The organism is Streptomyces sp. TOM-9, from assembly GCF_056858595.1.
This window is the reverse complement of sequence record NZ_JBXEQB010000001.1, coordinates 4,540,749-4,767,268: the sequence shown is the minus strand read 5'-3', so window position 1 is coordinate 4,767,268 and position 226,520 is coordinate 4,540,749. Positions and strand designations below refer to the sequence as shown.

Here is a 226,520-nt window from a genome sequence, read left to right as displayed (position 1 = left end):
GGCGTGGCAGCCGCTCGGGACGCTCACCGTCTGGGAGAGCGTGTCGGTGTGGGTGGAGCCGTAGCCGTCCAGCCAGGCCTTGTACGTGCCGCCGTGGGCGGCCTCACCGCTGTCGCCGGTGATGACGCCACTGGACGCCGTCCACGAGGTGCTGCCGGACTCGAAGCCCGGGTTGCCGAGCAGCTGGGCCGCGGTGCAGGTGCCGCCGCCCGCGGGGGAGACGGTCCAGCCGAAGGAGGCGGAGCCGGAGGCGCCGGTGCCGTCGGTGGCGGTCACCGTGGTCTGGTAGGTGCCCGCGGCCGTGGGGGTGCCGGAGATCAGGCCGGTCGAGGCGTTGATGCCGAGCCCCGTGGGCAGGCCGCTCGCGCTGTAGGTGAGCGGGGCCCCGGCGCTGTCGGTGGCCGAGATCTGCAGGCTCTTCGCGGTGCCGACGGTGGCGGTCTGGCCGCCCGGGCCGGTGACGGTGACCGTGTTGCCGCTGCTGGTGCCGTTCTTGAAGGCGGTCACGCCGTTCGGGGTGCCGAGGCCGGTCGGGCCGTCGTAGCCGGTCTTGCCGGTGCACAGGTACGAGCCGGAGCAGCCGCCGTTGGCGCCGCTGGTCACGTCGTAGAGGTTCGCCGTGTGGGCGTAGGGGTACGACGCCGGGTTGGTGCCGGAGGCCGGGGCGCCGGCCAGGGCGTACACACCCGCGATGAGCGGCGCGGAGGCGCTGGTGCCGCCGTAGACCGCCCAGCCGGAGCCGCCGTAGGTGTCGTAGACCGCGACACCGGTGGCCGGGTCGGCGACGGCGGAGACGTCCGCGACGGTGCGCCTGGCGCAGCCGGTGTCGGTCTGCCAGCTGGGCTTGGCGTCGTACGCGGAGCAGCCCGAGCCGGTGCCGTCGCCGCCCGCGCTGGTGCCCCAGACCTTCTCGGACCAGCCGCGGGTGGTGGACGCGGTGGTCAGGGAGGTGCCGCCGACGGCGGTCACGTAGCGGGAGGCGGCGGGGTACTCGGCGCCGTAGCCGGAGTCGCCCGCGGAGACGGTGATGGCGACGCCGGGGTGGTTGAAGTAGGCGCTGTCGTAGGACGGGTCGGCGGACTCCTCGTCGCCGCCGTAGCTGTTGGAGACGAACTTCGCGCCGAGCGCCACGGCCTCGTTCACGGCCGCGCCGAGGTCCTCCATGCTCGCGGAGTCCGCCTCGACCAGCAGGATGTTGCAGCTCGGGCAGGCGGCGCTGACCATGTCGAGGTCGAGGGCGATCTCCCCGGCCCAGCCGCTGTCCGGCGTGGGGAGGCTGGTGCTGCTGCCGGTCTGGCTCACCTTGCGGAAGCAGCCGCTTGCGACGGTGCAGGCCGAGAGACCGTACTGGGAGCGGTAGGTGGCCAGGTCGGTGGCGGCGTTGGGGTCGTCGTAGGCGTCGACGATGGCCACGGTCAGGCCGGAGCCGCCGGTGGCGGGCAGGTTGTAGGCGCTGTGCAGGTTGGCCGGGCCCAGACCGGACGGGGTGGCCTGCGGCGAGAGCGTGTCGTCGCGCCTCATCGCGATGTCGGTGCGGCGCTGCGCGAGGCAGCCGAAGTCGCCTGCGGCCGGTGCGCCGCACAGGTGCGTGGTCGGTACGGCGGCGCCGGCCGTGCCGGTGGGGTGCACGGTCTGGGCCGCGGGGGACTGCAGGGCCCGGGCGTTCTGCGTGTCCCGGGCGGTGGGGGTGTGGGGGGCGGCGGCCTGGGCGGCCGGTCCCGCGGCGAGCAGGCCGGTGACGGCCAGGGCGAGCGCGGGCAGGGCCGCGGTCAGTGTCCTTCTCAGTCGCCTCAGCGGCTGTGCGGGTCGATGTGCAGAGGGGTGCACGGGGTGCCTCCGTCGAGTGCCGGGAGTGGGGGTGTCGCGGCGTGGTGCGGGTGGCGCGGTGCGTCGGGCGGCGGGCAGGCCGGGACCGGTGCGGGCCGACGGGTCGGTGTGGGCCGTGGGTCGGTCGCAGGTAGGTCATGCGCATGACATGTAGACACGCGTAGACCGCCCCCGGGCTGCGGCTGCGGTCGGTGGTGACGGGCGGACGCGCTGACGTTAGGCGCGTCCGCCGGGCCGCGGACAGCCGCCGGGAAAGATCTTTACCGCCGCTTGAGCCGGGTTTGCCCGCGCCGAGACCGGACCCCTCGGCCGCCGGTCCGGGGGCCGGATTTCCCTAGGGTTTTCCCTGTATGCCCGGCCCGCGCCCTCCGGTCCTTGACCTTGTCGCAGCGTCAAGGTCTCTACTGGGCTCATGCGCATCGGAGAACTCGCCGCCCTCGCCGGGGTCACCACCCGCACCGTGCGGCACTACCACCGCATCGGGCTGCTGCCCGAGCCCGCGCGCCGGGTCAACGGCTACCGCGACTACGGTCTGCGCGACGCCGTCGAGCTCACCCGCGTCCGCCGCCTGACGGAACTCGGCCTGGGCCTCGACGAGGTCAGGGACGTGCTCGCGGACGACGCGGGCAAGGAGCTGCACGAGGTGCTGGCGGAGCTCGACGCGGACCTCGCCCGGCAGGAGGAGGCCATCCGGTCGCGCCGGGTCCGTCTCGCCGAACTCCTCGCGCAGGCCGAGGCCGGCGGCGGACTGCCCGCGCAGGCGCCCGTCTCCCCGGAACTGGCGTCGCTCTTCGCCGAGATGGCCCGGACCTCGGCACAGCTGCCGGGGCCCGAGCCCGCGATGGCCGTGAAGGAGCGCGAGTTGCTCGCGCTGCTGGACACGGCGGCCACCCCCGAGGCCCGGGGCTGGCTCACCGGCCTGTTGCGCTCCATGGGCTCCGATCCGGGCGCGATGCGCCGCGCCTACGAGGTGTACGCGCGGATGGACGAACTGGCCGGGGCGGCCGTGGACGACCCCCGGGTCGCGGAGGTGGCCCGGGCGATCGCCGACTCCGTCCCGGACGAGGTCGCCGCCTCGCTCGCCGCCTCCGGTGAGGACCTCATGACGGCGGGTGGCGCGGAGGGCGGCTTCATGGAGGCCTTCTTCGACGACCACGCGCCCGCCCAGGCCGAGGCCGTACGGCAGGCGATCCGGCTGATGCAGGGTCGTGCCCGGTGAGCCGCCGGGGGGCGTGGGCGCTGGGCACCCTGGTGGTGGCCGAGGCGGTGCTCGCCGCGTGCCTGGTGGCGGGCGTGCCGGTGCCGGAGCCGGTGCTCCGGGGCGCGGAGCTGTGCATGACCGCCGTGCTGCTGTGGCGGCTGCCGGAGGTGGTGCGGGCGCACCGGGACGCCCGGCGCCGGGGCCTGTCGCGCCGCGCCGCCGCGTGGACCGCCGTGCGGGACACCGTCCCGGCGCCCGCGCGGCGCCTGATGCGCCATGAACTCGCCCTGTCCGTGAGCCTGGTGCGCTGGATCGCGCGCCGTCCGCACGGGGTGGGCGAGGGCGCCGTGGCCGTCCCGTACACCGGGGCGCAGACGGCGACGATGTACGGCTTCCTCTTCGTCTCCGTCGTCGAGACGGTGGTGCTCGCGCTGGTCATCCCCTGGCCCGCGGTGCACGCCGTCACCCTCGTCCTCGACGTCTGGGGCTGCTTCTTCGTCCTGGCCCTGCACGCCGCCTGCGTGGTGCGCCCGCACGTCGTGGGGGCGGACGGCTCCCTGCGGCTGCGGTACGGCGCCCTCGTCGACGTCCGCGTGCCCGCCGGGCGGATCGCCGCGGCCCGTGTCGACCGGCGCTTCCCCGACGGACGGCTCGTCACGCTCGCCGGGGACGGCACCGTCGACATGGTCGTCGGCGGCCAGACCACGGTGACCGTCGAACTGACCGAGCCCGTCACGTTCCTGCGCCCCCTCGGGGTGCCCGCGCAGGCCCGCGTCCTGCGCTTCCACGCCGACGACCCGCGCGCCGTCGTGGCGGCCCTGGGGGTGGGCGCGGTGCCGGGGCTCGGGTAACGTTGCCGTCCCCAGCAGCGGACGTACCGAGGAGGTGAGACCCATTACCGCCATGTCAGGTTGGGTGCTCTCCCCCGGCGGCCCCGCGGTCCGGACGACCTAGGCCGTCGAGAGCGCCCCGCGGCGCCCCGAAAGGCCCCCATGTCCTCCGCTTCACCCGCTCCTTCCGGCTCGTCTCCTTCCCACCCTGCTCCCGCCGGCGCCTCCTCTTCCGGCGCCTCCTCTTCCGCCCTTCCGTCCCCCGCGTCCCTCGCGCCGGTCGTGTCCGTGCTCCGGGCGGCCGGCTGCGTGTTCGCCGAGGACGAGGCCCGGCTGCTCGTCTCCGCCGCCCGGACACCCGACGAGCTCGCCGCCCTGCTGGAGCGCCGGGTGGCCGGCCTCCCGCTCGAACACGTGCTGGGCTGGGCCGAGTTCTGCGGCCTGCGGATCGCCGTCGGCCCGGGGGTCTTCGTCCCGCGCCGCCGTACGGAGTTCCTCGCCCGCGAGGCCGTCGCGCTCGGGCGCGCCCTGGGCCGGCCCGGCGCCGTCGTCGTCGACCTGTGCTGCGGCTCCGGCGCGGTGGGCGCCGTCCTGGCCGCCACGCTCGACCGGCCCGTGCTGCACGCGGTCGACATCGACCCGGCGGCGGTCGCCTTCGCCCGCCGCAACCTCGCCGCGGCGGACGGCCGCGTCCACGTCCACGAGGGCGACCTCTACACCCCCCTTCCCGCGGAGCTGCGCGGCCGCGTCGACGTCCTGGTCGCGAACGTGCCCTACGTCCCCAGCGGCGCCGTCGCCCTCCTCCCCCCGGAGGCCCGTGACCACGAGCCCCGTGTCGCCCTCGACGGCGGGGCCGACGGCCTCGACGTCCTCCGCCGGGTCGCCGCCGCGGCGCCCGCGTGGCTCGCGCCGGGCGGCCGGCTCCTCTTCGAGACCGGTGAGGAGCAGGCCCCGGCCGCCGTCGCCGCGGTCGCCCAGGCCGGGCTGGAGGCGCGGGTGGCCGTGTCGGAGGAGCTGTACGCGACGGTCGTGATCGCCTCGGCCCCCGTGGCGTAGCCCGCCGGGATCCGCGCCCGTCGGCCGGACCCCGTGCCCGCCCGGAAATCCTCGCCGTGGGTGAAACCGCGGTTCCTCCGTGTGAATCAACGCCTTATTCGGTGACGCAGGCCACATGGCCTGCGTCACCGAATGGGCGATTTGTCCGGGTCTGCGTGTGACGTGGCCGATATGACGTGCGCCACTTTCGGGGCCCCTTAGTAGAAGCCGCCCCGGAATCCCCTTCCCACGTCTGAGCGGCGGGACTTTCGTCCCTGGTCCCACAACTAATCCCGTTAGTAATAGGGGTGCATTGACCTCGGGATTTAAGTCGGCCAACAATTCATGGCGTACCCCACGGAAGAGGAATTACTCGAATGCAGATCTCCGCTATGTCGAAGCTCAACCGCGTCGCCAAGGCCAAGAAGATCTCCCTCGGCTGCGCCGCTGCCGGCGTCGCCGTCGTCGCCGGTGGCGTGGCCATGGCCCCCACCGCCTCCGCCGCCCCCATGGCGCAGTCGGGCTCCGTCAACACGTGGATCAACGAGTCCCTGAAGGTGATGCGTGCCAACGGCATCCCGGGCACTTACAACGGGATCTACAAGAACCTGATGCGTGAGTCCTCCGGTAACCCGAGCGCCATCAACGGCTGGGACTCGAACGCGGCCAAGGGAATTCCCTCCAAGGGTCTGATGCAGGTGATCGACCCGACCTTCAAGGCCTACCACGTCCCCGGTACCTCGTGGAACATCTACGACCCGGTCGCCAACATCACCGCCGCCTGCAACTACGCGGCCCACGTCTACGGCACGATCGACAACGTCAACTCGGCGTACTGATCGCCCGCGCGCGGCGCTTTCCGCGCGACGCTTTCCCTGGGGACGCCCCCGGGCAGCAACGACTGCCCGGGGGCTTCCCCCTTTTCGCGTTCCCGGATTCCGCGCGCTTTTCCGGGCACGGTTCCGCCCCGGCTTTTCCTCCCCGGGCCTGGACAGACGAACCGTGCTGGTCCACGCTGTCCGACCATGACCGTCGCCCCTGACCGCCCGGCCGAGGCCGAGGCCCTGCACGCCGCCGCCGAGGACATAGCCGCCCTGCTCCGCGGGTGCCCGGACACCTCGGTGCCGATCCCCGGTGCCGAGTGGACGGTCGGGGAGGCCGCGGCGCACCTGGTGCTCGCGGGCGAACTCATGGCCGCCCTGGCCGAGGGCCGCGAGCAGCCGTACGGCGACGGCACCCCCGGCAGCCTCGCCGCCGCGAACGCCGCGTCCCTCGACGCCTTCCCCGAACGCGACGGCGCGATCCTGGCCGACGGGATCGTGCGGCACGCCCGCGCGTTCACCGACGCGGCCGCGACCCGCGCGCCCGGCATGCCGGTGGTCACCCCGCTCGGCCCCATGGACCTGGCCACGCTCGGCTCGTACCTGCTCACCCACATGCTCGGCCACGGCTACGACATCGCGGTCGCCCTACGCCGTCCCCACATGATCGACCGTGAGCGCGTCGCCCGCTGCATGCCCTTCCTCAAGGCGGCCATGCCCCGGGTCGTCGACGCGCGGGCGGCGGCCGGATTCTCCGCCTGCTACGCGCTGCGCGTCCCCGGGATCACACGCTTCGCCGTGACCTTCACCGACGGTGCGGCCGAGCTCGCGGACGAGCCGCCGCGCCGCCCCGACTGCACCATCACCACCGAGCCGGTCACCTTCTTCCTGATCGCGCTCGGCCGCCGGGGCGCCACCGCCGCCATGGCCCGCGGCAAGATCGCCGCCTGGGGCCGCCGCCCCTGGCTCGCCCCCCGCTTCCCCACCCTGTTCACCGCTCCCTAGCTCCGGCCGGGTCCCGGTCCGGGCCCGGCCAGTCGCCGGGGAGGGTGTACGTCCAGCCCGGCTGCCAGACGAAGGGCGCCAGGACGCCCTCCGTCAGGGCGACCCCGCCCAGCAGGCAGGCCAGGGCCCAGCGGTTGGCGGAGTGGGCGATCAGCAGGACGCGCCGGCCGTCCCACCGCCGGGCCAGGTCGTACAGGAGCGCGTCGGTGGCGGCGAGCACCTGCCGGTAGCTCTGGCCGCCGCCGGGGAACGGCTCGTCGACGCGCCGCAGGCGCTGGGCCGCGACGAGATGGGCCGGCCGTCCGTTCAGCGCGCCGTAGTCGCACTCGCGCAGCCGGGGGTCCCGGTGGACCGGCGGCCGCCCGTCGGGGAAGGCGAGGGCCGCGGTCTCCACGGCACGGTGCAGGTCGGAGGTGTACACCGCCGCGATGTCCTGGTTGCGGCGGCGTTCGCCCAGCTCCCTCGCCTGCCGGCGGCCGCGCTCCGACAGCAGGCCGGGCAGCCGGCCGGTGGCGATGCCCGCCTCGTTGTCGGTGGTCGTGGCGTGCGTCTCGTAGATCAGCTCCACAGCCATCGGGGGCCTCCCCAGGGTCGGGTGCGTCAGAGGGTGGCGGTGGCCCGGAAGGTGCGCCGGTAGGCCAGGGGGGAGACGCCGATGGCGGCGTGGAGGTGCTGCCGCAGGGACGTCGCGGTGGCGAAGCCCACCTCGCCGGCGATGCGGTCGACCGGGAGGTCGCTGGACTCCAGCAGGTGACGGGCGCGGGCGACCCGCTGCTGGATGAGCCACTTGCCCGGGCTCGTGCCGACCTCGTCCCGGAAGCGCCGGGCGAAGGTCCGCAGGCTCATCCGCGCGTGGTCGGCGAGGTCGTTCAGGGTGAGCGGCAGGTCGAGGTGCTCCAGCGCCCACTGCCGCGTCGCCGCGGTGCCGGCGTCCGCGGTCTCCGGCACGGGCTGGTCGATGTACTGGGCCTGGCCGCCGTCCCGCCAGGGCGGCACCACGCAGCAGCGGGCCACGAAGTTGGCCACCGCGCTGCCGTGGTCCTCGCGCACCAGGTGCAGGCAGACGTCCACACCGGACGCGGCCCCGGCGGAGGTGAGGACGTCGCCGTCGTCGACGAAGAGCACGTCCGCGTCGAGCGCCACACCGGGGAACATCCGCCGGAAGCGTTCGGCCAGCGCCCAGTGGGTGGTGGCGGGGCGGCCGTCGAGGAGGCCCGCGGCGGCGAGCGCGAAGGCCGCCGTGCAGATGGAGACGATGCGGGTGCCCGGCCGGATCGCGCCGAGCGCGGCCGCGACCGGGGCGGGGAGCTCCGCGGTGATCCGCGACTGGTCGTACGGCGGGATCACGACGGTGTCGGCGGTGGCCAGCACCTCGGGGCCGTTCTCGACGGTGACCGAGAAGTCGGAGTCCGTGCGCACGGGGCGCCCGTCGACGGTGCAGGTCAGCACCTCGTAGCGGTCCCCGGCGGAGCCGAAGACGCGGTTGGGGATGCCCAGCTCGAAGGGGTAGACGCCGTCAAGGGCGAGGACGACCACACGATGCATGGCACGATCTTATCGGAGGATGGCAATCATGCCATTTCCCCGTGCCCGTGCGGTCGGCAGGCTGGGGTCCATGACCGGAACACCCCGCACCATGCGCGCGATCACCCAGGACGTCCTCGGCGGACCCGAGGTACTGCGGGAGGCGGAGCTGGAACGCCCCACCCCCGGCGTCGGGCAGCTGCTCGTCCGCGTCCACGCCGCCGGGCTCAACCCGACCGACACCAAGCACCGGCAGACCGGGCTCTTCCTCGGCGGCCCGCCGCCCGTCCTCGGCTGGGACGTCTCCGGCGTCGTCGAGGAGACCGGGCTGGGAGTGGCCCTCTTCCGGCCCGGCGACGAGGTCTTCGGCATGCTCCCCTACCCGCACGGCGTCGGCTCCCACGCCGAGTACGTCACCGGACCCGCCCGCGCCTTCGCCCGGAAGCCGTCCCGCATGAGCCACGTGGAGGCCGCCGCGGTCCCGCTGGTCGCGCTCACCGCCTGGCAGGCCCTCGTCGACGTCGCCGCGGTCCGCCCAGGGCAGCGCGTGCTCGTCCACGCCGCCGCGGGAGGCGTCGGCCACGTCGCCGTACAGATCGCCAAGTCCCTCGGCGCCCATGTCATCGGCACCGCGAGCGCCGCCAAGCACGACTTCCTGCGCGGCCTCGGCGCCGACGAACTGATCGACTACCGCACGACCGACTACGCCGAGGCCGTCCGCGACGTCGACGTCGTCCTCGACCCCCTCGGCGGTGCCGAGTCCCTCCGCTCCCTGCGCACCCTGCGCGAGGGCGGGTTGCTCGTCACCATCCTCCCGATCGGCCTGCCCGGACTCCTCGCGGAGGCCGACCGCCTGGGCGTGCGCGCCACCGGCATGATCGTCGAGGCCGACCACGCCGGCATGACCGCGGTCGCCCGCCTGGTCGAGGAGGGCGCCCTGCGCGTCACGGTCGCCGGCACCTTCCCCCTGTCCGAGGCCGCGAAGGCCCACGCCGCCCTGGAGACGGGACGTACGACCGGGAAGCTGGTCCTCACGGTGCGCTGACATCCGTGGGCCCGCGAGCCGTACGGGCACCGGGGCAGGGCTCGAACCTGCGTCCACCCGGTCCCGAGCCGGGCGCTCCACCGCTGAGCTTCCCGGTGCCCGTACGGCCCCCGACGAGGGCAGGGCTCGAACCTGCGTCCAACCGGTTAAGAGCCGGCCGCTCCACCGCTGAGCTTCCCCGTCGGTGCCCCGATCCTGGCCGCCACGGCGGCCGGGCGTCAACGCAATTGGGCGTCGAGGTCCGCCGCCGCCGGGCGCAGCGGACGTCCCGAGAAGAAGCCCGCCGACCGCAGCACGCCGGCCAGCACCGGGTCGCCGACCTCCACCCCGTGCACGAGTTCCGGCGTGGGCCGGAAGGGCACCGGGCCGGCCGCCGGCCGCGGTTCCGTCCAGCCGCCCGCGACGGGATCGACGCCGTGCCGCCGGCACACCTCCTCCACCAGCGACCGCGGGCACTCCGCCTCGCCGCGCAGCACCTGCCAGGGCAGCGGCAGTTCGGCCCACACCCCGGTGTCCGGGTGCAGTCCCCCACCGGTCTGCCGGTGCCAGGCGGCCACGTCGGCGGCGACCAGGAACAGGACCTTGCCGGGGCAGAACCGGTCGGCGACCTCCTCGGCGGCCATGGCGCGCAGGAGCGAGAACCAGTGGGCCCGGGCCTTGGTCCAGGCCCGGGCGGTCTGGTTCCAGGTGGTCGAGTCGTCGCCGCGGCGCACGATCATCGTCGTCCGGTCCAGGGGCTGCCGCCGCCATGCGGCCTCGAGCAGTTCGGCCACGTCCAGCAGGAAGCGGTACCAGATCCCCAGCAGCCGTCCCCGCTGCCCGTCGTCGAGGTGACCGAGCACCTCTGCGGTGGGGTGGACGTGCGCGACGGCGTACCAGTTGGTGCGGTGCGGCCTTCGGCGCAGCTCCTCGAACAGGGCGTCCGCCACCTCGTCGTAGGGGGGCTGCTGGCCCGAGACCGTGAACTCGCTGCGCAGGTTGGCGCGGGCGGTGAGGTAGGCCACGAAGGCCGCGGTCGGGGTGTCGGCCGCGAACTCCTCGTAGGCCAGCCGGGAGGCGAGTCCGCTCTTGCCGACCAGCGTCACCTCCCGCTTGCGCTGCTCGACCAGGATGCGCGCCAGCTTGGCCTCCATGCGGCGCAGCAGCCGGAACCGCTTGTTGTACTGCCGCTTCGACATCTCCCCGAGCCCCGCGTCCGCGCGCCCGGCCCGGTCGAGGCGGTCGGTGAGGAAGTCGTTCGCCCCGAACCGCTTGGCGATCCGCCCGCCGGCCGCCCGGATCGCCGCCTCCACCTGCGCCGGATCGTCCCCGGACGCCCCGGCCGGCTCCGGCAGTCCCGGGAACAGCTCCGCGGCGCGGGCCAGCTGGCGCTGGGCCCCGACGGGCCGGGCGAAGTCCTCCAGCATCGAGGTGTAGCCGTGCCACAACGTGTTCAGCGAGCCGCTCGCCGCCTTCTCCAGCGCGCGCCGGGTACGGCGAGCGGGCCGTCGGCCGTCGCCGTCGAGCAGCCGGAGGGCGAGATGGGCGATGTCCTCGGGGCGCTTGCGCCGGTCGAGGGACGCGTACAACTCCCGCAGGACCGAGGTGTTCTGGGACATGTGCCCAGGCTGGCGCACCCGGCGGGGAGGGCACCACCGGTTAATGCCGACGGTCGTCAACTTCCGGTTGACGATGACCCATCGTCAACCTATCGTTGACGCATGACGCAGCAGATCCGGCTCGACGATCTGATCGCAGCCATCAAGAAGACCCACCCCGACGCCCTCGACCAGCTCTCGGACGCCGTCATCGCCGCCGAGCACCTGGGGGAGGTCGCCGACCACCTCATCGGACACTTCGTCGACCAGGCCCGGCGGTCCGGCGCGTCCTGGACCGACATCGGCAAGAGCATGGGCGTGACCAAGCAGGCCGCCCAGAAGCGCTTCGTCCCCAAGGACCTCGGCTTCCCCGACCTGGACCCCTCGCAGGGCTTCTCGCGCTTCACCCCGCGCGCCCGCAAGGTCGTCATGGCCGCCCACGCCGAGGCCAAGACCGCCCACAACCCCGAGGTCCGCCCCGAGCACCTCGCCCTCGGCCTGCTCAGCGAGCCCCAGGCCCTCGCCGCACTCGCCATGGCGGCCCAGGGCGTCACCCCCGACGCCGCCCGCACCACCCTCACCGCGGCCCTCCCCGCGGCCGTGGCCGAGGTCCCCGAGCTCGTCCCGTACGACCTCGCCTCCCGCAAGGTCCTCGAACTCACCTTCCGCGAGGCCCTCCGCCTGGGCCACAACTACATCGGCACCGAGCACCTCCTGCTCGCCCTCCTCGAACTCGAGGCGGGCGACGGCCCGCTGACCTCGCTCGGCCTCGACAAGGCCACCACCGAGCGCCACGTCGCCGCGGCACTGGCCGAGATCGTGGGCGGCACGCAGCAGGAGGAGTGAGCGGTGTCCCGGGTGGGGCGTGGTTCCATGAGGGGCCATCACGGTCCCACCCGGGAGGAACGGAACCCTGAACACCACGATCGCGGAGGCGCTGTCCGTCGCGCTGCTGCTCCTCGTGCTCGCCGGGGCGGTGATCCGGCCGTTCGGTCTTCCGGAGGCGGTGGTCGCCGTCCCGGCCGCGGCGGTGGCCGTGGGGAGCGGGGCGATCCCGCTGGAGCACGCGCGGGAGGAGGCGGCGCGGCTGGGGCCGGTGATCGGGTTCCTGGCGGCGGTGCTGGTGCTGGCGAGGCTCTGCGACGAGGAGGGGCTGTTCCGGGCCGGCGGGGCGTGGATGGCCCGGGTGGCCGCGGGGCGGCCGCGGCGGTTGCTCGGGGCGGTGTTCGCGCTGGCGTCGGCGGTGACGGCGGCGCTGAGCCTGGACGCCACCGTGGTGCTGCTGACCCCGGTGGTGTTCGCGACCGCCGCCCGGCTGGGGGTGCGGCCGAAGCCGCATGTGTACGCGTGCACGCACCTGTCCAACACCGCCTCCCTGCTGCTGCCGGTCTCGAACCTGACGAACCTGCTGGCGTTCGCGGCCAGCGGGCTGAGCTTCACCCGCTTCGCCGGGCTGATGGTGCTGCCGTGGCTGGTGGCGATCGCCGTGGAGTACGTCGTCTTCCGCCGCTGGTTCGGCGCCGACCTGGAGGCCGCCGTTGCGGTCCCGGACGGCGCCGAGGTGCCTCCGCTGCCGGTGTTCGCGCTGGTCACGGTGGTCTGCACGCTGGCGGGGTTCGTGATCACCCCGGCGCTCGGCATCGATCCGGCGTGGGCGGCCGCGGCCGGTGCGCTGGTGCTGGCCGTACGGGCGGTGGCGCGGCGGCGGATGACGGTGCGCGCCGTGGCGGGGGCGGCCGGGGTGCCGTTCCTGGCGTTCGTGCTGGCGCTGGGCGTGGTGGTGCGGGCGGTGGTCGACAACGGGCTCGCCGACGCGCTGGGCCGGATCGTGCCCGGGGGCACCGGGCTGGCCGCCCTGCTCGGCGTCGCGGCGCTGGCCGCCGTGCTGGCCAACGTGATCAACAACCTGCCCGCCGTGCTGGTCCTGCTGCCGCTGACCGCGCCCGCCGGGCCCGGCGCGGTCCTCGCCGTCCTGCTCGGGGTGAACATCGGCCCCAACCTGACCTATGCGGGATCCCTGGCGACCCTGCTGTGGCGGCGTATCGTGCACCAGCACGAACACGACGTGGACCTGAAGGAGTTCACCGTCCTCGGCCTGCTCACCGTGCCTGCGGCGCTGGGCCTGGCGGTGGTGGCACTGTGGGGTTCGCTGCACGTCCTCGGAGGCTGATGTCCGTGATCGTGACCGCCTGGATCGCCGAAGGAACCTGGCCCGCCTGCGTCGACGCCGTCCGCGTCCACGCGCCGGAGGCCGCCGACGTCGTCCTGCTGCACGTCAGCGGCCCCGACGTCCCCGGTCTGGCGCACGCCGCCTACGCCGGGCTGCTGGGCCGTGGGCACCCGGAGAACGATCCGGGCACCCGGCTGGAGGGCCTCGGCGCCGACTCCGCGGGACGGCTGCTGGACGCCGCCGCCCGGCGCCTGGGCCGTCCGTGCCGCAGGGAGGAGCGGTCGGGGCGGGTGGAGCGGGAGGTGGTCGCCGCCGCGGCCGGGACCGATCTGCTGGTGATGGCCCGTGACGGCGACCTCGTACGGCTCGGGCCGCGGAGCCTGGGCCCGGCGGCGCGCTTCGTCGTGGACCACGCGCCCTGCCCGGTCCTGCTGGTGTGGCCCGCGGCCGCGCCGGACGTGGCGACGCTCCCCCCGCCCCCGCCCCACTGACCGGGGCTCTCAGCCCGTGGCGCCGGGCAGCTGCTTGATGCCGTCGACGACGGAGCGGGTCAGCACCGCGGTGGTGAAGACGACCGTGCCGCGCGGCATGACCCCGTCCGGGTCCCGCTCGGCCTGGACGGTGCGCTCGCCGAGGAAGACGTGGGTCTTCGGGTCGAAGATCCACTCGGTGCGCGCTCCGGTTGTCTCCTCCAGCCGGGCCACCGCGACCCCGTGCCGGCCGGCGGCGTCCACGGCGTCGTCCACGGCGACCACGCCGGGGATCTTGGCGGCGGCCTTGTAGAGCGCGGTGGTCAGCCCGGCCGGCGGGTAGCTCTCGCCCAGCAGGTCACCGATGGTGGTGAAGGCCTCCTGGTCGGGGCCGTTGCCCATGCCCTTCGTCTCCTCGTAGATCTTGGCCAGGAGCGCGTCGGGGTCGGTGGGCAGGGTGGTGAGGTAGTCGTAGCTCGGCGCGTTCAGGGTCGGCTCGGGCACCTTGCCCTGCTCGTCGGTGCCCGCCAGGGTGATGCCCTCCGGGCCGGTGGTGCCGGGCTCGATCAGCCAGCCGTCCCTGCCGTCGCGGGACTCCCAGGCCTGGCGCGTGTGCAGCGGGGTGCCGGCCAGGCTGGTCGTGCCGTGCACGTGCCGTACGACGGTGCCGGCCGACTTCGACTCGATGTAGACGTACTGGCCGTCGCCCACCGGCGCGGCGGGCGACTCGGCGGCGGCCAGCGAGACGGTGTCCAGCAGGCGGGCGGCGCCCTTGGGGTCCGCGGCGCCGAGACGGGTGGTCAGGGCAGGGCCTGCGGCGGAGGTGCCGGAGCCGCCGCCCGGGCCGCTGCCCTCCGCACCGCCGAACACGAACAGGCCGGTCGCCAGGGCCCCGGCCAGCACGCCCGCGGTCAGCGGGACGAGGACCATGCGGCGCAGGAAGGGGTTGCGGCGCGCGGCCGGACGGGCGGCGCTGGCGACGGTGGTGGTGGCGGCGTCGGCGGTGTACGGGCCGGTGCTCGTGCCGAGGTCCTCGTGGATCCGGGTCATCAGACGCTCCTTGTGCAGCTGGTGACGGTCCGCCGGCAGATCCCGCTCCACGCGCGGCAGGAGACGGGCGGTCTCCTCCCATTCCGAGGGATGGGCGTTCATCGGATTCCTTCCTGTGCGGGCCGGACCGCGTTCGTGCGGTCCCCTTCTGTCTGTCGGCGGCGGGCGGCGGGTTCCATCTCCGCGTCGGCGAGCTTGCGCAGTCTCGTGCGGGCCCGGGACAGCCGGGACCGCACGGTGCCGACCGGGATGCCGAGGGCCTCGGCGGCCTCGGCGTACTCCAGGCCCTCCCACAGGCACAGCGTCAGCACCTCGCGCTCGGGGCGGCGCAGCCGGGCGAGGGCGGTGAGGACGGCGGAGATGCGGCGCCGGTCGTCGACCCGGCCGGCCACGAGGTCGGCGTGGTCGGGCACTTCGAGCGCGGCGGTCCCGGCCTGGGCACCGGCGGCGACCGCGGCCCGGTAACGGCGGTTGCTGCGGCAGTGGTTGCGCGCGATGTTCGTGGCGACGCCCAGCAGCCACGGCCGCAGCGAGCCCCCTTCGGGGTCGACGCGCTCACGCAGCCGCCAGGCCTCCAGGAAGGTGGCCGACATCACGTCCTCGGCGACCGACCAGTCGGCGGTCAGCCGGAAGGCGTGGTTGTAGACGGTACGGGCGTACGCGTCGAACAGTTCCGCGAAGGCGGCGGGGTCCCCGTCCCGTACCCGGGTCCGTACATGAGTGGTCACTTCTGTCGGCTGTCCGTCGGTCCCCCGCGGGTTCCCGTGACGTGCGTCACGCGGCGACGCCGTCGGGTGCCGCGGGTGCGAAGGGCAGCAGCTCGTCCTGGCCGGGCCGCACCACCCCGAAGGTGCTCTCGGGGACCTCGTGCCACGCGTCCGGCACGTCGCCCAGGGGCTCGGACACCACGAGCCGGGTCTGCGCCGACACGCCCTGCAGGAACCACAGGTCCGGGTGGAGCTCCCGCAGCGTGTCCACCTTGCTGCTGTAGAACAGCGACCGCGACGCGTGCTCGCTGGAGTAGCGGAAGGCCCACAGGCTCTCCCCGTCGCTGACCGCCACCGTCATCTGGACGGGGAACTCGACCCCGTGCTCGTGCCCGGTCCGCTCCACCAGCCCGGCCATCCGCGACACGGCGCCGGGCACGTCCTGGTCGAGACCGAAGGTGAGGGCGAGGAAGAACATCACCTCGGAGTCCGTCGAGCCCTCGATGGAGGAGAACAGCGCCGGGTCGACGGCGAGTGAGAGGTCGCGGCGCAGCCGGTGGAAGTCGGTGATCGCGCCGTTGTGCATCCACAGCCAGCGGCCGTGCCGGAAGGGGTGGCAGTTGGTCTGCTGGATCGCGGTGCCGGTGGAGGCCCGTACGTGGGCGAAGAACAGCGGCGAGGCGACGTGGCGGGAGATCTCCCGCAGGTTGCGGTTGTTCCACGCGGGCCCGATGTCCCGGATGACCGCCGGGGTCTCCAGGTCCGTGGCGTACCAGCCGATGCCGAAGCCGTCCCCGTTGGTCGTCTCGACCCCCATCCGGGAGTGCAGGCTCTGGTCGATCAGCGAGTGCCGCGGTTTGTAGAGGATGTTGTCGAGCAGCATGGGCGTGCCCGAGTAGGCCAGCCACCGGCACATGTCGCACCATTCCCTTCCTCGTCCGCCGTCCCCGGGCGTCCGGCCGTCCTCAGGCGTCGGCCAGGGCGACCTCCGCCCAGATCGTCTTGCCCTCCTGGGTGTGACGCGTCCCCCAGCGTTCGGTGACCTGCGCCACCAGCAGCAGTCCGCGGCCGCCCTCGTCGAAGACCCGGGCCCGGCGCAGGTGCGGCGCGGTGCCGCTGCCGTCGGAGACCTCGACGATGAGCGTGGAGTTGTGGATGACGCGCAGCCCGATGGGCTGGGTTCCGTACCGGATGGCGTTGGTGACGAGTTCGCTGACCACCAGCTCCGCGGTGTACGTGATGTCCTCCATCCCCCACTCGGCCAGCCGGCGGGTGACCTCGGCGCGGACGCCGGCCACCGCCGCGGGCTCGGCGGGCACCTCCCAGCTGACGACCTGGGAGGCGTCCAGCACCTTGGTGCGGGCGACGACCAGGGCGACGTCGTCGTCCGGGGGTTCGGGGACGAGGGCCACCAGGCTCTCGCAGACGGACTCCAGGGAGCGGGCGGGCCGGGTGAGCGCGTGGCGGAGCCCGGCCATGCCCGTGTCGACGTCCCGGTCGGCGGTGGCGATGAGGCCGTTGGTGTAGAGCACGAGGAGGCTGTCAGGGTCGAGTGCGCACTCGACGGTCTCGAAGGGCAGCCCGCCCAGCCCGAGCGGGGGTCCGGGCGGCAGGTCGAGGAAGTGCGCGCCGCCGTCCGGCGCGGTCAGTACCGGCGGGGGGTGGCCCGCGCTGGCGGCGGTGCACATCCGTGAGACCGGGTCGTAGACCAGGTACAGGCAGGTGGCGACGAGGTCGGTGACGAGGTTCTCGCCGTCGCCCTCGGTGACCTCCTCCCCGGCGAGGTGGGCGACCAGGTCGTCGAGGTGCACGAGCAGCTCGTCGGGCGGCAGGTCGACGTCGGCGAGGGTCCGCACGGCCGTCCGCAGCCGTCCCATGGTGGCGGAGGCGCGCAGCCCGTGGCCGACCACGTCGCCCGCGACCAGCGCGACCCGGGCCCCGGACAGCGGGATCACGTCGAACCAGTCGCCGCCCACGCCCGCGCCGCTGCCCGCGGGCAGGTAGCGCGAGGCGACCTCCACCGCCTCCTGCCGGCCGAGCCGCTGCGGCAGCAGGCTGCGCTGGAGGGCCAGGGCGGTGGTGCGTTCGCGGGTGTAGCGGCGGGCGTTGTCGACGGCGACCGCGGCCCGGGCGCCGATCTCCTCGGCGACCTGCAGGTCGTCCTCGTCGAAGGGGTCGGGTCTGCGGTGCCGGGCGAGCACGGCGACACCGAGCGTGACGCCGCGGGCCCGCAGCGGGATGACCATCACCGAGTGGATCCCGTGCCGCCGCAGCATCCGGGCGCGCCCCGGGTCGCCCGCGGCCCAGACGTCGATGGCCCGGTCCACGGTGCCGTGCAGCGAGGCGCGGCCGGTGACGAGGGAGCGGGTGGGCGGGGAGTCCGCCGGGTAGTGGTCCAGTTCCCCGGTCGCGGTCACCGACTCGGGCATGCCGGGCAGGACGGACTGCTGGGCGGCGCGGCGGAGGGCGACGCCGGGGTCGCCGGCCTTCGGCTCCACCCCGCGGAACAGCGGGTCGAGCAGGTCGACGGTCGCGAAGTCGGCGAGGTTGCCCACCACGACGTCGGCCATCTCCTGGGCGGTGCGGCCCACGTCCAGCGTGCTGCCGATCCGGGTGCTGACCTCGTTGAGCAGGGCCAGCCGCTCCCGCGCCAGGTACTGCTCGGTGGTGTCGACGGCGGTGAGCTGGACGCGGGGGGTGCGCCGCAGCGGATCGGCGAGCGGGGAGAGCATGACCGACCAGGTGCGCGGCGCCGGTGCCGTCCGTGAGCGGATGCGCAGGTGCAGGTCGTGGGACTCACCGCTGGCCAGGACGTGCCGCACGCCCTCCTCGACGGCCTCGCCCGCGCTGCCGGGCAGGAACTCCGAGGGCCGTCTGTCCCGCATCTGCTCCTCGGTGCGTCCGGTCTCGCGCTGCATGCCCTTGCTGGTGCGCAGGGTCCGCAGCTCGTTGTCGAAGATCGCCATGGGCAGCGTGGACTGGTCGAAGGCCTCCTCGACCACGCTGTCCACCGCCCCCCAGTGCCGCCGGTCCACCGGGGAGGCCACGACGAGCCGCTGCGGCCGGCCGCGGCCGTCCAGCGACGGGTAGACCCGCACGGAGACGTCCAGGTGGCGCCCGTCCCGGCGGCGCAGCACCGATCTGCCGCCCCAGCCGAAGGGCATCGCGAGGAACCACTCGGTGGACCGGGCGGCGTCCGAGCCGAGCAGACGGGCGGCGGGCTGCCCCACGACCTCGTCGTGCCCGTACCCGAGCAGCCGCTCGGCCTCGCTGCTCCAGCCGGTGACGATGCCGTGGGCGTCCACGACGGCCGTGGCGGGTACGGCCGGTTCGGGCCGGGGAGGGAGGCCGCCGTCGAAGTCGTCGTCGAGGCTGGAATCTCGCATCGCCATCCGTCGCCGTTCTCGCCCGTCCTCTCCCGGCCCCCTCCGGGAGGCGGCTGCCTGGGCCCTCCTCCACTTCTACCGCTCCTGGAGCGTGCCCGCAGGTCGGCGCCGGCCGGTTCAGCGCGAGGCCGCGCCGGGCACGACGCCGCCGCAGCGTACGGGCGGGAGAGCGCCGTCGCCGCCGGCGAGGACGACCTCGGCGGTGCCCTCGTGGCCCTCGGCGTAGGCAGCGGTGCAGACCACCTGGCGCACGGCGTCGTCCTTCAGGCGCCGCACGGGGAACGGCAGCGTGACCCGGACGGTGCCCCGGGACGACGTGACGTCCACCGGCCCGGCGGAGGCGGGCAGCCCGGTGCCGAGTCCCGCCGCGCGCTCCTCGGGGGCGGGGCCGTCCAGCAGCACCGTGAGGACCTTCGCGGCCGCTACCGGCGGGGCCTGCGCGTCGTCCTCGGTCGCGCGCAGGACGGGCGTCAGGTGTCCCTCGGGGGAGAGGAAGAAGAGCGTCAGCCGGTCCGGTGTCCCGGGGAAGGCGTCGACGGTGGCCGGGCCGCCCGCCTCGACGACCCCGGATCCCGGGACCCCGCAGCCGGCCAGCAGGGCCGCCGCGGTGAGGAGCAGGACCGGGACGGGCCGGCGTCTCACGGTGCCGCCTCCGCGGCCGTACGGGGAGTGCCCAGCGGCATCCGCACGGTGAGGACGGCGCCGCCGTGCGGGCCGTTGGCGGCGCGGACCGTGCCGCCGTGCAGGCGGACGTTCTCCAGGGTGATGGCCAGGCCCAGTCCGCTGCCCGAGGAGCGGGTGCGGGCCGCGTCGGCCTTGTAGAAGCGGTCGAAGATGTGCGGCAGGACGTCCGGGGCGATGCCGGGACCGCTGTCGGAGACCTCGACGGCGAACCGCGCCTGCCCGCCGTCGGGTGCCTCGGTGTGCAGCCGCACCCGGACGGGGGCGCCGCCGTGGCGCAGCGCGTTCCCGACGAGGTTGGCGACCACGACGTCGAAGCGCCGCGGGTCGAGCCGGGCCCGGATGCCCGGGGGCAGTTCGGTGGCGACCTGCGCGGGATCCGTCCAGTGCCGGGTCGCCAGGGTCTTGCGGATGGTCTCGGCGACGTCGACCTCGTCGGCGTTGAGCTCGGCGGCCTTCGCGTCGAAGCGGGAGATCTCGATCAGGTCCTCGACCAGGACGGCGAGCTTGCCGGTCTCGGCGCTGACGAGGCGGACGGCGGCGGCGGTGTCCGGCGCGAGCCGGTCGGCGTCCTCGTCGAGCACCTCGGTGACGGCGAGCATCCCGGCCAGCGGGGTGCGCAGTTCGTGCGAGACGTCGGAGGCGAAACGGCGGGCCCGGGCCTCGGCGCGGCGCAACTCGTCCACCGTCCGCTCCAGTTGCAGCGCCGTGTCGTTGAAGGTGTACGCGAGGTCGGCGAGTTCGTCGCTGCCCTTGACGGGGATGCGGGTGTCGAGCTCGCCGCGGCCCATGCGCTGCGCCGCCGTGCGCAGGTCGCGGACCGGGCGGAGCACGCTGCGGGCGGCGAGCAGGGCGGGGACGAGGGCGATGACCAGCGCGGGCAGGGATCCGTCGCGGGCGGCGGTGAGCATCGCCCGGATGTCGTCCTCCTCCGTGGTCAGCGGCATCACGGCGTAGAGCACGAGCCCGCTGGCGCGGGCGGACAGCCCGGTCTTGAAGACGGTCGGCACGGCCATCGTCAGCCAGGGGGTGCCGTCCTTGTCGACCCGCTGGAACACGCCCCGGGGACTGGCCAGCGCGGCGCGGCGCAGCTCGGGCGTGATGACGGTGGAGACGGGGCTGGTGCCGGAGGAGACCCGCATCGAGCCGTACTCGGCGAACACCACCCAGGTGTGCGGCTTGCCCTTGCGGGCGATGTCGCGCAGCACCTCCTGGAGGGCCAGGCGGTCCATCGGGAGGGTGGTGCCGACGGTGCCCGCCTGCTCGCGGAAGGAGGAGACGGCGGTGTCCTGGGCCTGTTCGAGGATGGCGTTGCGCGCCTCGCGGTACGTGAGGGCGGCGGTGGTGCCCGCGCTGACGGCCGCGACGAGCAGGAAGGCCAGCACCAGCCGGGTGCGCAGCCCGATCCGGGCCCTCCAGCGGATCACCGGCGGCTCACAGCGGCCCGAAGCGGTAGCCGAAGCCGCGCAGCGTCTGTATGTAGCGGGGGTCGCCGGGCACGTCCTCGATCTTGTTGCGCAGCCGCCGGACGCAGGCGTCCACCAGCCGGGCGTCCGCGTGGTAGCTGTGCTCCCACACGTGCTCCAGCAACTGCTGCCGGCTGAAGACCTGTTCGGGTGCGGCGGTCAGGAACAGCAGCAGCTTCAGCTCGGAGGGCGCGAGCGCCAGCCGCTGCCCGGACTTGGCGACGCCGAGTCCGGCCCGGTCCACGGCGAGGTCGCCGTGGAACTCGACGGCCGGGCGGCCCCCCGGCTCCTCGATGCGGCGCAGCACGGCGCGGATGCGGGCCTCGATCACCTCGGTGCGGGCGGGTTTGACGATGTAGTCGTCGGCCCCGGCCTCCAGCCCGACGACGACGTCGAAGTCGTCGCCGCGGGCGGTGAGCATGATGATCGGCAACTGGCTCGTCTCGCGCACCTGGCGGCAGACCTGGACGCCGTTCATGCCGGGCAGCATCAGGTCCAGCAGCAGCAGATCGGGCTGGAACTCGCCGACGGCGGCGAGCCCGGCCTCGCCGGTCGCGGCCGTCCGTACCTCGTGACCGCGGCGGCGCAGGCCCAGTTCGACACCTTCGCGCACGGAGGGGTCGTCTTCGATCAGAAGAACGCGTGGCATGACCGGAGTATCGCAACTCATCGTGCACCGCGCCGCAGTTTGCCGAGCAGGGCCCGCCGGGCGGCCTCGACCTCGGTCAGCCGCAGCGGGCGGGCCGCGGCCGCGAAGACCAGCACCACGGCGGCCGCCCCGGCCGCCACGGCGGCGAGCGGCCCCGGTGGCGCGGCGAGGCCGGCCGCGAGCCGGCCCAGGGCGGCGGCGGGCACCGCGACGAGCAGCAGCCGGGCCAGCGAGCCCGCGGTCGGCGAACGCCACGGCCCTGGGCCGCCCTCCGGCGCCGCCAGCCTGCGGTCCAGCACGAACGCGGTGACCGCCCATCCCGCGAAGAGCGCCACCGAGTACGCCGCCGCCATGCCGGTGACCGCCCAGCGCGCGGGCAGCAGCAGGTAGGCGGTGACGGACAGCCCCGCGTTCAGCCCGGAGATCACCAGGTTGAGCAGGAAGGGGGTACGGGTGTCGCCGAGCGCGTAGAAGGTGCGCGACAGCACGTACTGCCCGGAGAAGGCGACGAGGCCGGGGGCGAAGGCCACCAGCGCGTTCGCCATGACCGCGACGTCGGCGGCGTCGGTCCTGCCGTGCTCGAAGACCAGGGCCATCGCCGGCCCCGCGAGCGCCAGCAGCGCGCACGCGGCGGGCACCACCATCGCGGAGCTGCTGCGCAGCGCGTACGCGACGTCGCGGCGCACCCGCGCCGGGTCGCCGTCGGCCGCCGCCGCGCTCATCCGCGGCAGCAGGGCGGTGACCAGCGAGACCGTCACGATGCCGTGCGGCACGGCCCACAGCAGGTAGGCGTTGTTGTACGCGGTGAAGCCGGCGCCGCCGTCGATCCCGAGGACCGCGGCGCGCTGTCCCGCGGACGTGGCGAGCCGGGTCACCACCCAGTAGGCGACCTGGTTGGTGAGCACCAGCAGCACCAGCCACCCGGCGGAACGCAGCGGCCGGGCCAGCCCGCTGTCACGCCAGTCGAACCGCGGCCGCCAGCGGAAACGTGCCGCCCGCAGCGAGGGCACCAGCGCCAGCGCCTGCACCGCGATGCCGGCCGTGGTGCCCCAGCCGAGCAGCGCGGTCTCACCGGCGGTCAGCCCGCCGCCGGTGCCGGCGGTGACCAGGTAGAGACCGAAGACGGCGATGACGACGAGGTTGTTGAGGACGGGCGTCCACATCATCGCGCCGAACCGGCCCCGGGCGTTGAGCACTTGACCGAGCAGCGTGAACAGGCCGAGGAAGAGGATCTGCGGCAGGCAGGAACGCGCGAAGGCCACCGTCGTCGCGGCCTGCGCCCCGGTGTAGCCGGTGTACACGGCCACGATCGCGGGCGCGGCGAGCACGGCCGTCGTCGTGATCAGCAGCAGCGCGACGGTGCACACGGTCAGCAGCCGGTCGGTGTAGGCGGCCCCGCCGTCCTCGTGCTCCTTGGCGGCCCTGACCAGTTCGGGCACGAACACCGCGTTGAGGGCGCCGCCCAGCAGCAGCACGTAGACGATCGTGGGCACCGAGTTGCCGACGGAGTAGCCGTCGGCGGCCAGGCCGACGCCGAGCGCCGCGGCGACGGTCGCGGACCGTACGAAGCCGGTCGCCCGGGAGACCACCGAACCCGCCGCCATGACGGCGCCGCTGCGCAGCACCGAGGCGGCGGCGGGGGCACCGGCCGGGGTGGCCGGCCCGTCGGCCGGGCGGGCCGCCACGGGGGCGCTCACCGGCGCGCCATGTAGGCCTGGAACGCCCGGTAGAGCGTGTGGTTGGCGGTGCCGTCCAAGGCCGTCTCCCATTCCCCCAGGGTCTCGACGACCTGCCCGCCGGTGCCGAGCTTCCATCGGGTCAGGCCGAACGCCCGCTCCTCCGGGTCGAGTGTGGAGGGTACCCCGCGCATGTCGTACTCCAGTGCGCCCTGTTCGTGGGCGTCCCGCAGCATCCGCCACTGCAGGGCGTTGGACGGGCGGACCTCGCGGCGGTGGTCCGCCGAGGCCCCCGTCTGGTACCAGACCCGCCGGCCCACGGTGATCATGGTGTGGGCGGCCAGCACCTCGCCCTGGTGACGGGCGAGGTAGAGCTTCATCCGGCCCGGCTGCTCGGCGTTGAGGGCCGCGTACTGGCGCTGGTAGTACTCCAGCGAGCGGCCCAGCCGGAAGCCGTCGCGCTCCTCGGTGATCCGCAGCAGCCGGAAGAACCCGGGGAGGTCCGCCGCGCCGCCCACGGTCACCTCGACGCCCGACCTCCCCGCCCGCCGTATGTTGCGGCGCCACTCCTGGTTGAGGCCCGACCACAGGTCGTCGGTGCTGCGGCCGGCCAGCGGGACCCGGAAGACGTGGCGGGGCTGGGCGTCCGCGTCCCCGCCGCCGTCCGGGCCGTCGCCGCCGCAGCGCCGCCAGCCGCGGGCCCGCAGCCGCTCGGCCACGACCGTGCCGAGCGGGTCGACCTCGCACGCCAGGACGTCGGACAGGCGCCGGCCGAGGCCGGTCGCGGCCTTCAGCGCGGCGGCGTCCCAGCGGCGGTGGGCGGGCGAGGGGCCGATGCGCACGGCGAAGGCCCCGAGTCCGCGCAGGTGGCGCAGGAGCGGCGTCAGCCAGGCGTCGACGTCCGGGTCGGCCCAGTCGGCGACCGGCCCCTCGGGCAGGTAGGCGAAGGACTTCCGCGTCCCGGGGAACTGCCGCAGCAGCACCAGCGCGCCCCCGCTCAGTTCGCCGCGCCCGGCGCCGTCCCCGGCGCCCCAGCCGAGGAACCGGGGCCGCCATCCCGGCTTCACCAGCGCCCACGACGGGTACTGGAGGAAGCTCGGACCGAGCGCCGACCCGGTACGGGACGCCAGGAACGAGCGGTACGTCTCCGCGCTGACCGGTCCGAGCCAGGCCTGCCGGGGGCCGCAGCCCGCCGTCACGAGCAGTGCCGACACTGCGCCTCCCTGAGGTGTGGTCGGGTGGGAACACAGGAAGGCTCACAGCCGTCCATGACCGTCCCGAGCGGCGAATGTGACCGGACCATGACCGTTTCTCACCAGCTGCCGTCATACGGCTCCCAGGCGCTCCACCAGGGCTTTCCGCGGCCTAGAGTCCCCGGGGTCCGGCCGTTTCCCGGCCGTGCTCTCCCCGTCCTTCCCGGAGGTCTCCGTTGTCCCGGAAACGTGTGGGCCCGATACGCCGGCCCCGCCTGCGCACCGCCGCCGTCGCGGCCGCCGCCCTGTCCGCCGTGCTGACCGCCTGTTCGGGCAGCGCCCCGGCGGTGACGCACGCGGCCGGCGACGCGGCGCCGCCGAAGGAGCGGGCGGCGACCGTCACCGTCACCCCGCACGGGGGGCGGGTCAGGGCCGGCGAGCCCGTCCGGGTCACCGCCGAGGGCGGCACCCTCACGACGGTCACCGTCGCCGGGCCGCACGGCAAGGGCGTGACCGGCACCCTGTCCGCGGACCGCCGCACCTGGACCTCGGACCGCAACGTCGTGCCCGGCGCCTCGTACACCGTCGAGGCCGTGACCCGCGCCCCGGGCGGGACCACCGGCACCAGCGAGTCCAGCTTCACCACGGCCGCCGCGGGAAAGGTCAACAAGGTGGACTGGCGGCCCGGCGACGGCACCACGGTCGGCGTGGCCCAGCCGGTCTCCCTCGTCTTCGACAACCCGGTGACCGACAAGGCCGCCGTGGAGAAGCAGCTCAAGGTGACCACCTCCGACGGCACCGAGGGCTCCTGGGGCTGGCTGAAGGACTACTCCGGCCGGGACCGCGTGGACTGGCGGCCCAGGCAGTACTGGCGGCCGGGCACCGAGGTCACCCTGGACGCCCGCCTGGACGGCACCGACTCCGGACCGGGCGGCGGCTGGTTCGTCCGCGACTACCGGGCCTCCTTCACCGTCGGCGCCCGGCAGGTGGTCAAGGTCGACCTCGACCGCAAGCGGCTCACCCTGCAGCGCGACGGCCGGACGGTCCGCACGGTCCCGGTCTCCGGCGGTACCCCCGGCCCGGACACCGGTTCGTGGCGCGGCACGGCGGTGGTGCTGGCGAAGGAGGGCACGGTCCGGATGAACTCCGAGACCGTCGGCCTCGGCGACGCCTACGACGAGACGGTCGAGGACTCGATCCGGCTGACCTGGTCCGGGATGTACGCGCACGCCGCCCCCTGGAACGCCGCGTTCTTCGGCCGGGCCAACCGCAGCCACGGCTGCGTCGGGATGAGCGACGCCGACGCGGACTGGCTGTACTCCCAGGTCCGGGTCGGCGACCCCTTCGAGATCACGGGGTCGGAGGCCAAGGGCACCGTCGCGCCGAACAACGGCTTCGGCGACTGGAACGTGGACTGGGACCGGTGGCAGGACAAGAGCGCGCTGCACTGACCCGCGTCCGGGGGCGCCGGGGACGGCCCGCGGTGGTTGCCTGGAAGGGGTGGCACCACCGCACCGCCGAGAGGAAGGGCAGCGCCATGACCGGCTCCGGCTTCACCGCACAGTCCACCGCCGCCGAGGTCGCCGGCGGCATCGACCTCACCGGCCGCCGCGCCGTCGTCACCGGCGCGGCCTCCGGCATCGGCCTGGAGACCGCCCGTGCCCTGGCCGGCGCCGGCGCCGAGGTCACCCTCGCGGTACGGGACACCGCCGCCGGCGAACGGGCGGCCGCGCAGGTCGCGGCCGGCGGCGGGCGGGTCCTGGTCGCCCCCCTCGACCTCGCGGACCAGCGCTCGGTGGCGGCCTTCGCCGCCGCCTGGCACGGCCCCCTGGACGTCCTCGTCAACAACGCCGGGGTGATGATGACCCCGCAGACGCGCACGCCCGAGGGCTGGGAGCTGCAGTTCGCGACCAACCACCTCGGGCACTTCGCGCTCACCACCCGCCTGCGTCCGGCCCTGGCCGCCGCGGGCCGCGCCCGCGTGGTCTCCCTCAGTTCGGTCGCCCACCTGCGCAGCCCGGTGCACTTCGACGACCTCCACTTCCGTGTCCGCCCGTACGACGCCGGCCTCGCCTACGCCCAGTCCAAGACGGCCAACGTCCTCTTCGCGGTGGAGGCCAGCCGGCGCTGGGCCGCGGACGGCGTGACCGTCAACGCCGTCCACCCGGGGGCGGTCCTGGGCACCAACCTGTCGCGGCACCTCACCCGCGAGGCCCTGGACGCCGCCGCCGCGTCCGGCGGCCACACCTTCAAGACCCCGCAACAGGGGGCCGCCACCGTCGTGTTCGTCGCCACCGCGCCCCGGCTGGAGTGCGTCGGGGGGCGCTACTTCGAGGACTGCGCCGAGGCCCACCGCCACATCCCCGGGACCTCCGGCGGAGTCGCCGACCACGCGCTGGACCCGGACGCGGCCGCGCTGCTGTGGCAGGTGTCCCTGGAGGCCCTCGCGGCGGACGTGCGCGGCTGACCGCCGCCGGCGGCGCGGGGACGGTCAGTGCGGGAAGGTCCGCGGCGGCCGTTGGCGCGGCAGTTCGTCGCGGAACTCCTCGACGACCGAGCTGATCTGCCGGGTGAGCTGCGTCCCCTCCAGCCGGTCGAGGTAGAGGTTGCGGGCGGCCAGCCCGACCGCGTCCACGCAGAAGTAGACCGCCATCAGCGGGTTGACGAACAGTTCGCTGTGCCGGGTGCGCTCGGTGAACCGTACGTTCCCGAATTCGCCGCGCACAGCGGCCGCGACCGAACCGTGGACGATGCTCGGGTGGTCCGGGGTCGCCTCCTGGGCGTGCGCGACCGCCGCCAGGTAGAGCCGCCCCTCACGGCTGTCGCGGGGCAGTGAGAACGCGCCGAGGTACGCCCCGTCGCGCTCCAGGGCCGCCAGGTTCTCCAGCACCAGGGAGTGGTTCACCCCGTGGTAAGCGTCGACGCCGAAGCCGAGGCAGGCCACCAGCCGCTGCGGGACGCCGGTGAGCCCGCCCACCGCGGCGAGGCTGGCCATGTCCTCCTCCGGCGTGCCGAGTCCGCTCTCGTCGCCGCGCATGAGGATGTCGGTGCCGCCGTCCACCAGCACGATCGCGTCGACCCCGCCGAGGTGGCCGATCAGCGCCCGGTACGCGGCGCGCAGCGGTTCGACGCCCGCGCGGCACAGCGCGTACACGGTCGAGGGCAGGCCCTGCGACTCCAGCCAGCGGGCGAGGGTCCGTTCGGGGAAGTAGTCGCCGCGCGCGGCCGTGGAGGGGCGCACGGCGGCGACGTCGTGGTCCAGCCACACGTCGAGGTCCAGGCCGTACAGGTCCGCGAAGGAGAGGTTGGCCAGGTGGACCTCCTTGCCCGCCGCGCGCAGCGCGAGCGCGATCGGCAGCCCGGCGTAGACGTCGAAGCCGCCGCCGGCCCCGGCGACGAGGATCCGCCGCGCGTCGCGCAGCCGGGTGAACAGGGCGGGTTCGAGGAGGGAGAACACCGGGGGACGGTAGCAGCGGGCCGCGCCCCGGGGCAGTGGGTTTCCGCTCCCGGGGCGGGCGTTGGCCCGCCCGGTCCCGGGGCCGTGTCGGTGCCCGCCCCTAGACTCGGCCGGATGGTGACGGAGACGGATATCGCACTCGCCGACGGGCGGACGCTGCACGTGTACGACACCGGGCCGGGCGGACCGGGCCGTGGGGAGGACGGCGCGGAGCTGGCCGTCCTGTGGCACCACGGCACGCCCAACATCGGCACGCCCCCCGAACCGCTCTTCGCGGCGGCCGCCGGGCACGGCATCCGGTGGGTGGGCTACGACCGCCCGGGATACGGCGGTTCGACGCCCCGCCCGGGCCGGGACGTCGCCTCGGCCGCCGGTGACGCGGCGGCCGTCGCCGACGCCCTGGGCATCGGCCGCTTCGCGGTCATGGGTCACTCCGGCGGCGGCCCGCACGCGCTGGCCTGCGCGGCCCTGCTGCCGGACCGCGTCCTGGCGGTGGTCAGCGGGTCCGGCCTGGCGCCGTTCGGTGCGGAGGGGCTCGACTGGTTCGCCGGGATGGGGCCGTCCGGCGCGGCGGAACTCGGCGCGGCGGTCCGGGGGCGCGCGGCGCTCGAAGAGGCGCTGGCCTCCGGCGACTTCGACCCCGAGCTGTTCACCCCCGGGGACCACGCCGCGCTGGCGGGTGCGTGGGGATGGCTGGGTGACGTCGCGGGCAAGGGGATCGAGAGCGACCGGGGCGGCATGGTCGACGACGACCTCGCCTATGTGGCGCCGTGGGGCTTCGACCCGGCCGACGCAGCCGCGCCCGTCCTGGTCCTGCACGGCGAGGCGGACCGCATGGTGCCCGCCGCGCACGGCGTGTGGCTGTCCCGGCGGTGCCCGGACGCGGAGTTGTGGCTGCGGCCCGGCGAGGGGCACATCTCGGTCCTCGGCTCCGCGGGCGCCGCGCTGGACTGGCTCGCCGAGCGGTCCCGGCGGGGCTGAGCACGCCCCGGCGCCGTCCACAGGCTGTGGACGGCGCCGGGTGCGTACGGGAGGGCGGTCACGGGGAGGGCCGGGACCCGTACGCGGTGAGGAAGCGGTCGCGGAAGGTGTCCATCCGCCAGACCGGGGCGTCGTGCGCGGGCTGCAGCCCGTCGGACCAGCCCCAGCCGTCCGTCCGGTCCAGCACGGCCTTGTCGTGGGCGACGATCGCGACCGGCACGTCGCTGGTCGCGTCGCTGCCGGTGACGACGGGGGACGGCTGGTGGTCGCCGAGGAAGACGAGCACGGTGTCCTTGGTGCCGTACTTCGCCACGTACTGGACCAGGCTGTTCACGGAGTACTGGATGGAGTTGCCGTACTCGGTGCGGATGCCGGAGCGGTCCTTCCACACCTCAGCCGGGTCCTTGCCCTGCTCGCTGATCCCGTCGTAGACCGAGCCGTCGCCCACCCTGTCCCAGTCGATCATCTCGGGGATGGGTGCCCAGGGGCGGTGGCTCGACACCAGGATGATCTCCGTCATCAGCGGCTTGTCGTGCGGCCGGCCGTGCTCCAGCCGCTGGAAGGCCGACAGGCTGTACTGGTCGGGTACCGGCGCCCAGCTGAACTTCGGGCCCTGGTAGCCGAGGTCCCGGGAGTCGTAGACGTGGTCCAGGCCGTAGAACGCCCCCTCCGGCCAGGAGGCCGTGACGCCCGGCATGATGCCGACCGTGCGCCAGGCGCCGGTGCGCTTGAAGGCGTCCGTCAGCGTCAGCCGGTCGCTCGTGACGACCGAGCGGTAGCGCTGCTGGTTGGGCACCCACAGACCGGACAGGAAGGTGGAGTGGGCGAACCAACTCCCGCCGCCGTACGTGGGTGAGGTCAGCCAGCCGCTCCGGGAGGAGAACCCGGCGGCCTGCAGCCTGCGGGTCCCGTCCGCCAGCGCCGCGTCGACCCCGGGCGCGATCCTGGGGTCCTCGACGGCACTGCGGCCGTAGCTCTCGACGAAGGCGAAGATGACGTCCTTGCCGCGGAGCGCGGTCAGCATCCGGTCACCGGGGGTGCCGGCGAAGGCGTCGTGCGCCGCCGCCTCGGCGAACTCCTCGCGGTCCCGCAGCGAGGCCCGGACGTCGTCCGCGCGTTCCCTGACGAAGGCCGAGGACTCCCGCGAGGCGACCGGGGCGTCGCCCGTCTCCAGCCCGAGCGCCGCGCAGAGCACCCAGACGGTGCCGAGCACGAGGGCGGCCCGGGTCGTCCCCCGGCCGTCGCGGTCCACGAGCCGGCTCAGCCGGACCGCCGACAGGACCGTCAGGGCGGGCACGAGGAGGACGAGGAACGCCACCCCGACCGCCGCGGCGACGGCGTACGCCCGGCCGGAGGTGGCCGTCAGGTACCCCTCGCCGTCGGCGAGCAGGCTCCAGTCGAAGACCGGGTCGAACCGCCGGGCGAACACCTCGTAGAAGCCCATGTCGAGGAACTTCAGCAGGAGTAGCAGGCCCAGGCCCAGGCCGATGAGCACGGCCACCGGCCTTCGGGCGCGCCGCGGCAGGGCGATCAGCAGCGCCGCCCCGAGCAGCCCCTCCACGGGCAGCCGGACGAAGTGGCCCGGCCCCATGGAGGAGAGCCGGTCCGGCAGGACGAGCGCGGCCAGGACGACCACCGCGGCCAGCGCCGTCGTCCCCCCGCGCAGCGCCCGGGCCGCCGCGGGACGTCGCTCCCGCCATCCGGTGCGCGCGGGGGTGCCGCCGCCGGGGGCGCCGCCCCCGTCCGCGGGTGATGCGTCGTCCGGCGGGTCCCCCTCCACCGCCGGTCCGTCGTCCGTCGTGCCCGGCCGGTGAGAGCGCGTGAAGAGCGACACCCCGAAGGTCCTTCCCTGTGAAGTGCGGTGACGGCACGGCGGGCCAGGCGCGGGTGTCGGGACCGCCGCCACTGGTACGGCCCGGCGGCGGCACCGGTTCAACCACCACGCAAGTCCCTTGGTCCCCCTGTCGCAGCGGGAGTTGACCGCCCCGGGGGCAACCATGTGCGGCATTCGTATGTCTGAACGGATGCCCCGGGCCGGCTGGGGTGTGGACGGAGGCCCCGTACGACCGTGGACAGGCACGACGGCAGCGACATCGACCCCGCGGACCAGTGGGTCCTCGACCCGGAGACCGGTTCCTACCGGCTGCGGCTGGACTCCGACGCCCCACCGGCGCCCACGGTGCCCCGGCAGGGCGGGCGGCGGGCACGCCGCGAGGAGCAGCGGCCGGTCCCGGCACCGCGCGGCGGCCGCCGCGCGGGGACCGCGACGTCCCGCAAGGCCAAGCGGTCCACGAAGCGCAAGGTGCTGATGTGGACCGCGGGCACGCTCGGTTTCCTGGTGCTCGCGGGCAGCGCGGGGGCCTACCTCCTGTACCGGCATCTCGACGGCAACATCGCCACCGTGGACGTCGGCACGGCGGGCAGCAAGCAAGCGACCAGCAAGGACGCGGTGAACATCCTGGTCATCGGCACCGACAGCCGCGAAGGCCTGGGCGCGAAGTACGGGGACGCCGGCAGCGTCGGCCACGCGGACACCACGATCCTCTTCCACGTGGCGAAGGACCGGTCGAACGCGACCGCGATGAGCATCCCGCGCGACATGGTCACCGGTATCCCGGCTTGCCCGACCAAGCAGAAGGACGGCTCCACCAAGACCATCCCGGCCACCCCCCAGAGAGCCACCACCCCGCGCTTCAACGAGAGCCTGGGTCAGGACGGCCGCGACCCGGGTTGCACCATGCGGACCGTCACGAAGATCACCGGCCTGCCGATCGACCACTTCGTGCTGGTCAACTTCGAGGCCGTGAAGACCCTGTCCACCGCGGTCGGCGGGGTGCCGGTGTGTCTCACCCACCCCATCCACGACACGACCGACAAGGGGGAGGGTTCGCACCTGAACCTGTCCGCGGGACCGCACGAGGTCCAGGGCGAGCAGGCCCTGGCCTTCGTCAGGACCCGGCACTCGCTGAAGAACGGCAGCGACCTGGACCGCATCGACCTGCAGAAGCAGTTCCTGGCGTCGATGATCCGTCAGATGAAGTCCGGTGACACCCTCACCGACCCCGGGAAGCTCTTCCAGCTGGCGAACGCCGCCACCAAGTCGCTCACCGTGGACACCGGCATCGGCGGCGTCGGGAAACTCACCGACCTCGCCAAGGACCTCAACCGGGTCGACCCCGAACACATCACCTTCACGACGCTCCCGGTCGTCGACAACCCGGCCGAGGTGGGGTTCCACGCGACGGTCGTCGTGGACGACACGAAGGCGCCCGCGCTCTTCAAGGCGATCAAGAACGACGTCTCGCTGACCGCCGCGAAGAAGAAGCCCGCGGCCGCCGACTCCAAGCTCCGCGGCGCCAAGGCGGACCCGTCGCAGGTCCGGGTCGTCGTCTACAACGCCGGCGGCCCCCAGGGCGCGGCGCAGGACACCCTGGAGTGGCTGCAGAACACCGAGGGCGTCTCCCACTCCACCAACGGCGGCAACGCGCCCGGGGGGAAGCAGGACCGCACGACCCTGGCCTACGGCCCCGACCAGGCGGACCAGGCCCGGGCCCTGGCCGCGATGATGGGCCTGCCGTCCGGCGCCCTGCACCCCGCGACGGCCGACGCAGGACCCCGCGCGGACATGACCCTCACCCTCGGCGGTGACTACCTGGGCGCCGGGAAGCCGCTCGCCGACCCGGACGCGGTCCCGGACGACATCCCGCAGTCGCACGCCGACAAGAAGGCGTGCGTCGGCTGATCGCCGGCAGGCCGCCCGGGCGGGCCGCGCCTACGGTGGAAGGAAGGGGCGCCCCGGCGCCCGAGATCGCGACCGCAAGGAGCGCGGCATGTCCCGCAGCGACAACCTCTCCGTCCTGGAGGGCTTCGGTACGGCGGTGAACAGCGGCCACCTCGGCGAGATCGGCGAGTACGTCGCGTCCGGCTCGGTGGACCACGACCCCGCTCCGGGGCAGGGCCCCGGGCCGGAGGGGTACGAGGAGATGTTCGGCGCGATGCGGCGGGCCTTCCCCGATCTGCACGTCGAGGTCGAACACGTCATGGCCACCGACAACGAGATCGCCTTCGCGTACACCATCACCGGCACGCACCTCGGCGAGCTGATGGGCCACGCCCCCACGGGGCGGACCGTCAGCTACCGGGGCATGCAGATCAGCCGGTTCGAGGACGGGAAGATGGTCGAGCGCTGGGGGAGCAGCGACGAACTCGGCATGCTGCGCCAGCTCGGCGTCGCCCCCTGACCCCTCGCCCGGCGCGAGCCCCGCCCCTCCCGGAGCCCGTCAGTCCGCGGCCGCCGCCGGCAGGCGGAGTTCGAAGAGGGCACCGCCCGCCGGGGCGGTGCCGACGGTGAGCGAGCCGTCGTGGCGGTGGGCGACGTCGCGGGCGATGGCCAGGCCGAGACCCGCACCGCCCTCGTCGCGGCTGCGGGCGTCGTCGAGCCGGACGAAGCGCTCGAAGATGCGCTCGCGCTCGGCGGGCGGGACGCCGTCGCCGTCGTCGCCGACCGCGAGGACGACCAGGCCGTCCCGCAGGCGTACGGTCACGGTCACCTCGGCGCGCGCGTGGCGCTGGGCGTTGTCCACGAGGTTGCCGACGACCCGGGCCAACTGGCCGCGCGAGCCCGCCACGTCCCGGAGCGGTTCGACGTCGACGGTCACCGGGACCCGGTCGGCGGGCCGCCTGCGGACCTCCTCGCCGACCAGTTCGCCCAGGTCGACCCGCCGCCGCGCGGGCCGTTCGCCCGCGTCGAGGCGGGCGAGCAGGAGCAGGTCCCCCGCCAGTTGCTGCAGCCGCTCGGTGTCCTTGACGGCGCCCGGGACGTCGAGCAGGTGCGGATGGGCCGAGCCGACCTCCAGCTGTGTGCGCAACGAGGCGATCGGGCTGCGCAGTTCGTGCGAGGCGTCGGCGACGAAGCGGCGCTGCCGCTCGACCGCGGCCTCCAGCGCGGTGAGGGTCTCGTTGGTGGTGCGCGCCAGCCGGGCCACCTCGTCGCGGGCGGCCGGCTCCGGCACACGCCGGGAGAGGTCCTCGGAGGCCGTGATCGCGGCCATCTCGCGCCGGATGCCCTCCACCGGAGCGAGTGCGCGGCGGGTGACCCGCCAGGTCGCGCCGCCGATCACCAGCAGCAGCAGGGGCAGTCCCGCCAGCATGGCCGCCGCCGCGGTGTTCACGGCGCTCTCGCGGGCCGCCAGGGAGGTGCCCGCGTGGATGAGGACGGTCTGCCCGGCGAGGTCGGTGGCCTTGATCGTCGCGAACCGGTAGTCGGCGGTCCGTCCGTCCAGCGTGGCCCGTCCCGTGCCGTGCACGACCGTCCGGCCGATCTCGCCGACCACCGGGTCGTCGCCCGCGGCGGGTGAGGGTGTGGCGCCGCCGCCGTGCCGGTCGTCGTCCTCGCCGCCGCGCGTCGCGTCGTCCCGGCCGCCCCGGCCCCGGCCGCGCCCGTGGCCACCGTCGTCCTCGCCGCCGCCGTGGTCGTCGCCGCTCTCCGCGGTGCGGCTCGGCACCGCGGAAGGGGTGGGCGAGGGCGTGGGCGAAGGCGTGGGTGTGGGTGTGGCGGCGGGCTCGCGGACGGCCCTGACGGCGCCGACCCCGGTGCCGCTGATCCGTTCCAGGCCCCTGCTCACCGCCAGCAGCCGCCCGTCCTCGGTGGTCACCTGCACCGGCACGCCCTCGGGGAGCCGGAGCCGGGCGTAGCGGTCCGCGCCCGCCCCGCGGCTGGCGACGTCGAGGGCGATCCTGCGGGCCGAGTCGTCGGCCTGGCTCTGCGCCTGGCCCGTGAGGTTGGCGCGCAGCGAGAGCAGCACGGCCACCCCGGCGGCCACCAGTGCGACCGCGACCACGAGCGTGGCGCCGAGCGACATCTTGGCCTGGACGGTGCCGAGGGGGCGGGGGCGTCTCATGCCGAGGCCAGCCGGTAACCGGCGCCGCGCACCGTCTGGATGAGGTCCGCGCCGAGCTTGCGGCGCAGGGTGCTGATGTACACCTCGACGATGTTGGGGTCGCCGTCGTACGCGAAGTCCCAGACGTGCTCCAGGATGCGGGACTTGCCGACCACCTGCCCGGCCCGCACCGCGAGCTGCTCCAGCACGGCGAACTCCTTCGCGGTCAACGTCACTTCGCTGTCGTTGCGGAAGACCCGGCGGGCGGCGGTGTCCAGCACGAGGGTGCCCAGCCGCAGCACGGGCGAGGCCCCCGCCGAACCCCGGCGCCGCAGCAGCGCCTTGACCCGGGCCACCAGCACGACGTACGAGAACGGCTTGGTCAGGTAGTCGTCGGCGCCGGTGTCGAGGCCCTCCGCCTCGTCGTACTCGCCGTCCTTGGCCGTGAGCATCAGGATGGGGACCTCGTTGCCCGCCTCGCGCAGTGCGGCGCAGACGCGGTAGCCGTTCATGCCGGGCAGCATGATGTCGAGCACGACGAGGTCGTGGACGCCCTCCCCCGCCCGGTGCAGCCCCTCGAGCCCGTCGTGGACGACGTCCACGGCGAAGCCCTCGGCCGTCAGCCCCCTGGCCAGCGAGACCGCGAGCCGTCTCTCGTCCTCCACGATGAGCACACGCATGGGGTCCAGCCTCCCAAATCGAACCTGAAGAGATCTTCAGGTGGTTTCAGGCTGCCTTCAGCCTGTACCGGCGACATTGAGGTCACGGAACAGACCTGACACAGACCGGGTACGGCCCGGTCGGAAGGGCTCCTCATGAAGCGCAACACGACCGTCGCGGCCATCGCGGCCGCGGTCCTCGTCGCCGGGGGCTACACGGCGTTCGCCACCGGCGGCCACGACGGCGGGCGCGACGGCGGGCGCGACGACGCGCGCGGCACGGTGTCCTCGACCGCCACGCCCGGGGCGACCCCGGGACACGACGCGGGCGACGACCACGGCTCCCCGGGCATCACGGCCAGCCGGGCCGCGGCCGCCGCGGTCGCGCACACGCCGGGCACCGTCACGAAGATCGAGCCGGACGACCGTCACCGCGGCTACTGGGAGGTGTACGTGACGGACGCGGCCGGGGTCGTGCACGAGCTGCACGTGGATGCGCGGACGGGCCGGGTCACGGAGGACGACCGGCACCGTGGCCGCACACGCTCCGGTGACGCGTCCCGCACCGCCTCGCCCGCACCGGCGACGACGCGGCCCGGGTACGACGACCACGGCGGCGACCGGGCCGGCAGCGACGACCCCCCGGGAGACGACCACGGCGGCGACCGGGCCGGCAGCGACGACCCCCCGGGAGACGACCACGGCGGCGACCGCGTGCGGGACGACGACCGCTCCGGTGACGACCACGGCGGGGGCCACGGCCGGGGCCGGGGCCGCGGCGGCGACGACCACTGACGTCGTCCCCCGCGTGGCCGGGCCCCCCGCGCTCGGCCACGGGCGCCGCCCCCGCCGGACCCCTCAGAGCCGCCCGACGTCCACCACGGCCTGGGCGAAGGCCGCCGGTGCCTCCTGCGGCACGTTGTGCCCGATGCCCTGCAGCGTGCGGTGCGCGTACTTCCCGGTGAACTTGGCCCGGTAGGAAGAGCCGTTGCCCGGCGGTGTGAACGGATCGACCGCCCCGTCGAGGGTGATCGTGGGCACGGTGACGACGGGCCCGCGGGCGAGCCGTGCCTCGATGTCGTCGTACCGCGGGTCGCCCTCGGTCAGGCCGAGCCGCCAGCGGTAGTTGCCGATGACGATGGGGACGTAGTCCGGGTTGTCGAAGGCCGCCGCGGTGCGGTCGAACGTGGCGTCGTCGAAGCCCCAGGTCGGGGAGTTGAACTTCCAGACGAGCCGGCCCAGGTCGTGCCGGTAGCGCTCCAGCCCCTTACGGCCCCGCTCCGTGGCGAAGTAGTACTGGTACCACCAGGCCCATTCCGACTTCGGCGGCAGCGGCTGCTTGTTCGCCTCGCGGTTGGTGATCAGGTAGCCGGTCACCGAGACCAGCCCCTTGACCCGCTCCGGCCACAGCGCCGCGATGATGTCCGCGGTCCGCGACCCCCAGTCGAAGCCGGCCAGGACCGCCTTCTTGATCCCCAGCGCGTCCATGAGCGCCACGATGTCCAGGGCGAACACCGCCTGCTGGGCGTCGCGCGGGGTCGAGCGGGACAGGAAGCGGGTCGTCCCGTGACCGCGCAGGTAGGGGACGACCACCCGGTAGCCCTTCGCCGCCAGCAGCGGTGCGACGGCGACGTAGCTGTGGATGTCGTACGGCCAGCCGTGGAGCAGGATCACGGCGGGACCGTCGGCCGGTCCCGCCTCGGCGTAGCCGACGTCCAGCACCCCGGCCTCCACCTGCTTCAGCGGGCCGAACGCCGCCGCGTCGCCGGGCCGTTCCTTGCCGGGGGCCCTGGGCGGCGCCGGCTTGTTCTCGTCCGGTCCGGTCGTCGCGCACCCCGAGGCGAGCCCGGCCAGTGTGGCCGCGACCGCCCCCGTGCCGACGATCGTGCCGAAGGTCCGCCTGTCGATCATCCGAGGCCTTCCGTGGGATGCGGGCGCGGGCACTGAGGTAGCCCATGCCCCGTGCGCCGCCGTCCGCGTCGCCGGACCGGCAAATGTCATCCCCATGGCACAGGTCCCGGCGGCCGCGGTGAGGGCCGGACGGGTGAAGTCGGGGGCACGGCGCAACCGGTGGGCGGAGCGGGGCTGTCCTGCACGGCGAGTCCGGTCGACACCGTCCGAGATCCGAGAGGAAACACCATGAACCTTCTCGATACTCCGCAGCAGTCACTGGGTGGCGTCCCGGTGGGGGCCCATCTGGCCGCCGTCGACGCGCGCTGGGTCGAGCTCCACGCCGCGCTCATCGCGGCCGGGGTGCCCCCGCTCCCGGGGGACAGCGACGCGGTGCACACCCTCGCCCGGCAGCTCGACGACGCCACGGTCAGCGCCGTCGTCGCCTGGATCGACAGCGCCGCCTCCCGCTGAGCCCGGCCAGGGAACCGTGCTTTGTGACGGTCGTGTGACGGGAATTGTGGCCTGCGCCATGGCCGGGAGCGGCAGGGTCCTGATGGGGTCGCCGGATGCGCACCCCCGCCCTCCTCCTCCCGGCCGTGCTCGCCGTTCCCCTGCTGCTGGTCACGGCCTGCGACGCCGCGCACCGGGACGACCGTGCCTCCTGCGCCGCCTCGACCGTCCCGGTCGCCCCGGCGCCCGCGGGCGGTGCCGCCGGTGTCGAGGGGGACGGCGACGGCGACGTCGAGATCACCGCCGTGAGCGCACGGCCCGCCCACTGCCCCGGCTCCGCCTCGTTCCACGTCGCGTTCCGCGTCACCAACCACGCCGACGAACCCCTCACCTACACCGTCACCTTCGGACTCACCTCCGGTGCCGGGGAGGCCCTGGCGAACGTGCCGCACACCGTGTCCTCGGTCCCGCCCGGCCGCACCGTGAGGGGCGAGGCCGACCTGGGCGCACCCCTCGCGCCGCGGTACGCCGCGGAACGGGTGCGCATCGTCAAGGTCAGGAGCGTCCCGGCGGAGGAGGTGCCCGCCGCGGGAGGCGCCTGCCCACCCTCCGGCCTCCGCCTCACCGCCGACGACGGCGACGCCGCCATGGGGCTGCGCGTGGTGGGACTCCGCCTGCAGAACTGCTCCTCCCGCGTCCGGCGCGTCGAGGGCTATCCGCTGGTCCAGCTCCTCGACGAGCAGCGCAAGCCCGTCACGGGGGTCGAGGTCTTCCGGGGCAGCGGCGGCGTCGCCCTCGTGCCCGGCTTCGACGACCCGCCCCGTCCGGTCACCCTGGAGCCGGGCGGGAGCGCGACCGCGGGCCTGATGTGGCGCAACACCGTCACCGACGGCACGTCCGTCAACGCGCCCTACGCGAGGGTGCGGGCGACACCCGGCGCTCCTGCGGTGACGGTGACCCCCGAACTCGACCTCGGCACCACGGGGAAGCTCGGCGTCAGCGCCTGGAAGGCCGACCCGGCGACCGCGGCCCGGCCGTGACACCCGGGGCACGCGCCCCGTCGAACCCGGTCCTCGACGTCCTCCCCCCCATCCGCACGAAGGCCCCGGGCTGCCCGCCCGGGGCCTTCGTGCCGTGCGGGCCACCCCATTCCTCCCCCTCACGAATGTCACGGTTGTGTCCCGAGGGGTGCCGGGGAGGCCGCTTCGTTTGACACGGCTCAGCTCCCCCTCTCATCATCATTCCACTAATCGAGTAGCTAAAGGGTGTTGAAGCACGTGGACTTCCGCATCGACCGGCGGAGCGGGATCGCCGCCTACCAGCAGATCGTGCAGCAGACCAAGCAGGCCCTGCGGCTGGGCGTCCTGATGCCGGGGGACCGGCTGCCCACCGCCAAGGAGGTCGCGGAGACCAGCGCCGTCAACCCGAACACCACGCTCAAGGCTTACCGCGAGCTGGAACGCGAGGGGCTGGTCGAGCCGAGGCCCGGCCTCGGCACCTTCATCCGCCGCTCACTGGCCCGTCCCCAGGCGGGTGCCGACTCCCCGTTGCGCGGGGAGCTGGAGGCGTGGATGACCCGGGCCCACGAGGCGGGCCTGGAGCGCGAGGACGTGGCCGCGCTGGTCGCGGCGGTCCTGGAGGAGCGGTTCGCCGGGACCACGGCGGCCGACGGAACACCGGAGGACGGGGAAATGAGGATGACCAGTGCGTGAGGCCATGAATGCCATGGACATGGGTGGCCCGGTGGAGGAGTCGGCGATGGAGGCCCGCGGGGTCGGCCGGAAGTACCGCCGGGGCTGGGCCCTGCGGGACTGCTCGTTCCGCCTGCCGGCCGGCCGTATCTGCGGGCTGGTGGGCCCCAACGGCGCGGGCAAGACGACGCTGATGTCGATCGCCGCCAACCTGCTGGAGCCGTCGGAGGGCACCCTCACGGTGTTCGGCGCGGCGCCCCAGTCCGCGGAGGCCGGACGCCGTACGGCGTTCCTCGCCCAGGAGAAGCCGCTGTTCCGCCGCTTCACCGTGGCCGAGACGCTGCGCATGGGCCGCGAGCTCAACCCCGGCTGGGACCAGCAGGCCGCCGAGCAGATCGTCCGCGCGGGCAACGTGCCCCTGCACGCGAAGGTCGGCACCCTCTCCGGCGGACAGCGCACCCGCGTCGCCTTCGCCCTCGCCTTCGGCAAGCGGCCCGACCTGCTGCTGCTCGACGAGCCGATGTCCGACCTCGACCCGCTGGTGCGCCACGAGCTCATGGGCACCCTGCTGGCCGAGGCCGCCGAGCACGGCACCACGGTGCTGATGTCCTCCCACATGCTCAGCGAGCTGGAGAGCGTCTGCGACTTCCTCCTGGTCATCTCCACGGGCGGTCTGCGCATCGCGGGTGACGTGGACGAGATCCGCAGCGCCCACGTGCTGCTGCAGGGCGTGGCCGGCGACGAGGGCCCGGGCGTCCCCGCGGAACTCGCCCGCCACACCGTCGTCGAGTACCGCACCAGCGGGCGCCAGGCCACCGCCCTCATCCGCCCCGACGGCCCGGTGAGCGGCCAGTGGCAGTCCCACACCCCGCAACTGGAGGAACTCCTGCTCGCCTACCTGCGCTCCCCCGAAGCGCCACCACTGATCAGTCCCGTGGCCCAGGTCCCGGGGCAGCCGTACGGCGTGAACGGCCCGCGGGGGGCGGCGGCATGAGCAACCTGACCGCGAACCCGTCCGCGCCGTCCGCGGCCCCGGTCGCCGACAGCGGCGTCCGCCGCCCCCGGCTCAGCGGCATGACCTGGCTCATCTGGCGCCAGCACCGCGCCGCCTACTGGACGATCCTGGCCGCGACGGCCCTGTCCGTGGGGTGGATGCTCTACCAGCGCGCCGGCCTGCTGGATTACCTCACCGCCCACGGCTGGCCCGAGGCGAGCTCCGACAAGTGGACGCAGGACATCAACCCGCACAGCGCCCCGCTCCTGAAGGCCGCCTTCGGCCTCGGCTTCGTCCCCATCCTCCTCGGTGTCTTCCTCGGCGCCCCGCTGCTCGCCGGCGACCTGGAGAGCGGCACCGCCAAGCTCGTCACCTCCCAGGCCGCCGGCCCCGCCCGCTGGCTCGCCGCCAAGCTCGGCATCAGCGCGCTGGTGGTCGTGGTCTGCACCGTGGCCCTCTCCTTCACCTTCGGCCGGTGGTGGGCACCGGTCAGCAAGGAGAACACGGTCATGGACTGGACCTCCGGCCAGGCCTTCGACAACACCGGGCCCGTGCCCGTCGCGCTCACGCTCTTCACCGTCGTGGGCGGCATCGCGATCGGCATGCTCCTGCGCCGCACCCTGCTCGCGATGGTCGTGACCTTCTTCTTCGCGGCGGCCGTCCAGGTGGTCTGGGCGTACAGCCGGCTCGACCTCGGCAACGTCATCAGGCTCACCACCGACTCGGGGGTCACCCCCGGCAGCAGCCCCCGCCTTCCCACCGCCGCCTACGAGGTCGACCAGTCGTTCATCACCTCGTCCGGGCAGACCCTCGGCTGGAGCACCTGCACGGACGCGGGGTCGCAACAGGCGGTCGACGCCTGCCTGAAGCAGAAGGGCATCGTGGGCTGGGCGCTGGACTACATCCCCATGTCCCAGATGAGCGGCATGCAGTGGCTCGGCGCCTCGATCCTGTTCGCCCTGGCCGCCGCCATCACGGCCTTCGTCTTCCTCTGGGGCCGCAAGCGCGTCGTCTGACATGAGCCGTCGGGCCACGACGACACGACCCCGGGTGGACGCGCCGAGCGTCACCCGGGGTCGCGCCGTCGGCGCCGGCGGTCCCCGCCGGCTGATGGGCCCGCAGGCCCACCGCCGACCTCCCCGAGCACCGGGCCGCGTGGGGCGCGGCGCTGCGGTCCGAACTCGCCGCCGTCGAACCGCCCGCCGAGCGCCGCAGGTTCGCCCTCGGCGGGGTGTGGACGGCGCTGCGCTCCGGACGGCCGCCCGGCGCGGGGGTGCGGGCCGGCGGGGTGGCCCTCGTCGTGGCGGGCGGTTCGTACGCCGCGTCGCGTTGGTCGCTCGCACACGACGGGGCGGGCGTCCTCGACTTCTGGGCGGCCGTCCCGAGCGTCCTGCTGCTCGCCGTCGCGCTCACCACCGCCTGGCGCACCCGCTCGTTCGGCTCAGGGCTGCGCGCCGGAGCCCTGGCCGGGCTCGCCGCCCAGGTGGCGGTGCTCGCCGTCGGCGTTCCCGAAGCGGTGTTCTGGGCGAACCAGCAGGCCGGTTACCTGAGCACCGGCGACGCCGTCCCGCCGAACCGGCGGTCCGCGGTCCGTGACGTGCTCCGCCCGGAGTTCCTCCTCGGCATGCTCGTGATCTGGACGACGGCCACAGCCGGCGGCGCCGCCCTCGGCGCGGTGCTCCGGCCCCCGCGCACCACCACCGCCGACGCGCCGTCGACGCTCATGCCACGGGTGCGGGGCTGTGAGCCCCGGTAGCGCCCCGGGTGAGTGCCTCTTCCGCCTGTGCGAGTCCGCGGACCGCCTGGGTCAGCTGACCCGGAGGAAGCGTGTACGGCAGCCGGATGTTGCGTTCGAACGCGCCTCCGATCCCGAACCGCGGTCCGGCTGCGATGGTCACTCCGTAGTCGGGCGCGATCGCGGCCAGCCGTGAGCTGATGGGCCGGGGGAACGTCGCCCAGAGCGTCATGCCGCCGGCGGGGCGCGGGGCGTGGAGGCCGGGCAGGTGCTCGCCGAGCGCTCGGAGCAGTACGTCGCGTTGCGACCTCAGTTGCCCGAGCGCGCCGGGGCGCCGGGTCCGGTCCTCGTGCAGGAGGACGGCCGTGGCGAGTTGCTCGACGACGGGGGTGCCGAGATCCGTGGCGTGACGGGTCTGCTGGACGCGTTCCAGGAGAGCGGGCGTCGCGCGGATCCAGCCGATGCGCAGGCCGCCCCAGATGCTCTTGGAGACCGAGCCGATGCTGATGGCGGTCGGCATGTGGAGCGCGAAGGGTTCCGGGCTTTCCCTGTCCAGGGCCAGGTCGGTCATGGTTTCGTCGATGACCGTGGGACACGCGAGCCCGAGGCCTTGGCGGACGCTCGTGGGCATGCACAGCCCCGTCGGATTGTGGAAGTCGGGGATAAGGTAGGCCAGGCTCGCGATGCGGCCTGCCGCCTGGAGTTGCGCGGTGTCCCAGCCCGAGGACGCCACGGCGACGGGGAGGAGCCGGGCCCGCACCTCGGTGAACGTGGTGATCGCGTGCGGGTAGGTCGGGTGGTCGATCAGGACCTGGTCGCGTGGCGACAGGAGTGTTCGCGCCAGGAGGGCGAGCGCGTGCTGCGCGCCGTTGGTGATCAGGATGTGATCGGGCGGCGTCGGCAGTCCGCGCCGTTGATACCGGTGGGCCACCGCTTCGCGCAGCTCCGCGGTGCCGTTCCGGTCGTAGCCGTGCCGCTCGTAGTGCCGCGGTAGCTGTTCGAGGGCGGCCGCGAACGCGGCGTGGAGGATTTCGACGGGCGCGGGGGGAGCGGCGAAGGACAGATCGATGGTCGCCGCGTTCGTGCCGGCCCGGCGCTCGGGTGGCGTGTCGTCGGGGAGCCGCACGGTCGCCCTGGCGCGCGCCCGTGTGGCGAGGTATCCGTGCTCGACCAGGGTGCGGTAGGCGGCGCCGACGGTGGTCCTGCTGGTGGAGAGTGCGGTGGCCAGGTCACGCTCGCTCGGCAGGGTGGAGCCGAGCGAGAGACGGCCGTCCAGGACCAGCAGCCGCAGCCTGTCGGAGAGCCGCTGATGCGCCGGCCCGGGCCCCTCCTGCCAGGTCCCCAGCATGCCTGCGACCACGTGCGACGTGACTTTCACCCGGCCAGCCTAACGAATCTGGCTATGGAATCCAGGTCCAGATGCCTCGCAGGCTTGCGTCATGGCACCTCCTGTTACCGCTGCACGCACCTCCGTCCCGCCCGGCCACGACCAGCCCGTCCTGACCCGTATGAGCGCCTTCGCCCAAATCCGGGCGGGCCGAAAGGCGCGCCGCATCCCCCAGCTCCTGCTCGGCCTGGTGGGGTACGGGGCCGCCGTGATGACGCTCGTCCAGTCCGGGCTGGGAGCAGCCAGCTGGAACGTGCTCACCGAGGGCACCGCCAAGGTCCTCGGCATCTCTTTCGGCTGGACGACGAACCTGATCTCGCTGCTGGTGCTCCTCCTGTGGATTCCCCTGCGGGAACTGCCCGGCCTCGGCACACTCCTCAACGTCGCCATCGTCGGCTTCGCCGCGGACGCGACCGCCACCGTCCTCCCCCACCCCCAGGGGACACCCGCCGCGATCGGGTACCTCGTAGTCGGCCTGGTCGCACTTGCCTTCTTCGACGCGCTCTACCTCGGCGCACAGTTCGGATCGGGCCCCCGCGACGGCATCATGACCGGACTCGTCCGGCTCACCCGCCTACCCATCGCCGCGGTGCGCACCGGCATCGAAATCGCCGTCGCCACCGCCGGCTGGCTCCTGGGCGGAACCGTCGGCGTCGGAACCGTGCTCATCGCCCTGTGCATGGGGCCCCTCGTCGGCTACTTCCTGCCACGCGTGGCGGTTCGCCTCCCCGCCCTCGCCGCGGACGAACGGCACGACCGGTGAACACGAATGCCGTGATCGGGCGGGCGACTTCGAAGGCGCGTCATGCGGAGACCGGGAGCCCCGGGCCGCTTGCCCGGGCTTTCCGCCGGCGCTTGTCGGGCAATGGCCGATACCTGTGGATCAAGGATGTCCGTCGAGGCCGAGCTTCCTCTTGCCATAGGGGGAGAAGATCGCCCCCCAGCCGGTCCAGCCGGCGTGAACCTGCGCGATCTGCGAGGGCAGGGGCATGACCGGGAGCAGGTTTCTGCCCTTCGCCCAGTTGGTGAGGAGGCCCTCGGTTGTGTCCAGGGCGGAGACGACCATGGTGACCTTCGCGTTGCCGTCGACCCAGGTCTCCCACAGCGCCCACCCTTCAGGTCGTGCCTCGACCCCCAGTCGGGCACAGGCGCGTGGGTAGGTCTCATTGCTGCCGATGGGCATGGCCTCGGGGCGGATGATGGCAACGGCAGCGAGAGGTACTTGTGGGCGCTCTGCCTCCTCCTCCAGGCACCCGTCCAAGGGGAAGTGGTACTGCAACAGTGCCCGGCCCAGGGCGTTGACAGTACGTTGGAACGGGCCGTCATCTTCGGCGTCGCCAGGATGCGACCGCTCGCCTGCGGCTGCGGAGACGACTGCCTTGGCGAGCCGTTCGATCTCCCGCAGATAGTCGAGTTCGGAGAGCTCCGGGCTGGTCATGGGGGGAGTGTCGCATCGCACCGCCGGACGTATGCACCCGTTTTTCACGTGGTCAGACCCACCCTTGTCGACCGAGATTGACCGCCCCAGGTGGTGCGCAGGTGGTGCGCAGGTGCTGCGGGCTGGTGCAACTCTCCGAACTGACCACCGCCGCTACGAACGGCGAGTTGCCCCCCTTCGAAGTTGCGCCGGCCCGCCCGCGACCGACGGTCCCGGCGGCGGGCCGGTCGACGTGTTGAACGGGTTCGAATTTCTCTTCCGTGGCCTGTGAGCCTGTTGTTAGGATCCGATCATTCGGGTGTGGGGGGCGGGGGACGCCGGGATTGACCGGCTTGCTTGCTGTGAGTGCTGAGGACCGAGCCGATTCCCCGGCCTGTTCCAGGTCCTTTCGCATCAGGGGTGGAATCAGGTGGCCAGACGTGCCCTCCTCCGCAGTGCCGTCACGACGGTCGTGTCGCTGTCGCTGACTGTCGGTCCTGCCTCCTGGGTCGCATCGGCCGATGCAGGAACGTTCAGTGAGGCCACGATTCCGGCGACCATGCGCGTCACACCGGGCTCCGGCTCCGTGGTGAGCGTCGGGCCTTCCGGGTTTCTGCACCGCGCCACCACCACGAGCGGTCCCTCCGGATTGGAGTGGACGGGCGCGGACGGCTCGACCCGAAAGCTTGAAGGCACGCAGTTGTACGACCCCGTGGAGTACTACGGAGCGGCCTCGGACATCGTGGCGCTGCCGCCCAGCGGTGGCACGGGCGACGTACTGCTGCGGAACATGGTCACCGACGAGACCACGACCGTCACTGTCCCCGCAGGTCAGGTGTACAGCAGGGCGATTGGAACCACGGTGGTGACCAAGGGCGGAGCTGGTGCCGACGGGGACTGGACCGAGTTTCATCTGCTGAGCAATGAGAACGGGACGACGGTGGACCGCCGCGTGACAGGCTTCCCGGAGGGGGCCTCCGTCATCGCTGTCGCGCGGGCCGGCGTCCATGGGTTCCTCTCACTTCTGAAGGTCCCCGGAGAGGACGTCGCACAGTACGGCTGGATCGATCTCCGCACCGCGGAGGCCACGTTTCTGCCGTACGGCACGGTGTCCGGGAATTCCGTGGTGACCGCCCTTCATCTGGTCACCCCCCAGGCCGGTGGCGTGCGGATCTATGAGCAGGGCCGGTTCGACACCCCCGTGCGCGAGGTTCAGGTCGGTCTCAAGGACGCGAAGGTTCTCGGCGTCGTCGGCGACTCGCTGATCGTGGCCCGCTATGACGCTTTTCTCGGTCAGAAGGCGTCCGGGGCGTCCATCTGGAAGGTCGTGGCCGTCCCCTTCGACGGTTCCGGCGAGCGCACGCTTCTCGCCCGTGCGGTGGCGGACCGTGTTGCCGTCCGGCCGGACGGCGGCGTTCAACTCGTCGGCGGCCAGTCCGCGGAGGACTACGGCTACCAGGACATCACCGCCGGGGCGGACGGCGTGCCGTACGCGGCTCGTGTGCTCAGCATCCCGCCGGTCCCGATGGCGCTCCAGCGGCTGACGCTGGACCACGGCACCGTCAGGACCCTGGAGTACGGCGACGGGGCCACCTTCGTGTACGACCGCCTGCTCACCGAAACCGCGCCTGGATACGGCGAGCGCGTGCGGATCGGCGGCCTGCCGGTCCCGTACCACAAGTGCAGCGTCAGCTGGGGGCTGTGCCCCGAGCTGTATCCCACCGGGGACGGCCGGACCGTGTACCGCGGGACAGTGAGCGTGGACGGCGGCTGGCAGCCCAAGCTGTTCGTCGTGGGCAAGGGCGGGACGTTTCCCGGAACGCCGATCGAAACGGGCCTCCAGGACTCTTTCGACGATTCCCCGGACCAGATGAGGATCGTGGGGGCATCCGAGAACCTGGTGCTGGTCGATGGGAGACCTGCCGGCGGCAGCCGGGAACTCCGGGTCGTGGACATCGACTCCGGCAAGGTCGTGCACACGGAGCCGTACCAGAGGGGTGCGATCTGGGGGACCACCCTGTGGTCCTCGGCCCCGGGCGGCAAGGTCACGGCCAAGGACGCACGCACCGGGGCCTCGCTGACGTCCTTCACGGTGAACACCGGGTGCCCCTCCATGGTCGATCTGCAGGCCGTCGGCCGGTGGCTGTACTGGACGTGCAACCTCAGCACCGCTCCGTACGCCGCGGGCGGCGTCTACGACCTCCAGTCCAGAAAGAACATTCCGCTTCCCTCCACCGCGCAGGCCTACCTCGGCGACGGTGTCGTCGCCGTCCGGGGCGGGCAGGGGCTGCGTGTCTACGGCCTGCAGACCGGGACGGCCGTCCAGCGGGGGGCAATCGACGCCGCGGGGCTTGTGGCGCTCGACCCTCGCAGCGGTGACCTCGCGTACTCCACGCCGGACCAGGTTGTCCACGTCCTGCACACCGGGCGGCCCGAGGCGGCCCTGGTCTCTCCCTACCGGAATGTCACCGCGCAGGTGGAGACGGACGTGACCCCGGTGTCCTGGCGCGGTCAATGGTGGCTCTCCGAGCCGACGGCTTCCTGGAGGGTGGAGATACGCCACAAGGCCACGGGCCGTGTGGTGGCCACGCGCAGTGGCGGACCGGCCGAGTACTCGATTGCGACGACGTGGGACGGCCGGGACACGACAGGCGGACGGCTTCCCAACGGCCCGTACACCTGGACGCTGACGGCTCAGCCGGCGGACGGGAAGGGAGCGGCGTTGGTCGAGTCCGGCACGGTCCGGTTGACGGGTGGCACAGCGGTATGGCGGGACCACGTCGGCGGTTCGGCGCTGCCCGACGGTGTCGGCGACCTGCTCACGCTCAATTCCTCCGGCGCGCTGACGTTCCAGCAGGGCACGGGCAAGGGCACGTTCTCGGGGAAGGTCAGCGGCAGCGGCTGGGCGACGGGCACCCGTGCCGTGCCCGTCGGGGACCTGAGCGGTGACCGCTGCAACGACGTCCTGGTCCGGCTGAGCAGCGGCACCGGCACCCTCCGGCTGTACAAGCCGGCCTGCGGGACGGCGCTCAAGCCGACCACCCCGTACACCACGCTGGGCACCGGCTGGAACCAGTACGACGTCCTCACCTCCCCCGGTGACGTCACCAAGGACGGTCGCCCCGACCTGATCGCCCGCAACGCCTCCACCGGAGCGGTGTACCTGTACAAGGGTGCGACGGGCGGCAAGCTGGCCGCACGCGTGAAGCTGGCCGACAACTGGAAGACCTACAAGAAGGTCGTCGGGGCCGGCGACCTGAACGGTGACGGCACCGGTGATCTCCTCGCCCAGGACAAGTCGAACAACCTGTACCGGTACTTCGGCAAGGGCAACGGCACCTTCGCCACGCGCGTGAAGATCGCCACCGGCTGGGGGGCCTCGTACAACGCGGTCGTCGGCGTCGGCGACATCACCGGCGACGGAAAGGCCGACCTGATCGCACGCGACACCGCCGGGAACCTCTACCGGCAGAGCGGCTACGGCAACGGGTCCTTCGCCGCGCGCGTGAAGATCGCCACCAGCTGGCAGGGCTACAAGGGCATCTTCTAAACCGCCAACGCGGGGCCAAGGGACCAGGTCGGGGAGTGCATCCCCGACCTGGTCCCTCGTCTTTGGAGCGGGTGACGGGAACCGAACCCGCGCTCTGAGCTTTTGAGGCCAACGTCCGCGCGACCTGGGCAGATGGCCCACTGTTGCCCGTGTAAGAGGGTCATGCGATGCCCGGCGTTGACCGTCGTTCGCCGCTCGATCTGGCACGTATCCCGGGACTGGTCAGGCGCGGCGCGATGCTTCGAAGAACCGTTCACGGCCCTGTGACGTCTCGGACTGCCGGCGGCTGGCCGGCGCAACGCGCCATGCGCGCATCTCTGCGTCTCGTAGCCACAGCTCACCTCCGTATCGGCCGCTGACGCCGAGGGTGCCACCGTCGAGAGCCGCAACGGCCTAGTTCGGCGATCTCGCCCCTCCGCTGGGCCCTGCGGCCGTGCCGTGATAATGGTCGGGTGAAAGAAGAGTCGCCTGTACCGACGCCCGTCATCCTCGGCATAGACGACCTCCGGGCGCTGCCGTGGACCACGCGGATCGCGCGCAGCAGCGGCGAAGGCATCAAGCTCCTGCAAGAGCACCGCGACAGCTTCATTGACGAACTCTGGCTCGACCACGACCTCGGCGACGACGACAGCATCTTGCCCGTGGTGACCCTCATGGAAGAAGCCGCTTTCAACGGGCGGCCCTTCCGAATCGGCACGATCTTCGTGCACAGCGCCAACCCCATTGGCGCCGAGACCGTCGTCCGGTCGCTCACACGCTGGGACTACCAGGTCCGGCGGGCGACGGTTTAGGAATCTGATTTTGAGGTCTGGCCTCATCCTTATCAGGGTCGGGCCTGGGCAGCCGCCGCGGTTCTGACCTCATGCCCTCGGCCTACCTATGTGGGCGCGCGGCGGCGGCCGGCCGTGCCGAGCGGGACGGAGGTCAGGAGTCTTCCCGGGTGATGGCTGACCCTGCCACGAGATCCGCCGGCCGATGCGAGGTCGACAGCAGGACCGGATTTCCGTCCAGCACGAAGCGGCGGCTGCTGACGCACACCGCTGAATCTGTGGGTACGTCGAGTACGCCGACGATGTGTTCCAAGGCGACGTCCTCGGTCACGGGGCGGCCCGATCCCCGCTGCTCCCGAGCGTCGCGTGCCCGATGAGCCGTCGTCGTGCCCGTCGATTGATTTGCGGTCAGCCCGCACACGAGTATCCAGCGCGGCGGCGATCTCCTTCTGCCGCTCCAGTGTCGAGTGCTGGTAGATCAGCGCTCCGCTCTGTTGACTGGCTGTCCCGCACCATCGTGTCCTTGAGCGTCGCGCCGGAGCGGGTCGTCAGGGGGATGAAGAGGTCCGGACAACAAAGAAGCCCCGGGCGGCTCGCCTGGGGCTTTCTGCTGGAGCGGGTGACGGGAATCGAACCCGCGCTCTGAGCTTGGGAATCCTGAAACCGATCCGACCCGACCGGACTTGACCTGCCGAAATCACCGAGTCAGGGCCTCCGCCCCGGAGGCAGGTTGCCCCGTGTTGACCGCGGTTCGCCGTCCTGCGTGGTGCAAGGTGGTGCGGGGTGGTGCGTCGCAGGATGAGCAGAGTCTGTCAGGAGCACGGGGACGAGCAGCAGATGGGCGGTCATCCCTGGAAGACCGGCCAGGCTGCCAATAGGCCATTGCTCATGCGCGTCTGCACGCGTTGATGTCAGTGGTTAGTGTCATCCTGAGCCTGCTACTGGCCAGTAGCAGGCTCAGTGCCTACGAGAAGAGAGGTTAGTCGCCGGGGCGATAGTGCTCGGCTGTTAGGCACTGACACCTCCGAGGGCCCCAGATGAGGGGCGACGTGGTCACAGGCTCAGACGTGGAGGGAGTCGTAGATGTCAAGATCACGTACGCTTCACAGCCGTTCGACCCGTTGCGCTCCCCAACCCCATGGGATCAACATGGTGCTGCAGGGGGCGAGACTGCGGTCGGCGGGGTGGGGGGCTTGGGTGGGGCTGAACAGTGAGGTCTGGCAAGGCCACTTTGCCGAGGGCCTGGTTTGGGCGCTCTCTTGCGCTGCCGGCCTGAACCCGGGTAGGCGAGCCTTGGATGTTGACGGGGTCGACATCCAAATCGGATTCCCGGGCAGGGCTCACACGATGAGATATCCGCAAATTGAGGCCCAAGTAAAATCTTGCTGCAATCCGTCCTACGTTGGCGATTGCTTCTCTTATTCGATCCCCGTCAAGAACTACAACGATCTAATCGGTCAAGTCGGGATTGATTTGCCCACTCGCCGATATTTGTTCCTTGTTCACACCCCGGCTTCGAAGGCCGAGTACGTCGCCTCTACCGCCTTATCGACGAACTTTCATTACGCTACTTATTGGGTCGATTTGATGGACCGAGATCCGATAGACCCGAACGAGCAGGCGACGAAGACGGTTCATGTCCCGACAGGGAACCTGCTAACCGTCGACAGTCTGACGCAACTCGTTAAAGGCGACGTCATCGAAGGGGGTCGTCTTAATTGATTACGAATGTAGGGGATTTCTACTCCGCCCTGTCTGGCGATCCGCAGCGCATCTCGCTGTATCTCACGTCGCGTGGTTGGCAGCCACAGGAGGAGTCGGGTGGGACGCTGTGGCTGGCGCACGACGAAGCGTATGAGGTGTTCGTGCCCCGCTATCGAACCATGCGCGGGTATGCCTCCTACGTGCGGAACATGCTCAAGACTCTTTCAACTGTTGAGTCTCGCAGCGAGTCTCAGATCGCACACGAGATTTCGGTATCGGATGCTGACGTCCAATACGTACACACGGACCCGGATACGGACCCAGGCACTACACCCATCGATGAAGGCGTCAAAGCCTTCGAAAGCTTGCGGCTATGGGTGCTCTCCGGGGCGGTCTCGGCAACTGGAGACAAGCCGCGACTGGTTCAACCGGCGCGCAAGCCAGCCCAAGCCCTTGAATTCATGCGCGGGGTACGGCTTGGCCCTACCTTCGAGGGTAGCTATGTGCTAACCGTCTACATCCCCGTGCCGCCTCATATCGGACAGACTGCGATTGAAGTCGATCACCCACAAATCAAACTCCTGAGTCAGCCTTTCCAGAGGCGCGTTTCACTCAGGTTGCGCGAAGCAACGATTGAGGCACTCAATGCCGCGGATGAAGTTATCCGGCGCCGCGAAGGAATCGAGGCATTTACTCGTCGCGCGGAGAAAGGTGTCAATGCGAACCTTTGTGAGGCGCTTACGGGATTTACCTCCCGAGAAGGCGGGGACGCTCGGATTGACTTCTCTTGGGCGTTGTCTCGTCCTGTCGAGCCTGGGGCCCCCATCGCGCTTGGAAGGGATCATGTAACTGTCCTCCGTGAGGCTGCTCAAGAAATGCGCGCCGCAGCCCCTGAGGATGACGTCACGGTAATTGGGGCTGTCGTCAGACTGCACAGGGAAGGCAAGCTCGGTCCTGGTGAGGTCAGCATCGCAGGGATCGTAGAAGGCGGATTTAACGATCGCCTTCGTCGTATCTGGCTCGATCTTCCAGAAGAAGACTATTCCTTGGCTACGCGGGCTCACGATAGCGGCGCTTCAGTATCGGTTACTGGAAGTCTCGTGAAGCGCGGCAACAGGTACGTCATGAAAAACCCATCGGGCTTCACAGTGCGCAACGAAAATACGTAGCCGTCTGACTCCTGGAATTGCTGAGATTTGACGCCTCTATTCTGCCGATGTACGGGGGCCTACTGCTCGTTGGAAGAGGGCGCCTGACCTGCGATGGGGCAGGTCCACGATGCGTACAAGGGTGAAGCCTGCGGCCCTGTAGTAGCCGTGCAACCCCTCGTTGTCCTTCCACGCGTCCAGGCGAAGCCACCGCTTGGCTTTCGCTGCGGCATGATTCGCGGCCCAGTCCAGCAAGTTCATACCGAGACCGTCGCCGGCCGCGCTCCTGCTCACCGCCATTCGGTGCACGTAGAGCGCGGATTGTGGGTCATCGTCCGGTGTCCAGAATTCCGGGTCGGCGACATCGTCTACTTGCAGGGTTGCGATCGGTTCGTCGCTCGCGTACGCGATAAAGCACACGCCTTGTTCCAGGGCTGTCATAATGCGGTCGCGGTGTGGCGGATACTGCCATTGATCGATGCCACGGGATGCAAGCCAAGCGGATGCCTCGCCCAGAAGCGATTCCACAATGCCGAGATCCTCGGGACCGCCGGGGCGGATGTGCAGATTGTTCATGCTTCCTCGTTTGGCACTTCACGCTGTCGCTCATACGAGATGACATGCCGGTCGCCGGGGAGCACTGTCACCGCAACGCGCACTGGCTGTCCTTCGCTTGTGAACCCAGTAGTGACGTGGACACCGACCGGTGTCCCGGGTCCGAGGTCCAAGCGGTGCACCTGTTCGGGTGTGGGCATCCGTACGTACAACTCATCTAGCGCTCGAACCTGTCGGTAGCCGAGTTCGGCCAGCACCTCGTTAGCCCCGCGAGTGATGTCTTCCGGGCGCATAATCTCCGAGTCCCGCACGATGGCGAGCGGGAAATAGCTGTCGTTGATGTTGAACGGCTCACCGTCGAGGTAGCGCACCCGCTTGCGGACTGCGACAAGTTCACCCGGCTCCAGTCGTAGCCGCTTGGCCACGTCCTCTGGGGGCTCCACGATGGCCACTTCGATTTCCTGGCGCGGCTCGCGGCCCTCTGCCGAGTACTCGGTCACGAAGGCGTCCATTTCTGGCGAGTACGGCCGCTTGCGGAACTCTGCCTGGGGACGGAACACCATCGGACGACGGCGCCGGACGAAGTGACCCTGCGGGCGGGCTGAGATCACAAGCCCCTCGTTCACGAGCTGGGCAAGCGCCTTGCGCACGGTCTCGCGCGACACGGAGTACTGATCACGTAGCTCCGCTTCCGTTGGAAGCTTCGCGTCCGGTTCGAGCTTCCCGGATGTGATCTGCTCCCGCAGCGCGTCCGCGATCTGTTGGTACATGGGGTTTCGCCCGAGTCGCGTCACTGTCATGCCTCCCATGGAAGCCGCTGGCTGACTGCATTGTCCAGTCAATGCGGCCAATGCTCTTGCGGTCCGCCAGTCGGTCTGCCAACATCCTGACTGTAGCCATTGTACGGACAATGGCTACAACGCCCCTCGGGCATTCCTGTGCTTCTCGGCAGGCGTGCCTCGCTCGCCCGGAGGTCCTGGCGACAGGTCTGAAGGAAGCGGTCGTTCATTGACAACTGAATGGGGATCATGCCGCCTCTCCTCGGCCAAGTAGGCGGCCACGCGCTTCTGCGTGCTGAACAGCGCAACCCGACTTGTCCACAGCCTATGTATCTGTGGCCGGTTGCCTCCGCTGCTCGTCTCGTACGAGCAGCGCTGAGGGGAGCCGGGTCTTCCTGCTCTAACGGCGCGCACCCCCGGAGTTGCCGCTCCGGGGGTGCTGTTCGGGCCGTTCCTCCGTGAAAGGAACTGTGACCCATGGCGTACATCGCTGCACGTCATCCGGTTGTTACCGGCGCCCTGTCCGATGGTGAACCGTCGGACGCTGAGCTGTCCGCGATCGAGCGGGAGCTCCCGCTCATCTCCGCTGAGGTGGAGTTGCTGGACGCCCAGATCATGACGCTCGACCGCACCCCCACTGAGGTGGACGCCCGGCGCCTGCGTCGGGCCCGCCGGCGCGTGCTCGCCGCCCGCCGGGTCCTGGCCAACGGCCCCGTCGGGCAGTCGGGCGGTGCCGCGTGAACCTCAAGCGCAAGGGACGGGCCGCCCTGGTGCTGGCCCTGGTCGGCGTTGTCGGCATGGCCTTCCGGGTCTCCTGGAACGCGCTGCGCGACGTTGCCGAGACGATCGGCGCGGACGCGACCGCGGCGACGCTGTATCCGTTCGTGGTCGACGGCCTGATGGCCTTAGCCCTGATCGCCACCTTGGTCCTGACCGATCGGGACCGCCGCTTCGCACTGCGAGTTCTGGCCACGTACACGGTCGCTTCCCTGCTGCTGAACTACGTGCACGGACTCGTGCCCGAGTTGCATGGCGGGTCGGTCGACTGGGGTCGACTGGCCGACTGGGACCCGGCGAACTGGGCCCTGGTGCTGCTCGCAACGTCGCTGCCGGTCGGGTCGATCTACTTCGGCTCCGACCTGGTGGCCAAGGTGCTGCACCACCAGTCGGCTCTGCACGCGAATGCGGGGGAATCGACCGAGACCAAGAGGAATCGGTCTAGGGCTGACCTGGAAGAGTCGACCCCCGCGACACTCGTCACGGTGCCGGCTCCGGTCGAGCTTCCCGCCCCGACCGCGCCCGCCGTGGTGGAGCCGGTCCGGTCGATCGAGTCGGCACCGGTCGCGGTGGCCGCGGCTGAGTCGACCCGGCCCCGTGGGGCGACCGGTCGGGTCCCCGAGGTGGCCCGATCGCCCCGACCGGTGCGGACGGCCGATGAGCTGTTGATCGAGGCCCGCGAGGCGACTGCTGGTTGGGCGATCGAGGACCTGACGGCGGAGGGCATCCGCCGCGCGGTGCGTACCTCGCCGGCGAAGGCGCGCGTGCTGCGCGAGACCCTGCGCGCTGAGCGGGCCGGCGGCGGCGACGTTGAGGTCGTTGCCTGATGTCGCCGGCGTTCGGGAAGTGCTACGACCCGTCCGGCGCCACGTGGGGGATACCGACCTTCCCGTGGCGCCTCGCGCCCGACGGCTACGCGACCCGCCGGCAACTGCGGGCCCGCGGCCTGCGCCCTGGTGGTCAGCCGGTTGCGGCTCAGCTCATGCGCCAGGCCCGCCGGCGGAAGTCCGGGGTCCTGGTCGCCTACCTCTACCGGATCGACCGCGCGAAGCCCGTGCGGCCGATGACCCCCGGAAAGCGGGCTGCGCTCGCCGCGGCGATGACGGCCCGTCGTACCTGTCCTTCCTGCCGTTCCGATGCGGGCTACGTGATCCCCGTGTCGCTCGGCATGTGTGTGCCCTGCGCGTACCCCGACACCGATGTGGACGCCCCCGGCGCGGGGCAGTCAGGAGAGCCCCGAGCATGAGTGACAACGTCGTTCGCCTGTTCAAAGACAACTCCACCGACACCGCGCCCGCCGTCGACCCCAAGCCCATACCGGCCCCCGACAGCCCCCGCGTCACGCGGCGTTGGGTGCGCTCCGGCCGCGCGGTGAAGACGGCTGCCACGCATGAGCGCACGAAGACGGTGGCGCGTGCGGTGATCCGGCACGGCATGTACGTGCTCGGGGGCACGCGGATCGTGGTGCGCCGCACGTGGGAGGGTCGCACCGCGGCCCGGTACGAGCGGATGCTGCGCGCGGCGGAGGCCGCGGGGCAGTTCGATGAGGCGATGCAGTGGGAGGAGCGCGGGCAGCGCTTCCGTGCCGCCCGGCACCGTCGGCGCATGGATCTGCTGTACTCGCCCATCGCCGCAGCCAAGGGGATCGTGGTCGGGACCGGGGTCGGGATCGGTGGGCTGGTCGCCCTCGGGATCGTGATGGCGATCGCGACGAAGGACGTCACGGACGTCGTGACCCCGATTATGGCCGTGATCAAGTTCATCAACCTGATGATCACGATCGTGCAGGTGGTGTGGGGTCCGCTGGTGCAGATCGGGCCGTTCCTCGCGCTGCTGGCGCTGTGGGCTGTCGGGCGGCACCAGCAGGCGGCCCCGCAGTGGACGATGCCGGCGAACGTGCGGTCGGTTGAGGGGGAGCCGATTACCCCGTCGATCGTGGTCAAGGCCCTGCGCGACCTCGGCGTGCCCGCCCTGCGAGGCGCCATCAAGGAGATGGGCGACGCCGGCGCCTCCATGCTCGGGCCGATCCGGATCGCCGGATGCGGCGTCGAGGTCGACGTCACCCTCCCGTCGGGGGTCTCCACGATCGAGGTGCAGAACCGGCGCCGCAAGCTCGCCGAGAACCTCACGAGGCACGAGCACGAGGTGTTCATCACCATCCCAACCGCAGCCCGCACCGTGCGGCTGTGGATCGCGGATTCCGGAGCGTTGGACGAGCCGATCGGCCCGTCCCCTCTCACGACGGACGAGACACTTCGGGCCGACTACGCCAAGGGCCGCGCCCCGTGGGGCCAGGACCTGCGCGGCGACGCCGCAACCCTGAGCCTGTATCAGCGCCACCTGCTCATCACGGGCCTGTCCAACCAGGGCAAGACCGCAGCCCTGCGTGCACTCGCGTTGTGGCTGGCGCTCGATCGTTCGGTGGAGTTCCGGGTCGCGGACCTGAAGGGCGCGGGTGACTGGGCCATGTTCGACGGCCTGGCCACCGTGCTGATCCAGGGCCCGACCGATGACCACGTCATCCAGGCAACGGAGATGGTCGAGAGCGGCGTTGCCGAGATGGAGCGGCGCCTGACCGCCCCGCCCGGAAGCGTCTTCCCGCCCCTGATCGTGCTGGTGGACGAGGCGCAGGTCGCGTTCATGTGCCCGCTCAAGGACGAGGACAAACGCCCCTACGGCGGGTCGAAGGCCACGTCGCGGTACTTCATGGCCGCCCGGAAGATCCACAACCAGGGCCGTGCCGTGAACGTGCTGCTGTGGCAGGGAACCCAGGACCCCACCGACCAGAACCTCCCCAAGCTTGTGCGCGAGGGAGCGCACACGCGTGCGTCGCTTGCGCTCGGTACGGAGTCGCAGGCCCGTATGGCGCTGGGGGACAAGGCCGTCGATGGCGGCGCCGCCCCCAACCTGCTCCGCCCGGGGCTGGACAAGGGCACGGTCGTCGTCGCCTCCGACGGGATCGCCATCCCCGCAGGTCAGGCGTCCATCACGGTCCGAACCCACTACATCGACACCGACACCGCGACCGAGATCGCAGAGCGGGCGAAGCGGATGCGGGACGGGGTGACCACGCTGCGAGTCATCGAGCACGGTGAGGACCGCGACCCTCTCGCGGACATCGCCGACGTGGTCGGGGATGCCGCGCGGGTGCTGACGCAGGACGTGCTGAAGCGGCTGGCGACGTTGAACGCGGACGCCTACGGCGGCTGGTCGTTCATCGACCTCAAGCGCGTCCTGGACGGCACCGGCGCTGAGCCCTACAAGTCCGACGGCCGCATGGTCATCGGCCATGACCGGCTCGCCCGGGCGCTTGCCAACCGCGACGCCGACGGTTCCGCTTCCGCTGAGAAGTAGAGGGAGCCGCACCCCCGGCGGGTCAGGGAGGCAGGGAGAACTCCCTGAACCCCTCCCTGACCCGCCTCCCTGCCCCTGACCAGCACAGATGATCCATCAGGGAAGCAGGGAGGACCGCAGGTCAGCACCCCCAACACCCCCGCCTGAGGCACCCCGACAGGGGGTGCCTCAGCCTCCCTGAACGATGGTGAGAAGGGATTCCGCATGTTCCCCGACAGCACCCCCGCCGCGGCCACCGAGCAGGCCGTGACCATCCACCAACCGGTTCCGCTCGCACCCGTGCAGCCGTATGCCGCCCCGCTCCCGCCCCTCCAGCCGGACACCGCGGCGACTGTGACGAGCGTCGTCCTCCCGGACGGCCGCGTCGTCACCGGCTACACCCTCACTCCCACACCGGCCCCGCTGCCGGAGCAGACGCGGCCGGTCGTCTCCCGCACCGCGGTCAACATCGCGTTGGGCGGTGTCGGCTTCGCCGCCGTGTGCGGCGGGTTGGTGCTGCTGACGACGTTCATCGCCGCACTCGCGGCGCTGGTCCACCAGCTCATCATCCTGGCCGCGGTCATCTTCGGCGGATGGATCGCCGCCCAAGTCCTCCGCAGCGACAAGGGCGACCGCGGGACCACGGTCAACATCCGCAAGGCCGTCTTCAAGCGCAACCACTTCCACGGCTGACCAGGGGGCGCGGTGCTGTTCTACCTGACCACCCACAAACGCCACTGGGTCCGACTCACCAGCGTGCCGCTGTTCCTCAAGTCCGAGCACTTCACCGCCGCGCGCAGCCTGCCCGAAGCGTTAGGCCCGTACGCGGTGGACTCCGGAGGCTTCTCCGAACTCCAACGGCACGGCCGCTGGACTCGCGCTCCGCGCCAGTACGTCGCTGATCTGCGGCGGATATGGGAAGGCGTGGGCCCGTTCAACTGGGCAGCGCCGCAAGACTGGATGTGCGAACCGATCATGCTCCACGGCGGCACCGCCGGCCCCCAGCACTTTGCCGGCACCCACCTGAGCATCGGCGAACACCAACGCCGCACCGTCGCCAACTACCTGGAACTACGCTCCCTCGCCCCGGACCTTCCCATCATCCCGGTACTGCAGGGCTGGGAGCTCCCGGACTACGAACGCTGCGTGAGCCTGTACGAGGCCGCAGGCGTCGACCTCACCCGAGAACCGACCGTCGGACTGGGTTCGGTCTGCCGCCGGCAAGCCACCCGCGAGGCCGCGGCCATCGTCACCACCCTCGCCGGATACGGGCTGCGCCTGCACGGCTTCGGCTTCAAGACCCTCGGGTTAGAGAAGGTCGGCCACCTGCTGGCCTCTGCGGACTCGCTGGCCTGGTCCACCCACGCCCGACATCGGCCCGCGATGACGGGTCACACACACAAGAACTGTGCCAACTGCCTTCCGTACGCCTTGAACTGGCGCGCCCGCGTCCTGACCCGTATGCCTGCCTGGCAGCAACCCGCTTTGGATGCGGCGTAGCGGGCGGGCCGCTCCTCCTCAGAGGGAGCGGCCCGTTTCGGTCTCTGCGAGGTCGGATACGGCGGCCGTGCTAATCGGGGATGCCGGTGAAGCCGTCCACGGACGGAACGACCAGGGCCATGCCGAGGCCGTCAATCAGGTCCCTAACATCGTCTTCGGGTGCGCCGGGGAGCAGGATGGCAAGCTTCAGGCCCTCCTGGGGGATGTGGCGGCGGTAGTCGAGCAACTGGCCGATCGCCATCCGCACGTCATTACGGCGGGCGCGTCCCTTGGCCTCGTAGAGCACCCTGCTGGTCGCGTCGTACAGGTCGGTCGCGAGTGTGCTCGTAGCTCCCTTGATCGCGATCTGATAGCGCTCTACCTCGTGCCCCTGGGATTCCAGGTAGTCCTTGAATGCCTCAGTGAGCTTGGCTTCGCGGCGCTTGGCCGTGCGCGGCTCACTGGTGCCATTCACCACGCTCTCATCGGTGTCATAAGCCTCCGGCGGCACCAAATCAGCGGTCGTCTCCGGGAACGGCACCCGCTCTACCCGGGTCTCCTGCAACGGCTGGACAGAGTCGGTGGCGCGGATGTCCACCTGGTCGCCGTCGAACGGCCGCAGCCGGAATACGTACAGCCGGCGGAGGGCGCCTGTCTTGTCGTGATCCCAGCGCTCCACGTACGGGACGACCGTGTCCACCGTCATCTGGCCCACGTATCGCTGCCAGCGGGTCCCGCTGTCACCGACATTGCCTTCGGAGATGAACAGGTGCACCACATGGCCCTGGGCCTGGTGCTGCAGCACCCGCTCGTTCAGTCCCGTCAGGACCTGGTGGCCGGTGGTTCCGGTGCCGGTGTAGTCGAAGACCGGACCAAGGTCATCGCTCTCCGCCCAACCGTCGAAGTTGTAGCCGTGGTCCTTGCTCTTCTTCGGATCGGAGAACAGCAGCACCGTTCCGGTCTTGCTGTAGTAGACGACGCCGCCCTGTGACGGCTTCCCCTTGGCTTCCGGGCCATTGAAAGCCTTGTCCAGCGCGGCCCGGGTGGTCTTCCTGCCCGGCGTCAACTCCAGCGATTCACTCGGCATGGCGTCACCGTACGCGCCACCACCGACACCCCCATTCCCCGCGTCCTACCGGAGCTCCCAAGCACGTCAGCGCCGGCAGCACGCCAGGGGCGGCCCGCGTCTCGCCAAAGTCCCGAGCCGCCCCCGCATCCAGCGCCCGTAAGCGAACTGGAGGACATCCAGCATGACCCACGACCCACGATCTGCGCTGCTATCGGCAGCCTTAAGCGCCGCCGAACAGGGCTGGGCGGTCTTCCCGCTGCGCCCCGTCAGCAAGCGGCCTGCCCTGCACGGGGAGGCCACCTGCCCCCGCACCGGTCCCTGCGCCACGGGGCATCGCAAGTGGGAGCAGCGCGCCACCACCGACCCGGATCGCATTCGCGCGGCCTGGTCGCAAGGGCCGTTCAACGTCGGTATCGCCACGGGCCCTTCGGGACTGGTGGTGGTCGACCTCGACATGCCCAAGGACAACGGCAGTGCAGACGCACCTTGCGGCGCGGCGACCTTTAAGGCGCTCTGCGAGCGCGCCGGACAGGCCGTCCCCGACACCTACCGGACCCGGACCGCGAGCGGCGGAGAACACCTGTACTTCACCGCACCGGCCGGCATCCGGTTGGCTAACACCGCCGGCACCGTCGGCCCGTTGGTCGACACCCGCGCGTGGGGCGGATACGTCGTCGCCGCCGGCTCTGAGACCCCCAGCGGCCGATACGAGGCCGCAGGCGGCCCTGTGGTCGTCTCACTGCCCCGATGGCTGCAAAGCATCCTGCAACCGGCCCCCAAGCCCGCACAGGCACCCTCAGTGGCCGTAGCGGGGCAATTTGGCAGATACGCTGACATTGCGCTCGCCAATGAGACGCGGAACGTCGCTACGGCCCAACAAGGCTCGCGTGAGGCGACGCTGTTCCGGGCCGCACGCGCCGTGGGGCGGTTCGTCGCGTGGGGCGACCTCCCCCGGCATGTGGTCGAGCAGGCTCTTCAGGAAGCAGGCGAGGCGGTCGGACTCCCGGCGTCACAGTGCCGCTCCACCCTGCGCAGTGCCCTGAACTGGTCCATCGCCCACAACCCGCGCCGCCGGGACACGGCATGACCGCCCCCGCCTCACTGAAGAGCATCCCCACCCCCGACGGCCCCCGCCCCGCCACACCGGCCCACGCCCCCGCGGCGAGTGGTGCGCCGAAAGTCGTCGCCCGTGAGGGCGTCCTGTCAGCTCTTCGCCCTGACCCCCAGCAGCAAACCGACCGGAGGACTGCCCCCATGACCGACGGCGCAGCACTGCTGAACGAGGTGGAAGCCTTCCACCGCCGCTTCAACGCCTTCCCTACCGAGGCCGCATACGTCGCGGTCGCCCTGTGGGACGCACACGCGCACCTGCTGGAGTGCTTCGACTCCACACCGCGTTTGGCGTTCCTGTCCCCCGAGCCGGGGTCAGGGAAATCGCGGGCGCTGGAGATCGTGGAAACCCTCGTGCCGCACCCCATGGTCGCGGTCAACGCCTCCGCCGCAGCCCTGTTCCGGGCCGTCTCCGGCAACGCCGGGCGGCCCACGATCCTGTTCGACGAGATCGACACCATCTTCGGCCCCAAGGCAGGCGACAACGAGGAGCTCCGAGGCTTCCTCAACGCCGGCCACCGCCGCTCCGGCGTCACCTACCGGTGCATCGGGGACGGCGGCAATCAGACCGTGCAGGCATTCCCCTCATACTGCGCGGTCGCGGTCGCAGGACTCGGCTCGTTGCCCGACACGATCCTGACCCGCTCCGTCGTCATCCGCATGCGCCGCCGTGCCCGCACCGAACGCGTGGAGCCATTCCGGGCCCGCGTTCACGAGGCCGAAGGCCACCGGCTGCGCGACAACCTCGCGCAGTGGGCAGAGCAGGCCCGCGGGTTCGTCATGGGCGCCTGGCCGCAGATGCCCGACGGCGTCACCGACCGCCCCGCGGACGTGTGGGAGCCCCTGCTGGCCGTTGCTGATGCTGCCGGCGGCGACTGGCCCCGTCGGGCCCGCGATGCCTGCCTCACCCTCGTGCGGGCCGCGCAGTACACCGACAAGCACAGCATCGGTATCCGGCTGCTCACCGACCTGCGCGACCACGTGCTGATCGGCGTCGACCGCCTGCCCACGATTTCCATCCTGGACCGGCTGAACGCCCTGGACGACGCCCCATGGGCTGACCTGGACGGTAAGCCCCTGGACAACCGGCGGCTGTCCCGGATGCTCGCCGAGTACATGACGGGCGACAACGAGCCCATCAGGTCCCGGAACATCCGCACCACCGGCGGGATCCTCAAGGGCTTCCATGCCAAGGACCTGGACGACGCGTGGGCCCGCTACTGCCCCCCTCCCCAGAAGTCCGCTACAGCCGCTACACCGCTACATCCCAGCTCAGAGGCCATGAATCTGTAGCGGCAACCCCAGATGTAGCGGCTACGCCCGCCGACGCGGTTCGCGTGCGTAGCCGCTACATCGAACCTCTCCGCTACAAAAAACCACCCGCTGACCTGCGATGTAGCGGCGTAGCGGATGTAGCGGACTTCCCAGAAGGGGGCCGCGGGCCCCGATGAGCGCGTACGGAGGAGAAGCGCCGGATGGCCGCCGCACCACGCACACCACAGGGCCGGATCGTCAGGCTCCAATCCCACTCGGCAGCACAGTCCCGAAGCGAGGTGAACGTCTTGCGTGAGCGATTCCTGTCGGTTGCCGAGGTGGCCGAAGTGCTCGGCACAACCGAGCGGTTTCCTCGCCGCCTCATTGCCGAGCGGCGAATCACCTTCGTCAAAGTCGGCCGCCACGTCCGCATCCCCGAAAGCGCGCTGACGGCGTACGTCGAAGCACACACCGTTCAGCCCATTCAGCCTCGCCGACGTCACCAAAGGAGGGCCGCGTAAGTGGCGAAGATGGGACCGAAGAAGGGCAAGGCCATGCGGCGCTTTGGAGCGGTGCGGATGTACCGCTCCGGCCGCTGGACCGCCTCATACGTCGACCCGACCGGGCTGCGACGCAGGGCACCGGACACCTTCGACACCAAGGCCGACGCGGAAATCTGGCTGTCCCAGGTAGAGGCAGACATCACGCGGAAGGACTGGCGTGACCCGGATGCGGGTGCGGTCAACTTCGAGGAATACGCGCTGAAGTGGGTCAAGGAACGCGGGGTCGCGCCGCTGACCGAGGAACTGTACGAACGGCTGCTCCGGCTGCACGTCCTACCCACGTTCGAGGAATACGACCTGGACGAGATCACACCGCCGCGCGTGCGTGAGTGGCGAACCGAACGGCTCGCCACCACGGGCGCAGCGACCACCGTTGCCAAGTCGTACCGGCTGCTCAAGGCCATCCTGGAGACGGCCACCGACGACGAACTGATCCGCCGTAACCCCTGCCGGATCAGAGGCGCCGGCAAGGAGGTGGCGGAAGAACGAGAGATCGCCACTGTGCCCCAAGTGGACGCGCTCGCTGACGCTGTCGGCCCGCGGTGGCGCCTGATGGTCTACCTCGGTGCCTATGGGCCCCTGCGCCCGGAGGAACAGGCAGAGCTACGGCGCAAGGACGTCGACATCGACACGATGACGATCCGCGTCCGCAAAGCCGCGCCGGAACTGAGCACCGGGGAGCGCGCAGAAGGCCCGACGAAGTCCGAGGCAGGGAAGCGGTACGTCGTGCTGCCGGCGTTCCTTCGCACGGAGCTCCGTCGGCACCTCGACTGGTACGCCGAGAAGGGCCCGGAAGGTCTCCTGTTCGTGGGGGAGAAGGGTGCGCCGTTCCGGCGGTCGTCCTTCGGGCGGAAGTGGCGCCGCGCGCGGGCGGTCGTGGGGGTGCCGGACGGCTTCCGGTTCTACGACCTCCGGCACACCGGGCACACCCTGTCGACCCGATCCGGCGCCACGCTCAAGGACACGATGGTGCGGGCCGGCCAGTCGACGGAGCGGGCGGCGCTCATCTACCAGCACTCGGACCGCGAGCGTCAGAAAGAGGTCGCGAGCGGGCTGGACAAGATGGTGCGCGCCGCCCGTGAGAACGACGCTGACCAGCTGGAAGAGGGGCCAGGTGGTGCGGAGGTGGTGCGCGGCGCCTGAATCGGTCTAGACAACACAACGGCCCAGGTTGGGGACTGCGTCCCTGGCCTGGGCCTTCATCTTTGGAGCGGGTGACGAGAATCGAACCCGCGCTCTGAGCTTGACCCCCTTGCCTCGGCCTGCGCAATTGGTTGATGAGGGCCCGCGTGCGCGCTGTGGTGTCCTCTTACTGGCCGAGTCTGTCCGTCTCAGGTGTGGAGAGATGCCGCCAGAGATGTCAAGTTACGCCTGGACGAGATGGGAGAGGGCCCTACACTTCAGATCTGGCGCCGGGCGGTTGCGGATTCGGCAGCTGACTCAAATAAGCGTGGATATCAGCGCAAACTACAAGTGTTTCATGGGGGATCGAAGTGGATTGGCCTACCTTTATGAAGGAGGGGCTTTACCTCATTCCCGTAATTTTCGCATTCGCGGCGATTGTCACGTTTTCCTTTCTTTCGTTCCTGGAAAGGGAAGGGCGCGTGATGGCGTGGGAGGGGGGTAGGCCAGTATCATTTTTGCCGCACAAGGTGAAGGAATCCCGCTGGAGCTTTGTCGTCGATCGGCGCGCAATGGCGATTCGGCGATTTGCTGGTGGTGAATATCGATTCAAGGGTCCTGTCGTCAGGCAGTCCGTAAGTATTTGCAGTCGAGCTCTGCGGGCGATTAATAGGATGCCTGCGTTCTGGGCTCCCCTCTTCTTTATTCCGTTTGCTCCATATTTCATCGCGCTTCAGCTAGGGTTCACCCTGCTGGCAGGCATTGGTGTGGGCGTTTACGCATTGACCGTCATGGTCATGATGACGCTTTTGGCCAGGCGTCAGATGCGCTGGGCTTGCGAATATCCGTACGCGCCAATTTTGAATTGCCAGAACGTCCTCAGTACGTGCCATAGCACTGTCAAACAGAGGATTAGGCCCTTCATTCTCCTCAACCATAGAATGTCGGAGTTGGTATATAACCTCGGAGATTTTGCTGTCTATGTTCCCGGGACTTCGCTTCAACGGGAAGAGATGTCGGCATATGTGGCCACGGTGCAGCGCGCACTACATGAGGCGATGGCTGAAGTGCGACGGCATGGGAGCATTGATTCGATAAAGGAACTTGTTCGGCTGGTGGCGGTCCTCCAAGAGAGGCTTATTCAAGGGCGCTGGCAGGGGTTGCTTGACGAGAGCGACATTCCTACAGGCGATTTCCCGCTCTTGCGGCGTTCCCCGGCGCGGCATCGAGACACTTGGCTGGTTCTAGCCGGCGGCGTCTTGGCGACTGGGGTTGCCGGATCAGCTATTGCGCTTGGGGTTCCCGAAGTGGCCGCCCTCCTAGGTGCGATGACTTTTCTTGCGGCTCCCGCCCTATTTTGGGGAAGTCAACGACTTAGTGTTTCTCCGTTTTCTGTATTCCAGGGCTTGCAGTCGGGCCTCAATCAGGGAACAAGTAATCAACAACCTCCGCCAGGGCCGCCGTCACTTCCCTAGGAGTCCGATAGTTCTCCAGCCTTGGAGGCCTGGCACAGCCAGGGAACCGAAACGACTCAGGACCTCATGAGTTTGCGGCCGGCGGCGATGTATGCCAAGAGTCGGCGGGCCCGTGCTGTGGGCGCGTGCAGACGTGCCACCGCGTGAATTGAAGGTCCGATCGCTCTAGGGACCTTCGCCGCAGAGAACACGCGATTTGAATTCGCACCGGCGCAACCCTCAAGGACACGATGGTGCGGGCCGGTCAGCCGGAGCAGGCTGCGCTGATTTACAAAGAGGTCACGAGCGGGCTGGACAAGATGGTGCGGGCCACGCGGGAGAAGGACGGTGACCATCCGGAAGAGGTATCAGGTGGTGCGGAGGTGGTGCGCCGCGCCTGAATCGGTCTAGACAACACAACGGCCCAGGTTGGGGACTGAGTCCCTGGCCTGGGCCTTCATAGTTGGAGCGGGTGACGGGAATCGAACCCGCGCTCTGAGCTTGGGAAGCTCATGTTCTACCATTAAACTACACCCGCGTAAGACACCTGTTGAGGCATCTGACCTCGCACACTGTACCCCATGCCCGGCCCCGGACGCATACCTCCGGGGCCTTCGTGTTGCCTCCGGAATGGCGTGCGCGGGGAGGTGCGGGGGGCGTACGGTGAGGGGGACCCGGGGTGCCTGAGTGGGCGGAGTGCCGCGTGAGGCGGGGGTGGGTTCATCCCCTAATGTGGCTTTCGTCGTTGAGGTACCGGGGAGAAGGGGAGCGATGGATCGCACCGTCGTTCGTTGTGCCGAAGGGCACGTTTTCAGCACCGCCACGTTCCCGATGCAGAACCTGGGCGCCGGAAGGCTCGGCCCCGGGCGCTTGATCAGGTGTCCGCGGTGTGCGCGGCTGCGGAGCGCCGTCCCCGTGGCGGCTGACAGCGGCAAGTAGCCGCGCAGGTCCGGACGCGCAGGTCGGACGTGACGCGGGGCTCCGGGCCGGGTCGGCTCGATTCGGCCCGGAGCCCGGTCCCCGCGTAATCTGCTTGCGTGCTTCTCTCTGACAAGGACATCCGGACCGAGATCGACAATGGGCGGGTCGGGATCGACCCGTACGAGCCGTCGATGGTGCAGCCGTCGAGCATCGACGTCCGGCTGGACCGCTTCTTCCGGGTGTTCGAGAACCACCGGTACCCGCACATCGACCCGGCCGTCGAGCAGCCGGACCTGACGCGGCTGGTGGAGCCGGAGGGGGACGACGCGTTCATCCTCCACCCCGGGGAGTTCGTGCTGGCCTCGACGTACGAGGTGATCTCCCTGCCGGACGACATCGCCTCGCGCCTGGAGGGCAAGTCGAGCCTCGGCCGGCTGGGGCTGCTGACGCACTCGACGGCGGGCTTCATCGACCCCGGTTTCTCGGGGCACGTGACGCTGGAGCTGTCGAACGTCGCCACGCTGCCGATCAAGCTCTGGCCGGGCATGAAGATCGGGCAGCTGTGCCTCTTCCGCCTGACCTCGTCGGCGGAGTTCCCGTACGGCTCGGACAAGTACGGTTCGCGGTACCAGGGGCAGCGGGGGCCGACGCCGTCGCGTTCCTACCTCAACTTCCACCGGACGAAGGTCTGAGCGCATGAGCGGGCCGGCGCGGGAGAACCTGACGTACGAGGCCTTCGGGCAGGCGGTGCGGGACCTGGCGCAGACGATCGCCGACGACGGCTTCGAGCCGGACCTCGTGCTGTCGATCGCCCGCGGCGGGGTGTTCGTGGCGGGCGGGCTCGCGTACGCGCTCGACTGCAAGAACATCCACCTGGTGAACGTCGAGTTCTACACCGGGGTCGGGACGACGCTGGAGATGCCGGTGATGCTGGCCCCGGTGCCGAACGCGATCGACTTCTCCGACAAGAAGGTGTTGATCGCGGACGACGTCGCCGACACGGGCAAGACGCTCAAGCTCGTCCGCGACTTCTGTGCCGACCACGTCGCCGAGGTGCGCAGCGCGGTGATCTACGAGAAGTCGCACTCGCTCGTGAAGTGCGACTACGTCTGGCGGCGCACCGACGACTGGATCAACTTCCCCTGGAGCGTCTTGCCTGTAGTACATAGGTCTGGCGAGCCTCCCAAGCCCTCTCGGGAGGCATAGTGAGTGGCCTTCGTTGTCGACCCCCACCGCTAAGCTGACATCCGTTCATCACTCACCGCACACGAACACCTCGGCAGAGGCCGGGGTCCTCCGCAAGGGGGCTTTACCGCGGTGAGGAGGTGAGCGCCATGGGGAGACGGAAGCCGAAGCGGCCCAACGGTGAGAGTCCTGGTCCTAACTGGATCCAGTTACTGATCGCTGTGATGACCGCGATAGCAGCTGTCGCGGGCTGTGTGGAGCAGCTGGCACGCTAGTGCCCCCATGATCGAGAGGGACCCCGGAAGATGGCGGCGGGCAAAGCTAAGCGAGCCCGGCCGGTAGCTGGTCGGCCGGACCCGCTCGATACCCCACGGGATGGCCCGACCTTGGGTGCAACCAGGGTCGGGCTCTTCTCGTAGAGCCGTGCTCCGCACTGTGGAGCCATAGGGCGGAAGTCCACCTTCGACTTTTCTACTGTCGCAGTAGAAGTCGGGCTGTGCCACATGCGCGCGAAGCCACTATAGCTCGATGCGTCTCGTTGCCCCTCGATGCAGTTGAGGCCCTGCATCCGTGGCAACCAGCGATTCCGACGCGGATCACGATGGTTTGACATTGGTCGCGCGCTGGCGTTCACCACCCCGGCCACTGCGGGGCCGCTCGGCACTGCGCGGGACCGTTGGCCGGCCTCGCGTTGTCGGTGCTGGCGCGTACGCTCCGGGCCATGGCCAACTTGAGCGTTCCCGATTCCCTGTCTGACCTGCAGCGATCGGTTGATACGGCCCGTAAGGCGGTGCGCGAGCATCACCGTGCGACGGGTCCGGTGCTGGAGTGGACAGAGGAGCAGCGGTCGGAAGGCGACCGACTGCACGCGGCCTGGGTGGAGCTCGCGGCGGAGTTGCGGGCGGCCATCGAGGCGTCCGGGCTGGAAGCCGAGCACGGCGCCTACGAGTTGGGGCGTGCGCTACGGAAGGCCGCTTACGGGGACGACTACGCCGGGGAGTAGCCCGATTGGGTAGCCCCCGCGTAGCGGGCTTGGCTGCGCTCGTCTGCATGTTTTAGAGTCGAACGTGTGCGCGATTGGCGTGATGCGGTGGAGGTGCCGCCTTGGGTGCCGGGGGAGCCGCCCGCATACGTTGAACCGATCCCGGAGTACCGCCGTCAGCGCGTGGCTTTCCAGCTTGACGGACGCCTGTACCGCGCCGCGGTGACCGAGCGCCGTGAACACTCCGACGGCCGGGAAGCCGTGCACCTGCTGGTGTGGCCCGTCCTGCCCGACGGTCGCCGGCGGGTCTGGTTCTGGTGGGACCCGGCCGTCTTCGAGGTCCGGGCATCGGTTACCGCCGTCAGCCCCGCCGAGCAGCAGCTCCTGGACGGCGACGCGGTCCGGATCCGCCGGGGCGAGACCCCGCCGGACCAGATCCCGAAGTACGAGAGCTTCGAGCCAGGGAAGCAGCCGCGGGTGCAAGTCCGGGTGGGCGGCCGCTGGCACGACGGCGTGGTCTGGCACAAGATCCGGTACCGGGACGGCCGGCACGCGGTCCAGGTGAAGGTGACCTTCCTGGAAGGCGACGGCTTCCCGGTCGTGTACTGGCGGACGTATTGGTGGAACCCGGACGCGATCCGGGTCGTGGTCTAGGTGCTTGGGTTGCCCCTGTGCTGGTGACCGTCGCCGTACAAGTTCGAGCGCGCTCCGGCGTTCACTGAGCCGATGCTGGTCGCGGTCAGTGTAGGCATCTTGGTTGAACGCGAGACATTCCATCAGAAGCGCGAGATAATTCCTAACCCATGGGACAACGCGTGAGGGCGGGGGGACCGGGCATGGCAATTCTTGTAGTGGCTGAGGGTGAAAACAATCGAGGAGATCTGTTCAATGAACGAATGAAGGACATAGTTCACGCTCTCGGCTACGAGGTAACTCGAACGAATATACACAAGCCGGGACGTGAGATAGACATCGTCGCGACCCATTCTCTGGAATCCCGAAAGGTCGTTGTCGAGTGCAAAGCGAAAAAGGAGAAGATTGGTGGGGGTGACGTCAATAAATTCGTAGGAGCAATGGATGCCGAACGTCGAGACGGTGAATCGCTATCTGGATATTTTGTTTCGATCTCCGGGTTTACCGACTCAGCCGTAGAACAGGAGGCCGCAACCGGTCGAAAGCGAGTTACTCTCCTCGGTCCTCTAGAGATCCAGGACCAGTTGCAGCGGGGGCGCATTATTGTGTCTCGATCCGTCGCATGCTACAAGGCTGGTGGTCTCGGTGGCCGCAATTGGATGGTTGATGAAGAAGCTGACCTGGTAGCGCATGACTCGGGCTGGCTGTGGGTGGTCTATTTCCAGCAAGCTGGTGAGCGTAAGGGATTCACGCTGGTCCACGCCGATGGCAACTTCCCCTCCCTCTCGATTGGGCGACGTATATCTGATGCAATTGCAAGCGAAATCGGTCAGCTTACATACCTCGAAGGGGCCCCCGAACTTTCGGAGGGGGATGTCGAATTGGTACGTGAATCGTACTTCGAGTATCTTGCCGCCGAATACGGTGAATTTACCCTAGAAGGGTTTCCTGTAGACCAGCACCTTGGGTCTAAGAGCATCGAACTGGAAGAACTCTACATTCCGCAGTACTTGGAGCTCGTCACTGAATCAGAAGACGACACGGATGGCGAATACGAAGTAACAAGTAGCCGCCTAGAACGGCATCCGCTGCGCAAAATCTTGGAAGACCACAAGGCCGTGACCATTTTGGGCGCTCCCGGTTCCGGGAAGTCCACTCTCGTCAAGCGGTTGGCGACAAGTTATGCAGATCCTCGCCGCCGGGGCCGCATATCAGACGGTCTGCCAGATGCGGATTGGCTTCCTCTTGTAATAAAATGTCGAGAAATTCGCTCCGGGAACAGGGCGACCATCATCGAGATACTGGAAGATATTCCGAGAAACGCAGAAATCCCATCTGGCGCCCACGCCTTTTCGAAGCTCATTTCTCAGGCGCTTAGAGATGGTTTGGCTTTGGTGCTCGTGGACGGCCTAGATGAGTTCCCGGATGCATCCGGAAGGGCGGGGTTTCTTCGCAGGCTGAGAACTTTCATGAGTAGGTACCCGCTCTGCACAGTGCTTGTAACGAGCAGAGAAGCAGGTTACCGGGAGGTGGCAGGATTTGTGGGTGAAAGCTTTATACAGTATCGGGTTTCTGAGCTCAACAATGATGAAATCAAGGCGCTAACGACCGCCTGGCACAAGCAGGCACATGGCCGCGGCAGTTCCGCAGATGAACGTGCCGCGATTCTAGCTAATCGCATAATCGAAACCGACAGAGTGAGGAGGCTAGCAGTAAACCCCCTCCTCTTGACAACACTGCTACTTGTGCAAAGGTGGGTTGGAGATCTTCCACGAAAGCGGTCGGTGCTGTATGAGAAGGCCATCGAACTGCTGCTCATGACCTGGAATGTTGAGGGTTACGATCCTCTTGACTTGGATGAAGCAAAGCCGCATCTGGCTTATCTAGCCCATGCGATGACAACCTCTGGTAAACAGCAGGTTAGTCAGGATGAGATGCTTGGCTTGTTTCGCGACGCTAGAGCTGCGCTCCCGGAAGTCCTCGGTTACTGTAAGCTAAGTTCCCATGACCTTCTAAGGCGAATAGAGCTTAGGAGCAGCCTCGTAAGTCAGGTCGGCCATGCAATTCAAGAAGGGCGACTGCAACCCACTTACGAGTTCAAGCACTTGACCTTTCAAGAATACTTGACAGCTACTGCTATTGCTCAGGGTTGGCATGCTGGGGCACCGGTAGACGGAGCGCATCTTGAAGCCATAAAACCGTACGCGCGAAATCCTCGATGGCATGAGGTGATTGCGCTGTATGGAGTGCTGGCCGGCAGGAGGGGTAAGCATCTTCTTGCATTTCTCTGTGACACTCTAGAGGGTGTCCTGGACCAGCAAGGCGAGGCAGATGAGGCGGCCGGTCGAGATGCCAGCGACGAATTTATCCATAATCAATTGTCCGACCTGTGCTACCTGATCTACCAGTGCCTCGATGACGAGGTGCAAGCCACGCCGGAGCTGGCAGACAGGGCCCTCGACTTGATAGTCCCGTACCTTGAGAGTTTCTATTTCGATGGCATACTTACCAGCCGCTATGGTGAGCAGCTTATCGAAAAGGCCAGAGGGGAGGTGGAGGCGGCAGATTTTGGCGATTCGCCCAGTATTGGAATCTTGGCGCGACTGTTCTTGCTTAGCCTGCCGCAAGTAGCCGATCCGCCAGAGGTAGTACGTCGACTCCAAACTATGCTGCGAGGTGACGACGTCTACGACCACGTGGGTGCTTTGGGGGCTCTTATGTCCCTGGCGTACTGGCAGCACGGCGGCTTCGAGAGCTTTCGCAACGGCGACCTTGACGCTCAGGAAAGTATCGCGGTGTGTCGGGAATGCCTTCCAGATGTACTCAAATTTATCAGAGATGAAAATCCTGTCGTGCGGCTAGCGTCCCTATGGGCGACGGCGTGGGCTGCACGCTCTATCGAATTTGGTGCAGATCGTAGTGCAGAACTCTTTCCCGACCTGCTAACTCTATTTTTCGAAGACGTCGATGAGGGAGTGCGGCGAACGGCTGGCTGGGTTATCGTCGAGATCAGCGACTATAGAAGTGCGCCACAGGTGGACCTGACTCCGAGTCGACTAGCAGCGCTTAAGAATCACTTGAAAACCCAGAAGGATTCCCACGAAACAAAAGCCGCTATGTTCCTCTCGGTAATTTCAGGTAACGCCTATTTGGTTGGCAAGGCGGCAGAGGGCGCCATGAATGCCCGACCTCCTGGACGCTTCGAGAAGAAGCTAATCGATTTCGTCACAAGAGAAGGGGAGTAGTGTGCCAGCGATGGCATGAGTCGGTGGAACGGGTTTGGCCGGTGGCCTGCCTGGGCTGGGGCCGGGCATGATCAGGGGGCCGTACGCTGGTTGGCAACTCGGGCAGGCTTGCCCCTGCCCGCAATGTGTCCGAGTGGCCCCCTGGTCTTGCTCGGCGCGGGTCCCGGACCGGGGAGGTGGCTAAAGCCGTGGAGCCGACCGCCCGAGCCACAGCGGGTTGCCTCCTCAGCTACCCCTCGCCGACTGGCGGGCGGCCGGCGGCCGGGCCGGAGCGGGGCGCAGACAGGAGCGGCGGGCCGAGGCGCCGGGCCGCGCGCCGCCGCGCTCTGCGCGGCGGGAGCGCCTTGATGAAGTAGAGAAAGTCTTACCGCACTGCGATCACTTCATGATCGTTAACTCATGCGGAGGCGCCGTCAGGCTTCTGCCCGTGTTCCAGGTAGACCAGTGCAGACCCGTTCCTGGCTTCCGTTGCAGCGAGGATCCGGCGAGCCAGTCTCGGGATGGTGCGCACGGCGACCTCAAGCGGCGCCACAAAGGCGAAGCCCTTGAGCTCATCGGGCTGCAAGCTGATCTGCGCCAGGTACTCCGGGGCGAGCTCGCCCCCGTCGAAGATGTACAGCACCTTGTCACCCTCGGCGTCACTGGGCGCCCAGTCGACGGCCAGGAGGCGGCCGATGGGTGGAGTGATCCCCAGCTCTTCACGGACCTCGCGGATGGCAGCGTGCAGCGGGGATTCGCCGGTCTCGACGTATCCGCCCGGGATCTCCCAGTAGCCTTTGTAGGTCGGCTCGACCATCAGCACCCGGCCGCCGGCATCAAAGAAGAGCGCACCCGCGGCCATGCGCGGATGCGCCATCTTTGCTTCGTGTGGGTTTGCTGCCATGCAGGTGAGCGTACCTATCTCAGATGACGTGCAGCCGGTTGGCCAGGCCGGCCAGGGTATGGCTGGCTCGGCTGCGCTGGTTGCGGACCCATGTCAGGACCAGCTCTCGCGCGAGGTAGTGACTGCGCACCTGCTCGGGTGCCCAGCTTTCGGCTTCGAGGATCTTCACAAGCGCGTCATCCGTGCGGTTGTGTGCGCTGAGCGCTCGGGCCACTTCGAGGTTGTGGCGCGCGCGGCGCTCGGTCGGCATTGAGCTGGTGTCGATTCGCGGGCCGAGGTCGATGGCGACCTGCATGTCGCCCAGCTCGGCTGCGGTGGCCACGCGGTGGATGGCGACGTTGGTGGGGCCGAAGGCGGTCCATACGTGGTTGGCGTCGCGCCCCTGTCGCTGCGCGACCCGGTCGGCCTCTGCGAGGAAGGTCCGCGTTGTGCCGCGGTCCTCGGCACGGGCGGCGGCCATCGAGCCTGCGAGGAACAGTGTTCCGTAGATGGACAGGAACTCGGGGCTGGCGTCGTTGAGGCCCGGGTGGAGGTAGTCGGCCGCGTCACTGACCAACTGCACGGAGGCGTCGAACCGGCCGTTGGAGAGCAGGCAGTGAGCGACGGAGCGGAACAGTGATCCCGTCACGACGGGATTCCCGGACTGTTGGGCGGCTGCCAGGCCGCGATCCGCCGCGATCCATGCGAGGTCGGTCTCCCCGAGCTTGGTTAGCACCATCGCGGCACCCTGGTAGGTCATGGCCATCAGCTCGTGCGCCTGCTCGCCTTCCCGACCCTCGTACGTCTGGGCTGCGATGAGCACGTCAGCCAGGAGGAGGGGCAGCCGGCGGGTGGCGAATCCATACCGGGAGTCCTGGTAAGCGTCCCAGACTGCCGCGACGTTGCCGCGTAGCTCGTCGAGGGGGGTCGCCTCGCCCTCCGTGGGTACTCCCAACATTGGAGTGAGCTGGCGGTAGTTCATCAGCGCGGACCGGAGTGCGGGCACCGTGCGTGAGCCGCTGTCCGCCGTCCATTCCAGCAATGTCGGTTCCGCGAGCAGGTCGCCAAGGGTTACGTCTAGGGCGTCGGCCAGTGACTTGATGACCGACAGCCTGTCCAGTTCCAGCCGGTTGTTCTCAGCCTTGCTGAGCCAGTCGACCGTGCGGCCGACGAGTCCGGCTAGGACGTCCTGGGACATGCCGCGCCTGCGGCGGTACCACGCGACTCGTTCGCCGATCGTCAGGTTCGTCGTCATTCCTCGCATGGGAAGAGCGTCCCCCCGTCTCCCGGCGCGACCCCGGAGAGATTTTCCGGGGTCCTGCTTCGGTCCGGTTCTAGCGTTGCTGACAACCCAAGGTGTTGTCAGGTCGATGGTGCAGCGAGGGGGCCGAGATGGCACTGACCCCGTCTGAACGGATGGAACTGATCAATGAAGTCACGGCACTTGGAGAGGAGCTGTCGGAGTTGGTGCGTCGCGCCGATGGTGTGGTCACCGCTTTGGCGTCTGGCGCCGGACGAGGTCTTCGAGCTGGTCCATCCGATCGGCCAGACGACGAAGGTCCCGGCGGACTTCCGACAGGTGCTCGGTGATCTGCTCGAACTCCGGGCTCCTCTTCACGGGCACGCCCTTGCCGGGCATGGCGGCAAAACTGCCCTTGCCCTGGTGAGAGATCGCGTAGCCGTCCTCGCGAAGCCTGGAGATCGCCTGCCGGGCGACTGTGCGTGACACGTTGTGAATGGTCATCAGCTCGGACTCTGACGGCAGCTTGTCTCCGGGGGCCAGCTCCCCGTCATGGATCTTCTGCTTGAACTCGTCGGCGATCTGCAGGTACGCCGCCCGCCCGGTGAAGTCGGCCATGGACCCTCTCAGTGCTTGTTGTACCTAGTGCAGCACATTGCATGGACGGACGTCGATAGCCACTTGACACACCAAGTAGGACAGGTGCACTCTCGAATCAGCTCAACACACTAAGTACGACAAGCTCTCATGCAGAGAAGGAGCGCACACTGATGCGTCAGATCCCCGTTGACACCTCCGCCGCCACCGTGATGGTGGCCCAGGCGCCCCAGCCCAAGGTCCGCGACCGCCGCACCGGTGAGATCGCCACGGACGCTGAGACCGGCGCGACGATGATGACCGTGGACGTGATGTTCGCGGCGAACGGCGAGGTCGAGATCCTGTCGGTGTCCGTTCCGGAGCCGGGCATTTCCGGTGACCTGGTGATGGGCACCCCGGTCGCGATCACCGGCCTGGTCGCCCGGCCGTGGGAGAACGAGTTCAACGGCCAGCGCCGCCACGGCATCAGCTTCCGCGCGGTCGCGGTCACCTCGCTCGCCGCCGGCATCGCGAAGGCGGCCTGACCATGACCCGCTTCACGGTCGCGCTGCTGCTGGTCGTCGCCACCGCGCTGGTTCTGCGGTGGCGGCGCCCCGCCTGGTACTGGCTGACCTTCGGCGTCACCCTCGCCGTCCTGCGGGTCCTGGTCCGCTACGGCTCGGTGATGGAGGCGTGCGGTCTGACCGTTCCGCCGTCCCGCTGGCGCATGGCCCTCGCGCGGGCCACCAACCGCCCCGCCCCCGGCCCCCGGGCCCCGCGCATCCTGCGCCTGCGCCCCACTCGGACCGGCCTGGTGGTGCGGTTAGGTCTGCGCCCGGGGCAGGACGCCTTCGACGTCGCCGCCTCGTGCGACCGGCTGCGGCACTCGTTCGGCATGTACGGCGTGACCTCGCGCGAGCTGCGCTCGGGTGTCGTTGAGCTGCGGATGACCGGCTACGACGTCCTCAAGCGCGTGCAGATGCCCGCGAAGATCGACCGCACCCCGATGCGGGTCCCGGTCGCCCTGCGCGAAGACGGCGCCGTGCACTACCGCGACTACCGCACCGTCCCGCACGCCCTGACCCTCGGCGCAACGAAGTCCGGCAAGTCGGTGTACCAGCGGAACCTGGTTGCCGAGCTGGCCGCGCAGGATGTGGCCCTGGTCGGGATCGACTGCAAGCAGGGTGTGGAGTTGTTCCCGCTGGCCCGCCGGTTCTCCGCGCTGGCCGACGACGCCGACACTGCCGCCGACCTCCTCGACGCTCTCATCGACCGCATGGAGGCCGTCTACCAGCTCATCCGCGCCGAACAGCGGATCACCGCCGACGTGCCCGATGCGGAGATCGCCGCCGACATCTGGGATCTGTCCGACCACCTGCGCCCGACCCCGGTCGTGGTCCTGGTCGACGAGGTCGCCGAACTCGCGCTGTTCACCACCAAGGACGAAGAAAAGCGCCGCGACCGCATCATCACCGCACTCGCCCGGCTCGCCCAGCTCGGCCGCGCCGCCGGCATCTACCTGGAGATCTGCGGACAGCGCTTCGGCTCCGAACTCGGCAAGGGCATCACCATGCTCCGCGCCCAGCTCACCGGCCGCACCGCCCACCGCGTCAACGACGAACCCAGCGCGAACATGGCCTTCGGCGACATCGCCCCCGACGCCGTCCTCGCTGCCATCCAAATCCGCCCGGACACCCCCGGCATCGCCGTGGCCGGCGACTCCACCGGCGGATGGGCCCGCATCCGCACCCCCCACACCACGCTCCGCCAGGCCGTCAACGCCTGCAACCGGCACGCCGACCGCACCCCCGACGTGCCCGAACTCGCCCCCTACCGGCCCACCCTGGTGCTCCCGCTCGCCCCGGTCGCTGCGCCCGAAGTCGCAGCGAAGACCGCGCCCGCCGTGGCCTGATCTCTCCCCGTCCCAACGGTCGGCGTGACCGCCTCGCGCCAAGGTCCCTACCCCTCCTATGCCCGAAGCAGGAAGGAGACCGACGATGCCTAAGCTCCGCGTGGACGCCGTCCTGGTCCAGGCCGTGATCGCCGGTGCCCTGTCCTTCGCCCACCTGCACGACCTCGCTGCCGCTGCCGGACAGAGCGGCTGGAAGGCGTGGGCCTACCCCATCAGCGTCGACCTGCTCCTGGTTGCTGCCTGGCGACGACTCCGCACCCTCCGCACCGACGGCGCCCCCGTCCGTGCCGCGTGGCTGTGGTTCGCGGTGGCCCTGTCCGCCTCCCTCGGGGCCAACATCGCCACCGCCGGACTCCTCGACCTCGACCACGTCCCGGACTGGCTGAGCATCCTCGTGGCCGGATGGCCCGCCCTGGCCTTCCTCGGCGGCACCCTCCTCGTCCACACCCCAAGCCCCGCCCAAGAACGCCTGGAAACCCCGGCCCCCGAGGCGCCTGAAACGGCCAGCGTTGAACGGGCCCCCGCACCGGAGCCCGAGCCGGAAGCCGTCGAAGCAGCCGAGCCCATCCCGGCCCTGCCTGCGCCCCCGCCGGCCCTTCCCACGGTCCCGGCCGCGCTCGTGACCCATGCCCGGAAGGTCGCCGACGACCACCACGCCCGCACCGGCCACCGGATCGACACCGACACCCTGCGCCTCCGGCTCGGCGTCCCCGCCCAGCTGGCCGACGCCATCGCCGCCCACCTCACCTGAGAAGGAGGAAACCCCGATGCGTCCGCACATCCGCGCTGCCCTGGAACGGTCCGCCGAACTCACCCGGAACCACCGCCTGGTGGACGCCATGCGCCTGGGCGAGGACGCGATCAACCAGGCGACCGACGACGAACACCCAGAGATCCGCCAGTGGCTCACCGACCACGCCGGCGACTTCACCGGACAGGAGGACTGACCCCATGCCCGCCCGCGACTTCTTCCACTCCGTGATGCGGATCGGCCCCGTGCAGATCGGCACCCACCGCGACCGGCACGGCACCACGAAGCACGCCGCGGTGTGCACCAACGACCGCTGCGGCTGGTCCGCCGACTACTCCAGCCAGTCAGCTGCCCAGCTGGCCGCCCGCACTCACCGCTGCTCGGCCCGGTAGGAGGCAGAACCGTGGACGTCCCGCTTTGGTTCGCCCTGATCGTCGTCGGCTACCTCGGCTGCAAGCTCATCCGCCCGCCGCTCTGGCTGGTTCTGGTGCTGCTCCTGGGCGGCTACCTCATCGCCGACAGCCTGTTCGCCCCCGTCATCGACACCGTCATCAAGTAGGGAGACGCTCATGCTCCGGCCGAAGATCCCGACTAACCCCATGCCGACCGGTGTGACGCTCCCGTTGCCGGTCGAGCCCGCCGCCGGCGTCGTGCAGTACGTCCCGGCCCCCGCGCCTCTGCCCGTGGCTCCGGTGTCGTCCCGGCCCGTCGTGCAGCGCACCCCGGGCGCCCTGGTCGCGCTCGTCGGTGGCGGGACTGCGGTGGTCCTGGTCGTCGGCGCCGTTCTGGTCTCGCTGCTCCTGGCGGTCGCCGTTACCGCCGCCTCGGTGGCCGTCTGCGCTGTTGTCCTGCGCTCGATGCTCAACAGCCAGCACAAGCACCGCTGACCGGCCCCCGGGGCGGTGCCAACCGCCAAGTATCGCCCGCCCCGGGAGCCGTGCCCCTGCCCGAACCAGAGATCCGGAAGGAACCCCCATCATGGCCCACCCCACACCACCCCCGGCGCGGATCTGCCCGGCCTGCGACGGCTTCGCCTCCGCCGCCATCACCCTCGGCGGCCGCGACCACCGTGGCCACCTGCGCACCCTCACCGTTCACTGCCCGGCCTGCCACGGCACCGGCGCCCGTTCCACCCGCACTGCCGCCTCCCTTGCCGGGGGCCGCGCGTGACCGACACCGCGACCCTCGCGGGCCTGGACCCGACCACCCTGACCGACCTGTTGCGGGTGGCCGGGTCCCCGGGCTTCCACCGCTGGGAAGACCAGATCCGCCGCACCGGCGGCTGCTCCGACCCCATCCACCTGACCGGCTGGACCCTCACCAAAGACAAGACCAGCGGCGAGACCCTGCACCACTACTCCACCGAGAACGAACCCGGCGGCCGGCTCCGCATCGCCTGCGGCAACCGCCGCGCCTCCCGCTGCCCCTCGTGCGCCTGGACGTACGCAGGCGACACCTACCACCTCATCCGGGCGGGCCTGGCTGGCGACGACCGCCGCGATATCCCCGGCACCGTGCGGGATCACCCCCGGGTCTTTGCCACGCTCACCGCCCCCTCTTTCGGGCGCGTCCACAACCGGCCCGACACCGGCCGTTGCCGCTGCGGAACCCAGCACACAGCCGATGACCCGGCGCTCGGTACTGCGCTCGATCCGGTGACGTATGACTATGCGGGGGCGGTGCTGTTCAACAACCACGCCGGGCAGCTGTGGCAGCGCTTCACCAACCGGCTCCGCCGCGAGATCGCCGCCCGCGCCGGCCTCACCCAACGGGCCATGGCCGAGGTCCTGCGGATCTCCTTCGGCAAGGTCGCCGAGTTCCAAAAGCGCGGCGCCGTCCACTTCCACGCCGTCATCCGCCTCGACGGCCCGGACGGTCCGGACACCGCCCCGCCGTCCTGGGCGACCACGGGGTTATTGGAGGACGCGGTCCGCGCTGCCGCCCGCCACTCGTACACCTCGATTACCATCCCCGCTGCTGGTGACCAATCGGCCCGGACGTTCCGCTGGGGTGCCCAGCTCGACGTTCGGCCAGTGAAGGCGTTCGGTGACGGCTCCGACATCACCGAGCAGGCCGTCGCCTCCTACGTCGCCAAGTACGCCACCAAAGCAGCAGAGAACACCGGCACCCTCGACCGCCGCATAGGCGAGCTCTCCGAACTCGACCGCCACGGCGTGCCCGACCACGCCCGCCGCCTCATCCAAGCCTGCCGCGACCTCGACGACCTCTACCCCGACCGACGGCTGTGGGCCTGGGCACACATGCTCGGCTTCCGCGGCCACTTCTCCACCAAATCCCGCGCCTACTCCACCACCCTCGGCGCCCTGCGCCAGGAACGCGCCGACTACCGCGCCGCCCAAGAACACGCGGGCCTCGGCCTGGAGCCCATCGAGCCGGACACCGTCCTGGTCCTGGCCGACTGGCAATACGCCGGCCACGGCCACACCCCCGGCGAATCACTCCTCGCCGCATCGATCGCCCGCGACATCCAGCTCAATCGCGAAACCGCCCGCGAAGCGCTTGCCCATTACAACGGGGGTGATCTTGATGGCTGCAAGGACTGAACATAAACAGCGCAAGCGCGTCATGACAAAGGACGAGTGGATCGCCAAGCACCTCCGTCACGCTCCGGCAAGGGATGACGAGTGGGTGCATCGTCTCCTCATCCTTCAAGGCAGGGCCCAGCGGTGACTCTCAGAGTCGCGGTCTATACGCGAATCTCCCGGGATGATGAGGGCGGAGGCCTCGGCGTTGCTCGTCAACGCGAGGACTGCGAACGCTTGGCCGATCTACGAGGCTGGGACGTAGCCAAGGTTTACGAGGACAACGACGTGTCCGCGTTCAAACGGAACGTTCGGCGGCCCGAGTTCGAGTTGATGCTGGCCGACTTGGCGGACGGACTGATTGATGGCGTCGTGGCGTACGACCTCGATCGCCTCGCTCGCCAGCCAAAGGACCTTGAGCGCCTCATCGACCTCTACGACGAGCACAAGCGCCGCGTGTTCGCTACCCTCACCAACGACGTGAACCTTGGCACGGCTGATGGCCGCACCATGGCTCGCGTAATGGTGGCATTCGCCAACAAATCTTCCCATGACGCCTCGCGCCGCATCCAGCGAAAGCACCTTGAGCTGGCGAGGCAGGGTAAGCCCAATGGCGGTCCAGCTCCATACGGTTGGCTAAAGGGCGGACGTAAAGTCGACCCCGTTGCCGCTGAGCACATCCGTGATGCCCAGAAGCAGCTATTGGCAGGCGTACGAATTGGGACCATCCGCACTGACTGGCAGGGTCGCGGACTGGGGCATCCCCGGGAGGGGACTACGCGGCTCCCTCATCACCTCGTGGAACGCATGCTGACCAACCCACGTCTCTGCGGATACCGCACATACCGCGGCGAGATCCTGCTCGGTGACGACGGGCAACCAGTCATCGGAGACTGGGAAACCATCAATACCGTTGCAGAGTGGGAAGCGGTGTGCGCCGTGGTCGTGGAGCGCAAGCAGAAGTATCCCGGTCACTCGCTCGCTCGGAAGTACCTGCTGTCTGGCATCGCTCGCTGTGGGCTGTGTCACGCCAAGATCCGCGGCCAAGTCAACAGGCGACGGAAGACTGGCTCCGCCGGCAGCCGGTTCAGCTATCAATGTTCCGTGGTGAACGGGGGATGTGGCAGGGTCGCGCGCGCCGGTGACCCCGTTGACGAGTTCATCATCAGTCTCGTTCTTGCTGAGCAGCGCGAAAGGGCTGCGGGAGCTGCCGTGGAAGGAGTTGAGCCGTGGCCTCTGGCGTTCGAGCTTGCTGACGTCGAGGCGGACATCGCGGCGCTCACACAGGCCGCCAAGACCAAGAAGATCACCGTGTCGACACTGCTGCAGCTCCTGCCCGACCTGGAACGGCGACGCGACGAGCTGAAACTAGAGCGTGGACGTTTCAACAAGCAAAGGGAGCAGACCGCATCGCTGGGCGTCGATACCGCGGAGGACTTCCAATCCCTCCCCATCGAGCGTCAGCAGGCGTTGATCTTGCACAGCCTGTCGGCTGTCTTGATCCATCCCGCGGGGCGGGGCAAGCGCAAGTTCGACCCGAGCTTGATTGAGCCGGTGTGGCGTTGACCTAAGACCATCGGAACCCCTAGCGACGGACGCGAGGCTGTGCTGCTGCCAGCCTCGCGTCGTTGTGTTCCCGCTGGTCGCCTCAGGTCAGTGATGGTCGGGTGTGGGCGCGACGGGTGTTGCACTCCGCTGGGCTCGCTTTGCTGCCTCTCTCCCGTACTGGCTTGCCGCCAAAGCGAGTCCTGAAGCCAAGAGGAACCGTGAGAATGCGCTGTCTTCGATCGTCACGAAGATCAGGAGTGGTGCTATCGGAAACACCAGGTACCAGCTTGGGTGGTTTTGCCACCTCGGCCTGCGCTTCACATCGCCTCCTCGTTTAGTGGCACCTTAACCCGCAGGTGGCGGAGTGGCTGCGGGCGGCGGTGTGCAGGATGAGTTGCTGCTCCGGAGGGCGCTCGGGAACGACCCTCATAGAGTCAACGACGCCTGGAGCGTCCTGCCTCCGGTGCGCGGGGCGGGGGAGCCGATCACCCCGTCGAGGGACGCGCTCTGATCCATGGCCGTGCCGCAGCTGCACTTCGTGGCCGGGTCCTTCGTGAACTTCCGGGACCACGCGTTCCAGGACGCCGGCGGGCACGCGTTCCGCTGGGTCTCCCTCAAGGCGTTCCGTTTCCCGCCCGGGGCGGGTGACCGGGAGCTGCTGGGGGCGCTGATCGCCCACGAGCAGTTCCGCGACGACTACGCGGGGGGCGACGTCGAGCCGGACGGCACGCGCCACGGCCCGTACCGGCTCGACCGCATCAGCCCGGGCGCCTACCGGCCGGTGGCCCCCGCTGACGCGATCCGGACGCTTCGGGGCTGGGCCGCCCGGTACGGCAGGGTCCCCACGTCCCTGGAAGCCGTGCTCGAGGAGCGGGTGCACCGCGTGATCGGCCCCGGGACCGCCTGCCACCGTCTGGCCGACTGGGCAGGGACGCGTTCCACGACTGGGGCGGTGTGCACTGCGCGTTCCACGAGTACGTCGTCGTCGACCACGCGCACGCGGCCCTGACGCTCCTCGTGGCGGCCGACGACTGAGGCCGCCGGTGGGACATGGGTAAGGGGCGCCACTCCTGGAGTGGCGCCCCTTACCCGTGGTTCCGGTTCCGCGTGCCGGGGTGGCGGGCGGGCCTCAGATCACCGGGAGCTTGAAGAGCACCAGCAGCGCGATCAGCTGGATCGACGCCGCCCCCAGGGCCTTGGGCCACGGGAGGTCGTGGGACTTGGAGACCATGGAGGTCAGCAGGGCGGCGCAGCCGATCCAGGTGGCCCAGCCGAGGAACTGGACGAAGCTGTTGGCGCTGCCCAGGAAGACGGCGAAGACCAGGCGCGGGGCGTCGGTCAGCGAGGTGACGAGCATCGCCAGGCCGATGGTGGGCGCCCAGGCGCCGTCGCCGCCGAGCTGGCGGGCGAGGGCGTTGGTGACGGCGCCGAGCATCAGGCCGCAGAGGATGACGGCGATGGCCGTGCACACCACCCAGGGGACGCTGTTGGAGAGGGTGGCGTCGAGCACGTCCTCGCGGGCGCTGTCGAAGCCGAAGACGGCGAGCAGCCCGTAGAGGAAGGTGACGATCAGGGCGGGGCCCCACACCTGGTAGTCGCGCATCTGCCAGAAGGTGGCGGACGGGCGCATGACGATCCCGCTCAGCAGCTGCTTCCAGCCGAGCCGGGGGCCGGCCGGGGGCGCCATGGTGTGGCCCGCGCGGTAGGTGGACACCTGGTCCGGGTGCTGCGGGGACTGCGCTTCGTAGGGGTCGTAGGCGTCGGGCGCGTCGCCGATGGAGAAGGCGCGGGTGTGCCCGGGGTTGTTGTCGTACGAGGGCGCCGGCGCCGCGGAGCCGCCGAAGTACTCGGGCTCACCCTCGGCGGCCGGTGTGAAGCCGTGGTGGGGCTGCTGCCCGCCCGGCGAGGTGTTCTGCTGCGGGTAGCCGCCGTACTGCTGATGCGGGTGCTGCACGTCCCCGTCCCGTCCGCGTCCGTTCCTGAATCCAGCCACGCCTCGAACGTACCCGTTCGCGGGGGCGGAGGGCGGCGCCCCCCGCCCCCGGAGGGGCATTGCTGCCAAGCTGTGACAGATTCCACGCCCGCGCGTGCGGGGTCAGTTGCCGAAGTTGGCGCCGAACAGGGGGCTTCCGGAGGTGGAGACGTCCACGGTGCTGGGGGCGATCGACAGCGCCCCGCTGGTGCTGATCTTGGTGCCGTCGGAGCGCAGGGCGGTGACGGCGCCGTTGCCGCCGTTCTCGCCGTAGGTGGTGACGGTCAGGTCGGCCTTGCCGTCGCCGTTGACGTCGTCGAGGTGGAGCTCGCCGCCGAACTGGTCGTACTTCTCGTCCGAGCCCGGCACGCCCGCGGTGTTCTGCGTGAAGTACTGGTAGCCGGCCGTGGTGTTGAGCCCGGTCGGCGAGCCGTACAGGAGGGTGACCGAGCCGGCGTCGACGACCCCGTCCAGGTCCTCGCCCGCGGAACCGACGGCGAGGTCCTGGAAGCCGTCGCCGTTGACGTCGCCGAGGTGGAGCTCGCTGCCGAAGGCGTCGCCCTTCTCGGAGCCGCCGGGGATGTTGCCGCTGTCCTGGGTGATGGACGTGGCGCTGCCGGGGCCGGTCGCGGTGCCGTAGACGACCTTGACGGTGCCGCCCTTGACGGAGCCGGGGACGCTGGGCTCGCCGCCCGTGCCCGGGTCCCAGCTGACGCCGATGACGATGTCGCCGTGGCCGTCGCCGTTGACGTCGCCGATGCCGGTGATGACGCCGCCCTGGAGCTTGACGGCGCGCGAGGCGACGAGGCCGGAGGCGGAGCCGGGGAGGTAGTAGTTGGCGTTCCAGCCGTAGTCGCTGGTGGTCTCGTAGCCGTCGACGATCAGGTCGCTCATGCCGTCGCCGTTGACCTCGCCCGCGGTGAGGTTGAGCGGTCCGGTGTCGCCGCCGGACTGGATCGGGGGCTTGACCGTGTAGCGGCCGCCGGAGGTGCCGCTCTTGGTGATGCCGCCCTTGTAGACGTAGACGGTGCTGGCGGAGGAGCCGACGGCGAGGTCGTCCTTGCCGTCGCCGTCGAAGTCGGCGGCCGCGAGGGAGCGGCCCCAGCGGTCGTGGCTGCTGGGCGCGGGGTCGGCGAGGGTGGTGCCCCCGGTGAGGCCCTTCGAGGAGCCCCACAGGATGGTGACCATGCCGCCGTCGACGTCGCTGCCGAGGTCCTCGGAGGCGGCGGCGACGGCCAGGTCGCTGAAGCCGTCGCTGTTGAAGTCGCCGACGGCGGTCATCCAGCCGAAGCCGTCGCCCTTCTCGGCGCCGCCGGGGACGCCGGAGGTGTTCTGGCTGATGACGCTGCGGCGGGCGGCGGTGAGGCCGTTGGAGGAGCCGTAGAGGGCGACGACCTGGCCGGCGCCCTTCAGGCCGCTCACGTAGGCGTTGCCGGCGGAGAAGGCGACGTCGGCGTAGCCGTCGCCGTTGAAGTCCGCCTTGTGGCCGGTGCCGGTGGCGGAGGCGGGGGTCGCCGCGAGGGTGAGGAGGCCGCCGGTGAGCGCGGCGGCTGCGGTCGCCGCGAGGGCGACCCGGGTGCGCTTGTGCATGCGGGTGTACTCCTGTGCATGCGGGGATGCCCGTGGGCATCCGCAGTCTGTGGAGGAGCCGCCGCGCCCGTTCACCCGGTGTTCAGCCGGACGGCGGACGCGGTTGGCACAACTCAGACCCGCGACCATCCCAAACAGTTGCGTGAGAGGCGCAAATTTTTTCGAGTGGCCTGTGGGACGTCCGCGCCGCGCACCGGCTTCAGGAGCAGAGCGTGGCCCCGAAGGCGAGGCCGCCGGTCGGACGGGGCAGCCCGAGTCCGGCCGCGGTGAAGGTGGCCGAACCGGTGGCGGTGATGCCGGAGGCGGTGCCGCGGAAGGTCCACACGCGGCCGCTGCCCGCGTCCTCGCCGGGGGCGGCGACGGAGAGGTCGGCGCGGCCGTCGCGGTTCAGGTCGCGCAGCAGGAGGCCGCATCCGGAGGTGCCGCCGAAGCCGTCGCCGCGCTCGTTGCCCCCGGGCACGCCCGCCGAGTCCTGGTGGAGGGTCCGGGCCCCGGTGGCGGTCAGGCCGGAGGGGGAGCCGGGCAGGACGGTCACGCTGCCCGCGTCGGCCACTGTGCCGACGTCCTCGCCGGGCACGCCGACCGCGAGGTCCGCGCGGCCGTCGCCGGTGAGGTCCGCCGCCGCCAGGGCCGCCCCGAAGCGGTCGCCGGCCTCGTCGCTGCCGGGTACGCCCGCCGTGCCCTGGGCGAGGTCCACCGGGGGCCGCGTGGCGGCCGGGCCCTGGGCGCTGCCGTACAGGACGCGGACGATGCCGCCGGTACGGGTGGGCAGCGGGTGCTCGGGCACCCACGGCTCCTCGGTGTCGTGGATGCCGAAGCCCGCGCCGCCGACGGCGACGTCCGCGCGGCCGTCCCCGTCGAAGTCGCCGACCGCCAGGGCCTCACCCGTGGTCTCGCCGTACCAGGACGGCGCCCGGACGAGGCCGGCCGCGGTGCCGCGCAGATAGGCGGTGCCGCCGCCGTCGAGGCCGTTGTACGCCACGGCCGCGTCCGTCCTGCCGTCGCCGTCGATGTCGCCGACCGCGAGGCGGATGCGCCCGACGAAGTGCGGGATGCCGTCATCGGTGACGGTGGTGAGGGCGGCCGGTGCCCGGCCGGGGGCGAACGGGCCGAGGGCCACGGAGAGGCCCCCGCTCTCGTCGCCCCGGTTGCCGGTGACGATGTCGAGCCGCCCGTCGCCGTTGACGTCCGCCGCGGCCAGGCCGGCGAAGCCCGTGCCCTTGTAGGCGCCCGAGCCGGGCAGGGACGTGCCGCGCGTGAAGCCGGAGGAGCCGCCCCACAGGATGGTGATGCGGCCGGTGTCCTCCAGGGCGGACGCGTTCTCGCCCGGCGCGACGACGATCAGGTCCGCGTAGCCGTTCCCGTCGAGGTCGCCGCTGGCCAGGCGGGCCCCGAACCGGTCGCCGGTCTCGGAGGAGCCGGGGATGCCCGCGGTGGACTGGCTGACGGTGCGGCGGGCGGAGGTGCGGGGGCCGCCGGCCGACCCGGGGACCACGGCGACGTACCCGGCGGCCGTCCTGCCGCCCGCGGTCCCTCCCGGCACGCCGATCGCCAGGTCGGGGTAGCCGTCGCCGTTGAAGTCGTACGGCTTGGCGGGCGTGGCGGCCCCGGCCGCCTGGGAAGGCAGGGCGAGGCAGGCTGCCGTCGCGGTGAGGGCGAGGGCGAGGACGCGAACGCGCACGGCGGCTCCCATCGGTGCGGAACAGGTGACTGTGTGACAGGCCGGGTGGACGGAAGGTTGTGTCCGGGTGCACCCGGGGCGAACACCCGCGCGGGGGAATGCCGGCGGGCCGGTCGTGCGGTTGGGCATACGGGCCGGTGAAGCCCTACCGTTCGGGGCGGAACGGATCCGAAGGGACGGAAGTGCCGATGGTTGTCAGGGCCGTACGGAATGCCGCGCGCGGGACCGCGCGCACCTCAGCGCGTGCCGCGGTGGGCGCGGCGGTCGCGGGGTTGCTGACCCTCGCGGTGACGGGGTGCGGGCTGCTGACGACCGACTCCGGTTCGCCGGACGCGCCGGCCGCGGCGAGCTCCCCCGCCGCCTCGTCCGCCGTGGGCGGCGTGCCGGTGAAGCCGGACCCCGCGGTGCTGGCCGCGCTGCCGGCCCGTCTGGAGGCGGACGGGACGACGATCACGGTGGGCGACCCGGCGGCGCCGAAGACCGTCCACATCTACGAGGACCCGCGCTGCCCGATCTGCAAGGCGTTCGAGACGGCCGCCGGTCCGCAGCTGGCGGCGCTGGCGAAGGCCGGTGAGGTCAAACTGCAGTACACCCTGGCCTCGTTCCTGGACGAGAACCTCAAGGGCAGCGGCTCGAAGAAGGCCGCGGGCGCCCTGCGCGCGTCCGTCGAGGCGGGTACCGGGGCCTTCGCGACCTACCACGAGCTGCTCTACGCCAACCAGCCGCAGGAGCAGGTGGACGGGTTCACCGACGCGTACCTGCTGGAGCTCGCCGGCAAGGTGAAGGGGTTGCGTGGGGCGGCCTTCGACACGGCAGTGCGCAAGCAGTCGTACGGGGACTTCGTGACCGCCTCCGAGGAGGCCTTCGTCAAGAGCGGTGCCACGGGTACCCCGTACGTGAAGATCGACGGCACGGCGGTGTCCCAGGCCGACCTGCAGAAGCTGTTCGACCCCGCCTCCTTCGCCGCGCTGCTGCGGCAGTCCGGCATCGGCGGCTGAGGGCGCCGGGGGAGCGGGAAGAGCACACGAACGCCGGTGGGCGCGTACGGGATCCGTACGCGCCCACCGGCGTTCCCCGGTCCGTCCGCGGACCGGGCTGCTCCACGTGCTACTTCGCGGGCTCCGGCTGCGGCTCGCTCGCCGTCTCCGGCTCGCCGTCGGGGTCGAGCGGGGTCCTGACCGAGTCCAGCAGCAGCTGGGAGACGTCGACGACCTGCAGCGACTCCTTGGCCTTGCCCTCGTTCTTCCGGCCGTTGACGGAGTCGGAGAGCATCACCAGGCAGAACGGGCAGGCGGTGGAGACGATGTCCGGGTTGAGGGACAGCGCCTCGTCCACGCGCTCGTTGTTGATGCGCTTGCCGATCCGCTCCTCCATCCACATGCGGGCGCCGCCGGCGCCGCAGCAGAAGCCGCGCTCCTTGTGGCGGTGCATCTCCTCGTTCCGCAGGCCCGGCACCTTGGCGATGATCTCGCGCGGAGGCGTGTAGACCTTGTTGTGGCGGCCCAGGTAGCAGGGGTCGTGGTAGGTGATGATGCCCTCGACCGGGGTGACGGGGACGAGCTTGCCCTCGTCGACCAGGTGCTGCAGCAGCTGGGTGTGGTGGATGACCTCGTACTCGCCGCCGAGCTGCGGGTACTCGTTCGCCAGGGTGTTGAAGCAGTGCGGGCAGGTGGCGACGATCTTCTTCTGCGCCTTCGGCTTCCTGGTCGACTCGTCCTCGTCGTCCTCGCCGAAGGCCATGTTCAGCATGGCGACGTTCTCGGCGCCGAGCTGCTGGAAGAGGAACTCGTTGCCCAGGCGGCGGGCGGAGTCACCGGTGCAGTTCTCCTCGCCGCCCATGATCGCGAACTTGACGCCCGCGATGTTCAGCAGCTCGGCGAAGGCCTTGGTGGTCTTCTTGGCGCGGTCCTCCAGGGAGCCGGCGCAGCCGACCCAGTACAGGTACTCCACCTCGGTGAGGTCCTCGATGTCCTCGCCCACGACGGGGACCTCGAAGTCGACCTCCTTGACCCAGGCGAGCCGCTGCTTCTTGGGCAGGCCCCAGGGGTTGCCCTTCTTCTCCAGGTTCTTGAGCATCGTGCCCGCCTCGGACGGGAACGAGGACTCGATCATGACCTGGTAGCGGCGCATGTCGACGATGTGGTCGATGTGCTCGATGTCCACCGGGCACTGCTCGACGCAGGCGCCGCAGGTGGTGCAGGACCACAGGACGTCCGGGTCGATGACGCCGTTCTCCTCGGCGGTGCCGATCAGCGGGCGCTCGGCCTCCGCGAGGGCCGACGCGGGGACGTCCTTCAGCTGCTCCTCGGAGGCCTTCTCCTCGCCCTCCGCGGTCTTGCCGCCGCCGGCGAGCAGGTACGGCGCCTTGGCGTGCGCGTGGTCGCGCAGCGACATGATCAGCAGCTTCGGGGAGAGCGGCTTGCCGGTGTTCCAGGCGGGGCACTGCGACTGGCAGCGGCCGCACTCGGTGCAGGTGGAGAAGTCGAGGATGCCCTTCCAGGAGAACTGCTCCACCTGGCTGACCCCGAAGACGTCGTCCTCGCCCGGGTCCTCGAAGTCGATCGGCTTGCCGCCGGAGGCCATGGGGAGCAGGGCGCCGAGCGCCACGGCGCCGTCGGCGTTCCGCTTGAACCAGATGTTGGGGAAGGCCAGGAAGCGGTGCCAGGCGACGCCCATGTCGGTCTTGAGGGCGACCGTGATCATCCAGATGAAGGAGGTCCCGATCTTGATCATCGCGGTCAGGTAGACCAGGTTCTGCAGCGTGCCGACGCTCAGCCCCTTGAAGGCCGCGACCAGCGGGTACGAGGCGAAGTAGGCGGCCTCGTAGCCGTGCACCTCCGCCAGGGCGCCCTCCAGGCCGCGCAGCGTCATGATCGCGAGGCCGATGATGAGGATGACGGACTCGACGAAGTAGGCCTGGCCGGTGTTGGAGCCCGCGAAGCGGGACTTGCGGCCCGCCCGGCCCGGCCGTGACAGCTGGCGGATCACGATGAGCGTGAGGATGCCGAGCGTGGTCATCAGGCCGATGAACTCGACGAACACCTCGTACGGCAGCCAGTGGCCGATGACCGGCAGCATCCAGTCGGCCTGGAAGAGCTGGCCGAAGGCGTTCACCAGGGTGAGCACGAGGGAGAAGAAGCCGACGGCGACGAACCAGTGGGCGACGCCGACGACGCCCCAGCGGTTCATCCGGGTGTGGCCGAGGAACTCCCGGACCACCGTGACGGTGCGTGCGCGCCAGTCGTCCGTACGGGTGTCCGCGGGGACGTCCTGGCCCAGTCGTACGAACCGGTAGATCTGGGCGATGGCGCGGCTGAACAGCGCAACGCCGACCACGGCGAGTACCAGCGACACGATGATCGCGGCGAGTTGCATGAGGGGGCTCCTCGGACCTGCGAGAGCGGAGGCTCGGGGCTGACGCCCGGCTGCCTACTAAGCAGTAACTTATTCGGTTCTCCTGAGACTACCCAGTATCGGCGCACGTGCGCAGCCGTGCCGCCGGTGATCTGTGTCGCTGAGGCGTGCCTTCCCTTGACGCAGGAGCGGTCCGGCGGCCGCGCGGTCGCTCGCCGTGGCCGTCCGTGCGCGGAGGGCTGGCCCATAAGTTGAGTCACCACGACTCAGGTCTGTTGACAGGGTGAGAGCTGTGAGGCACCCTTGAGCCAGTTCCACTCAAGTAGGCAGCTGGAGGATTCCACCATGGCACGTGCGGTCGGCATCGACCTGGGCACGACTAACTCCGTCGTCAGCGTTCTCGAAGGCGGCGAGCCCACCGTCATCACCAACGCCGAGGGTGCCAGGACCACGCCGTCCGTCGTCGCCTTCGCCAAGAACGGCGAGGTGCTCGTCGGCGAGGTCGCCAAGCGCCAGGCCGTGACCAACGTCGACAGGACCGTCCGGTCGGTCAAGCGCCACATGGGCACCGACTGGAAGATCAACCTGGACGGCAAGGACTTCAACCCGCAGCAGATGAGCGCCTTCATCCTGCAGAAGCTGAAGCGGGACGCGGAGGCATACCTCGGCGAGAAGGTCACCGACGCGGTCATCACGGTCCCGGCGTACTTCAACGACTCCGAGCGCCAGGCGACCAAGGAGGCCGGCGAGATCGCGGGCCTGAACGTCCTGCGCATCGTCAACGAGCCCACGGCCGCCGCCCTGGCGTACGGCCTGGACAAGGACGACCAGACCATCCTCGTCTTCGACCTCGGTGGCGGCACCTTCGACGTCTCGCTGCTGGAGATCGGCGACGGCGTCGTCGAGGTGAAGGCCACCAACGGCGACAACCACCTCGGTGGTGACGACTGGGACCAGCGCATCGTCGACTACCTGGTGAAGCAGTTCGCCTCGGGTCACGGCGTGGACCTGTCCAAGGACAAGATGGCGCTGCAGCGTCTGCGCGAGGCCGCCGAGAAGGCGAAGATCGAGCTGTCCTCGTCCACCGAGACCTCGATCAACCTGCCCTACATCACGGCCTCCGCCGAGGGCCCGCTGCACCTGGACGAGAAGCTCACCCGCGCCCAGTTCCAGCAGCTGTCCACGGACCTGCTGGAGCGCTGCAAGATCCCGTTCCACAACGTGATCAAGGACGCGGGCATCCAGCTCTCCGAGATCGACCACGTCGTCCTCGTCGGCGGCTCGACCCGTATGCCCGCCGTCGCCGAGCTCGTCAAGGAGCTGACCGGCGGTCAGGACGCCAACAAGGGTGTCAACCCGGACGAGGTCGTCGCCATCGGCGCCGCCCTCCAGGCCGGTGTCCTCAAGGGCGAGGTCAAGGACGTCCTGCTGCTGGACGTCACCCCGCTGTCCCTCGGTATCGAGACCAAGGGCGGCATCATGACCAAGCTGATCGAGCGCAACACCACGATCCCGACCAAGCGCTCGGAGATCTTCACCACGGCCGAGGACAACCAGCCGTCGGTGCAGATCCAGGTCTACCAGGGCGAGCGCGAGATCGCGGCGTACAACAAGAAGCTCGGCATGTTCGAGCTGACCGGTCTGCCGCCGGCCCCGCGCGGCATCCCGCAGATCGAGGTCGCCTTCGACATCGACGCCAACGGCATCATGCACGTCTCCGCCAAGGACCTCGGTACCGGCAAGGAGCAGCGCATGACCGTCACCGGTGGCTCCGCGCTGCCGAAGGACGACATCGACCGCATGATGCGCGAGGCCGAGCAGTACGCGGAGGAGGACCACAAGCGCCGCGAGTCCGCCGAGACCCGCAACCAGGCCGAGCAGCTGGTCTACCAGACCGAGAAGTTCCTCAAGGACAACGAGGACAAGGTCCCCGGTGACGTCAAGACCGAGGTCGAGGCCGCCGTCGCGGACCTGAAGGAGAAGCTGAAGGGCGAGGACTCCGCCGCCATCCGCGAGGCGACCGAGAAGGTCGCCGCCACCTCGCAGAAGCTGGGCCAGGCGCTGTACGCCAACGCCCAGGCCGAGGGCGGCGCGGCCGGTGCCGCGGGCGGTGCCCAGCCCCAGGCCGACGACGACGTCGTCGACGCCGAGATCGTCGACGAGGACAAGAAGGACGGTGCCGCGTGACGGAGGAGACCCCGGGCTTCGAGCAGGAGCCTGACGTCCCCTCTGCCGAGGCCGGTTCCACCTCGCCGGGGGACTCCCCCGGCGAGGCGGGGCCCGGCGCCGGGTCCGCCGACCAGGCGGGCCCGGCGGCCCCGGCCGGGGACGCCAACGCCAACGTCGCTCTGCAGGCGCAGCTGGACCAGGTGCGCACGGCGCTCGGTGAGCGCACGGCGGACCTCCAGCGGCTCCAGGCGGAGTACCAGAACTACCGCCGCCGGGTGGAGCGGGACCGGATCGCGGTCCGCGAGATCGCGATCGCGAACCTGCTGACCGAGCTGCTCCCGGTGCTCGACGACATCGGCCGTGCCCGGGACCACAAGGAGCTGGTCGGCGGGTTCAAGTCGGTCGGCGAGTCCCTGGAGACGGTCGTCGCCAAGATGGGGCTGCAGCAGTTCGGCAAGGAGGGCGAGCCCTTCGACCCGCTGGTGCACGAGGCCCTGATGCACAGTTACTCGCCGGACGTCACGCAGACGACCTGCGTGCAGATCCTGCAGCCCGGGTATCGCATCGGTGAACGCACCATCCGCCCCGCGCGGGTGGCCGTCGCCGAGCCCCAGCCGGGCTCGCAGGGCACGCAGAAGAACGACGACACGGCGGACGAGGAGAACGGTGGCCCCGAACAGGGCTGACGTGGGTAGCGCACGGAAGGAGGGACGCCGGGGATGAGCATCAGCAGGGACTTGTTCGAGAAGGATCTCTACAAGGTCCTCGGCGTCCCGAAGGACGCCACCGAGGCGGAGATCAAGAAGGCGTACCGGAAGCTCGCCCGCGAGTTCCACCCGGACGCCAACAAGGGCGACGCCAAGGCCGAGGAGCGCTTCAAGGAGATCTCCGAGGCCAACGACGTCCTGTCGGACCCCAAGCGCCGCAAGGAGTACGACGAGGGCCGCGCCCTCTTCGGCAACGGCGGCTTCCGCACCGGCCCGGCCGGCCCGGGCGGGTTCGGCTTCGACCTCGGTGACCTCTTCGGCGGCGGCCCCGGCGGCACCACCACCCAGGGCGGCGGCTTCGGCGGCGGCCTCGGCGACGTGTTCGGCGGTCTGTTCAACCGCGGCGCCGGTACGACCCGTACGCAGCCGCGGCGCGGCCAGGACATCGAGACCGAGGTGACGCTGAAGTTCACCGAGGCGGTGGACGGCGCCACCGTGCCGCTGAAGATGACCAGCCAGGCCCCCTGCAAGGCCTGCTCCGGCACCGGCGACAAGAACGGCACGCCCCGGGTGTGCCCGACCTGCGTCGGCACCGGCCAGGTCTCGCGCGGCGGCAGCGGCAGCTTCTCGCTCACCGACCCGTGCACGGACTGCAAGGGCCGCGGCCTGATCGCGCAGGACCCCTGCGAGGTCTGCAGCGGCAGCGGCCGGGCCCGTTCGGCGCGGACCATGCAGGTCCGCATCCCGGCAGGTGTCACCGACGGGCAGCGCATCCGGCTGCGCGGCAAGGGCGCGCCGGGCGAGCGCGGCGGCCCGGGCGGCGACCTGTACGTCACCGTGCACGTCGACGCGCACCCGGTGTTCGGACGCAAGGGCGACAACCTCACCGTCACCGTGCCCGTCACCTTCGTGGAGGCGGCGCTGGGCGGGGAGATCAAGGTGCCGACGCTCGGCGGTCCCGCCGTGACCCTCAAGCTGCCCCCCGGCACGCCCAACGGGCGTACGCTGCGGGCCCGCGGCAAGGGCGCGGTCCGCAAGGACGGCACCCGCGGGGACCTGCTGGTCACGATCGAGGTCGCGGTCCCGGCGACCACCGAGGGCAAGGCGCTGGACGCCCTGGAGGCCTACCGGGAGGCGACCGCGGACGACGACCCGCGGGCAGAGCTGTTCGATGCCGCGAAGGGAGTCTGAGCCGATGAACACGAGCGGCGGCATGCGTGGCGGTCGGGGCCGCAACCCGTACGAGCTGACCGACGAGTCGCCCGTCTACGTCATCTCGGTGGCGGCCCAGCTCTCCGGGCTGCACCCGCAGACCCTGCGCCAGTACGACCGCCTCGGCCTGGTCTCGCCCGACCGCACGGCCGGGCGCGGCCGCCGCTATTCGGCTCGTGACATCGAACTCCTGCGCGAGGTCCAGCGCCTCTCCCAGGACGAGGGCATCAACCTGGCCGGCATCAAGCGCATCATCGAACTGGAGAACCAGGTGGCGGCCCTGCAGTCGCGGGTCGCCGAGCTCTCCGCGGCCCTGGAGGGCGCGGCGGCGGCCATGCAGCAGCGTGAGGCCGCCGTCCACGCCTCGTACCGGCGTGACCTGGTGCCCTACCAGGACGTCCAGCAGACCTCCGCGCTGGTGGTGTGGCGCCCCAAGCGGCCGGAGTGACCGCCCGCCGCCCGTCCCGCTAGGCCAGCAGGTCCGCGGGGCCGCGCGAGACGCGGTGCAGATGGCGCCCCGAGGCGATCATCGCCTCCAGCAGCCGGTGGCCCTCCGCCGCGGGGACGAGCCCTCCGGCGCACGCCTCCCGTACGAGGTCGAAGGTCTCCTTGGTGCTGATGCCCCGCCGGCGCGCGAAGTCGCGGGCCGAGCGGTCGTCGGTGATCCAGACCGAGCCCCGGAACTCACGGCGCCGGGTGATCAGCACGCACGTCTCGGCCTCGCCGAGGTGCTTGGTCGGCAGGTGGGACGAGCCGCCGAAGACCGCCCGGCGCAGCCGGTCGACCTCCCGCAGCTCGGCGTCGTCGCTGATCTCCACGGGCTCGCCGAGCCACCCGGCCTCCGCCAGCCCGGCCAGCCTTGGCAGGAACCGCGCGGAACGGCCCGCCTCCCAGGCCACGGCCTGGGTCCAGCGGCCGCGGCCGTCCAGCACCTTCTCCAGCAGGAGCAGCCGGTCGACGGCCGCGAAGTTGCACAGGACGGTGTTGTCGGGGAACCACCACGTGGTCATGGCTGGAAGACCGGATCCCCTTCTTCCGCGTCCTGTTGCTCGATGCCGTTGCCCGGGGGCGGTTCGGGCGCGAGGAGGTCGTGCAGCCGCTCCACGTCGGTGCCCAGCAGCTCGGCCAGCGGACGCAGGGTCGTCTCCCCCGCCAGGTAGGCCTTGTACAACTCCGAGGCGACACGGGGCGGGAAGCGCTCCGCCGAGGCCTGCGAGGCCTGCTTCTGGTAGTCGTCGCCGGCGCCCGCGAGCAGGTGGCAGGCCTCCGTGGTGAGGGCGCGCAGCTGTTTGCGGCGTGCCGCGTCGATGAGTCCCAGTTGGTGCAGCCGGGCCGCCAGCGCGCTCGGCGACACCCGGAAGCGCACGACGAGCCGCTCGAATCCGGCGTCCGAGAGCCCGCCCTCCGCCGTCGCGGCCTGCGTCAACTCGCGCGTGGGCATCAGCAGATGCGACGCGAAGACGTTGGCCCTGACCTCGGCCAGGTCCTTCTGCCGGCCGGGGGCGACCCGGGACTCCACGACCACGCTCCGCGCGTCCCTGGCGAGGATGTGGCAGAGCTCGTGGGCCAGCGTGAAGCGCTGCCGCGTCCACAGGTCGGTGGGCGCGAGGAGGACGAGGCGGAAGGAGTCGGCCTGCCACGCCAGGCCGTCCACACCCTGGGGAAGCCCGGTGATGGCGACGTCCACCCCGAAGCGGTCCTCCACCGCCGCGATCAGCTCGTCCGTGCCCGTCCCCGAGGCCGGCAGCAGCTCCAGCACCTCGGCCGCCAGCCGCTCGCCCTGCGCCGCGTACCGCTCCGGCGCCGGGTCGACCTCGGGCACGGCGGGCAACTGCCTTGTGCGGCCCAGCAGCTCCAGCACCTCGAAGGCGTCGGCGAACCGCGCCGCGACCTCCTGCGCCCCCACCGGGTCGGCGGTGGTGTCGCCCCGGGTACGGGCCGCGAGCGCGGGGCGCAGCGGCTCGTTACCGGTCAGCAGCCAGTCCACGCTCGTGCCGCCCGCCTCCGCGATCAGCGCCAGGTCGAGCGAGGTGAAACGGCGGATCCCGCTCAGCGACTTCGACAGCTTGTCGGGCGTGAGCCCGACCGACCGGGCGAAGGCGGCCTGGGTCATCGCCGCCGCGTCCATCACGGTGCGTACGCGCTCGATGACATACGGGTCCATGCGTACAGAGTAAGGCGGGCCTTGCGATAATCGCAAGGCCCGCCCTTTTCCGGCTGTCCCGGGGCGTTACGGTGTCACGATCGCGTAGGCCCCTCCGGGCAGCGACTCCGTTCCGTCCCCGTGCACGGCGCGCACCCAGTAGAAGTGGGTGGTGCCGCGGGCGGCGGTGGTGTCGGTCCAGGCGGTGGCGGTGACCGGCTCCGGGGTGAGGCTCTCGTAGCGGCCGGTGTCGCGGTCCCAGCGGTAGACGAGGTAACCGACGGCGTCGGCCACGTCTCCCCATCCCAGCCGCACGCCGTCGCTGACGCCGGCGGCGGTCAAGCGGACCGGGGAGCCCTCGGGGGTCTCCACGGACGGGGTGAGGTCGAGCTCGGTGAACTCCACCACATGGGCGTCGTGTTCCGAGAGGAAGAAGGAGTTGCCCCAGATGTCCTGGGCGTCGACGAAGTAGCAGCCCTTCTCGCCGTCGGGCAGCCGCTCGGCGAGGTACTCGGTGGTGCCCGGGCTCAGCCACTCGACCGCGTGGGCGTCGTAGCAGACCCGCTCCTCCTCGTCCTCGTACAGCTCACCGCGGTAGACCGCGTAACGGGCGAGGTCCGGCTCGGTGTTGGGGTCCCAGTGCAGGCGCACCCCGTACTCGGTCGGCACGACGGTCAGGCTGGTGACCTTGGCCGGGGGCTCCTCGTCGCCCGGCACAGCGAAGGCGGCCTCGTTCGAGGGTGCCGAAGCGACGCCGTCGGCGCTCTGTATGACGGCGTAGTGGTAGGTCACGCCGCGCCGCAGGGAGTTGCTGGTGTCGGTGCAGCTGTACCGCACCGGGTCCGAGCCGAGGTTGCCCTCGTGATTGACCGTGCAGGCGACGGGGGTCGCGGTGGCCGGGTTTACCGGCGAGGTGGTCGAGCGGTACACGGTGTACGTTCCGACGGCCTGCGCCCTGGGGAGGCTCCAGGTCAGCTTGACGCCGAGGAGGTTCTCCAGGGGGGTAGCCGCCACGTCACGGGGTGCGTCCGGCCGGATCACCAGTTGGGCCGCGCCCGCGGACGCGGACTTCGCGGAAGCATTGCCCGCGGCGTCCACCGCGGCGACGGCGTAGACGTACGTCGTCTTGGCGGCGGCCGTCGTGTCGGTGTACGACGCGGCCGACGGGGTGCCGATCTGCGTCCACGGGCCCGCCGCCGACGTTGACCGGTAGACCCCGTACTGCTTGGCGTCCGACACCGCGTTCCAGGTCAGGGCGTAGCCCTTGCCGTCGGCGGTCACTGCGGCCTTCAGACCGGTCGGCGTGGCCGGGGCCTGTTCGTCGATCGACGTGACGGTGACCGCGGCCGACATCGCGGAGGCGTTGCCCGCCTTGTCGACCGAGGTGACCGCGTAGGAGTACTTCGCCCCCGTGGCGGCCGGCAGGTCGCGGTAGGACGGCGTGGTCACGAGCGCGCTGCCGCCGATCCGTGCCCAGGCGCCGGTGCCGGTGCGCCGGTAGACCCGGTAACCGGCCAGGTCCATCTCGGCGTTCCTGGTCCATGCGAGCGTGAAAGCGTGGCCGCTGGCCGGGGCCTTGAGGCCGGTGGGTGCCAGCGGCTTCGTCTTGTCCACCGACGCCGACGTGCGCGGCGCGTACGTGAACTTGACGTTGGCGCTGCCCTTGAAGGCGGCGAAGTCGACGCGGAGGGTGTGCCTGCCCTTGGGGACGGTGAGGTTGAGCGTCTTGCTCCGGGTGGTGGAGACGTCCTTCCAGAGGTCGATCTTGCGGGTGCCGTCGAGGTAGACGCGGATGCCGTCGCGGGCGGCGGCGGTGAACGTGAAGGGGCCGCCGGAGCCGAAGTCGCGGGTCAGGCTCCAGCGGACGCCGAAGTTGTCCTTCGGCAGGGTGACGCTGGCGGGATCGCCGGTGCCGTAGTTCTCGTTGATCGAGGTGTCGCAGGCGGTCTTCTTCGGGGTGCCCTTGAAGGTGGTGTTCGCGTAGTACGACGCGACCCACACCCCGGTGGAGCAGGTGGTCGCCGCGTGGGCGGCGCCGGCCGGCAGCGCGAGGCCGGCGGCGGTCGTTGCGAGCGCGAGCGCGGTGGCGCGGGCGCGTATGGATGTGGTCAAAGATCCCTCCCTGAGGAGTGAAATCCTGGCAGGCCCCGAACACCCGTGCCAAGTCGATTCGGTTGCTCGTGATCAGGCCGTGCCGTCCCGGTCCCGCGTCCGCCGAAGGGGTGGCCTCCCGTGGCGGGGCGGGCGTGTGGGGCGCGTGGTGGGGAAGACGGTCCGTATGCCGCACGGAAGCGTCGGAGCCGGGATCGTGGTGGGGCTGGCCGTGGGGATGGTGGCCGGCGCGGTGCCGCTCGGGGCGAACTGGGGCGCCGAGGGGCTGGACGTGGGGCTGGCGACGGTGGCGATGTGGGCCGGGCTGCGGCTGGCGGCGCGGCGCGAGGGGCCGTGGTGGACCGCCGGGCTGCTGGCGCTGGCCCTGGTGAGCGTGGGCGTGGCGGCGTACGGGGACGTGGGCGTGCCGCGGTACGCGGGGCTGGTGCCGGTCCCGGTGGTGGCGGCGCTGCTGGTGGTGGGCGGCGCCGGTTCCGTGTGGGCCCGGCGCCGGGGGATGGGCGTGGTGGGTGCGGCGGCCGGGGCGGGCGCGCTGGTGGCCGCCGCGTGGCTGCCGGTGTGGGCGGCGGCCGCGGTGTGGGCGGCGGCTCAGGCCGGTTCGACCTCACGGACCTCGCTGCCGACGAGGTAGTCCTCGGGCTGCAGCGGCATCCGTACGCGTTCGGGGCTGTCCCAGTAGCGGGCGTTGGCCGCGGCGAAGCCGTCCTCGCCGTCGTAGGCGATCAGCCAGACGAACTGGCTGCGCTCGCGGTCCACCCAGGCCAGACCGATCTCGAAGCCGTGGGCCCGGCGCAGCGGCACGATCTCGGCGTGCCACAGGCCGAGCCAGGCGTCGAGCATCTCCGGCTTGATGGTGTACGTCCGCAGCTGTGTGGTCCTGGGCAATCCGGGGCTCCCTGGGTTCCTCGGGTCCTTGGCTTCCTTGGCTTCCTTGGCCTCCTCGGCCCTTCGGTCACGCGGGCGCGTGCACGCGGACCTGCTGGGGGCGTACGACGCGGTCCCCCATGCGGTAGCCGTGCCGTACGACCTCCGCGACCTCGCCGGCGAGCTCCGGCCGGGGCGCGGGGACGGTGCCCACGGCCTCCTGGAGGGCGGGGTCGAAGCGCCCGGCGGTGACCGGGATGCGGGTCATGCCGTACTTCTCCAGGAGGGTCAGCAGCTCGGCGCCGACCGAGTCGCCGAAGCCGCCGTCGACGCCGAGGTGGCGGTCGATGCGGTCCAGGAGGAGGACGAGGTCGTACAGGAGCGGCTGCACCAACCGGCCCTCGGCGGCCCTGCGGGCGTGGTCGAGCTCGGCGCGAAGTTCGTCCAGACCGCGCCGTCCCTCACGGTCGTTGAGCAGCCGGCGGCGGAACTGGTCGCCGAGCGCGGCCATTTCCTCGCGCAGGCCGTCGACGGCGTCGGCCACCACGGCCAGGGGGTCGGGCGCGGGCTCCTGCGCGGTCTGCGGGGCGGGGCCCTCCGGCGGCACCTGCGGCGGCGCGGGGGGCTGCGGGGGCACCTCCGGCAGGGGTGGCACCACCGGCACCACCGGCACCACCGGCACCACCGGTACGGCCGGCACGGGCGGGACCTGCGGAGGCTGCGGAGGCAGCGGTGGCGGGGTGCTCATGCGCGGCTCCAGTACTGCTGAGGCGGGTTGAGGAGGTGCCGGGGGAGGGACGCGCGGGTGTGCCACCAGCGCGGTCGGAAGCCGATCCACGCGATGAGCGCGAGGGCGGCGAGCGCCACGAACCAGGCGTAGGGCCTGGCCGGCGTGAGCGGCACCACGACGGCCGGGACGAGGGCCCAGAGCATGCTCTTGTGCCACCGCCAGGTCTTGCCCAGGGACTCGGCGGCGAGCCCCCGGTAGAACTCCAGCCGCCCCAGCAGGTCCGGATCGGCCGGGCGCACGGCCAGGCCCTGGTCGACGCAGTGCAGGATGCGCCGGGCGGCCTCCTCGGAGGCGACGACCAGCCTCCGGGTGACCGGGTGCGTGATCATCGAGCCCTCGGCACGCAGCGACCAGATGCGGCTGATCTGGTCGCGCAGCCCGGTGTGGCCGGGACTGTGCGCCAGGGCCTTCTCGTACCAGGTCAGCGCCTCGTCGAAGCGCGAGGAGGCGTACAGGCCGTCGCCGACGGCGAGTTCGGTCCCGAGGTCGCCCGGTGCCAGGTCGTCGGCCTTCATGTACCAGGTCAGGGCCGTGTGGTGGTCGCCGAGCGCGGTGTGGACGTTGCCGATCTGGAAGTGGTTCGCGGCGTCGTCCGGGTCCAGCTGCAGCGCCCTGCGGTGCTCCTGGAGGGCGTCCTGGTAGGCGCCGAGGTCCTGGTGGACGGCGCCCAGCAGTCGCCAGGCGTAGGCGTTGCGGTCGTCGTGGTGCACGGCCTGGCGGAGCTCGTACTCGGCGGCCTGCAGGTCGCCGTCCTCGATGTTCCGCTCGGCGTTGCCCACCCAGTCGCGTACGGTGCCGCCGAGGGTCGGCTGTACGGCCTCCGGCTCCCGGGGCCCCGGCCCCTTCTTCCGGGACCGGGCCAGCCGCCGGTCGTACAGGGCGCGGGCGGAGGGGTCGGTGAGCGCCTTGCGGGCCTCCAGCACGCGCCGCACCTTGTCCTCGGCCTCGCGGCGCTTGTCGGCGGTGGGGGCCTTGCTCGCCTTCCCCGCCCAGCTGCGGTGCTCGCGGTCGAGCTTCCTGCCGATCTCCTCGGCGCTGTCGGCGGTGCCGATCCCGAACTCGGCGTAGTAGTCGGGCACGTCCGTCGTGGTCATGGGGCGTCGGCTCCCGCTCCGGTCAGAGGGCCGCGGTGCGGGACACGCGGTCGCTGAGTTCCTCGAGCTCCTCGGTGCCCAGGTTGTCCGGGCGCTCGACCTCGAACTCGCCGAGCCACTCGCCCGAGGTCAGGTCCTTGACCTCGACGTGGATGATGCCGTCCACGTCGTAGGCGTAGTACACCTCGAAGGGCGCGCCCTTGGGGTACGGCGGGATCTTCAGGGTGCTCTCGCCGACGACCTTCACGTAGTCCAGGTCCTCGCCCTCGCCCTCGGTGACCTGCACCCGCAGCGCGGACTGGCGCTCCCGGACCGTGTAGAAGGTGTCGCTCTCCTTCGCGGGGACCGTGGTGTTGTGCGGGATGATCACCGCGTTGTACTCCGGTGAGCGGGGGGCGTCGTCGTGGACGGCGACCATGCCGAGCGACTGCGAGGTGACGTCCTTGATGGACTTCACCCTGCCCTTGGTGAGCCGGGCCAGGCCGTCGCCGGGGGCGGACTCCACGTGGGCGCCGCTGCCGATGTACTTCTTGCGCTCGGCGGCCTGTTCGGCGCGGACCTCGGCGTCCAGGGCGATCAGCGCGGCCCCCAGGGCCACCACCTCGTCCTGGCTGACGCCGGGTTCCGCGGTCCGCCCGGACAGCCGCTCCACCAGGGCCGGGACCTGCGGCATCCGCGTGGAACCGCCGACGAGCAGCACCTTGTCGACGTCGTCCCAGGTGAGTCCGGACTCCTCCAGGACGCCCTCGGTGAGGATGCGGGTGCGGTCCAGCAGTTCGGCGGTGAGTTCGTCGAACTTCTCGCGGGTGACGCGGATCTGCTCGTGCCGGCCGCCGGCCGAGAGCATGACGACGGCCTGCGGGGCGTTGGACAGGGTGCGCTTGGCGATCTCCGCCTTGTCGCGCAGTTCGGCGAGGGTGGCGGTGTCGTCGGTGAGGTCGGGGCCGCCGGCCGCCATGAAGGCGCCGTTGAGGTGCTCCATCAGCGCCCCGTCCCAGTCGAAGCCGCCGAGGTTGCGGTCCCCGTCGGTGGCGATGACGTCGTACTCGCCGTCCTCGACCTTCATCACGGTGACGTCGAAGGTGCCGCCGCCGAGGTCGTAGACGAGGACGGTGCCGACCCGCTCGTCCTCGTCCTGGTCGAGCCCGTACGCGAGGGCGGCCGCGGTCGGCTCGTTGACGATCCGCAGCACCTCCAGGCCGGCGATCCGGCCGGCGTCCTGGGTGGCCTTGCGGCGGGCGTCGTCGAAGTAGGCGGGGACGGTGATCACGGCGCGCTCGACGGGCTCGCCGAGCATCATCTCGGCGTCCTCCTTGAGCCGCTTGAGGATCAGCGCGGAGATCTCCTCGGGGCGGAAGGGGGTGCCGGACTCCGAGGTGTAGACGGGCGTGGGCTCGCCCATGTAGCGCTTGACGAACTGCACCACGTGGTCCGGGGCGGTGGCCGCGGAGCGTTTGGCCTGCGAGCCGACGACGACGACGTCGCCCTGGAACATCACCACGGACGGGGTGATGTTCTCGCCCTCGCGGTTGCGGACGATGGACGCGGTGCCGGTCCGGTCCGCCACCGCGACAGCGCAGTACGTCGTGCCCAGATCGATTCCCACAACCCGTGCCACAGCCGGGCACCTCCCCGTAGCCGTACGCCAACCGAATCTGCCGGAGCGTCAATCATGCAGCATGCAGGGGTGTTTCGGGGGCGGGATCGACAGGGCCGCGGGGGCCGGGCCGAGGGTCAGGCGCGGCCCATGGCGCGGGTCAGCGCGATCTCGACGACGACCCGGTCCGGGTTGGGGGCGGGGGTGCGGCCGTAGCGCTCGGCGTAGCGCCGTACCGCGTCGGCGACGGCGTCCGGGTCGGTGTTGATCCGGGCCACGCCCTCCAGCGTCGCCCACCGCCCCTTGTCGACCTGGCACACCGCGACCCGGGCCCCTTCGGGCCCGGCCGCCAGCACGTGGGCGACCTTCCGGCTCGCCTTGTTGGTGATCACGCGCGCCAGCCCCGCCTCGGGGTCGTACGTCACGCCCACCGGCACGACGTGCGGGGAGCCGTCGGCCCGGTGGGTCGTGAGCGTGCTCATCAGGTACTCCCGCCAGAAGGCGAGGTAGGCGGGATCTGGTTCGCGTGGGTTGACCGTCATACCGGGAAGGATGTCACCCGGTCGGCGCCAGGGCGACGGAGCCCCGGGCCGAACTGCAAGGGCTTTCCGTGCCCGTCGCTGGCATTCACAGACTTGAGTGGAATAGACTCAACTTGTCTCACGCTGGAGTAGGCAGGTCCGAAACGGTTCCGGAAGGACCCAGAAGGAGGAGTACGCGGACGTGGACGCCGAGCTGACCAACAAGAGCCGCGAGGCCCTGAACGCCGCCAACACCAAGGCGGTCTCGGCCGGGCACGCGGACCTGACCCCCGTGCACCTGCTGCTGGCGCTGCTGGAGCAGCCGGAGAACGACAGCGTGCTGGACGTCCTCGCGGCCACCGGCGCGGACGCCGCCGCGGTGCGTTCCGGCGCCGAGCGGCTGCTGGGCGGACTGCCCAGCGTCCAGGGCAGCACGGTGGCGCCGCCGCAGGCGAACCGCGAACTGCTCGCCGTGATCGCCGACGCGGCGGGGCGGGCGAAGGAACTCGGGGACGCGTACGTGTCCACCGAGCACCTGCTCATCGGCATCGCCCTCAAGGGCGGAGCGGCCGGTGGGCTGCTGAAGGAGTACGGTGCGACCGGCAGCAGGCTGCAGGACGCCTTCGAGCAGATCAGGGGAGGTCAGCGCGTGACGACACCCGACCCCGAGGGCACGTACAAGGCGCTGGAGAAGTACGGCACGGACTTCACCGCGGCGGCCCGCGAGGGCAAGCTCGACCCGGTGATCGGCCGGGACAACGAGATCCGGCGCGTGGTGCAGGTGCTCTCCCGGCGCACCAAGAACAACCCGGTGCTCATCGGCGAGCCCGGCGTCGGCAAGACGGCCGTCGTCGAGGGCCTGGCCCAGCGCATCGTCAAGGGCGACGTGCCCGAGAGCCTGCGCAACAAGCGGCTGGTCGCCCTGGACCTGGGCGCGATGGTCGCGGGCGCCAAGTACCGCGGCGAGTTCGAGGAGCGGCTGAAGGCCGTGCTGGCGGAGATCAAGGCCAGCGACGGCCGGATCATCACCTTCATCGACGAGCTGCACACCGTCGTCGGCGCGGGCGCCGGCGGGGACTCCGCGATGGACGCGGGCAACATGCTCAAGCCGATGCTGGCCCGCGGCGAGCTGCGCATGGTCGGCGCGACCACCCTCGACGAGTACCGCGAGCGGATCGAGAAGGACCCGGCCCTGGAGCGCCGCTTCCAGCAGGTGCTGGTGGCCGAGCCCAGCGTCGAGGACACCATCGCGATCCTGCGCGGTCTCAAGGGACGCTACGAGGCGCACCACAAGGTGCAGATCGCCGACGCCGCCCTGGTCGCGGCCGCGACCCTCTCCGACCGCTACATCACCGCCCGCTTCCTGCCCGACAAGGCCATCGACCTGGTCGACGAGGCCGCCTCGCGGCTGCGCATGGAGATCGACTCCTCGCCGGTCGAGATCGACGAGCTGCAGCGCTCCGTCGACCGCCTCCGCATGGAGGAGATGGCGCTGGAGAAGGAGACCGACGAGGCCTCCAAGCAGCGTCTGGAGAAGCTGCGCAAGGACCTCGCCGACAAGGACGAGGAACTGCGCGGCCTCACCGCCCGCTGGCAGAAGGAGAAGGAGGGCCTGAACCGGGTCGGTGAGCTCAAGGAGCGTCTGGACGACCTGACCACCCGGATCGAGCGCGCCCAGCGCGACGGTGACTTCGAAGCCGCGTCCAAGCTGCTGTACGGCGAGAAGCCGAAGCTGGAGGCGGAGCTCGCCGAGGCCACCGAGGCCGAGGAGGTGGCCAAGCGGGGCACCATGGTCAAGGAGGAGGTCGGCCCGGACGACGTCGCCGACGTGGTCGCCGCCTGGACCGGCATCCCGGCCGGCCGCCTGATGGAGGGCGAGACGCAGAAGCTGCTGCGCATGGAGGAGGAGCTCGGCAAGCGCCTGATCGGCCAGGGCGAGGCCGTGCGCTCGGTGTCCGACGCGGTGCGCCGCTCCCGCTCCGGCATCGCCGACCCCGACCGCCCGACCGGTTCCTTCCTCTTCCTCGGCCCGACCGGTGTCGGCAAGACCGAGCTGGCCAAGGCGCTGGCGGACTTCCTCTTCGACGACGAGCGGGCCATGGTCCGCATCGACATGAGCGAGTACGGGGAGAAGCACTCCGTCGCCCGCCTGGTCGGTGCCCCTCCGGGCTACGTCGGCTACGAGGAGGGCGGTCAGCTGACCGAGGCGGTGCGCCGCCGCCCGTACTCCGTGGTGCTGCTGGACGAGGTGGAGAAGGCCCACCCCGAGGTCTTCGACGTCCTGCTCCAGGTGCTCGACGACGGCCGGCTCACCGACGGCCAGGGCCGTACGGTCGACTTCCGCAACACCATCCTCATCCTCACCTCCAACCTCGGCAGCCAGTACCTGGTCGACCCGGTGCTCGGCGACGAGCAGAAGAGGGAGAGCGTGCTGGAGACGGTGCGGGCTTCGTTCAAGCCCGAGTTCCTCAACCGGCTCGACGACATCGTGGTCTTCAGCGCCCTGAACAAGGACGAGCTGCGCCGCATCGCACGGCTGCAGACCGACCGCCTGGCGGACCGGCTGCGCGACCGGCGGATCGCCCTCGACGTCACCGACGAGGCCTTGGACTGGCTCGCCGAGGAGGGCAACGACCCCGCCTACGGCGCCCGTCCGCTGCGCCGGCTGGTGCAGACCGCCATCGGCGACCAGCTGGCCAGGGAGATCCTGGCCGGCGAGGTCAGGGACGGCGACACGGTGCGGGTCGAGAGGGTCGGCGACCGGCTGCTGGTGGGCGCGACCACCGGCAAGACCCTCTGAGGCACCCCGGGAACGGCACGCGAACAGGGCACGGCGGGCCGCGCTTGCACGGCGCGGCCCGCGGTGAGGGAGGATGGGTGTATCCGTACGAAGGGAACTGCAAGGTGAGCATCGACCCGTCCTCGATTCCGAATTTCGGGGGCCAGCCGGACCCCCAGCCCGGCCCTGCCGGGAACGTGGTCATTCCTGACCAGGATCTGGTCAAGCAGCTGCTGGAGCAGATGGAGCTCAAGTACGTCGTCGACGAGGAGGGCGACCTCGCCGCGCCGTGGGAGGAGTTCCGCACCTACTTCATGTTCCGCGGGGAGGAGGACCAGCAGATCTTCGCGGTCCGCACCTTCTACGACCGGCCGTACAGCATCGAGGACAAGCCTCAGCTGCACGAGGCGCTCGACGACTGGAACCGCCGCACCCTGTGGCCGAAGGTCTACACCCACACGCACGACGACGGCACGGTCCGTCTGATCGGCGAGGCCCAGATGCTGATCGGCCTCGGCGTCGGCCTGGAGCACTTCGTCTCCAGCACCGTCAGCTGGGTCCGGGCCTCCATCGAGTTCGAGAAGTGGATCCTCGAGGCCCTCGGGCTGGAGAAGGACGCGGAGTCCACCGACGACGACGGCGACGGCGAGGACTGAGCGCGCCCCCACGGGCGTACACGGACCGCACGAGGGCAGCCCCTCCGGCAGCCCGTCCGCCACGCGACCGCCGGTGAGCGGGCGTGCGCGGGCGGGCTGTCCTGCTCCGGTCCCCGCCCGGTCCCCGCCCGGTCCCCGCCCGGGGCGCGCCCCGGGCGGCCCCGGCCCGCGCACGGCCTCAGAGCCGGCGCAGCCGCTCCACGCTCTCGCGCAGCACGTCCTCGCGCTTGCAGAAGGCGAAGCGCACCAGGCTGCGGCCCTCCTCCGCGTCGTCGTAGAAGATCACGTTCGGCACCGCCACCACCCCGCAGCGCTCGGGCAGCGCCCGGCAGAACGCCAGGCCGTCCTTCTCGTCGAGCGGCCGGATGTCGGTGGTCACGAAGTACGTGCCCTCCGGGCGGAAGACCCGGAACCCGGCCGCCTCCAGGCCGTCGGAGAGCAGGTCCCGCTTGCGCCGCAGGTCCTCGCGGAAGTCCCGGTAGTAGGCGTCCGGCAGCCGGAGCGCCTCGGCCACGGCGTACTGGAACGGCCCCGCGCTCACGTACGTCAGGTACTGCTTGGCCGCGCGCACCGCGTCGACCAGGGCGGGGGCGGCGGTCACCCAGCCGACCTTCCAGCCGGTGAAGGAGAACGTCTTGCCCGCGCTCGAGATGGTGACCGTGCGGTCGCGCATCCCCGGGAAGGACGCGAGCGGCACGTGCTCCGTGCCGTAGGTCAGGTGCTCGTAGACCTCGTCGGTGACCACGATCAGGTCGCGCTCGACGGCCAGCTCCGCGATCGCCGCCAGCTCCTGCCGGGTGAGGACCATGCCGGTCGGGTTGTGCGGGCTGTTGAGCAGCAGCAGCCGGGTCCGCGGGGTGACCGCCGCGCGCAGGGCGTCCAGGTCCGGGCGGAAGGACGGCGCGCGCAGGGTGAGCGGGACGCGGCGGGCGCCGGCCATGGCGATGCAGGCGGCGTACGAGTCGTAGAAGGGCTCGAAGGCGATCACCTCGTCGCCCGGTTCCAGCAGCCCGAGCATGGCGGCCGCGATGGCCTCGGTGGCGCCCGCGGTGACCAGCACCTCGGTGTCGGGGTCGAAGCCGAGCCCGTGGAAGCGCAGCTGGTGCTCGGCGACGGCCCGGCGCAGTTCCGGCACACCGGGCCCGGGCGGGTACTGGTTGCCGCGGCCGTCGCGCAGCGCGCGCACGGCGGCCTCGCGCACCTCCTCGGGGCCGTCGGTGTCCGGGAAGCCCTGGCCGAGGTTGATCGCACCGGTGCGGACGGCGAGGGCGGACATCTCGGCGAAGATCGTGGTCCCGAACTCGGCGAGTGCGCGGTTGAGCGGGGGTCGCGAGGAGGTCATGCCCGCCATCCTCCGCCGAACCTCTGGACTTCCTCAACGTAGCTTCGTGGGTGAACACCTGCGGCGGTGCCCAACGCGCCACCTCTGACCAGGGGGAAGGCCGTCGTCGTCTGGCGTCGTCTGTCGTCGTTGGCTGCCCTCGGACGGCCCACAGACGGCCCAGGATCGCCGGGCCGTACGCTCTGGCCATGATGATGACCTGGGCTGACTTCTGGGCATTGATAGACACCCTGGGCGGTAAGACTGATGAAGCTAGTTGCCGCCGCCTTGCTGCAGAGCTGAGTAATCGCCCGGTTCCCGACATCCAAGGCTTCGCCGAGCGCCTGGCCGAGGCTTTGTACCGTCTGGATCAAGAGAAGTTCGGCACCCTGCCCGTCGCCGACCTGACGCTGCGAGACGGTGAACCCCTCCCGCAATCCGCAGACAGCTTCCTGTATGCACGCTGTGCTGTGGTGGCTGCCGGCCAATCCGTCTGGGAGTCCGTGTTCTTCGACGTCGACCAGTTCGCCCCGTACACCGCCCCTACGCGCGACGGCGAGTCGCTCCTCTACGTGCCTGATCAGGCCTACGAACTGGCAACCGGGCAGGAGTGGGATCGGTCCACGCGCTACTGCTTCGAGACATTCTCAAATCAGGACGGCTGGCCACACCTGCAGGCCTGAGGCCGGCGGAGCCTCAATGGCTGCGTCAAGCCCGAGAACGACCTTGAAAACCGTCGTGGCAGCGATGTCACCGTGGGTTCAAATCCCACACTCTCCGCAGTAGGCCAGCGAAGGCGCTGGACAGAAGGGGTGCCCCAAGACACGGGGGCGCCCCTTCTTCGTGCCCCATGGCACCGTGCTTCCCCCTGGTTTCCCGTCTGATCGGGCACGGAAGGGGCACGACTGGGATGTCCTTCATCGTGGGTGCGACGGACTGGTTGAGGGCCATTGATGGCATGGACTTGGTGTGTGATCGCTTGTGGCGCTAGTTTCCGCGCGAGTCGATGCGGCAGAGGCTTCTCGGAGGCGACATGTGGGATGGCCCGTTCTACCGGGTGAAGCGCGAAGACTACGAGATCTGCTTCGTGCCAGGGGCGGGCGAAGACCTGGAGGAGGTATGCAACGTCGACATGTGGCTGACCTTCCCCGACGGTAATCGGTGGTCCGGGACCATATTTACCCTCGACGAGGTCCAGCGCCTGATGGACCGGTGGAAGGACACGGGCGAGTGCCTTGGCGGCACGTACTTCTACTGCTGGGACGAACTCATCGTCCGCCATGCCGGCATCTCATCCATGGTTCGGGTGATTGATGACCTGGTCGTGACGGGCGATTACGAATCGGCCCTTCGCCCGATCGGACCGGACGATGACCGAGACGATTGACTTCGGCGCTGGGCTCTTGGTGTCCCAGTTTGGAAGACTGAGGCTGCGGACTGCCTCTCACCTGGGCAGACGCTGACCTGCTGCGATGCGGTGCGGTCACCGCTGTTCCCCGTGGCTCCCCGTTCGGCACCGCCTCACCTGGCACGGCTGTGGCACGCCCGATCCACTTCTCAGACGAAGGCGATGGCGGCTCCGGTCGCGATCGAGAGTTTCGCGGCCTGGAGGAGTTGCAGGCAGACATACGATTCGACGCCGTAACGCTGCCATCCCTCAGTGGCCGGCACTTCGGCATCGGCGGCTTCAAAGACCTCTTCGGAGTGCGGATCGAGGTCCTCAGGAAGACCAAGGGCTTCAGCAAGTCGACGGGTTTCCGCCAGCAGTCGCACCGAGGACCCGAGGTAGCCGCCCCGCGCCTTCTTGTCCACGATGACGTGGGCGAAGTCGACGGGGACGTAGTAGCCCTCGCAGTCCGAATGATGGATCAGATGGTCGAACGGTCCAGGAGGATCACCGGGGATAGCCGCATAGACCTTGCTCAGGAGCGGGTCGTCACTCGCACGCTGGTCTTGATCCAACGGCTTGGGAAGGCCTTGGCCCGCCGCAAGATGGACGGCAAGACGACGAACGGTGTGCAAGCCCGAGTAGCCCCACATCTCGAACTCTGCATCCTCTGCCACAACCAGATCAGGCTCGGTCCACCGCCGCGCTCCCGAACGTTCCAGTAGCTCGCCGATTACAGCGAAGTCAGCGCGGACCATCTCGGTGTAGTCGTCCTCGGCATCAACGAGCACACCGACCACCATGTTCAAACCCATGGCGCGATCTTGCCAGTGGCGATCGGACGACTGCACTCGGCCCTGCTGCCTGTGGGACGGTTACCTCCCAGTCTGGACGCAGAACTGACGCGCGCAGACCAGCGCGGGCGTTGGCGCGATCTTTGGCCGGTGGCCTGCCTGGGCTGGGGTCGAGCATGGCCAGGGGGCCTTACGCTGGCCGCGAATCGGGCTGGCTCCTGCCTGTGCTTGGCGTGCACATGTGGCGATCTCTGATCAGCTCTACGGTTACCACCCAGTGGGTCCGCGTTGCGACAGGGGAAACGACTCACGGCCGCAGGGTTTCTCCTTGCGGGTCGTAGCAGACGAGCCCATGTTCGCCAGCCAAAGATGCGGCGTACTCAGACACTTCCTCAGCCTCGCTGTAGGACATGACCAGGTACACGATCGGCCCCGAAGCCTCGTTGATCACCGGTGGCGACGCCCACACCATCTTGCCGTCGATGTCGTCGGGGTACCGGTCGAGGAGCGCCTCAACGTAAGCCACGATGCGCGGCGCCGGAGGGATGACGACATCATCCGACTCCAGATAGCGCTCGTAGAGCTCGTCATAGACGGAGCCCGCTTCGTGGTCATCGGGTGGGAGTTCGCCATCCCACACAGCAAGGTCATAACTCACGGCCGGATCATCGCACGTGCCCTGACGACCGGGGATAGCGCTAGGCGATCGCCATTCGGTCGGCGAGTCCTGCCAGGGGTTCGGGGACTCGGTGGCCGGAGAACTGGAGGAGGTCGCGGACTGCTTCGCGGGCCAGGTGGTGGGAGTGGACTTGTTCGCGGGCCAGGGTTTCGGCTTCGAGGAGTGCGGCGGTGGCCTCGCCGACGTGTCGCCGCTGCGCGTGCGCTCGCGCCACGTCAACCAGGAAACGTGCCTGTCGCTCCGGGGACAGCCCTGAGGGGTCGATGCGTTCGGCTACGTCCAGGGCCATTCCGGCGTCGCCGAGGTCGACTGCGGTGCTGACGGCGTGGATCTCGACGTTGGTGGGGCCGAACTCGGTGTCGAAGTCGTTGCGGTCGGCTCCGTTGGTGGCGGCGATGCGCCGTGCCTCTGCGATGTGGGCGTGGGTGGCGGAGCGGGCTCCCTCGCGGGCGCTGATGACGGCCATGACCAAGTGCATGGCGCCCAGGAGCGACCTTTCCTCCGGAGGGCTGGCGTCTGCCTGGCAACGAGGCGTCAGGACGTTGATCGCCGACATGGCGGCTTGCTCGGCCTGGTCGGTGCGTTGCTGCCTGATGAAGGCGTGGGCCAGGCGGAAGAGGCCCGCGACGACCTCCAAGGGTTGGCCGGCGCGTTCGGCTGCCTGCAGTGCCCGGTCGGCGGCGACCCATGCGGCGTCCGGCTCGTCCTGGCGCACGAAGCTTGCCGCGGCCACCTGGTAGGTCCGGGCCAGGAGGGCGTGGAGCTCCGCCCGTTCGCCTTCGGGGCCGTGGCGTACGGCAGCTTCGAGTTGAGGCAGCACCTTGGAGAGCCGGTCACTCAGTGCCGCGTAGCTCGCTGCGTGGGCGAGGTCCCACAGCTCGTCGACGTGCCGGTGGAAGTCTTCGAGTGAGGGCTCCGGGCAGGCGGTGATCTGCCCGAAGAGGCTTCCCAGCGTGGGGTGTCCGGTCAGGGCGACGCGCAGCCCGTCGAGGTCGTTGCTCTGCGGCTGCTGCTCGGGCTCCGGTTCGGGCGCGATCTCGGCTTCCGGGCGCAGTTCGCGTACCGGCACGCCGAGGGCGTCGGCCAGGGCTTGGAGCACTGATAGGCGCTCGATCGGCTGCACGCCTCGCTCGACTTGGGAGACCCAGCTTTCGGAGCGGCCCATCTCGGCGGCCAGGTCGCGCTGGGACAAGCCTCTCTTGCGGCGCAGCTCGGCGACCCGCTGACCCGCTGTGCGGTTGTCGGTGTCACTCACCGGGGGCCTCGGTCGGGTACTTGCCGGCGTACGGGGCCATGAAGTCGACCTCCGTGTTTGCCACGTACTTGTCGCGCTCGGACAGGAAGTGCTTCGTGTGGGCCTGGCGCTCGTGCTCGTCGAAGGCCGCGCGGTCGGCGTACAGCTCGAAGAAGATGCGCTGGTCCGGGGTGCCCTCGACTTCGTGGCAGGCGTAGACGAGGGTTCCGGGCTCCTTCGCGCGGATGGCGGCGGTGGTCTCACGCACCAGGGTGTCGAAGCCCTCGGCGGCGCCTTCCTTGAGCGTGAACCGTACAAACAGCGCGAAGTTGCTCATCTTTCCTCCTCGATGCCGGATCCCCAGCATCGCAGAAGTGCAGATCTACTGCTAGTCGCAGCTTTTCTATTGACCCGCAGTTTTTCTGCGAGTAGCTTCGAGTTACTGCTCGGCTACATGACCACGCCCCGTGCGGCGCGCTCTCTGCCAGGATCACGACGCCGCCCGGGGCTTCCACAAAGGGAGCCTTCATCATGCCTGCAACGCTCGCTGTTCGTCCCCGTATCGACGCCGCTGTCTGCGGCAGCTGCCAGGGCACCGGCGAAGAGCTCGACAACGACGGCTCGCTGATCGGCCTGCCCGGCGTAGTCCTCCCGTGCGGAGAATGCGGCGGTACCCACAACCTGCACGACCGGCCCGGCGAGTTCTGCCCCTGCTGGGTGCCGACCTGGGACCACAACGGCGGCCACACCGGCTGGGTACCGATCCCGCTGAACTACTGGCACGGAGAAGTCCAAGAGCTTCCCGGACCGGAAGAAGCGTGAGGCTGAGCAGTGGCTGATCCACATTGAGGCCGACATGTCGCGCGGCCAGTACATCGACCCTGGTGCAGCTCGGATCACCTTCCGCCAGTACGCCGAGCGCTGGTTGGAGACCCGAACATCTAGTCCGACCACGCGGACAGAGCTGGGTCGCCGTCTGCGCCTCCATGCGTACCCGGTGATCGGTTCTCGCTCGGTCGGGACGTTTCGGCCGGAGCACATCCGGCACCTGCTGTTCGTGTTGGAGACGAAGCCTGGAGTCAGTTCCTCGTACGCGCGTTCTATCTATGCGGACGTGCGGGCGGTGTTGTCGGCGGCTGTTGATGACACGCTGCTGGTCCGGAACCCATGCAGTGCGAAATCGGTCCGGGCACCCAGGGCTGATGCTTCGCGGGTGGTGCCGTGGACCGCTGATCAGGTGCGAGGCGTAAGGGCTGCTCTTGAGGAGCGCTACCGTGCCGTGGTCGATGTCGCGGCTGGGTGCGGACTGCGTCAGGGAGAAGTGTTCGGGCTCGCTGAGGGCGCGCTGGACTTCGAGAGCCGGACCCTGCACGTGGTGCGGCAGATCAAGCACGTGGAGGGCAAGCCTGTGTTTGCCCTGCCGAAGTGCGAGAAGGAGCGCGATGTGCCGCTGCCCGACTCCGTGGCGTACGCCCTGAAGGCGCACATGGACCTCTGCAAGCCGGTTGAGGTGTCGTTGCCGTGGGGCTCTCCGGAGGGCCCGAAAGTGGCTGCCCGCCTGCTGTTCACCAACCCTGGCGGGGGCATCGTGTGGCGGAGCAACTTCAACGCCCACGACTGGAAGCCCGCTCTCGCCTCGATCGGCCTAATCCCGGAGGCGGAGGAAGGGAAGCGCTACGTCTCCGCCCGTGAACACGGCATGCACGCCCTCCGGCACTTCTACGCCTCGGTACTCCTCGACTCCGGGGAGAGCGTGAAGGCCGTGAGCGAGTACATGGGACACGCCGACCCGGCGATGACCCTTCGCGTGTACGCGCACCTGATGCCCAACAGCCGCGAGCGATCCCGGCGGGCCGTTGACCGAGTCCTTGGGCCGCCTGGCGTTGAAGATTACGGCCCCTAGACGGCCCAGTCGCCCCCCTTGGCCCCTGGTTCTGGTTCCGATGCAGACCAGGGGCCTTCGCGTACCCGGAAACCTCTGGACTTCCTCAACTTTGCTTTCGGCCGCGGACGGCGGGGGCATCACCGTCGCACAACGGAAAGCACGGAAAGCGGGGGTGGGAACGATGGGCGCGTTGGTCGTATTGCTCGTCTTCGGCGCGATAGTGGGGCTCGTGGTCCTGGCGGCGAGGAAGGGCGGCCGGCGGAGGGGCCGGCGGCACTCGTACAGCTCCTCCGCCGCCGGGGGCGCCGGGGCCGGCTGGTGGGCGGGGGACGCGGGCTCCTCCGACGGGGGAGGCGGTGGCCACCACGGGGGAGGCCACCACTCCTGCGGCGGCGGGAGCTCGTGCGGCGGGGGGAGCAGCTCGTGCGGCGGGGGCGGCGGTGGCTGTGGCGGCGGTGGCTGTGGCGGCGGAAGCTGACGATACGAAATTGCGTATTGCCCGTGCCGAATCGCATATGCGCCCGGCGGGTTACTCACCCGTCGGGCGCATTTGTAGTGAACACCTGAACCCGTCCGGGCCCTTGCGGATGTAAAGGGGGTGGAGATGGGTAAAAACGCTGAAGGCGACGCGCCATTCATGATTGCGTATTCACCGACCCCTCGTGGGCACGAGCCGACGGACGTTCTCCCCCACAGGCGCGGGTCGGCGCGTCCTCTCCCCCCATGCCCGTGACCTCCCCTCGCTTGCTCGCGATGTGCCTGCGGAGCCGACTTCATGCTCACCATGCTTCAGACCGCCTACACCGACACCCGCGCCGGCGACCTGGCCTGGTGTCTGGGGAAGGACGAGCTGCCGGCGCTCGCCGTGCTCGACCGCGAGCTCCCGGGCGCCGGTTCCGGCGCGCCCGCGGCGCCCGCCGCCCCCCGCGTCCAGGTCCAGCTGCGGCTGCTCGGCGCCTCCCACCAGGTCATCCTGGACTCGGCCCGCGGCCGCTGCTCGGAGACCGTCGCCTGCCTGCCGGGCACCAGCGCGCCGCTGCCGTTCGGTGTGGCGCGGCGGATCGCCGGCTGGGACTACGAGTTCGCGGCGCGGATCGAGACGCTCTCCCGGGGGGGCTTCGCGGGGCGGGCGCAGGAGCTGCTCGCGCTGGTGGCCGATCACCCCAATGGCCTCGCGGGGACGTTCCCGGGTGATCCGCACGCCTTCACCGCGATGCTCGTGCAGTACCGCGGCGGCAGCGTCCTGTGGCGCACCTGGCACGCGTACCCCCAGGAAGGACGCCTGGTGGCGACCCGTTCGACCCTCAGCGCGCAGCCGTGAGCGCGGTGGTACGCCCGTGGCCGGCACGGCGTCAACGCGCCGCCAAGTGCCACGAATTGCACCCCTGTGGGTGACGTGGACCGCCATATACCTGACATAGCGTGCAAGCATGATCGACCAGTCCACCTCCCGTACGGCCCGGGCCGCCCCGCGCGCCTGCAGGCTGCGGCTCCCCGTCCCGGTGGCCGCGGCCAGGGCGCTGGTCCTGGCCGCGGTCTTCGTCTGCGCCGCCTGCGGCCTGGTGTACGAGCTCGAACTGGTCGCGCTCGCCTCGTACCTGGTCGGCGACTCCGTGACGCAGGCCTCGATCGTGCTGTCCGTGATGGTCTTCGCCATGGGCGTCGGCTCCCTACTGGCCAAGCGGCTCAGCTGCGCGCCGGCGATCGGCTTCGCGGCCGTCGAGATCGTGCTGGCGCTGGTCGGCGGGCTCTCGGTGATGGCGTTGTACGCCAGCTTCGCCTGGTTCGGCCAGTCCCGGCCCGCGATGGCGGTCTTCGCCTTCGCCATCGGCGTGCTGATCGGCGCCGAGATCCCGCTGCTGATGACGCTGATCCAGCGGGTCCGGCGGCAGGACGCGGGCGGTGCCGTCGCCGACCTCTTCGCCGCGGACTACGTGGGCGCGCTGGTCGGCGGGTTGGCCTTCCCCTTCCTCCTGCTGCCCTGTTACGGCCAGCTGACCGGGGCGCTCGTCACGGGCGCGGTCAACGCCGTGGCGGGCGGCGCCATCGTGCTCTGGCTCTTCCGCAGTGACGTCACGCCACGTGCCCGGGCCCGGCTGATCGCCGCCAACCTCGTGGTCCTCGCGGTGCTGGCGGCGGCGGCCTGGGCCGCCGGGCCGTTCGAGCGGGCGGCCCGGCAGGCGGTGTACGGCGGCGACGTGCGGCTCGCCGAGCAGACCGCCGTCCAGGAGGTCGTGCTCACCTCGGCTCCGTTGCAGCTCTTCCTCGACGGCCGGCTGCGGGTCCGCGGCCGGGACGAGTACCGCTACCACGAGGCGCTGGTGCACCCCGCCATGGCGGGCCGGCACCGCCGGGTGCTGATCCTCGGCGGCGGCGACGGGCTCGCGCTGCGCGAGGTGCTGCGTTACCGGGGGGTCGGCTCGGTGACCCTGGTCGACCCCGACGCCCGGCTCCTCGCCCTGGCGCGGGACGACCCCGCGCTGGCCCGCCTCAACCGGCACGCCTACCGCGACCCCCGGGTCGAGGTGGCGGCCGCGGACGTCTTCGACTGGCTGCGCCGGGAAGGGCCGCCGCGACCGCCGGGCGGGTACGACGTCGTGCTCGCCGACCTCCCCGACCCGGGGATCTCGCGCAGCGCCAAGCTGTACTCGCAGGAGTTCTACGGGCTGGCCGGGCGCGTGCTCGCCCCGGGCGGGCGGCTCGCCGTGCACGCGGGAGCGCCCGGCGCCGCCCGGCGCGGCTTCTGGACCGTCGACGCGACGGTACGGGCGTCCGGGCTGCGCACCGCCGACTACTGGATCGGCACCGGCCGCGGGGACGAGGACTGGGGCTTCGTCCTCGCCGCCCGGCACCGCGCCCCGGCCCCGCGGCTGCCCGCGGACGCGCCGCGGCTGCGGTCGCTGTCCCCCGCCGCGCTCGCCTCGGCGGTCCGGCGGGCCGCGCGGTCCCCGCTGCGTGACCTGCCCCCGTCGACGCTGATGCATCCGCGCTCCGGGTGAGGGCGAACCGGCGGGGAATCGGCACCGAAGCACCGCCCGGCGGATTAGGCTCGCGGCATGGAGCCGCATGAGGTGTTCGTTCCGTTTCCGGCCGAAACCATTCGCCGGTCCCTCGCCGACCTGGAGCGCGTGGCGCGCTGCGTGCCCGGCCTCCAGCGGGACGCCGGCGCCGAGGAAGGGCTCGCCGGCCGGCTGAGGCTCCGGATCGGCGGCTCGACCATCACCTACCGCGGCACACTGCGACTGGTCCCGCGCGGCGGCGGGCTGGCCGTCGAGGGCGAGGCGGTGGAGTCGCGCGGCGCGGGCACGGTCAAGCTGGCGCTGGAGCTCGGCGTGGACGCCGTGTCGGGCGGCGCCCTGCTGACCTTCAGCGGCACCGTGCAGGCCGACGGGCGGCTCGGCGAGTACGAGGAGGCGACGGTCACCGCCGCCGGCCACCGCCTGCTGGACCGTTTCGTCGCCGCGCTCACCTCCGACCTGGAGGAGCAGGCACCGGCGGGGGCGCCCGAGCCGGCCGTGGAGGACGCCGGTGCCGAGGACCTCGCCGACGACCTGCCCGCGCAGCTCGACGAGTTCGCCGGGCACGACGCCCAGGAGCTGCGTGAGCTGGAGGAACTCCCCGAGCTGGAGGACGCGGACGGCGCGGAGGCCGTCGGCGAGGTGCTGCCCGGAGCGGAGGCGGTGGCCAGGGTCCCCGAGGACCCGGCCGGCATCGACCTGCCCGCGGAGGCCGCGCACGCCCGCCGCACCCTGATCGGCCGCAGCGCCGAGGAGGTCGACCACGCCCCGCCGCGCGGCCGCTACGCCCCGGTGCCCGCACCGCAGAGCGGCGCCGCGGCCGCCTCGCTGCGCCGTTACGCGCCGGCCGCGGCGGCGCTGCTGCTGTCGGCCGTGGTCGCGGGGCGGGTGCTGCGGCGGCGCAGGCGCTCGTTCCCGTAGGGTCTGTGCCGTGGCCACGGATGAGACCCCTGACGGGCGAGACGACGAGCACGCAGTCCAACTCGAAGCCGGACCGGCGCGGCTGACGATCCTTCCGGATCTCGGCTGCCGAGTCGGCTCGCTGACCGTCGGCGGCGTCGAGCTGCTGCGGCAGGGCCCCAACTTCGGGTCCTTCCCGATGGTCCCGTGGTGCGGCCGCACCCGGGACGGGCAGTTCCGCAACGGCGGGGTGCTGCACCAGATGCCGCGGGACGCGGGCCCGCACGCCATCCACGGCACCGGCCGGCACGTCGCCTGGCAGGAGGCCCCGGGCGCCACCGGCACCAGCGCCTGCTTCTACTACGACCTGGCCGAGCCCTGGCCGTACAAGGGCCGGGTCAGCCAGCGCTTCGAGCTGTCGCAGGACCGTCTGGACCTCACGATGAGCGTGGAGACCACGGACGACTCCTTTCCGGCCCAGGCCGGCTGGCACCCCTGGTTCCTGCGCAACCTCGGCCGGGGCGGGCAGGACGCCCTGATCGACTTCACCCCCGGCTGGATGGAGGAGCGCGGCGAGGACCACCTGCCCACCGGCCACCGGGTGGAGCCGGGGCCCCGCCCCTGGGACGACTGCTTCGGCATGCCGGACGGTGTGGACGTCACCCTGACGTGGCCGGGCGAGCTACGGCTGCGGATCACCAGCCCCGCCGAGTGGGTCGTCGTCTACGACGAACAGCCCCCGGCCATCTGCGTGGAGCCGCAGTCGGGCCCCCCGAACGGGCTGAACACCGCGCCGCGCCTGGTCACCCCGATCGACCCGCTGGAGATGCGCGCCACCTGGGCCTGGGAGCCGCTGGGCTAGGCTCGTGGCCATGAGCGACGCGCGTGATGCCCTGCTGCAGCAGATCAAGGACAAGGCCGTGGTGCACGGCAAGGTGACCCTCTCCTCGGGTCTCGAGGCCGACTACTACATCGACCTGCGCCGGATCACGCTGGACGCCGAAGCCGCTCCGCTGGTGGGTCAGGTGATGCTCGACGCCACCGCCGACCTGGACTTCGACGCCGTCGGCGGGCTCACCCTCGGCGCCGACCCGGTCGCCACCTCGATGCTGCACGCCGCCGCGGCCCGCGGCCGCCGGCTGGACGCCTTCGTGGTGCGCAAGGCGCAGAAGGCACACGGCATGCAGCGCCGCATCGAGGGGCCGGACATCAAGGGCCGCCGGGTGCTGGTGGTCGAGGACACCTCGACCACCGGTGGCTCGCCGCTGACCGCGGTGGAGGCCGCGCGCGAGGCCGGCGCCGAGGTCGTGGCCGTCGCCGTGATCGTCGAGCGGGGCGCCGCCGGGGCCATCGCGCAGGCCGGTCTCCCGTACGTCCGCGCCTTCGGTCTGGACGATCTCGGCCTGGGCTGATTGGCCGTCTGACCTGCGCTTTCCCTCAGGGGTGAAGGGTTTCACGTGAAACCCTTCACCCCTGAGGTATGTCCGTGCTGCGCAGTGTGTGGAGCTCTCGCGCAAGTCTGCCAAGATGGGGGCGACGATGACGTCGATCCCAGGTCAGGGTCACTCACCGAACAACCCGCACATCACAAGGAGCGGACAGATGCCCATCGCAACCCCCGAGATCTACAACGAGATGCTCGACCGGGCGAAGGCCGGCAAGTTCGCCTACCCGGCCATCAACGTGACCTCGACCCAGACCCTGCACGCCGCGCTGCGCGGCTTCGCGGAGGCGGAGAGCGACGGCATCGTCCAGATCTCGACGGGCGGCGCCGAGTTCCTCGGTGGCCAGTACAAGAAGGACATGGTCACCGGTTCGGTGGCGTTGGCCGAGTTCGCGCACGTCGTCGCCGAGAAGTACCCCGTCAACATCGCGCTGCACACCGACCACTGCCCGAAGGACAAGCTGGACGGCTACGTGCGCCCGCTGCTGGCGATCTCCCAGGAGCGCGTGGCGGCCGGCCGCAACCCGCTGTTCCAGTCGCACATGTGGGACGGCTCCGCCGAGACCCTCGACCACAACCTCGCCATCGCCCAGGAGCTGCTGGCCGAGGCGGCCAAGGCGAAGATCATCCTCGAGGTGGAGATCACTCCCACCGGCGGCGAGGAGGACGGCGTCACCCACGAGATCAACGACAAGCTGTACACCACGGTCGAGGACGCCATCCGCACCGCCGAGGCGCTGGGCCTGGGCGAGAAGGGCCGGTACCTGCTCGCCGCGTCCTTCGGCAACGTCCACGGCGTCTACAAGCCGGGCAACGTCGTGCTCCGTCCCGAGCTGCTGAAGGAGCTCGCGGAGGGCGTGGCCGCCAAGTTCGGCAAGCAGGACCCGTTCAACTTCGTATTCCACGGCGGCTCCGGCTCCACCAAGGAGGAGATCGCCACCGCGCTGGAGAACGGCGTGGTCAAGATGAACATCGACACCGACACGCAGTACGCCTTCACCCGCCCGGTCGCGGACCACGTGCTCCGCAACTACGACGGCGTGCTGAAGATCGACGGCGAGGTCGGCGACAAGAAGACCTACGACCCGCGCAGCTGGGGCAAGCTGGCCGAGGCCGGCATGGCCGCCCGCGTCCTCGAGGCCTGCCAGGACCTGCGCTCCGCCGGCACCAAGCTCAAGTAACCGCCCCGCACGGCGGTACGCACCGGGCCCGGCCCTTCCACGCGGAGGGCCGGGCCCCGGCCATACTGGAACCCATGGCCATTCACGAGAACCTGCTCGGGGGACCGCCCCCGACGAACCTGCCCGACGACCCCGAGCCGCGCGAGCTGCTCGCCTCGGGAGCGGCCCCCTCCGAGGTCGCCGCCAAGTACCCGGTGTCCTCCCTGGCCTGGGCGCAGCTCGCGGACGACGCCTTCGAGGGCGGCCGGGTCGTCGAGTCGTACGCCTACGCCCGCACGGGTTACCACCGCGGCCTGGACGCGCTGCGCCGCAACGGCTGGAAGGGCCACGGTCCGGTGCCCTGGGAGCACGAGCCCAACCGCGGCTTCCTGCGGGCCCTGCACGCCCTGGCGCGCGCCGCCCAGGCGATCGGCGAGCAGGAGGAGTACGAGCGCTGCAGCACCTTCCTGCGGGACTCCTCCCAGACCGCCGCCGACACCCTCGGCTGAGCCACCGCCCCGCCGCCGACCACGGCATCCACCCCCGACCTGTCCGGCGCGCGCGCCGGGCAGGTCTTGCCGTAGCGTGCTCTGACCACGCATGATGCCCGTTGGGCCCGGCGCCGGTAGAGCGCGGGCCCGAGGGGACCGGGGTCCCGCCGCGACGGCGCGCGGGACAGACCGCTACCCGGTAGCTCGTATCCACGGAGACACCGATGTCCCACCGCCCCGACGTTTCCCAGGCGGCCCCCGAGGCCCCGAACCTGGACTTCGAAGGGACCACCCCGTACGAGGACTACGTCCAGGCCGACGTCCTCACCCATCTGCAGCACCCCCGCTCCGACGACCCCGGCGAGATGGTCTTCCTGGTCACCACCCAGGTCATGGAGCTGTGGTTCACCGTCATCGTGCACGAGTGGGAGACCGCCTCCCGTGCGCTCGCGGCCGACGACCTGCCCACCGCGCTGGCCGCGCTCAAGCGCAGCACCTACGAACTGCAGTCGCTCAACGCCTCGTGGGAGCCGATCGCCCACCTCACCCCGGCGCAGTTCAACGCCTACCGCGCCGCCCTCGGCGAGGGCTCGGGCTTCCAGTCGGCGATGTACCGGCGCATGGAGTTCCTGCTCGGCGAGAAGTCCGCGTCGATGCTGGTCCCGCACCGCGGCGCGCCGCGGGTGCACGACGAGCTGCAGAAGGCGCTGCACGAACCCAGCCTCTACGACGAGGTGCTGCGGCTGCTGGCCCGCCGCGGCCACGACGTCCCGCAGCGCGACGACCTCTCGCAGCGCTACGAGGCCGACCCGGCGGTCGAGCGGGCCTGGCAGGCCGTCTACTCCGGTGACCAGGAGGACGAACTCGTCCGGCTGGGCGAGGCGCTGACCGAGGTGGCCGAGCTGGTGTGGCGCTGGCGCAACGACCACCTGGTGGCGACCCGCCGCGCGATGGGCGCCAAGACCGGCACCGGAGGCTCCGCCGGGGTCTCCTGGCTGGAGAAGCGCGCGACCAAGAACGTGTTCCCCGAGCTCTGGACGGCCCGCAGCCATGTCTGACGCGATGAAGCCCACCGAGTCCCCGGCGGCGCGGGCCGCCCGCCTCGACACCGCCGACGAGCTGGCCAAGCTCCGCGACCGCTTCGTGCTGGACGACGTGGTCTACCTGGACGGCAACTCGCTGGGCGCGCTGCCCGCCGGGGTGCAGGACCGGATGGCGGACGTGGTCGCGCGCGAGTGGGGGCAGATGCGCATCCGCTCCTGGACCGAGAGCGGCTGGTGGACGGCGCCGGAGCGGATCGGAGACCGCATCGGCGCGCTCGTAGGCGCCGCCCCGGGCCAGGTCGTGGCCGGCGACTCCACCAGCGTCAACGTCTTCAAGTCCGTCGTCGGCGCCGTCCGGATGGCCCGGCAGAGCGATCCGGCCCGTGACGAGGTGCTGGTCGACGTCGCCACCTTCCCGACGGACGGGTACATTGCGGAGTCCGCCGCCCGTATGACCGGGTGCGCGATCCGCGCGGTCGACGCCGCGGAGGTCGCCGCCGCGGCGGGCCCGCGCACCGCCGTCGCGCTGGTCAACCACGTGGACTACCGCACCGGCCGGCTGCACGACCTGCCGGCCACCACCGCCGCCGTGCACGCGGCCGGCGCCCTGGTGGTCTGGGACCTCTGCCACACGGCCGGGGCCCTGCCGGTCGGCCTGGACGAGCACGGCGTGGACCTGGCCGTCGGCTGCACGTACAAGTACCTCAACGGCGGCCCCGGCGCGCCCGCGTACCTGTACGTCCGCCGTGACCTGCAGCCGCGCTTCGACTCCCCGCTCCCCGGCTGGAACTCCCACCGCGACCCGTTCGCGATGGAGGCCGCCTACCGGCCCGCCGACGGCAGCGTCCGGGGCCGGGTCGGCACCCCGGAGATCCTGTCGCTGCTGGCGCTGGACACGGCCCTCGACGTCTGGGACGGCGTGTCCCTGGACGCCGTGCGGGCCAAGAGCCTCGCCCTCACCGACTTCTTCCTGGAGTGCGTCGCGGCGTACGTGCCGGACGGCGCCGTACGGTCGGTCACCCCGGCCGCGCACGCCGAGCGGGGCAGCCAGGTCGCGCTGCGTTGCTCCGGCGCGGGCGCGGTGATGGGGGAGCTGATCGCCAGGGGCGTCGTCGGCGACTTCCGCGAGCCGGATATCCTCCGCTTCGGATTCACCCCGCTGTACACGCGCTTCGCGGACGCCGAGCGGGCGGCGCGGGTGCTGGCCCAGGTCCTGGAAGGGACGCGGTAACGCATGTCCGATCCCACCTCGTCGAGCGACACCATTCCGGCAGGCGCCGACGGCCGCGCCGACGCGGTGGGGCCCCGGTCCGCTCCGCGGGACCCCGCGGAGCGGGCCGCGGCCGAGGAGGCGTCCGCGTTCTCGCACGCCCCCGTCCCCCCGGACGCCACGGCCGCCTACGGCGACCACCCGGACCAGGTCGTGGACTTCTACCGTCCGCGGCCCGGGGCGGACGGCACACGGCCGGGGCCGCTGGTCGTGCTGCTGCACGGCGGCGCCTGGCGGGCGCCGTACGACAGGACGCACGTCTCACCGCTCGCGGACCTGCTCGCCCGGCACGGCTTCGCGGTGGCCTCGGTGGAGTACCGCCGGGGCAACGGCGGTACGGTCGCGGGCCGCTGGCCGGACACCTTCGACGACGTGGCGGCCGCCACCGACGCCGTCGCGGCGCTGGCCGTGGCCGCCCTGGGCGAGGACACCGTCGACGTCCGGCGGATCGTGCTCACCGGTCACTCGGCCGGTGGCCACCTCGCGCTGTGGGCGGCCGCCCGGCACGTGCTGCCGGCCGGGTCGCGCTGGCACCGCCCCGGCGCGCCCACGCTGCGCGGGGTGGTGGCGCTCGCGCCCATCGCCGACTTCGAGGCCGCCGTGGAGCGCGACGTGTGCTCCGGGGCGGTCGCCGAACTGCTGGGCGGGCCCGAACTGCTCGCCGAGCGCCGGGCCGAGACCGACCCGGCGGCGCTGCTGCCCACCGGCATCCCCGTGACCGTCGTGCACGGCGACCGCGACGAGGTCGTACCGCCGCAGGTCGCGGAGGCCTTCGCGGCGGCATCGGCGAAGGCGGGGGAGGAGGTCCAGCTGACCTTGCTTGCGGGCGTGGGCCACTTCCCGGTGATCGACCCGGCGGCGGACGCGGCGGCCGTGGTCGCCGAGGAGATCGCCCAGCTCGCCTGGTGAGGCGTCCTCCTGCGGGAGGTCCTACTTGAGGATGACGCCGCCACATCGTCTTCGCAGGTGACGACGGCGACACGCGGATTGCCTACCGTGAGAGCGTGACCGAGACAAGCCAGACCTCGCTGCGGACCGAGCTCCGCATGGCCCGCGGCGCCCTCAGCGGGCTGCGGCACGACCTGATCACCGACGGCTTCGCCTTCCGGCCGATGCCACCGCTGCGCGAAGGGCACCCGCTGCTCGCCGTGGTGCCGCGCAGGCTCCGGGGGTACGGGCGCTGGATGCCGCACGCGGCGCTGACCTGCTTCACGGTCTTCCTGATGTTCGTCTCGACGGAGAGCGTGGGCGGGCCGGGCGGCTTCGTGCTGGCCCTGCTGGTCGGTGTGCCCCTGCTCACCACGATGTTCCGGCCGATCGGCGCGTGGTGGCTGTCCGTCGGTGCCGCGGTGCTCACCGGGGTGTTCGGCTCCGGCTGGGCCTCCACGTATCCATGGACGGACGCCGGCTTCGTCTCGCACCTGACGGTGCTGGGCGTGGTGGCGGCGCGCACCCGGGCGCGGGTGGCCGCCGAGATGTGGCTGCTGACCGCCGCTGTGGCGCTGGCCTTCCAGGGGCTGTCGAGCGGGTACGGCTCGGACCCGTTCATCATGATCTTCCTCTCCGCCGTCGTGGTGTCCGTCGTGTCGGCGGTGCGCGGGCTGCGCCAGTCCCGGCAGGAGGTCGCCGCCCAGGTCGCCGTGACCGAGGTCGAGCGGACCCGGCGCACGCTCCTGGAGGAGCGCACGACCATCGCCCGTGAGCTGCACGACGTCGTCGCCCACCACATGTCCGTGATCGCGATCCAGGCGGAGGCCGCGCCGTACCGGGTGGAGGACCCGCCCGAGGAGCTGACCAAGAGCTTCTCGATCATCCGTGAGAACGCCGTCATCGCCCTGACCGAGCTGCGCCGCGTCCTCGGGGTCGTACGGGCCGAGGACTACCAGGCCCCCGACGCGCCGCAGCCGACCCTCGCCGACCTGGACCGGCTCGTGGCCAACGTGCGCGAGGCGGGGCTGGAGGTGGAGCGGACGGTGACCGGCGCGGTGCGCGAGCTGCCGCAGGGAGTCGAGCTGTCGGCGTACCGGATCATCCAGGAGGCGCTGAGCAACAGCCTGCGGCACGCGCCGGGCGCCGCCGCCCGGGTCGAGGTCAGCTACGTCCTCGGCGGGCTCGGGCTGCGCGTCGTCAACGGCCCGCCGCGCGGCCTGGTGAAACCGTCACCCGGAGCGGGACACGGCATAGCCGGCATGCGGGAGCGGGTGGCGATGCTGAGCGGCGAGATGACCGACGGGCCCACCGAGGACGGCGGCTACGAGGTCTGCGTGTTCATCCCGGTCCCCGGGGAGCGTGCATGACCGGGAACACCATCCGGGTGCTGATCGCGGACGACCAGATGATGGTCCGCGAGGGCTTCTCGGTGCTGCTGGGCGCCCAGCCCGACATCGAGGTCGTCGGCGAGGCCGTCGACGGACGGCAGGCGGTCGAGCAGGTGGCGGCGCTGCGGCCGGACGTCGTGCTGATGGACATCCGCATGCCCGAGCTCAACGGCCTGGAGGCCACCCGCGAGATCGTCGCCGCGGACGCCGACGCGAAGGTGCTCGTGCTGACCACCTTCGACCTGGACGAGTACGTCTACCAGGCGCTGCGCGCGGGCGCCTCCGGCTTCCTGCTCAAGGACGCCTCGGCCCGTCAGCTCGCGGACGGCGTGCGGATCGTGGCGGCCGGCGACGCGCTGCTCGCCCCGGCGATCACCAAGCGGCTCATCACCGAGTTCAACCGGCTGGGCACCCCCCGGCCGCCCGCCCAGGACCGGGTCGGGGAGCTCACCGAGCGTGAGACCGAGGTGCTCGTGCTGGTCGCCCAGGGACTGTCGAACGCGGAGATCGCCGACCATCTGGTGGTCGCCGAGTCGACGGTCAAGACGCACGTGAGCCGGGTCCTGGTGAAGCTGGGGCTGCGCGACCGGACCCAGGCGGCGGTCTTCGCGTACGAGGCGCGGCTGGTCACCCCGGGCGGCTGAACGGCGGAGGGTAGTCTCCGCACATGAGCAGCACTGCCACCGCCTTCGACCCCTGGTCGCCGCAGTTCGTCGCCGACCCCTACCCCGCGTACGCCCGGCTGCGCGCGGAGGGGCGCGCGCACTGGTTCGAGCCGAGCCGGCAGTGGCTCATCCCGCACTTCGCGGACGTCAGCGCGCTGCTGCGGGACCGGCGGCTCGGGCGGACGTACCTGCACCGCTTCACCCACGAGGAGTTCGGCCGCACCGCGCCGCCGCCGGAGCACGAGCCCTTCACCACGCTCAACGGCAACGGCCTGCTCGACCTGGAGGCCCCCGACCACACCCGCATCCGGCGGCTGGTCTCCAAGGCGTTCACCCCGCGCACGGTCGAGCGGCTCACGCCGACCGTGCAGCGGCTCGCCGGGGAGCTGGTGGAGCGGCTGGTCGCGGAGGGCGGCGGCGACCTCATCGCCACGGTCGCGGAACCGCTGCCGGTGGCCGTCATCGCCGAGATGCTGGGGATACCGGCCGCGGACCGGCACCTGCTGCGGCCCTGGTCGGCCGACATCGTCGGGATGTTCGAGCTCAACCCCTCCGAGGAGGCCGCGCGCCGGGCGGTCCGCGCGAGCGAGGAGTTCTCCGCCTACCTGCGCGAGCTGATCGCCGAACGCCGCAAGGCGCCCGGCGAGGACCTGATCAGCGCGCTGATCGCCGCGCACGACGAGGGCGACCGGCTCACCGAGCAGGAGATGGTCTCCACCTGCGTGCTGCTGCTGAACGCGGGCCACGAGGCGACCGTCAACACCACCGGCAACGGCTGGTGGACGCTCTTCCGGCACCCCGAGCAGCTGGCGGAGCTGCGCGCGGCACCGGAGGAGCTGCTGCCGACGGCCATCGAGGAGCTGCTGCGCTTCGACACCCCGCTGCAGATGTTCGAGCGCTGGGTGCTGGACGACATCGAGGTGGGCGGCACGGTGATCCCGCGCGGCAGCGAGGTGGCGCTGCTCTTCGGCTCCGCCAACCGTGACCCGGAGCGCTTCCCCGACCCCGACCGGCTGGACCTCTCCCGCGCCGACAACCCGCACATCACCTTCGGCGCCGGCATCCACTACTGCCTCGGCGCGCCGCTGGCCCGCATCGAACTCGCCGCGTCCTTCACGGCGCTGCTGCGCCGCGCCCCGCGGCTGGAGCTCGCGGCGGAGCCCGCCTGGAACGAGGGCTACGTCATCCGCGGTCTGCGCGAACTGCGCGTCACCTGTTAGGTCCTGTCCTCCGGATCGCTGCGGGACCCGGCCCGGTGGCCGGGTCCCGCGGCTCACGCGGTGATGTCGCGGCGGCGCAGCGCCGCGAGCCCGAGGGCGGCGAGCGCGAGGGCCAGCACGGTGAGCACCGCCAGCGGGGTCACGGTGACGTCCGCCGACGGCACCTTCGGCAGGTGCGTGAAGACGGACAGGTCCATCACCCATGGCGAGAGCTTGAGCGCCGGTCCGTAGAGCCCGATGGCGAGCGTCAGTGACGCCACCCCCCAGCTCGCCCGCGCCGCCTTCGGTGCCGCGCCGTACAGCAGCAGCGCCACCGCGGCCACGCACCAGACCGCGGGCAGCTGCACCAGGCCCGCCCCCGCCAGCCGCCACATCTGCCCGCCTGTGTCGCCGGCCGTCGCCCCGTAACCGATTCCCATGGTGAGGCCGGAGACGGCCATGAGGAGCACGGATCCGGCGAAGGCGAGCAGCGCGTGGCCCGCGGCCCAGCGCACCCGCCCCACGGGCGTGGCGAGGACGGGTTCGGCGCGGCCGGAGCTCTCCTCGCCCTGGAGCCGGAGCACGGCTTGGACGGCGTAGATCGCGGCGATCATCCCCATCACCCCGGTCATGGAGGCGAGGTAGGAGTCGACCAGCCCGGAGGCGCCGCCCATGTCGCGCATGACGTCGGCGAGCTGCTCGTTGCCCCGGACGAGGTCGGCCGCCCCGTTGGCGAGGCCGCCGAGCGCGCCGCCGCCCACGGCGAAGCCCGCCGTCCACCCCCACAGGGAGCCGCGCTGCAGCCGCCAGGCCAGCGTCTGTGCGGAACGCAGCCGGGGACCGGCGGTGGCCGGGCCGGGGCGGGACGGCAGCAGGGAGGCGTCGATGTCACGCCGGGCCACCAGGGCGTACGCGACGGCGACGAGACCGGCGGCCCAGGCCGCGAACAGGGCGGCCACCCACCAGCGTTCGTCCGCGTAGGGGCGTATGTTCTCGGCCCAGCCCAGCGGCGAGAGCCAGGTCAGGGTGCCGCTGCCGGCGTCGCCGACGGCACGGGTCAGGAAGGCGAGGCCCAGGACCGCGCCCGCGATGCCCCGCGCCGCACGCGCGCTCTCCGTCAGCTGCGCCGTGACGGCCGCGACCGCGGCGAAGGAGCAGCCCGCGCCGGCGAAGGCGATCCCGAAGGCCACCGCGCCCCGCGCGCCCTGCCCGAGCAGGGCCGCGGTGACGAGCAGTCCGAGGAGCAGCGAGGCCCCGATGCCGGTGACCAGGGCGGCGGCCAGCGGCGCCCGTCGTCCGACGGCACCCGCGCCGACCAGCTCCAGCCGGCCGGCCTCCTCTTCCTCCCGGGTGTGCCGTACGACCAGGAGCATCGCCATCAGTCCGGCCAGCGCCGCACCGAAGGCCATCATGCGCCAGGCCGTCAGGCCGCCGATGCTCGTGTCGAACACCGGCCCGTACAGGGCGCGCAGCGAGCCGTTGCCCGCCGTGCTCGCCGCGACCCCGGCGCGCTCCGCCGGGGTGTCGTAGAGGCCGCCGAAGGCCGAGGCGGTGGACGCGACCAGCAGGGCGATCGGCACGACCCACGCCGGGATCATGACGCGGTCCCTGCGCAGCGCGAGCCGGGTGAGCGTGCCCGTCCCGGTGAGCGCGTTCATCGTCGGGCCTCCGCGTCGGCCGCGACGGCGCCGGTGGTGCCGGCCGGGCCGGCCGGGCTGTCTTCGTAGTGCCGCAGGAACAGCTCCTCCAGCGTGGGCGGCGTGCTGGTCAGGCTGCGCACGCCCGTCTCGCTCAACTGCCTCAGCACGGCGTCGAGCTTGTCGGTGTCGACCTGGAGCCGGACGTGGCTGCCGCGCACGTCGAGGTCGTGCACGCCCGGCAGTTGGCCGAGGCCGTTCGGCCGGCCGGCCAGCTCCGCGGTGACCGAGGTGCGGGTGAGGTGCCGCAGTTCGGTCAGGCTCCCGGTCTCCACCGTGCGCCCTCCCCGGATGATGCTGACCCGGTCGCACAGGGCCTCGACCTCGCTGAGGATGTGACTGGACAGCAGCACCGTCCGGCCGCGGTCGCGTTCCTCACGAACGCACTCACGGAAGACCTCCTCCATCAGCGGGTCGAGGCCGGAGGTGGGCTCGTCGAGTATCAGCAGGTCCACGTCGGAGGCGAACGCGGCCACGAGCGCCACCTTCTGCCGGTTGCCCTTGGAGTACGCGCGGCCCTTCTTCGTCGGGTCCAGCTCGAAGCGCTCCAGCAGCTGCCGCCTGCGGGCCTCGTCCAGCCCGCCGCGCAGCCGCCCCAGCAGGTCGATGACCTCGCCCCCGCTGAGGTTGCGCCAGAGGGTGACGTCACCCGGGACGTACGCCAGGCGCCGGTGCAGGCTGACGGCGTCCCGCCACGGGTCGCCGCCGAGCAGCTGGGCGGCCCCCCGGTCCGCGCGCAGCAGGCCGAGCAGGATGCGGATGGTGGTGGACTTGCCGGCGCCGTTGGGCCCCAGGAAGCCGTGCACCTCCCCCACCTCGACGGTCAGGTCGAGGCCGTCCAGTGCGTGCGTGCGGCCGAAGGACTTGTGCAGTCCGGCCACACTGATTGCCTTCGTCATGATTCTGAACGTACAGTAGATTCACAAATTTGTGAAGTTAAGGAAGTGTATAAACTTCGGGACAGGAGGTGATGGCGGTGGCCGAAGAGTCCTCGGAGCCGATGACGTTCGTCGAACGCTTCGCGGCGGAGCTGGTCGAGGCGGGCATGCAGCGCATGGCTGCGCGGGTGTTCGCCGCGCTCCTCGCCTCGGAGACCGGCGTGCTGAGCGCCGCCGAGCTGTCCGGACGGCTGCAGGCCAGCCCGGCCGCCGTGTCCGGCGCGGTCCGCTACCTGGCGCAGGTCGGCATGCTCACCCGCGAGCGGGAGCCGGGCTCACGGCGGGAGCGCTACCGGGTGCACAGCGACCAGTGGTACGAGACCTTCACCCGCCGCGACCAGGTCCTCGCCCGCTGGGAGAACACCCTGCGGTCCGGCATGGACGCGCTCGGTTCGGACACTGCGGCCGGACAGCGGCTCGCGGAGACCGCTGCCTTCTTCGACTTCCTGCAGAAGGAACTCGTGGACATGATGGACCGCTGGCGCGACCGCAAGGCGGAGCTGCGCGAACAGGGCGTCCTGTGACCCTCTAGTAGGCGGACCGCGGGACCGTCAGCCGCCACGCCGCGGGCATCACCGTCCAGGTACGGCGCCGGACGGGGCCGGCCGGCGCGGTGTCGGCCGTGTAGCGGAAGTCCCGTCCGGAGACGGTGACGCTCCGGGCGTGCACCGGCCCCGCGGGCGCCCCGCCCTCCCTGCGGACCAGCACTTCGGCGAGGCCGGGCACCGCCGTGGAGACCGACACCTCCTCGACGCAGTCGTCCAGGTCGGCCAGGACCACCCCGTCCGCCTCGATCCGCAGCCGCTGCCCGCCGCGCATCCCCAGCCCCAGGTGCGCGGTGTGGCCGTTCAGGCTCAGCGTGCGGGCCAGCGAGCGGGCCCGGCGCTCCACCGGCGTCCACCAGGCGGGCGTCGCCGAGCCGATGCGCAGCGCGCCCAGCACGATGCCGCCGCTGTCGTCGAGCAGCAGGTCGAGCTCGCGCTCCGCCCCGTCCAGCACCGCGCGCGCCGCGCTCACCGCCCCGCCCGGTACGCCGAGCGCCCGCGCCAGGCCGGTCCGCCGCCCGACCGGCACCAGACCGACGACCGCCTCGCCCAGTCCCCGGGCCGAGTGCAGCGCCCGTACCGTGCGCAGCAGCGCCGCGTCGTCACCCACGACCACCGGGCGCCGCCGGCCCCGATGCTCCAGCACCCGGACGGCCTCCTCCTCGGACTCCGGAAGGGCGATCTTCACGGAGGGGGCTCCTCCGCACAGCACGTCCTTCGCGATGCGTACGGATTCGCCGTCCATGACGCGGGCAGCGGGGTCGATGACCACGAGCAGGGGCTGCCCGGACGGTCGCTGAGCCGACACCTTGGTCCTTCCTCAGGTAACATCTCGGTGCAAGAGCCCCTTGCGCTGCCTTGCGCCAGGGGCTTCGTCTATTTCCGGGGCACCGGTCCGACGGCTCTCCCCGCCATGGGGAGCCACGTTGGACATGCCCCGCCCGGAAGGGGTGTACGCCTGTGCCCGCACTTGTGCTGCTCGGTGCTCAGTGGGGTGATGAGGGCAAGGGAAAGGCCACCGACCTGCTCGGTGGCTCCGTGGACTACGTGGTGCGCTACCAGGGCGGCAACAACGCCGGCCACACGGTCGTCGTCGGCGACCAGAAGTACGCGCTCCACCTCCTGCCCTCCGGGATCCTGTCACCTGGGTGCACCCCGGTCATCGGCAACGGAGTCGTCGTCGACCCGGCGGTCCTGCTCTCCGAGCTGAGCGGGCTGAACGAGCGCGGCGTCGATACGTCCAAGCTCCTCATCAGCGGTAACGCGCACCTGATCACGCCGTACCACCAGACGCTCGACAAGGTGACGGAACGCTTCCTCGGCAAGCGCAAGATCGGCACCACCGGCCGCGGCATCGGCCCCGCCTACGCCGACAAGATCAACCGCGTGGGCATCCGGGTCCAGGACCTCTTCGACGAGTCGATCCTCCGTCAGAAGGTCGAGGCGGCGCTCCACGACAAGAACCAGGTCCTGATCAAGATCTTCAACCGCCGTGCCATCAGCATCGACCAGGTCGTCGAGGAGTACCTGGGCTACGCGGAGCAGATCAGGGACTACGTCGCGGACACGACGCTGCTCCTCAACACCGCGCTCGACGAGGGCAAGGTCGTCCTCCTCGAGGGCGGTCAGGGCACCCTGCTGGACGTCGACCACGGCACGTACCCCTTCGTGACCTCGTCCAACCCGACGGCCGGCGGCGCCTGCACCGGTTCCGGCATCGGCCCCACCAAGATCAACCGGGTGATCGGCATCCTCAAGGCCTACACCACCCGCGTGGGTGCCGGCCCGTTCCCGACCGAGCTGTTCGACGCCGACGGCGAGGCGCTGCGCCGGATCGGCGGCGAGCGCGGCGTCACCACGGGCCGGGACCGCCGCTGCGGCTGGTTCGACGCGGTGATCGCCCGCTACGCGACCCGGGTCAACGGCCTCACGGACTTCTTCCTCACCAAGCTCGACGTCCTCACTGGCTGGGAGCAGATCCCGGTCTGCGTCGCCTACGAGATCGACGGCAGGCGCGTCGAGGAACTGCCGTACAGCCAGACGGACTTCCACCACGCCAAGCCGGTCTACGAGACCCTGCCCGGCTGGAGCGAGGACATCAGCAAGGCGAAGACCTTCTCCGACCTGCCGAAGAACGCCCAGGCGTACGTCAAGGCGCTGGAGGAGATGTCCGGCGCCCCGATCTCGGCCATCGGCGTCGGCCCCGGCCGCACCGAGACCATCGAGGTCAACTCGTTCCTCTGAGTGACGGCGGCGCGCGGGCCCTACAACCTGTCGGCGCGCGCGCCCACCGTCATACAGGGTGCCAATGTCGTGCGCCCGGGCCGTTCCTTAGCCTGGGCGCATGACCCCTCCCTTCGCCGACCCCGGGACCGGCGCCGCCGTCAAGGCCGCCGACCGCGCCCACGTCTTCCACTCCTGGTCCGCGCAAGGCCTGATCGACCCGCTGCCGGTCGCCGGGGCCGAGGGCGCGTACTTCTGGGACTACGACGGCAACCGCTACCTGGACTTCACCAGCGGCCTGGTGTTCACCAACATCGGTTACCAGCACCCCACGGTCGTCGCCGCCATCCAGGAGCAGGCAGCGAAGCTCGTCACCTTCGCGCCCGCCTTCGCCCTGGAGCCGCGCTCCGAGGCCGCCCGGCTGATCGCCGAGCGCACGCCCGGTGACCTGAACAAGATCTTCTTCACCAACGGCGGCGCCGAGGCCGTCGAGAACGCGGTACGGCTCGCCCGGCTGCACACCGGCCGCCCCAAGGTGCTGTCCGCTTACCGTTCGTACCACGGCGCCACCTCGGCCGCGATCAACCTGACCGGCGACCCGCGCCGCTGGCCCTCCGACAACGGCTCGGCCGGCGTCGTCCACTTCTGGGCGCCGTTCCTCTACCGTTCGCCGTTCCACTCGGAGACCGAGGAGCAGGAGCGCGACCGTGCGCTGCAGCACCTGGAGGACACCATCGTCTTCGAGGGCCCGCAGACCGTCGCGGCGATCGTCCTGGAGACGGTGCCCGGCACGGCGGGCATCATGGTGCCGCCGCCCGGCTACCTCGCCGGGGTGCGCGAGATCTGCGACCGGTACGGGATCGTCTTCGTCCTCGACGAGGTCATGGCCGGCTTCGGCCGCACCGGCAGCTGGTTCGCCGCCGACCGGTTCGACGTCACCCCTGACCTGCTCACCTTCGCCAAGGGCGTCAACTCCGGCTACGTGCCGCTCGGCGGTGTCGCGATCAGCGAGGAGATCGCCGCGACCTTCGCCACCCGCCCCTACCCGGGCGGCCTCACCTACTCCGGCCACCCGCTGGCCTGCGCCGCCGCCGTCGCCACGATCCAGGTGATGGAGGACGAGGGCGTCGTCGCGCACGCCGCCGCGCTCGGCGAGAACGTGCTCGGCCCGGGCCTGCGGGAGCTCGCCGAGCGCCACCCGTCGGTGGGCGAGGTGCGGGGCCTGGGCGCCTTCTGGGCGCTGGAGCTGGTGCGCGACCGGGAGACCCGCGAGCCGCTCGTCCCCTACAACGCGGCGGGCGAGGCCAACGCCCCCATGGCGGCCTTCGCGGCGGCCTGCAAGAAGAGCGGCCTGTGGCCGTTCGTCAACATGAACCGCACCCATGTGGTGCCCGCCTGCAACATCACCGAGGCCGAGGCCAAGGAGGGCCTGGCACTCCTCGACGCGGCGCTGTCCGTCGCCGACGAGCACACGCGCTGAGCGCGCCCGGGGGCGTCCGCGGACGGCGGGTGGTCCGCACCACAGGTGTGGACCACCCGCGGCCCGGCCTCGCATAAGGTGTGGCGGAGCCGTAAGTCACCGCCACACCTGTAGGGAGGCACCGGCATGCCGGAAGGCCCAGCGGGCGGACCCGTCCGACGGAGCAGTCTGCGGCAGCAGATAGCCGACGCGCTCCGCGACGAGGTGCTCACCGGGCGCATGACGGCCGGGCGGCACTTCACGGTCAAGGAGATCGCGGATCTGTACGGCGTGTCCGCCACCCCGGTCCGCGAGGCCCTGGTGGACCTGGCGGCGCAGGGGCTGCTCGACGTCGAGCACCACCGCGGCTTCCAGGTGCGGCGCTTCACGGACGCCGAGTTCCGCTCCATGGTCGAGGCGCGCACCCTCGTCGTCGAGGGGATCTTCCGCCGCATCGCCGCGCGCGGCATGCGCGAGGTCGACCCCATGGAGCTGGCCTCCGTACGGCGCCGGGCCGAGGCCGCGGCGCGTGCCTCCCGGGCCGGCGAGCTGGACGTCCTCATCGGCTACGACATCCGCTTCTGGCGCGAGCTGACGGCGCTGGCCGGGAACGCGCACGTCGGGGAGTTCCTCGACCGGATCCGCACCCAGACCTGGGTGTACGCGGTGCCCTTCCTGCGCGGCAGGCCGGACCTGGCGGGCCTGTGCTGGTCCGACCACGTCGCCCTGGTCACCGCGATCGAGAAGCGGGACACGGAGACGGCCCAGCGCGTCGTCGAGGAGTTCGACGGCCACTCCCTCGCGCTGATGCGGCGACTGGCCGCGGGCCGGTAGGAACGGCCGCCGCCCACTACGCTGGTCCGACCACGCACGGAAGGACTTGGAGCGCCTGTGGCCTGCGACTTGTGGCTGGTTCCCCTGGTGGACGTGCTCTGCCACAGCCCCGACAACCCGTTCGCCGAGGAGATCGCCCGCTATGACAAGGCGTTGAGCGACGCCGGTCTCCCGCCGGTGCCCGTCTACTCCTACATGCCGGGCCTGTCCGGCGACGTGGCCCCGGTCGCGGGCTTCGACTACGACGCGCTGCACTTCCTGCGCCGCGCGTACCTGCTCCACATCCAGGGCCTCGCGGTCACCCCGGTCGACGAACTCGGGGGTGACTACGAGCAGTTGCTGGAGATGTTCGAGACCACCGCCCAGCAGTCGCACCTCGTCTGGCACTACGACCACGCGGGCGGCTACGTCCCCCTCGACTTCCCCCATCCGCTGGTCAACGACGAACTCCTCGACGCCGGCGGGCCCCTGGGTTCCGCCCACGGGCTGCTGCGCGAGCTCGAGTTCGTCGCCCCGGTGATCGGCATCGACCCGCACAACCCGCCGCCCGCCCCCGCGCCGCCGGCCGGTCCCACCGAGCTGGAGGAGCCGGCGGCCCCGCCTGCGCACCACGACGGCAGCCCCTTCGCGCGGGAGCGCCACGTGTGGCTGGGGCTGCACGCGGCGGCGACGCGTGCGCTGGGGCAGGGCTCGATGATCGTCTTCAGTTAGCACCGGGCGGCGGGCGCCCCCCGGCGGCGGTCAGCTCGCGCGGGGGCCCTCCGGGGGGCGCTGGCGCGGCATGCTCGGCCGGCCGCCGGGCAGCAGCGGGAACCTGCCGCCGGCGCCGGTCGCGGCGCCCTCGGCGCCGCGGGTGCTCCCCGCCCAGGTCAGGGACTGGGTCCGCAGCGGGGCGGCGCCGGCCCGGAAGTCCACCATCCAGTCGGCCGTCTCGCAGCGCACGAGCTCCGAGACGTCCTCGCTGAAGCGGCGCAGCACGGTCAGGCACCGCTCGGCGGCCTCGGCCGCGGTGCCCTCCGTCGGGCCCAGGACCTCGCGGACCGACTCCGACGCCCAGTCGAAGCGCAGCGCCTCCAGCCGGCGCTGCACGGCCTGGGCGGTGGCCATGTCCCGCATCCAGCCGGCCGTCAGGCCGAGGTAGCGGTCCAGGCCCACGCACACGACGGCCAGCACCAAGGCGGCGTACGCCCAGCGGATGTGCCCCCCCGCCCCCGTGACGGCGAGGACGGCGCCGGTCGTCGCGCACAGGGCCGCGCCGACCCGCAGCGACCGGGCCCAGCGGCGCTTGCGCAGACGGTCGGCGAGGTACCACTCGACGGTCCGCAGGGCGTCCGCCTCCACCCAGCGGTAGAGCTCCTCCAGCCGCTCGGCCGGTTCCCCCCAGTCGCCGAGCGGGAAGGGCGGCGTCCGCAGGTCCTCCTGCCGGTGCAGCGCGCGCCGCTTCGGCTTCTCCCGGGGGACCTCCTCGGGATACATGTCCGGCTGGCTCACCTGCACGCTCCCTCGCGACTTCCGATGACGAGGCACCTTCTTACCGCCGAACGGCTGACCGTGCGAGGGTCATCGGGTCATTTCCGCCCTTACGGGTTCCTTGATCAGGTATGGGGCCCGGTTCCGGGCCACCCGAAAGAGTGAGCCGGGGGTCGTGGCGACCGGCCCACGGGGAGGGTGCCGCCAGCCGATACCCTGGGCACGTGAACGTGCTTGTGATCGGCGGCGGTGCCCGCGAACACGCCCTGTGCCGTGCCCTCTCCCTCGACCTCGACGTGGAGTCGCTGCACTGCGCGCCCGGGAACGCCGGCATCGCCGAGGTGGCGGAGCTGCACGCGGTCGACGCCCTCGACGGCGCGGCGGTGGCCGACCTCGCGGAGCGGCTCGGCGCCGACCTCGTCGTGGTGGGCCCGGAGGCCCCCCTCGTGGCGGGCGTGGCCGACGCCGTGCGCGCCCGCGGCATCGACTGCTTCGGCCCGTCCGGGCAGGCCGCGGCCCTGGAGGGCTCGAAGGCGTTCGCCAAGGACGTGATGGCCGCGGCCGGCGTGCCCACCGCACGCTCCTACGTGTGCACCACCCCCGCCGAGGTGGACCACGCGCTGGACGCCTTCGGCGCCCCGTACGTCGTGAAGGACGACGGCCTGGCCGCGGGCAAGGGCGTCGTGGTGACCGACGACCTGGAGGCCGCCCGGGCGCACGCCAACTCCTGCGAGCGCGTGGTCATCGAGGAGTACCTGGACGGCCCCGAGGTCTCCCTGTTCGCCGTCACCGACGGCGAGACGGTGGTCCCGCTGCAGCCCGCGCAGGACTTCAAGCGCGCCCACGACGCCGACGAGGGCCCCAACACCGGTGGCATGGGCGCGTACAGCCCGCTGCCGTGGGCCGATCCCCGGCTGGTCGAGGAGGTGGAGCGCACGGTGCTCCAGCCGACCGTCGACGAGCTGCGCCGCCGGGGCACCCCGTTCGCCGGGCTGCTGTACGCGGGGCTGGCGATCACCTCGCGCGGTGTGCGGGTGATCGAGTTCAACGCACGCTTCGGCGACCCGGAGACCCAGGTCGTGCTGGCCCGGCTGAGGACCCCGCTGGCGGGGCTGCTGCGCGCCGCGGCGACCGGCCGGCTGGCCGCCTTCCCGCCGCTGCGCTGGAGCGACGGCGCCGCGGTGACCGTGGTCATCGCCTCCGAGAACTACCCCGGCACCCCGCGCACCGGCGACCCGATCACGGGCCTGGACGAGGTCGCGGAGCAGGACGAGCACGCGTACGTGCTGCACGCGGGCACCAAGGCGGACACCGAGGGCCGTGTGGTGAGCGCGGGCGGCCGCGTACTGTCCGTCACCGCCACCGGTGGTGATCTGGCCAAGGCCAGGGAGCGCGCCTACCGGGCGGTGGGACGGATCGGGCTGAAGGGCTCGCACCACCGTTCGGATATCGCAGAGAAGGCTGCCCAAGCCTGAATCAGCGGGCAAGGCCACTCCAAGGGGTGATGCCTTCGCCATCCTGCTGACGTGAGCCCCGAGCCCAACTACTGTGCCCGGCAAGCGCACTGTGGAACCCCGCGCGCACTGCACTATCGGCCCTACCGGCATTGCGGTGTCGGTGGGCGGTGCGACAGTGGGGGCATGCAGTCGCGTCAGCAGCTTGGGGGTGAGCACACCGTTGGCCGGGGAAGCAGGTGAGGGACACGCGCGGTCACGCGCGCTCGCCGTCCTGCGCATCCGCAGCGCCGCGCTCACGGTCGCGCTGTTGCCCGCCGCGCTGGCGGTCGTGCTGCTGGTCGGCGGCGCGACGGGCCGCATCGTCGGCGACGCGTCCGAGGTGCTGCGCTGGGCGGTGGTCGCGGGCGCGCTGCTCGTGCTGCTGCTCGCGGCCGGTGTCGCGGCGGTGATCGTACGGGCCAGGCCGGCCGAGAGCCCGACCGTGGCCGTCTCCGAGGCGTCGGCCCCCGACCTGTACCGCATGGTGCGTGACCTGGCCGTCCGCCTGCAGGTGCCCGCCCCCTCGGCGATAGAACTGACTCCGGACTGCGACAGCTGGCTGGAGGACCGCACCCATCGGCAGCGGCGCCGCACAGTGTCCGAGGCGCCCACGCTGGTGATCGGCTCGCCGTTCATGTGGTGGATGCGGGTCGCCGAGCTGCGCGCCCTGCTCGCCCCGGTCGTGGCGGGCACGGGCCCGGCCGCCGATCCGGACATCGCGGCCGCCCGCCGCTTCGTGCGCGGCCTGGACGCTGCCGTCGGCGTGGCCACCGCCCCGCAGGAGCGCTCGGTCGTCGGATTGCTGCGCCGTCCCGCGTACGGGTTCCTGGGCTGGGTCGCCAAGCTGCTGCTGCGCGGCTGCCGGGCGCACGCGGCGGAGATGGAGCGCGCGGTGGCCGCCTCCGCCTCCGAGCGGGCCCAGGCGGTCGACTACGGGCTGCGCATCGTCGCCCAGGAGCAGGTGGGCCTGGCCTACGCGGGCTGGGACCGGCTGCTGACCCGGGTGGCGCTGCCGGCCTGGCGCATGGGCCGCTGGCCGTCCCGGCTCGACGCGGGAGTGGTGGCGGCCCTGACCGAGCTGTCCCGGCGGGACCGGCTGGCCGAGGGCTTCGAGTCCCGGCTGGGCGAGCGCCCGGCGTGCGACCTGCTGGAGGAGCCCGGCACGATGGACGAGGCGGCCTCGCTGCTCGCCGCCCGGCTGTTCCACGGCGGTCCGCAGCGACCCGGCCCCGAATGGTCCCCGGTCGGCTGGGACACCTACCCGCAGGAGGTCGTGGACCGCATCTGGCGCAGCGACGCCTCCCGCCTGGTGACCGTCCTGGACGAGGTGCACGAGCCCGCGGGGGTCCCCGGGAGCCGGCGCATATCCGTGCCCTCCGGCGGTTCGCGGAGCGCGGTGGACGACTGCGCCGAGCCGGGGCGCGCGACCCTGGCCCGGGTGCTGGAGCGGCTCTCCGCGGGCGGCAGCGAGGAGCTGGCGGCCCGCATCACCCGGCACGTCGCCCGTGAGGAGGCCGTGCGCGAGGCGGCCGCGCGGGAGGAGTCCGCCGGCCAGGCCCCGTCCGACGGCGTCCTCACGCCCGTCTACCAGCTGCTCCCGCCGCGGACCGGCCGCGAGCTGCTCACCGACCATGTGACCGCGATGATCTGCTGTGCCGCGGTGGACACCGCCGGTGCCACCCCGGGCCTGGACTGGCTGGACGGGCCGGCCCTGCTGGTCGGCGGGGTGCGCCGGGGGGATCTGGCCTGGCCCGTGCTCCGGCTCGTGGAGAACGGCGACGCCGCCCCGCTGCGTTCCTGGCTCAGTGCCGTGGGCGTACGCCCCGAGAAGCCGATACGGCTCATCTGACGGAAAAATGGCGGGGTTTGTCCGCCCCGGCGTGAAATCCTGGCGATAATGCACCACGAACAGTAACCAAGGCAGCGCATTCTGTGATGTGCTGGATGTGCGCACACGCACACCACCTCGGGGGACGACGAGGAGGGGACCATCGTGGTGAAGGAGCAGGTCCGCCGCTGGCAGTCCGGGGCACTGGCGCACGGGGTCACCGACCCCTTCGGGCAGGGCCCGGTGCCGTGGCTGCGTGGCGCGGTGCAGTATCTGGACGACACCGGCCAGGTCGTGCCGTGGTACGTCGACCTGGCGGCCAGCCGCGGGGAGCCCGGGGGGCTGCCGGGTGACGCCGTGGGGCGCACGCCGCGCGTGCCCGGCCCGCGCGCCGCGGACGACGTGCGGTGCCAGGTCAAGGGCTTCGCGCCGGGCGCCTCCGTGGCCCCCGGCGACGCCATCGACTTCCGCATCACCGTCGACCCGCCGCAGAGCTACGGCATCGACGTCTACCGGATCGGGCACTACGGCGGCGACGGCGCCGCCCAGTTCACCTCCAGCCCCCGGCTGTCGGGGATCGTGCAGCCCACGCCGCTCGCCGCCGGGCGCACCGTCTCCTGTCACCACTGGTGGCAGTCCTGGCGGCTGCAGGTGCCCTCCTACTGGAAGTCCGGCGCCTACGTCGCCGTCCTCACCACGCAGGACGGGTACCGCAGCCACATCCCGTTCACCGTGCGCGACGACCGGCCGGCCGATCTGCTCCTGCTGCTGCCCGACGTCACCTGGCAGGCGTACAACCTCTACCCCGAGGACGGCCGCACGGGTGCCAGCCTCTACCACGCCTGGGACGAGAAGGGCCGCCTGCTGGGCGAGGAGGAGGCCGCGGTCACCGTCTCCTTCGACCGCCCGTACGCGGGCGCCGGGCTCCCGCTGCACGTCGGCCACGCCTACGACTTCATCCGCTGGGCCGAGCGCTACGGCTACGACCTCGCCTACGCCGACGCCCGCGACCTGCACGCGGGGCGGATCGATCCTTCGCGCTACCGGGGCATGGTCTTCCCCGGTCACGACGAGTACTGGACGGTCCCCATGCGGCGCGCCGTCGAGGCGGCCCGGGACGGCGGCACCTCGCTGGTCTTCCTGTCCGCCAACACCATGTACTGGCAGACCGAGCTGGGCCCCTCCCCGTCCGGCGACCCCGACCGGCTGCTCAGCTGCCGCAAGCGCCGCGGCCACCCGCCGGGCCGCAGCGCCCTGTGGCGTGACATGGGCGAGCCCGAACAGCTGCTGATCGGCGTGCAGTACTCCGGCCGGGTGCCCGAACCGTCCCCGCTGGTGGTGCGGAACGCCGGCCACTGGCTGTGGGAGGCCACCGGCGCCGAGGAGGGCGACGAGATCCCCGGCCTGGTCGCGGGCGAGGCGGACCGTTACTTCCCGCGCACGCCGCTGCCCGACTACATGGAGCGGATCCTGCTCGCACACTCCCCGTACGAGGACTCCGCGGGCCGTAGAGCGCACCAGGAGACCTCGCTGTACCGGGCGCCCGGCGGGGCCCTGGTCTTCGCCTCCGGCACCTTCGCCTGGTCCCCGGCGCTGGACCGTCCGGGCCACGTCGACCCCCGTGTCCAGCGCGCCACCGCCAATCTCCTGGACCGCATCTGCAAGCACGGCTGACCCCCGCGTCGCGCCCGCCGGGCGTACGTACGGGAGAATCGGGAACCGAACCGCCGATCGGGGAGGACCCATGTCCGGATTCGTCCACAAGCCCGAGCCCGCGCAAGTGCCGGGCCTGGTGCACCTGCACACCGGCAAGGTGCGCGAGCTGTACCAGAACGAGGCAGGGGAGCTGGTGATGGTGGCCAGCGACCGGATGTCCGCGTACGACTGGGTGCTGCCCACCGAGATCCCGGACAAGGGCCGCGTCCTGACCCGGTTGTCGCTGTGGTGGTTCGACCAGATCGCCGACCTGGTGCCGCACCACGTGCTGTCCACCGAGCTCCCCGAGGGCGCCCCCGCCGACTGGGAGGGGCGCACGACGGTCTGCAAGCCGCTGGACATGATCCCCGTCGAGTGCGTGGCGCGCGGCTACCTGGCCGGCTCCGGCCTGCTCGAGTACGACACCGACCGCACGGTGTGCGGGGTGACCCTCCCCGAGGGCCTGGTGGACGGCTCCGAGCTGCCCGCGCCGATCTTCACCCCGGCCACCAAGGCCGAGGTCGGCGAGCACGACGAGAACGTCAGCTACGAGGAGGTCGCCCGCCGGGTCGGTGCCGACACCGCGGCGCAGCTGCGCCAGAGCACCCTCGCGGTCTACGGCCGGGCCCGGGACATCGCCCGCGAGCGCGGCATCCTCCTGGCGGACACCAAGTTCGAGTTCGGCTTCGACGGCGAGGTGCTGACCATCGCCGACGAGGTGCTGACCCCGGACTCGTCGCGCTTCTGGCCCGCCGAGCTGTGGGAGCCGGGCCACGCCCAGCCCTCCTACGACAAGCAGTTCGTCCGCGACTGGCTGACCTCCGCCGCGTCCGGCTGGGACCGCCGCAGCGAGCAGCCCCCGCCGGCCCTGCCGGAGCAGGTGGTGGAGCAGACCCGCGCCAAGTACATCGAGGCGTACGAGCGGCTCACCGGCCTCAGCTGGTAGTCCGCCACGGCCCGCGTGCCCGCCGGTCCTCCGTCCGGCGGGCAGCGCGGCGGCCGCGGCGATGGCGGACGGCCCAGCCGTCCCAGGAACACCGAAGGCCCCGGTCGTCACGACCGGGGCCTTCTCTTGAGCGGACGACGAGGCTCGAACTCGCGACCTCAACCTTGGCAAGGTTGCGCTCTACCAACTGAGCTACGTCCGCCTGCTCCGCGCGTTCCCGTGCGGTGCGTCATCCACTATAGCCAACGCTGGGGGCCTTGGGCACACACCCCGGCGCGGCGGGTTCCCCGCGTCGTGTCCCGCGGCGCACGCGACGGGGGCGCGGCAGCGGCGAGGGCCAGGTCACGGACCTCCGGGCGGTCCCTGCCGCCGTTCCCGGCCGGCCGGCCAACTCCGGTTCCACAGCGTGCCCCAGAGCCGCCGCGGCCCCCGCGGACGCCCGGTGCGGGCGGGTCCCGGGGCGGGGGAGGGGCGGCAGGCGGGGGCGATCGCCGCCCGGGGTCAGGGGAGTTCGGGCGTTGCGCCCTGTGGTCACGGTCACACCGGCCGGTGCCGGGAGCACGAAGAAGGCCCCGGTCGGTGATCCGACCGGAGCCTTCCTTCAAGAGCGGACGACGAGATTCGAACTCGCGACCCTCACCTTGGCAAGGTGATGCTCTACCAACTGAGCCACGTCCGCACGGCGACTACCCTACCCGATCCTCAGGACCGGTCGAGCAATCAGAGCGGGTGACAGGAATCGCACACTGCGCCTTCCCCCTGGAAGAGGGATGTTCTGCTACTGAACTACACCCGCGTGGCCCGGGGGTCTCGGCCTTTCGGCCCGCCCTCGGCGTGTTCCAGACTCTAGCGGATCAACGGGGGTGGCTGTCCAATCGCTTCTTCCGGGTGATTCCCGGGCGGGGCCCCGGCCTGGCCGGCAGGGGCCCGGCGGCGGATCAGCTGGCCTCGGCGTACGCCTCGTAGAGCTTCTTGGGGATACGGCCGCGCGGCGGCACGTCGAAGCCCCGGGAGAGCGCCCAGGCGCGCACGGCGGCCGGGTCGGGGGCGAGCGAGGTGTGCTTGTAGGCCTTGCCGAGCCGGTTGCGGCGGCGCCCTGCCTCGACGTACGGCGCGAGGGCCTCCCGGAGCTTCCCGGCGTTGCCGGCGGACAGGTCGATCTCGTACGACTTCCCGTCGAGGCCGAAAGTGACCGTTTCCGCCGCTTCACCGCCGTCGAGGTCGTCGGAGAGCGTGACCACTACGCGCTGCGCCATGGATGCCGGTCCTTTCAATGGAGAAGGCCTGGGGACTGCGTTGGCCCCGTTGTTGTATCGAAGCCCCAGGGCCGGGGTCAATGCTTTTCCATTTACCGGTCCGCACTTTTTTGCCGCAACCGATCGGCCAATTCCTCCGGGTGTCCCGGTGGCAATCCGGCAGGGGGATATTCCGTGACCATTCTGGAATATCTACCCGCGTAGATTTTTCGGCGGGGTACGGTGGGGACATCTCACCGCAGCACACCACCGGGAGTGACCGTGGCACGCGTCGTAGTCGACGTCATGCTCAAGCCGGAGATCCTCGACCCCCAGGGCCAGGCGGTGCAGCGAGCGCTGCCGCGCCTCGGGTTCGAGGGAATCGCCGACGTCCGCCAGGGCAAGCGTTTTGAGCTCGAACTGGAGGGGCCGGTCGACGACGCCGCCCTCGCCCGTATCCGCGAGATGGCCGAGACCTTCCTCGCCAACACAGTGATCGAGGACTTCACCGTGAAGGTGGAGTCGTGACCGCACGCATCGGTGTGGTCACCTTCCCCGGGACGCTCGACGACCGGGACACCCAGCGCGCGGTCCGCGTCGCCGGAGCCGAGCCGGTGCCGCTGTGGCACCGTGACAAGGATCTCCACCAGGTGGACGCCGTCGTCCTGCCCGGTGGATTCAGTTACGGCGACTATCTCCGGGCCGGAGCGATTTCCCGCTTCTCGCCCGTGATGGAGTCGATCATCGCCGGCGCCAAGGACGGTCTTCCGGTCCTGGGTATCTGCAACGGCTTCCAGGTGCTCACCGAGACGCATCTGCTGCCGGGTGCCATGCTGCGCAACAATCACCTGCACTTCATCTGCAGGGACCAGAAGCTGCGTGTCGAGAACAACTCGACGTCCTGGACGGCCGATTACGAGCAGGGCCAGGAGATCAGCATCCCGCTGAAGAACATCGACGGCCGCTACGTGGCCGACGAGCACGTCCTCGACGAGCTGGAGGCCGAGGGCCGTGTGGTGTTCCGCTACGCGGACTGGAACCCCAATGGCTCGCTCCGGGACATCGCCGGCATCACCAACGCCGCGGGCAATGTCGTCGGCCTCATGCCGCACCCCGAGCACGCGGTCGAGTCGCTGATCGGGACCGGCCGCACCGACGGCCTCGGATTCTTCACCTCGATCCTCAAGAAGCTGGTTCACGCGTCATGACACTCGATTCCGTGAAGCACGCCACCGGGACTCCTGACACCGAGCAGCCGTGGGCCGAACTCGGCCTGAAGCAGGACGAGTACGAGCGCATCCGGGAGATCCTCGGCCGCCGGCCCACCGGTGCCGAGCTCGCCATGTACTCCGTCATGTGGTCCGAGCACTGCTCGTACAAGAGCAGCAAGATCCACCTGCGCCAGTTCGGCGAGAAGGCCCCCGCCAACGACGCCCTGCTGGTCGGCATCGGCGAGAACGCCGGCGTCGTGGACGTCGGCCAGGGCTACGCGGTCACCTTCAAGGTCGAGTCGCACAACCACCCCTCGTACATCGAGCCCTACCAGGGCGCGGCCACCGGCGTCGGCGGCATCGTCCGCGACATCCTCGCCATGGGTGCCCGCCCGGTCGCCGTCATGGACCCGCTGCGCTTCGGCGCGCCGGACCACCCCGACACCAAGCGCGTCCTGCCGGGCGTCGTCGCGGGCGTCGGCGGCTACGGCAACTGCCTGGGCCTGCCCAACATCGGCGGCGAGGTCGTCTTCGACGCCTGCTACCAGGGCAACCCGCTGGTCAACGCCCTGTGCGTCGGCGTGATGAAGCACGAGGACATCCACCTGGCCAAGGCCTCCGGCGCCGGCAACAAGGTCATCCTCTACGGCGCCCGCACCGGTGGCGACGGCATCGGCGGCGTCTCCGTGCTCGCCTCGGAGACCTTCTCCGACACCGGCCCGGCCAAGCGCCCCGCCGTCCAGGTCGGCGACCCCTTCCAGGAGAAGCTGCTCATCGAGTGCACCCTGGAGATCTTCAAGGAGAAGCTGGTCGCCGGCATCCAGGACCTCGGCGGCGCCGGTCTGTCCTGTGCCACCTCCGAGCTGGCCTCGGCCGGCTCCGGCGGCATGCGGGTCGAGCTGGACACCGTGCCGCTGCGCGACGCGACGCTCTCGCCGGAGGAGATCCTCATGAGCGAGTCGCAGGAGCGCATGTGCGCCATCGTCGAGCCGCGGTACGTCGACCGCTTCCTGGAGATCTGCGAGAAGTGGGACGTGATCGCCACCGTCATCGGTGAGGTCACCGACGGCGACCGGCTGGAGATCTTCTGGCACGGCGAGCAGATCGTCGACGTCCCGCCGCGCACCGTCGCCCACGAGGGCCCGGTGTACGAGCGCCCCTACGCCCGCCCCGCGTGGCAGGACGCGCTCCAGGCCGACGACGCCAACAAGCTGCCGCGCCCGGGATCCGGCGAGGAGCTGCGCGCCCAGGTCCTGACGATGGTCGCGCACCCGAACCAGGCGTCCAAGGCGTGGATCACCGACCAGTACGACCGCTTCGTGCAGGGCAACACCGTGCTGGCGCAGCCGGAGGACTCCGGCATGATCCGCATCGACGAGGACACCAACCTCGGCGTCGCGGTCGCCACCGACGGCAACGGCCGCTACGCCAAGCTCGACCCGTACACGGGCGCGCAGCTGGCGCTCGCCGAGGCGTACCGCAACGTCGCCACCACCGGCGCCAAGCCCCTGGCGGTCTCCGACTGCCTCAACTTCGGCTCGCCCGAGGACCCGGCCGCGATGTGGCAGTTCGCCGAGGCCTGCCGCGGCCTGGCCGACGGCTGCCTGGAGCTGGGCACGCCGGTCACCGGCGGCAACGTCTCGCTCTACAACCAGACCGGCGACGTCGCCATCCACCCGACGCCCGTCGTGGCGGTGCTGGGCGTGATCGACGACGTCACGCGCCGCACGCCGGTCGCCTTCAAGGACCAGGGCCAGCTGCTCTACCTGCTGGGCGACACCAAGGAGGAGCTGGGCGGCTCCGCCTGGTCCCAGGCGATCCACGACCACCTCGGCGGACTGCCGCCGGCGGTGGACCTGGAGCGGGAGAAGCTGCTCGGCGAGATCCTCATCTCGGCCTCCCGGGACGGCATGGTCGACGCGGCCCACGACCTGTCGGACGGCGGGCTCGTCCAGGCCGTCGTCGAGTCCTGCCTGCGCGGCGGCAACGGCGCGCGGCTGGTCGTGCCGGACGGCCTCGACCCGTTCGTGCTCCTCTTCTCGGAGTCGGCGGGCCGGGCGGTCGTCTCGGTGCCGCGCAGCGAGGAGCTCCGCTTCACCGACATGTGCGGTGCGCGCGGTCTGCCCGCGACGCGGATCGGTGTCGTCGACGGCGACGCGGTCGAGCTCCAGGGCGAGTTCAGCATCCCGCTGGACGAGCTCCGCACGGCTCACGAGGGCACGATCCCGGCCATCCTGGCCTGATCCGTCCGCCCTTCCGACGCGCCCTCCCGAAGGGCCCTCCCGAAGCGCCCCCGTGCCGCCAGGCGCGGGGGCGCTTCGCCGGGGGCCGGTGACCCGCTCCGTCGGGGACGGCCTCATACTCCAGACGTGAGCGAGCGCGATACCCCCGGCGAACCGCCCCTGTGGCGCGGCCTGGACGCAGCGCGCTGGGCGGCCTGCCGCCCCGCCGCGTGGGCCCGCCCGCGCTGGGGCGCCCTGGCGCTGGCCGCGGCCGCCGCCGTCGGGGCCGCGGTGGCCCCGGGGGCGTTCGGGACGGTGCACTACGGGCTGGTCGCCGTCCAGGTGTACTGGCTCTTCAGACTGCCCGGGCTGACCCTCGTGTCGGCGCCGGTGCTCGCCGCGCTCCTGGTCTGGCGGGTGGAACCGCAGGCCGCGCTCCCCGCCGTCGCCGCGCTGCTGTTGTGCTGGGCCGGCGCCCGGCACCGTACGGGCGTCCACCGCCGGCAGCGGCTGCTCGCCGCGAACGCCGCCCAGGACGTACGGCTTCCGCTCCCCGGGCCCCTCCCGCCGCTGCGCCGCGGGCTGGCCACGATCGCGTTCGGGGTGCTGCTGTGCGCGGCCGCGATCCCGCCGCAGACCCGCCTGCTGTCACTGGCCGGGGGCGCACTGCTCGCCGTGGGCGTGGTGGCCCGGGTGCGGGCGGGCGCCCTGCGGCGCGGCGGGCAGCCGGTGCTGCGCGTGCTGACCCGGGTGGACGAGGACGCCCGGACGTGGGTGTTCGCGGCCGACGACCACGCGGGCCGCACGGCGCTCTTCTCCTGCCCGGTCGACCCCGAGGCCGAGCCGCCGTCCGGGTCCCGGGACGACGCGCTGCGCCCCGCCCTGCTGTTCGGGGCGCCGTACGAGGGCGCCGAACTGGTGCTGCTGTCCGCCGAGACCGAGGGCGGCACCCTCGTCGACCGGGCGGCGGGACCGGTCCGCCCCGCGTAGCCCGCGACCGGCGGTACTACTGTGCGTCCCGCAACCACCGGTACGACAAGGGGTGTCAACGATGCACGAGTACAAGGTCGTCAGCTTCCGCGAATCGCTGATAGGCGACGCCATCGACGACGACAAGCTGGAGAAGACGCTCAACAAGCACGCCGAGGACGGCTGGCAGCTCAAGGCGATCACCTCCGCCGACGTCAAGGGCCGCATCGGCCCCGGCGCCGTGCAGGGGCTGCTGCTCACCTTCGAGCGCCCGCGCCAGGCCTGACCGCCGGGGCCGGGGTGCGGGCCGGGCACGGCGCGTAGGCTGCGGACATGCCGTCCACCGCCCGCAAGGCCCGCACCTACGACCCCGCCAGGACCCGCGCGGCGCTCACCGCCCAGGTCGCCCATGCCCTGGAGGCCGCACGCGGACTGACGGAGGCTCAGCTGGCCGCGCCCGCCGGGCTGCCGGGGTGGGACGTGCACGCGCTGGTGGTGCACATCGCCCGGCAGGTCGAGGCCGTCGCCGGGGTGGTCGCCGCGCCCGCCCCGGCCAAGGCGGACCTCGACCTCACCACGTGGGCGCGCATCGCCGGCCCGCTGGATGCCGACACCCGTGAGGCCGCCGGGGAGACCGCCGACGCCGCCGCCCGCCTCGAGGAGGCCGCCCGCGGCCTCGCCGGGGTGCTGGACGAGGCGGTGGCGCCCGAGCGCCTGGTGGCGATCACGCTCGGCGCGATGCGGTCCACGGACTTCCTGGTGACCCGGCTCGTCGAACTGGTCGTCCACAGCGACGACCTCGCCGCGGCGACGGGAGTGCCCGTCCCCCTGGAGCGGCAGGCCGTCGCCGCCGTCGTACGGCTCCTCGCGGACACCCTCGCCGTCGCGGCGCCCGGCAACTCCGTCGAGGTCCGCGTCCCGCCGTACGCGGCCGTGCAGTGCGTGCCCGGGCCCCGCCACACCCGGGGCACCCCGCCCAACGTCGTCGAGACGGACCCGCTCACCTGGATCCGTCTCGCCACCGGGCGCACGTCCTGGGCCGACGCCCTGGACTCCGCCGCGGTCTCCGCGAGCGGCGAGCGCGCCGACCTCGCCCCGTACCTCCCCCTGCTGGGCTGAGGCGGTCCCGGCGTCCGCATAATGCGCCGGTGACCTCGACGACCGCCCCGGCCGGCATGCCGGCCCGCCCCTGGCTCTCCGCCGACGCCCGCCGCTGGGCCGCGGTGCGGCTTCCGGGCTGGGCGCGCCCGCTGTGGTGCGCCCCGGTGCTGGTGGCGGCGGTGATCGCGGCGATCGCTCTCGCGGCGGACGACGGTTGCACGGTGGCCGCGCCCTGCGGGCCGATGTGGAGTGACGCGATCGGCACCGTCGGCTTCCTCGTCCACACCCTGTGGTTGTTCGTCCTGCCCGAGGCTGCGGCGCTGTCGGCACCGCTGTTGCTGCTGTGGATGACCCGGCCGGACCTGTGGACCGGCGGCGCCGCGGAGCGCGGCGTGGACGTCGTGGTCGTGGCCGCGCTGTGCTGGAGCTGGGCCGCGGTCCTCGCGCGGCTGCGGGTGCGCCGCCGCCAGCGGGCCCTGGCCCTGGAGGCGGCGGGGGCAGTCGCGCTCCCGGTGCCGCAGCAGGCCGAGCCGGTGCGACGTGGCGTGCTCCGGATCGCCGTCGGCGTGGCGGCCCTGGTGGTCGCGGCGGTGGCCGCGGCGATCGCCGTGTCCGGGGACCGGGCGGACCGGGCGCACGCTGCGGCGGCTGTCCGCGCCGCGGCGGTCGTCGTCGGCAACGGTGCCGAGGACCACATCGTCGTCCGCTTCGGCGACGGCACGCGGCACCGCGTCGCGGTGACGTTCCCGGAGGACCACGACCGTGGCACCGAGGTGCCCGTGCTCGTCGACCGGGGGTGGCTGCGGCTCGCCGCGGAGCCGTACGAGGACCGCACGGGCCTGCAGCTCCTGACGCTCACGGCGGGCGGCCTCGGCCTCTCCCTGCTGCTGTCGGGGGCGCTGTCGGCGCTGCGGGCCCGCTCGGTGCGCCGCGGACCCGTTCCCGTGCTCCGGGTGCTGGCGGGGCGCGAGGACGGCAGGACCGTCATCCGGCCGGTGGACGATGCCGCCGGGGCACCGGTGCTGGCCTACCGCGCGGTCGGACCCGGCGCGTGGGCCAGCGGCGAGGGCGTGCTCTTCGGCCTCCCGGCGGAAGGCGCGGAACTGGTGCTGGCGGCCGCCACAGGCTCCGGCGACCTCCTGGTCGGTGCCACGGAGTCGCCGGCGCGGCGGTGGGTGGCGCCGTCGTCCGGGAGCGGGTCGCCCGACCACGCCGAGCACCGCCGGGAGGCGGAGGCCAGGGTCGCCGAGGCGGCCGCGGCCCTGAAGCCCGGTGCGGGCCCCGTCCATTGGCACGGCGGTGCGGGCGACCGCACGGCGGGCGCGCTGCTCCTGGTGGGCACGGTGGCCTTCCTGGGCTCCGGATTCTCCGGCGGGTCCTGGTGGCGCGCATTGCTGCCGGTCCTGGGCGGCCTGTGGCTGGTCGACAAGGCGCTGTCCATGATCACCTGGCGGATCACCGCCGACGCCACCGGTCTGCGGGTCCGTCGCCATCTGCGCACCCGGCACGTGCCCTGGGCGGAGGTCACCCGTGTCGTCCGCACCCCGGACGGGGAACTGATCGTCCGCCGCGTCGCGGGGCTGGACGACCTCCGGCTCGGCGCGGTCGCCGTTCCGGGATGGGAGCGGGTGCGGCGCCGCCCGTCGGCCGCCACGCGTGCCGCGGCCGAGCTCACCGCCATGGTCCGTGACCCCGGACTGCGCCCCTGAGCAGGCTCCGACCGGGACCACGACCAAGGTCACACGGCCAAGCGCCCCATGGGTTTACGCGCATAGAACGCACTTTTGTCGGGTTCCCTCGTTCGGACGACACGGGAACCTGCCCTAGACTCGGTCCCGTGCCACGTGGTGACGGACGACTCAACCACGACCTGCTCCCCGGCGAGAAGGGCCCCCAGGACGCTTGCGGCGTCTTCGGTGTCTGGGCCCCCGGCGAAGAGGTCGCCAAACTCACCTATTTCGGGCTGTACGCCCTGCAGCACCGCGGACAGGAGTCCGCGGGCATCGCAGTGAGCAACGGCTCCCAAATCCTGGTCTTCAAGGACATGGGCCTGGTGTCCCAGGTCTTCGACGAGACCTCCCTCGGCTCCTTGCAGGGCCACATCGCGGTCGGGCATGCCCGTTACTCGACCACCGGCGCCTCGGTCTGGGAGAACGCCCAGCCCACCTTCCGCGCCACCGCCAACGGCTCCATCGCCCTCGGCCACAACGGGAACCTGGTCAACACCGTCGAGCTGGCCGAGATGGTCGCCGCGCTGCCCCAGGGCAACGGCCGGGCCACCAGGGTCGCCGCGACCAACGACACCGACCTGGTCACGGCGCTGCTCGCCGGGCAGGTGGACGAGGACGGCAAGCCGCTGTCCGTCGAGGACGCCGCCCGTCAGGTGCTGCCCGAGGTCAAGGGCGCCTTCAGCCTGGTCTTCATGGACGAGCACACGCTCTACGCCGCCCGTGACCCGCAGGGCATCCGCCCGCTGGTGCTGGGCCGCCTGGAGCGCGGCTGGGTCGTCGCGTCGGAGACCGCCGCGCTGGACATCGTGGGCGCGAGCTTCATCCGCGAGATCGAGCCCGGCGAGTTGATCGCCGTCGACGAGAACGGGCTGCGCGCCTCCCGCTTCGCCGACGCCCGCCCCAAGGGCTGCGTCTTCGAGTACGTGTACCTCGCCCGCCCCGACACCGACATCGCGGGCCGCAACGTCTACCTCTCCCGGGTCGAGATGGGCCGCCGGCTGGCCAAGGAGGCCCCGGTCGAGGCCGATCTGGTGATACCGACCCCGGAGTCCGGCACGCCGGCCGCGGTCGGCTACGCCGAGGCGAGCGGCATCCCGTACGGCTCGGGCCTGGTGAAGAACTCGTACGTGGGCCGGACCTTCATCCAGCCCTCGCAGACCATCCGGCAGCTGGGCATCCGCCTGAAGCTCAACCCGCTCAAGGAGGTCATCCGGGGCAAGCGCCTGGTGGTCGTGGACGACTCGATCGTCCGCGGCAACACCCAGCGCGCGCTGGTCCGGATGCTCCGCGAGGCCGGCGCCGCCGAGGTCCACATCCGGATCTCCTCGCCGCCGATCAAGTGGCCCTGCTTCTTCGGCATCGACTTCGCCACCCGCGCCGAGCTGATCGCCAACGGCCTGTCGGTCGACGAGATCTGCAAGTCCCTGGACGCGGACTCGCTGTCGTACATCTCGCTCGACGCGATGGTCGAGGCGACCACGATCGCCAAGCCCAACCTGTGCCGGGCCTGCTTCGACGGCGAGTACCCGATGGAGCTGCCGGACCCCGAGCTGCTCGGCAAGCACCTTCTGGAGACCGAGCTGGCCGGCGGCCCCGACGCCGCCGACGCGCTCCGTCGCCCGTAAGCATTCGACGCAAGGACACAACACAGCCATGTCCGAGAACACCGGTGCCAGCTACGCCGCGGCGGGAGTCGACATCGAGGCGGGCGACCGCGCGGTCGAGCTGATGAAGGAATGGGTGAAGAAGGCCACCCGCCCGGAGGTCGTGGGCGGTCTCGGCGGCTTCGCCGGGCTCTTCGACGCCTCCGCGCTCAAGCGCTACGAGCGGCCCCTGCTGGCCTCCGCCACCGATGGCGTGGGCACCAAGGTCGACATCGCCCGCCGCATGGGCGTCTACGACACCATCGGTCACGACCTGGTCGGCATGGTCGTCGACGACCTGGTCGTGTGCGGCGCCGAGCCGCTCTTCATGACCGACTACATCTGCGTCGGCAAGGTCTTCCCGGACCGGGTCGCGGCCATCGTCAAGGGCATCGCCGAGGGCTGCGTGCTCGCCGGCTGCGCCCTGGTCGGCGGCGAGACGGCCGAGCACCCGGGCCTGCTGGGCGAGGACGAGTTCGACGTCGCCGGCGCCGGTACGGGCGTGGTCGAGGCCGACCGGTTGCTGGGCGCGGATCGCATCCGTAAGGGTGACGTCGTGATCGCCATGGCGTCCTCCGGTCTTCACTCCAACGGGTACTCGCTCGTCCGGCACGTCCTGTTCGAGCGGGCCGGCTGGGCGCTGGACCGGGAGGTCCCGGAGTTCGGCCGGACCCTCGGCGAGGAGCTGCTGGAGCCGACCCGGATCTACTCGCTGGACTGCCTGGCGCTGACCCGTACCACCGAGGTGCACGGCTTCTCGCACGTCACCGGCGGCGGGCTGGCCAGCAACCTGGCGCGGGTCGTCCCGGACCACCTGCACGCCACGGTGGACCGCTCGACGTGGACGCCGGGCGCGGTGTTCGGCACGGTCGGCGAGCTCGGCGGCGTGGAGCGGCTGGAGCTGGAGAAGACCCTGAACATGGGCGTCGGCATGGTCGCCGTGGTGCCCGAGGGCTCGGTGGACGCGGCGCTGACCACGCTGGCCGACCGGGGCCTGGACGCCTGGGTGGCCGGAGAGGTCGTGGAGCGCGGCGGGCACGCCGAGGCCGTCGAGCTCACCGGGAACTACGCGGGCTGACCGGCGCGGGGCAGCACGAAGCCCGGTCCGGGCAGCGCCCGGACCGGGTCAGTGGTCAAGCTGGAACGGAATGTGTTGCGTCAAGCGCGACGGCGTTGTGAGGAGGACTGGGACTCGTCGTCCTCGTCGTCGTCCTCGTCGTCGCCGTAGAGATCCGCGTACCGTGCGTACGGGTCGTCTTCCAGCTCGTCGTCATCGTCGTCTTCCTGTACCTCCGGATTGACCGGCAGTGTCGACGATGCGCCCAGCTCTTCGGCCAGACGTGAAAGGTCCGTTCCGCCGCTGTTGTACTTCAGCTGGCGGGCGACCTTCGTCTGCTTGGCCTTGGCCCGGCCGCGCCCCATTGGCTCGACCCCCTCAACGGTGGGGCTCGACGGCCCCGAGTCTTGACACGCGTTCACGATGTGGAACGGGCCCTCACATGAGAGTCCCGGTCCGTAGGACTTCAACGGTACCTGCTTCCGAGGCCGCACGGTACGTCGCCCGCACGACGCGCGTCGGAGCAGGGGCCCGCGATGGCCCCGTCCTGGCTGGTCAATCGCGATTTTACCTTCTTCCGCCGCGGTCTGGCTGCCGGGGCGTGGTAACGGTCGGATGTCCAGCCTGCGGTCCTCGTCACGGAGGCCCGCAGGGAGCCGCCCCGACTCGTGAGGACGCGCGGACACCGTACGTCGGCGGCACCCCGCGGGTGTCCGCTTTGTGATGGACGACACGCCCCCGTCCGCAGGCGGACGGGGGCGTGCCGGAGGGGCCGCGGCACTGCCGGGGCCCCACGGGTCACGGGCGCAGCCAGCTCTCCGCCGGGGTGCGCTCGGCCATGCGCTGCTCCGCCAGGCGGTCGGCGGCGGCGGCCGGCGGGATGCCGTCGGCCGCGGCGCGCTCGAAGATCGCGAGCGTGGTGTCGAAGATCTTCGTCGCCTTAGCGCGGGCCCGCTCGAAGTCGAAGCCGTGCAGCTCGTCCGCGACCTGGATCACGCCGCCCGCGTTCACGACGTAGTCGGGCGCGTAGAGGATCCCGCGGTCGGCCAGGTCCTTCTCGACGCCGGGGTGGGCGAGTTGGTTGTTGGCCGCGCCGCAGACGATCGAGGCGGTGAGGGTCGGCACCGAGTCGTCGTCGAGGGCGCCGCCGAGCGCGCAGGGCGCGTACACGTCCAGCGGTGTCCGGACCAGGACGTCAGCGTCGGAGACGGCGGTTACCTGCGGGTGACGGGAGGTGATCCGGTCGACGGCCTCGCCGCGAACATCGGTGATCACGACCTCGGCGCCGTCCTTGAGCAGGTGCTCCACCAGGTGGTGGCCGACCTTGCCGACACCGGCCACGCCGACCCTGCGGCCGCGCAGCGTGGGGTCGCCCCACTTGGCCTGGGCGGAGGCGCGCATGCCCTGGAAGACGCCCCAGGCGGTCAGGACGGAGGAGTCGCCGGCGCCGCCGTTCTCGGGCGAACGGCCGGTGGTCCACTGCGGGGCGGTGCGGGAGACCACGTCCATGTCGGCCACGTAGGTGCCGACGTCGCAGGCCGTGACGTAGCGCCCGCCGAGCGAGGCCACGAAGCGGCCGTAGGCCAGCAGCAGCTCCTCGGACTTGTCCATGTCCGGGTCGCCGATGATGACGGCCTTGCCGCCGCCCAGGTCGAGGCCGGCGAGCGCGTTCTTGTACGACATGCCGCGGGCGAGGTTGAGCGCGTCCTCGACCGCCGCTTCGTCGGAGGAGTACGCGTGGAAGCGGGTGCCGCCGAGGGCCGGGCCCAGGGCGGTGGAGTGGATCGCGATGACGGCCTTGAGGCCGCTGGCGCGGTCCTGGCACAAGACGACCTGCTCGTGACCGCCCTGCTCCGATCGGAACAGCGTGGTGACGATGCCGGGTGTCTGACGTACGTCGGTCACTGTGGTGACTCCCGAATGTCCAGAGGTCGCCCTCCGGGTGGGTGGGGGAGGGCCGGTTGGCAGAAGACTAGAACCACCCGGCCGTGAACATCTTCCCAGTGTCGTGGATCACTCCCCGTGCCGGAAGCGACGTGGGACGATGCCAGGGCGGAAGCCGTCACGAGGGAGCGGGTGTGGGCTTGTCATCGGTGCTGGTCCCGTACGCGGCGTATCTGCGGGTGTACGAGCCGCTGGCGGCCTTCCCGGAGCCCGATCGCGGCTACTGGTACCGATATGCCGCCCAGGGCGCCCAGCGGTCCGCACAGGACGAACTGCGCCAGTCGCTGGCCGGTCTGCTGTCCGTGCCGCCCGTCGCCGTCCCGGTCCGCGAGAGCGGGGACGCCTTCGTCGCCGTCGTGGACGGCGTGACCCACATCTGCCCCTGGCGCACCCGGCTGCGCGGCTGGCTGGCCCTGTCCGAACTGGTCGAGGAGTTCCCCGCCCCCGTGGTGGACGCCGTGCTGCCGCCGGTCGTGCGCGAGCAGGCGGAGGCCGACTTCACGGCGTGGCGGGCGGAGAAGCCCGAGAACGCCGACGCGCGGCCCTGGATCCGCGGGGCGACGTGGCACGTCCCGGTGCGCTGGTTCGTGCTGTTCGACGATTCCGAGCGTGAGTACGAACCCGCGGGCGCGGGCGAGTCCAAGCAGCCGGTGATGCGTTACCGGACCCCCATGGTGCAGGCCCGCCGGCGGACGGCCCGGGCGCTGCGGGTGCTCAAGGATTCACTCGAAGAGGGACCCCTGATCGACGGCCTGGTAGATGTAGGGCGTTGGCTCGAGGAGTTCCACCCGCGCTCCTTGGTCGAACTCGACTACGGCGGGCTCGTCCACGCCATCGCCCCGGACTCCCTCGCGGGGGACCGGTCCGCCGCCGACGTGGCGGAGGCGCTGGCCGCGCTGCGGGACGGGGACGGCACCCGGGCCGGCGAGGCGTACGAGCGGCTCAGCGACCGTTGGCGGGCCGTCAGGGAACTGCTGTACGCGAGTTGAGGGTCCGTCGGGAGCCGGTCGTGGGGGAGGGACTTTGGTCCTGAGTCCGGCCGACCGGTACCTTTGGCCTAAGCGTGACCTAAAGCACGTTTAGGGGTCTTGCCCTCATCCCCACCCCCCATGACAATATGGGACATCGGGTCCGGAAGGACCTCTTTCCACTCGCTCTGGGTGGAATGTCCGGTATTGCATCCCCTTGAGGTGGGGCTGTGGCTCGTGGGTTGGCTGTGACTGATCGTCACTCAGGCGTGACTGTCCGTTATGGCCCGGTCCATCGGCTTCCGTCGAGCTTAGACACCTCAGAGGGCAAATCCATCGGTTTGGCCGACACGGCTGGACAGATGGTGTAGTTGTAGTGCCAAGGACAAGCCGTTCGTCCTATTACCGACTCGGCCCGCGTCCGCCATTTCGGGCAACGCGGGTCAAGGTGCAGAATTTAGAGGAAAGAACCGTGTTGGTTCGGTTCTCTCGAGGAGGCCGCTCATGACCGCTCGCACCCCTGATGCCGAGCCGCTGCTGACCCCCGCTGAGGTTGCCACGATGTTCCGCGTGGACCCGAAGACGGTCACGCGCTGGGCCAAGGCTGGCAAGCTCACGTCCATCCGCACGCTCGGCGGGCACCGCCGCTACCGCGAGGCGGAGGTCCGTGCACTGCTCGCGGGCATTCCGCAGCAGCGCAGCGAGGCCTGACCTGAACAAACGGGCGTCCACGCGGGGCCCCCAACCCGCCGCAACGCCCGCTCCGAAGGGTCCCTGCCCCCATCAGGGACGCCCGTAGGAACGTCGATCGCACCGGAGTCCGCCGGCTCCGGTGCGATCTTTTTTGTGCGTGTGATGTGTCCGTTTTGTGAGGACTGGGCCCTCTGTCATGAGTGCAATTGCACATATTAAATTGACGGTCCCACAGGAGCCCCCAAGTTCCCTCAGAGCCGGAACTCTTCACGTGACTCCCGTCACATGCCCGACTCTTGTTCCCCTCCGGACTCGTGCGGTAGTGGGACGGCGCTGCGCCGCAGTGCCAGCCGCATCAGCCGGTGGCACACCGGGCAGTGCCGGGTCAGGTGCCGCCGTCCGCCCCCTGCCGCGGCCGCCAGGTGCGCCCGCAGCAGCGCCCGCGTCACGTCCCGGGGCGGCGGGCCCGGGTCCCTCGGCGTCGCGCTCATGTGCCAGGCGTACCACGCGGGAACGGCCGGAACCAGGGGACCCGCACCCTCCGCAACCGCGTCCCGGCTACGCCGTCCACCCCGCGCACAGCAAGAAGGCCCGCGTCCTTCGCTGGACGCGGGCCTTGCTTTCACTGCGGTCCTGACGGGATTTGAACCCGCGGCCTCCACCTTGACAGGGTGGCGAGCACTCCAAACTGCTCCACAGGACCAGGTTTCGCGGCCGTCGTTCCCTGGCCGCGAGGAAGACTGTACAGCAGGTCAGAGGGTGATTGCGAACCCGATCAGCCCCAGGCTTCGTCGAGGGCCTTGAAGATGCGTTTGTCCGAGACGGGGAACGCCGTCCCGAGGGCGTGCGCGAAGTAGCTGACCCGCAGTTCCTCGATCATCCACCGGATGTCGCGCACCCGTTCGGGGACCGGGCGCCCGGCCGGCTGGGCGGCCAGCAGCTCGGCGTACTCGGTCTGGATCTCGCGGACCTTCTCCATGCGCGTGGTGTCGCGCTGGACGCCCGTGGGCATCTGCTGCAGCCGCCGGTCGACGGCCACCAGGTAGCGGAGCAGGTCCGGCAGCCGGCGCACCCCCGTGGCGGTCACGAAACCGGGCCCCACGAGGGCTCCCAGCTGTTCCTTGACGTCCGCGAGGTTGGCCACCAGGGCGAGGCTCTGGGCGGCCTTCAGGCGGCGCTCACAGGCCTGCCAGGCGGCCAGCACCTGGCGCACCTGGGCGACCGTCCTGACGGTCAGCTCGACGAGGTCGGCGCGCACCGAGTCGTACAGCTTCCGGAACGACTCCTCGTCCCAGGCAGGGCCGCCGTGCTCGGCCATGAGCCGGTCGGCGGCCGCGGTGACGCAGTCGTCGAACAGGGCGGTCACCGAGCCGTGCGGGCTGCGCGACAGCGCGAGCTTGTCCTGGTTGGACAGCCGGTCCGCGGCGAACTTCGCAGGGTTGGTGGGCACGTTCAGCAGGATCAGCCGGCGGGTGCCGCGCCACATCGCCGCGGCCTGCTCGGCCTCGGTGTCGAAGAGCTGCACGCCCACGCTCTCGCCCTCGTCGACCAGCGCCGGGTACGCCTTGACCGGCTGCCCGGACCGCCGGGTCTCGAAGGTGCGCGGCAGGGCGCCCACCGTCCACTGCTTCAGGCCCGTGCGCCGCTCGATGCCGATGGAGCCCGCGGCGTCGAAGGCCTTGCTGATCGCGGCCTTGGTCTTCGGCCGCAACTGCAGCTTGAGCGCCTCCAGGTCCTTGTCCTCGGCCAGCTTGCGGCGGCGCTCGTCGGTCACGCGGAAGGTGATCTTCAGATGGTCCGGGACCTTGGCGAGGTCGAAGTCCTCGGCGGTGACGGGCACGCCGACCATCCGCTGCAGCTCCCGCGCGAGGGTCTCGGGGAGAGGGTCCTGCACGGGGACGACGCGGTCCAGGAAGGCCTTCGCGTAGTTCGGCGCCGGCACGTAGTGGCGGCGGATCGCCTTGGGCAGCGAGCGGATCAGCTCGGTGACGACCTCCTCGCGCAGGCCCGGGATCTGCCAGTCGAAGCCGTCCGGGGTGACCTGGTTGAGCACCTGCAGCGGGACGTGGACGGTCACGCCGTCCGCGTCCGCGCCCGGCTCGAACTGGTACGTCACACGGAACTTGAGCTTCCCCTGGCGCCAGGAGTCGGGGTAGTCGTCCTTGGTGACGGCCTCGGCGTTCTCGTTGATCAGCATGGAGTGCTCGAAGTTGAGCAGCTCCGGCTGCTCCTTGCGCTGTTGCTTCCACCACGAGTCGAAGTGCGCGCCGGAGACCACGTGTTCGGGCACCACGCGGTCGTAGAAGTCGAAGAGCGTCTCGTCGTCCACGAGGATGTCGCGGCGCCGCGCCCGGTGCTCCAGCTCCTCGACCTCCGCGAGCAGTTTGCGGTTGTCGTGGAAGAACTGGTGGTGGGTGCGCCAGTCGCCCTCGACCAGCGCGTTGCGGATGAACAGCTCGCGGCTGGTCTCCGGGTCGATCCTGCCGTAGTTGACCTTGCGGTCGGCCACGATCGGCACGCCGTACAGCGTCACCTTCTCGAAGGCCATGACCGCGGCCTGGTCCTTCTCCCAGTGCGGTTCGCTGTAGGACCGTTTCACCAGGTGCTGGGCGAGCGGCTCGATCCACTCCGGCTCGATGCGGGCGTTGACCCGCGCCCACAGCCGCGAGGTCTCCACCAGTTCGGCCGACATGATCCACCGCGGCGGCTTCTTGAAGAGCGAGGAGCCCGGGAAGACCGCGAACTTGGCGCTGCGGGCGCCCAGGTACTCGTTCTTGCTGTCGGTGTCCTTCAGGCCGACGTGCGACAGCAGGCCCGCCAGCAGCGACTGGTGCACGTGCTGGAGGTTGACCTCGTGGTCGCCCTCGGCGAGGTGGATGCCCATCGTCTTGGCGACCGTGCGCAGCTGGCTGTAGATGTCCTGCCACTCGCGGATGCGCAGGTAGTTGAGGAACTCCGTGCGGCACATCCGGCGGAAGGCGGAGGAGGACAGCGCCTTCTGCTGCTCGCGCACGTACCGCCACAGGTTGAGCAGCGCCATGAAGTCGCTGGTCTCGTCGGCGAAGCGGCGGTGCTTCTCGTCGGCCTGCTGCTGCTTGTCCTGGGGGCGTTCGCGCGGGTCCTGGATCGACAGGGCGGCCGCGATCACCATGACCTCGCGGACCACGCCGTTGCGCTCCGCCTCCAGCACCATGCGGGCCAGCCGCGGGTCCACCGGCAGCTGCGAGAGCTTGCGGCCGGTCTGGGTGAGCTTCTGGCCGTCCAGCGCGCCCAGTTCCTGGAGCAGCTGGACGCCGTCCTTGATGTTCCGGGCGTCCGGCGGGTCGATGAAGGGGAAGCGGGCGATGTCGCCCAGGCCCGCGGCGGTCATCTGCAGGATGACGGAGGCCAGGTTGGTGCGGAGGATCTCGGCGTCGGTGAACTCCGGGCGGGACAGGAAGTCGTCCTCGGAGTACAGCCGGACGCAGATGCCGTCCGCGAGGCGGCCGCAGCGGCCCTTGCGCTGGTTGGCGCTGGCCTGGCTGATCGGCTCGATCGGCAGCCGCTGCACCTTGGTGCGGTGGCTGTAGCGGGAGATGCGGGCCATGCCCGTGTCGATCACGTACCGGATGCCGGGGACGGTGAGCGAGGTCTCCGCGACGTTGGTGGCCAGCACGATGCGGCGGCCCGTGCCGCGCTGGAACACCTTGTGCTGCTCGGCGGAGGACAGCCGCGCGTACAGCGGCAGGACCTCGGTGAGGCGCAGCTGCCTCTTGTTCAGGGCGTCGGCGGTGTCGCGGATCTCCCGCTCGCCGGAGAGGAAGACCAGGATGTCGCCCGGGCCCTCGGCCTGGAGCTCGTCCACCGCGTCGCAGATCGCGGTGATCTGGTCGCGGTCGGCCTCGTCGGCTTCGCCGCCCCCTTCGGCCAGCAGCGGCCGGTACCGCACCTCGACCGGATACGTACGCCCGCTGACCTCGACGATCGGCGCGTCGCCGAAGTGCCGGGAGAAGCGCTCGGGGTCGATCGTCGCGGAGGTGATCACGACCTTGAGGTCGGGCCGGCGGGGCAGCAGCTGGGCGAGGTAGCCCAGGATGAAGTCGATGTTGAGGCTGCGCTCGTGGGCCTCGTCGATGATGATCGTGTCGTACTGGAGGAGATCCCGGTCCGTCTGGATCTCGGCCAGCATGATGCCGTCCGTCATCAGCTTGACCAGCGTGCCGTCGCCGACCTGGTCGGTGAAGCGGACCTTCCAGCCGACCGCCCCGCCCAGCGGGGTGCGCAGCTCCTCCGCCACCCGCTCGGCGACCGTGCGGGCGGCGATGCGGCGGGGCTGGGTGTGACCGATCAGGCCGCGGACGCCGCGGCCCAGCTCCAGGCAGATCTTGGGGATCTGCGTCGTCTTGCCGGAGCCGGTCTCGCCCGCCACGATCACGACCTGGTGGTCGCGGATCGCCTCGAGGATGTCGTCCTTCTTCTGGCTGACCGGCAGCTGCTCGGGGTAGCTGATCGCGGGTATGGCCGTGCGCCGCGCGTCGGCCTTCAGCGCGGCCTTGTCGATCTCCGCCCCGATCTCGGTCAGCACGGCCGAGCGGGCCTCGGGCTTGCGGATGCGGCGTGCGCCGTCCAGGCGACGGCCGAGGCGCTGCGCGTCGCGCAGGGTGAGCTCGGCCAGCCGTGTGCCGAGCTCGCCGAATGCGGGGGAGGGGGGCTGCGTAGACATACGCGTTCCAGCATCGCATCCGCCGCGCCCCCCGGGCGAACGCATTACCCCCCGGCGATCCCCGCCTCGGAGGACCGGCCCGGCGGCCCGGTGGGCGACGGCGGTGCGGGTGGTGTTCGCGACGGCACCGACACGGCCGGCGGGACTCCCCGTCGCGTGGGGGTGGTTGCGGGACCGCCGGGAGGGCCGGACGCCGGGGAACACGAAACCCCCGCCGAGGATCTCGACGGGGGTTGCTGGTGGCTGGGGCCGGGGTCGAACCGGCGACCTATCGCTTTTCAGGCGATCGCTCGTACCAACTGAGCTACCCAGCCAGCGCGGTCCTGACGGGATTTGAACCCGCGGCCTCCACCTTGACAGGGTGGCGAGCACTCCAAACTGCTCCACAGGACCTTGCGTTGCGCTCTGCGCGAGAGACAGTCTCCCACACGTTTGTGCGTGCTCCCAACGGGATTCCGCCGCGCTTTGCGAGGAACGGATCGTCGGTGGACGTCTCCCGGTCGGTGATTCTCGGTGACCGGTCGGACACGCACTGGCGGGCCGATCTCGCTGGACCAGCGTATCAGACCCCGGGCGGCGCCACGCACGCGTGACCTGCGGGCCTGCGAGGGGGAGGCGCCGGTTCCGGCCCGGAAAACACGGAAGGCAGCGCCGCCGGTGAACCGGCCGCACTGCCAACGCGCATGGTCTGCGGGACGACGCAGAGTGCCCCCAACGGGATTCGAACCCGTGCTACCGCCTTGAAAGGGCGGCGTCCTGGGCCACTAGACGATGAGGGCTGGGTGGCCCGCCGGGCGAATCTTCGGCCGTCGGGACGCGTCAGCAGGATATGGGATGCGAGGGGGGATCGCCAAAACGGTTTACGGGCCGGTTCACGGGCTGCTCGTCGCCGTGGCGGAGGGCGCCTTCGAGGGGGAGGAGGAGGGGGACGGGGCGCGGCCCGGCTCCACCTCCTCCGGGAGGTGGCGGGAGACCTCGGCGGTGGACAGCCCGAGCCCGCCGAGGGTGATCTCGTCCCAGGCCTGGAGGGCGTGGGTGTCCCGGTCCAGGTAGAGCACGGAGGCCTCCACCTTCTGGGGGGTGTCGCCCTCGACGGCGCGCAGTCCGCCGCCGCCGGTGGTGCCCTGCACCATCAGCCGGCTGCCGTGCTCGAGGACGTCGACGTCCCGGGTGTGGGTGTGCCCGGAGAGGATCAGCGGGACGGTGCCGTCCGTCTGGGCGGCGGCGATCGGATTGTGGGCGACGGCGATGTCGACCTTGGCGCCGGTGGCGTTCTGCCGCCGGATGGCGTCGGCCAGCTCCTGCCCGGCCACCCGTTCCGACGGGTCGCCGGCCGCCTCGACCGAGCGGTCCGGGGTGAACTGCGGGTCGCCGATGCCGGCGATGCGCAGCCCCTTGACGACCACGGACCGGCCGTCGTCGACCACGTACGCGTTGGCGCGGCCGGCGACCGCGCGCTGGCTGTCCATGGAGTCGTGGTTGCCGCGGACGAAGACGTAGGGCGCGCCGAGGTCGGGGATGGCGGAGGTGAAGCCGTTCTCGGCGGTGGTGCCGTGGTCCATCAGGTCGCCGGTGTCGACGATCACGTCGATCTTGTACTCGGCGACGACGGACTCGATGATCTGCCAGGCGGCCGGGTTGAGGTGGATGTCCGAGACGTGCAGCACGCGCAGCGTGGTCGGGTCCGGGTTGTACGCGGGCAGCGTGGACGTCGCGTCGTACAGCCGGGTCATGTTGGTCACCAGGCGGGCGAGTTCCTGCTGGTAGATGTCGAAGTCGCTGACGATGCTGCGCGCGTTGCCGACCACCGAGGGGGCGCTGCTCAGCAGCCCGGAGAACCGGGGTTCCAGGACGCTGCGCGGGTTCCAGGTGCCGTACGCGGTGCCGGCGCAGGCCGCCAGCACCGCGAGGGAGAGCCCGCCCGCGGCGAGGGCGCGGCGGGGCCTGCGGTAGACGGCCAGGCCGAGGGCGGTGGCGCCGGTCAGCGCGGCCACCGAGGACCGCAGCGCGAGCTCGGTCGTGCTGTGCTCGACGTCGGCGGCGACCTCGCTCTGCAGCCCGCTGATCCGCTCCGGGTGCCGCACGAGGGTCCGGGCCCGGTCGGGGTCGAGGGTGTCGACGTCCACGACCAGACGCAGCGGGCCGTCGTGGCTGTCCAGCTGGAGGGAGCCCAGCGGGGAGATGTTGACCTTCGTGTCCCCGGTCCAGGACGGGTGCAGCGACATCCGGGTGTTCATCGGGCCGACCGGTTCCTCGATGCTGCCCAGCACCACCAGGCCGAGCCAGCCGCCCACCAGCGTCACCGCGAGCAGCCCGAGCGCGCCCAGGTAGGGGCGGGCCGGGGGGAGGGGGAGGGAGGCGGCGGGCGGTTGGGCGGTGCGGCGGCGGCGCCACAGGTCACGGATACGGGGCACACGAGAGCGAACACGGAGCATTGCCGACGTATGCCCCCGGCCGTCGCGGGCCATGCGCCGCAGGACGGACGTCCCCCGCGCGCCCGCGGGGGGTCACCGGGGCTCAGCCCCAGCCGAGTTCGTGCAGGCGTTCGTCCTCGATGCCGAAGTGGTGCGCCACCTCGTGGACGACGGTCGTGGCGACCTCGTGCACGATCTCCTCCTTCGTGCCGCACATGCGCAGGGTCGGGCCGCGGTAGATCGTGATCCGGTCCGGCAGGACGCCCGCGTACCACTCCCCGCGCTCGGTCAGCGGCGTCCCCTCGTACAGGCCCAGCAGCTCCGGATCGGCGGGGTCGGGCTCGTCCTCGACGAACACCGCCACGTTGTCCATGACGCGGGTCAGCTCGGGCGGGATCCGGTCCAGCGCGTCGCTGACCAGTTCCTCGAACGCTTCGCGTGACATCTCCAGCACACCGCCATTGTCCGGGACGGACGGCCGTTCGGGCAGCGTCCGGCGCGGATTGCGGTACCGGGGCGTGCCAAAGGGGCGCCGGGTGGCAGCCGTTCGGTGACCCGCGCGGGGGCGGGCCGGTCGCCGCGGGGGCGCGCTCCCGCCCCTACGGGCGTGTCCCCGAGGGCCGTGGGCCCGTTGGGCAGCGCGGAACCCGATCCCGCCACGCCCCCGCGGGACCCACCGGACCCACCGGTCCCGCCAGATCCACCAGAGGTGCCTCCGTGACCCCTGCCACCGCCCGCGCGCGTACGGCGGCCGTGCTGCTCCTGCCCGTGCTCGCCCTGGGCTCCGTGACCGGCTGCGTGAGCGTGGGCGGCGCGGGCGGCGACGCCCACCCGAAGGGCGCCTCCTCCGGTGTCGCCGGGGAGGCCGGAGGTGCCGGGGGGACCTGGGAGGACGGCGGGATGGTGATGCCCGGCGGCCCGGGCGGGGTGGAGGGGCGGCCCGGGGCCCTCGCGCCCGGGGCCGGCTCGCCCTCGGTGTCGGCGGAGGAGTCGGTACCGGGGCCGACCCAGGGCCCGGACCGCTCCCACAGCGGGAAGCCGTCGGGGCGCCCCTCGTCCTCGGGGCGGCCCTCGCAGTCCTCGCCCCCCTCGGACCGGCCGTCGACGACGCCCCCGCCGGGGGACAGCTCGCCGCCGCCGTCCGGGGGCGGCGAGTCGCCCGAGCCGTCGCCGTCCAGCGCACCCTCGGTGAACGGCGCCACATGAGGAACGGGAGGGGCCGAGAGGACCGAATTGGCCAAAGCGGTCTCGTATGCGTATGCTGGTAGATCGTTTGATCCCATTGCCCGGCGCCGAACCGAAGCGCGCCGCGTTGGCGCGTTCCTTTTCTCCTGTGGCTGACCGCATCGAGGCGGTTGTAAGCAACCTCCGGAGCTGGCGCGTGCCGAAATCTCCGAGAGGTTTTAGCTTCAGCATGTCTATTGACACTGCCGACCGTTCCGCCATGCCCATCGACACCGACGGCGCCGACGAGGCCGTCACCGAGGAGCAGACCGCTCCCGAAACCCCCAGCGTGACCTTCGGCGACCTCGGCCTGCCCGAGGGGATCGTCCGCAAGCTGGCGCAGAACGGGGTCACCACCCCCTTCCCGATCCAGGCGGCGACGATCCCCGACGCCCTGGCCGGCAGCGACATCCTCGGCCGCGGACGTACCGGCTCCGGCAAGACCCTCTCCTTCGGTCTGCCGCTGCTCACCTCCCTGTCCGAGGGCCGCACCGAGCGCAAGCGTCCGCGCGGTGTGATCCTCACCCCGACCCGCGAGCTGGCGATGCAGGTCGCGGACGCGCTGCAGCCGTACGGCGACGTGCTCGGCCTGAAGATGAAGGTCGTCTGCGGCGGCACCTCGATGCAGAACCAGATCTACGCCCTGGAGCGCGGCGTCGACATCCTCGTCGCCACCCCGGGCCGGCTGCGCGACCTGATCGAGCGCGGCGCCTGCGCGCTGGACCAGGTGCAGATCGCCGTCCTCGACGAGGCCGACCAGATGGCCGACATGGGCTTCCTGCCCGAGGTCACCGAGATCCTCGACCTGGTCCCGGCCGGCGGCCAGCGGCTGCTGTTCTCCGCCACGCTGGAGAACGAGATCGACACCCTGGTCAAGCGGTACCTGAAGGACCCGATCACGCACGAGGTCGACCCCTCGGCCGGCGCGGTCACCACCATGACCCACCACGTCCTGGTCGTGAAGCCCAAGGACAAGGCCCCGGTCACCGCCGCCATCGCCGCCCGCAAGGGCCGCACCATCATCTTCGTCCGCACCCAGATGGGTGCCGACCGCGTCGCCGAGCAGCTGCGCGACGCGGGCGTCAAGGCCGACGCCCTGCACGGCGGCATGACCCAGGGCGCCCGCACCCGCACCCTGGCGGACTTCAAGGACGGTTACGTCAACGTCCTCGTCGCCACCGACGTCGCGGCCCGCGGCATCCACGTGGACGGCATCGACCTGGTCCTCAACGTGGACCCGGCCGGCGACCACAAGGACTACCTGCACCGCTCGGGCCGCACCGCCCGCGCCGGCCAGTCCGGCACGGTCGTCTCGCTCGCCCTGCCGCACCAGCGCAAGCAGATCTTCCGGCTGATGGAGGACGCGGGCGTCGACGCCTCGCGCCACGTCGTCGGAGGGGCCGGGGCGTTCGACGAGGACGTGGCCCAGATCACCGGCGCCCGGTCGCTGACCGAGGTGCAGGCGGACGCGGCGGGCAACGCCGCCCAGCAGGCCGAGCGTGAGGTCGCCGACCTCGCCAAGTCCCTGGAGCGCGCGCAGCGGCGGGCCGCCGAACTGCGCGAGGAGGCCGACCGCCTCACCGCCCGTGCCGCCCGTGAGCGCGGCGAGGACCCGGAGGCCGCCGTGGCCGCCGCCCAGGCCGAGGCCGCCGAGGCGGTCGCCGCCGCGGCGAGCGTCCCCGCCGCGGCCGCGGAGAGCTCCGCGCCGGAGCAGCGCACGTTCCAGCGCCGTGACGACCGGGGCAACTACGAGCGCCGCCGCGACGACCGTCGTGACGACCGCCCGTCGTTCCGCGACCGGGACCGCGGTGACCGCGGGTACGAGCGCCGTGACGAGCGTCCGTCGTTCAACCGCGAGCGTCGTGACGACCGCCCGTCGTTCAACCGGGACCGTCGTGACGAGCGTCCGTCGTTCAACCGCGAGCGTCGTGACGAGCGTCCGTCGTTCAACCGGGACCGTCGTGACGACCGCCCGTCGTTCAACCGCGACCGTGACCGTGACCGCGGCTTCGAGCGTCGTGACGACCGCCCGGCGCGTTCCTACGACCGCCGCGACGACCGCCCGGCGCGCCCCCACGAGTCGCGCGACCGCCACTTCGGCGGCGACCGCCCCTTCAACCGGGACCGTCGTGACGACCGCCCGGCGTTCAACCGCGACCGTGACGCCAACGACCGCCGCCCGTACGGCCGTCGTGACGACCACCGCCCCACCGGCGGCTTCGACCGCCGCACGGACAAGCCGCGCTGGAAGCGCAACGGCTGACCCCAGCTGAACGGCAGGGGCCCGGCAGATGGACGTCCATCTGCCGGGCCCTGCCGTTTCGGGGAATGGTTCGTCCCCTTCGGCGACCTCGACGGCGACCACTGCTCCGACGTCCTCGTCCGGAACGGGTTACAAGAAGATCGTGGGTGCCGGGGACCTGAACGGTGACGGGATCGGCGATCTGCTGGCCCAGGACAAGGCGAACGTCCTGTGGCGTGACGACGGTGACGGCAAGGGCGACCTGATCGCCCGGGACACCGCGGGGAACCTGTACCGCTACACCGGCACCGGCAAGGGCACCTTCGGCAGCCGCACCAAGATCGGCGCCGGCTGGGGCGTGCACAAGAGCCTTTTCTAGCCAGTTCCGGACGCGCCTGTGACGCATATCACGCCCCCGGCGAGGGAATCGCTGGGGGCATGACAATTCCAAAAGAACCGGGCGGGGCCGCCGGGCCCCCGGCCCCGGTCTCCGACGAGGAACGCCTCCGCCAACTCGGCTACACCCAGGTGCTGGCCCGCCGGATGTCCGCGTTCTCCAACTTCGCGGTCTCCTTCACCATCATCTCGGTCCTCTCCGGCTGCCTGACCCTCTACGCCTTCGGCATGAACACCGGCGGCCCCGCCGTGATCACCTGGGGCTGGGTGGCCGTCGGGCTCATGACGCTGGTCGTCGGCCTGGCGATGGCCGAGATCTGCTCCTCGTACCCGACCTCCGCCGGCCTGTACTACTGGGCCCACCGGCTCGCCCCGCCGCGCAGCGCCGCCGCCTGGGCCTGGTTCGCGGGCTGGTTCAACGTGCTCGGCCAGGTCGCCGTCACCGCCGGCATCGACTTCGGCGCCGCGAGCTTCCTCAACGCCTACCTGGACCTGCAGTTCGGCTTCAGCAGCACCCCGGGCCACACGATCGTCCTGTTCGCCGCGATCCTGCTGCTGCACGGGCTGCTCAACACCTTCGGCGTCCGCATCGTCGCGCTCCTCAACGACATCAGCGTGTGGTGGCACGTGCTCGGCGTCGGCCTGATCGTCGGCGCGCTCGCCTTCGTGCCGGACCGGCACCAGCCGACGTCGTTCGTCTTCACCCACTTCGTCAACAACACCGGCTGGGGCAGCAGCTTCTACGTGGTCCTGCTCGGCCTGCTGATGGCGCAGTACACCTTCACCGGCTACGACGCCTCCGCCCACATGACCGAGGAGACCCACGACGCCGCCACCGCCGGCCCGCGCGGCATCGTCCGCTCCATATGGATCTCCTGGATCGCGGGCTTCGTGCTGCTGCTCGGCTTCACGTACGCGATCCGGTCCTACGACGACGTCCTCGACACGCCGACCGGCGTCCCCCCGGCGCAGATCCTCATCGACGGCCTCGGCGACGTCGGCGGCAAGCTCCTGCTGCTCGTCGTCATCGGCGCCCAGCTCTTCTGCGGGATGGCCTCCGTCACCGCCAACAGCCGCATGATCTACGCCTTCTCGCGCGACGGGGCGCTGCCCTTCTCCGCGGTCTGGCACCGCATCAACCCGCGGACGAAGACGCCCACCAATGCCGTCTGGCTGGCCGCGCTCGGCGCACTCGTCCTGGGCCTGCCGTACCTGATCAACCTGACCGCGTACGCCGCCGTGACCTCCATCGCCGTCATCGGCCTCTACATCGCGTACGTCATCCCGACCTTCCTGCGCCTCGGCAAGGGGGACGACTTCGAGCGCGGCCCCTGGCACCTCGGCCGCTGGTCCCGCCCGATCGGCGTCATCGCCGTGACGTGGGTCGTCTTCATCACCGTGCTCTTCATGCTGCCCCAGGTCAGCCCGGTCACGGTCGACACCTTCAACTACGCGCCGATCGCGGTGCTGGTCGTCCTCGGCTTCGCCGCGACATGGTGGTTCGTCTCCGCCCGCCACTGGTTCCTCCGGGACCGCGGCCCCGCCTCCGCCGAGCTCCCCGACCCGGTCCCTGCCCCCGCCCCGGCCGACCCCTCCGGCTGACCTCCCCGCCCCCTCACCGGCGGCGGCCGCGCCGACGGGCCGAATGCGCTCGGAGCCACGGCCGCCGTCCGGCTATGCTGCGGGGTGCGGGCCGTTAGCTCAATTGGCAGAGCAGTGGACTTTTAATCCATTGGTTGTGGGTTCGAGTCCCACACGGCCTACCCGCAGGCGGTTGGTCTCGCCACCGCTGTCCTGCGTGAATGCGGCCCCACCGGTTCCGACCGGTGGGGCCGCAGCCTCTTCTCCCTCTGAACGGCAGTGCCGGCGAGCTACGTCTTCCGTGCCCGACCGCCGCCAGCGGTGCGCGCGGTCAACTCCTCGGTGGCTTCCCCCACATGCGGAAGGCCGCCCGCCGGCCACGTCCAACCATCGGCGCCCTCGCGGGTGTCGGCGGGTGGCGCCAGGGGTGCGGCGGCGGGTCTTGGGCTCGTCACTGACGTGTCACGACACAGCCACTGCGTCTGTAAACCGTGTTCACAGGCGCGCACCCCAGGCATACTTATTTTCGCCAACCCGCATATGCCATCCCTGGGGGGAAGAAATGCACGCGAAGTTCGCCATGCCCATCGTGACCGTCGCCGTCCTCGCCGCCGGCCTGACCGCCTGTGCCGAGCCGACGACCGTCAGCACCAAGCCCGTCAAGACCGAGGCCGCCGGCAAGGACGGTGGCGACAGCAAGCCCGCGAAGTCGGCGGACGAGCCGAAGAAGGACGCCGGCATCGGCGACACCCTCAGCCTCCACGGCATGGACGACGGCTCGCGGATCGACGTCACCCTGGTCAAGTGGGTCGACCCGGCCAAGAGCAGCGACGAGTTCATGACCCCCGCGAAGGGGAAGCGGTGGGTCGCCGCCCAGCTCCGCCTGACCAACGCCGGCACCGCCGTCTACTCCGACAGCCCCGGCAACGGGCTGACCGTCACCGACACCGACGGGCAGCAGTTCCAGACCACCTTCGGGGAGGTGACCGCGGGACCCGCGATGTCCAGCGACCTGCGCCTGACGAAGGGCGCGAAGGGGCTCGGGTGGGTCGTCTTCGAGGTGCCCAAGGCGTCGAAGATCACCAAGCTCCAGATGGCTCTCGACAGCGGCTTCGCCGACGAGACCGGCCAGTGGAACGTCAAGTAGCCGCCGGGGGATCGCCGTCGCGGTCCTGAGGGTGCGTCGTGGCGTCCGGTTTCGGGGCCCGGGCGCCCTAGCGCGGGGCCCCCGTCCGGAGTTGCCGGACGGGGGCCCGAGGCGTGTGCGGGGTCGGACGGCGGGGTCAGCCGTCGCAGAACTTGAGGCGCTTCAGGGTGTCGTTGATGGCCTTGCCCTGGGCTTCGGTGAGCACGTTGTCGTGGTAGGTGAAGCTTCGGGCGGCCTCCGCGTCCGCCTGGGGGTCGTTGCTGTTGATGGCGCCGCACAGGTTGCGGGCGGCGTCGATGGCCTTGTCGGGGTCCTTGGCGAAGTCGGGGTTGATGGCCTGCAGGGCGGCGATGAGCGCGGCCCGGTCGGCTCCCGTGGGGGAGGCGGGGATCCCCGCCTCGGGCAGGGACTTCTCGGGGTCGGCCTGGGAGACCGGGGACGCGGACGACACGGCGGTCTCGGGCGCCGTGGTGGCGGTGTCGGTGGAGGAGCTGCAGCCGCTGAGGGCCGTGCCCGCGACGGCGAGCAGCAGTGCGGTTGCGGAGATGTGTGTTCGCATGTCGGGATTATGACCTTTCGCCCTGCCTTAGGTGGTGGAGGCGGCCCGCGGCAGGGGTGTGACATGCGGGGCAAGTCGTCGGCCCCGGGGTGGTGGTGACGGACGGGCACGGCCCCGGCGGCCGCTACGCCGGGGTCGTGCCGCGGCGGCGGGCCTCGTCGGGGATGGGGAGTTCGAACCAGACGACCTTGCCCGTGCCCAGGCGCCGGGCGCCCCAGTGGTCGGCGAGGCGGTCGACGACGTACAGGCCGCGGCCGTTCTCGTCCTCCGGTCCGGCCCGGTGCACCCGGGGGACCAGGGGCGAGTCGTCGCCGACCTCGCAGCGCAGCACGTCGGTGCGCAGGAGGCGCAGGGTGATGGGGCGGGAGGCGAAGCGTACGGCGTTGGTGACGACCTCGCTGACGAGCAGTTCGGTCGTCTCCAGCATGGGGTCGAGGCCCCAGCGGTGCAGGGCGCGGCGGGTGAGGCGGCGGGCCCGGCAGGCGGTCTCGGGCTGGGGGGCGAGGTACCAGTAGGCGACGCTGTGCGTGGGGAAGCCGTCGAAGCGGGCGGCGAGCAGCGCGATGTCGTCGTCGCGGGAGCCGCCGGGGCCGAGGTCGCCGAGCGCCTGGTCGCACAGGGCTTCCAGGGGCGGCGGGACGAGGTCGCGGCCGGGGGTCTGGATGCGGGCGAGCAGGTTCTCCACGCCGGTCCAGATGTCGTGGCCGCGGGACTCGACCAGGCCGTCGGTGTAGAGGAGCAGCGTGGCCCCGGTGGGCGCGGGCATCTCGACGGTCTCGAAGTCGATGCCGCCGACGCCGATCGGCGCGCCCGCGGGTACGGGCAGCACCTCGCCCTTGCCGCCGGGGAGCAGCACGACGGGCGGCAGATGGCCGGCGTTGGCGATCAGCAGCCGGTGCGAGATGGGGTCGTAGACCGCGTACAGGCAGGTGGCGATGTGCTCGATGCCCAGCCGCTGGGCCTGCTCGTCGAGGTGGTGCAGGACCTCGTCCGGGGGCAGGTCGAGGCCGGCGAGGGCCTGCACGCTGGTGCGCAGCTGGCCCATGATCGCGGCGGAGGTCATCGAGTGGCCCATCACGTCTCCGACGACGAGCGCGACGCGGCTGCCGGGCAGCGGGATGGCGTCGTACCAGTCGCCGCCCACCCGCGCGGTCTCGGAGGCGGGCAGGTAGCGGCTGGCCAGCCGGACCCCGGTGGGCTCGGGGAGGGAGGCCGGGAGCATGGTGCGCTGCAGCGCGTCGGCGACGGACGCCTCGTGGCCGTACATCAGGGCCTTGTGGGCGCCGAGCGCGGTGTGGGTCGCCAGTTGCGAGGCGACCAGCAGGTCGTCGGCGGTGAAGGGGGCCCGCTCGGGCCGGCGCAGCAGGGTGAGGGTGCCCATGAGGCGGTTGCGGCCGTGCAGCGGGGCGATGATCAGGCGGCGGCCGGGTGGCAGCGTGCCGGGCGGGCCGACCACCGGGCCGAGCAGCTCCCTGACGGTGGTGGCGATGCCGGGGGCGTCGCCGAAGACCGGGCGGCCCTCCCGCAGCAGCCGGGTGAGCCGGCCGGTGGCGCTGAGCCGGACGCACTCCGACACCCCCCGCGCTCCGGGGCGGTTGACGCACCGGAGCGCTATCTGCGGCGGCTCCGGCGCGGCGGCCTCCGCGTCCGGTGACGGCAGCCCGGGGGGTGGCCGCTCCGGGGTGCGCCGCCGGGTGGGGTGCAGGTGCAGGACGACGGGACCCGCGGTGTCCCGGCCCTGCATGCCCTCCTGGGTCAGCAGCGGGTCGTGCAGATGGACGAAGATCGCGTCGGCGAAGGCGGGGACGGCCGCCGTGTCCAGCTCGCGCAGCGTCTCGTCCAGGTCCATGCCGGCGGCGATGCGCCGGGTCGCTGCGTCGAGGTAGCGGAGCCGGTCGGTCTGCGGCTGCCCGGGCGCGCGGGGCGCGTCGGCGTCCCGGGGCCATGGCGTGCGCCGCTCGGGGGGTTCCGCTCCGCCCCCGGTGGGGCCGGGGTCTTCGCCTGGGGTGCGGTGCCGCGCCACGTCCTGGTCCCGTCCCGCCTCAGCCGATTCGCCGGCAACAGAGGAACACCTGTTCCTCCGGCGGTACGTCGCTGAAGGCCGGGGCGTAGGTGTACGAGAACTCCTTGACGATCTCGAAGCCGCCCGACTCGATGACGTGCAGCAACTCCTCCCGGAGGTAGCCGGAGACGCGGATGGTGCAGCCCAGGAACGGGATGGCGAAGTCGTCCACGTCGGCCTCCACCATCGACAGGGCGAACAGCCCGCCCGGGACCAGCAGATGGTGGATCGTGCGGAGGGCGTGCGGGATCTCGGCGCGCGGCAGCATCAGCAGGGAGAAGAAGGCCGCGACGGCGTCGAAGCGGCCCAGCGGGGCCGGGCCGCCGGGGCGCAGGTCGGCGATGTCCAGCTGGTGGAAGGTGGCGTGGGGGACGTACGTCCGGGCCAGTTCGAGCATGCCCTCGGACAGGTCGATGCCCACGACGTCGAACGCCGCGTCGCTCAGCTGCCGGGAGGTGGGGAGTCCGGTGCCGCAGCCGAGGTCCAGTACACGGGACCCGGGCGGCAGGGTGTCCACGAGCCACAGGCCGGCGGAGAACTGCCCCTCCTTGTGCGGGAAGGCCTCGTCGTAGCGGTCCCCGATGGCGTCGAACGCCTCGGCCTGGCCGCTCCGGTCAGGCCGGCCGCTCTCATAACCGCCCCACACGGTCTTGTCGATCACGAAAAATCCCTTTCGTGCCCACTTCGAATTATCCCATGGAGTCCTTTTGTCGCCTCTTGATGGAATCTGACCCTCTGGCCACGGGGGTCGCAGGAGCCACGGGACGGCACCGGGGTCACAAGGGGCGTCCGGGCCCTCTCTCTCCGTGCACGGGTGGTGCTGCCGTGCCGTCCGTTACGGACGGGGCGCGTGCGCCGGGGTGGACCACGCCCGTATCGTGGGGCCACCGCGAGCACGCCGGCCCGGGGCCGCTCCGCCGCGCGCACGCCGCCGACGCCCACCGCACTTGCCAGGAACCGGACCTCATATGACCGCACCCTCCTTGCACAGCCCCGCCGACATCGCCTCCCTCCCCGCGGAGGCGCGCGACGACCTGCGCGCCTACGCGGAGCTCGGCGGCTTCACGCTGACGACCGACACCCACGCCTGGTACGCGGCCGTGGACACCGTCGCCGGCCCCGAGGAGGCCCGCGCCGCCTCCACCGTCCTCGCGGAGCTGCGCGGCCGTGACCTGCCCGCGCTGCGCGCCGCCGCACGCCGCCTGGAGGAGTCCGAGGCCCTGGGCATCGACGCCCCCCGCACGGTGGCCGAGAGCGGCCGGGCCGTTTCGCTGCTGCTGCGGGTACGCCTGACGCTGCGCACGCTCAACGCCGACGTGTACGACGTGGCCGAGGCCGAGCTGGACGACCTGGTCGCCGCCACCGCGAGCGGCGCCTGGCGCCGGGACCGCGGGGTGAAGGTCACCTGGCTGCGCCGCCGCTCGCTGCGGGGACGCGTCCGCGGGCTGGCCACCGGGCGGCCGCGGCGCGACGCCGCCCACACCGCCCTGGCCTCCGCGGCCTCCGAGCGCACCGACTGGGCCGCCCTCGGCGGCGCCGGCCGCCCGGCCGTCCCCACGGACGCGGACTTCCTCGACGACGCCTCCCGCGCCGCCGAGGCCGCCGTCACCGGGCTCGCCGAACTGGGCCGCCTCCTGCGCCCCGAGGCCGCGCTGGACAGCCTGCCCTTCGAGGAGCTCGTGGAGCTCCTCGACCGCCTCGCCGCGGACGAGGGCACGCTGTACCGGCTGCCCAACCTCAAGGCCACCCGCGACCGCCTGGAGGAGCAGGGCCTCGGCGCGGTGCTCGCGGAGCTGACGGAACGTCGGGCGGACACGGCCGAGGTCGTCGCGCTGCTGGGCGAGGCGGAGACCCCCGTCGTCCCCGAACCGCGCGCCACGTCGGAAGCGGCGGAGGGGACTCCTGCGGAGCCGGAGCCGGAGGCCGTTGCCGAGGCTGCGGTGGTCGAGGCACCGGTGACGGAGGAAGCGTCGGCTGCTCCCGCTGAGGCGGAGGCGGAGCCGGTTGCCGCGGAGGCTCCTGCCGTGGAGCCCGAGCCGGTTGCTGAGGCTGAGCCCGTGACGGAGGAGGCACCTGCTCCCGTCGAGGCGGAGCCTGTTGCCGAGGCACCGGTGGTCGCAGAGGCCCCCGCAGCCGAGCCCGAGCCCGAGCCGGTTGCGGAGGCTGCGCCTGCGGAGGTTGAGCCCGAGGCCGTCGTGGAGCCGGAGGCGGCGCCTGCAGAGCCGGAGCCGGTGGCGGAGGAAGCGCCTGCCGCCGAGCCCGAGCCCGAGGCGGAAGCCGTTGCGGAGCCCGTGACGGAGGAGGCACCTGCTCCCGTCGAGGCGGAGCCTGTTGCCGAGGCGCCGGTGGTCGAAGAGGCCCCCGCAGCCGAGCCCGAGCCTGAGCGGGTTGCGGAGGCTGCGCCCGTGGAGGCTGAGCCCGAGGCCGTCGTGGAGCCGGAGGCGGCGCCTGCCGAGCCGGAGCCGGTTGCCGCGGAGGCTCCTGCCGCCGAGCCCGAGCCCGAGCCCGAGCCCGAGGCGGAAGCCGTTGCGGAGCCCGTGACGGAGGAGGCACCTGCTCCCGTCGAGGCGGAGCCTGTTGCCGAGGCGCCGGTGGTCGAAGAGGCCCCCGCAGCCGAGCCCGAGCCCGAGCCGGTCGTGGAGGCCGAGGCCCCCGCTGCCGAGCCCGAGGAGGAGCCCGTTGCCGCGAACCTGGTGGGGCGGCGGCCGCGGAAGCCGTCGATCACGCCGGGGAAGGCCGTGACGGCGTACTCGGCGGAGGAACTGACCGCGCTGGTGCGGTGGATCGACGGCGACGGCGAGAAGCGGTCGGACGACGAACTGCTGCGTGCCGCGATGAAGGAGCTGGGCTTCGCCCGGCTGGGGCCGCGCATCAAGGAGGCCCTCGGCGCCGCCGTGGCCGAGGCGCGCGGCTGACGGGGCCGCGCGTCATCCGGCGCGCGGCAGGGGTTTGGCGACGACCCGCACCAGGACGGTGCGGGTCGTCGCGTTGCGGCAGGCGTCGGTGATGGTGGCGGTGAACGCGTCGGTGCCGGAGAAGTCCTCGTGCGGGGTGTACGAGAAGAGGCCGTTGCCCTGCTGGACGACGACGCCCCGCACGGGTTCGCTGTGGGCGGTGACGGCCGTACCGCTGCCGCTGACGCCCTTGAGGACGTCGCCGGTGGCGTGGCCGTGCGGGCCGGAGGTGACGCGCAGCAGGCCCGGTACGAGGGCGGGCCGGGGGACGACCCAGACGCGGTGGGCGGCGCGGTCGGAGACGTACAGCCGCCCGTCGGGGGCGAGGGCGGTGCCCCAGCGGGTGCGCGGGGAGGGGTAGAAGAGGGAGCCGTCCTCCGTGACCGCCAGCCCGTGGACCTCGCCCGTGGAGACCCGGGCGGTCCCCGGTACGGGGGTGACGCGGCCGTCGCGGTCGAGGCGCCGGACGCGGCCGTCGACGACGGCGTAGACGGTGCCGGCCCGGTCGGTGGCGAGGGCGTCGACGGTGGCGCCGGGGAAGGAACGGACCGGGGCCTTGCCGCCGGGTGGGAGCCGCCGCAGCCCGCCGGCCACGCCGCCCGAGACGTACACGGAGCGGTCACCGCCGACGGCGATGGCGTCGTGCCGTCCGGCCTCGGTGAGCAGCGTGGTCGTGCGGTGGCCGTCGGCGCCCACGGAGACGGCCTTGCCCTCGCCGGAGACGTAGACCGTGCCGTCCGGGCCGACGGCCAGGCCGTACGGGGCGAAGTCGGTGGTCGTGAAGGTCGTGATGACGGGCGCGGCGCCGGCCGCGCCCGGGGTGACGCGGCGGACGGCGCGGTTGGCGGAGTCGGCGATGTAGAGGCGGCCCGCGGTGTCGGTGGCGAGCCCGGCCGGATCGTGCAGGGTGGCCGCGGTGGCGGCGGCGCCGTCCCCGCCGTGGCCGGGCGCGCCGGTGCCTGCGTAGGCGGCCGGGGCGCAGTCCGCGGCGGGGGCCGGGGCGGCGGTGCCGGGGGTGAGCAGGACGGTGGCGGCCGCGAGCAGCGCGGCGGTGAGGGCGGGCCGGTGGCGGCGGCCGGGCCGTCCGAGGGGTGGGCGCACGTCGGGCTCCGCGGGATGAGGTGGGGCGACCGGTGCTGACGGGACGTCATCAATGTGGCAGTCCCCGGCGGTCCCGGCGCGCCGGGTGACCCATCGGGGGGTCGCCCGAACGGTGGCGCGTCCGCGCCAGGGCGTCCACCGGTGGGTCCGGTGTCGCGGTTACGCCACGGCGGACTCGCAGATTTAACCTCTTCGCCCTTGTCATGTCTGTTTCTACGCGCGTAACTTGAGCCGGTCCGCCGTGCGCTGCCCGTGGTTGACGGGCTGTTGGACCCGATAGGAGAAACCCTCGTGCCGATCGCCAGACCGAGCCGACACCGCAGCCGCGCCGCGGCGCTCGCGCTCATATCGACCGGAATCGCCGCGTCCGTCGTGCTGACCGGGCTGCCCGCCGCCCACGCGACCCCCTCCAGCGAGGCGGTCGTCGCCGAGGTGTACGGCGGCGGCGGCAACTCCGGCGCGACGCTGACCAACGACTTCGTGGAGCTCGCGAACGCCGGTTCGGCCGCGTACGACCTGGCCGGCTACAGCGTGCAGTACCTGCCCGGTACGCCGTCCGCCTCCTCCAAGTGGCAGGCGACCGCGCTGACCGGGTCGATCGCCCCCGGCGGCCGCTACCTCGTGTCGGAGTCCGCCGGCACCGGCGGCACGACGCCCCTGCCGGCCGCCGACGCCAGTGGCTCCATCGCCATGAGCGCCACCTCGGGCACCATCGCCCTGGTCAACGGCACCACCCCGTTGACCTGCATCACCGCCGCCGACTGCACCGCCGACCCGCGCGTGGTCGACCTCGTCGGCTTCGGCACCGCGGTCGTGCGCGAGGGCAGCGGCCCCGCGGCCGGTGCGAGCAACACCGCCGCTGTCGCCCGCGGCGCGTCCCTGGCCGACACCGACGACAACGCCGCCGACCTCACCGCCGGCGCGCCGACCCCCGTCAACGCCGCCGGGCAGACCCCGGGCGGCGGCACCCCGGACCCGACGCCCACCCCGGAGCCGACCGAGCCCGGCACCACCCGGATCCACGACATCCAGGGCACCACCCGGGTCTCCCCGCTCAAGGGCCAGATCGTCACCCGGGTCCCCGGCATCGTCACCGGCGTGCGCACCACCGGCTCCAAGGGCTACTGGATCCAGTCCACAGACGCAGAGGCCGACACCGACGCCCGCACCAGCGAGGCCGTGTTCGTCTACACCGGCTCCGTCACGCCCACCGTCGCCGTCGGCGACAAGGTGCTGGTGACCGGCAAGGTCTCCGAGTACTACCCGGGCACCGGCAGCCAGTCGGTCACCGAGGTCACCGGCCCGACCGCCACCGTGCTCTCGGCCGGCAACGCCCTGCCCGCGCCCGTCACGCTGGACGCCTCCACCGTCCCGGCGGCGTACGCGCCCGACGCCGGCGGCGGCAGCATCGAGGGTCTGCCGCTCGACCCGGCCGGGTACGCGCTGGACTTCTACGAGGCCCACGAGGGCGAGCTGGCGCGGTTCTCCGACGCCCGCGTCGTCGGCGGCACCACCCAGTACCACGAGGTCTGGGTGACCGTGAAGCCGGCCGAGAACCCCACCCGCCGCGGCGGCACGGTGTATGGCTCGTACGCCCAGCCCAACACCGGCCGCATCAAGGTCATGTCGATCGGCGCGGGCACCGACGTCCCGACCGCCGACGTCGGCGACAAGCTGGCCGGCACCACCACCGGAGCGATCGACTACGACGGCTTCGGCGGCTACAACCTCCAGGCCACGCAGTTGGGCACGCTGGTCGACAACAGCCTGGGGCGCGAGGTGACCCGCAAGCAGAAGGGCGGCGAGCTCGCGGTCGCCACCTACAACGTGGAGAACCTCGACCCCAGCGACCCCGCGGACAAGTTCGCGCGGCTCGCCGACGGCGTCGTCACCAGCCTCTCCTCGCCCGACATCGTGGCGCTGGAGGAGATCCAGGACAACAACGGCGCCACCGACGACGGCACGGTCGCCGCCGACCAGACGGTGCAGAAGTTCATCGACGCCATCGTCGCGGCCGGGGGCCCCCGCTACAGCTGGCGCTCCGTCGACCCCACGAACGACACCGACGGCGGTGAGCCCGGCGGCAACATCCGCCAGGTCTTCCTCTTCAACCCGCACCGCGTGCAGTTCACCGACCGCGCCGGCGGTGACGCCACCACCGCGGTCAAGGCGGTCAAGACCCGCAAGGGCGCGGAGCTGTCGGTCTCCCCGGGCCGGATCAACCCGGGCAGCGAAGCCTGGAACGCCAGCCGCAAGCCGCTGGTCGGCGAGTTCCGCTTCCACGGGAAGCCGGTCTTCGTCATCGCCAACCACTTCAACTCCAAGGGCGGCGACCAGCCGCTGCACAGCGTCAACCAGCAGCCGGTGCGCAGCTCCGAGACGCAGCGGAAGCTGCAGGCCACCGAGGTCAACACCTTCGTGAAGTCGCTGCTCGCGGCCGACCGGGACGCCAACGTCGTGGTCCTCGGCGACCTCAACGACTACGAGTTCTCCGGCACGGTGTCCACCCTCACCTCGGGCGGCGTGCTGAAGGACCTGCTGATCACGCTGCCCAAGTCCGAGCGCTACACCTACGTCTACGAGGGCAACTCGCAGTCGCTGGACCACATCCTGCTCAGCCCGGCGCTGCGTGACTTCGACTACGACGTGGTGCACATCAACGCGGAGTTCGCCGACCAGGCGAGCGACCACGACCCGCAGATCGTCCGCATCAAGCCGGACGGCTGCTGACCCACCCCTGCCGAGGGCGGCACCGGCGCGACGCCGGTGCCGCCCTCGCGGCGTCGCGGCGTCACCGCGTCACCGGGGGTCGGGCTCCGGGTCGGGGAACCCGCTGGCGGGCGTGTCGGCGCCGGTCCACGCGGCCAGCAGCTGCAGGGCCGCCTCGGAGGTGGAGCCGGGCTCGGCCGTGTGGATGCACACGAGCTGGTCGCTGTCGCCGGGGAAGAGCACGTGCTCGTACGACAGGGTGAGGTCGCCGACGACGGGGTGGTGGTAGAGCTTCACCCCGTGCAACCTCTGCCGCACGTTGTGGTCGGCCCACCAGGCGCGGAACTCGGCGCTCTTGATGGTCAGCTCGCCGACCAGCTCGGTCAGCCCCGGGTCGTCGGGGTGGCGCGCCGCGTCCAGGCGGAGGGCGGCGACCGCCTCGGCGGCGTGCTTGTCCCACTCCCGGTACAGGTCGCGGGCCGCGTCGTCGAGGAACATGAAGCGGGCGAGGTTGCGGTCGCGGTGCGGCAGCGCGTCGAAGTCGGTGATCAGCGTGCGGGCCAGCCGGTTCGCGGCCAGCACGTCCGTGCGGCGGCCGACGACGAACACGGGGGTGCGGTCGCCCAGCAGGTCCAGCACGCGGTGGACCTCGGGGCGCACCCGCTGCGGCCGCTGCGGCCTGCGGCGGGGCGGGGTGCGGTGCCGCGCCAGCTCGAAGAGGTACGCGCGCTCGGCCGCGTCCAGTCGCAGGGCGCGGGCGACGGCGTCCAGCACCGCCTCCGAGACATTCAGGTGCCTGCCCTGCTCCAAACGGGTGTAGTAATCGGTGCTCACCCCGGCCAGCCGCGCCAGCTCCTCCCGCCGCAACCCCGGCACACGGCGCGGCGCACCGCTGACGGTGATGCCGGCGTCCTGCGGGCTCAGCCGGTTCCTGCGGGCCCGCAGGAAGTCCCTGAGCTCGGCGTTGTGCTCCATGTGTTCCAGTATGGGCGGCCGATCATGAGGCGGCCCGGCGCGGCCGGACCCGCCGGCGGCTACCCGGACGGAGGCCGCTCCTCCAGGGGGTCCAGCCGCTCCAGCCGCTCCTGGAAGCGGTCCAGCATCTCCCTGAGCCGTTCCGCCTCCACCAGCAGCTCCTCGTGCAGTGGCCCCTCGTGCAGCGGTTCTTCGTGCAGCGGTTCTTCGGCGGCGCCCGGTCCGGGCGGTTCGCCGGTCACGTTCACCCAGGGCCCGGCCAGCCGCGCGAACTCCGCCGGCCGCAGCACCCGCAGCCCCGCCGCGCAGCGCCGGCAGGAAGCCGTCAGCGCACGCCAGCCCGGCAGCCCGGTGCCGTCGCGCACGAACACCCGGGCGGCCCGCCCGCACCGGCAGGCGCCCATGCGCACGGTGCGCACCCGCTGCCGGGCGTAGCGCGTCCCGCGCTCGTACCGGGTGTACGCGCCCAGCACGCTCACCTGGAGCACCACCGCGTCCCGGCAGTCCGTCGCGCAGGTCAGGGCCTGTGCCTCGGCCGCCGTGTGCAGGCAGTAGAACCCGCAGTCGCAACCCCGGGCCGGGCTGCGGTGCCGCCGCCCGTAGCCGCACACGGCGTCGTCGAGGGCGCCGTACACGATCCGCCCGCCCAGCGACACGCCCCGGAAGCCCGCGCGGGCGCCGTCGTGCGCCAGCATCGGGAAGGCCAGCTTGTACCCCGTGGGGGGCACCGCCGGCCGTTCCTCGGGCAACCGGCGGGCGAACCTCACCGTGCCGCGGCCTCGGCGGGCTCCGTCGCGGCGTCCGGGGCGGCGTCCGGGGCGCGGCCGGCGGGGGCCTTCTCCTCGTCCGCGAGCCGCTCCCGGCCCGGGAGCTCCTCGTCCGTCTCCTCCGCGTAGCCGTTCGCCAGTGCCCTGCCCAGCTTCATTGCGGCCTCCAAGATCGGGCGAATCCCCCGTACGGGGGGTACTCGGGCATCATGACGCACCGGGCCGCCGCCGGGGTAGGGCGCCTCGGCGCCCGGCCCGCCCCGATTTCCTGCCCGTTACACACAACTCCCCGCACGACCGGTGTGAATGACGGTGCGTCAGCGTAGGCTGGGAATGAGGGGAGGCGTCATGGACACGTACGTGACCATCGAGCTGGAGGGCGGCAAGGACCCGGCGGAGGACCTGCGCAGACTGGAGGTCTGGCTGCGGGCCGAGGAGGAACTGGCGCCGCTGGTCGTCCGCAGGGAGCGGCCCGCCGACGAGAGCATGGGCGTCGCCTACGACCTGCTCCTCATGATCCTCCAGGAGACGCTGCAGACCACCGCGCTCACACTGCTCCGCGCCCTGCGCAACCACCTGCGCAACCAGCCCGGCGACTCGCTCAGCGTCACCGTCCGCGCCGGGGACGTGGAGTGCGTCCTGACCGGCCGGGACGCCCTGACCCGTGGCGAACTGGAGGCGATGGCGGCCCGCATCCGCCAGACGCTGGAGAACTAGATCCGGGGAGAACCCGGTCCGGAGGAAGACGGCCCTGGGGAGGTCCGGCGGGCATGCCGTACGAACCGTTCGCGTCCCGGTCGCGGGCGGTCCTGATCGGGGTGTCCCAGTACGAGCACGCCCGTGACTTCTCCAACATCCCCTCCGCCAGGGCCAACGTGGCGCGGCTGCGGGCCGCCCTCGTCTCCGGCGCGCACGGCCGGTTCATCCCGCGGACCGTGGAGACCCTCGCCGAGCCGCGCACCCGCGACCGCGCGCTGCGGCTGATCGGCACCGCCGCCGCCCAGGCCCAGGACCTGCTGCTGGTCCACTTCACCGGGCACGGCTACGTCGACCTCGGCACCGGGGAGCCCGAGCTGTACCTGATGACCCGGGAGTCCACCAAGGACGGCGCCCGCCTCGACGGCATCCCGTACCGGGACCTGCTGAGACTGCTCGCCTCCTCGCGGGCCGAGCGTGTCGTCCTCGTCCTGGACTGCTGCTACTCCGGCAACGCCGGCCTGGTGCCGCTGCCCGAGCGGCCGTTCTCCCTGATCACCTCGTCGGCCGTCGGTTCCCGCATCCACAAGGGCGACGGCATCGACCCGACGCCCTTCACCGGGGCCCTGGTCCGGGTGCTGACCGAGGGCACCGACCCGTACGACCCGGTCACCGTGCAGCGCCTCGGGGTCCGGCTGCACGAACTGGCCGGGGAGTACGCCGCCACGCTCGACGAGCGGGTGGACTACGACCCCTGGTTCCCGACCGAGCGCTCCAGCAACAGCGCCGGCGACACCGTCCTGTCGCAGGCCCGGCTGACCCCGCGCCCCGCCCGCGGGACCCGCTGGCTGACGCCCTTGCGCCGGCTCGCCCAGTACGCCGGGTTCACCTGGACGTGGACGGCGGGACCCCACCAGCCGCTCTGGCACCGGGCCGTGGGCGCCGGCACCGCCCTGGCCCTGCTCGCGGGTGCCGTCACCGGCTGGACGTGGGCGCACCGCCCGGCTCCGCTGTGCCCCGCCCCGCTCGAACTGCGGGTGCTCACCTCGCCGGAGACCCGCGCCGCGCTCACCTCCGTGCTCGACGCCTTCCAGGACAGCGACGCCGCCGGCGCCACCGCGGCCCTCGGCGGCCGGCCCGAGGGCTGCGGCCAGATCAACACCACCGTGTACGCGGCCCCCACCGACCGCACCCTCGCCGCCTTCCGCGCCTCCGCCGCGTGGGCCGAACCGGAACGCGCCTGCGAGGACGCCGGGGACGGCGGGGACTGCGCGCTGCCGCTGCGGGACGTCGGGCCGCACCCGGACGTGTGGATACCGGCGGCCGGGACCGCCCCCACCCAGGTGCTGGCCGAGACCCGGCGTCCGGAGAGCGTCGTCGCCCTCGGCCGGCCGGTCACCCTCGCGCACTCCCCGGCCGTCCTCGCCGCGACCACCTCCCTGGAGGGCGTCGGGCGCACCGGCAGCACCGCGCAGCAACTGGTCGACGCCGCCCACGCGCAGGACGTGGTCGTCCGCAGCGCCGAACCGCACTCCTCGGACGCCGCCCTGGGCCAGCTGCTGAACCTGACGCCGGGCACCCGGGTCACCACCGACGCCGTGCCCCCTGCGGACGACCGGGCCCTGGCCTGTTCCGCCCGCACCTGGCTGGTCGAACGGCGGGGCACCCAACAGGCCCTCGTCATCGCCGAGTCCACCCTCGCCGGCCTCGTCACCCCGGCCCTGGAGTCCCGTCCCCCGTGCCTGGGCAACCAGTCCGACCCCTACACCGCCTACTACCCCGCCGACGTGCCACCCCTGGACCTCACCCTCGTACCGGTGACCTGGGAGACCGGCCGGGCCGACCGCGTCGTACGTGCCGAGGCGGTGCACCGGCTCGCCGTCTGGCTGCGCTCCGGTCCGGGGCAACGGGCGCTGGCCGCACAGGGCTTCCGCACGGACGTCACCGGGACGGCCGCGGCCGGCGGCACCCCGCTGGACAGCGCGATCTTCGTCGCCGACCCGCCGACGGGCGGCGCACCGCCCACCAGGAGGGCCATCGATGCCGCCCTGCGCGACCACGGCGAGGCCGCGGGCACCCGGCGCGACGTCCTCTTCGCCGTCGACGTCTCCAGCTCCTCCTACTCCGGGGCGAACGTCTCCGTCGTGCGCTCCGTCCTGGCCCGCGCGTCCGGCTACCGGTACGGCATCGCCGCGGTGCCCGGCCGCACCCTGCTGGCGCCGGGGCCGAACGACGCGGCCGCGCGGGACGCCGCGATCCGCGCGCTGGCACCGGTCGACCGGGACGCCCCCGTGGCCGCCGCCCTGCGCCGGTGGTCCCGCGCCCTCGCCGGCTCCCCCGGCGCCCTGATCGTCCTCATCACCGACGACGAGGACAGTGCCCGGGCGGAGCCGCCGGACGTGGACGTCCCCGTACTGGTGGTCTCCCTGGAGAGCTACGGCTGCTCGCTGCGCTTCAACAAGGCGGTGACGGAGGGCGGCGGCGCCTGCCTGGCGGCCACGCAGGACCTTCCGGACCGGGTCGCGGAGACGGTCACCCGCCTCACCTCGGGAGGGTCATGACAGCCCCGGGCCCCAGGAGCACGGGCGGCACCCTCCCGCCCGCGCGCTCCGTCCGCCGCCAGCGCCGCGCCCTGGGCGTCCTGCTCCTGCTGGCCGCCGCGGCCTGCAGCGGCCCCGCCGCGGCGCCGGGCCCGGCACCCGACCGCTCCCGGCCGCTGATCGTCGCCAGCGACGCCGACCTCACCGCCGGCGGGCAGCCCGGCGTCCGCCGTGCCCTGATCGACGCGTGGAACCGGCGCAACCCGGACCGGCCCGCCCGGCTCGTCGAGCTCCCCTCCGCCTCCGACGAGCAGCGCAGCGAGCTGATCGGCGCCTTCCAGTCCGGCACCGCCGCGTACGACGTGGTCAACCTCGACATCAGCTGGATCCCCGAGTTCGCCGACAGCGGGCTGCTGCGCCCGCTCGACCCCGCCCTCGTCGACGGGGACTTCCTGCCCCAGGCCGCGGACGCGGGCCGCTGGAAGGGCCGCACGTACGCGGTGCCCTTCAACACCGACGTCGGCCTGCTCTACTACCGCACCGACGACCTCGCCAAGGCCGGGCGCCGCCCCGCCGACCTGCGCGGCTACGCCAAGATCAGCGACCTGCTCGCCGACGTCCGCCCGCTCGGCCACCCCGCCTACACCACCCAGCTGCGCGCGTACGAGGGGCTGACGGTCAACACCCTGGAAGCCTTCTGGACCGCGGGCGTCGAACTCGTCGACGGCGACGGCCGCTACATCGGCACCGAGGACGGGCTGCGCGAGGGCCTGGACGAGCTCGGCCGGCTGGGTGCCGCCAACAACCTCAACCCGGAGTCCCTGGAGGCCGACGAGTCCGTCACGCTCGCGCAGTTCACCGAGGGTCAGAGCGTGCTGATGCGCAACTGGCCCTACGCCTACAACCGGCTCGACGCCGCCCTCGCCCCCGGTGTCCGCTTCGGTGTGGCCCGGCTCCCCGGCGTCGCCGCCCTCGGCGGTCAGAGCCTGGGGGTGGCGGCGACCAGCGACCGCCCGGACGACGCCGCGGACCTGATCCGCTTCCTGACCGGACGCGGCGCCCAACATGCCCTGCTCGGGGCGGGTTTCGCCCCCGCGCGGCGGTCTGCATACGGAGCCGGGGATGTCAACTGTGACGATCCTCACGACCCCCGTGCGTGGTTCCACGACCGTCCCGCGGGGCGCGGCTCGGAGCCCTCGCCCTCGCCGTCCGTCGCGACCCCCGGTTACACGACCCTGTTGTGGTGCGCGCTGCAGGCCGCCAGGGCCCGTCCGGCGACCGCGCACTACGTCACGTTCACCCGGGTCCTGCAGCGTGAAGTGCACGGAATGCTCGCGGCGCACCGCAGCGCCGACGCCACGGCGGAGCGTCTGGGCGGCCGTCTGGGGCACGCGCTCGGCGGCCGGGGTCCGGGGTGACCATCACTCCTCGTGAGCGCGGCACTCCCTTCCGCATAACGACTGATACACACTCACATTTCCCGTAGGTCACGGCAGTCACGGCCCAATGTCCGTGTATGTCCTGTCCATCCCCATAGATTCCCGTCATGAACTCGCTTGAGTGGCTTGGAATTGGCGGGCGCCTCTATTAACGTTCGATAACGCAGCGCGGTCATCCCGCCGCCGACAGGGCGGCGCCGTGCGCTTGCCGAATCCCGTCCGCGGGAACCGGGGAACCACTTCCTGGGGTGAATCGGGGGCCCTCCGCGGTCCTCGTAGGAGACCTTCCTGCTCCGAACCCGTCAGCTAACCCGGTAGGCGAGAAGGAAGGAAAGGAGCGCGCCCGCGTGGCGTCGAACGAGCCTGCCCTGATACCCGGACAGCAACAGGGGTCCGCAACCGCGTACTCCGAGTGGGACACCGCCGAGTGGAACATCGCCGCCGGCTGGAATCCCCCGGCAGCCGAGCAGGCACCGCCGACGAAGAACGCGATCGACGGCTGGGACACCGGCCAGTGGAACATGGCCGCCGGCTGGTTCGACGCGGCAGCCACCGAGGCGACGACCTCCCACGACACCCCGTCCGCGGGCTACGAGGCCGAGGGGTACGAGGCGCCCGAGGCCGCTGCCCCCGCCCCCGCCCAGCCGCTCCCCGAGCACATCGAGGCCTTCGACGGCACGGGGGACTTCGAGGACCCCGACACCTTCGAGAGCGCGCCCTACGAGGGCCCGCAGGCCGAGCCGTGGAACCCCACCGAGGAGTCCGCCGGCCCCCGTCGCGCCCGGCACCGCGTCGCCAAGCAGCGCTCTATGGGCCGCGGTTCGGCCGTCTTCGGGGTCGCGGCCGTGGCCGTGCTGGGCGTCGGAGGGGTCGCCACCGCGGAGGGCAAGAACCCGCTCCCCGTCTCCTTGCCCGAGGTGTCCCACCTGCCCGGCATCGGAGCCCTCGTCGGCGACGACAGCGCCCCCGAGGCCAAGCAGGTCGCCGAGGCCCTCAGCCCCGACGCGGGTGAGGCCCTGCGCAACCGCATCCTCGACCAGGCCCAGCAGCAGCGGAACGCCGCCGACCGGTCCGCCAGGAACGCCGCACAGCAGGAGGCGGTGGCCAAGGCCGCCAAGTCCGCGGCGGCGGAGCGGGTCCACGCCGAGGCCGCCGCCAAGAAGAAGGCCGTGGCGGAGGCCGCGAAGAAGCTCGAGGCCGCCCGCCTGGCCGAGCTCGCCAAGAGCTTCGTCAAGCCGGTCACCTCGTACACGCTGACCGCCGGTTTCGGCGAGTCCAGCTCGCTGTGGGCCAACACCCACACCGGCCAGGACTTCGCCGCCCCGACCGGCACCCCGGTCAAGGCCATCCACAGCGGCACCATCACCGAGGCCGGCTGGGCCGGTTCGTACGGCTACCGCATCATCCTGACCCTCGACGACGGCACCGAGCTCTGGTACTGCCACCTCTCCTCGATGATCGTCACCTCCGGCAAGGTCAACACCGGTGACACCATCGGCCGGGTCGGCGCCACGGGCAACGTCACCGGCCCGCACCTGCACCTCGAGGTGCGCCCCGGTGGCGGCGACCCGATCGGCCCGATGGGCTGGCTGCGCAGCAAGGGCCTGTCCGTCTGAGCGACCGGCCCCACGGACTCCGGCGGTCCTGGTGACACCCCCCGTCACCCAGGGCCGCCGGTCCGTTTCGCGGGACGCCTACGGGACGCCTGCGGACGCTTACGGGACGACGAAGTTGTAGAGCTCCGCGATCCTCGGCGGTCCGCTCGGTTCGGGGAAACCGGACTCCTTGGCGGCGGGCAACATGATCTCCATGAAGGCCTCGAGCGCCTGCGCGGACTGCCAGACGTTCACCAGCCGCAGACCCTCGTTGGTGATCACGGCGGCATGCGAGAGCAGCCCCGCGGGAGGATGCTCGGGCCCGAACCCCGCGCGGTGGTTCGCCTCCTCGTACTGCAGGGCCGTCACACCGGGGAACTCGACCTCCGCCAGGACCGGCATGGGGACCTCCCGCTTCCCACCGACACGCCTACGCCCCAATTTCCTCCGGCTGCACCCCGGCCGCAATCCGGCCGGGGCCCGGCGACGAGGCCGGCGAGGCTAGAGGGCCTCCAGCCGGACGTCCGCCGAGTCGCACGCCGCCGTCTCGTCGGAGTACACCTCGCACACCGGACGTCCGTCGGGGGTCATCGTGTGCTCGACCTCCCAGAGACTGATCTCCTCGCCGGTCTCGAGCAGGAAGGCGTGCTCGTACAGCGTCCAGCCGGCGACCCGGCCGGTGCCGATCCGCGTGTGCCGCCCGGTGACGTACGCGATGTCGTGACCCACGGCCGAACCCAGCCGGCTGCGCAGCTCCTCGCCCGGTACGTCCGTGTTCTCGGCTCGCCGGAGCACCCGCCACGCGTGCTCCGCGGAGTGGTCCGCCGTGTACTGCCGGGGCCCCGGCGTCAGGTCCATCGCCATCTGCGGCAGCCGCGCCAGCCAGTCCGCGGCCTCCGCCTCCAGCTCCTCCGGGGAGGGCTCGCCGAAGCGTGCGTCGATCGCGTGCTGGGCGGCGGCCAGCTCGTCCGGGTCGGAGTACACCTCGTACAGCGGTTCGTCGTCGCCCGGGCCGGTGTTGTGCTCGATCTCCCACAGCAGCTGCGTACTGCCGTCGGCCAGCAGGAACGTGTGCCGCAACGTCCTGCGGCTCAGCCTGCGCGGCGGGCCCTTGCGCTGGCGGAAGGACGCCAGCTCCGTGCAGCCCATCAGCGCGGTCGCCAGCCGCCCCAGCACGCGGTCGTCGACGTCGAAGGCGTTCTGCGCCCTGGCCAGCACCACCTCGACGTCCGCCGGACCCGCCCCACCTGGTCGCGCGTTCCCCATGCGGTCCTCCTGCTCACGGCATTCCCCGCGCACCATTGCGAGCACTCAGCGTAGTGGCATCGACGCTCTGCGCGTCGGGTCTCCCGGAAAAATGGTGCACCCCCACCCGTAGGAGGCGCGTAAAACGCGAAACGCACGCTCCCTGCTGCCACTATGCGCCCATGCGCGCACTCTTCGTAGGCCTCTGCACCCTCGATGTCATCACCCTCGTCGACCACGTCCCGGCCCCGAACGAGAAACTCACCGCCCGCACCCAGACCGTCGCCGCCGGCGGCCCCGCGACCGGCGCCGCCGCCACCTTCGCCCACCTCGGCGGCGAGGCCGTCCTGCTCACCGCCTTCGGCGGGCACGCCCTCGCCGGCGCCATCGACGCCGACCTCGCGGCCCTCGGCGTCGACGTCATCAACCTCACCGCGGACTCCCCCGAACCCCCCGCGGTCTCGACCATCCTGGTCACCGCCGCCACCGGCGACCGCGCCGTCGCCTCCACCAACGTGGCCTCAGGGACGTCCGTGTCCCCGCCCGGAGACCTCTCCGTCCTCGTCGGCGACGCCGACGTCGTGCTCGTCGACGCCCACCACCCCGCCCTCGCCGTCCCCGCCGCCCGCCTCGCCCGCGCCGCCGGGGTCCCCACCCTCCTGGACGCGGGCAGCTGGCGCCCCGCCACGTCCACCCTGCTCCCCTACGTCGACGTCGCCGTCTGCTCCGCCGACTTCCACCCCCCGGGCACCTCCACCCCGGCCGAGGTGTTCGCCTTCCTCCACGACGCCGGCGTCCGCTGGACCGCCGTCACCCAGGGCCCGTCCCCCATCCTCCGGCCCGAGGGGCAGATCCCCGTCCCCGCCGTCACCCCCGTCGTCGACACCCTCGGCGCCGGCGACGTCCTCCACGGCGCCCTCGCCCACCACCTCGCCGCCCACATCACCCCCCGCCTCACCCCACCCGCCTTCGACACCGCCCTCGCCTTCGCGGCCGACATCGCCTCCCGCTCCTGCGGCTCGTTCGGCACGCGTGCGTGGATGCGGGCGTGAGCCCGTCCGTGCCCGGGACCGGCGTTCAGGACCGCCCGCGGCTCCGCCCCGCGAACAGCGTGAACAACACCACGCTCACCCCGAGCACGGCCCATCCCACGGCGGTCTCCGACAACGAGGTCTGCGTCCGCTTCGGCAGCAGCGACAGGCACCCGAGCACGACGAACATCGCCCCCAGGTAACTGAGCCCCGCCGTCAGCACCCACCGCACCATCCGGCCCGACCGCACGCTCGGCGACTGTTTGCCCATGGGGATCCCGCCCTGTTCCTCGACGATCTCGCGACACCGGGGGCCGGTCACGCCCGGCCCCTCCGCAGTGCTTCAACGCCCGCCCACAGTCCCCGACACGGGCGTACGAAGTCGCGAATTCGCGGGTGTTGCTCACGGGACTGGTGTGAATGGGCTAGCGGCAGCCGGTGGGGTGCTGCCGCGTCATCGCTCGCGTGACCTTGTAGCCCAAAAGACAAGCGCGCCGATTACGGTGCCGATCAGGAACACCAGCCATCCGACCTCGGCGTCGGAGAACGAAGCTTGCGTGGCATCCGGGAGGAGAGCCAGGCCGACAGGCACGAAGATGGCCGCGACCATGTAACTCCCGACGAGTGTCAGCACGCCGCGAAGAATCCTGCTGCGCATTGCTGACTGCATGCCATTGCTCATTCTGGTGCTCCGGTCTTGCTACTTGATGATGTTGTGACACTGGGTTCCGCGCTTGGCTCCGGCGGCGAAAAAGTCTGCGCACGCCTTTCCGTAGTGCTTCAACGTCCGTCGCGTCGTGTCGATGCGGCCCATCGAGCTCAGGTCTGCGCAGCTCTGATGTACGGGGCCCTTGCTGACGAGGTACGTGCGGCCATCAGTGTCGGAGTACCGCCAGTCGATGTGCCAGTTGCACCAGCGGCCGCCCGCCGTGTCACCGCCGAGGGTGTCCTGGATGGACGCCTCCTCCCGGGTGATGGTGCGCCCCGAGCCCTGGATGAAATGGCCGATGGACGTCGTCGGCAGGCAGAGTTCGACACCCTTCGCGTCGAAGCAGAAGCCGGTGACCTTCCCGTACCCCACGGCACTTGCCGACGCGGGCGTCGAGAAGCTGATCACCGTCGCGACTGCCGTGGACGTGGCCAGGGCGACCTGCGACACGTAGCGCGTCACCGCGTTCACTCGACCCATGGAAATCCTCCGATGCTGCTCTTGATGTCGTGACGCACCAGCAACGGCGGACCGGATTCGGGCGATACGTGGTGTTGCGTGCTGGTGACACAAGGTCGCTCGGGGGAGTGGTGCAGGAACCTTTAAGCCACAGTCCTGCAACCGAGGTTGTCATCCGAATCCTGGCGGTCAGGGGTACGGGTTCGATCGGCGCCGGAGCCAAGGACTGGTGATCCACCTCCTCCGGGACGGCGATCAGTCGGTCAGCCTGCTGGTCATCGACGCGGCAAGGGGATGTCCGCGGAGGACCCGGACATCGCCGTGACCGCACGGATGCAACGAGACGTGGACGTGCGCGGCGTGGGTGTGGCCACCGTCATCGCGGGGCGCGGCGGCCTTCGACGGCCGCACGCACACGGACGACCGCGTCCTGGACCGTCTCGTGCTCCCACACTCGCACCGACAGCCAGCCCGCTTCCGCGAGCCGGGCGTCGGTCTCCTGGTCGCGGGACCGATTGCCCTCGATCTTGGCGCGCCAGAACTCCTGGTTGTTCTTGGGCCAGGTCGCGTGCTCCGGGCAGGCGTGCCAGAAGCAGCCGTCCACGAAAACGGCGACTCGGGACGGCCCGAAGACGATGTCCGCCTCGCGGCGCACGCCTTTGACCGGCCTCTTGTGGACGCGGTAGCGCAGTCCGGCGGCGTGGAGGGCGCGACGCAGCGCCATCTCCACCCCCGTGTCCCGGCTGCGTTGCCGGCTCATCCGGGCTCGAATCTGGGGGGTCGTTTCCAAACGCCTCACACGCCCATTCTGCCGCTTGCGACGCCGACGACCGTCGGCGCTCGACCGGCTTGTGACCCGCGTGCGCGTCCCGCGCGACGCGCACGCGCCGCGGGCGGAGCATGGGGCCATGAGGCAGAGCGAGACGCCGGTCACGGATGGGTTCGAGCAGGCGATGGAGGCGTTGCGGAGGGCGCCCTACGGGGTGGTGGACGAGGCGTTGTGGGAGGTGGAGGGGAGCGTGTTGCGGGAGGTGCGGGGGCATTTGGAGGCGTGGGAGCGGGTGGTGCGGGGGCTGGAGGCGGGGCGGGGGGTGGTGCGGGGGGAGCTGGCGTGCCGGGACGGGGTGGCCGGGCTGGTGCGGAGGTTGCCGGGGCCGGTGGCGGAGTTGTTCGGGGAGTCGCTGGGGGAGGTGGACGGCCGGTACATCGAGCTGACGGTGGAGGACGCGGCCGCGCCCGGCGGTGAGGGCGGCTGGTGGTGGGGGCGGCGGCCGCGCGCAGGGTGGGCGTGACAGTGGGTGCGGGCACACTGGAGCCATGTGCCGAAGCATCAAGACCCTGCGCCCGCCGATGACGCCCGAGGTGGGCGAAGAGGACATCAGGGCCGCGGCCCTGCAGTACGTGCGGAAGATCTCCGGGTTCCGGGCGCCGGCGGCGCACAACCGGGAGGCGTTCGAGGAGGCGGTGGACGCGGTGGCGGCGGCCACGCGGGAGTTGCTGGACGGGATCCAGGTGCGGGGCCAGAGGGCCTCCTAGTCCCTGCGGGTGGTTCCCCGCAGCGGCGTGACGGTGAGTTGCGGATCGGTGACGGTAGGTTGTGGCCTGCTCGAAACAGTCCGCCGCTGCACTGAGGTGTGCCATGTCCGTTGTCCGTAGGGCCCTCGTCGTCACCGCTCTCACCGCCGTGCTGCTGGCCAGCGCCGTCGTGTGCCAGTCAGCGGAGTGACACCTGCTGGTGCAGGCCGGGGATCGTGAGTCGCTGCGCGGCCAGCAGCTGGTTGTACGCCACGACCTGCGTGAAGAAGACCGGGATGGGGATCGTCAGCCCGGGCGGCAGCGGGGGCGGTGTGTCCGGGGTGAAGGTGACCGGGAGCAGGCCGAGGAGGTTGCCGCTCAGGACGCGGGTGAGCAGGACGACCGGGCGTCCGGTGGCGGTCGTGGTGCTCCAGGGCCGGGCGTCGGACTCGAGTTCGCCCTGGCAGGGGGCCCACGGCGGCGGCTCGGGGGAGACGTGGCCGATGCCGGGCAGCCCCATGTCCAGCAGCGGCAGGCCGATCCCGGGCAGGCCGTGGAAGGGCGGGGTCCAGTCGCGGGCGTGGTGCCGGGCGCAGGCGGGGGAGAGCAGGCCCGCGGTCTGGCGGAGGCTCGCGATGTCGGCGCGCCAGGCGGTGAAGACCAGGACGCGTTCCGCGCCGGCGCGGGTGGGGACGGCGGTGATGCCGTGGTACGTCAGCCCGGTCAGGACCAGCAGCGGGGTGCGTACGCGGAACGGCTGCTCGGCGGTGATGACGCGGTCGCGGTAGCGGGCCGCGCCGATCGACAGCTCCAGGGAGACCTTCGGCAGGCACCAGGGGGAGTCGGGGGTACCCAGGCGGATGCGGGCGGGGAGCAGGGAGAGCGGTTCGTCCATGCCGCCGTCGGAAGGGTGGCGGGGGACGACCAGGTCCAGCAGCGAGTCGGGGCCGATCTTGTTGCCGGACAGGATGCCGGTGGGCGGCGCGCCCGCGGACGGCACGGGGACATCGGGCCGGCTACGGCGGGCGGACCCGCCCGCGCGGGGTGCGGGCGGCGCGTACGGGGTGGCGTCCGGCCGCCGCGGCGCCGGTGCCCGTGCCGACGGCTGCTTGCCGCGCAGGCCCAGCAGGTCGCCCACCGCGCCGAGCAGCCCGCCCGACGGCTGCTGCGGGGCCGCGCGCTGGGACGGTACGGGGCTCGGGCCGGCGCCCCTCGGGGTGCCTCCGGGCGAGACGTCGAGCGAGCCGCGGACCGGGAGCGGGGCCTGCGCCTCGACGCCGACGTGGAGCCCGCCCCGGGCGTGGTTCCTGGCCTTGCCGGTCGCGGTGCCGGTGCCGTGCACGGTGGGGTTGCGGGCCTGGTAGAGGCCGTCCAGTACGTCGCACACGGCCTCGCCCGCGCTGCGGTAGCCCTCGGCGGACTTCGCGGTGCCGTCGCCGTTGGGGGCGCCGGCGTCGTGGGCCATGGCCATGGGTGCCATCGGCTGCAGTCCGCCGGCGAGCAGCGCCCCGCCGACCGGGAGGGCACCGATGGCCCGCAGCCGTACGGCCCGGTTGCGGACGGCCGAGCGGACCGCTGGGGTGCCCGCACCGTCCTGACCTGGGGCGTCCTGACCTGGGGCGTCCTGACCTGAGGCGGAGCCCGTGGCCGTGGGCGGCGCCGGCTCCGTACCGCCCGCGGGGGCGGCGGGCGGGGCCGCCGGGGGCGGGGCGACGTCCGGGGTGCCGCCCTGCGGTGCGCCCGCGCCGGGCCCCGTGGTGCCGCCGTGCCCGCCGCCCCAGTCGGGCACCGGCCGGGCGCGCCTGCCGCGGCCTCCGTCGCCGTCCCCGTCCGGCACCCAGCTGACGGCCATGGCCCCGCCGACGACGCCCAGCAGGAAACCGATCAGGAAGCCGCCGAAGTTGGACAGCACGAGCGAGGCGACGGAGAAGATCAGGGTCGCGATGCCGGCGAAGGCGCGGTAGTGCGGGGCCAGCCACAGGGTGAGGCCCAGCACGACCAGGAAGACGCCCATGAGCAGGCCGGAGACACCGGCGATGCCCTCGTGGATCATGAGCGCGAGCGGGGCGAGCGGGATGGAGAGGATCTCCACGCCGGCGAGCAGGGTCCACACGCCGGCCCAGAAGGGACGGCTGCGGCGCCAGGCGCGGAAGCGGGACCGGAGGGCTCCGGCGCGGCTCAGCATGCGGGTCACGGCGGCCTTTCCTAGAAGCAGGAGTGGTCGCCGCGCAGCACCTGCACGTGCAGGTCCGGCAGCCGGAACGTGGCCGCGCTGACCGACCGGTTCGTCTGCCGCAGGTCGCGGACGCGGATGGAGGTCGCCTGCTGGGCGAAGGCCCCGGCCGGGCCCCGGACGCCGGGGACCTGGTCCACCGTCGAGGCGTCCTGTCCGATGTGGATGTTCTCGAAGACGGCGTCGCCCTTGATGTCGTGGGCGTCGGCGATCAGCCGGTCGGCGCTCGCCGGGTCCGCGGTCAGCCGCAGCGTGACCGGGCCGATGACCGGCACCGGCTGGACGACGGACTGGCACAGGTCGTGCAGGGTGGCCCGGCGGATGGCGGACAGCGCCTCCGGGTAGACCTGGTCACGTCCCCGGTCGAGGACGCCGAACTGGACGAAGCCGTCGCCTTCCAGGAGGGAGGAGGAGATCTGGAAGCTCTCCCCGGCGACGGTGAAGGAGTTGGCCGAAACCCCGAAGGAGGCGGCGAGCGCGCCGGTGGCCAGGCTCGCGACGACGGCACCCGCGACCGCGACGGTCGGCACCATGACGAGGGCGAGCCGCTTCCAGCTGGTGCGGCCGGAGGCGGCGACGGCGGCCTGGGACGTGGCGGGCCGGGACCCGGTGGGCTCGGTGGTCAGCACATCCCGTCAACCGTGGGACAGTCTGATCGGTCGCTCGGGAGCGGTACGCAATCACCCCGATGGTCGTACGCACTCGCCCATTCGGGTCAGAAGCAGGGGTCGGCGCCCCTCTTGACCGTCATGTGCAGGCCGTTCAGCCGGAAGGTGGCCGCGCTCACGGACCTCGTGGTCTGCCGCAGGTGGTCGATGGTGACGCTCTCGGCCTGCTGCCCCAGGGCGCCGGCCGGGCCCTTGGCCCTGCCCTCGGTGTCCGTCGTGGAGGCGTCCACACCGATCCGGATGTCGTGGAACTCGGCGTCGCCCGCCAGGTCGTCGGTGTCGACGATCAGCTGGTCGGCGTGGACGGGCTTGCCGCCGCCGCCCGCGGTGATCAGCAGGGTGACCTGGCCGAAGCCGGGGACGGTGCCGACCACGGACTGGCACATGTTGTGCAGTTCGGCGGAGCTGATGGCGGAGACCGCCTGGGGGAAGTCGCCCTCGGCGGTGTGGTCGACGGTCACGTACTGCGTGAAGCCGGTGCCGGTCAGGCGGTCGGCGGCGATCTGGATGCTCTGGCCGGACAGGGCGGTCGTGGTCGGTGAGATCGCGAGGGAGACGGGCACCGCCCCGGCGCCCGCGCCGACGGCCACGGCGGTGGAGACGGCGAGGGTCGGTATCAGGACGACGGCCGTCCGCGTCCAGCTGGTGCGGCCGGACGGACGGCCGATGCGGCTCGTACGTCGTATCAGCGGGCTCACACGGTCATTGCAACCCCGGCCAGGGGGCCCGGCAACCGGAGTCAGCGGTGCTGTCCGCCCCGGGGGTCCTGGTAGGGGGCCGCGGTCCGCGGGTGCCACCCCTGCTGCGGCGGCACCTGCGGTTGGCGCGGGCCCCACCGCTGCGGGTGCGCCCCCGGCTGCGCGGGCTGCTGCGGCCACGCGTGGGGGCCCTGGGGCTGCTGCGGCCAGGGTTGCCCGTACGGCTGCTGCCCGTAGGGCTGCGGGTACGGCTGCACCTGCGGGTACGGCCCGTACGGCCCGTACGGCGCTCCGGGCGGGGGTGCCGCCCAGGGGTACAGGGGCGGGAACGCGGGGCGGATGGCGTGGGCCGCGTGGGTGAGCGCGGGCTGGGCGACGGCCTTGCGCTCCCACAGGTGGTGGAGCAGTTCCTGTTCCCGGGCCTGGAAGTCGGCGCCGGCGGCCCCGCGGTTGGCGCGGGCGCGCAGGAAGGCGAGCGAGGTCGCGAAGGACACGTACTCGCGGACGGTGCGGGCGGCGTCCTTGCCCTGTGCGCCGCGGGCGGCGGAGCGGGCGAGGCTGCGGCCCTTCATGGAGCCGATGGCGGCGGGCTCGGGCAGGCCGAGCCAGCCGGCCACCGCGTACAGCGGCAGCTGGGTGCGGATGGTCTTCAGCTCGTTCGAGCGGGACCAGATCGCGAGCCAGACCAGCAGGCCGAAGAGCGGGATCATCAGCGTCGCGTAGACGGCGAGGAAGCCGAGCGGGCTGAGGGAGGCGGAGCCGTTCCAGGTGCCGTGCAGGACCATCGCGAGCAGCCAGCCGCCCAGCGGGGCGAGCCAGCGGCGGGCCTGGCCGGGGCGTGAGGTGGCGGCGATGGCGAAGCCGATGCCGGTGAGCGAGGTGAACAGCGGGTGCGCGAAGGGCGTCATGACGATCCGGACGACGAACATCGCCGCGGTCGTGCCCAGCCCGCCGTCGGCCCCGTACGCCTGGTCCTCGGCGAAGCCGGAGCCCAGGTAGAGGATGTTCTCGGTGAACGCGAAGCCGGTGGCGGTGAGTCCGGCTATGACGACGCCGTCGACGATCCCGGTGAAGTCACGGCGGCGGAAGAGGAAGAGCAGCAGGACGGCGGCGCCCTTGGCGCTCTCCTCGACGACGGGGGCGACGAAGGTGGCGCCCCAGATGTCGCTCTGCGAGTCGCTGGCCGTGAAGGTCGTGGCGAGCAGCTCGGTCGCGTACTCGTTGGCGAGGATGGCGACCAGCGTGGCGGCGCACGCGCCCCAGGCGAAGGCGAAGACCGCGTCGCGCAGCGGGGTCGGCTCCACGCGGTCCAGCCACAGGAAGGCCCCGCCGAGGAGCGGGACCGGCAGGACCGCCAGGAGGAGGCCGACCAGGAGGCCCTCCGTGCCGGTCTGCCGGCGCACCAGCGCGAGGATGATCACCCCGCACAGCGCCAGTACGGAGAAGAGCGCCACGAGCCGGAACGTCCGGTTCTCCCAGAAGTGCCGGCGCGGCTTGTAGTGCCACTGCCCGGGGGCGGGCAGTGCGAACTGCGGTTGCTGCTGGTGATCCGGATACTCGGGTACGGCCGGCCGGGCCGCCGGGCTCGGGAGGGGCGAGTCTGGCGAATGCGAGTACGAGGACACCCAATGACCTTACGGGGCGGTGGCCGCGTGGCGCGATGGTGTTACGGATAACCGCCCTGCGTACCGCCCGGTGCACCGCGCACGGCCGGACGTTCAGCGGCGCTCGAAGACCAGGTCGTGGACGACGTGGCCCTTGGCGATCCCCTGGCGCTCGAACTTGGTCATCGGGCGGAAGGCCGGACGCGGCTCGGCGTAGCCGCTGCCGGTGGCGTAGGCGTTCGCCAGGCCGGGCTCCGCCGTCAGCACCTCGAGCATCTGCTCGGCGTACGGCTCCCAGTCGGTCGCGCAGTGCACGGTCGCGCCGGGCCGCAGCCGCGACACGGCGAGCGCCACGAACTCCGGCTGGATCATGCGGCGCTTGTGGTGCCGGGCCTTGGGCCACGGGTCGGGGAAGTAGACCCGCAGGCCGGCCAGCGAACCCGGGGCGAGCATGTCGCGCAGCAGGACGACGGCGTCGCCGTTGGCGACCCGGACGTTGCGCAGGCCCTCGCGCTCGGCGAGGTGGACGAGGTTGCCCTGGCCGGGGGTGTGCACGTCCGCGGCGAGGATGCCGGTGCCCGGGTCGGCGGCGGCCATCGCGGCGGTGGCGTCGCCCATGCCGAAGCCGATCTCCAGGACCACCGGGCGGTCCGGGGCGAGGTCCGCGTCGGCGAAGAGCTTGTCCAGGTCCAGCGGCGTGCCGTCGAGGTCGACGCCCCAGTCCGCCCAGCGTCGCTCCAGCGCCGCCCGCTGGCCGTGGGTGACCCGGCCGCGGCGCGGGTGGAAGGTGCGGATGCGCTGCTCGGTGTGCGCGTCCGGATGCGGGTGGGAGGCGGGGCCGCCCGGGAAGTGGGGGGTGCGGGGCTTCGACATGATGCGTCGATTTTACGTACGCCCCAGCACCGCCAGTGCCCTGCGGGCGATCTCCCGGCCGATCGGCAGCGAGGCCGTCGCGGCGGGCGAGGGGGCGTTCAGTACGTGGACGAAGGGCCCGTCGCCCGTGATGAGGAAGTCGTCGACGAGCGTCCCGTCGCGCAGCACGGCCTGCGCCCGCACCCCGGCCGCGGCCGGCACCATGTCGTCGGCGCTCACCGCGGGCAGCAGCCGCCGCACGGACTCCACGAAGGCCCGCTTCGACAGCGACCGGCGGATCTCGCCGGCCTCGTAGCGCCAGTGGCGGCGGGCGATCCGCCAGGTGCCGGGGAACGCGGCGGTCTCGACGAGGTCGCGCGGGCGCACGGTGCGCCGCCGGTAGCCCTCGCGGGCCAGGGCGGGGACGGCGTTCGGGCCGACGTGCACGGAGCCGTCGAAGCCACGGGTCAGATGCACGCCGAGGAACGGGAACGCGGGGTCGGGGACGGGGTAGACCAGTCCGCGGACGAGGTCGGCGCGCTCCGGGCGCAGCTCGTAGTACTCGCCGCGGAACGGCACGATGCGCACGCCGGAGGTGTCCTCCCCGGCCATCCGCGCGATGCGGTCGCAGTGCAGGCCGGCGCAGTTCACCAGCGCCTTGGCCCGGACGGGCGGGCCGTCGTGGGGCTCGACGATCACGCTCGGGCCGTCACGGTGGATCGCGCGGACCTCCGTGCCGTACGCGATGCGCGCGTCGGCCCGACCGCCCTCGGTCGTGAGGCGGGCCATGGCCGCGGCGACCGCGGTGAAGTCGCAGACCCCCGTCGTGCCGACGTGGATCGCCGCCAGGCCGCGTACGTGCGGCTCCCGCTCCGCGATCCGGGCGGGGCCCAGCTCCTGCACCGGGATGTCGTTCTGCCGGCCCCGCTGGACGAGGGCGTGCAGCCGGGGGAGCTCGTCCCGCTCCGTGGCGACGATCAGCTTGCCCGTCACGTCGTGCGGGATGTCGTTGCCGGCGCAGAACTTCACCATCTCGGCGGCGCCCTGCGTCGCGTACCGCGCCTTGAGGGAGCCGGGGCGGTAGTAGATGCCGCTGTGGATCACACCGCTGTTGTGGCCGGTCTGGTGGCGGGCGGGGCCGTCCTCCTTGTCCAGGACCAGGACGGACGTGCCGGGGGCGGTACGGGTGAGCGCGTACGCGGTCGCGAGGCCGACGATGCCGGCGCCGATGACGACGACGTCCGTGGTGTCCATGCGCGCGGTCACCTCCCCCGTAAGGCTTGGCCCGTCCGCGCCGCGTGCAAACCTGTCGGCGGGGCGTGTTGTTCGCGCCGGGTCGCTGCGTGCGGGTCGTTTGCGCCTGCGCGCGGCTGCGCCGGGCTGCCCGGTGGTTGCGTGCGGGTTGTTTGCGCCTGCGGCTCAGACAACCCGCACACAACAACCGGCCGCAAGCGGCACCCGCCGCACCCCGGAGGGTTACGCGGGGGCCGCCAGCAGGGGTCGGGCCCGCTCGCGCAGCTCCGCGACGCGGGGCTCGTTCCCGTAGGGCTCCAGCCGGTGCAGGAGGTCCCGCACGTACTCCGTCGTCCGGGCCGACGAGATCCGCCCGGCCACCTCCACCGCCTTGACCCCGGCCGCGCACGCCGCGTCCAGGTTGCCGGACTCCAGCTCCGCGACCGCCGAGACCACGAGCCGCAGCCCGTGCGAGCGCACGAACTCCTCCGTGGGCCGGGCGAGGGCCGTCTCCGTGAAGCGGCGCACCTGCCCGGGCACACGCAGGTCGCGGTAGCACTCGGCGGCGTCCGCGGCGAGGCGGTCGTAGGAGTAGAAGCCGAGCCAGGGCGGGTCGGCGTCCCCGTCGCGGGCGCGGTCGAGCCAGGACTCGGCGGCGGCCAGGGCCGCGGCGCACGCGGCGCTCTCGCCGGCCTTGGCGTGGGCGCGGGCCTCGACGAGGTGGAAGAAGGACATCGTGCGCGCCGTGGCGAGGCCGCGGTTGCGTTCGAGGGCGGCCTGGGCCAGGTCCACGCCCTCGTCGGCGAAGCCGCGGTACGTGGCCTGGAGCGACATCGACGCCAGCACGTAGCCCCCGAGGGGGACGTCGGCGGCGGCGCGCGCGAGCCGCAGGGCCTGGATGTAGTAGCGCTGGGCGGCCTCCTGCTGGCCGGTGTCGAAGGCCATCCACCCGGCGAGCCGGGTGAGTTCGGCGGTGGCGCCGAAGAGGGAGCGGCCGACCTCGTCGCTGTACGAGCCGAGCAGCAGCGGGGCCGCCTCGACCCGCAGGCACTCGGGGACCATGCCGGAACGCCAGTCGCCGCCGCCGTACTTGGAGTCCCAGCGCCGGGCGTCCTCCGCGGCCTCGCGGAGCTTGGCGACGTCGGAGTGGCCGACGTGGTGCGTGCCCGGGGCGGGGTCCTCGCGGGCGACGCGGGCGTCGGCCGGGGTTATCAGCCAGCGGGAGGCCGGCGTGACGTACGCGCTGACCGCGAAGGAGCCGGCGAGGCTCTGCCAGATGCCGCCGCCGCCCGGGCCGCGCCGGCCGGGGTCGAGCTTCCACAGGTCGGTGGCGGACTTGACGGCCTCCCCGACGTCGCGGGGGAAGGCGAGGCCCACCTCGGGCGCGGGGTCGGCGTCGGCGAGGCCGATCTCGTGCAGCGGCACGGGACGGCCGAGCTTGCTGCCGATGGCCGCCGCGATGAGGTGCGGGGCGGCGCCCTGCGGCACCATGCCCTTGGTGACCCAGCGGGCGACGGAGGTCTTGTCGTACCGCAGGGTCAGACCGCGCTGGGCGCCGAGGTCGTTGACCCTGCGGGCGAGTCCCGCGTTGCTGATGCCGGCCAGGGCGAGAAGGGTGCCGAGTTTCTCGTTGGGCCCTCGGGGTTCTTTGGTCATGACCACTACCACCTCTCGCCGTAAGCGCGAGGGCCGCGTACGCCTGCCACGCCTGTCACACCCTCTCGACGCACAACAACGGCTGGCCCGGCGCCTCTTGTGGAGGCGTGCCGGGTCCGCCGCAGCCCGCCACCGGGCATGCGCCGGACCCCGAGCTGCCGGGACCATCGCTTCTCGGGTGAACCCAGCGTAGTTCGCCGTATCCCGCCCGTTAAGAGCTGTTGTCCCGGATGGCGAGATTCCTGCCCTGAATGCGGCCTGGCGACTCCTGCTGGTGGCGCGTGCTACCGGCGTATGCGGCTGTGCGCCCATCCGCGCGCTCTGTGCCGGTTCGGGCGGTAGGGGTTCCATGGTGGGGTGGGTTGGCCCGCGGCTCTCATGTGCGGCTATGGGGGGTTGTGGCGGGTCAGGGGGCTCCGCCACCACAATCCCCGCGGGTGGCGGACCGGTCCGGGAGGTGCGCCACGCCTCCCGGACCGTGACCCCCACACGTCGCAGAACGGACGAATGCGGGCTGCCCGGACATTGACCGGAAAATGACGTTTGAAATCCGGTGGCCCGTTCCAAGTGGCCATGATCAAGGGGGAGTTGGGCCGAACCGGCCCGCGCCGGACCGCGCGTGACGCGCGGTCCGGCGCTCAACCATGTCCTCATGCGCCTCTTTGTGCGCCGCTCCGTGGCAGCATGTTCCTCGGACGGGGCGGCAGTTCGGCCTGCCGCGGGGCCGGTTGGCCACGGTGGCCCACGTAATCCACAACCTGTGGAGGCGGCGATGCGGTGGTTGGTGGGGTGGAGCAGCGCTGCCGTGGGACAGGTTCCCGGCACGCGCGCCGGCCGCACCCTGCAGCCCGTCGGCGCACAACTCCTGTGGGGCGACCCCGATCCGCTGTGGATGGTGGGCGACTGGCGCCCCGACGAGGTGCGGATCGTCCACACCGAGAACGGTTCCGTGGCGCGGCTGGCCGTGCTGGGCCGCTGCGCCGCCTCCGACGCCGACCTGCGGGTGGGGCTGTTCGCGGCGCGCGGCGGGGCGCTGCGCCATCTGACGGCCTGGGCCGGTAGCTACACCTGCGTCCTGCAGATCGGCCGCCGCGTCACGGTGCTGGGCGACCTCGCGGGCGCCCGGCCGGTGTTCCACACCCAGTGGGCGCGGGGCACGGCGTACGGCACGGCCGCGCTGCCGCTCGCCGACCTCACCGAGGCCGCCCTGGACGTGACCTACCTGGCGGCGCTGCTGGCCTGCCCCGACTCGCCCGAGGCGCTCGGCGAAGGCACCCCGTACGCCGGGGTGCGCCGGGTGCCGCCCGGGCACGCGCTCATCATGCGCGACGGGGTGCCCGAGGTCAGCGGCTACGAGCCCACCGCCTCGCTCGCCGTCGCCGGCACCCCCGCGGCCTCCGCCGACCCGGACCGGGCGCTCGCCGGCATACGGGACGCCCTGGTGGACGCCGTCCGGACGCGGCTCGCGCAGCCCCGCTTCGTACCGGACCCGGGCGAGGCCCCGGCGCCGGGCATCGGCGCCGACCTGTCCGGGGGCAGCGCCTCCTCCACGCTCGCCCTGCTCGCCGCGGGCCTGCCGGGGATGCCGGGCACACCGCTCGGGCACGGCTCCGCCGCCGGGCAGCGGCTGCTGGCGGTGACCTTCAACGACCTGGCCACGGGCGGGGTCCACGGGCGCGAGGCCGAACTGGAGCGCGCCCGCAGCATGGCCGCCGACCCCCGGCTGCACCACGTCGTCGTACCGGGCGGGCCGGAGTCCCTGCCGTACGCCGACCTCCTGGACAGCGGGCCGCTCACCGACGAGCCCGGCCCCTCGCTGGTCACCGCGGAACGGCACCGGCGGCGCCTGGCGGCCGGCGGCGCAGACCACTTCGTGGGGCACGGCGCCCGGCAGGTGCTGGACGCCCATCCGGCGCGCCTGGCGGACCTGTTGATGGACCGGCGGCGGCGCGGCCTGCTGCGCCCCGTCACGGCCCTGGCGCGGGCGGACGGGCCCTCGGGGCGCTCGGTGTTCGTGCCGTTCACGGTGTACCGGGCGGCGCGACGGCTGGCCCGCACCAGTTACCGGCAGGGCGTGGAGGACGCCGCGGCACGCCTGCTGGCCCGGCGCTTCGAGGAGCACGGGGACGCCCTGGCCGCGTCGCTGGCGGCCCTCGCGTGGTGCCGGCCGGGCCCCGCGGCGCGCTGGCTGACCGGTGAGGCGCTCGCCGAAGTATCGGTTCGCCTGCAGGAGGCGGCTTCCCGGCCGGGCACGACGGTGGAGCGCCCCGGAGAGCGCCGGGCGCGCGCCGCGCTCGCCCGGCACGCCGCCGACCACCGGGTCTTCGAGCAGGCCGCCGAGGTGCGCAGCCAGCGGCTCCACGCGCCCTTCCTGGACAACCAGGTGGTGCGGGCCTGCCGGGCGCTGCCCGAGACGCTGCGCGTCCAGCCGGGCGCCCGCACCACGATCCTGCGCTCCGTCCTGGCGGGCGCGGGCATCCGCGAACTGCCGCCCGGCTGGGGCGCCAACTCCCACGTCTCCACGGCCGTCGCCGTCCGTGCGGGCCTGCGGGCGGCCGTCGACGACCTGCTCGACCTCTTCGAGGCCCCGCTGCTCGCGGATGCCGGGCTCGTCGAGGCCCGCGTCGTACGGGCCGCCCTGCGCGCCGCGGCGGACGGCGAACCGGTGCCCGTCGACGGCCTCACCGACCTGGTCGCCACGGAGGTGTGGCTGCGCCGGCTGCTGGCCCGGCGCGGTTCCTGCTGGACGGGCACGGAGGTGCCGGAACAGCGCGCGGTCGCCAGCGGGGTGCAGCGGCTGTCGCTGTAGGCCGGCGCCGGCGGTCATCTGACGGGGCGTGCGCCCCACGGATGCGCCGTCCGGGGGGATATGGACGCCGTTGCTCCACATATGTCACTGGCCGGAAAAGGACCCCGGCGCAGCCCTCCGCACGAGTCTCCGGGACACTCTGAACATGCGCATCCGTACCACGGCGGCGGCCCTCGCCGCCGCTGCCGCCGCCGCGGCCCTCCTGGGCCTGGCCGCGCACGCCTCCGGCGCGCCCGCCGACCGGTCCGGGGTCCGCCTCTACGACGAGGCACTGGGCAGGACGCGCGAAGACGGCGCCACGGTGTGCACCTTCTACTTCAAGGCCGAGGGCTTCGGCCCCGACCAGCCGGTCAACTGGACGGTCTCGTACGCCCGGGGCGAGGACGCGGTCGTCGGCACCCTGGTCACCGGCGCCCGGGGCACCGGGAGCACCGGCCGCGTCGTCCTCGCCGACGGCGACTACCGCTTCCGGTGGGCCGGTTCCGACGCGAAGCCGCAGCGCTTCACGGTGGCCTGCCCGGCCGGGACGGCGACCCCGTCGCCGGGCACCGCCGCCACCGCCCCCTCCGCCCTCGCGGGCGCCGTGCCCGGGGTGACGGCGGCGGCGTCCACCGGCCCGGGCACGGGCCTCCCCGCCGCGGGGCTCACCTCCGCGTCGACCTCCACCGGCCCCTCCGACGTCACCGCGGGCGTGGCCTCCGCATTGGTCGCCCTGGGCATCGCCGCGGTGGCGGCACTTGTGATGCTCCGCCGCAAGCCCGTCCGGGCCCCTGCCGCGCCCCGCCGCCACCGGCGCGCCTCCGGCTGACCTGTCGGGCCCGGTTGTTGTGTGCGGGTTGTTTGCGCCTGCGGCGGGCATCCCCCGCCCTCCCGCCCTCCCCCCAGCCTTCGGCCGGGGGGACCCCCATCCGGCGCGGTCAGTGCGGGTCGCGCACCGTGTGCCTGGGTCGGTGCCGCGCCGGCGCACTCCCCCAGCCTTCGGCCGGGGGGACCCCCACAGCGCTCGCGGTTTGGCCCTGCGTCGTTCGGCGCCGCGTTCGCCGCTCGTCTCCCCCAGCCTTCGGCCGGGGGGACCCCCATGGGCGCACCCCGCCACACCCCCTCCCGCTGTGTGGGCGTATGACGGCCGGTGGGCGGAGTGAGGCACTTGCGGCGACCCCGGACCGCTCTGTGAACCCCCACCGGCCGTTGGTCGCCCGCGATACGGAGGGGGCGGGGGAGTTGGGGGCACCCCCGGCCGAAGGCTGGGGGAGGGTGGGCGTTCTGGACGCTGACGTGTATGTGTTGTGCGGCACAGACGGCAAGGACCTGGACCGCCCGCCATGCACATAAATATGCGGTCCAGAATGCCCAGCCCCGGAGGCCCCGACCCCGGCCCACCACACACGCGCGCAGGCCCGCACCAACCGTGCGGGATGGGGGTCCCCCCGGCCGAAGGCTGGGGGAGGGCGGGCGGGGGATGCCCGCCGCAGGCGCAAACAACCCGCACACGACAACGGGCCGCAAGGGGCACCCCCGCCCGCCCCGCAGGGTGTCCGTGGCGTACCCGACAATGGTGGGGCCGGACAACGCAAGAGCAGCGGCACCACAGGACGGGCGGGCACGATGGCGGTATGGGACGACCTGGTCGGCCAGGACCGGGTGACGGAGCAGTTGGCCGCCGCCGCGCGGGACGCCGACGCCTTCGTGACGGCGGCTGCCGCGCGCAGCGCGCTGCCGACGGCGTCGAAGATGACGCACGCCTGGCTGTTCACCGGCCCGCCCGGCGCGGGCCGTGACACGGCCGCCCGCGCCTTCGCCGCCGCGCTGCAGTGCGTGAGCCCGGACCGGGCGCTGGGCGGGGCGCCGGGCTGCGGCTTCTGCGACGGCTGCCACACGACCCTGGTCGGTACGCACGCCGACGTCGAGGTGGTCCGCACCGACCTGCTCTCCATCGGCGTCAAGGACACCCGCGACCTCGTCCGCCGCTCCACGCTGTCGCCCGCCTCCGGCCGCTGGCAGGTGATCGTGCTGGAGGATGCCGACCGCCTCACCGAGGGCGCGGGCAACGTGCTGCTCAAGGCCGTGGAGGAGCCCGCGCCCCGGACGGTGTGGCTGCTGTGCGCGCCCTCCATCGAGGACGTGCTGCCGACGATCCGCTCGCGCTGCCGGCACCTGGTGCTGCGGACCCCGCCCGTGGACGCCGTCGCCGACGTACTGGTCCGGCGCGACGGCATCGACCCTGTGATCGCCGAGGCCGCCGCCCGTGCCACGCAGGGGCACATCGACCGCGCCCGCCGGCTCGCCACCGACGAGGGGGCGCGCACCCGCCGCGCGGCCGTGCTGAGGCTGCCGCTGCGCGTGGACGACGTGGGGGGCTGCCTCAAGGCCGCGCAGGAGCTGGTGGACGCGGCGACCGAGGACGCCAAGCAGGTCTCCGAGGAGATGGACGCCAAGGAGACCGAGGAGCTGCGCACGGCGCTCGGCGCGGCCGCGGGGGCGGGCAGCCGGATGCCGCGCGGCACGGCGGGCGTGATGAAGGAGCTCGCCGACCGGCAGAAGCGCCGGTCCACCCGTACCCAGCGCGACACCCTCGACCTGGCCCTCACCGACCTGGCGGGCTTCTACCGGGACGTGCTGGCGGTGCAGGTCGGCACGTCGGTGGCCATCGCGAACGTCGAGGCGCGGGACGCCGTCGAGCGGATCGCGGGGGCTTCGCGGCCGGAGAACACGCTGCGCCGCATCGAGGCCGTGCTCGCCTGCCGTGAGGCCCTGGACAGGAACGTCGCGCCGTTGCTGGCCGTCGAAGCGATGACGCTGGCCCTGCGCGCGGGCTGACCGCCGGCGCGCGGGAGCGGCCGCGCGGACCGCCCCCTGCGCCTTGATCATCCGGCGGACGGGTGATCGTTTGCGGCGCTCGCGCGTCGCCGCTCCCCGGTGCGCCCGGCCTTGCCGCAGGCTGCTGTGCGGTGCCCCCGGCCGCTGTCCCCGCGGGGGTGATCCCAGCGCACGGGGTGCGCTCCCCCCTGCCTACGGCGCGGGTGCCGCGCCCGTGCCCGAAGCGCCGTGGGGGACCTGCCGAGGTGGTGCCGCACGTGCCCGAGGTGGCCGAGGTCGTCGTTCTGTACGCGCTGCTGACCGCGGCCGGGGTCGTGGCGGTGGCGCTCGCCCGCTCGGCACTACGGCACTGGTGGGAGCAGCGCGCGGGCCGCGCGTACGAACTGCCCGTCGAGCGCACCGGCACGGTGCTGCGCGGCGCAGGGTCCGCGCTGGCCGCCGCGGTGGCGGTCACGCTGGCCGTCTGGTCGCCGTCCGGCCCGGCGGATCCCTCGCTCCCGCCGCCCCGCCCGGTCACCGCCGCCGCGCCCCCGCCGTCCCGGCCGCCGTCCGCGCCACCCCCGCGGCCGGTGCCGTCCGACCCCGTGGACGCCGGGCTGGAGCCGCCGCGCACCCTCGGTCACCCGGCCGGGGGCACGCTCCAGGAATTGTCCGACGGCACGCGGGTGTGGCTGCCCCCGCAGTACGACTACCCGGACTCCGTCGGGGTGTACTTCCCCCTGGTCGTGGCCCACATCGACCCCGCCGACCCGGATCTGTTCGCCGGCTTCGCCGCCCAGTCGCTGCGGGGCATCGCCGACCCCTTCGTGGTCGTGCTGCCCGCCCACTGCGACACCGGCCCCGGCGCCCGTCCCGCGGCCGTCCCGGTCGCGGTCGCCCGGCTCTACCGCGTCCTGCCCGGCCGCCCCGCGCGGGCGTTGCTGGGCGCCGACGGGGACGCGGCCTGCGTCGTACGGCAGCAGCTGACCGATTCCGAGGGGTACACCGCGGCGATCGGCGTCTCGGGCGGCTACGACGGGATCGACCGGTCCGGCCCGCCGCCGTACTACTCCTCCACCGACCGCGGATACCCCGGGGGTGACATGCCGCGCCCCGCGCTGCTGCTCGCCGTACCCTCCGGAGAGGAGGACGCGCGGCGCTCCGCCCTCGCCCTGCGGGAACGGGTGCGTGGCGTGTCCGCCGGGGTCCGGGTGCTGGACGGCATCGCCCCGCGGCGGCGGCTCTTCGCCCTCGTCGCCGGGTACGCGACCGAGAAGCTCGACGGTCCGGACCGTCCCTGACGGCGCGGGCCGGAATCACCCGTATGAGGACTGTGGAGGGCGGTTCGCCACCGGCCCTCCGGATACGCTCCAGATGACCACCACGAGGAACCGAGGCTCCGATGCACACCCCGCGCCTGCTCCGTACCTCCGGCACCGTCCTCGCCGTCGCCGGGCTGATGCTGTCCGCGTGCACGACCGGTGGCAGCACGCACAGTGCCGCCGCCTCGTCCCCGGCGGGCTCGCTCGGCGGGCCGCCGCCCTCGGGCGCTGCCGCGGACGCCTACGGCAACCTCCGGCCGTACTACGAGCAGCGCCTGTCCTGGCGCGAGTGCAAGGACATGCCGGGCATGCAGTGCGCCACCATGCGCGTCCCCCTCGACTACGCCCACCCGTCCGCCGCGAGCGACCTCAAGCTCGCCGTCACCCGGAAGCGGGCCGAGGACGGCGGCAAGCGGCTCGGCACCCTGCTGGTCAACCCGGGTGGCCCCGGCGGCTCCGCGATCGACTACCTGCAGTACGCGGCTTTCGGCTACCCGTCGGCGGTCACCTCCCGCTACGACATGGCCGCCATCGACCCGCGCGGTGTGGCCCGCAGCGAGCCCGTGGAGTGCCTCAGCGACCGCCAGATGGACGCCTTCACGGCGACCGACGTCACCCCGGACGACGGCGCCGAGGTCAACGCCCTCGTCGCCGCCGACAAGGAGTTCGCCGGCGGCTGCGAGCAGCGCTCCGCCAAACTGCTCAAGCACATCAGCACGGTGGACTCCGCCCGCGACATGGACGTCTTCCGCGCCCTGGTCGGCGACCGCAAGCTCAACTACGTCGGCAAGTCCTACGGCACGTTCCTGGGCGCCACCTACGCCGAGCTGTTCCCCGACACGGCCGGTCGGCTCGTCCTCGACGGCGCCGTCGACCCGTCGATCTCGGCCCTCGACGCGAGCCGCGGCCAGGCCTCCGGCTTCGAGACCGCCTTCGACGCCTTCGCCCGGGACTGCGTCGGCCACCGCGACTGCCCGCTCGGCACCAAGAGCTCCGCCGACGCCGGGCACCGCCTCGACGCCTTCTTCAAGCAGCTGGACGCCAAGCCCCTGAACACCGGCAGCGACCGCAAGCTGACCGAGGCGCTCGGCACCACCGGCGTGATCGCCGCGATGTACGACGAGTCGATGTGGCCCACCCTACGCACCGCCCTCACCAAGGCGAACAAGGGCGACGGAAGCGGTCTGCTCGCGCTGTCCGACACGTACTACGAGCGCGACGACCGCGGCCGCTACGACAACCTCATGTACGCCAACGCCGCCGTGAACTGCCTCGACCTGCCGCCGGCCCTGTCCGGCCCGCCGGCCGCCGAGCAGTCCGTCTCCGCGTTCACCGCCGAGTCCCCGCACTTCGGCAAGAACCTGGCGTGGTCCAGCCTGATCTGCGCCTACTGGCCCGTCACGCCGACCGGCAAGCCCCACCGCATCGAGGCCACCGGCGCCGACCCCATCCTGGTCGTCGGCACCACCCGCGACCCCGCCACGCCGTACGCCTGGGCCAAGTCCCTCGCCGGCCAGCTCGACTCCGGCGTCCTGCTCACCTACAACGGCGACGGCCACACGGCGTACGCCCGCGGCAGCAGCTGCATCGACTCCGCCGTCAACCGCTACCTCCTCGACGGCACGCCCCCGGCGGACGGCAAGACCTGCTGACCCCGTGAGGGGCCCCGCCGCCCCGTCCCGACCCGACAGCACCCTGGTCAGGGGCCCCTCAAGAACTGTGTAGACTTGTGCCCGCTGCCGATGCGAAGCTGTCTCGGCAGCCTGCCGCCTTAGCTCAGTCGGCCAGAGCGACGCACTCGTAATGCGTAGGTCAAGGGTTCGATTCCCTTAGGCGGCTCCATACGAAGAGCCCAGCTCAGACACTGTCTGAGCTGGGCTTTTCCGTTAAGCGGATGCGGCGAGAGCACTGTGCACGGGCTGCGCGAGTGTCGGCGGTCTCAGTTCTGGTCTCAGTCACGGGTTCAGATGGGCGCCGAAGCGCTTCCGGCCCTGGGATCGCTGCCGAGGCAGAAGCCCATGTGGCTCTGTCCACGAGAACGGACAGCGAATGTTCACCGGTTTGGGAGGCAGCCGACCCGGTGAGCGAATCGAAATGTTCACGGGTTTCGACAGCAGCTTTAGCACTGCAGAGGCTGCTGCCAGGGGGTGCTCGACGGCCAAGATCTCCGAGTGTCTAAGGTCGCATTCCATGACGAGGACCACTCCGTCGCGCCCGCTTGATGTCGAGGTGCTCTTCCCGGAACTGGCTGCCTACCGAGGTACGACCACGCGGCTCCACCCGCGACCGGGCAGCCCTCAGATGTCTGCTAGCTCAGTGGGTGGTCCGATGCTGTGGCCGGCGGAGGAGCCCTGGCCGGTGTGCGGTGAGGCCCACGGACGGGGACGAGGTCGGCGCCCGGCCGACATCCACCGCTACCGGCGGATCCTGGCTGCCGCGTGGGCCCGGGAACAGAGCCCGGGCCCTACGAAGGAGGAACGGGATCTCCTGGCCGAGCTGTACCTGGAGCACCGGCTCCCCGAGATGTCGGAGACGGATCCGCTGCCGATGATCGGCCTGGCGCAGCTGTACCGGCGGGATGTCCCGGACATGCCGCCGGGGCCGGAGGACTGCGACCTGCTCCAGGTGTTCTGGTGTCCCTTCGACGCGCACGGCCCGAGCCGGTACGACCTGAATCTGCATCTGCGCTGGCGGCAGTCGTGGGAGGTCGGGGACGTGTTGGCCGTTCCCCCGCAGCCGTTGGTTGTCGGGTCCGATGGATTCGTGCCCGAGCCCTGCGTGCTGCACCCGGAGCAGGTGGTCAGCTATCCGTTCGCCGATCTCCTGCCCGAGGACCTGTGCGCCCGGCTCGACGCCTGGGACGAGACCCAGGAGGAGGAGGCCGAGCAGTCGGCCGACGAGATCGCAGCCCACGCGGTCGGCTACCAGTACGACCTGTCGATCCCGCCCGGCTGGCGCGTCGGCGGCTTCGCCTCCTGGCACGCCACCGACCCGTACCCCATGGACTGCCAGACCTGCCGCACGCCGATGCACCTACTGCTGACCATCGACAGCTCGGAATGGGACGGCGGAAGCGGCAGCTGGAAGCCGCTAGAGGATCGAGACCTGCCTGCTCATCGGTCCGGCACCCCCACCGAAGTAGTTGTGGGCCGATTCGGCGAGCTGAACGTCTTCGCCTGCCCCACCGATCCCGACCATCCGCACCGCTGGAGCATCCAATAGCACGGGCGGCGACCCCACGCCCGGTTCGGCGCTCCGATCATCGGCGAACGCGGGTGCTGTCGCTTCTCATGCCCACTGCTGTTACGACGGCAGAAAGTGACGGCAACACGGCGGTACGCGCAGGGACCGTGGCGGTAGCCGGCGGACTGTCTCCGCCTGCTGCAGAGCCGGACTCGCTGCTCCCACAGGCCAGGAGACGAACTTGTAAGGCGAGGGTTAGGGACTGTCTCCTTGAAAGGCTATGGGCGCCATTCCTGCTGGTAGGCGGGGTGCTCGGCGTATGACTGGCCAAGGACTCGCAGCGCGTATGCCAGGCCGGCCGAGCGGGAGTCCCAGGGGCCCATGGCTTCGTAGTCGTTCGCCAGTTGCTCGATCAGATCGAGCATGGGGAGGTGGCTGTCGAGAAGAGCCTCGCCGCCCAGGGTGCCGGCCACGTAGGCGTAGGCATGGTTGTCGTCCATGATGCGTGCGACGAGGAACTCCACAAGATCGTCCATGTGGCCATCCTCGCGGGCAAGGTGCTTCGGCGGTCAACCGGCTGTCCAGATGAGGATGGCGGCGAGGTGGAGTGCGGCCTGGTAGGCAATGGCGAGCTTGTCCGTTCGCATGGCCAGGCCGCGCCATTGCTTGAGTCGGTTGATGCACCGTTCGAAAAGACGTCGCGCGCAGACCTCTTGACGTCGGCTCCGCCGACCGTGGACGGCGGCGGAGCCGGTGATCGTGCACCTCAAGAAGGCTCGAAGTGCCGCTGCGGCTACCCCTGAGACAGCGTGCCCCGGTCTGTCTCCCACAGGGAGAGGCCGCGTCGAATGTCCTCACGGGTGTAGGACATCGGTGGGAAGCCTTCCACGGTCATCACGTAGTTCTCGGACGCGCCAGGCACCTTGAAGAAGAAGCCGAATTCGCACGAGATGAGGACGGATCCGTTGGCAAAGCCCGGCTCAAGCCGGTCGGTACCGAGAATCTTGCCATCGCCATCCGTCACACGGACCTCAGCCCCGGACTTGACCTTGGAGCCCGGCGGAGGCGTACACGGCTTGCCGATGTCGGGACCCGTGTCATCGGTGGACAGTTCGACCTTCACCCTCCCGCTGATTGCGAGAGTCACGGCGGATGGCGTGGCACTGGGCGCCGCTTCCTTCGAGTCCTCGCCTGTGCCGGAGCACCCGACGAGCCCTGCCATGCCAAGTGCCAGGCCGCAGACCCACAGCTTTCTCATGTGCTTCCCACCCCTCGTGACCTGCGGCGGAATCTCCAGAGCAGGTAGCACGCACCCTACCGATGACCTCATAGCTACTTAGGGGCCGGCTGACGATGGACCATCGCAACTCGGCATGAGGGGTCGGTCCTGGTCTCAGTTGGAGTCTCAGTCGACGCCAGTCCGGGGCGGTTCGCATCTGTCCACCGCCATCCGACATGGGGGCTGACCGGGGATGCAGCCTTCGTGACGGACACCCGTGGACGCCACCAGACCAAGGTCGGACAACTCGCAATGCGTAGGTCAAGGGTTCGATTCCCTTAGGCGGCTCCATACGAAGAGCCCAGGTCACGTCGGTGACCTGGGCTCTTCGGCATTCCTGGACTTTGCATGGCTGAGGCGAGTCCGTCGCCCCGGAGGTCCTCGTCGGGCGGGGCCGGCAGCGGAACACCGCGTACGGGCCGATAGGGGTCCGTGAGGGAACGGCAGGACGGGCCCCGGTCCGGCCGGGCCGGAAAAGTGGCAGGGCCCCGCGGCGCGGGGCCCTGCCGTGTCTGGCCGGGTCGTGCTACTTGGTGAAGTAGAAGTACTTCCAGGCGCCGTACGTGGTGGAGTTGACGTTGTCGCCGGAGGAGCCGTTGACGTACGAGGCGCGCATCCGCATCCGGTAGCCGGTGTCGTGCGGGCCGAGCAGGGTCACGGTGGACTTGCCGTTGGTGCCGAGCGCGAAGTACTGCGATCCCGCGTCGCGCCACTTGCCCTGGTAGTAGACCTCCAGGCTCAGCCGCTGCGAGCGGTTCTTGTAGTACGTCATGGTCGTGGTGAAGACCGGGTTCGTCTTCTTGTGGAAGTACGCGTAGGAGGTCGAGCCGATCTTCGCCGTCTTGTACTGCTTGGAGATCGTCGTGGAGACCTTGACCTTGGCGTAGGAGGTGACCTTCACCGTCTTGCTGGCCGAGCGGGCGTCGCCCTTGAAGACCGCGGTGACGGTGGTGTCGCGGGTCATGTCGACCGTGGCGGACAGGTTGCCCTTGGAATTGACCTTGCCGGTCTTGAGGAGCTTCTTCGGCTTGTCCGAGCCGTAGGGGTCGGCCCAGATCTCGACCGTGCGGTTCTTGTACGTGGAACCGAGGTGCGCGGTGAAGGACACGTCGGTGCCGTAGTTGTACACGCTCTTGTTGTGATTGAGCGTCAGGGCGGTGGCGTTGCGCGACACGGCGACGGTGTCCTTGCCCGACGCCGGGGAGTGCGTGGCGTCACCGGCGTACTGCGCGGTGTAGGTGACGTTGCCGCCGGCCGGCGGCGTGTCGGTGAAGGAGAACGCGCCGGTGGAGCCGACCGTCTTCGTGCCGAGCGACTTGCCCTTGGGCGAGTCGATGTCGGTGCGGGTGACGGTGACCTTCGAGCCGGACGGGAAGGACCTGTCGGAGGTCAGCTTGCCGGTGACGCTGAGCTTCTTGGCGCGGGTGGCCTTGGCCGGGGCCGAGACGCTCACCTTGACCGGGTAGCGGGCGGCGTCGTTGAGGACGCGCAGGTGGATGCCGCTGTTGCCGTCCGCGATGGCGAACAGCCTGCTGCCGTCGGGGGCCCAGGCGAGGCCCTGGTTGCGGATGGTGTCGCCGCCCGAGCCGTACTGGTCGTAGGTGTAGGTCCGGTAGGGCGTCGTCGTGCCGGGCTTGAAGACGGAGATGTCCGTGTCGTACCAGCTGAACGTGGACACGGCGACCGTGCCGTCCGGTGCGATCGCGGCACCGTTGGGGCTGCTGGCCTCGACCGGGTAAGCGCCGGTGCGGGTGAGGTCCTCGGTGTTGATCGCCGTCGCAGCGTAGGGCATTTCGCCGGAGGCGGCGACGATCTTCTTGGCGTCGGCGCTGAGCGCGAAGTCGTGCATGTAGCTCGTGGCCTCGGGCGGCATGCCCTCCTTGCGCAGCACGGGGGCTCCGGAGGACACGTCGTACACGGCGAGGCCCGACCAGGTGCCGTGGATGCCGAGCACGAGGGTGTTCCCGGCCGCCTCCAGTTCGGGGGCGTCGGGGAGGTACAGGCCGGGGAGCTGGTCGAGAGCGATCTCGGGGGTGCCCAGCGAGGGGTCGAAGGAGCCCAGGTGGTGCGGGGGTTCCTGGCCGTAGATGAACCAGACCCGGCCGCCCGCGACCGCCAGGGTCTGCGGGTCGGTGTTCTCACCGGTCGGGTAGCGCGCGGCCGCGGTCGCGGTGGACGTCTCGATGGCCACGACGGAGTCGTCACCCGGAACGGCCGCGTAGACGGTGCCGGAGTCCGGCGTGATCGCCAGGTCCCGCACTCCCGGGAGGCTCGGAACGGTCGCCACGAGCTTGCCCGCGTAGTCGGTGACGACGACCTTGTTGCCGTCCGGATCGCTGATGTAGACCCGCTGGTGGACCCCGTCCACGGCGATGTCGCCGTACGAGGAGATCGACAGGGCCGTGCTGGAGTCCGCTGCGGCGGGACCCATGGTGCCGGCGGCTATGGCCGTAGAGCTGAAGACGACCGCGAGCACGGTCGACACGGTGCGCATGCGCACGTTGATTCCTACCCCCACGAGGAAGCCCGGTGGACGGACCGGGTGATGAGTCGGGCCGCGCGACACCCGAACGCCGTCCATGTGGGGACGACGCTAAGGGCGCGGCTGCATGCGCAGCGTATGTCATCGCTGTGACAGTTGAGGAGGGGATTAACCGCAGCTCCCCTGCCCGCCCACTTCGCGTGTCCTGACCCGGCCCGCCACTGCCAGACGTAGTGGCCACCCCCCGACCACCATGCTGGGCTGCTGGGACGCCGAGGCCCGGTTGGTGTGGTTCTCGACGGCGACCGATCGAGGTTCATACAACCAACCGACCCTCTTGTCGGTCCTGTTTCGCGACGTCTGATCGACGTCTGTCGCCGAACAGGCCTGAAGGACTTGATGAAGCCCAGACGCATCACCGCCACCGCCCTGGTTCTGGCCGTGGCAGGCGGAGTGCTCACCGCCACCGCCGCGCCCGCCTCCGCGGCGGTGAGCTGCACCTCCCCCGTCTTCAAACGGCAGTTCTTCGCGAACACGACGTTCTCGGGCACACCGAAGAGGACGGACTGCGACTCCGTGATCGACCAGAACTGGGGCACGGGCGCACCCGTCTCCGGCGTACCGTCCAACAACTTCGGCGTGCGCTGGTCGGTGACGCGCGATTTCGGCTCCGGTGGCCCCTTCACGTTCACGGTGTCCGCCCGTGACGGCATACGGGTCTACCTCGATGGTGTCCGCAAGATCGACCTGTGGAAGAACGTCTCCGCCACCGTCAAGAAGACGGTCAATGTGACGATCCCCAGCGGCAAGCACACGTTTCGCGTCGACTTCGTCAACTGGACGGGCGCCGCGAACGTCAAGTACGCATACACGCCGCGCACCTCCGTCGACGTCGACAGGGTCAGGCCGCTCGCCCCGGCGGGCGCCGCCGTCTCCTACGACACAGCCACCGGCGCGGCCAAGCTCACCTGGTCCAGGAACAGGGAGATGGACCTCGGGAACTACCGGGTCTACCGGCGGCTGAAGGGGGCGTCGTACGGCGCCAAGGCGCTCGCGACGACCACCGCCACGGCGTACACCGACAGGACCCTGCCGAAGACCGGCGCGGCCTACTACTACGAGGTGCGGGCCGTCGACAAGGCGGGCAACGTCTCCAGCGGCAGCGCCGACCAGCTTGTTGCCACCGTCGACAAGACGCCGCCCGCCGCGCCGTTCGTCGAGATGGACGCGTGCCCGTCCGACCAGCCCTACGCGGCCCCGGAGCTGGTCACCACCGCGGCGAACGCCGCCGACATCGCCTGGTACGAGATGCAGCGGCTCGACGCCGCGACGAAGAGCTGGGGCACCGTCTACTCCGGCGCGAAGGGCGCGATCTGCGACACCGGCTGGCCGGCCGACGGCAGCAAGGTCACCTACCGGGGCCGGGCACGGGACGCCGCCGGGAACTGGTCGGCGTACTCGGCCGCCGCGACCTTCACCACCTCTGACCTGACCCCGCCGGCCGCCGTCGCGAAGGTCCGCGTGGAGTACCGATCGGGTGTTCCGCATCTGGTGTGGTCGTCCGTGACCGGAGCCGCCTCGTACCAGGTCGTCCAGTACGACCCGGCGAGCGGCGGTTATGTCGACGCCCTGCCCGCAAGCACCACCACGCAGACCGACGTGGTGCCCCGCCAGTCGGTCGCCGTCGCCGACAGCTACCGGTACGCGGTGCGCGCGGTGGACGCCAAGGGCAACACCGCCGCGCCGGCGGAGATCACGCTGGAGATGGCCGACCGGCCGGAGGCGATCCCCGCGTTCCAGACCACCGCCCGCAGTTTCGACGAGGGCGTGATGATCGCGTGGAGCAGCGTCGACCCGTGGACCGTGGACGAAGGGCCCCTTCCTTCGTACAAGATCGTCCGGACCGACACCGCGACCGGCGAGACCCGCATCGTGGACAAGTGCAAGCCGTCCACCCCATGGGACGAGCCGCTGGAGGACCCGAAGACGTACTGGACCTGGACGGGCGGCGACGCCCCCTTGTCGGCTCACAAGCAGGTCAACGGCAGCTGCTGGGACGTCCAGGGCAAGTCGGAGACGACGTACGCGTACCGGGTCGTCACGACCGACCGGTACGGGCACGTCTCTCAGCCGGGCCCGGCCGCCACGGAGACCACCCCGGACACCGAGCGTCCCGCCCCGGTGCGGAACCTGACCGCGGAACCCGTCCCGCTCGGTGTCCGTCTGACCTGGACGCCGCCCGCCGATGCCGACGTCCGCGGCTACCACGTGTGGCAGGGCATCACGGACCCGGACAGCGGCGAGACGGTCTGGAAGGAGAACTGCTGGAGGGGCAGCTCCCTGGCCGGGACCGAGATCCTCTGCCCGACGGTCCCCGACGGCGCCACCCACGTCTACAAGGTGGCCGCTACGGACGACCGGCTTCTGTACGACGACGAGCCACTCGACGTCCTCCACCCCGCCGAGGTCTCGGTCACCCTGCCCGACACGCGGCCGCCGGGCTGGACCCAGACCGAGGTCGGTGAGGGGCAGTACCCGAACCTGTACGTCGGCTGCTCCGAGAGCTCTGGCTTCGGGGACTGCTCCCGGTTCGCGAGCTACCGTGTGGAGCGCTGGGACCCGGCCACGGCCGCTTACGTCACCCTGGCCGAGGGCACGACGGGTGACAGGGCGTTCTTCATGGACACCACGGTGCACGAGGACCGGCTCGGCCTGTACTACTACCGCGTCGTACGCCAGGACGCTTCCGGCGCCGAGGTCCTGACCCGGTTGATGGCGTGTGGCATCTGGGACGACTGGCTCTGACCGGGCGCGTGACATGAGAGGGGCCCGGAGGATTCTCCTGGCCCCTCTCCCACGTGTGCGTCGGCGACTGCTGCTTCCGCTTGCGTTGTGGAGTGCTTCCGCGGCTGGAACCTGTGGGAGTCGCTGCTCCGCGATGTTCGCGGGAAACGATCTCCGTCGGCTGTACCCGTGCTCAGGAGGCGTAGCGCGTCACCTCGGTGACGCGGCAGGTGACCTTCCCCTTCACGTCGCCGGTGCCCTGCGCGGTCTCCTTCGCGACCTTGCCCGGGCCGAGGTTGTTCGTCGCTGCGAAGCCCTCGCCGATGCGTGTGCCGCCGGCGTCCACGAACTCGACCTGGATCGCGTAGTTGGACGTCTTCGAGCTGCGGTTGGTGACGGTCAGCTTCGCGCTCGGCCAGTGCATGACGTCGTCGACCTCACATGAGTCGATCCTCACGTCGCCGGTCGGGCCGGCCTGGCGGCCGTCGCCGTCGCTCTTCCCGCCCCTGTCGGTCGATGCCTTCGACGCACCGGGCTTCGGGTCGCCGCTGCCGCCGCCGCCGCCGCTGCTCGCCACCGTCGCGAGGACGGCGACGACGATCACGAGGACGACGACGCCGAGACATCCGAACCCGATGATCTTCCCCGTGCTGGATTTGCGCGGCTGCGGCTGCGGCTGCGGCGGCGGCCCCGCCCATCCCGGGCCCTGCCAGCCGCCGGGCGGCTGCGGCGGTCCCGCGGGTGGTCCGGGCGGCTGCGGGTGCTGAGGCGTCGACATGGCGTCCCCCTGGGTCGTGTGGTTGTGGGGGAAACCGTGCCAGAACATCACGGTCTGCACGGGTGTGACCGCAGTCTGTGACGCCGCCGTGACCGAACCGGGACGGATCGGTACTCGTCGGACGTGCCAACGGGCCGCCGGGGTCGCGCTGTAATCGGCGGGGCCGTGCCGGACATTCCCCAGTGACAGCCTGTTCTGGGAGGGAAGGGTGCGCATGACGGCACGTGAGGGTCCGCGAGGGCACGGGATCGTGGAGGAGTGGTTCGAGGCCCATGCCGACAAGGTGATGGGTTACCTGATGCACCGTACGGATCGTGAGACCGCGCAGGACGTGCTCTCGGAGACCTTCCTGCTGGCCTGGCGCAAGCAGCGGTCCGTACCGGAGGACGCGTTGCCCTGGCTGCTGGCGGCGGCGCGCCGGCTGCTCGCCAACCGGGTGCGGTCGGACCTGCGGAGGCAGGCGCTCGCGGCGCGGATGGCCGCGGTGATGGACCGCGCGCCGCAGGAGGTGTTCGAGGACCGCATAGGCGACCGCGAGCGCGTGTTCCGGGTGCTGATGTCGCTGTCCGAGAACGACCGCGAAGTGCTGCTGCTGACGGGCTGGTACGACCTGAGCGCGCAGCAGGCGGCCAGGGCCCTGGGCTGCAGCAGGGCGGCCTACGCGCTGCGGCTGCACCGGGCCCGCAAGAGGTTCCGCGCGGCCCTGGAGCCGCGACCCGCATCCTTCACCCCGCTCGATTCGGAGGTACACGCATGACGAACGACCCTGTCCTGGACGCCGTCCGGGAGCTGCGCCCGCAGGGTGCCGACGGCTGGGCGCGGTCGGCGGACGGGCGGGAGACGCTGCGGTCCGTGCTGGACCGGGCGGCGCCGCGGAGCACACGGCGGCGGTCGCTGCGGGTCGCCGTGGCCGGCGGCGCGGTCGTCGCCGCGCTGGCCGGTGGCGGGGTGGTCGCCGTCGCCGGGGGGCTGCCGTGGGGAAAGGACGCCGGGGCGCAGGTGATGTGCGCCCGGACGCTGTCGCGCGACGCGGACCTCTCGGGTCTGCCGTCCGACGCGATCAAGGCCTTCGACCCCAGGGACCCCGGCAAGGCCTGCGCAGGGCGCTGGGAGCAGATGTGGGGCCCGTCCGAGCCCGTCCCCACGTCCTTCGCGGCCTGCTACCACCCCGGCGCCGCCGGCAAGGTCGTCTGGCCGGCCGACGGCCTCGACCAGGACCAGGCCTGCGCCCGCATCGGGGCCCGGCCGATTCCCGTCGGGTAGCCCGTCCGCGTCGCGGGGCCGCGCCCATACCAAAAGGGCGCGGCCCGTACGGGTGACCCGGTGACTTTCGGTGTGCGGAGTTGCTCCGGGTGACACCTTGCTTTCTTCCATCCGTACTCGTTGACACGGCAACGGCCGGACGCGGCGCCACGGCGAGCGCGTCCGGGACATCGGACGAGGGAAGGCGCGCATGAACGTCAGTGCTCACATCGAGGCCGTCTACGCGGACGTCTGCCGGCGCAATGCCGGCGAGACGGAGTTCCACCAGGCGGTGGGGGAGGTGCTGCGCTCGCTGGCGCCGGCGCTGGAACGGCACCCGGAGTACCTGGGGACCCGGATCGCGGAGCGGATGTGCGAGCCGGAGCGGCAGGTGATCTTCCGGGTGCCGTGGGTGGACGATCAGGGACGGATGCAGGTCAACCGGGGCTTCCGGGTGGAGTTCAGCAGCGCGCTCGGCCCGTACAAGGGGGGTCTGCGCTTCCACCCGAGCGTGGACCTGGGCATCGTGAAGTTCCTCGGCTTCGAGCAGATCTTCAAGAACGCGCTGACCGGGCTGGCGATCGGCGGCGGCAAGGGCGGCTCCGACTTCGACCCCAAGGGCCGTTCCGACGGCGAGGTCATGCGCTTCTGCCAGTCGTTCATGACCGAGCTGCACCGGCACCTGGGCGAGCACACCGACGTGCCGGCCGGGGACATCGGCGTGGGCGGCCGGGAGATCGGCTACCTCTTCGGGCAGTACAAGCGGATCACCAACCGTTTCGAGGCGGGCGTGCTGACCGGGAAGGGCGTCGCCTGGGGCGGCTCGCACGCGCGGACCGAGGCGACGGGGTACGGGGCGGTGTACTTCGCGGCCGAGATGCTGGCCACGCGCGGGCAGGGCTTCGAGGGGCGCAGGGCGGTGGTCTCCGGCTCGGGCAACGTCGCCGTCTACGCGATCGAGAAGGTGCGTGCGCTGGGCGGCTCGGTGGTGGCCTGCTCGGACTCCGGCGGCTACGTCGTCGACGAGGCCGGCATCGACCTGGAACTGCTGAAGGAGATCAAGGAGGTGCGCAGGGCGCGGCTGTCGGCGTACGCGGAGGCCAAGCCCTCGGCACGGTACTCCGAGCGCGGCTCGGTCTTCGACGTGCCGTGCGACGTCGCGCTGCCCTGCGCCACGCAGAACGAGCTGGACGGGCAGGACGCCGGGACGCTGGTGAAGAACGGCGTGCTGGCGGTCGCCGAGGGCGCGAACATGCCGTGCACCCCGGAGGCGATCGAGGTGTTCCGGGAGGCGGACGTGCTCTTCGGCCCGGGCAAGGCGGCCAACGCGGGCGGCGTGGCGACCTCGGCGCTGGAGATGCAGCAGAACGCGTCCCGTGAGCTGTGGACCTTCGAGCGGACCGAGGCCCGGCTCGCGCAGGTGATGCGCGACGTCCACACCCACTGCCGGGCCACCGCCGCGGCGTACGGCGGCACGCCGGACGACTACGTCCTCGGCGCCAACGTCACGGGCTTCCTGCGCGTGGCCGAGGCCATGACGGCGCAGGGCGTCGTCTAGAGCCCGCCCCCAGTGGTGCCCGTGCCCTCCCGCGCCGCGCGCGGGAGGGCACGGGCGTTCCCGGCGGCGATCAGGAGGCGTCGCCGCCCATCACGCGGGCGAAGGCCACCGGATCGGCGTCGTACCCGCGGACGCCGGAGCGGAAGCGCCACTCGCCGGAGTCGCCCCGGCGGAACTCGCCGACGGTGGCGGCCGTGGCGGCCGCGACCTCGCCGAGGTCGGAGGCGGCGAGGTCGGTGTGGCCCTCGACCACGTGCACGCCGGTGCCCGCGACGTCGCCGAAGGTCATCCGGCCGTCGCGCTGCTGCACGACGACGCCGACGACGACCCGGTGGTAGGCGGCACCGAGCCGGTCGAGTTCGAGGGTCATGATCTCGTCGAAGCCCAGCCCCTTGCCGGTCTTGCTGTCGCGGTTGAGCGTGATGGTGCCGTCCGGGGAGCGGCTGTCGAAGTGGACGAGGTACGCCGGGACGCCGTGCGGGTCGGCGGCGCTGTAGGTGGCCGCGACGATGTCCAGGTCGCTGGCGGGTGCGCCGAGCGGGCTGGGGTCCCACTTGAGCCGGACCTCGACCTTGCCGAGGCCTTTGGTGACATTGCTCACTGGCTGGCTCTCCTTGCTTCCGGCTGGTCGGGTGCGGAGGCGGCTGTCACAGGGAACGCCCTTTCATCTGCCGTCAGTTGGGCGACGAGCGCGTGCCGCGCGCCCGTCCGAGGCGGCAACGAACGAGGGCGATCCCGGATTCCTGGCAACCGGTCCGGGGTCCCGGACGGTTCATGGGGGTGTGAGGCTGCTGGGAGCACGGACAGGAACACGATGGCAAGGACACCACGGTGAGGGATGCGGAGACGGACTTCGAGGAGTTCGTCGCCGCGCGCGGGCCGCGGTTGCTGCGGGTCGCCTGGCTGCTGACCGGGGACACGCACCTGGCGGAGGACCTGCTCCAGACGGTCCTGGCCAAGGTGTGGCCGAAGTGGCGGGGCATAGCCGCGGAGAACCCGGAAGCGTACGTGCGCAGGGCCCTGGTGAACACGGCCTCGTCGTGGTGGCAGCGCCGCTGGCGGGGCGAGGTGCCGCACGGCGAGGTGCCGGACACGGTGACGGCGGTGGCGGACCCCTTCGCCTCGGTCGACCTGGAGCAGTCGCTCGCGGTGCTGATACGCCGGCTGCCGGCGCGGCAGCGGGCGGTGGTCGTGCTGCGCTACTTCGAGGACCTGAGCGTCGAGGAGACCGCCGAGGTGCTCGGCTGCCGGCCGGGCACGGTGAAGAGCCAGGCCGCCAAGGCGCTGGCGATGCTGCGGGGGCAGGTCGCGGCGGTGCCGAGCCTGGCGAAGGGTGGTGAGCGGTGTGGATGAGGAGCCTGAGCCGGAGGAGGAGTGGGAGCTGAGCGTGCTGCTGGAGCGCGCCGTGCCGCAGCCGACCGCGCCCCATGACCGGATGGCGCAGATCAGGCGGCGGGTACGGCGGCGCAGGCGGCGCCGGGTGGCCGCCGGGGCGCTCGCCGCGGTCGGCGGCGTCACGGCGGCGGCGGTGGTGGCCGCCGCGTTGCTGCAGCCCGCGGGTCCCGTGACGCCCCGGGGGCAGCAGGTCCTCCCCGCCGCGTCCCCGTCCCGCGCGGTGCCCGCCCCGGGGTCCCCCCTGCCGACGTCGACGGGGAGCACGCACGCCGGCTACGCGCTGGTCAGCCTGGACGTCCTGTCCGGGCTGACGCTGAAACTGCCCGGCGATGGCTGGCGGTCCCTCGTGACCAGCGACCCGCGGGGCCTGGTGGTCGGGTTCGTCGGCTCCGGGCCACTCCACGAGCGCGGCGGGTGCGGGAAGCAGGAGATGATCCGCTACTCGGTCTGCCCGCCCGTGGACAAGGTCGCCGAGGGCGGGGTGCTGATCGTCTTCGAACAGGTGGAGGCGCCCGTGGGCGACGGCACGGGGTCCGGCCGGTTCGTGGTGAAGGGCGTGGCGTCCGCGGGTGAGGGCTGCCGCGCGCTCGGCGGCCAGTGGGAGCTCACGGCCTGGGGGGAGGGCCCGGACCCCGCGTCCTCCGTCGGTCTCGTGGCCAGCGCCTGTTTCAACCGTACGGCGAAGGACACCATCGCCGCGGTCACCACCAGCCTGAAGACCGCGAGCTACGCCTCGGCGTCCCCCGGCGGGCCGACCGGTCCGGGCCGTCCGACCGGTACGGGCACGCCGGGCTGACCCACGGGGCCGACCCACGGGGCTGACCGGCCGGGGACCGGGCCGTCCGCTCCACGGAGTCCCTCCGGCCGGGCGCTGCTCTTCGATCGCTCTCTCCCGTGGATGAGACGAAAGGCGCCGTCATGCCCGAATTCGCCCGCCGTGGCGGCGTCCTGTCCGTCATACCGGTCGCCGCTCTGGCGGCCGCCGGCGTGCCGGCCGGGTGCCCCGCTCCCACCGCGACGGTGGCGGGGGCGCCGCGGGCCGTCGCCGCCGTGCCGTCCGTGGCGGCACCGTCCGCCGCGGTCACCCCCGGGGCCGGTGCCGAGAGGCTGCCGGAGCAGGTGCCCGGGCTCGGGCCGCGGACCCCGGGCCGGGTCCCGGGCGACGCGCGCCAGGTCGTCGTGGTGACCGGCGCGGGCCGGAACGCGTCCCGGTCACGGGTCGTGGCGTACGAGAGGACCCCGACGGCTGGCGCGGCGGCGCGAGATGGCCCGCGCGCAACGCGCAGCGCGGGTGGACCGACGACCACCGCAGCGGCGACGAGCGCTCGCCGATCGGGGTGTTCGGCCTCACCGACGCCGGGGGCCTGAAGGCCGACCCGGGCACCCGGCTCCCGTACGGCCACTCCGGCGGGTTCTTCATCAGGGGCACAGGACTGGAGGGGGAACCGCCGGCGGGTTCGTCGACTACGTTGTGGCCATCAACTACAACCGCGGGCCCGGCACATCGCCGCGGGACTGGACCCGGCCGATGGGCGCGGACAAGGGCGGTGGCATCTGGTTCCACGTCGACCACGAGGGGCCCACGCAGGGTGCGTCGCGTTGTCCGAGGCCCACATGAGGCAGTTGCTGAGGACCCTGGACCCGGCCCTGCACCCGGTCGTCGTGATGGGGGACGCGGCCTCGCTCACGCGCTGAGACGTGCCGCGTGCGCGGCCTCGTCGGGCCGCGGCTCGCCCGGCCGGGAGCCGCCGAACTCCCAGTGGGTGGTGCCGAGTCCGCCCGCCGCCAGGGCGGCGTCGATCCGGCGGCGGACCTCGGCCTCGTCGCCGGGCGCGGACGCGAACAGCACGCGCAGCCGCAGTGTGCCGCCGGGCCCGGCCGTGAAGGCGGTGTGGTGGGGCGCGAGCGGGCAGGGCGGTTCGTGCTCCCAGTGACCGCACAGGGCGACGGTGACCGCGGCACCAGGGGCACGCTCGTCGCCGCCGGGGGCGAGGGTCACGACCGCGTCGTGGG

At 71.8% G+C, this 226,520-nt stretch carries 204 protein-coding genes, 12 tRNA genes, 5 pseudogenes and 1 riboswitch (2 of these 222 cut by a window edge); of the genes and pseudogenes, 128 read left to right on the top strand and 93 right to left on the bottom strand.

Annotation, left to right across the window (positions count from 1 at the left end):
* A protein-coding gene (locus tag AC1VWI_RS22140) for a putative Ig domain-containing protein (RefSeq protein WP_499512754.1) crosses the window boundary here: on the bottom strand, positions 1–1,827 show its 5' portion. The gene continues 255 nt to the left of window position 1, outside the view; the window shows 1,827 of its 2,082 coding nt (coding positions 1–1,827); it begins with the start codon at positions 1,825–1,827; the stop codon falls past the left edge of the window.
* A gap of 412 nt (positions 1,828–2,239) precedes the next feature.
* Here AC1VWI_RS22140 and AC1VWI_RS22135 point away from each other — a divergent pair, with 412 nt between their 5' ends.
* The 5 genes from AC1VWI_RS22135 to AC1VWI_RS22115 all read left to right on the top strand — a co-directional run bounded on the left by AC1VWI_RS22135 (position 2,240) and on the right by AC1VWI_RS22115 (position 6,719).
* Positions 2,240–3,046 (top strand): MerR family transcriptional regulator, encoded by an 807-nt coding sequence (locus AC1VWI_RS22135; protein WP_499512753.1) that lies wholly within the window; start codon positions 2,240–2,242, stop codon positions 3,044–3,046.
* A complete protein-coding gene (locus AC1VWI_RS22130; RefSeq protein ID WP_499512752.1) occupies positions 3,043–3,879 on the top strand; it encodes a hypothetical protein in 837 nt (278 codons plus the stop codon). The genes AC1VWI_RS22135 and AC1VWI_RS22130 overlap by 4 nt, the downstream gene beginning before the upstream one ends.
* A gap of 141 nt (positions 3,880–4,020) precedes the next feature.
* Complete coding sequence (locus AC1VWI_RS22125) at positions 4,021–4,914, top strand: putative protein N(5)-glutamine methyltransferase (RefSeq protein ID WP_499512751.1); 894 nt, start codon at positions 4,021–4,023, stop codon at positions 4,912–4,914.
* Positions 4,915–5,270: 356 nt separating this feature from the next.
* Positions 5,271–5,732 (top strand): transglycosylase SLT domain-containing protein, encoded by a 462-nt coding sequence (locus AC1VWI_RS22120; RefSeq protein WP_499512750.1) that lies wholly within the window; start codon positions 5,271–5,273, stop codon positions 5,730–5,732.
* Positions 5,733–5,918: 186 nt separating this feature from the next.
* The gene (locus AC1VWI_RS22115) at positions 5,919–6,719 is read left to right on the top strand and encodes a maleylpyruvate isomerase family mycothiol-dependent enzyme (RefSeq protein WP_499512749.1); all 801 of its coding nucleotides are present in this window, start codon (positions 5,919–5,921) and stop codon (positions 6,717–6,719) included.
* Here the strand turns inward: AC1VWI_RS22115 and AC1VWI_RS22110 are convergent.
* Positions 6,706–7,293, bottom strand: coding sequence for a histidine phosphatase family protein (locus AC1VWI_RS22110; RefSeq protein WP_499512748.1), 588 nt, complete (start codon positions 7,291–7,293; stop codon positions 6,706–6,708). The two genes, AC1VWI_RS22115 and AC1VWI_RS22110, sit on opposite strands and share 14 nt — an antisense overlap.
* Before the next feature lie 26 nt (positions 7,294–7,319).
* The gene (locus AC1VWI_RS22105; RefSeq protein ID WP_499512747.1) at positions 7,320–8,264 is read right to left on the bottom strand and encodes a GlxA family transcriptional regulator; all 945 of its coding nucleotides are present in this window, start codon (positions 8,262–8,264) and stop codon (positions 7,320–7,322) included.
* 70 nt (positions 8,265–8,334) lie between these two features.
* Between AC1VWI_RS22105 and AC1VWI_RS22100 the strand changes: the two genes are divergently transcribed.
* A complete protein-coding gene (locus AC1VWI_RS22100; RefSeq protein ID WP_499512746.1) occupies positions 8,335–9,288 on the top strand; it encodes an NADP-dependent oxidoreductase in 954 nt (317 codons plus the stop codon).
* A gap of 25 nt (positions 9,289–9,313) precedes the next feature.
* Here AC1VWI_RS22100 and AC1VWI_RS22095 read toward each other — a convergent pair.
* The 3 genes from AC1VWI_RS22095 to AC1VWI_RS22085 all read right to left on the bottom strand — a co-directional run bounded on the left by AC1VWI_RS22095 (position 9,314) and on the right by AC1VWI_RS22085 (position 10,886).
* Positions 9,314–9,387 (bottom strand) — tRNA-Pro (locus AC1VWI_RS22095).
* 12 nt (positions 9,388–9,399) lie between these two features.
* Positions 9,400–9,471, bottom strand: a tRNA-Lys gene (locus AC1VWI_RS22090).
* Positions 9,472–9,506: 35 nt separating this feature from the next.
* The gene (locus AC1VWI_RS22085; RefSeq protein ID WP_499512745.1) at positions 9,507–10,886 is read right to left on the bottom strand and encodes a hypothetical protein; all 1,380 of its coding nucleotides are present in this window, start codon (positions 10,884–10,886) and stop codon (positions 9,507–9,509) included.
* Positions 10,887–10,988: 102 nt separating this feature from the next.
* Here AC1VWI_RS22085 and AC1VWI_RS22080 point away from each other — a divergent pair, with 102 nt between their 5' ends.
* From AC1VWI_RS22080 to AC1VWI_RS22070, 3 genes are all read left to right on the top strand, one after another.
* Positions 10,989–11,711: a Clp protease N-terminal domain-containing protein gene (locus AC1VWI_RS22080; RefSeq protein ID WP_499512744.1), complete on the top strand. Its 723-nt coding sequence runs from the start codon at positions 10,989–10,991 to the stop codon at positions 11,709–11,711.
* Between the two features lie 67 nt (positions 11,712–11,778).
* Positions 11,779–13,035 carry an SLC13 family permease gene (locus tag AC1VWI_RS22075; protein ID WP_499516885.1) on the top strand — a complete coding sequence of 419 codons (1,257 nt, stop codon included), beginning with the start codon at positions 11,779–11,781 and terminating at the stop codon, positions 13,033–13,035.
* Between the two features lie 5 nt (positions 13,036–13,040).
* A complete protein-coding gene (locus AC1VWI_RS22070; RefSeq protein ID WP_499516884.1) occupies positions 13,041–13,526 on the top strand; it encodes a universal stress protein in 486 nt (161 codons plus the stop codon).
* Between the two features lie 9 nt (positions 13,527–13,535).
* Here AC1VWI_RS22070 and AC1VWI_RS22065 read toward each other — a convergent pair whose 3' ends face one another.
* The 9 genes from AC1VWI_RS22065 to AC1VWI_RS22025 form a co-directional block, all read right to left on the bottom strand.
* Positions 13,536–14,657, bottom strand: coding sequence for a CU044_5270 family protein (locus tag AC1VWI_RS22065; protein ID WP_499512743.1), 1,122 nt, complete (start codon positions 14,655–14,657; stop codon positions 13,536–13,538).
* Positions 14,654–15,283, bottom strand: a complete 630-nt coding sequence (locus AC1VWI_RS22060; protein ID WP_499512742.1) for an RNA polymerase sigma factor — start codon at positions 15,281–15,283, stop codon at positions 14,654–14,656. Before AC1VWI_RS22060 ends, AC1VWI_RS22065 begins: the two co-directional genes overlap by 4 nt.
* Before the next feature lie 46 nt (positions 15,284–15,329).
* A complete protein-coding gene (locus AC1VWI_RS22055) occupies positions 15,330–16,178 on the bottom strand; it encodes a class II glutamine amidotransferase (RefSeq protein ID WP_499512741.1) in 849 nt (282 codons plus the stop codon).
* Between the two features lie 49 nt (positions 16,179–16,227).
* On the bottom strand, positions 16,228–18,654 hold the full coding sequence (locus AC1VWI_RS22050) for a SpoIIE family protein phosphatase (RefSeq protein WP_499512740.1): 2,427 nt from the start codon (positions 18,652–18,654) through the stop codon (positions 16,228–16,230).
* 111 nt (positions 18,655–18,765) lie between these two features.
* Entirely contained in the window at positions 18,766–19,290 is a 525-nt protein-coding gene (locus AC1VWI_RS22045) for a hypothetical protein (protein WP_499512739.1), read from the bottom strand.
* Positions 19,287–20,756 carry an ATP-binding protein gene (locus tag AC1VWI_RS22040; protein ID WP_499512738.1) on the bottom strand — a complete coding sequence of 490 codons (1,470 nt, stop codon included), beginning with the start codon at positions 20,754–20,756 and terminating at the stop codon, positions 19,287–19,289. Before AC1VWI_RS22040 ends, AC1VWI_RS22045 begins: the two co-directional genes overlap by 4 nt.
* A gap of 7 nt (positions 20,757–20,763) precedes the next feature.
* Positions 20,764–21,444, bottom strand: a complete 681-nt coding sequence (locus tag AC1VWI_RS22035) for a response regulator (protein WP_499512737.1) — start codon at positions 21,442–21,444, stop codon at positions 20,764–20,766.
* Between the two features lie 17 nt (positions 21,445–21,461).
* Positions 21,462–23,141: a murein biosynthesis integral membrane protein MurJ gene (gene murJ, locus AC1VWI_RS22030; protein WP_499512736.1), complete on the bottom strand. Its 1,680-nt coding sequence runs from the start codon at positions 23,139–23,141 to the stop codon at positions 21,462–21,464.
* Positions 23,138–24,334 carry a lipid II:glycine glycyltransferase FemX gene (locus AC1VWI_RS22025; protein ID WP_499512735.1) on the bottom strand — a complete coding sequence of 399 codons (1,197 nt, stop codon included), beginning with the start codon at positions 24,332–24,334 and terminating at the stop codon, positions 23,138–23,140. Before AC1VWI_RS22025 ends, murJ begins: the two co-directional genes overlap by 4 nt.
* 215 nt (positions 24,335–24,549) lie before the next feature.
* Here AC1VWI_RS22025 and AC1VWI_RS22020 point away from each other — a divergent pair, with 215 nt between their 5' ends.
* Together AC1VWI_RS22020 and AC1VWI_RS22015 are read left to right on the top strand one after the other, a co-directional pair.
* Positions 24,550–25,764, top strand: coding sequence for a L,D-transpeptidase (locus AC1VWI_RS22020; protein ID WP_499512734.1), 1,215 nt, complete (start codon positions 24,550–24,552; stop codon positions 25,762–25,764).
* 86 nt (positions 25,765–25,850) lie between these two features.
* Positions 25,851–26,780: an SDR family NAD(P)-dependent oxidoreductase gene (locus tag AC1VWI_RS22015; RefSeq protein WP_499512733.1), complete on the top strand. Its 930-nt coding sequence runs from the start codon at positions 25,851–25,853 to the stop codon at positions 26,778–26,780.
* A gap of 24 nt (positions 26,781–26,804) precedes the next feature.
* Here AC1VWI_RS22015 and AC1VWI_RS22010 read toward each other — a convergent pair whose 3' ends face one another.
* Positions 26,805–27,770, bottom strand: coding sequence for a DUF1152 domain-containing protein (locus AC1VWI_RS22010; protein WP_499512732.1), 966 nt, complete (start codon positions 27,768–27,770; stop codon positions 26,805–26,807).
* Positions 27,771–27,884: 114 nt separating this feature from the next.
* Here AC1VWI_RS22010 and AC1VWI_RS22005 point away from each other — a divergent pair, with 114 nt between their 5' ends.
* Positions 27,885–28,751, top strand: a complete 867-nt coding sequence (locus AC1VWI_RS22005; RefSeq protein WP_499512731.1) for an alpha/beta fold hydrolase — start codon at positions 27,885–27,887, stop codon at positions 28,749–28,751.
* A 58-nt stretch (positions 28,752–28,809) separates the two neighbouring features.
* Here the strand turns inward: AC1VWI_RS22005 and AC1VWI_RS22000 are convergent, their stop codons facing one another.
* Positions 28,810–30,585: an alkaline phosphatase family protein gene (locus tag AC1VWI_RS22000; RefSeq protein ID WP_499512730.1), complete on the bottom strand. Its 1,776-nt coding sequence runs from the start codon at positions 30,583–30,585 to the stop codon at positions 28,810–28,812.
* Positions 30,586–30,819: 234 nt separating this feature from the next.
* On the opposite strand from AC1VWI_RS22000, the gene AC1VWI_RS21995 reads away from it, so the two are divergent.
* Together AC1VWI_RS21995 and AC1VWI_RS21990 are read left to right on the top strand one after the other, a co-directional pair.
* On the top strand, positions 30,820–32,493 hold the full coding sequence (locus AC1VWI_RS21995) for an LCP family protein (protein WP_499512729.1): 1,674 nt from the start codon (positions 30,820–30,822) through the stop codon (positions 32,491–32,493).
* Positions 32,494–32,581: 88 nt separating this feature from the next.
* Positions 32,582–32,992 (top strand): ester cyclase, encoded by a 411-nt coding sequence (locus AC1VWI_RS21990; protein WP_499512728.1) that lies wholly within the window; start codon positions 32,582–32,584, stop codon positions 32,990–32,992.
* Positions 32,993–33,031: 39 nt separating this feature from the next.
* Here the strand turns inward: AC1VWI_RS21990 and AC1VWI_RS21985 are convergent, their stop codons facing one another.
* Together AC1VWI_RS21985 and AC1VWI_RS21980 are read right to left on the bottom strand one after the other, a co-directional pair.
* Entirely contained in the window at positions 33,032–34,651 is a 1,620-nt protein-coding gene (locus tag AC1VWI_RS21985) for a sensor histidine kinase (protein WP_499512727.1), read from the bottom strand.
* Entirely contained in the window at positions 34,648–35,310 is a 663-nt protein-coding gene (locus AC1VWI_RS21980; protein WP_499512726.1) for a response regulator transcription factor, read from the bottom strand. Before AC1VWI_RS21980 ends, AC1VWI_RS21985 begins: the two co-directional genes overlap by 4 nt.
* Before the next feature lie 135 nt (positions 35,311–35,445).
* Here AC1VWI_RS21980 and AC1VWI_RS21975 point away from each other — a divergent pair, with 135 nt between their 5' ends.
* On the top strand, positions 35,446–36,084 hold the full coding sequence (locus AC1VWI_RS21975) for a PepSY domain-containing protein (protein ID WP_499512725.1): 639 nt from the start codon (positions 35,446–35,448) through the stop codon (positions 36,082–36,084).
* A 63-nt stretch (positions 36,085–36,147) separates the two neighbouring features.
* Here the strand turns inward: AC1VWI_RS21975 and AC1VWI_RS21970 are convergent, their stop codons facing one another.
* Complete coding sequence (locus AC1VWI_RS21970; RefSeq protein ID WP_499512724.1) at positions 36,148–37,200, bottom strand: alpha/beta fold hydrolase; 1,053 nt, start codon at positions 37,198–37,200, stop codon at positions 36,148–36,150.
* Positions 37,201–37,428: 228 nt separating this feature from the next.
* Between AC1VWI_RS21970 and AC1VWI_RS21965 the strand changes: the two genes are divergently transcribed.
* From AC1VWI_RS21965 to AC1VWI_RS21940, 6 genes are all read left to right on the top strand, one after another.
* On the top strand, positions 37,429–37,653 hold the full coding sequence (locus tag AC1VWI_RS21965; RefSeq protein WP_499512723.1) for a hypothetical protein: 225 nt from the start codon (positions 37,429–37,431) through the stop codon (positions 37,651–37,653).
* 95 nt (positions 37,654–37,748) lie between these two features.
* Positions 37,749–38,672 carry a DUF4232 domain-containing protein gene (locus tag AC1VWI_RS21960; protein WP_499512722.1) on the top strand — a complete coding sequence of 308 codons (924 nt, stop codon included), beginning with the start codon at positions 37,749–37,751 and terminating at the stop codon, positions 38,670–38,672.
* 237 nt (positions 38,673–38,909) lie between these two features.
* Complete coding sequence (locus AC1VWI_RS21955; protein ID WP_499512721.1) at positions 38,910–39,344, top strand: GntR family transcriptional regulator; 435 nt, start codon at positions 38,910–38,912, stop codon at positions 39,342–39,344.
* A gap of 4 nt (positions 39,345–39,348) precedes the next feature.
* On the top strand, positions 39,349–40,317 hold the full coding sequence (locus AC1VWI_RS21950; protein ID WP_499516883.1) for an ABC transporter ATP-binding protein: 969 nt from the start codon (positions 39,349–39,351) through the stop codon (positions 40,315–40,317).
* Positions 40,314–41,333 (top strand): ABC-2 membrane transporter-related protein, encoded by a 1,020-nt coding sequence (locus AC1VWI_RS21945; RefSeq protein ID WP_499512720.1) that lies wholly within the window; start codon positions 40,314–40,316, stop codon positions 41,331–41,333. The genes AC1VWI_RS21950 and AC1VWI_RS21945 overlap by 4 nt, the downstream gene beginning before the upstream one ends.
* A gap of 215 nt (positions 41,334–41,548) precedes the next feature.
* A complete protein-coding gene (locus AC1VWI_RS21940) occupies positions 41,549–42,073 on the top strand; it encodes a hypothetical protein (protein ID WP_499512719.1) in 525 nt (174 codons plus the stop codon).
* Here the strand turns inward: AC1VWI_RS21940 and yczR are convergent.
* Positions 42,039–43,430: a MocR-like transcription factor YczR gene (yczR, locus tag AC1VWI_RS21935; RefSeq protein ID WP_499512718.1), complete on the bottom strand. Its 1,392-nt coding sequence runs from the start codon at positions 43,428–43,430 to the stop codon at positions 42,039–42,041. The genes AC1VWI_RS21940 and yczR overlap by 35 nt on opposite strands.
* A gap of 61 nt (positions 43,431–43,491) precedes the next feature.
* Here yczR and yczE point away from each other — a divergent pair, with 61 nt between their 5' ends.
* A complete protein-coding gene (gene yczE / locus AC1VWI_RS21930) occupies positions 43,492–44,202 on the top strand; it encodes a membrane protein YczE (protein WP_499512717.1) in 711 nt (236 codons plus the stop codon).
* 120 nt (positions 44,203–44,322) lie between these two features.
* Here the strand turns inward: yczE and AC1VWI_RS21925 are convergent, their stop codons facing one another.
* Positions 44,323–44,877, bottom strand: coding sequence for a hypothetical protein (locus AC1VWI_RS21925; protein WP_499512716.1), 555 nt, complete (start codon positions 44,875–44,877; stop codon positions 44,323–44,325).
* A 538-nt stretch (positions 44,878–45,415) separates the two neighbouring features.
* Here AC1VWI_RS21925 and AC1VWI_RS21920 point away from each other — a divergent pair.
* Positions 45,416–48,406, top strand: a complete 2,991-nt coding sequence (locus AC1VWI_RS21920) for an FG-GAP-like repeat-containing protein (RefSeq protein WP_499512715.1) — start codon at positions 45,416–45,418, stop codon at positions 48,404–48,406.
* 452 nt (positions 48,407–48,858) lie between these two features.
* Positions 48,859–49,197: a cyclic-phosphate processing receiver domain-containing protein gene (locus tag AC1VWI_RS21915; protein WP_499512714.1), complete on the top strand. Its 339-nt coding sequence runs from the start codon at positions 48,859–48,861 to the stop codon at positions 49,195–49,197.
* Between the two features lie 133 nt (positions 49,198–49,330).
* Here AC1VWI_RS21915 and AC1VWI_RS21910 read toward each other — a convergent pair whose 3' ends face one another.
* Together AC1VWI_RS21910 and AC1VWI_RS21905 are read right to left on the bottom strand one after the other, a co-directional pair.
* The gene (locus AC1VWI_RS21910; RefSeq protein ID WP_499512713.1) at positions 49,331–49,507 is read right to left on the bottom strand and encodes a hypothetical protein; all 177 of its coding nucleotides are present in this window, start codon (positions 49,505–49,507) and stop codon (positions 49,331–49,333) included.
* Positions 49,508–49,544: 37 nt separating this feature from the next.
* A pseudogene (locus AC1VWI_RS21905) lies at positions 49,545–49,728 on the bottom strand (tyrosine-type recombinase/integrase); the annotation flags it as partial.
* Between the two features lie 531 nt (positions 49,729–50,259).
* Here AC1VWI_RS21905 and AC1VWI_RS21900 point away from each other — a divergent pair.
* Positions 50,260–50,898: a DUF4365 domain-containing protein gene (locus AC1VWI_RS21900; RefSeq protein ID WP_499512712.1), complete on the top strand. Its 639-nt coding sequence runs from the start codon at positions 50,260–50,262 to the stop codon at positions 50,896–50,898.
* A complete protein-coding gene (locus tag AC1VWI_RS21895) occupies positions 50,895–52,049 on the top strand; it encodes a hypothetical protein (protein WP_499512711.1) in 1,155 nt (384 codons plus the stop codon). The genes AC1VWI_RS21900 and AC1VWI_RS21895 overlap by 4 nt, the downstream gene beginning before the upstream one ends.
* Positions 52,050–52,085: 36 nt before the next feature.
* Here the strand turns inward: AC1VWI_RS21895 and AC1VWI_RS21890 are convergent, their stop codons facing one another.
* Both AC1VWI_RS21890 and AC1VWI_RS21885 read right to left on the bottom strand, forming a co-directional pair.
* Positions 52,086–52,604 (bottom strand): GNAT family N-acetyltransferase, encoded by a 519-nt coding sequence (locus AC1VWI_RS21890; RefSeq protein WP_499512710.1) that lies wholly within the window; start codon positions 52,602–52,604, stop codon positions 52,086–52,088.
* Positions 52,601–53,383 carry a GntR family transcriptional regulator gene (locus AC1VWI_RS21885; protein ID WP_499512709.1) on the bottom strand — a complete coding sequence of 261 codons (783 nt, stop codon included), beginning with the start codon at positions 53,381–53,383 and terminating at the stop codon, positions 52,601–52,603. The genes AC1VWI_RS21890 and AC1VWI_RS21885 overlap by 4 nt, the downstream gene beginning before the upstream one ends.
* A 456-nt stretch (positions 53,384–53,839) precedes the next feature.
* Here AC1VWI_RS21885 and AC1VWI_RS21880 point away from each other — a divergent pair, with 456 nt between their 5' ends.
* The 6 genes from AC1VWI_RS21880 to AC1VWI_RS21855 all read left to right on the top strand — a co-directional run bounded on the left by AC1VWI_RS21880 (position 53,840) and on the right by AC1VWI_RS21855 (position 58,972).
* A complete protein-coding gene (locus AC1VWI_RS21880; RefSeq protein WP_499512708.1) occupies positions 53,840–54,103 on the top strand; it encodes a DUF6284 family protein in 264 nt (87 codons plus the stop codon).
* On the top strand, positions 54,100–54,966 hold the full coding sequence (locus tag AC1VWI_RS21875) for a DUF2637 domain-containing protein (protein ID WP_499512707.1): 867 nt from the start codon (positions 54,100–54,102) through the stop codon (positions 54,964–54,966). The genes AC1VWI_RS21880 and AC1VWI_RS21875 overlap by 4 nt, the downstream gene beginning before the upstream one ends.
* Entirely contained in the window at positions 54,966–55,385 is a 420-nt protein-coding gene (locus tag AC1VWI_RS21870) for an RRQRL motif-containing zinc-binding protein (protein ID WP_499512706.1), read from the top strand. Before AC1VWI_RS21875 ends, AC1VWI_RS21870 begins: the two co-directional genes overlap by 1 nt.
* Positions 55,382–57,493, top strand: coding sequence for an ATP-binding protein (locus tag AC1VWI_RS21865; protein WP_499512705.1), 2,112 nt, complete (start codon positions 55,382–55,384; stop codon positions 57,491–57,493). Before AC1VWI_RS21870 ends, AC1VWI_RS21865 begins: the two co-directional genes overlap by 4 nt.
* 204 nt (positions 57,494–57,697) lie before the next feature.
* On the top strand, positions 57,698–58,165 hold the full coding sequence (locus AC1VWI_RS21860) for a hypothetical protein (RefSeq protein ID WP_499512704.1): 468 nt from the start codon (positions 57,698–57,700) through the stop codon (positions 58,163–58,165).
* A gap of 12 nt (positions 58,166–58,177) precedes the next feature.
* The gene (locus AC1VWI_RS21855) at positions 58,178–58,972 is read left to right on the top strand and encodes a deazapurine DNA modification protein DpdA family protein (RefSeq protein ID WP_499512703.1); all 795 of its coding nucleotides are present in this window, start codon (positions 58,178–58,180) and stop codon (positions 58,970–58,972) included.
* Between the two features lie 70 nt (positions 58,973–59,042).
* Here the strand turns inward: AC1VWI_RS21855 and AC1VWI_RS21850 are convergent, their stop codons facing one another.
* On the bottom strand, positions 59,043–60,038 hold the full coding sequence (locus AC1VWI_RS21850; protein ID WP_499512702.1) for an SRA domain-containing endonuclease: 996 nt from the start codon (positions 60,036–60,038) through the stop codon (positions 59,043–59,045).
* 163 nt (positions 60,039–60,201) lie between these two features.
* Here AC1VWI_RS21850 and AC1VWI_RS21845 point away from each other — a divergent pair, with 163 nt between their 5' ends.
* The 6 genes and pseudogenes from AC1VWI_RS21845 to AC1VWI_RS21820 form a co-directional block, all read left to right on the top strand.
* Positions 60,202–61,107 (top strand): bifunctional DNA primase/polymerase, encoded by a 906-nt coding sequence (locus AC1VWI_RS21845; protein ID WP_499512701.1) that lies wholly within the window; start codon positions 60,202–60,204, stop codon positions 61,105–61,107.
* Between the two features lie 167 nt (positions 61,108–61,274).
* Positions 61,275–62,423 (top strand): DUF3631 domain-containing protein, encoded by a 1,149-nt coding sequence (locus AC1VWI_RS21840; protein ID WP_499512700.1) that lies wholly within the window; start codon positions 61,275–61,277, stop codon positions 62,421–62,423.
* 269 nt (positions 62,424–62,692) lie between these two features.
* Entirely contained in the window at positions 62,693–62,905 is a 213-nt protein-coding gene (locus AC1VWI_RS21835; RefSeq protein ID WP_499512699.1) for an excisionase family DNA-binding protein, read from the top strand.
* Positions 62,906–62,914: 9 nt separating this feature from the next.
* Positions 62,915–64,090: a tyrosine-type recombinase/integrase gene (locus tag AC1VWI_RS21830; protein ID WP_499516882.1), complete on the top strand. Its 1,176-nt coding sequence runs from the start codon at positions 62,915–62,917 to the stop codon at positions 64,088–64,090.
* Positions 64,091–64,458: 368 nt separating this feature from the next.
* Positions 64,459–65,544, top strand: a complete 1,086-nt coding sequence (locus AC1VWI_RS21825) for a hypothetical protein (protein ID WP_499512698.1) — start codon at positions 64,459–64,461, stop codon at positions 65,542–65,544.
* A gap of 203 nt (positions 65,545–65,747) precedes the next feature.
* Positions 65,748–65,924, top strand: a pseudogene (locus tag AC1VWI_RS21820) (tyrosine-type recombinase/integrase); the annotation flags it as partial.
* Positions 65,925–65,987: 63 nt separating this feature from the next.
* On the opposite strand, the gene AC1VWI_RS21815 reads toward AC1VWI_RS21820, so the two are convergent.
* A tRNA-Gly gene (locus tag AC1VWI_RS21815) sits at positions 65,988–66,061 on the bottom strand.
* A 499-nt stretch (positions 66,062–66,560) separates the two neighbouring features.
* On the opposite strand from AC1VWI_RS21815, the gene dcd reads away from it, so the two are divergent.
* The 5 genes from dcd (at position 66,561) to AC1VWI_RS21790 (ending at position 72,489) form a co-directional block, all read left to right on the top strand.
* Positions 66,561–67,136, top strand: a complete 576-nt coding sequence (dcd, locus tag AC1VWI_RS21810; RefSeq protein WP_499512697.1) for a dCTP deaminase — start codon at positions 66,561–66,563, stop codon at positions 67,134–67,136.
* A 4-nt stretch (positions 67,137–67,140) separates the two neighbouring features.
* A complete protein-coding gene (locus tag AC1VWI_RS21805) occupies positions 67,141–67,650 on the top strand; it encodes a phosphoribosyltransferase (protein ID WP_499512696.1) in 510 nt (169 codons plus the stop codon).
* A 700-nt stretch (positions 67,651–68,350) separates the two neighbouring features.
* Positions 68,351–68,632 carry a hypothetical protein gene (locus tag AC1VWI_RS21800; protein ID WP_499512695.1) on the top strand — a complete coding sequence of 94 codons (282 nt, stop codon included), beginning with the start codon at positions 68,351–68,353 and terminating at the stop codon, positions 68,630–68,632.
* Between the two features lie 162 nt (positions 68,633–68,794).
* A complete protein-coding gene (locus tag AC1VWI_RS21795) occupies positions 68,795–69,265 on the top strand; it encodes a hypothetical protein (protein ID WP_499512694.1) in 471 nt (156 codons plus the stop codon).
* A gap of 182 nt (positions 69,266–69,447) precedes the next feature.
* Positions 69,448–72,489, top strand: coding sequence for a restriction endonuclease (locus tag AC1VWI_RS21790; RefSeq protein ID WP_499512693.1), 3,042 nt, complete (start codon positions 69,448–69,450; stop codon positions 72,487–72,489).
* 397 nt (positions 72,490–72,886) lie between these two features.
* Here AC1VWI_RS21790 and AC1VWI_RS21785 read toward each other — a convergent pair whose 3' ends face one another.
* The 3 genes from AC1VWI_RS21785 to AC1VWI_RS21775 all read right to left on the bottom strand — a co-directional run bounded on the left by AC1VWI_RS21785 (position 72,887) and on the right by AC1VWI_RS21775 (position 75,209).
* A complete protein-coding gene (locus AC1VWI_RS21785; RefSeq protein ID WP_499512692.1) occupies positions 72,887–73,372 on the bottom strand; it encodes an NUDIX domain-containing protein in 486 nt (161 codons plus the stop codon).
* 19 nt (positions 73,373–73,391) lie between these two features.
* Complete coding sequence (locus tag AC1VWI_RS21780; RefSeq protein WP_499512691.1) at positions 73,392–74,606, bottom strand: helix-turn-helix domain-containing protein; 1,215 nt, start codon at positions 74,604–74,606, stop codon at positions 73,392–73,394.
* Positions 74,607–74,840: 234 nt separating this feature from the next.
* On the bottom strand, positions 74,841–75,209 hold the full coding sequence (locus AC1VWI_RS21775; RefSeq protein ID WP_499512690.1) for a winged helix-turn-helix domain-containing protein: 369 nt from the start codon (positions 75,207–75,209) through the stop codon (positions 74,841–74,843).
* 152 nt (positions 75,210–75,361) lie between these two features.
* Between AC1VWI_RS21775 and AC1VWI_RS21770 the strand changes: the two genes are divergently transcribed.
* The 11 genes from AC1VWI_RS21770 to AC1VWI_RS21720 all read left to right on the top strand — a co-directional run bounded on the left by AC1VWI_RS21770 (position 75,362) and on the right by AC1VWI_RS21720 (position 82,930).
* The gene (locus AC1VWI_RS21770) at positions 75,362–75,712 is read left to right on the top strand and encodes an SCO3933 family regulatory protein (protein WP_499512689.1); all 351 of its coding nucleotides are present in this window, start codon (positions 75,362–75,364) and stop codon (positions 75,710–75,712) included.
* A gap of 2 nt (positions 75,713–75,714) precedes the next feature.
* Positions 75,715–77,079 carry an FtsK/SpoIIIE domain-containing protein gene (locus tag AC1VWI_RS21765; RefSeq protein ID WP_499512688.1) on the top strand — a complete coding sequence of 455 codons (1,365 nt, stop codon included), beginning with the start codon at positions 75,715–75,717 and terminating at the stop codon, positions 77,077–77,079.
* A gap of 85 nt (positions 77,080–77,164) precedes the next feature.
* Positions 77,165–77,830, top strand: coding sequence for a DUF2637 domain-containing protein (locus tag AC1VWI_RS21760; RefSeq protein WP_499512687.1), 666 nt, complete (start codon positions 77,165–77,167; stop codon positions 77,828–77,830).
* A 16-nt stretch (positions 77,831–77,846) separates the two neighbouring features.
* The gene (locus tag AC1VWI_RS21755; protein WP_360909918.1) at positions 77,847–78,026 is read left to right on the top strand and encodes a hypothetical protein; all 180 of its coding nucleotides are present in this window, start codon (positions 77,847–77,849) and stop codon (positions 78,024–78,026) included.
* 4 nt (positions 78,027–78,030) lie between these two features.
* Complete coding sequence (locus AC1VWI_RS21750; RefSeq protein ID WP_499512686.1) at positions 78,031–78,222, top strand: mobile element transfer protein; 192 nt, start codon at positions 78,031–78,033, stop codon at positions 78,220–78,222.
* Positions 78,223–78,233: 11 nt separating this feature from the next.
* A complete protein-coding gene (locus tag AC1VWI_RS21745; RefSeq protein ID WP_499512685.1) occupies positions 78,234–78,389 on the top strand; it encodes a hypothetical protein in 156 nt (51 codons plus the stop codon).
* A gap of 10 nt (positions 78,390–78,399) precedes the next feature.
* Positions 78,400–78,717, top strand: coding sequence for a SpdD-like protein (locus AC1VWI_RS21740; RefSeq protein WP_499512684.1), 318 nt, complete (start codon positions 78,400–78,402; stop codon positions 78,715–78,717).
* A gap of 91 nt (positions 78,718–78,808) precedes the next feature.
* A complete protein-coding gene (locus AC1VWI_RS21735; RefSeq protein WP_499512683.1) occupies positions 78,809–79,000 on the top strand; it encodes a hypothetical protein in 192 nt (63 codons plus the stop codon).
* Positions 78,997–80,394, top strand: coding sequence for a replication initiator protein RepSA (gene repSA, locus AC1VWI_RS21730; protein WP_499512682.1), 1,398 nt, complete (start codon positions 78,997–78,999; stop codon positions 80,392–80,394). Before AC1VWI_RS21735 ends, repSA begins: the two co-directional genes overlap by 4 nt.
* A gap of 81 nt (positions 80,395–80,475) precedes the next feature.
* Entirely contained in the window at positions 80,476–81,939 is a 1,464-nt protein-coding gene (locus AC1VWI_RS21725; RefSeq protein ID WP_499512681.1) for a recombinase family protein, read from the top strand.
* 496 nt (positions 81,940–82,435) lie between these two features.
* Positions 82,436–82,930, top strand: a complete 495-nt coding sequence (locus tag AC1VWI_RS21720) for a hypothetical protein (RefSeq protein ID WP_499512680.1) — start codon at positions 82,436–82,438, stop codon at positions 82,928–82,930.
* A gap of 120 nt (positions 82,931–83,050) precedes the next feature.
* Here the strand turns inward: AC1VWI_RS21720 and AC1VWI_RS21715 are convergent, their stop codons facing one another.
* From AC1VWI_RS21715 to AC1VWI_RS21705, 3 genes are all read right to left on the bottom strand, one after another.
* The gene (locus tag AC1VWI_RS21715; RefSeq protein WP_499512679.1) at positions 83,051–83,914 is read right to left on the bottom strand and encodes a Yip1 family protein; all 864 of its coding nucleotides are present in this window, start codon (positions 83,912–83,914) and stop codon (positions 83,051–83,053) included.
* A gap of 102 nt (positions 83,915–84,016) precedes the next feature.
* Positions 84,017–85,483 (bottom strand): FG-GAP and VCBS repeat-containing protein, encoded by a 1,467-nt coding sequence (locus tag AC1VWI_RS21710; protein ID WP_499512678.1) that lies wholly within the window; start codon positions 85,481–85,483, stop codon positions 84,017–84,019.
* A 199-nt stretch (positions 85,484–85,682) separates the two neighbouring features.
* On the bottom strand, positions 85,683–87,164 hold the full coding sequence (locus AC1VWI_RS21705; protein WP_499512677.1) for an FG-GAP-like repeat-containing protein: 1,482 nt from the start codon (positions 87,162–87,164) through the stop codon (positions 85,683–85,685).
* A 188-nt stretch (positions 87,165–87,352) separates the two neighbouring features.
* Between AC1VWI_RS21705 and AC1VWI_RS21700 the strand changes: the two genes are divergently transcribed.
* Positions 87,353–88,162 (top strand): thioredoxin domain-containing protein, encoded by an 810-nt coding sequence (locus AC1VWI_RS21700; RefSeq protein ID WP_499512676.1) that lies wholly within the window; start codon positions 87,353–87,355, stop codon positions 88,160–88,162.
* Between the two features lie 109 nt (positions 88,163–88,271).
* On the opposite strand, the gene AC1VWI_RS21695 is transcribed toward AC1VWI_RS21700, so the two are convergent.
* On the bottom strand, positions 88,272–90,539 hold the full coding sequence (locus AC1VWI_RS21695; protein WP_499512675.1) for a (Fe-S)-binding protein: 2,268 nt from the start codon (positions 90,537–90,539) through the stop codon (positions 88,272–88,274).
* Between the two features lie 324 nt (positions 90,540–90,863).
* Between AC1VWI_RS21695 and dnaK the strand changes: the two genes are divergently transcribed.
* From dnaK to AC1VWI_RS21675, 4 genes are read left to right on the top strand one after another with little or no spacing between them, the layout of a single operon-like run.
* The gene (dnaK, locus tag AC1VWI_RS21690; protein WP_499512674.1) at positions 90,864–92,705 is read left to right on the top strand and encodes a molecular chaperone DnaK; all 1,842 of its coding nucleotides are present in this window, start codon (positions 90,864–90,866) and stop codon (positions 92,703–92,705) included.
* Positions 92,702–93,373 (top strand): nucleotide exchange factor GrpE, encoded by a 672-nt coding sequence (gene grpE / locus AC1VWI_RS21685; RefSeq protein WP_499512673.1) that lies wholly within the window; start codon positions 92,702–92,704, stop codon positions 93,371–93,373. Before dnaK ends, grpE (AC1VWI_RS21685) begins: the two co-directional genes overlap by 4 nt.
* A gap of 33 nt (positions 93,374–93,406) precedes the next feature.
* Positions 93,407–94,585 carry a molecular chaperone DnaJ gene (dnaJ, locus tag AC1VWI_RS21680; RefSeq protein WP_499512672.1) on the top strand — a complete coding sequence of 393 codons (1,179 nt, stop codon included), beginning with the start codon at positions 93,407–93,409 and terminating at the stop codon, positions 94,583–94,585.
* Between the two features lie 4 nt (positions 94,586–94,589).
* Complete coding sequence (locus AC1VWI_RS21675; protein WP_361789985.1) at positions 94,590–95,054, top strand: heat shock protein transcriptional repressor HspR; 465 nt, start codon at positions 94,590–94,592, stop codon at positions 95,052–95,054.
* A gap of 19 nt (positions 95,055–95,073) precedes the next feature.
* Here AC1VWI_RS21675 and AC1VWI_RS21670 read toward each other — a convergent pair whose 3' ends face one another.
* The 3 genes from AC1VWI_RS21670 to AC1VWI_RS21660 all read right to left on the bottom strand — a co-directional run bounded on the left by AC1VWI_RS21670 (position 95,074) and on the right by AC1VWI_RS21660 (position 98,861).
* On the bottom strand, positions 95,074–95,616 hold the full coding sequence (locus AC1VWI_RS21670) for a PIN domain-containing protein (protein WP_499512671.1): 543 nt from the start codon (positions 95,614–95,616) through the stop codon (positions 95,074–95,076).
* Complete coding sequence (locus AC1VWI_RS21665) at positions 95,613–96,770, bottom strand: ImmA/IrrE family metallo-endopeptidase (RefSeq protein WP_499512670.1); 1,158 nt, start codon at positions 96,768–96,770, stop codon at positions 95,613–95,615. Before AC1VWI_RS21665 ends, AC1VWI_RS21670 begins: the two co-directional genes overlap by 4 nt.
* 66 nt (positions 96,771–96,836) lie before the next feature.
* Positions 96,837–98,861, bottom strand: coding sequence for a PA14 domain-containing protein (locus AC1VWI_RS21660; protein WP_499512669.1), 2,025 nt, complete (start codon positions 98,859–98,861; stop codon positions 96,837–96,839).
* Positions 98,862–99,027: 166 nt separating this feature from the next.
* Between AC1VWI_RS21660 and AC1VWI_RS21655 the strand changes: the two genes are divergently transcribed.
* Positions 99,028–99,492, top strand: coding sequence for a hypothetical protein (locus tag AC1VWI_RS21655; protein WP_499512668.1), 465 nt, complete (start codon positions 99,028–99,030; stop codon positions 99,490–99,492).
* Here AC1VWI_RS21655 and AC1VWI_RS21650 read toward each other — a convergent pair.
* The 5 genes from AC1VWI_RS21650 to AC1VWI_RS21630 all read right to left on the bottom strand — a co-directional run bounded on the left by AC1VWI_RS21650 (position 99,450) and on the right by AC1VWI_RS21630 (position 103,748).
* Positions 99,450–99,746, bottom strand: a complete 297-nt coding sequence (locus tag AC1VWI_RS21650; RefSeq protein WP_499512667.1) for an NIPSNAP family protein — start codon at positions 99,744–99,746, stop codon at positions 99,450–99,452. The two genes, AC1VWI_RS21655 and AC1VWI_RS21650, sit on opposite strands and share 43 nt — an antisense overlap.
* Before the next feature lie 67 nt (positions 99,747–99,813).
* A complete protein-coding gene (gene grpE, locus AC1VWI_RS21645) occupies positions 99,814–100,473 on the bottom strand; it encodes a nucleotide exchange factor GrpE (protein WP_499512666.1) in 660 nt (219 codons plus the stop codon).
* The gene (locus AC1VWI_RS21640) at positions 100,470–101,609 is read right to left on the bottom strand and encodes a tetratricopeptide repeat protein (RefSeq protein WP_499512665.1); all 1,140 of its coding nucleotides are present in this window, start codon (positions 101,607–101,609) and stop codon (positions 100,470–100,472) included. Before AC1VWI_RS21640 ends, grpE (AC1VWI_RS21645) begins: the two co-directional genes overlap by 4 nt.
* A gap of 22 nt (positions 101,610–101,631) precedes the next feature.
* A complete protein-coding gene (locus AC1VWI_RS21635) occupies positions 101,632–103,227 on the bottom strand; it encodes an Hsp70 family protein (RefSeq protein WP_499512664.1) in 1,596 nt (531 codons plus the stop codon).
* 116 nt (positions 103,228–103,343) lie between these two features.
* The gene (locus tag AC1VWI_RS21630; protein ID WP_499512663.1) at positions 103,344–103,748 is read right to left on the bottom strand and encodes a pyridoxamine 5'-phosphate oxidase family protein; all 405 of its coding nucleotides are present in this window, start codon (positions 103,746–103,748) and stop codon (positions 103,344–103,346) included.
* A gap of 181 nt (positions 103,749–103,929) precedes the next feature.
* Between AC1VWI_RS21630 and clpB the strand changes: the two genes are divergently transcribed.
* Together clpB and AC1VWI_RS21620 are read left to right on the top strand one after the other, a co-directional pair.
* Positions 103,930–106,527 carry an ATP-dependent chaperone ClpB gene (clpB, locus tag AC1VWI_RS21625; RefSeq protein WP_499512662.1) on the top strand — a complete coding sequence of 866 codons (2,598 nt, stop codon included), beginning with the start codon at positions 103,930–103,932 and terminating at the stop codon, positions 106,525–106,527.
* A gap of 104 nt (positions 106,528–106,631) precedes the next feature.
* On the top strand, positions 106,632–107,162 hold the full coding sequence (locus AC1VWI_RS21620; RefSeq protein ID WP_499512661.1) for a type III secretion system chaperone family protein: 531 nt from the start codon (positions 106,632–106,634) through the stop codon (positions 107,160–107,162).
* A 178-nt stretch (positions 107,163–107,340) separates the two neighbouring features.
* On the opposite strand, the gene AC1VWI_RS21615 is transcribed toward AC1VWI_RS21620, so the two are convergent.
* Positions 107,341–108,504 carry a pyridoxal phosphate-dependent aminotransferase gene (locus AC1VWI_RS21615; protein WP_499512660.1) on the bottom strand — a complete coding sequence of 388 codons (1,164 nt, stop codon included), beginning with the start codon at positions 108,502–108,504 and terminating at the stop codon, positions 107,341–107,343.
* A 188-nt stretch (positions 108,505–108,692) separates the two neighbouring features.
* Here AC1VWI_RS21615 and AC1VWI_RS21610 point away from each other — a divergent pair, with 188 nt between their 5' ends.
* Positions 108,693–109,166, top strand: coding sequence for a DUF4240 domain-containing protein (locus AC1VWI_RS21610; RefSeq protein ID WP_499512659.1), 474 nt, complete (start codon positions 108,693–108,695; stop codon positions 109,164–109,166).
* 350 nt (positions 109,167–109,516) lie between these two features.
* A complete protein-coding gene (locus AC1VWI_RS21605) occupies positions 109,517–109,870 on the top strand; it encodes a hypothetical protein (protein WP_499512658.1) in 354 nt (117 codons plus the stop codon).
* A gap of 170 nt (positions 109,871–110,040) precedes the next feature.
* Here AC1VWI_RS21605 and AC1VWI_RS21600 read toward each other — a convergent pair whose 3' ends face one another.
* The 4 genes from AC1VWI_RS21600 to AC1VWI_RS21585 all read right to left on the bottom strand — a co-directional run bounded on the left by AC1VWI_RS21600 (position 110,041) and on the right by AC1VWI_RS21585 (position 112,914).
* A complete protein-coding gene (locus AC1VWI_RS21600) occupies positions 110,041–110,685 on the bottom strand; it encodes a putative DNA-mimic protein (protein WP_499512657.1) in 645 nt (214 codons plus the stop codon).
* 286 nt (positions 110,686–110,971) lie between these two features.
* Complete coding sequence (locus AC1VWI_RS21595; RefSeq protein WP_499512656.1) at positions 110,972–111,322, bottom strand: hypothetical protein; 351 nt, start codon at positions 111,320–111,322, stop codon at positions 110,972–110,974.
* 40 nt (positions 111,323–111,362) lie between these two features.
* Positions 111,363–112,598 (bottom strand): helix-turn-helix domain-containing protein, encoded by a 1,236-nt coding sequence (locus AC1VWI_RS21590; protein WP_499512655.1) that lies wholly within the window; start codon positions 112,596–112,598, stop codon positions 111,363–111,365.
* Positions 112,591–112,914: a putative quinol monooxygenase gene (locus AC1VWI_RS21585; RefSeq protein ID WP_499512654.1), complete on the bottom strand. Its 324-nt coding sequence runs from the start codon at positions 112,912–112,914 to the stop codon at positions 112,591–112,593. The genes AC1VWI_RS21590 and AC1VWI_RS21585 overlap by 8 nt, the downstream gene beginning before the upstream one ends.
* Before the next feature lie 194 nt (positions 112,915–113,108).
* Here AC1VWI_RS21585 and AC1VWI_RS21580 point away from each other — a divergent pair, with 194 nt between their 5' ends.
* The 15 genes and pseudogenes from AC1VWI_RS21580 to AC1VWI_RS21510 all read left to right on the top strand — a co-directional run bounded on the left by AC1VWI_RS21580 (position 113,109) and on the right by AC1VWI_RS21510 (position 127,990).
* Entirely contained in the window at positions 113,109–113,399 is a 291-nt protein-coding gene (locus AC1VWI_RS21580) for a hypothetical protein (protein ID WP_499512653.1), read from the top strand.
* Positions 113,356–114,480 (top strand): annotated as a pseudogene (locus AC1VWI_RS21575) (tyrosine-type recombinase/integrase); the annotation flags it as partial. The gene AC1VWI_RS21580 and the pseudogene AC1VWI_RS21575, both read left to right, overlap by 44 nt.
* A 757-nt stretch (positions 114,481–115,237) precedes the next feature.
* A complete protein-coding gene (locus AC1VWI_RS21570; protein WP_499512652.1) occupies positions 115,238–115,783 on the top strand; it encodes a DUF2617 family protein in 546 nt (181 codons plus the stop codon).
* A gap of 109 nt (positions 115,784–115,892) precedes the next feature.
* The gene (locus tag AC1VWI_RS21565; protein ID WP_499512651.1) at positions 115,893–117,461 is read left to right on the top strand and encodes a polyamine aminopropyltransferase; all 1,569 of its coding nucleotides are present in this window, start codon (positions 115,893–115,895) and stop codon (positions 117,459–117,461) included.
* Between the two features lie 57 nt (positions 117,462–117,518).
* Positions 117,519–118,400, top strand: coding sequence for an SRPBCC domain-containing protein (locus tag AC1VWI_RS21560; protein ID WP_499512650.1), 882 nt, complete (start codon positions 117,519–117,521; stop codon positions 118,398–118,400).
* Positions 118,401–118,410: 10 nt separating this feature from the next.
* Positions 118,411–119,241 carry an aldose epimerase family protein gene (locus tag AC1VWI_RS21555; RefSeq protein ID WP_499512649.1) on the top strand — a complete coding sequence of 277 codons (831 nt, stop codon included), beginning with the start codon at positions 118,411–118,413 and terminating at the stop codon, positions 119,239–119,241.
* Between the two features lie 10 nt (positions 119,242–119,251).
* Positions 119,252–119,791: an orotate phosphoribosyltransferase gene (gene pyrE / locus AC1VWI_RS21550; RefSeq protein WP_499512648.1), complete on the top strand. Its 540-nt coding sequence runs from the start codon at positions 119,252–119,254 to the stop codon at positions 119,789–119,791.
* Between the two features lie 190 nt (positions 119,792–119,981).
* Positions 119,982–121,004, top strand: coding sequence for a class II fructose-bisphosphate aldolase (gene fbaA, locus AC1VWI_RS21545; RefSeq protein WP_499512647.1), 1,023 nt, complete (start codon positions 119,982–119,984; stop codon positions 121,002–121,004).
* A 74-nt stretch (positions 121,005–121,078) separates the two neighbouring features.
* Positions 121,079–121,492 carry a DUF3151 domain-containing protein gene (locus AC1VWI_RS21540; RefSeq protein ID WP_499512646.1) on the top strand — a complete coding sequence of 138 codons (414 nt, stop codon included), beginning with the start codon at positions 121,079–121,081 and terminating at the stop codon, positions 121,490–121,492.
* 206 nt (positions 121,493–121,698) lie between these two features.
* Positions 121,699–122,532 (top strand): tryptophan 2,3-dioxygenase family protein, encoded by an 834-nt coding sequence (locus AC1VWI_RS21535; RefSeq protein ID WP_499512645.1) that lies wholly within the window; start codon positions 121,699–121,701, stop codon positions 122,530–122,532.
* Positions 122,525–123,748: a kynureninase gene (kynU, locus tag AC1VWI_RS21530; protein ID WP_499512644.1), complete on the top strand. Its 1,224-nt coding sequence runs from the start codon at positions 122,525–122,527 to the stop codon at positions 123,746–123,748. Before AC1VWI_RS21535 ends, kynU begins: the two co-directional genes overlap by 8 nt.
* 3 nt (positions 123,749–123,751) lie before the next feature.
* Positions 123,752–124,696 carry an alpha/beta hydrolase family protein gene (locus tag AC1VWI_RS21525; RefSeq protein ID WP_499512643.1) on the top strand — a complete coding sequence of 315 codons (945 nt, stop codon included), beginning with the start codon at positions 123,752–123,754 and terminating at the stop codon, positions 124,694–124,696.
* A 95-nt stretch (positions 124,697–124,791) separates the two neighbouring features.
* On the top strand, positions 124,792–126,084 hold the full coding sequence (locus tag AC1VWI_RS21520; RefSeq protein ID WP_499512642.1) for a sensor histidine kinase: 1,293 nt from the start codon (positions 124,792–124,794) through the stop codon (positions 126,082–126,084).
* Positions 126,081–126,749: a response regulator gene (locus AC1VWI_RS21515; protein ID WP_499512641.1), complete on the top strand. Its 669-nt coding sequence runs from the start codon at positions 126,081–126,083 to the stop codon at positions 126,747–126,749. Before AC1VWI_RS21520 ends, AC1VWI_RS21515 begins: the two co-directional genes overlap by 4 nt.
* A 23-nt stretch (positions 126,750–126,772) precedes the next feature.
* The gene (locus AC1VWI_RS21510) at positions 126,773–127,990 is read left to right on the top strand and encodes a cytochrome P450 (RefSeq protein WP_499512640.1); all 1,218 of its coding nucleotides are present in this window, start codon (positions 126,773–126,775) and stop codon (positions 127,988–127,990) included.
* 53 nt (positions 127,991–128,043) lie between these two features.
* Here the strand turns inward: AC1VWI_RS21510 and AC1VWI_RS21505 are convergent, their stop codons facing one another.
* Both AC1VWI_RS21505 and AC1VWI_RS21500 read right to left on the bottom strand, forming a co-directional pair.
* Positions 128,044–129,627 carry an ABC transporter permease gene (locus AC1VWI_RS21505; protein WP_499512639.1) on the bottom strand — a complete coding sequence of 528 codons (1,584 nt, stop codon included), beginning with the start codon at positions 129,625–129,627 and terminating at the stop codon, positions 128,044–128,046.
* On the bottom strand, positions 129,624–130,565 hold the full coding sequence (locus tag AC1VWI_RS21500) for an ABC transporter ATP-binding protein (RefSeq protein ID WP_499512638.1): 942 nt from the start codon (positions 130,563–130,565) through the stop codon (positions 129,624–129,626). The genes AC1VWI_RS21505 and AC1VWI_RS21500 overlap by 4 nt, the downstream gene beginning before the upstream one ends.
* Positions 130,566–130,636: 71 nt before the next feature.
* Between AC1VWI_RS21500 and AC1VWI_RS21495 the strand changes: the two genes are divergently transcribed.
* Complete coding sequence (locus tag AC1VWI_RS21495; RefSeq protein WP_499512637.1) at positions 130,637–131,128, top strand: GbsR/MarR family transcriptional regulator; 492 nt, start codon at positions 130,637–130,639, stop codon at positions 131,126–131,128.
* A gap of 4 nt (positions 131,129–131,132) precedes the next feature.
* Here the strand turns inward: AC1VWI_RS21495 and AC1VWI_RS21490 are convergent, their stop codons facing one another.
* Positions 131,133–131,921, bottom strand: a complete 789-nt coding sequence (locus AC1VWI_RS21490) for a diacylglycerol kinase catalytic domain-containing protein (RefSeq protein ID WP_499516881.1) — start codon at positions 131,919–131,921, stop codon at positions 131,133–131,135.
* A 188-nt stretch (positions 131,922–132,109) separates the two neighbouring features.
* Between AC1VWI_RS21490 and AC1VWI_RS21485 the strand changes: the two genes are divergently transcribed.
* The 4 genes from AC1VWI_RS21485 to AC1VWI_RS21470 all read left to right on the top strand — a co-directional run bounded on the left by AC1VWI_RS21485 (position 132,110) and on the right by AC1VWI_RS21470 (position 136,376).
* Complete coding sequence (locus tag AC1VWI_RS21485) at positions 132,110–133,393, top strand: adenylosuccinate synthase (protein ID WP_499512636.1); 1,284 nt, start codon at positions 132,110–132,112, stop codon at positions 133,391–133,393.
* Positions 133,394–133,493: 100 nt separating this feature from the next.
* Positions 133,494–134,852, top strand: a complete 1,359-nt coding sequence (locus AC1VWI_RS21480; protein ID WP_499512635.1) for an aspartate aminotransferase family protein — start codon at positions 133,494–133,496, stop codon at positions 134,850–134,852.
* A gap of 126 nt (positions 134,853–134,978) precedes the next feature.
* Positions 134,979–135,665, top strand: a complete 687-nt coding sequence (locus tag AC1VWI_RS21475) for a GntR family transcriptional regulator (RefSeq protein ID WP_499512634.1) — start codon at positions 134,979–134,981, stop codon at positions 135,663–135,665.
* Between the two features lie 57 nt (positions 135,666–135,722).
* Positions 135,723–136,376 carry a putative DNA-mimic protein gene (locus tag AC1VWI_RS21470; protein ID WP_499512633.1) on the top strand — a complete coding sequence of 218 codons (654 nt, stop codon included), beginning with the start codon at positions 135,723–135,725 and terminating at the stop codon, positions 136,374–136,376.
* Between the two features lie 30 nt (positions 136,377–136,406).
* On the opposite strand, the gene AC1VWI_RS21465 is transcribed toward AC1VWI_RS21470, so the two are convergent.
* Positions 136,407–137,156, bottom strand: coding sequence for an SLATT domain-containing protein (locus AC1VWI_RS21465; protein ID WP_499512632.1), 750 nt, complete (start codon positions 137,154–137,156; stop codon positions 136,407–136,409).
* A 203-nt stretch (positions 137,157–137,359) separates the two neighbouring features.
* Here AC1VWI_RS21465 and purD point away from each other — a divergent pair, with 203 nt between their 5' ends.
* From purD to AC1VWI_RS21445, 4 genes are all read left to right on the top strand, one after another.
* A complete protein-coding gene (purD, locus tag AC1VWI_RS21460; RefSeq protein WP_499512631.1) occupies positions 137,360–138,610 on the top strand; it encodes a phosphoribosylamine--glycine ligase in 1,251 nt (416 codons plus the stop codon).
* Between the two features lie 190 nt (positions 138,611–138,800).
* On the top strand, positions 138,801–140,480 hold the full coding sequence (locus tag AC1VWI_RS21455) for a hypothetical protein (RefSeq protein ID WP_499512630.1): 1,680 nt from the start codon (positions 138,801–138,803) through the stop codon (positions 140,478–140,480).
* Positions 140,481–140,624: 144 nt separating this feature from the next.
* Entirely contained in the window at positions 140,625–142,133 is a 1,509-nt protein-coding gene (locus AC1VWI_RS21450; protein WP_499512629.1) for a N,N-dimethylformamidase beta subunit family domain-containing protein, read from the top strand.
* Positions 142,134–142,203: 70 nt separating this feature from the next.
* Positions 142,204–143,100, top strand: a complete 897-nt coding sequence (locus AC1VWI_RS21445) for a phosphoribosylaminoimidazolesuccinocarboxamide synthase (protein ID WP_499512628.1) — start codon at positions 142,204–142,206, stop codon at positions 143,098–143,100.
* 129 nt (positions 143,101–143,229) lie between these two features.
* Here AC1VWI_RS21445 and AC1VWI_RS21440 read toward each other — a convergent pair.
* From AC1VWI_RS21440 to AC1VWI_RS21425, 4 genes are all read right to left on the bottom strand, one after another.
* Positions 143,230–143,302: transfer RNA gene (locus AC1VWI_RS21440), tRNA-Gly, on the bottom strand.
* 404 nt (positions 143,303–143,706) lie between these two features.
* A tRNA-Gly gene (locus tag AC1VWI_RS21435) sits at positions 143,707–143,779 on the bottom strand.
* A 45-nt stretch (positions 143,780–143,824) separates the two neighbouring features.
* Positions 143,825–143,896, bottom strand: a tRNA-Gly gene (locus tag AC1VWI_RS21430).
* A 142-nt stretch (positions 143,897–144,038) separates the two neighbouring features.
* Positions 144,039–144,356 (bottom strand): histone-like nucleoid-structuring protein Lsr2, encoded by a 318-nt coding sequence (locus tag AC1VWI_RS21425; protein ID WP_499512627.1) that lies wholly within the window; start codon positions 144,354–144,356, stop codon positions 144,039–144,041.
* Between the two features lie 261 nt (positions 144,357–144,617).
* Here AC1VWI_RS21425 and purS point away from each other — a divergent pair, with 261 nt between their 5' ends.
* From purS to purM, 9 genes are all read left to right on the top strand, one after another.
* A complete protein-coding gene (gene purS, locus AC1VWI_RS21420) occupies positions 144,618–144,863 on the top strand; it encodes a phosphoribosylformylglycinamidine synthase subunit PurS (RefSeq protein WP_089222639.1) in 246 nt (81 codons plus the stop codon).
* Complete coding sequence (purQ, locus tag AC1VWI_RS21415; RefSeq protein ID WP_499512626.1) at positions 144,860–145,543, top strand: phosphoribosylformylglycinamidine synthase subunit PurQ; 684 nt, start codon at positions 144,860–144,862, stop codon at positions 145,541–145,543. Before purS ends, purQ begins: the two co-directional genes overlap by 4 nt.
* Positions 145,540–147,789: a phosphoribosylformylglycinamidine synthase subunit PurL gene (gene purL, locus AC1VWI_RS21410; protein WP_499512625.1), complete on the top strand. Its 2,250-nt coding sequence runs from the start codon at positions 145,540–145,542 to the stop codon at positions 147,787–147,789. Before purQ ends, purL begins: the two co-directional genes overlap by 4 nt.
* A 126-nt stretch (positions 147,790–147,915) precedes the next feature.
* A complete protein-coding gene (locus tag AC1VWI_RS21405; RefSeq protein WP_499512624.1) occupies positions 147,916–148,758 on the top strand; it encodes a hypothetical protein in 843 nt (280 codons plus the stop codon).
* Positions 148,759–148,819: 61 nt separating this feature from the next.
* The gene (locus AC1VWI_RS21400) at positions 148,820–149,023 is read left to right on the top strand and encodes a DUF4177 domain-containing protein (protein ID WP_018558397.1); all 204 of its coding nucleotides are present in this window, start codon (positions 148,820–148,822) and stop codon (positions 149,021–149,023) included.
* A gap of 47 nt (positions 149,024–149,070) precedes the next feature.
* Entirely contained in the window at positions 149,071–149,856 is a 786-nt protein-coding gene (locus AC1VWI_RS21395) for a sterol carrier family protein (RefSeq protein ID WP_499512623.1), read from the top strand.
* Between the two features lie 29 nt (positions 149,857–149,885).
* Positions 149,886–151,547 carry a hypothetical protein gene (locus tag AC1VWI_RS21390; RefSeq protein WP_499512622.1) on the top strand — a complete coding sequence of 554 codons (1,662 nt, stop codon included), beginning with the start codon at positions 149,886–149,888 and terminating at the stop codon, positions 151,545–151,547.
* A gap of 128 nt (positions 151,548–151,675) precedes the next feature.
* Complete coding sequence (gene purF / locus AC1VWI_RS21385; protein WP_499512621.1) at positions 151,676–153,193, top strand: amidophosphoribosyltransferase; 1,518 nt, start codon at positions 151,676–151,678, stop codon at positions 153,191–153,193.
* 28 nt (positions 153,194–153,221) lie between these two features.
* Positions 153,222–154,289 carry a phosphoribosylformylglycinamidine cyclo-ligase gene (gene purM / locus AC1VWI_RS21380; protein WP_499512620.1) on the top strand — a complete coding sequence of 356 codons (1,068 nt, stop codon included), beginning with the start codon at positions 153,222–153,224 and terminating at the stop codon, positions 154,287–154,289.
* A gap of 80 nt (positions 154,290–154,369) precedes the next feature.
* On the opposite strand, the gene AC1VWI_RS21375 is transcribed toward purM, so the two are convergent.
* Positions 154,370–154,738 carry a DUF3073 domain-containing protein gene (locus AC1VWI_RS21375; RefSeq protein ID WP_499512619.1) on the bottom strand — a complete coding sequence of 123 codons (369 nt, stop codon included), beginning with the start codon at positions 154,736–154,738 and terminating at the stop codon, positions 154,370–154,372.
* A 328-nt stretch (positions 154,739–155,066) separates the two neighbouring features.
* Positions 155,067–156,173, bottom strand: coding sequence for a Leu/Phe/Val dehydrogenase (locus AC1VWI_RS21370; RefSeq protein WP_499512618.1), 1,107 nt, complete (start codon positions 156,171–156,173; stop codon positions 155,067–155,069).
* Between the two features lie 173 nt (positions 156,174–156,346).
* Here AC1VWI_RS21370 and AC1VWI_RS21365 point away from each other — a divergent pair, with 173 nt between their 5' ends.
* Together AC1VWI_RS21365 and bldC are read left to right on the top strand one after the other, a co-directional pair.
* Positions 156,347–157,201, top strand: a complete 855-nt coding sequence (locus tag AC1VWI_RS21365; RefSeq protein ID WP_499512617.1) for a DUF8083 family protein — start codon at positions 156,347–156,349, stop codon at positions 157,199–157,201.
* A 483-nt stretch (positions 157,202–157,684) separates the two neighbouring features.
* Entirely contained in the window at positions 157,685–157,891 is a 207-nt protein-coding gene (gene bldC / locus AC1VWI_RS21360) for a developmental transcriptional regulator BldC (RefSeq protein ID WP_003949541.1), read from the top strand.
* 263 nt (positions 157,892–158,154) lie between these two features.
* Here the strand turns inward: bldC and AC1VWI_RS21355 are convergent, their stop codons facing one another.
* From AC1VWI_RS21355 to AC1VWI_RS21320, 8 genes are all read right to left on the bottom strand, one after another.
* Positions 158,155–158,364 carry a DUF6274 family protein gene (locus tag AC1VWI_RS21355; protein WP_499512616.1) on the bottom strand — a complete coding sequence of 70 codons (210 nt, stop codon included), beginning with the start codon at positions 158,362–158,364 and terminating at the stop codon, positions 158,155–158,157.
* Positions 158,365–158,501: 137 nt separating this feature from the next.
* Positions 158,502–158,576: transfer RNA gene (locus tag AC1VWI_RS21350), tRNA-Asp, on the bottom strand.
* A 72-nt stretch (positions 158,577–158,648) separates the two neighbouring features.
* Complete coding sequence (gene hrpA / locus AC1VWI_RS21345; RefSeq protein WP_499512615.1) at positions 158,649–162,575, bottom strand: ATP-dependent RNA helicase HrpA; 3,927 nt, start codon at positions 162,573–162,575, stop codon at positions 158,649–158,651.
* A gap of 237 nt (positions 162,576–162,812) precedes the next feature.
* Positions 162,813–162,889 (bottom strand) — tRNA-Phe (locus AC1VWI_RS21340).
* A gap of 4 nt (positions 162,890–162,893) precedes the next feature.
* A tRNA-Asp gene (locus AC1VWI_RS21335) sits at positions 162,894–162,968 on the bottom strand.
* 313 nt (positions 162,969–163,281) lie between these two features.
* Positions 163,282–163,354: transfer RNA gene (locus AC1VWI_RS21330), tRNA-Glu, on the bottom strand.
* Between the two features lie 93 nt (positions 163,355–163,447).
* On the bottom strand, positions 163,448–165,010 hold the full coding sequence (locus AC1VWI_RS21325) for a metallophosphoesterase family protein (protein ID WP_499512614.1): 1,563 nt from the start codon (positions 165,008–165,010) through the stop codon (positions 163,448–163,450).
* Between the two features lie 82 nt (positions 165,011–165,092).
* On the bottom strand, positions 165,093–165,443 hold the full coding sequence (locus AC1VWI_RS21320; protein ID WP_499512613.1) for a metallopeptidase family protein: 351 nt from the start codon (positions 165,441–165,443) through the stop codon (positions 165,093–165,095).
* 263 nt (positions 165,444–165,706) lie between these two features.
* On the opposite strand from AC1VWI_RS21320, the gene AC1VWI_RS21315 reads away from it, so the two are divergent.
* The 6 genes from AC1VWI_RS21315 to AC1VWI_RS21290 all read left to right on the top strand — a co-directional run bounded on the left by AC1VWI_RS21315 (position 165,707) and on the right by AC1VWI_RS21290 (position 171,579).
* A complete protein-coding gene (locus tag AC1VWI_RS21315; protein WP_499512612.1) occupies positions 165,707–166,195 on the top strand; it encodes a hypothetical protein in 489 nt (162 codons plus the stop codon).
* A 208-nt stretch (positions 166,196–166,403) separates the two neighbouring features.
* The gene (locus AC1VWI_RS21310; protein ID WP_499512611.1) at positions 166,404–168,476 is read left to right on the top strand and encodes a DEAD/DEAH box helicase; all 2,073 of its coding nucleotides are present in this window, start codon (positions 166,404–166,406) and stop codon (positions 168,474–168,476) included.
* 142 nt (positions 168,477–168,618) lie between these two features.
* Positions 168,619–168,834: a hypothetical protein gene (locus tag AC1VWI_RS21305; RefSeq protein ID WP_499512610.1), complete on the top strand. Its 216-nt coding sequence runs from the start codon at positions 168,619–168,621 to the stop codon at positions 168,832–168,834.
* Between the two features lie 59 nt (positions 168,835–168,893).
* A complete protein-coding gene (locus AC1VWI_RS21300) occupies positions 168,894–170,453 on the top strand; it encodes an amino acid permease (RefSeq protein WP_499512609.1) in 1,560 nt (519 codons plus the stop codon).
* A gap of 88 nt (positions 170,454–170,541) precedes the next feature.
* Positions 170,542–170,614, top strand: a tRNA-Lys gene (locus AC1VWI_RS21295).
* 398 nt (positions 170,615–171,012) lie between these two features.
* Positions 171,013–171,579, top strand: coding sequence for a DUF4352 domain-containing protein (locus AC1VWI_RS21290; protein ID WP_499512608.1), 567 nt, complete (start codon positions 171,013–171,015; stop codon positions 171,577–171,579).
* 136 nt (positions 171,580–171,715) lie between these two features.
* On the opposite strand, the gene AC1VWI_RS21285 is transcribed toward AC1VWI_RS21290, so the two are convergent.
* From AC1VWI_RS21285 to AC1VWI_RS21275, 3 genes are all read right to left on the bottom strand, one after another.
* Entirely contained in the window at positions 171,716–172,138 is a 423-nt protein-coding gene (locus AC1VWI_RS21285; RefSeq protein WP_499512607.1) for a hypothetical protein, read from the bottom strand.
* Between the two features lie 124 nt (positions 172,139–172,262).
* On the bottom strand, positions 172,263–174,161 hold the full coding sequence (locus AC1VWI_RS21280; RefSeq protein WP_499512606.1) for a SpoIIE family protein phosphatase: 1,899 nt from the start codon (positions 174,159–174,161) through the stop codon (positions 172,263–172,265).
* 19 nt (positions 174,162–174,180) lie between these two features.
* Complete coding sequence (locus tag AC1VWI_RS21275; protein ID WP_499512605.1) at positions 174,181–174,861, bottom strand: class I SAM-dependent DNA methyltransferase; 681 nt, start codon at positions 174,859–174,861, stop codon at positions 174,181–174,183.
* Between the two features lie 307 nt (positions 174,862–175,168).
* On the opposite strand from AC1VWI_RS21275, the gene AC1VWI_RS21270 reads away from it, so the two are divergent.
* Positions 175,169–177,115, top strand: coding sequence for a hypothetical protein (locus AC1VWI_RS21270; protein WP_499512604.1), 1,947 nt, complete (start codon positions 175,169–175,171; stop codon positions 177,113–177,115).
* Positions 177,116–177,127: 12 nt separating this feature from the next.
* Here AC1VWI_RS21270 and AC1VWI_RS21265 read toward each other — a convergent pair whose 3' ends face one another.
* Positions 177,128–178,255, bottom strand: coding sequence for an Ig-like domain-containing protein (locus AC1VWI_RS21265; protein WP_499512603.1), 1,128 nt, complete (start codon positions 178,253–178,255; stop codon positions 177,128–177,130).
* 345 nt (positions 178,256–178,600) lie between these two features.
* Between AC1VWI_RS21265 and AC1VWI_RS21260 the strand changes: the two genes are divergently transcribed.
* The gene (locus tag AC1VWI_RS21260; RefSeq protein ID WP_499516880.1) at positions 178,601–180,985 is read left to right on the top strand and encodes a DUF8508 domain-containing protein; all 2,385 of its coding nucleotides are present in this window, start codon (positions 178,601–178,603) and stop codon (positions 180,983–180,985) included.
* A 69-nt stretch (positions 180,986–181,054) separates the two neighbouring features.
* Here the strand turns inward: AC1VWI_RS21260 and AC1VWI_RS21255 are convergent, their stop codons facing one another.
* The 3 genes from AC1VWI_RS21255 to AC1VWI_RS21245 are packed head-to-tail and all read right to left on the bottom strand — an operon-like array spanning position 181,055 to position 182,864.
* Complete coding sequence (locus AC1VWI_RS21255) at positions 181,055–181,939, bottom strand: helix-turn-helix transcriptional regulator (protein ID WP_499512602.1); 885 nt, start codon at positions 181,937–181,939, stop codon at positions 181,055–181,057.
* 59 nt (positions 181,940–181,998) lie between these two features.
* Positions 181,999–182,667: a hypothetical protein gene (locus tag AC1VWI_RS21250; RefSeq protein WP_499512601.1), complete on the bottom strand. Its 669-nt coding sequence runs from the start codon at positions 182,665–182,667 to the stop codon at positions 181,999–182,001.
* A 35-nt stretch (positions 182,668–182,702) separates the two neighbouring features.
* Positions 182,703–182,864: a hypothetical protein gene (locus tag AC1VWI_RS21245; protein ID WP_499512600.1), complete on the bottom strand. Its 162-nt coding sequence runs from the start codon at positions 182,862–182,864 to the stop codon at positions 182,703–182,705.
* 190 nt (positions 182,865–183,054) lie between these two features.
* Between AC1VWI_RS21245 and AC1VWI_RS21240 the strand changes: the two genes are divergently transcribed.
* The 4 genes from AC1VWI_RS21240 (at position 183,055) to AC1VWI_RS21225 (ending at position 188,997) form a co-directional block, all read left to right on the top strand.
* Positions 183,055–183,423 (top strand): effector-associated constant component EACC1, encoded by a 369-nt coding sequence (locus AC1VWI_RS21240; protein ID WP_499512599.1) that lies wholly within the window; start codon positions 183,055–183,057, stop codon positions 183,421–183,423.
* 53 nt (positions 183,424–183,476) lie between these two features.
* Positions 183,477–185,963 (top strand): caspase family protein, encoded by a 2,487-nt coding sequence (locus AC1VWI_RS21235; RefSeq protein WP_499512598.1) that lies wholly within the window; start codon positions 183,477–183,479, stop codon positions 185,961–185,963.
* On the top strand, positions 185,960–187,360 hold the full coding sequence (locus AC1VWI_RS21230; RefSeq protein ID WP_499512597.1) for an extracellular solute-binding protein: 1,401 nt from the start codon (positions 185,960–185,962) through the stop codon (positions 187,358–187,360). Before AC1VWI_RS21235 ends, AC1VWI_RS21230 begins: the two co-directional genes overlap by 4 nt.
* A gap of 217 nt (positions 187,361–187,577) precedes the next feature.
* Positions 187,578–187,717, top strand: a riboswitch (cyclic di-AMP (ydaO/yuaA leader).
* A 323-nt stretch (positions 187,718–188,040) separates the two neighbouring features.
* On the top strand, positions 188,041–188,997 hold the full coding sequence (locus tag AC1VWI_RS21225; protein ID WP_499516879.1) for a M23 family metallopeptidase: 957 nt from the start codon (positions 188,041–188,043) through the stop codon (positions 188,995–188,997).
* A 99-nt stretch (positions 188,998–189,096) separates the two neighbouring features.
* Here the strand turns inward: AC1VWI_RS21225 and AC1VWI_RS21220 are convergent, their stop codons facing one another.
* Both AC1VWI_RS21220 and AC1VWI_RS21215 read right to left on the bottom strand, forming a co-directional pair.
* Entirely contained in the window at positions 189,097–189,378 is a 282-nt protein-coding gene (locus AC1VWI_RS21220; protein WP_499512596.1) for a hypothetical protein, read from the bottom strand.
* A gap of 99 nt (positions 189,379–189,477) precedes the next feature.
* The gene (locus tag AC1VWI_RS21215; protein WP_499512595.1) at positions 189,478–190,242 is read right to left on the bottom strand and encodes a DUF6227 family protein; all 765 of its coding nucleotides are present in this window, start codon (positions 190,240–190,242) and stop codon (positions 189,478–189,480) included.
* 161 nt (positions 190,243–190,403) lie between these two features.
* Here AC1VWI_RS21215 and AC1VWI_RS21210 point away from each other — a divergent pair, with 161 nt between their 5' ends.
* The gene (locus tag AC1VWI_RS21210; RefSeq protein ID WP_499512594.1) at positions 190,404–191,273 is read left to right on the top strand and encodes a PfkB family carbohydrate kinase; all 870 of its coding nucleotides are present in this window, start codon (positions 190,404–190,406) and stop codon (positions 191,271–191,273) included.
* 25 nt (positions 191,274–191,298) lie between these two features.
* Here AC1VWI_RS21210 and AC1VWI_RS21205 read toward each other — a convergent pair whose 3' ends face one another.
* The 4 genes from AC1VWI_RS21205 to AC1VWI_RS21190 all read right to left on the bottom strand — a co-directional run bounded on the left by AC1VWI_RS21205 (position 191,299) and on the right by AC1VWI_RS21190 (position 193,180).
* Positions 191,299–191,574: a hypothetical protein gene (locus AC1VWI_RS21205; RefSeq protein WP_499512593.1), complete on the bottom strand. Its 276-nt coding sequence runs from the start codon at positions 191,572–191,574 to the stop codon at positions 191,299–191,301.
* 132 nt (positions 191,575–191,706) lie between these two features.
* On the bottom strand, positions 191,707–191,934 hold the full coding sequence (locus AC1VWI_RS21200; protein ID WP_499512592.1) for a hypothetical protein: 228 nt from the start codon (positions 191,932–191,934) through the stop codon (positions 191,707–191,709).
* Between the two features lie 18 nt (positions 191,935–191,952).
* On the bottom strand, positions 191,953–192,432 hold the full coding sequence (locus AC1VWI_RS21195; protein ID WP_499512591.1) for a hypothetical protein: 480 nt from the start codon (positions 192,430–192,432) through the stop codon (positions 191,953–191,955).
* Between the two features lie 364 nt (positions 192,433–192,796).
* The gene (locus AC1VWI_RS21190) at positions 192,797–193,180 is read right to left on the bottom strand and encodes a very short patch repair endonuclease (RefSeq protein ID WP_499512590.1); all 384 of its coding nucleotides are present in this window, start codon (positions 193,178–193,180) and stop codon (positions 192,797–192,799) included.
* Between the two features lie 148 nt (positions 193,181–193,328).
* Between AC1VWI_RS21190 and AC1VWI_RS21185 the strand changes: the two genes are divergently transcribed.
* Complete coding sequence (locus AC1VWI_RS21185) at positions 193,329–193,712, top strand: hypothetical protein (protein ID WP_499512589.1); 384 nt, start codon at positions 193,329–193,331, stop codon at positions 193,710–193,712.
* 25 nt (positions 193,713–193,737) lie between these two features.
* On the top strand, positions 193,738–193,956 hold the full coding sequence (locus tag AC1VWI_RS21180) for a DUF2277 domain-containing protein (protein ID WP_499512588.1): 219 nt from the start codon (positions 193,738–193,740) through the stop codon (positions 193,954–193,956).
* A 178-nt stretch (positions 193,957–194,134) separates the two neighbouring features.
* Here AC1VWI_RS21180 and AC1VWI_RS21175 read toward each other — a convergent pair whose 3' ends face one another.
* From AC1VWI_RS21175 to AC1VWI_RS21145, 7 genes are all read right to left on the bottom strand, one after another.
* Positions 194,135–196,120, bottom strand: coding sequence for a DUF6114 domain-containing protein (locus AC1VWI_RS21175; RefSeq protein WP_499516878.1), 1,986 nt, complete (start codon positions 196,118–196,120; stop codon positions 194,135–194,137).
* A 20-nt stretch (positions 196,121–196,140) separates the two neighbouring features.
* Positions 196,141–196,797 carry a DUF6230 family protein gene (locus AC1VWI_RS21170; protein ID WP_499512587.1) on the bottom strand — a complete coding sequence of 219 codons (657 nt, stop codon included), beginning with the start codon at positions 196,795–196,797 and terminating at the stop codon, positions 196,141–196,143.
* A gap of 86 nt (positions 196,798–196,883) precedes the next feature.
* A complete protein-coding gene (locus AC1VWI_RS21165; RefSeq protein ID WP_499512586.1) occupies positions 196,884–197,534 on the bottom strand; it encodes a DUF6230 family protein in 651 nt (216 codons plus the stop codon).
* Positions 197,535–197,575: 41 nt separating this feature from the next.
* Complete coding sequence (locus AC1VWI_RS21160) at positions 197,576–199,159, bottom strand: PrsW family intramembrane metalloprotease (RefSeq protein WP_499512585.1); 1,584 nt, start codon at positions 199,157–199,159, stop codon at positions 197,576–197,578.
* Positions 199,160–199,252: 93 nt separating this feature from the next.
* Positions 199,253–200,011, bottom strand: coding sequence for a tRNA (guanosine(46)-N7)-methyltransferase TrmB (trmB, locus tag AC1VWI_RS21155; RefSeq protein WP_499512584.1), 759 nt, complete (start codon positions 200,009–200,011; stop codon positions 199,253–199,255).
* 12 nt (positions 200,012–200,023) lie between these two features.
* Complete coding sequence (gene lhgO, locus AC1VWI_RS21150; RefSeq protein WP_499512583.1) at positions 200,024–201,244, bottom strand: L-2-hydroxyglutarate oxidase; 1,221 nt, start codon at positions 201,242–201,244, stop codon at positions 200,024–200,026.
* A gap of 222 nt (positions 201,245–201,466) precedes the next feature.
* On the bottom strand, positions 201,467–202,879 hold the full coding sequence (locus AC1VWI_RS21145; protein WP_499512582.1) for an NsdA family TPR-like regulatory protein: 1,413 nt from the start codon (positions 202,877–202,879) through the stop codon (positions 201,467–201,469).
* A gap of 772 nt (positions 202,880–203,651) precedes the next feature.
* Between AC1VWI_RS21145 and AC1VWI_RS21140 the strand changes: the two genes are divergently transcribed.
* From AC1VWI_RS21140 to AC1VWI_RS21110, 7 genes are all read left to right on the top strand, one after another.
* On the top strand, positions 203,652–205,688 hold the full coding sequence (locus AC1VWI_RS21140) for an asparagine synthase-related protein (RefSeq protein ID WP_499512581.1): 2,037 nt from the start codon (positions 203,652–203,654) through the stop codon (positions 205,686–205,688).
* 145 nt (positions 205,689–205,833) lie between these two features.
* Positions 205,834–206,496 carry a hypothetical protein gene (locus AC1VWI_RS21135; RefSeq protein ID WP_499512580.1) on the top strand — a complete coding sequence of 221 codons (663 nt, stop codon included), beginning with the start codon at positions 205,834–205,836 and terminating at the stop codon, positions 206,494–206,496.
* Between the two features lie 797 nt (positions 206,497–207,293).
* Positions 207,294–208,505, top strand: a complete 1,212-nt coding sequence (locus tag AC1VWI_RS21130; RefSeq protein ID WP_499512579.1) for a DNA polymerase III subunit delta' — start codon at positions 207,294–207,296, stop codon at positions 208,503–208,505.
* A gap of 257 nt (positions 208,506–208,762) precedes the next feature.
* Positions 208,763–209,785 (top strand): hypothetical protein, encoded by a 1,023-nt coding sequence (locus AC1VWI_RS21125; protein WP_499512578.1) that lies wholly within the window; start codon positions 208,763–208,765, stop codon positions 209,783–209,785.
* Between the two features lie 101 nt (positions 209,786–209,886).
* The gene (locus AC1VWI_RS21120) at positions 209,887–211,458 is read left to right on the top strand and encodes an alpha/beta hydrolase (protein ID WP_499512577.1); all 1,572 of its coding nucleotides are present in this window, start codon (positions 209,887–209,889) and stop codon (positions 211,456–211,458) included.
* Between the two features lie 113 nt (positions 211,459–211,571).
* Positions 211,572–211,648: transfer RNA gene (locus tag AC1VWI_RS21115), tRNA-Thr, on the top strand.
* Between the two features lie 348 nt (positions 211,649–211,996).
* Positions 211,997–213,028 (top strand): hypothetical protein, encoded by a 1,032-nt coding sequence (locus tag AC1VWI_RS21110; protein ID WP_499512576.1) that lies wholly within the window; start codon positions 211,997–211,999, stop codon positions 213,026–213,028.
* A 239-nt stretch (positions 213,029–213,267) separates the two neighbouring features.
* Here the strand turns inward: AC1VWI_RS21110 and AC1VWI_RS21105 are convergent, their stop codons facing one another.
* From AC1VWI_RS21105 to AC1VWI_RS21090, 4 genes and pseudogenes are all read right to left on the bottom strand, one after another.
* Positions 213,268–213,525 (bottom strand): DUF6221 family protein, encoded by a 258-nt coding sequence (locus AC1VWI_RS21105; RefSeq protein ID WP_499512575.1) that lies wholly within the window; start codon positions 213,523–213,525, stop codon positions 213,268–213,270.
* A gap of 33 nt (positions 213,526–213,558) precedes the next feature.
* Positions 213,559–213,690, bottom strand: a pseudogene (locus AC1VWI_RS21100) (IS5/IS1182 family transposase); the annotation flags it as partial.
* Between the two features lie 92 nt (positions 213,691–213,782).
* The gene (locus AC1VWI_RS21095) at positions 213,783–214,247 is read right to left on the bottom strand and encodes a hypothetical protein (RefSeq protein WP_499512574.1); all 465 of its coding nucleotides are present in this window, start codon (positions 214,245–214,247) and stop codon (positions 213,783–213,785) included.
* 547 nt (positions 214,248–214,794) lie between these two features.
* Complete coding sequence (locus AC1VWI_RS21090) at positions 214,795–216,762, bottom strand: Ig-like domain repeat protein (protein ID WP_499512573.1); 1,968 nt, start codon at positions 216,760–216,762, stop codon at positions 214,795–214,797.
* A gap of 387 nt (positions 216,763–217,149) precedes the next feature.
* On the opposite strand from AC1VWI_RS21090, the gene AC1VWI_RS21085 reads away from it, so the two are divergent.
* Complete coding sequence (locus AC1VWI_RS21085) at positions 217,150–219,555, top strand: PA14 domain-containing protein (RefSeq protein WP_499512572.1); 2,406 nt, start codon at positions 217,150–217,152, stop codon at positions 219,553–219,555.
* A gap of 172 nt (positions 219,556–219,727) precedes the next feature.
* Here AC1VWI_RS21085 and AC1VWI_RS21080 read toward each other — a convergent pair whose 3' ends face one another.
* A complete protein-coding gene (locus tag AC1VWI_RS21080; RefSeq protein ID WP_499512571.1) occupies positions 219,728–220,372 on the bottom strand; it encodes an FxLYD domain-containing protein in 645 nt (214 codons plus the stop codon).
* Between the two features lie 154 nt (positions 220,373–220,526).
* Between AC1VWI_RS21080 and AC1VWI_RS21075 the strand changes: the two genes are divergently transcribed.
* The 3 genes from AC1VWI_RS21075 (at position 220,527) to gdhA (ending at position 223,112) form a co-directional block, all read left to right on the top strand.
* Positions 220,527–221,069 (top strand): RNA polymerase sigma factor, encoded by a 543-nt coding sequence (locus tag AC1VWI_RS21075; RefSeq protein WP_499512570.1) that lies wholly within the window; start codon positions 220,527–220,529, stop codon positions 221,067–221,069.
* Complete coding sequence (locus AC1VWI_RS21070) at positions 221,066–221,575, top strand: hypothetical protein (protein ID WP_499512569.1); 510 nt, start codon at positions 221,066–221,068, stop codon at positions 221,573–221,575. The genes AC1VWI_RS21075 and AC1VWI_RS21070 overlap by 4 nt, the downstream gene beginning before the upstream one ends.
* Positions 221,576–221,765: 190 nt before the next feature.
* Positions 221,766–223,112 carry an NADP-specific glutamate dehydrogenase gene (gene gdhA / locus AC1VWI_RS21065; RefSeq protein WP_499512568.1) on the top strand — a complete coding sequence of 449 codons (1,347 nt, stop codon included), beginning with the start codon at positions 221,766–221,768 and terminating at the stop codon, positions 223,110–223,112.
* A 70-nt stretch (positions 223,113–223,182) separates the two neighbouring features.
* Here the strand turns inward: gdhA and AC1VWI_RS21060 are convergent, their stop codons facing one another.
* A complete protein-coding gene (locus AC1VWI_RS21060; protein ID WP_499512567.1) occupies positions 223,183–223,713 on the bottom strand; it encodes a TerD family protein in 531 nt (176 codons plus the stop codon).
* A 230-nt stretch (positions 223,714–223,943) separates the two neighbouring features.
* On the opposite strand from AC1VWI_RS21060, the gene AC1VWI_RS21055 reads away from it, so the two are divergent.
* The 3 genes and pseudogenes from AC1VWI_RS21055 to AC1VWI_RS21045 all read left to right on the top strand — a co-directional run bounded on the left by AC1VWI_RS21055 (position 223,944) and on the right by AC1VWI_RS21045 (position 226,202).
* On the top strand, positions 223,944–224,465 hold the full coding sequence (locus tag AC1VWI_RS21055) for a SigE family RNA polymerase sigma factor (RefSeq protein ID WP_499512566.1): 522 nt from the start codon (positions 223,944–223,946) through the stop codon (positions 224,463–224,465).
* A complete protein-coding gene (locus AC1VWI_RS21050; protein WP_499512565.1) occupies positions 224,458–225,303 on the top strand; it encodes a hypothetical protein in 846 nt (281 codons plus the stop codon). The genes AC1VWI_RS21055 and AC1VWI_RS21050 overlap by 8 nt, the downstream gene beginning before the upstream one ends.
* Before the next feature lie 122 nt (positions 225,304–225,425).
* Positions 225,426–226,202: pseudogene (locus AC1VWI_RS21045) on the top strand (L,D-transpeptidase family protein).
* Here AC1VWI_RS21045 and AC1VWI_RS21040 read toward each other — a convergent pair.
* Positions 226,192–226,520, bottom strand: the 3' portion of a protein-coding gene (locus tag AC1VWI_RS21040; protein ID WP_499512564.1) for a hypothetical protein. 16 nt of this gene lie beyond the right edge of the window; the window shows 329 of its 345 coding nt (coding positions 17–345); its start codon lies beyond the right edge, outside the window — the gene reads right to left on this strand; its stop codon occupies positions 226,192–226,194. The pseudogene AC1VWI_RS21045 and the gene AC1VWI_RS21040 sit on opposite strands and share 11 nt — an antisense overlap.

Excerpts from the sequence above, each read along its gene's own strand:
- AC1VWI_RS22115 (WP_499512749.1), top strand. The coding sequence starts at position 5,919 with ATGACCGTCGCCCCTGACCGCCCGGCCGAGGCCGAGGCCCTGCACGCC.
- AC1VWI_RS21500 (WP_499512638.1), bottom strand. The coding sequence starts at position 130,565 with ATGACGAAGGCAATCAGTGTGGCCGGACTGCACAAGTCCTTCGGCCGC.
- AC1VWI_RS21980 (WP_499512726.1), bottom strand. The coding sequence starts at position 35,310 with ATGCGTGTGCTCATCGTGGAGGACGAGAGACGGCTCGCGGTCTCGCTG.
- AC1VWI_RS21180 (WP_499512588.1), top strand. The coding sequence starts at position 193,738 with ATGTGCCGAAGCATCAAGACCCTGCGCCCGCCGATGACGCCCGAGGTG.
- AC1VWI_RS21845 (WP_499512701.1), top strand. The coding sequence starts at position 60,202 with ATGACCCACGACCCACGATCTGCGCTGCTATCGGCAGCCTTAAGCGCC.
- AC1VWI_RS22035 (WP_499512737.1), bottom strand. The coding sequence starts at position 21,444 with ATGCCACGCGTTCTTCTGATCGAAGACGACCCCTCCGTGCGCGAAGGT.
- fbaA (WP_499512647.1), top strand. The coding sequence starts at position 119,982 with ATGCCCATCGCAACCCCCGAGATCTACAACGAGATGCTCGACCGGGCG.
- AC1VWI_RS21540 (WP_499512646.1), top strand. The coding sequence starts at position 121,079 with ATGGCCATTCACGAGAACCTGCTCGGGGGACCGCCCCCGACGAACCTG.
- AC1VWI_RS21655 (WP_499512668.1), top strand. The coding sequence starts at position 99,028 with ATGCCGCACGGAAGCGTCGGAGCCGGGATCGTGGTGGGGCTGGCCGTG.
- AC1VWI_RS21670 (WP_499512671.1), bottom strand. The coding sequence starts at position 95,616 with ATGACCACGTGGTGGTTCCCCGACAACACCGTCCTGTGCAACTTCGCG.
- AC1VWI_RS21720 (WP_499512680.1), top strand. The coding sequence starts at position 82,436 with ATGGCCGTGCCGCAGCTGCACTTCGTGGCCGGGTCCTTCGTGAACTTC.
- AC1VWI_RS21560 (WP_499512650.1), top strand. The coding sequence starts at position 117,519 with ATGGAGCCGCATGAGGTGTTCGTTCCGTTTCCGGCCGAAACCATTCGC.
- AC1VWI_RS21215 (WP_499512595.1), bottom strand. The coding sequence starts at position 190,242 with ATGGGGAACGCGCGACCAGGTGGGGCGGGTCCGGCGGACGTCGAGGTG.
- AC1VWI_RS21570 (WP_499512652.1), top strand. The coding sequence starts at position 115,238 with ATGCTCACCATGCTTCAGACCGCCTACACCGACACCCGCGCCGGCGAC.
- AC1VWI_RS21975 (WP_499512725.1), top strand. The coding sequence starts at position 35,446 with ATGAAGCGCAACACGACCGTCGCGGCCATCGCGGCCGCGGTCCTCGTC.
- AC1VWI_RS21610 (WP_499512659.1), top strand. The coding sequence starts at position 108,693 with ATGATGATGACCTGGGCTGACTTCTGGGCATTGATAGACACCCTGGGC.
- AC1VWI_RS21355 (WP_499512616.1), bottom strand. The coding sequence starts at position 158,364 with ATGAGCGCGACGCCGAGGGACCCGGGCCCGCCGCCCCGGGACGTGACG.
- AC1VWI_RS21790 (WP_499512693.1), top strand. The coding sequence starts at position 69,448 with ATGGCAATTCTTGTAGTGGCTGAGGGTGAAAACAATCGAGGAGATCTG.
- AC1VWI_RS21925 (WP_499512716.1), bottom strand. The coding sequence starts at position 44,877 with ATGACCAGCCCGGAGCTCTCCGAACTCGACTATCTGCGGGAGATCGAA.
- AC1VWI_RS21255 (WP_499512602.1), bottom strand. The coding sequence starts at position 181,939 with ATGGAGCACAACGCCGAGCTCAGGGACTTCCTGCGGGCCCGCAGGAAC.
- AC1VWI_RS21245 (WP_499512600.1), bottom strand. The coding sequence starts at position 182,864 with ATGAAGCTGGGCAGGGCACTGGCGAACGGCTACGCGGAGGAGACGGAC.
- AC1VWI_RS21920 (WP_499512715.1), top strand. The coding sequence starts at position 45,416 with ATGCGCGTCACACCGGGCTCCGGCTCCGTGGTGAGCGTCGGGCCTTCC.
- AC1VWI_RS21830 (WP_499516882.1), top strand. The coding sequence starts at position 62,915 with ATGGGACCGAAGAAGGGCAAGGCCATGCGGCGCTTTGGAGCGGTGCGG.
- AC1VWI_RS22120 (WP_499512750.1), top strand. The coding sequence starts at position 5,271 with ATGCAGATCTCCGCTATGTCGAAGCTCAACCGCGTCGCCAAGGCCAAG.
- AC1VWI_RS21870 (WP_499512706.1), top strand. The coding sequence starts at position 54,966 with ATGTCGCCGGCGTTCGGGAAGTGCTACGACCCGTCCGGCGCCACGTGG.
- AC1VWI_RS21480 (WP_499512635.1), top strand. The coding sequence starts at position 133,494 with ATGACCCCTCCCTTCGCCGACCCCGGGACCGGCGCCGCCGTCAAGGCC.
- AC1VWI_RS21700 (WP_499512676.1), top strand. The coding sequence starts at position 87,353 with ATGGTTGTCAGGGCCGTACGGAATGCCGCGCGCGGGACCGCGCGCACC.
- AC1VWI_RS21775 (WP_499512690.1), bottom strand. The coding sequence starts at position 75,209 with ATGGCCGACTTCACCGGGCGGGCGGCGTACCTGCAGATCGCCGACGAG.
- AC1VWI_RS21220 (WP_499512596.1), bottom strand. The coding sequence starts at position 189,378 with ATGCCGGTCCTGGCGGAGGTCGAGTTCCCCGGTGTGACGGCCCTGCAG.
- AC1VWI_RS21475 (WP_499512634.1), top strand. The coding sequence starts at position 134,979 with ATGCCGGAAGGCCCAGCGGGCGGACCCGTCCGACGGAGCAGTCTGCGG.
- AC1VWI_RS21615 (WP_499512660.1), bottom strand. The coding sequence starts at position 108,504 with ATGACCTCCTCGCGACCCCCGCTCAACCGCGCACTCGCCGAGTTCGGG.
- AC1VWI_RS21535 (WP_499512645.1), top strand. The coding sequence starts at position 121,699 with ATGTCCCACCGCCCCGACGTTTCCCAGGCGGCCCCCGAGGCCCCGAAC.
- AC1VWI_RS22005 (WP_499512731.1), top strand. The coding sequence starts at position 27,885 with ATGGTGACGGAGACGGATATCGCACTCGCCGACGGGCGGACGCTGCAC.
- AC1VWI_RS21675 (WP_361789985.1), top strand. The coding sequence starts at position 94,590 with ATGAACACGAGCGGCGGCATGCGTGGCGGTCGGGGCCGCAACCCGTAC.
- AC1VWI_RS21580 (WP_499512653.1), top strand. The coding sequence starts at position 113,109 with ATGCCTGCAACGCTCGCTGTTCGTCCCCGTATCGACGCCGCTGTCTGC.
- AC1VWI_RS21110 (WP_499512576.1), top strand. The coding sequence starts at position 211,997 with ATGACGAGGACCACTCCGTCGCGCCCGCTTGATGTCGAGGTGCTCTTC.
- AC1VWI_RS21770 (WP_499512689.1), top strand. The coding sequence starts at position 75,362 with ATGCGTCAGATCCCCGTTGACACCTCCGCCGCCACCGTGATGGTGGCC.
- AC1VWI_RS22050 (WP_499512740.1), bottom strand. The coding sequence starts at position 18,654 with ATGGCGATGCGAGATTCCAGCCTCGACGACGACTTCGACGGCGGCCTC.
- AC1VWI_RS21230 (WP_499512597.1), top strand. The coding sequence starts at position 185,960 with ATGACAGCCCCGGGCCCCAGGAGCACGGGCGGCACCCTCCCGCCCGCG.
- AC1VWI_RS21105 (WP_499512575.1), bottom strand. The coding sequence starts at position 213,525 with ATGGACGATCTTGTGGAGTTCCTCGTCGCACGCATCATGGACGACAAC.
- AC1VWI_RS21740 (WP_499512684.1), top strand. The coding sequence starts at position 78,400 with ATGCTCCGGCCGAAGATCCCGACTAACCCCATGCCGACCGGTGTGACG.
- AC1VWI_RS21970 (WP_499512724.1), bottom strand. The coding sequence starts at position 37,200 with ATGATCGACAGGCGGACCTTCGGCACGATCGTCGGCACGGGGGCGGTC.
- AC1VWI_RS21235 (WP_499512598.1), top strand. The coding sequence starts at position 183,477 with ATGCCGTACGAACCGTTCGCGTCCCGGTCGCGGGCGGTCCTGATCGGG.
- AC1VWI_RS21505 (WP_499512639.1), bottom strand. The coding sequence starts at position 129,627 with ATGAACGCGCTCACCGGGACGGGCACGCTCACCCGGCTCGCGCTGCGC.
- AC1VWI_RS21395 (WP_499512623.1), top strand. The coding sequence starts at position 149,071 with ATGCCGTCCACCGCCCGCAAGGCCCGCACCTACGACCCCGCCAGGACC.
- AC1VWI_RS21900 (WP_499512712.1), top strand. The coding sequence starts at position 50,260 with ATGTCAAGATCACGTACGCTTCACAGCCGTTCGACCCGTTGCGCTCCC.
- AC1VWI_RS22125 (WP_499512751.1), top strand. The coding sequence starts at position 4,021 with ATGTCCTCCGCTTCACCCGCTCCTTCCGGCTCGTCTCCTTCCCACCCT.
- AC1VWI_RS21400 (WP_018558397.1), top strand. The coding sequence starts at position 148,820 with ATGCACGAGTACAAGGTCGTCAGCTTCCGCGAATCGCTGATAGGCGAC.
- AC1VWI_RS21630 (WP_499512663.1), bottom strand. The coding sequence starts at position 103,748 with ATGACGGTCAACCCACGCGAACCAGATCCCGCCTACCTCGCCTTCTGG.
- AC1VWI_RS21765 (WP_499512688.1), top strand. The coding sequence starts at position 75,715 with ATGACCCGCTTCACGGTCGCGCTGCTGCTGGTCGTCGCCACCGCGCTG.
- hrpA (WP_499512615.1), bottom strand. The coding sequence starts at position 162,575 with ATGTCTACGCAGCCCCCCTCCCCCGCATTCGGCGAGCTCGGCACACGG.
- AC1VWI_RS21985 (WP_499512727.1), bottom strand. The coding sequence starts at position 34,651 with ATGAGACGCCCCCGCCCCCTCGGCACCGTCCAGGCCAAGATGTCGCTC.
- AC1VWI_RS22065 (WP_499512743.1), bottom strand. The coding sequence starts at position 14,657 with ATGAACGCCCATCCCTCGGAATGGGAGGAGACCGCCCGTCTCCTGCCG.
- AC1VWI_RS21270 (WP_499512604.1), top strand. The coding sequence starts at position 175,169 with ATGACCGCACCCTCCTTGCACAGCCCCGCCGACATCGCCTCCCTCCCC.
- AC1VWI_RS21495 (WP_499512637.1), top strand. The coding sequence starts at position 130,637 with ATGGCGGTGGCCGAAGAGTCCTCGGAGCCGATGACGTTCGTCGAACGC.
- AC1VWI_RS21605 (WP_499512658.1), top strand. The coding sequence starts at position 109,517 with ATGTGGGATGGCCCGTTCTACCGGGTGAAGCGCGAAGACTACGAGATC.
- AC1VWI_RS21515 (WP_499512641.1), top strand. The coding sequence starts at position 126,081 with ATGACCGGGAACACCATCCGGGTGCTGATCGCGGACGACCAGATGATG.
- AC1VWI_RS22015 (WP_499512733.1), top strand. The coding sequence starts at position 25,851 with ATGACCGGCTCCGGCTTCACCGCACAGTCCACCGCCGCCGAGGTCGCC.
- AC1VWI_RS21695 (WP_499512675.1), bottom strand. The coding sequence starts at position 90,539 with ATGCAACTCGCCGCGATCATCGTGTCGCTGGTACTCGCCGTGGTCGGC.
- AC1VWI_RS21890 (WP_499512710.1), bottom strand. The coding sequence starts at position 52,604 with ATGAACAATCTGCACATCCGCCCCGGCGGTCCCGAGGATCTCGGCATT.
- AC1VWI_RS21140 (WP_499512581.1), top strand. The coding sequence starts at position 203,652 with ATGCGGTGGTTGGTGGGGTGGAGCAGCGCTGCCGTGGGACAGGTTCCC.
- AC1VWI_RS21600 (WP_499512657.1), bottom strand. The coding sequence starts at position 110,685 with ATGGGTTTGAACATGGTGGTCGGTGTGCTCGTTGATGCCGAGGACGAC.
- AC1VWI_RS21950 (WP_499516883.1), top strand. The coding sequence starts at position 39,349 with ATGAATGCCATGGACATGGGTGGCCCGGTGGAGGAGTCGGCGATGGAG.
- dnaJ (WP_499512672.1), top strand. The coding sequence starts at position 93,407 with ATGAGCATCAGCAGGGACTTGTTCGAGAAGGATCTCTACAAGGTCCTC.
- AC1VWI_RS21120 (WP_499512577.1), top strand. The coding sequence starts at position 209,887 with ATGCACACCCCGCGCCTGCTCCGTACCTCCGGCACCGTCCTCGCCGTC.
- purL (WP_499512625.1), top strand. The coding sequence starts at position 145,540 with ATGACACTCGATTCCGTGAAGCACGCCACCGGGACTCCTGACACCGAG.
- AC1VWI_RS21825 (WP_499512698.1), top strand. The coding sequence starts at position 64,459 with ATGAAGGAGGGGCTTTACCTCATTCCCGTAATTTTCGCATTCGCGGCG.
- AC1VWI_RS21880 (WP_499512708.1), top strand. The coding sequence starts at position 53,840 with ATGGCGTACATCGCTGCACGTCATCCGGTTGTTACCGGCGCCCTGTCC.
- bldC (WP_003949541.1), top strand. The coding sequence starts at position 157,685 with ATGACCGCTCGCACCCCTGATGCCGAGCCGCTGCTGACCCCCGCTGAG.
- AC1VWI_RS21300 (WP_499512609.1), top strand. The coding sequence starts at position 168,894 with ATGACAATTCCAAAAGAACCGGGCGGGGCCGCCGGGCCCCCGGCCCCG.
- AC1VWI_RS21090 (WP_499512573.1), bottom strand. The coding sequence starts at position 216,762 with ATGCGCACCGTGTCGACCGTGCTCGCGGTCGTCTTCAGCTCTACGGCC.
- AC1VWI_RS22100 (WP_499512746.1), top strand. The coding sequence starts at position 8,335 with ATGACCGGAACACCCCGCACCATGCGCGCGATCACCCAGGACGTCCTC.
- AC1VWI_RS22105 (WP_499512747.1), bottom strand. The coding sequence starts at position 8,264 with ATGCATCGTGTGGTCGTCCTCGCCCTTGACGGCGTCTACCCCTTCGAG.
- AC1VWI_RS22135 (WP_499512753.1), top strand. The coding sequence starts at position 2,240 with ATGCGCATCGGAGAACTCGCCGCCCTCGCCGGGGTCACCACCCGCACC.
- AC1VWI_RS21190 (WP_499512590.1), bottom strand. The coding sequence starts at position 193,180 with ATGAGCCGGCAACGCAGCCGGGACACGGGGGTGGAGATGGCGCTGCGT.
- gdhA (WP_499512568.1), top strand. The coding sequence starts at position 221,766 with ATGAACGTCAGTGCTCACATCGAGGCCGTCTACGCGGACGTCTGCCGG.
- AC1VWI_RS21785 (WP_499512692.1), bottom strand. The coding sequence starts at position 73,372 with ATGGCAGCAAACCCACACGAAGCAAAGATGGCGCATCCGCGCATGGCC.
- AC1VWI_RS21665 (WP_499512670.1), bottom strand. The coding sequence starts at position 96,770 with ATGGACCCGTATGTCATCGAGCGCGTACGCACCGTGATGGACGCGGCG.
- AC1VWI_RS21240 (WP_499512599.1), top strand. The coding sequence starts at position 183,055 with ATGGACACGTACGTGACCATCGAGCTGGAGGGCGGCAAGGACCCGGCG.
- AC1VWI_RS21310 (WP_499512611.1), top strand. The coding sequence starts at position 166,404 with ATGTCTATTGACACTGCCGACCGTTCCGCCATGCCCATCGACACCGAC.
- AC1VWI_RS21750 (WP_499512686.1), top strand. The coding sequence starts at position 78,031 with ATGCCCGCCCGCGACTTCTTCCACTCCGTGATGCGGATCGGCCCCGTG.
- AC1VWI_RS21510 (WP_499512640.1), top strand. The coding sequence starts at position 126,773 with ATGAGCAGCACTGCCACCGCCTTCGACCCCTGGTCGCCGCAGTTCGTC.
- AC1VWI_RS21290 (WP_499512608.1), top strand. The coding sequence starts at position 171,013 with ATGCCCATCGTGACCGTCGCCGTCCTCGCCGCCGGCCTGACCGCCTGT.
- AC1VWI_RS21325 (WP_499512614.1), bottom strand. The coding sequence starts at position 165,010 with ATGCTCCGTGTTCGCTCTCGTGTGCCCCGTATCCGTGACCTGTGGCGC.
- AC1VWI_RS22055 (WP_499512741.1), bottom strand. The coding sequence starts at position 16,178 with ATGTGCCGGTGGCTGGCCTACTCGGGCACGCCCATGCTGCTCGACAAC.
- AC1VWI_RS21135 (WP_499512580.1), top strand. The coding sequence starts at position 205,834 with ATGCGCATCCGTACCACGGCGGCGGCCCTCGCCGCCGCTGCCGCCGCC.
- AC1VWI_RS22085 (WP_499512745.1), bottom strand. The coding sequence starts at position 10,886 with ATGTCCCAGAACACCTCGGTCCTGCGGGAGTTGTACGCGTCCCTCGAC.
- AC1VWI_RS21075 (WP_499512570.1), top strand. The coding sequence starts at position 220,527 with ATGACGGCACGTGAGGGTCCGCGAGGGCACGGGATCGTGGAGGAGTGG.
- trmB (WP_499512584.1), bottom strand. The coding sequence starts at position 200,011 with ATGTCGAAGCCCCGCACCCCCCACTTCCCGGGCGGCCCCGCCTCCCAC.
- AC1VWI_RS21145 (WP_499512582.1), bottom strand. The coding sequence starts at position 202,879 with ATGACCAAAGAACCCCGAGGGCCCAACGAGAAACTCGGCACCCTTCTC.
- AC1VWI_RS21865 (WP_499512705.1), top strand. The coding sequence starts at position 55,382 with ATGAGTGACAACGTCGTTCGCCTGTTCAAAGACAACTCCACCGACACC.
- AC1VWI_RS21960 (WP_499512722.1), top strand. The coding sequence starts at position 37,749 with ATGCGCACCCCCGCCCTCCTCCTCCCGGCCGTGCTCGCCGTTCCCCTG.
- AC1VWI_RS21710 (WP_499512678.1), bottom strand. The coding sequence starts at position 85,483 with ATGCACAAGCGCACCCGGGTCGCCCTCGCGGCGACCGCAGCCGCCGCG.
- AC1VWI_RS21130 (WP_499512579.1), top strand. The coding sequence starts at position 207,294 with ATGGCGGTATGGGACGACCTGGTCGGCCAGGACCGGGTGACGGAGCAG.
- AC1VWI_RS21965 (WP_499512723.1), top strand. The coding sequence starts at position 37,429 with ATGAACCTTCTCGATACTCCGCAGCAGTCACTGGGTGGCGTCCCGGTG.
- AC1VWI_RS21850 (WP_499512702.1), bottom strand. The coding sequence starts at position 60,038 with ATGCCGAGTGAATCGCTGGAGTTGACGCCGGGCAGGAAGACCACCCGG.
- AC1VWI_RS21085 (WP_499512572.1), top strand. The coding sequence starts at position 217,150 with ATGAAGCCCAGACGCATCACCGCCACCGCCCTGGTTCTGGCCGTGGCA.
- AC1VWI_RS21780 (WP_499512691.1), bottom strand. The coding sequence starts at position 74,606 with ATGACGACGAACCTGACGATCGGCGAACGAGTCGCGTGGTACCGCCGC.
- dnaK (WP_499512674.1), top strand. The coding sequence starts at position 90,864 with ATGGCACGTGCGGTCGGCATCGACCTGGGCACGACTAACTCCGTCGTC.
- grpE (WP_499512666.1), bottom strand. The coding sequence starts at position 100,473 with ATGAGCACCCCGCCACCGCTGCCTCCGCAGCCTCCGCAGGTCCCGCCC.
- AC1VWI_RS21425 (WP_499512627.1), bottom strand. The coding sequence starts at position 144,356 with ATGGCGCAGCGCGTAGTGGTCACGCTCTCCGACGACCTCGACGGCGGT.
- AC1VWI_RS21885 (WP_499512709.1), bottom strand. The coding sequence starts at position 53,383 with ATGACAGTGACGCGACTCGGGCGAAACCCCATGTACCAACAGATCGCG.
- AC1VWI_RS21070 (WP_499512569.1), top strand. The coding sequence starts at position 221,066 with ATGACGAACGACCCTGTCCTGGACGCCGTCCGGGAGCTGCGCCCGCAG.
- AC1VWI_RS21210 (WP_499512594.1), top strand. The coding sequence starts at position 190,404 with ATGCGCGCACTCTTCGTAGGCCTCTGCACCCTCGATGTCATCACCCTC.
- AC1VWI_RS21445 (WP_499512628.1), top strand. The coding sequence starts at position 142,204 with ATGTCCGGATTCGTCCACAAGCCCGAGCCCGCGCAAGTGCCGGGCCTG.
- lhgO (WP_499512583.1), bottom strand. The coding sequence starts at position 201,244 with ATGGACACCACGGACGTCGTCGTCATCGGCGCCGGCATCGTCGGCCTC.
- AC1VWI_RS21755 (WP_360909918.1), top strand. The coding sequence starts at position 77,847 with ATGCGTCCGCACATCCGCGCTGCCCTGGAACGGTCCGCCGAACTCACC.
- kynU (WP_499512644.1), top strand. The coding sequence starts at position 122,525 with ATGTCTGACGCGATGAAGCCCACCGAGTCCCCGGCGGCGCGGGCCGCC.
- AC1VWI_RS21800 (WP_499512695.1), top strand. The coding sequence starts at position 68,351 with ATGGCCAACTTGAGCGTTCCCGATTCCCTGTCTGACCTGCAGCGATCG.
- AC1VWI_RS21990 (WP_499512728.1), top strand. The coding sequence starts at position 32,582 with ATGTCCCGCAGCGACAACCTCTCCGTCCTGGAGGGCTTCGGTACGGCG.
- AC1VWI_RS22110 (WP_499512748.1), bottom strand. The coding sequence starts at position 7,293 with ATGGCTGTGGAGCTGATCTACGAGACGCACGCCACGACCACCGACAAC.
- AC1VWI_RS21760 (WP_499512687.1), top strand. The coding sequence starts at position 77,165 with ATGCCTAAGCTCCGCGTGGACGCCGTCCTGGTCCAGGCCGTGATCGCC.
- AC1VWI_RS22080 (WP_499512744.1), top strand. The coding sequence starts at position 10,989 with ATGACGCAGCAGATCCGGCTCGACGATCTGATCGCAGCCATCAAGAAG.
- AC1VWI_RS21285 (WP_499512607.1), bottom strand. The coding sequence starts at position 172,138 with ATGCGAACACACATCTCCGCAACCGCACTGCTGCTCGCCGTCGCGGGC.
- AC1VWI_RS21200 (WP_499512592.1), bottom strand. The coding sequence starts at position 191,934 with ATGAGCAATGGCATGCAGTCAGCAATGCGCAGCAGGATTCTTCGCGGC.
- AC1VWI_RS21735 (WP_499512683.1), top strand. The coding sequence starts at position 78,809 with ATGGCCCACCCCACACCACCCCCGGCGCGGATCTGCCCGGCCTGCGAC.
- AC1VWI_RS21185 (WP_499512589.1), top strand. The coding sequence starts at position 193,329 with ATGAGGCAGAGCGAGACGCCGGTCACGGATGGGTTCGAGCAGGCGATG.
- AC1VWI_RS21095 (WP_499512574.1), bottom strand. The coding sequence starts at position 214,247 with ATGAGAAAGCTGTGGGTCTGCGGCCTGGCACTTGGCATGGCAGGGCTC.
- AC1VWI_RS21805 (WP_499512696.1), top strand. The coding sequence starts at position 67,141 with ATGAGCGGGCCGGCGCGGGAGAACCTGACGTACGAGGCCTTCGGGCAG.
- AC1VWI_RS21840 (WP_499512700.1), top strand. The coding sequence starts at position 61,275 with ATGACCGACGGCGCAGCACTGCTGAACGAGGTGGAAGCCTTCCACCGC.
- AC1VWI_RS21565 (WP_499512651.1), top strand. The coding sequence starts at position 115,893 with ATGATCGACCAGTCCACCTCCCGTACGGCCCGGGCCGCCCCGCGCGCC.
- AC1VWI_RS21175 (WP_499516878.1), bottom strand. The coding sequence starts at position 196,120 with ATGCTGAGCCGCGCCGGAGCCCTCCGGTCCCGCTTCCGCGCCTGGCGC.
- AC1VWI_RS21525 (WP_499512643.1), top strand. The coding sequence starts at position 123,752 with ATGTCCGATCCCACCTCGTCGAGCGACACCATTCCGGCAGGCGCCGAC.
- AC1VWI_RS21945 (WP_499512720.1), top strand. The coding sequence starts at position 40,314 with ATGAGCAACCTGACCGCGAACCCGTCCGCGCCGTCCGCGGCCCCGGTC.
- AC1VWI_RS21640 (WP_499512665.1), bottom strand. The coding sequence starts at position 101,609 with ATGACCACGACGGACGTGCCCGACTACTACGCCGAGTTCGGGATCGGC.
- pyrE (WP_499512648.1), top strand. The coding sequence starts at position 119,252 with ATGAGCGACGCGCGTGATGCCCTGCTGCAGCAGATCAAGGACAAGGCC.
- purM (WP_499512620.1), top strand. The coding sequence starts at position 153,222 with ATGTCCGAGAACACCGGTGCCAGCTACGCCGCGGCGGGAGTCGACATC.
- yczE (WP_499512717.1), top strand. The coding sequence starts at position 43,492 with ATGGCACCTCCTGTTACCGCTGCACGCACCTCCGTCCCGCCCGGCCAC.
- AC1VWI_RS21585 (WP_499512654.1), bottom strand. The coding sequence starts at position 112,914 with ATGAGCAACTTCGCGCTGTTTGTACGGTTCACGCTCAAGGAAGGCGCC.
- AC1VWI_RS21860 (WP_499512704.1), top strand. The coding sequence starts at position 57,698 with ATGTTCCCCGACAGCACCCCCGCCGCGGCCACCGAGCAGGCCGTGACC.